The following is a 230686-nucleotide window of genomic DNA, read 5'->3' as shown; positions in this document are numbered from 1 at the left end:
AGCGCGTCCTTGAAAGATGCTGTCAACGAAGCGCTGCGCGACTGGGCGGCCAGTTTTGAAACCACGCACTATTTGCTCGGCACCGCGGCCGGACCGTATCCGTTTCCGCTGCTGGTGCGGGAATTTCAGCGCGTGATTGGCAAGGAGGCGCGCGCGCAGATCCTTGAGCAAATCGGCAAGCTGCCGGACGCGGTCATTGCCTGCGTTGGCGGTGGTTCCAATGCCATCGGCATTTTCAGCGATTTTGTCCCGGATGCTGCGGTCAATCTGATTGGGGTCGAACCCGGCGGTTATGGCATCACAACCGGCAAGCATGGCGCGACGCTATGTGCCGGCCGGCCGGGTATTTTGCATGGCGCGTATACCTATGTGATGCAGAACGCCGATGGTCAGATTGAAGAATCGCATTCGGTTTCCGCCGGTCTCGATTATCCGGCGGTCGGCCCGGAGCACGCCTATCTGCAGTCCACCGGCCGCGCCCAGTATGTCGCAATCAATGACGAGCCGGCGTTGGCGGCGTTTCAACGTTTGGCGAAAGAGGAGGGCATCATTCCGGCACTGGAATCGGCACATGCGCTCGCCTATGTCGAACAACTGGCGAAGACGGCGACTGAGCCGATGAATGTCATCGTCAATCTGTCCGGTCGTGGCGACAAGGACTTGAACCATGTCCGCAGCGTGCTCGACGCTGCGCCAGCGCATTGAGGGGTGCCGCCATGAATCGCTATCAAAATCTGTTTGCCCGCTTGCGTGATCGCAACGAGGGCGCGTTGATTCCGTTTTTGATGCTCGGTGATCCGAATGCCGAGCAATCGTTTGAACGCATTTGCGCCGTGGTCGAGGCGGGCGCGGATGCGCTGGAGCTCGGCATTCCTTACAGTGATCCGGTGGCCGACGGCCCGACCATCGTCGCGGCGGCCAATCGCGCGCTTGCCGCTGGCGTCACACCACCGCTGGCACTGGCCTTGGTGGCTCGTGTGCGAGCCAAATATCCCAGCCTGCCGATCGGTTTGCTGGTCTATGCCAATCTGGTTTACGGCGCCGGTGTCGAGCACTTTTTTGCCGAGGCCAGAACCGCTGGTGTCGATTCGCTGCTGATTCCGGATGTGCCACTGCGCGAGTCGGCGTTGATACGTGAAGCCGGTGCTAAGCACGGCATCGAGAATGTGTTCATTCTGCCGCCCAATGCCAGTGCGGAAACACAGGCGGAAGTCGCGCGCTTGTCGCAAGGTTATGTCTACTTGTTGTCGCGCGCTGGCGTCACCGGTAGCGAAACGGCGGCGCAAATGCCTCTGGAACATTTGATCGCCGGTCTGACGACTCAGCAATCGGCACCGGCGATACTCGGCTTTGGCATTTCCACACCCGATCAGGTGCGCGGTGCGCTGGCCGCTGGTGCCGCCGGCGTCATCGTTGGTTCGGCGCTGGTCAGCCGGCAACGGGGCGTGGCTGCCGAGCAGGTGCCGGCGACATTGGCGCAGTATGTGACGGAGTTGAAGCAGGCCACCCGCCGCTGAACCGGGCTTGCCCTGTCATCGTCGCTTGTCTAAGGTAACTGGCATTGGGCCGCACCACCGGGGTCGGCCTCACTGCCGGGTACGTCCGATTCGGGCGCGCCGCTTTCGACAAGGACCGTGCAATGAGCTCACATCAATGGCAATTCTTCCGTTCCGGCGGCTTTGATCAGGTCCGGCTCGATCGCATCAGCGATTGGCAACAGCTCGCCACACTCGATCAAAAATTGTGGGCGGCACTGGCTTGCCCGACCCAGGGGCTGGAGTTTGATGCCCGCACGTTGGCCTATATCGATCTGGATGGCGATGGCCGGGTCCGTGTACCGGAAATTCTGGCCGCGGTGAAATGGGCCTTGGCCATGCTCAAGCAGCCGGAAGTTTTGCTGCAGGGCGAGGCCTTGCCGCTCAGCGCCATCAACGACGCCAGTGAAGAAGGCGTCAAGCTGCTGGCATCAGCGCGGGAAATGCTGACCAATCTCGGTCGCAGCGAAGCTTCGTTGCGGGTCGAAGACACCGCCGATCTGGCCAGGATATTTCCGGCCAATCGCGCCAATGGTGATGGCATCGTCCCAGCCGAATTGAGCAACGATGCCGAGGTCAAACAGCTGATCGCCGACATCATCAGTTGCCACGGCGCCGAAACGGATCGCAGCGGTGCACCCGGCATCACTCAGGCCAAGCTCGATGCGTTTGTTGCCGATGCCAACGCTTACGTTACTTGGGCTGCTGGTCTCGGTGCCGAGCAATTGCCGTTTGGCGAGCAGACCGCCGCGTTGTCGGCGGCGCTCACTGCTGTGCGTGCCAAGATTGATGACTATTTCGTTCGCTGTGATCTCGCCAGTTACGATGCCCGTGCCGTGCAGGCCCTCAACGGCAGTGAAGCCGAGCTGGCGGCCATCGGTAGTCAATTGCTGAATACCGACAGAGCTGCGTCCGAAAGTTTACCGCTGGCGCGCATCGAGCCCGGTCGCGCCTTGCCGTTGACCGGCGGCATCAACCCGGCCTGGCAGGCGGAGCTGGATGCCTTGCGTCCCGCCATTGATCGCCTGACCAGCAACGCCAGCGTGCTCAGCAAAGCCCAATGGGAAACCCTGAAAGCTGCGCTGCAGCCGTATCTGGACTGGCAGGCAAAGCAGCCGAGCAGCGCCGTTTCCGCTTTGGGTCGCGAACGGCTGCAGGCGATTCTGAGCAGCCCGGCAATCGCCGCCCTGACCGCGTTAATCGCCGATGATCTTGCGCACAAGGCTGAAGCCAGCGGCATTGTTGCCGTCGACAAACTGGTGCGCTACCAGCGCTACCTGCGCGTGCTGCTGAACAACTTCGTCAACTTTCGTGACTTCTTTGCTCGTAAAGATAAAGCCGTCTTTCAGAACGGCACGCTCTATCTCGATGGTCGCAGTTGCGATCTGGTGGTCCGCGTCAACGATGCCGGCAAACACGGCGCGTTGGCCGGTTTGTCGCGTGCCTATTTGCTGTACTGCGATTGCCTGCGCAAAGCTACCGGCGAGAAAATCACGGTGGTGGCGGCCGTGACTGCCGGTGATGCCGGCAACCTGATGGTCGGCCGCAATGGCATTTACTACGACCGCGCCGGCAATGACTGGGACGCGACGGTCACCAAGATTGTCGAGAATCCGATCAGCGTGCGTGAAGCGTTCTTCACGCCGTACCGCCGCGTTGCCCGGATGATCTCGGAGCAGGCGCAAAAATTTGCCGCCTCCAAAGACAAGGCCATTGAAGAGAAATCGGCAGCTGGTGTCACCGAAGCCACCGGCAAGGTGACCTCCGGCGAAAAGCCGGCAGCACCGGCGCCATTCGATGTCGCCAAATTCGCCGGTATTTTTGCTGCTATTGGTTTGGCCATCGGTGCCATCGGAACGGCGTTTGCGGCAGTGGTCAGCGGATTCATGTCGCTGAGCTGGTGGCAAATGCCACTGGCCTTTGCCGGGGTGCTGCTGCTGATTTCCGGCCCGTCGATGATCATGGCCTGGTTCAAGCTGCGCCAGCGCAATCTCGGCCCGATTCTCGATGCCAATGGCTGGGCCGTAAACACCATGGCCAAGATCAATATTCCGTTCGGCACCGCGCTCACCAGCATCGCCGTATTGCCTGCCGGCTCCGAGCGAGCACTGACCGACCCCTATGCCGAGAAGCGGACGATGTGGCCGTGGTATGTGCTGCTGTTGCTGGTTATCGCGGCGGGGATGCTTTGGTACAAAGGTATATTGCAACTCTGGCTTGGTCTTCATTGAGACGATGTGATGCCGGAACGCTTCCTGTGACGAAAATCTACAGCGTCCGCCTTTTTTTTGAGTGGGGAGGTGGGTGCCTCTGGTGTGGGAATGATGCGGCAAGAGCTAAATTCAATTTGGGGCCGATAGAGGGCGATATCGGCCTATCGCAACTAACCAAAGCTGATTTGGATGCGATGTCGGTGTGGCACGATACCGCTCTGGACTGGGGCAATCCGTCTGGTCCGAGTCCTTGGCGTGACGAGGAGTTTCGTTCCTTCGATGCTGCCGCGAGGGCAATGGTGCGTAGGCTGCAAGAGGAACTAGGCTCTGAATTTGAGGTGGTATACGAGCCTTAAATTGGCGCATTTTTTTAAAAGTAGAAGGCAATGCATCAGTCCAAAATTTCTATTCGTGTGCTGAAAGAGTTCGATAAAGATTGCGTGTTGACCATTTTTGCCGAAGGTATAGCAACCGGCATCGCCACCTTCGAAACCGAGTGTCCGGATTGGGCCGGTTTCAACCAACGCTTCTTGCCGGCACCACGGCTGGTCGCCGAAAGGGCGGGGCAGGTCGTTGGTTGGGCCGTGTTGTCAGCCATTTCTGCGCGGGCCTGTTATCGCGGCGCGGCCGAACTCAGTGTTTATGTTGCCAGCGCGGCGCAAGGCCAAGGTGTTGGTCAGCAATTGCTGAGCGCCCTTGTGACGGCGTCGGAGGCGGCGGGTTTCTGGACCCTGCAGGGCACCATCAATCGGCGCAATACCGCCAGTATTGCCCTACATGCCCGCTGCGGCTTTCGTGAAGTGGGCTATCGTGAACGCATCGCCCAGCGCGATGGCGTCTGGCAGGACACGGTTTTGATGGAGCGGAGGTCGACGCTGATTGGCAGGGATTGAGGCATCCCTGCGTTGCGCCCGTGCTGGTGCTGGTAGCGCGGTCGGTGTCGCTAAACGGTCTGCGCCCAGTCTATTCACCATCAGCCTGCCGGTAACCTGCCGCCGATTTGATCCAAATCAGCTGCAGCAAGCGGACAACAGGCGTAAAACTTGATCCGGTCCGCAAGAAGAGGGAGAGCAGCCATGTTCAAGCATATTCTGGTGCCGATTGACGGTTCCGACATGTCGCAAGCCACTGTGCAGCGCGCGCTGGCCTTTGCCAAGGAAGCGGCCGCGCGGATCAGCTTCTACCATGCCCAGCCGGCATTTGTGCCGCCGGTGATCGCCGGCGAAGGCGTCATCATCGATGCCGGTGCCCAGCAGTTGTTTGCCGAAGCCCGCGCCCAGGAATCCAAGTTGTTGCTGGCGCGAGCCGCGACGCTGGCGCAGCAGGCGGGTGTCAGCAGCGACGGCTTCAGCGATATTTCCGATTCACCCTGGCAGGGCATCATCGCTGCGGCGAAGAAGCAGGGCTGCGATCTGATATTCATGGCCTCGCACGGCCGTCGCGGTGTGTCGGCTTTGCTGCTCGGCTCGGAAACCCAGAAAGTACTGACCCACTGCGCGATTCCGGTGTTGGTTTACCGGGAAGAGAAGAAACACTGACACTCTCAGCTCATCCGTTTGCGGGACGGATGAGAGCAGACTTCGTGTTCATTTCGTAGGAGCGGCCTTGGCCGCGATTCCCGGTTGAAAAGAATCGCGGCCAAGGCCGCTCCTACAACAAGTAGATGCCGCAGATGAAACCCGCTTCACCCTCTTCCTAACCCTCCCCCGTCAAGGGGGAGGGGATCGGTCTTCGCTTAATCCACTTGCTATTCGCTACTCCGCCTTTGTCCGCAAACGCAAGCTCTCCGCGTGATGCACCAATCCTTCCGCATCAGCCAGCACCGTCGCAGCTTGATAAAGCGGTAGACCCTTCGCGATGGTTTGCACTGTCTGCACGCGCAGAAAATCCAGCACCGACAAGCCGCTGCTGCGCCGAGCGGCGCCCGCCGTTGGCAGGGTGTGATTCGGGCCGGACAGATAATCACCGAGCGCGACCGGACTGCGCGCGCCGATAAACATGGCGCCGTAGTGGCGCAGCTGGTTTGGTGCAATTGCCGCATCACACAGCATCAGGTGTTCCGGCGCAAAGCGGTTACTGAACGCGGCGGCATCGTTGCTGTCGTTCGCCAGCACCAGTTGTATCTGCTGGCGCGCAAACAGCGCGGCGCCGTCGGCATTGGCCAGCAAGGCCTGTTCGGCGCGTGTCAGCCATTCCCGAACGCTGGCGACAATCACTGCCAGCGCATCCGGGCCGTGCTCACTTTGTGCGATGGCGTCTTCGATCAACCAGCTGATGGGGGCATTGCCGTCAGCCAGAATCAGCACTTCGCTCGGCCCTGCGACCGTGTCGATGCGCACGTGCGTCTGCAACTGTGCTTTCGCTTCCGCAACATAGGCATTGCCGGGCCCGACGATCATGTCGACCGCCGGTGACCATTGGCTGCCGAATGTCGCGGCCGCAATGGCTTGCGCGCCACCGATGCGGACAAAGCGCGTTGCACCAGCCAGACTCGCCGCAGCGAGCAGCGCTGGATTCACCGACGGCGACAGCGCCACCCGTTCGGCAACGCCAGCGACGCGAGCCGGGATCAGCGTCATCAACGCGGTGGAAATCAGCGGAAAGCGACCACCCGGGACATAAGCGGCGATACGTTCCAATGGCACGGCACGGTGACCGTAGCGACCGTATTCATCTTCAAACTCGATATCGGTAAACGCCGCGCGCTGGGCGCGGGCAAACCGCTCGATGCGGTGCGCGGCGGTGCGGATGGCGGCGGCCAGTTCCGGTGCGAGGCCGTAGCTGTCGAACGGTTGCAGTGTGATGATCTCGGGCGCGAAGCCGTCGAACTTCTGCGATGCCGCGATGATCGCGGCATCGCCATCGGTTTCGATGGTGCGCAGCAGATCGGCGACCCGGCGGCTAATGTCAGCGTTGTCGCTCAGGATTGGGCGTTGCCAGTTTTGGGTGGTGTAAATCACGGTGTTGGGTTCCGATTTTGCTGAACACGCGGGGCGTCAATCACCCCCTCCCAGCCTGCCCCTTTGCAGGGGGAGGAGCAACCCAGCTCCCTCCCCTGCGAGGGGGAGGGCTGGGGTGGGGGCTTATCGCCCAGCTATCTCAGCATTCAAACCAAGTCGTTTATCGCATCGATTCTGTGTTACCAATCACGCATGCCGACTGCGCAACTCATTTTCAATCTCCGCCAACGACACGCCTTTCGCCCGCGCATTGACCAGCGCAAAGTAGAGCAAATCCGCTGCTTCCCAGCGCACATGTTCCGGCGCCTCGGCCTCGATCAGTTCTTCCGCTTCTTCGCGCAGTTTCTCTGCGCGGAGATCAGCGCTGGCATACAGCTCGGCAGTGTACGAGCCCGGTTTCGGCGTGGATTGCCGCGCGGCCAGCACGCTGTCCAGCGTTGCCAGCGTGAAGCGCTGGCGCTGGGCCGGGAAGCAGCTCCAGCGGTTCAGGTGACAGGCCTGATCGGTTTGCCGAACGCGGAACAGCAGGCTGTCGCCATCGCAATCAAAATCCACTCGCACCAGTTGTTGCACGTGGCCGCTGGTTTCGCCTTTGCGCCACAACGATCGCCGTGAGCGACTCCAGTACACGCCGGCGCGGTCCTGCAGCGCGACGCGCAGCGAGTCGGCGTTGCTGTAGGCCAGCATCAGCACTTCGTTGCTGGTTTCATCCTGCACGATGGTCGGAATCAATGGCTGCTTGCTGAAATCAATGGAGGCGAGCAGAGCATCCACCAGCGTGAATTTGCCGGTATAAATCGCCATGCCGATCTGGCCGTTGGCGCCGAGCTCGCGCAGCAAACGGATGTCGTCAAGCGTGGTGATGCCACCGGCAATGGTTACCGGCACCGGCGAGGCTTTCACTACAGCACGCACGCGCGGCTCATCAATGCCTTGCAGCATGCCTTCCTTCTGCACCTGGGTGTACAGAAACTCGCTGCAGCGCGCGGCGAGCTGTGGAATCAGATCCAGCACTTTCTCTCCAGTGCCTTCGCGCCAGCCCTTGGTCACCCATTCGTCGCCATTCGCATCAATGGCAAATACCAGCGCATCGCGCGGTAGTTTGCTGACCCAGTCGGCGCGAGCAGCGGTGCCGAGAATGATCTTGCTGGCGCCGGCTTTCAGATATTCGCGCGCGGTGTCGAGATCGCGGATGCCGCCGCCGACCCGGCAGGGCGCCAGCTTCAGCAGTTCCTTGATCAGCGCCTTGTTGTCGCCCTCGCCGAGCGCGGCATTGAGATCGATAAGCGCGACTTCGCCGAACAGCGAGAACTCGGCCAGCAGTTCTCGGACATCATCGCGCGCCAGTACTTTTTCCTTGCCCTGGCGCCATTGCACGGCCTGGCCGTTGTACAGATCAATACTGGGAATCAGCATGTTCGGTTCTCGTATTTCGTTTTCCTCCCCTCCTTGTCAAGGAGGGGCAGGGGGTGGTTAAGCTCAGTTTGCAACTTCGTTAGCTATTGGCTGGGAGTGGTTGCGTTAGCGAGCACCCCCCCCTAACCCCGCCCGGCCACATGCAGAGCATGTGGCGCTACGCGGGAAAGCAGTGCATTGGCACTGCTTTTACTCCCCGCTGCGCCCTTGACAAGGAGGGGAGTTAGAATCAAATACGTACGTCCACACCAGCTCGCTGCAGCGCGAGCTTCAACTCAGGAATCGACAGTTCATTCCTGTGAAAAATGCCCGCCGCCAGTCCGGCATCAATTCCCTGTTCAAATGCTTCAACAAAATGCTGCGCGGTACGCGCACCACCGGACGCGACAACCGGCACCGATAGGGTGCGCGCCAATTCGCCGGTCAGACCAAGCTCAAAACCTTCACCGGTGCCATCGCGATCGATGCAGGTCAGCAGCAGTTCGCCGGCGCCGCGCTGCACCGCTTCACGTGCCCAGTCGCGGGTATTGCGACCGGTGCGGGTGCGGCCGCCATGGCTGACCACTTCGTACAAAGAGTCGGGAGCCAGCAAGAAATCGATCGCCACGACAATGCACTGGCTGCCGAATTGCTGGCTGGCCGCGTCGATGAGGCCAGGCTGGTTAAGCGCCGCCGAATTGATCGAAACCTTGTCGGCACCGGCATCGAGCAAAGCCCAGATATCGTCCAGCACCCGGATGCCGCCGCCGACCGTGAACGGAATCGACAGGTTGCCGGCAACGCGGCCAATCACATCGAGTTGGGTTTTGCGGCCCTCGGGGCTGGCGCTGATGTCAAGCAACACGATCTCGTCAGCACCCTGCTGTTCGTAGCGCAGCGCCAGTTCAACCGGGTCTCCCAGATCCTGCAGACCGACAAATTTCACGCCTTTGACGACTCGACCATCGCGCATGTCGAGGCAGGGCAGGATGCGTTTGCGCAGGGTGTTGCTGGTGGTATTGGTGGTGTCGCTCATCATCATTTCACCAGCCAGCGATCGAGCAGCGTCGCGCCGTAGGCGCCGGATTTTTCCGGATGAAACTGACAAGCTGTCCAGGTGCCGACGCGCACGACGGCGCAAAAGCGTTCGCCGTATTGGGTCCATGCAATGGCCTCCTGTGCGCTCGGCACGACAAAGCTGTTGACGAAATAGGCATCACCGTTCGGTTCATCGTTGCCGCTGTCGAATACCACCGGCGCCCAGCCCATCATCGGCTGCTTGGGACTGTGCAGGCGCCGCACTTCACCGCGCAGAAAACCGAGACCACGAACACCCGGATCTTCTTCACTGGCATCGAACAGCACCTGCAGGCCAACACAGATGCCGAGCAGCGGTTGATCATTTTTGAACCAGCTGCTCAGAGCCGGCAGCCATTGCCGCTCTTCCAGTGTCTGCATGACCGGACCGAACCGGCCCTGGCCAGGGATGATCAACTGATCGATGCCATCGAGTTGCGGGGTTTTCAGCCGCACGGCGATGCGACCGGCGCGCTCGACCGCCGCCTGCAAGCTGGCAAGATTGCCAGCGCCGGTGTCGATGATGCCGATGCGCGAATTACTGCTGGTCATTGCACTTTCCTGTCTTTGTAGGAGCGGCCTTGGCCGCGATTCTGTGTAAGACAATCGCGGCCAAGGCCGCTCCCACGAAATTCACAACGTGCCTTTGGTGCTGGTCACGCTATTGCTTTGCACCGCCAACGCTTCTTTCAATGCTCGCGCCAACGCCTTGAAACTCGCTTCGATCAGGTGGTGATGGTTGTCGAAGTATTCGGTTTTCAAGTGCAGCGCGAACTGGCCCTTGCTTGCCAGCGTTTTAAAAAAATGCGGCCACATTTCGGTGGCAAGGCCGCCAACTGCTTCGCGGGTGAACGGCAGGTTGATGACGGCAGCGGCGCGGCCACTCAAATCCACCGCGCACAACACCAGCGTTTCGTCCATCGGCAGCAGGCGCTGGCCGTAACGGACGAGGCCGGGACGGGTCTGGCGGAGCTGGTCGATGGCCATGCCGAGCACAATCGCGACATCCTCAATCAGATGGTGATCGTCGATTTCGGTATCGCCATTGGCTTGCAGTGTCAGATCCCAGCCAGCGTGAAAAGCGAGCTGCTCCAGCAGGTGATTGAAGAACGGCAGGCCGGTATCAATCGCGACTTGGCGCGAACCGTCGACCTTCAGTGTCAGCTGGATTTGGGTTTCCTTGGTATCGCGGCTGAGCGTGATGGCGTTGTTCTCATTGTTTGCGGAGGTCACAGCAGGCTCTCCAGTTCGTTGATGGAGTCGAGCACGGTGTCGGCGCCGGCAGCACGCAGGGCGTCGGCGTTGCCGCGGCCAATGCCGATTGCGACCGCGCCGGCATCAATCGCAGCGCGAATGTCATCGACGCTGTCGCCGACCATCCAGACCCGGCCGCTGCGGCTCAGCGCCGCTTTGCAAGCAAGAATGCCTTCAGGGTTGGGCTTCAAGGCGCTGACGTCGTCACGCGAGACGATTTTGTTCGGTTGCAAGTTGCAAAGCGTCACGCCGTTTTCTGCTTCAGGGCGCGGGCGCCCGGTGACGATGGCATAGGTAAAGCGGCTGAACACGGCACGGGTGTCGGCAGATGCGATTGCGGTTTCACGCTGGCACAACCCGGGCGTGCCTTTGCTGCCGAGATAGAGGGCCTGAAACACGCTGACCACACGATCATAGTCGGTGTTGATGTTTTGCTGCTTCAGCAGCGCTTGGCTCAGCGCCCAGTCGTCATTGAAGCCGCCGCTGTTGCGCAGCGCCTGCAGTTCGGTGAGGCTCGGCTCACGGTCGCCGAGCGCGACCACCGTTTGCTGCACGCAGGCATCGTAGCTGGCGCGGGTATCGACCAGCACGCCATCCATGTCGAGGCAGAGCAGATCCGGTTGCAGGGCCGTGACCAATTGTTGTTTTAGTCGGCTGGCATCAACGGGAATGGTGATGCGCAGGCAACCGATGAGCTCGGCTTCGGTAAACCGCCGCACGCTGATGCCTTGCCGGGCGAGGAAGCTGGCGACCAATTCGGCACGCGCCGGCGCCAGTTGCAGCAACAGGAAATTGCCGCCGCTCGGCAGCACAGTGATGCCGAGTGCGAGCAATTCTGCGCGCAGGGCATCGCGGCTTTCACTGACCGCGCGGCAGTAGCTTTGCATCTCCGCTTGCGCGCTGCTGCTGCAGGCCGCTTGTGCCAGCACCAGTGACGGCGTCGACAGGTTGAACGGCGGCGCCAGCGCGCGCAGTCGAGCGATCAGCTTTTCGTTGGCGATCAGACAACCCACACGCAGGCCAGCCAGGCCAAAGGCTTTCGAGAAGCTGCGCAGCACGATCAAGTTGTCAAATTCGGCCAGCAAATCGAGCACTGATTCGCCGCTGAATTCGGCGTAGGCCTCGTCCATCAGCACCGGGTTGCCGAATGCGCGCGCTTGCAGCAACAGTTGCCGCACTTTCTCGCGCGCCAACACTTCACCGGTCGGGTTGTTCGGGCTGGTCAGCGCCAGCAACTGACCGGTGGCTTGCAGTGGCTTGGTGATGGCGTTGATGTCGATGCGCCGATCCGGCAAACCATCGACGGTGATCACCGGCACATCGTTGCGGGCGGCGGTGACGCGATACATCGAAAACGCCGGCAGCGGCAGCAGCATGTTACGTCGTTCCCGGCGGGCGAGCCGCAGCACCAGATCGATGCCTTCGTCACCGCCATTGGTGGCGAGCACTTGCGCGGCATCAATGCCGAAACGGCTGGCGATTTTCTGCTCCAGCGGTTGCCGATCCGGGTAGCGCCAGAGGCTGCTGAGATCGAGCGTGCTGATGACTTCTGTCGCCCAGTACGGCGTGCCTTCGCAGCGTTCGTTGAAATCGAGTTTGAGCATTTTCTTTCAGTCCTTACCCGCGGTTCTTACACCACTTTCCGAATCGGCATTTCCAGAATGTCGCTGGCGCCGGCGGCGATCAGTTCCGGCACCAATTTGGCGACTTGCGCGGTCGGGATCGCCGCTTTCACCGAGAAGCCGGATTCGTTGTAGAGCTGGGCGACGGTGGGCGAGCGCATTGCGGGCAGCAGCTTGACGATGGTTTCCAGTCGGTCGGCCGGCACGTTCATTTCCAGCAGCACGCGACCGCGGCCGTTGATAACGCCTTTCATCAGCAGCAGCAGGTTTTCGATTTGCTGGCGCTTGCTGACATCGTCGAGCGCGCGTGGGTTGGCGAGGAAACGGGTGCTGCTTTCGAGCACGGTGCCGATGGTTTTCAGCCGGTTCGCAATCAGAGTCGAGCCGGTTGCCGAGTTGTCGACGATAAGGTCGGCATCTTCCGGCGGGAACACTTCGGTGGCGCCGTAAGAGCGCACGAAGGTGTAATCGAAGCCTTGGCGGTTCAGGAAATTGCGGGTCAGCTGTTCGTATTCGGATACGGCGATGATGCGGCGCTTTTTCAGCGCCTCGACGTCGGTACTTTCCGGCACCGCCGCCACAATCTTGACCGGGTCAAAACCGAGATCGAGCAGTTCGGTGACTTCGGCGCCCTGTTCGATCACCCAGTCGTAACCGGCGAAACCGATGTCGTGCTGGTTGAGCGCCAGCAGTGGTGGAATGTTCTGGCTCTTCAGCAGCTTCACCTCGACGCCAGCGACCGATACAGACGGCCGGTAGCTGCGTTCGGCGCCAGTCAGTTTCAGGCCACATTCGGCGAGCAGTTCGGCCACTTTGTCGTAGATGCGGCCTTTCGGGACTACCAGACGCAATGCCATGTTCGGGTTCCTTCAGTTCGGTTCGTGTGAGTTCAATGCGGTGAATCGGGGACAAACAAAAACCCCGTTGGGGTCGCCAACGGGGTTTTCGGGAATTCGCTTTGCGCGCGCCGTTACCGCCGTGGTCCCCAAGGGAGCTCGGTGTGGTGATGATGGTGATGGCGGTTGTTGCGCAGCATGGTCGGCCTTAGTTTGGTTTTGCTTGCCGGCACCCCCAAGGACGCCAGCCCGGGCATTTAAGCCGGCAGCCGGTGTGGCTGTCAATCAAAATCTATACAAGCATGAATAAGTTGCTGTTATTTAATTGATTGATGCCTGTATATACGAGTGCGGCCGGTATCGGCCCCGCGTTATGCAGGGCCGTCATGGCGGGGCGGGCGGGCAAGCGCTACCATGCCGGACCTTCCTCGAAAAACCGGGCAAATCCGGATGCAAGTGTTTGAAATCCTTCCTTCTGGCCCGATCCGCGGCCGGGTGCGCGTGCCCGGCTCCAAGTACCAGGCCAACCGTGGTCTGCTATTAGCTGCACTCGCCGATGGCGACAGCGAACTGTCGCCGGTGCCGGCCAATGACGATATCCGTCGGGTGCAGGACGGCATTGCGGCACTCGGCGCCGGTGTGCGCGCAGATGGTGATCGGGTCTGGGTCAGTGGTGTTGGCGGCAAGCTGCGTGGTGGTCAGATCAACGTCAATGCCAGCGGCACCTTTGCCCGGTTTGTCTCGGCGCTGGCCGGCTTGTCGCAAGAGCCGGTGACGATCGATGGCAGTGCCCGGATGCGCGAACGGCCAATGGCCGATCTGTGCGCGGCGCTGCGTTCGCTGGGCGTTACCGTGACCAGCAATCAGGTGACCGATGCGCTGCCGCTGACCATACAAGGCCCGCTGCAAGGCGGCGTCTGCGAATTGCCGGGCCATGTCAGCAGCCAGTTTCTAAGTGCTCTGTTGCTTGTGGCGCCGTATGCGCAGCGCGATGTCACCATCCGGCTGACCACGCCGCTGGTGTCGCGGCCGTTTGTCGAGATGACGCTGGCGATGATGGCGGAATCTGGCGTTGAAGTTGAATCGCATGGTGAGGCCGATTCACAGGGAGAAGCCTTCACCGTCCGCGCCGGCCAGCGTTATCGCGCCCGCCGTTTTGATCTGGAAGCCGACCCGTGCAGCGCCTCGTATTTTCTCGCCGCTGCAGCTTTGACCGCTGGCGAGATCACCGTCGAAGCGTTCAATATCGAATCGGTGCAGGGCGAAGCGCGCTTGCCCTTGCTGCTCGATCAGATGGGCTGCCTGATCAAGCGCACGCCGGATGGCCTGAAACTGTCCGGCCCGGCGCTGGGCTTGCGCGCCATCGATGCCGACATGGGCAATATGCCGGATGTGGTGCAGACAGTGGCCGTGCTGGCGGCATTTGCCAACGGCGTCTCCCGTTTCCACAATATCGGCCATCTGGCGCACAAGGAATCAAATCGGATTTTCGATACCGCGCTGGAATTGAAGAAAATGGGTGTCAAGGTGGAAGCGACCGCCGACGCGCTGATTGTTGAAGGTGGTAAGCCGCACGGCGCGCTGATCGAAACCCACGAAGATCACCGGATGGCGATGAGCTTTGCCATTGCAGGCCTCTCGATTCCGGGCGTGCGGATCGCCCATCCGGAAGTGGTCGGGAAGTCGTTTCCTCAGTACTGGGATATGTTGCGTTCACTTGGTGTGCAGGTTTTGGCTAAGTGAGCAGGAGTTTACGGTAGGGATGTGAGCATGTTTGAAAGGAAATCCAAAGGTCCGTTGCCGCCATCAAATTTCGTTGGGGTGGGCATTTGTTTCGGTGTCGCAATAGGCGCCGGTTTGGGTGTTGCATTCGCCAATTTGGCATTAGGCATTGGCGTTGGTGTGGCGCTTGGCGCAATTGCCGGCGTGGTTCTTTCGAAGAGAAAGCATCGGTAGTGGCGTAGGGCGGGTCAAGCGCAGCGGACCCGCCGAATGTTGAGTTGGCTCCGTGGCAGCTCCGCTTCGCTTGAGCTGCCCTACAACAACAAATTGATGGTTTGCACATTACTCAATGACGAGAGAATTCCATGGCCGGTGACAGTTTCGGCACCCTGTTTCGCATTAGTATCTTTGGCGAGTCGCACGGACCCGGTGTCGGTGCGATTCTGGAAGGTTGTCCGCCCGGTTTGCCGATTACGGCGGCCGAGATTCAGCACGAGCTGGATCGGCGTCGGCCGGGACAGAGCAAGATTTCCACCCAGCGCAAGGAGCCGGATACGGTCGAGATTCTGTCCGGCCTATTGAACGACACCACCACCGGCACGCCGATTGCGCTGCTGATCCGCAACACCGATCAACGTTCGCATGATTACGATGAGATGGCCACGATCTATCGGCCCGGCCATGCCGATTTCACCTATCAGCAGAAATACGGTATTCGCGATGTCTCCGGCGGTGGTCGCAGTTCGGCCCGGACGACAGCGGCAACGGTGGCTGCTGGTGCGATTGCCAAGAAATTGTTGGCGCTGAACTGGGGCGTGCAGATCCATGCCTGGGTCAAATCGGTCGGCGCCTTGCAACTGCAATCGGCGGCGGAAGCAGTTGATGTCAGCCAGATTGAATTGAACGATGTCCGTTGCCCGGATCAGGCGCTGGCTGCGCAAATGCACGCGCTGATCGAGCAAACCCGCAAGGACGGTGATTCGCTCGGCGGCGTGGTCGAATGCATTGCCCGTGGCGTGCCGGTCGGTTGGGGCGAGCCGATTTTTGATCGGCTGGAGGCAGATCTGGCCAAGGCCATGTTGGCGATCAATGCCAGCAAAGGCTTCGAAATCGGCTCCGGTTTTGGCGGCACGCACCTGACCGGTTCACAGCACAATGATCCGTTTATCAGCGATGCTGGCGTGATCAAAACCCAAGGCAATAACCACGGTGGTGTGCTCGGCGGCATCTCGACCGGCATGCCGGTGGTGTTCCGGGTGGCGTTCAAGCCGACTGCAACGATTGCCAAGTTACAGCAATCGGTCGATATCAATGGCGATCCGGTCGAGTTTCGTGGCCGTGGTCGCCACGACCCTTGTGTGCTGCCGCGAGCGGTGCCGATTGTCGAAGCGATGACGGCGCTGGTGCTGGCCGATCACGCCTTGCGCCAGCGGGCGCTGGGAGTCGGTACCGAGGTTTGACTGTGCGCTGCCGCTGCAGTGATGAAAACAAAAAGCCCGGTGATGTGCCGGGCTTTTTGTTGCGTACGCTTGGCCAATGGCTGAAAAGCTTTAGTTCGGCCGGATCACGATGACAGGGTCAATCCATTCGCCGCCCTTGAACTTGATGCGGTAATGAAAGCAGCCAGCACGACTGGGGCCTTTCTTTTTCAGTTTGCCGTTGTTTGAATCGTGTTCTTTGCCGTCGTCATCGGCGCTGTCGTTGCATTGGCCGCCGCTGTGCTTGACGAACTTGATTTTGAACTCCTTGGCATTTGCCTGCTGCCAGTTGATCTCGCTGCCGGCGACTGCCGTCAGACAGGCTGGTGACGGCGCCGGATTACCGGCTTCATCTTCTTCGACCTCAATCTGGTTGTCTGCGGTGCTGACACAGCTGTTCAAATCGACATTCTGATCGGCTTGTACCTGCTTGCCGGCGAAACTGGCCAGCAACAAGGCGGCAAACAGCACGTTGGCAAATGACAAGTTGGTCAATGACAAGCAACGCCTCGTTGTTGTCAACGCAGTGAGTCGTCGCTGTCGATGGTACGGTTGTTGGTGCATGGTGCGTTCCCTCCGATGATTGCCCTGTGGGCATTTTGCTGTGTGCGCAGCATTGTCTTGTTTTGGTATGGCATGGTGAATGAACGAGTAAATAAAGCGGGGTGAGTGAACAGCCATTTCCCCCGACATTTTGCCCGACAGGGTCGAGCAGTTGAATGCGGCGGTGCTTCGGCCATTGCGGCAGCGACGATTCAGGCATCAGGTTTTGAACCGGCTGACCAGGCTGGTCAGCCGGGCTACCACGGCCCGCAGTTGCTGCTCGGATTGCGCGGTGATCTCCGAAGCGGCCAGCGTGTGCTCGTAGGCGCTGTGGATGCCGACCACGTTGCGATCAATTTCCTGCATCGTTGCCGTCTGCTGTTCGGTGGCGGTGGCGATTTGGGTGTTCATGTCGGCGATGTGGCTGATGGACTCATTGATGGCGTTGAATGACTGACCGGCTGCGTTGGCGGTTTGCACGCTGGTATCGGCGCGCTCGCGGCCCTGTTGCATCGCTTGCACGGCGGAGCTGGCGCGTTGCTGCAGTTGTTCGATCATGTGCTGGATTTCGCCAGTAGATTCCTGGGTGCGCTTGGCCAACACCCTGACCTCATCGGCGACCACGGCAAAGCCGCGGCCTTGATCGCCGGCGCGCGCCGCTTCGATGGCCGCGTTCAGTGCCAGCAGGTTGGTTTGCTCGGCGATATTGCGGATGACATCCAGAATGGCGCCGATGCTCTGGCTGTGTTTCTGCAGCTCGGAAATGACATCACCGGCGCGGCCGACTTCTTCGGCTAATCGCTGGGTCGATGCATTGGCTTCGCCGACCCGGTGCAAACCGGCATTGGCTTCGTTCTGGGTTTCCGCGACTTTGTGCGAGGCCTGCGCGGCGCTCTGTGCGACGTGCTGGCTGGTTGCAGTCATTTGATTGAGCGCGGCGACCAGGCTGGTCAGTTCCTGCTCTTGTCGATCCAGTGGTTGGCGCAGATCGGTCAGGGCCTGACCGGCCAGCGCCGCGGAATCGTTCAACTGATGGGTCGCGGCGATGACGTCGGCAATGGTGCTGCGGATGCTGCCGACAAAATGGTTCATGGTGCGCGCCAGCTCACCGAGCTCATCATTGGAGTCGAATTCAACGCGTCGGGTCAGATCGCCTTCACCTTCATCGATGTCCTTGACCCGGGTCAGGATGGCATTGAGTGGTTTGGTGACCAGGCTGCCAATCAAATAGCTGATGCCGATCTGCAGCACCACCAACATGACAATGACGCGAATGACAGTATTGATGACGCCGCTGCGCAGTTCGCGCTGGATGCGCGAATCGTCGATATACAGGGTGGCGATGCCGACCGCATTCTTCTGGCCGTTTTCTTCCAGTTCCAGCGGAATGCTTTGGGTCAGGAATTCGCCGGCTGGCGCGTCCTTGATGTCGCTTGCGGCTTCGCCGTCGGCCGCTTGCAAGCCGAGCAGGAGTTGTTTGTTGCCGTCGTGGACCATGACCGCGCGCAGATCAGGATTGGCCAGTTCGGCCACGACGAATTTGCGCGCCGTGTCGACCGCAAAATCCCATAGCGGTTTCGGCAAGCTGGTGGAGAGGCGGGCACTGATCTGCTGGCTTTGGCTGTCGAGCTCGGCTTGCAGCCGGGCGCGCGTGCTCAGGAAGTCGATGACGCCAAATACGACCAGCACGACCGCAACCAAGGCGGTGGCACCGTAATTGATTTTGCGACGGAGAGATGCCATGGCGACAACAGGTTATTCAGCGTAGGCAAAGCCTAGCTGGCGCAGCCGAATTTGCCAGTACGGCAGGGCTTGTTGCGGTTAACGCAGCAGTCGTGCCGTCAGGGTGCTGCTGACAAACAGGCAGACGCTGACCAGCAGTTCCGCCACAGCCCAGAGCGTTTCACCGGTGGCACCGGTCAACGCCACGATGGCGTGGCAGAAATACAGCAGGGTGATAACCGCCATTGCCAACAAGGCGCCGCGCTGACCGCGCAGCAACCACGGTGCCGGCAGCAGCAGTGGCAACAACCCCAAGCTCAAGCTGATCATCGGTTGCGGGGTCGGAATACGTTGGTGCCAGACCAGCAGCAAGGCGATCAGGGTCAGCCAGCAGAGCACCGTCAGGCGATGCCAGCGCTGCGCGGTGCTGCGTGTTTTGGCTGTTGTGGTCGTGGTCGTGGTCGGCTGGGCGGATTCGGTCATCGTGCGTTCTTCAGTTGTTGTGCAATCCGGGCCAGGCGTGCGCCAAGGGCCCGGCACAATTGTTTTTCGTCGTCACTGATCGGTTGCTGGTTGTCGAGCCCGGCCCAGTGCGAAACCCCGTAAGGCGTACCGCCAGTGCGTGTGCGCGACAGGGCTGCTTCGGTGTACGGCAGGCCGAGCATCAGCATGCCGTGATGCAGCAGCGGCAACATCATCGACAGCAGCGTGCTTTCCTGACCGCCGTGCAGCGTGCCGGTGGAGGTGAATACGCAGGCGGGTTTGCCGGCGAGCACGCCGGACAGCCAGAGTTCGCTGGTGCTGTCGAGAAAGCCCTTTAGCGGCGCGGCCATGTTGCCGAACCGGGTCGGGCTGCCGAGCGCGAGGCCGTCGCATTGCCGCAGATCGTCGAGCGTGGCGTAGGGCGCACCGCTGTCGGGCACCGCGGCTTCGGCGGCTGCGGTTGCCGGTGTCAACCGCGGCACGGTGCGCAGCCAGGCTTCGGCGCCATCGACTTCCTCAATGCCACGGGCAATGTGCCGGGCGAGTTCGCCGGTATGGCCATGCACCGAGTAATACAGCACCAGCAGTTTCATGGGTGTGCTCGCATCAATGAGTCACTTCATTGCAGTGGGAGTGTTGGGGGCCGGCGCAAAGTGGGCGCAACTCGCGCTCACAGCAATTGCAGCAGATTTTCTGGCGGCCGACCGAGCACGGCGCGTTGGCCATTGCTGATGATCGGGCGTTGCAGCAGCCGTGGATGCCGGGCAAGCGTCGCGAGAATGTGGTCGTCACTGAGCTGCGGATTGGCCAGATCCAGCGCGTCGTATTCTGGTTCGCCATCGCGCAGCAGGGCACGGGCGGGCAGCTGCAGCTGGCTCAGCAGTTGTCGCAAGGTCGCGGCATCCGGTGGATTTTCCAGATACAGCCGCACGGTCGGCTCGATGCCATTGGCCTGCAACAGGGCCAGGCTTTCGCGCGATTTGCTGCACCGGGGATTGTGATAAATCGTCCAGACCATCTGATAAACTCCGCCACTTCGCCGGCATTCTAGCAGGCTCGGCGAGCGGTCGTTTCAATCGGTTTGCGGTTATCGCGGGAGAGTGGTCGGGACATGGCCGAGCGCATGTATTGGTGGTTGGGTTTTGTCCGCTATGTCTGGCGTCGCTATGTTCATGACCGTTGCCAGGCAGTCGCGGCCAATCTGACCTTGACCGGCTTGCTGGCGCTGGTGCCGCTGCTGACCGTGATGGTCAGCACCTTCAAATTGCTGCCGGGCATGAAAGGCACCCGGCGCACGATGGAAGATTTCCTGTTTGATCATTTCGTGCCGGGTGCCGGCGATACGGTCAAAACCCATGTGCTGGAATTTGTCAGCCGGGCCAGTCAGCTGAAGCTCGCCGGTGCGGTGATCCTGATTTTCACCGCGCTGATGTTGATGGGCACCATCGACCGGGCGGTCAATGCAATTTGGGGCAGCCGACCGTCGCGCCGGTTTGGTCGCAAATGGCTGCTGTACTGGGCCATCCTGACGTTGGGGCCGATGCTCATTGCATTGAGCATCGGTCTCAGCTCGTATTTCTTTTCCTTGCCGTATATCAAAGAAGCCGCTGGCGCTGCGCGCTCGTCGCTGACCTTTGTTGTGCCACTGCTGCTGACCACGTTTGGTTTCGTCGTGCTCTATGCCTGGGTGCCGAATCGCTACGTCAAACCCCGTCATGCCTGGATTGCGGCGATTTTTGCCGCCGTTCTGTTTGAGCTCGCCAAGCGCGGTTTTGGTTTGTTCGTGACTACCATGCCCACCTACAAAGCCGTGTTCGGTGCGCTGGCTGCGCTGCCGATTCTGGTGCTGTGGATGTACCTGTCGTGGTCGATCATGTTGCTCGGTGCCGAGCTGTGTCATGCGCTCGGTGTGTACCGGCCGAGCCTGGGCCGCATCCGGCATCCGTTTGCCGTGGCGCTGCTGTTGCTGGAACAAGTACTGAGTGGCCAGCGCAAAGGCGAGCTCTGTGAACAGGATGAAGCGCTGTTATCGGTTGGCAGTGAAAATGCGCCGGAGGTGCTGGCCGAGTTGGAGCGGCAGGGCTTCATTGGTCGGGTCGGTGCCGACAAGCTGTGTTTCGCCCGCGACCCGGATGCGCTGAATCTGTACAGTCTGCAGCAACATCTGCCATGGCGTTTGCCGAGCCCGCAGCAGGCTGCGCAAGAGCTCGGCAGCGGTCACCCGGTGATCGCGCAGTTGGAACAATTGGAGCAGGCGACCCAGCAAGTGCTGGTGGCACCAGTGCGGCAGATTTTGCGTTAGCAAATGAAATGCAAATAAAAACGGCAGCCATTGGCTGCCGTTTTTATTGATGTTGGACTTTGATTTGCGTCGTACGCTCAGTGATCGCCCGGTAAGGGCACATTGTCGAGCGTGATCCGTTCTTCGTCGTCACCACCGCCACCGCGATTGGCTTCCGGCTCTTCTTCATGCACGTAAACCTGATAGAAGAAGCGCTCGATCAGCGGAGTTGCTTCAACGCGCATCCGCGCCCGCACCGACAGCGACTCGACGCCGATGGTCAGCACCAGCGGCCGGCCGTCCTGATACATGCCGCGCTGGGCAACGACAGTCGGGCTGGACAGGCCATGCATTTCTTCGCCGGAGACCAGCAGAGCCGGTTGCAGGCTGGTTTCGATGCGATTGCCTTTGCGCGCCTTGATCATCACGGCCTGGATATCGCCCTTGATGAATTGCAGGCCGAGCGACGTGCCTTTGCGCTTGTCGCCGCGCAGCCAGCGGACAATGCCGAGCTGCCAGCGCGGGCTGGGCCGGCCGTCGATATATTCGCGCAGCGCGGCCAGCTGGCCGATGCGCAGATTGTCGACCGAATGCTGATGCTGACCGATGCAGATACCGCCGTCGGAGGCGTTGATCGCGTCCCAGCGCAGCGGCGCATTCTTGTCGCCGAGCATGCGGGTCAGCACATCGCGATCGGCATTGCGGGCGTTGGGATCGGTGTTCGGCGACAGCGGGTCCTGCCAGGTCAGCACCTGGTGAATGGCTTGCAGGCCCCAGACTACATCGAGCTGGTTGATGACCGGGTAGCGCGGGGTGTAGCGCTCGACCCGGAAATCCCAGTGCGAGGACATGCGCTGCAACAGGTTCAAGGCTTCCGGCGCCGACAGGCCCGGATAGAAGCCGGGGTTCGGCAACAGCCGTTCCTGCTCGAGTTGCTCGATCATTTGGCTGATTTTCAGGGTCAGCTCGTGGGTGATCAGCAGGCGGATGTTCGGATCTTCGGTGTCTTCCAGCGCGTTGATGCCGTAGCGCGGTTTGCTTTCGCTGGCCAGATCGATGACAAAGCAGCTGCGCTTGGTGAAATCGTCGGGGTTGTCGCTGATGTCGGCCAGCGCGCCCCAGTGCGCCAGGAATTTGTTCATTTCCCAATGCTCGCCGCGATCCATCTGGTAGGGGTTGGCGAGAGCGACCAGGCAGGCCCGGACATAGCCGTCTTCGACGGTGGCGAGGCAGTGCTTGTAATTTTCCGGCAAGGCTTCCAGCTGGTGCAGCTTGGCTTTGGCGGCGTGAGCGTAGAGCGCATTGAGCTCGCGCCAGATGTACACCGGCACCGGCGAATAGGTTTCGTAATGTTCCAGCAAAATCAGGCTGAGATAATGGGTAGCCAGATTGATGGCCTTGGCCAGCGGCTTGTCTTTGCTCCAGAAGCTGCGCTTGCCGATGATGTCCATCACCAGCATCTTGTAGGCGAAGGACATTTCCCGGGTCAGCAGCTGCAGCTCGTCGCTTTCGGCCCGGCCGGCGAACTGCTGGCCGCGTGGCCGCAGCACGATGCGGGGCCGGTAGTAATCGCTGATGAGTTCATAGGTGTGGTCGAACAGCTCGACCAGTTCGGCACGCTTGTCGGCCGACATGTCACTGCGGTTCAGGCTGGCAATGGCCTGGGCCACTTGCGGCACGGTCCGCTTCATGTCGCCGTAGGGCAGCGCCTCGAGCCAGCGTTTCAGGGCATCCGGGCGGGTTTCGACCAACAGGTGTTGGCCCTGCTGCTGGGTAGGGTAGGTGAGGCGCAAGGCTTCCATTTGTAAGCTCGGGTACTCCGTTGACGTCATCCTTGTACGACGCGCCGGTAGCGGGCAGATGCGCTGATTTGTGCGACATTCGCACAATTGGCTATCGTGACCCGAACGGCTGCGCTACTTTACGGATTGGCCTTGCGATTTACAATGCGCGCTCAATCCGCCTGATGCAGACAAGTCTAGTATGTTCAAACGTTTAGCGTGGCCGTTGCTGGTGCTTGTTGCGTTGCTGGGTTGTTCGGCCGAGCCGGATTTTGAGTTGCTCGATGGCAGCCAGCATCGGCTGGCCGACTATCGCGGCCGCTGGCTGATCGTGAATTACTGGGCTGAATGGTGCGAGCCCTGCCGGCGTGAGTTGCCGGAGCTGGCCCGGTTTGCCCGGGAACATGCGGCTGCGGTGACCGTGCTCGGGGTAAATTTTGACGGCCCCCCCAATGACGAACTGCGCGCACTGGTCAGCCGCTTGGCGGTGCCGATTCCGGTGTTGGCGAGTGCGCCGGTACCGCAATTGCCGTTTACGCGGCCATCAGGTTTGCCAGCGACCTGGCTGGTGGATCCGGACGGCAAGGTTCACGGACCACTGCTCGGACCGCAGACCGAGGCCAGTTTGCTGGGCGCGTTGCGGGCCGTCGATCCGGCATTCTGAGCGCGGAGATCGGTTCGGCAACTGGCCGTTGGTTGCGTTCTGAACAACCTGATGTTTCGGCGCTAAGATGGTGTTGCGCCAGAGAAAATTTGTGCGCCAAGTCCGGCCGACAAGGTCCGCGCGAGGTGATAATCTGCGGTCAGCATGGCGCCCGCATCGTGAAGCATGCGCGGGCCAAGGAGAAGCGGCGTGTACAAGTGGTTTGCCTGTTTGGCTGGCGTGTTGCTGGCTTGTGTAGTCTCGGTCGGCACGGCTCAGGCCCAGGATGCCGCCGCCACCGCAACCGATGAGTTGGAAGCGCTCAAGAAAGAAGTGCTCGAACTGAATCGCGACTTGTTCATTCTGGAAGAAGATCTGCTGTTCCCGGCCTCAACCCAGGTCGCGGTCTTTGTCTCGCTGGATGTCGGCAAATATTTTCGGCCTGATGCCGTCAAGCTCAGCATCGATGGCGATGAACTGAGCCACTACCTTTATACCGAACGTGATCTCGATGCCCTGCGCCGTGGCGGTACCCATCGTCTCTATGTCGGCAACCTGACCGGGGGCGAACACGAGTTGGTCGCGGTGTTTACCGGCTACGGTCCGGAAAAACGCGAATTCACCCGGGCAACGTCCCTGCGTTTCCTGAAAGAGACCGGCGCCAAATTTGTCGAGCTACGCATCAGCGACGACGCCGCCAAGCAACAAGCCGATTTCACCGTCCGCGAATGGTAAAGCGCCTGACTCTCGCGCTGGCCCGGCCAGCGCTGCTGGCGTTGCTGGCGGGCGTGCCCGCGGCAATTGCCACCGTAACCGCCACCGCAACCACGGCTCATGCAGCGGATGAACCCGCGGCCAGCTCAACGACACCGGCACCGGCCAATTTTGACTGGCGTGCGCCAATGACGGTGCATTCCTTGCCGTTCGGCAACGCACTGTACGAGCACTATCGCAAAGATCCGTTTGCCGCACTGACCGCACTGATGGTTGCCGATGATCGCAAGCAACTCGGCGAGCACGAAGCGGCCGCCAAAGCCATGCTCGGCAGCCTGCAATTGCAGTACGGCATGCTCAATGAATCCGAACTGGTGCTGACCGGGGCGCTGAAAGATGTGCTGCCCGCAGCGGTGCGCGAGCAAGTGCTGGTCAATCTGGCCAAGGTCCGTTACCGCGCCAATGATATCGATGGCAGCCTGCGTCGGCTCGATGCCTTGCCGCCGCTCGCCGATGCGGCCTTGCGTGATGAAGTCGCGCTGATGCGCGCCAACATGTTGTTGTCGCGAGGTGATGGTGCCGGCGCGGCAACGGCGCTCGCCACGGTCACCGCCGATGGCGATGCCTATCGCTATGGTTTGTTCAACTTGGGTGTCGCCCAGCTGCAGCAAAAGCAGAACGATGCCGCCCGCGAAACCTTTGCCAAATTGTTGGCCAAACCGGCCCGCGATCCGATTGCCCGCAGCCTGCGTGACCGCACCTATCTGGCGCTCGGTTACGCGCAACTGCGCCAGCAAATGCCGGCCGAAGCGCGGACGCAATTGATGCAGGTTCGTCTGCAGGGACCGTACTCCAATTCGGCGCTGCTGGGTCTTGGTTGGTCCTACGCCCAAAACGGTTTGTATGCCCAGGCGCTGACGCCATGGCTGGAATTGCTCGATCGCCAACCGGCAGATCTGTCGGTGCAGGAAGCGCGGTTGGCCGTGCCGTTTGCCTACCAGTCGGTGCAGGCTTTGCCGGATGCGCTCGCCGGTTATCAATCGGCACTGAGTGCCTACGAAGCGGAATTGCAGAAGCTCGATACGGCGCTGGCGGCAATCAAGGCCGGCAGCTTGACCGAGTTGCTGCCGGTGCTGACCGATGCTGATGCGGTCGAGCTGTTGCGCTCGCAAGGCCGCGGCGACGAGTTGTATCTTGGCAAGGTTTTGACCAGTCATGATTTCAACGAAGGCCTGCGCCGCTATCGCGATTTGATGCAGCTGCGCGAGGTGCTGGCCAAGTGGAAGCGGTCGCTGCCGATCTATGACGAAATGCTGCGCAATCATCAGCAGCGTTACGCCGAGCGGGCGCCGACGGTGGAGTCGGCTCTGGCCAAACTGGATATGGCCGGTTACGGCGGCCGGCTGTCGGCTGCCAGCGCACAAGTGGAAGCGGCGCAGCAGCTCGATAACTGGCGTTTGCTGGCCAACGAAAAAGAGCGCGCTTCACTGCAACGGCTGGATCGCGCCAAAGCCAAGCTGGACAAGATTACGGCGGTTCGCGGCCCGATGCAGCGGGAAAAAGATCGCCTGCGCTTGCTGGCAGGCACCCAGTTGTTTGACATCGTCCATGACAGTGCCGATCGGCAATGGCAGCAGCGCCGGGCCCAACGCGATGCCGAAACTGCTCTGCGCGAACTCGATGAGCGCCGCGCGCATCTGCTGGCGGCACGTGAAGTTGCCGCCAACCGGTTCAGTCAGTTCGGTGATCGGATCGCCCGCCAGCAAGGCGGTGCCGGCAAGTTGCTGCAACGGGCCGAAGCCCTGATGGCAAAAGAAGCCGAACGGATGAACAGCCAAGCCAGTAATGAATTGCTGCGCTGGCGCAAACAACTGGAAGAATATCGCTTGCAAGCACAACTGGCTCTGGCGCGTCTGCAGGATCGTGCCAGCCTCGGCAACGGGGGCGCACCGTGAGTTCGCTGCCATTGTGGGTATCTATGAAAAAGCTGTCCCTGCCGAACGGGCGCGTGGCGCTGGCGGCAACCGCCTTGCTGACTCTGTTGGTAACAGCCGGTTGCGCCAGTAATCCGGAAGAAGACGAAGGTCCGCAGGAACCGACGTTGGCGTCGCTGCCGCCGCGGGAACGCTTGCCGGCCGCGGCGCCGCTGCCCAAAGTTTCCAGTGACGAAGCCAAGCGCAGTTATCAGCGTCTGCTCGAGCAGCAGGCACAGGGCAAAGTGAAATCGGAAGCCTTGCGCCGTCTGGCCGATCTGACCTTGCGTCAGGCCGAAGCGAAAATTCTTGCCGAAGCCGATGGCGACACCAGCAAATTGACAGCTGGTGAGCGCGATGCCAGCTTCGAAAAATCAATCGCTTTGTACCGGCAGATTCTGCAGGAGTTTCCGGACTATCAGGACAAGGCCGGTGTCTATTACCAATTGGCCAAAGCGCACGACTTGCTGGCGGAGCGTGATGCCTCGCTGGAGGCCTTGGCGCTGCTTGCCAAGGAATATCCGGGCAACGTCCAGGCGGCTGAAGCGCAGTTCCGGCGCGGCGAGGCGGCGTTCATTGCCCGCAATTGGGCTGATGCCGAAGCGGCGTACACCGCCGTGCTGGCCGCTGGTGACAACAATGCGTTTGCTTATCAGGCGCGCTACAAGCGTGGCTGGACTCGGTACAAGCGCAATGATTTTGATCTGGCGCTCGATGATTTCATGCCGCTGGTCGAACGCTTGCGCAAGCTCGATGATCGCGATGTTCAGGTGCGCGATTTGCGCGGCGACACCGAGCGGGTGATTGCGCTGGCGTTCTCGAATCTGGAAGGCCCGGGCAGTGTCCGCGACTGGTTCGCCAAAGCCGGCGAGAAACCGTATGAGCCGGATATCTACCGGGCGCTGGCCAATCTGTATTTGTCGCAGGAGCGGTACAAAGATGCCGCCGATACCTACAACATGTTTATCGTGCAGCGGCCGCTGCACGATGAGGCGCCGAGTTTCTCGACCGCGATTATCGAAACCTATCAAAAAGGCGGTTTCCCGACGCTGGTGTTGCCGGCCAAGGAAGACTTTGCCGAGCGTTATGGTCGCCGCAGCGAGTTTTGGGCTCGGGCGCGTGGTCCGGCCCGCGAGCAATTGCTGCCGCAGTTGAAGAACCATATTCGCGACGTTGCCACGCACTACCATGCGCTGGCACAGCAGAGCAAAGTGCCGGCGGATTACCGCACCACGTCGCGCTGGTATCGCGAATACATCGAAACCTTCCCGAAAGAACCGGAAACGCCGGAACTTCATTTCCTGCTCGCCGAGGCGTTGTACGACGCCAATGCGCCCGCCGAAGCGGGTCCGGAATTCGAGAAGGTGGCGTACGACTACCCGGCTCATGCCAAGAGCGAAGCGGCCGGTTATGCGGCGCTGGTCAGCTACTCGCATTTGCTGCGGGTGGCGGCAGCACAGGATGAAAAAGGCAAGCCGGTCAAAGGTGCGCAACCGGATCCGGTTGCGGTAGCACGCTGGCAAAAAGAAGGCGTACGCGCCGGCCTGCGTTATTCGGAAGCCTTCGCGAGCAACAGCAAGGCGCCGACCGTGCTGGCGCAAGTGATCAACTGGCAATTGGCTGGCAACGATCTAGCCGGTGCCGTGACCAGTGCCCGGCAACTGTTGATCATGGAGCAGGCGAGTGCCGAGCAGCAGCGCGAAGCGCGTACGGTGATTGCCAACGGCGAGTTCGATCTGGGCCGTTATGTTGCCGCCGAGCAGGGCTATACCGATGCGCTGCGGGCACCGGGCTTCGATGCCAAGGCCATCGCGCAATTTCATGAGCGGCGCAGCCAGGCGATCTACAAACAAGGCGAGGCTGCCGTGCAGTCGGCGCAGAAACAAACCGACCCCGCGTTGCAGCAAGCTGACAAGCGCGCCGCGGTCAATCACTTCCTGCGACTGGGTCAAATCGAACCGCAATCGCCGGTTCGCGCTAACGCTGAATATGACGCCGCAGCGCTGTTGCTGGAATTGTCCGACTGGACCGGTGCGATCGCCGTGCTGGAGCAATTCCGTCGCCAGTTTGCCAAGCATGCCTTGGCCGCCGGGGTTGGCGAAAAGCTCGCTTACGCCTACGAGCAATCGCAGAACTGGGGCGCGGCTGCGACCGAATATGCCGGCCTGAGCAAGTCCAGTACGGATCCGACCTTTGCCCGCGACGCGCTGCTGCGTGCTGCCGAGTTTCAGGACAAGGCCGGCGACAAAGCGGCGGCCATGGCAACTTGGCAAGATTATCTGAAGCGCTTCCCGCAACCGTTCACAGAAGCGCAGGAAGCGCGGGCCAAACTGATCGGCTATTACGACGGTAACGGCAACGCCGGTGAAGCTGATCGCTGGCGCCGGGAGTTGGTCAAGGCTCACGAGTCGGACAAATCCAGCAAGACGCCGCGTCAGTTGTATCTGGTCGCGCAGGCGGCGTTTGTGCTGGCTGAGCCAAGCTACGACGCATATCAAAAGCTGGCGCTGAAACTGCCGCTCGACAAAACCTTGAAGGCCAAGCGTCAAGCCATGCAGACCGCGCTGAAAACCTATGAGCAAATCAACGCTTATGCAGTCGCGGAATACACCACCGCAGCGACGCACCGAATTGGCGAAATATACCGGTCACTGGCCAAGGCGCTGATGAGTTCCGAGCGGCCAAAAGGGCTCGATTCGGATGCGCTGGAAGAGTACAACGTACTGCTGGAAGAGCAGGCGCTGCCGTTCGAAGACAAAGCCATCGAGTTTTTCAGTGCCAACCTTGGCTACGTTCGCGACGGCGTTTACAACGAATGGACCGAACGCAGTTTGGCTGCACTGCGTGAATTGCAACCCGCCCGTTATGGTAAGACCGAAGATGTCGAAAGCTCTTATTAAGCTGGTTCCGCTGGCGGTTTGCGGCGCGCTGCTGGCCGGTTGCGCCAGTCAATCGCCGGAGCAGACTCCCGATCAAGGGCTGACCGCGCCACCTGCGCCGGTAGCAGTACAAGCCGTGGTTTCGCCTGCGAATGCCGGTGACGGCAAGGCGCCGGTTGCCTCCGCAGCGCCGGTCGCACCGGCGCCTGTGCTGCCGCCAGCCTTGCAGCAGGAAATGGACGCCGCAGCCCAACTGCTGATGGCCGGCCAGAAAGACAAGGCGCTGGCCAAATACACGGCCGTGCAACAGGCGGCGCCGCAGCATGTGTCAGCGTGGCTCAATGCGGCGCTGATCAAACGCGAACAAAAGAAACTCGATGAAGCATTGGCGCTGATTGAAAGCGCCTTGAAGCAACGGCCGAATGAAGCGCGGGCGTTGACCCTGAAAGGAGTCGTGCTGCGCGAACAAGGCAAAATTGCCGACGCCAAAGCGGCGTATCTCGCGGCAATAAAGGCCGACGAGAGCTATGCGCCGGCGCATCGCAATCTGGCGGTATTGGCGGATCTGTATCTGGACGATCCCGTGTTGGCGCTGCAGCATATGGAACGCTACGCCGCACTGGTTGGCGACGACAAACAGGTCAACAGCTGGGTCAGTGAGTTGCGTCGCCGGGCACAGGCGAAACCGGCCGGAGGTGGCCAATGAAGCACCTGATGCTGAGTCTGGCTGGCGCGATATTTTTACTGGCGAGCCCGGTGTTTGCTGCCGACGCGACGAACAAGCCGGTGGCAGCTGCTGACAAGAAGGCCGCGGACAAGATGTCAGTTGACAAGAACACCGCCAAACCGGCCGATCGTTCTGCGCTGGGCATGAGCGTTACCGGCACTCAGGAAGCCCCTAAAGTGCTGTACATCGTGCCATGGAAGACGTTGGATGCCGTTCCGGCGGAACCCTATGTAAGCGGTTTGATGGACGAAGTGTTTTCACCGGTTGATCCGGTGGTATTTGAGCGTGGCGTGCAACAGTTCGAGCAGCGCCAGCAAGCAGACAGTGCCGCTGCGGCGGCGACCAAGTAATTCCCCATTTCTTTTCGGTATCGATTTGTCGTAACGAGGACAACAACATGAGCGGTTTGATCAAGTTTTTCCAAGACGGCGGTTTCTGGATGTATCCCATCGCTCTGGTGATGACGGTCGGGATTGTGATCGCCATTGAGCGTTTCATTTACCTGTTCCGTGAACGGACCCGTAACCAGTCGGTCTGGGCTGCGCTGCAGCCGGCGCTGAATGCCGGCGATTTCCGCAAGGCCCATGACATCGCCAGCCAATCGTCCGCCGCGCTCGGTCGCATGGTGGCGTATGGTTTGCAGCGGGTTGGTCAGGTTCGCCGTGCTGAAGATCTGGAAATGGCGCTGGAAGAAGGTCTGATGGAAATCATGCCGCGCCTGGAAAAGCGCACGGGCTACATTTCCATGTTCGCCAACATCGCAACGTTGCTGGGCTTGCTCGGTACCATTGTCGGTCTGATTGATGCGTTCGCTGCAATCGCCAACGCCAACCCGGCCGAGAAAGCCAATCTGCTGTCGTCGTCGATTGCGGTCGCGATGAACACCACCGCGTTCGGTCTGGTGGCGGCGATTCCTTTGCTGATGCTGTTCACCTATCTGCAGTCGCAAACCTCGGAAATTGTCGACAGCCTCGAAATGGCCTCGGTGAAATTCGCCAACCTGGTGCGCAAAGCGCAAACCGATCGGGAAGCTGCTGCCGCTGCCCGTGCCCAAGCTGCGGCCCCGCGGGCCTGAACGAGTGCGGACATGTTGCCTCGGCCTAGCCATGAGCAATTGCCAGCCCGGCCTGAGTGCCGACCGTGGCCATTGCGTCCCGAGCCGAAAGGAGCGCTGTAATGTTTAACCGGCGTAAAAGCCGCCAGCCGCAGGGCAGTACCGATCTGGACATGACGTCGTTCATGAACCTGATGGTGGTATTGGTGCCATTTCTGCTGGCGACGGCGGTGTTTTCGCGCATCACCATTCTCGACATGTCATTGCCGGGTGGTGGCGCGGCGCCAACGGATGTTCAGGCACCGCCTCTGGTGCTCGAAATCACGTTGCGCCCTGATCAAATTGAAGTGGGTGACCGCAACAGCGGACTCATGAAAGAGTTGCCTAAAGTGGATGGCAAACACGATTTCGCCGGCCTCAATAGCTATTTGCAAGAGGTCAAGGCGCGTTTCCCGGCGTTGCTGGAAGCGACTCTGCTCGCTGAAGACCAAACGCCTTATGACGATATCGTGCAGACCATGGACGCCGTCCGCATGTATCAGGTTCGGCAGGGCAATGATTGGTTGCAGGCCGAACTGTTTCCCGAAATTGCGATGGGCAATGCCGTGGCTGATCCGCGTCAGCCAACAGCAGGAGGCGTGACACCATGAAAGCCTCTCATCGTTCCAAGCGTATGCAGCGTCACCACAAGCGCTTCAAGCAGGGATCGCTCAGCCTGACCTCGATGATGGATGTGTTCACCATTCTGGTGTTCTTCCTGCTGGTCAATCAGGGGATTGAACAGCAGTTACCGGCCACTGACTCGATCAAATTGCCACAGTCGCTGTCGGAGAAATTGCCGCCGGATGCGTTGGTCGTGATGGTCAGCAAGGATGACATCATCGTCCAGGGCCGCGCCATCATGAAGGCCGGCGCCGCCGAGAAGAGTGAGGATGATTTGCTGCCGGCATTGAAAACCGAATTGATGCTGCAGCAGCAAAACCGGATGGTGGCCGCTGGCGCCGATGAAAAAAATCCCGCGCTGATAATGGGCGACAAGGAAATTCCTTATCGCTTGCTGAAAAAGATCATGTACACCCTGGCTGATGCGCAATACACCGACATCTCGCTGGCCGTGCTGAAGAAGGATTAAGCACATGGCCAATACGATGCGTTTATCGCCGATTTTGCCGTGGGACCGGATCCCGGAAGAAGAACACCGGTTCCGGCGCATTTTGCTGATCATGGTTCTGTTCCTGTTTGTGGTCAGTGTTGTGATCACTATGATCAAGCTGCCGCCAGCACCACGGGTTATCAAGCCAGTCGTGCCAGACCGGTTGGTGAAATTGGTGGTGGAGAAGAAAGAACTGCCACCACCGCCGCCGGTTGAGCTGCCGAAAGTCGAGGAGCCGAAACCGGTTGAGGAAAAACCGGCGGAGGTCGCCAAAGTCGAGCCGCCTCCGACTGAAAAAGCCAAGCCGGTACCGAGCGAAATTGCTGATGGCAAGCCGCCGGGTCCGAGTGTTGCGAAAGAAAAGGCCAAGAAAGCGATTGCCGTGTTTGACGCGCTGGCCGATTTGCGCAGCGAAGCGGCGCCGGCGGCGCGCCCCGGCAAACCGTTGGCACAAGCGACGCTGGCCGCTGGACCTGGTGATGCACCGGGACCGCAACGCGCGTTGATTACCGATCGGGCGAAAGCGGGCAGTGGCGGTATCGTTACCGCGCGTGCCAGTGTCGAGCAGGGCGGTGGCGGCGGTGGCATTGCCGGTAGCGGCACCTCGCGGGTGGTTTCCGGGATTGGTGGCATGGGTGGCGATGGCACCGGTATCGGTTCGAAGCCGGCCAGTGCCGATGGTCCGGATGCCAATGCTGGCAAAGCGGGCGGTGGTCGTCGTTCCGATGAAAACATCCAGCAGGGATTCGACAACGCCAAAGCGTCGATTTTCGCGCTCTATAACCGCGCGCTGCGCAGCAACCCAGATCTGAAAGGCAAGGTAATTTTCAAATTGGAAATCCAGCCAAATGGTCAGGTCACCAGCGCTGAAGTGGTATCGAGCGAGCTCAATGATCCGGAACTCGAACGTAAACTGCTGGCGAAAGTGCGGCAGATTGATTTCGGCGCATTGAACGTAGGGGTGTGGAAAGACACGTATCGGATGGACTTTTTCCCAACATGATCCGTACGGATATTTTGCTGTTGACTCGCAACGCTGCCGTTTCGGCAGCGTTGCTGTTTTCATTGCTGGTGTGCTCGCCCCAAGCCGCCCAGGCGGAATGGTATAGCCACGACTACACCGTGATGGGAACAACCGCGAAAGTCGAGCTCTGGCATGACGATCCGGTCGAGGGCCAGAAATTGTTGCTGCTGGTCGAGCAGGACATGCGCCGCATCGACGAGCTGATGAGTCCGTACAAGGAAACCAGCGAACTGTCGAAGTTGAATCGGGAAGCCGCCAAGCATCCGGTGCCGGTCAGCCAGGAAATGTTTGATCTGCTGAAAACGGCGGTACGGTTTTCCGAGCTGACCGACGGCGCCTTTGATGTGACGTTTTCCAGTGTCGGCTATCTCTATGATTACCGCGCCGGCAAACAGCCGGATGACAAAACCATCGCCGAGCATTTGCCGGGTATCAATTATCGCTATCTGGTGTTCGACGACAAAAAACGCACTGTTCGCTACGCCCACGAAGGGGTGCGCGTGGATTTGGGCGGTATTGGCAAAGGCCACGCCGTCGACAGCGGCATTGCCCTGCTGAAAGCGCACGGCGTGACGCATGCGTTCGTCAATGCTGGCGGCGACAGCTTTGTGCTCGGCGATCACGGTGGCCGGCCGTGGTTCATCGGCATTCGCCATCCACGCGACAAGGAGCGGCAGCTGGCGGCCATTCCGCTGGTGGATTTGGCCATTTCCACGTCGGGCGATTACGAGCGGTTTTTTATTGATGAGCACGGCGTTCGCCAGCATCACATCCTGAATCCGAAGACGGGCAAGTCGGCGACCGAAAGTCAGAGTGTCTCCATCATCGCCAACAACTCGACCACGGCCGATGCGCTGACCAAAATTTTCTTTGTCCGCGGTCCGGCTGATGGCATGGCCCTGATCAATCGGCTGGGTGATGTCTCGGCCATCGTGGTCGACAAGACAGGCCAGGTGCTGTACAGCAACGACCTGGTCGACCCGCGCCAGCCAAACTGATACCTGCGTTTCTCTCCTGTGCTAGGCTCGATAACGGAGCTGTTTTCCGTTCACTGATGTGGCAGTCGAGCCGTCATGCTGATTCTTGAAGACCACGAAATTGAACCCCGGCAGTCGCCACGCCGGCGTCGGGATGCCTGGCTTGGCAGTCTGCGGATCGTGCTTGCCTATCTCTTGTTCGGTTTCCTGTGGATTCTGCTGTCGGACCGTCTGCTGGTGGCACTGGTGCCTGCGGCCGATTTGCCGTTCTGGCAGAGCATCAAGGGCTTGCTGTTCATTGCCATCACCGCGCTGCTGCTGTTTTTACTGGTTCGGCGTCAGCTGGCGACGTTGACGCGAGCGCTGCGCACCAGCCGCGAAAGCGAGCTGCGGTTTCGCAGCATGTTTCAGCGCACGAATGTTGCGTTGATCGAGTTCGATGACAGTGACGTGCAGCGGTTGTTGCAGGAGTGGCAGCAGCGGGGCATTCAGGATCTGGCATCGGCATTCGCCGCGGATCCGACACTGGCGCCGCAGGCGTTGGCACGACTGCGTTTGGTGGCCGCCAATCCGGAAGCAAAGCAATTGCTCGGTTTGCGTGAGCCGCGGGACTTGCAGCTGGTCGCTGGCCGGGTTTTTGCCGACCAAACGGCCAAGAAAGTCCTGGCGGAATTGCTGCAAGCCATGCAAGAGCGCCGGCCACGGTTCAGTGCCGAGCTGGTGCTGAACGACAGCAATGGCGTTAGCCGCAATGTGCATCTGAATGCGGGCTTCCCCGTCCAGGAGCTCGGCCATCTGGCGCTGCTCAGTTTGGTTGATGTCACCGAATTGCGGTTGGCAGAAACGCGCCAGCAATTGCTGCAGAGCCTGAGTCAGGATGTCGCCCACTGTCCCGATGTTGATGCGGCATTGCAGCTGGCGCTGCAGCGCATTTGCGAGGCGACCGGCTGGCAGATGGCGCAGGTGTGGGCGCTGAGTCCAGAAGGCGAAGCATTCGGTTGCACGGATCTCTGGTTCAGTACCGAATCCACGCTGGCGACGTTTCATGAGGCCAGTCGCCGGTTTGCTTTCATGCGCGGCCGCGGTTTACCGGGACGGGTCTGGCAGTCCGGTAAAGCGCTCTGGTTGCGCGATATCACGCTGGAAAGCAATTTCCCGAGAGCCCCCGACGCCGAGCGCGCCGGCCTGCATCTCGGTGTAGCCCTGCCACTGCGCCAGGATGGCGAGATTCATTATGTTCTGGAGTTTTTCAGTCGCGAACGGCGGCGGGAAGATTCGGGTTTGTTGCAGCTGCTGACGGCGGCAATGCTACAACTGGAATGGGTCGTGGCCAGCAAGAACCAATTGCAATTGCTGCGGCGTACCGAGCAGCATTTGCAGCTGACCATGAGCGCCGGCGGCTACGGCTTATGGGAGTGGCAGCTCGCGACCAACCGGGTGCTCTGGAGCGGCAATATCGAACGCATGTTCGGTCTGGCCGAAGGCGGCTTCGATGGCCGTTTTGAATCCTATATGGCGCTGCTGCCGACTGACGATCGGGCCTTGGTTGAGCAGGCCATTGCCAGCGTGCTTGAGCATGGCGCGCAATCCTTTACCGTGCAGCATCGGATACGGCTTGGCGACGGGCAATTGCGTTGGCTGGAAGGGCGCGGCTGGCTGTTTCGCGCGGCCGATGGCAAACCTGAGCGACTCGCCGGTACCGTTATCGATATCACCGAGCAGCAGTTGGATCAACGCGCCTTGCCGGCGCTGGCTGCGGCCATGGCCTTGGCCGAACCGAACGCGCGTATGCTGGCGATTGTGCAGCAATTGGCGACCACGCTCAGTGCCGATGAGGTGCTGCTGCTCGACAATCCGCTGGCGGCGTCAGTGCATATCCGTTGTCACTGGCATCGCGACAGGTTTGTTGCCAGTGAAACGCTGCTGCTCTCGTCATCGTTGCAGCAACAGTTGGCAAGCGCGGCCGCCTGGCACGGCGCCGAGGTTAACAAGCAGCTCGCCGGTGACGCCTTGATCGTGCGGGCAGAATGCCGGGATTTGTTGGCGGTCTGGTTGAATCCGCAGGAGTTGAAGCATGGCGTGCTGCTGGTGCTGTTTCGTCGCCAGCTGCAACAGCCCAAACCGATGCAGGCCTTGCTGCAATTGTGTGCGCCCAGTCTGTTGCAAGTCAGGGCGGTGCTGGCGGCCTCAGCGGCGCCGGCGACGTTCGAGCAGAATGTTCTGTAGATGCTGGATGCGCGCCTGAATCCGCGTGCTGGCATACGGATCATCGGAGCGCGAGCGCCTGGCCAGTTCAAATTGCTGAATGGCACCGGACAGATCACCAACGGCCTGTAAATACAGCCCCTGACTTTCATGCACCTCATCGGTTTTGCCGGCCTGATTCTGCGCTGATGCGAGCAGGCGATAGACATTCGGCTCGGTGTCGGGCAGTGAGACATAGGCGAGCAGTCGTTCACGGGCGCGATCCGCTTTGCCCAGATCCAACAGCACCTGGCTGTAGGCCACGGTCAGGGCATGGTGATTGGGATGCAGGGCCAATGCTTTGCCCAGCAATTGCTCGGCATCGGTAAAATTCTGTCGCGCCCGCAGCACCTGGGCCTGCAACAACAGATAACTGAGATTGCTCGGTTCCTGTTGCATCAACTGACTGGCGATGCGGGTGGCGGTGTCGAGTTCACCACGGCGCAGGCTCAGCAGCGCCCGCGAGTAGCGCACCACCGGATCGGCTTCTGCCAGTTTTTCTGCCTGCACTTGCTCGCGTTCGCGCTGATCCAGATCGGTCTGGGTCAGATCGCGCAGTTTGGCCTGCATCAAGCGAAAGCGCAGCGAATTGCTGACCGGATGCGGATGCATTTCGGCGGCACGCAGACGGGCATCGGCCATCCGCTGTTCGCTGACCGGATGGGTCAGCAAGACCGGCGGCGGCATTTGCATGTAGCGGGTTTGCGCCGCCATTTTTTCAAAGAAGCTGGCCATACCGTTCGGGTCCAGACTGACGTCGGCCAGAATCTGAATGCCGATACGATCGGCTTCCGCTTCGTTTTCACGGGTGTGGTTGATCATCACCTGGGTGGCGCCGGCCTGCGCGGCAGTCATTGCGGCAATGCCGGCTTGCGGATTGTTGGCTGCCATAATCAGGCCACCAATGATGGCGGCCAATGTCGGTAGCGACAATTGCTGCTGACGCTCAACCCGACGGGCGAGATGGCGTTGAATCACGTGCGCGGTTTCGTGCGCCATGACCCCGGCCAGTTCGCTTTCATTGTCGGCCATCAGGATCAGTGCACTGTGCACGCCGATATAGCCGCCGGGCAGGGCAAAGGCGTTCAGTTCCGGATCGGCCAGTACAAAGAAATAGAATTGCCGGTCGGTAGCGTCCGGCGCGCTGGCCACCAGCCGAAAGCCAAGGTCGTTGATGTATTCGACGATTTCCGGGTCGTCAATAATCGGAGCGAATTGCCGGATCTGGCGCATGTAATCGTCGCCGATCAGCTGTTCCTGGGTCAGTGACAGGGTTTTGCTGACGCTGCTGCCGATATCCGGCAGATCGTTGGCTGCCGAGGCAACGGTCGCAACTGTCGTTGTCAGTGCGAGCGCTGCCAGCAGGGCGGCAAATCGGGAGCGGAGTAGTTCTGACAACACGGTGCGCGCCTGTTGGAAAAGGTGAAATGGTTCTGATGACATGCGTGTTTCAGATCTCATGGCTGCTGTGGCTCACGGCCATGCATCGATTCCGGTCAGTGTAACGAGCGAATGTAGCGATTCTGGCTGACTCGGCTACGTGGCACACATTCAATTCAGCAACGCCGGGTTCAGTGGCGCAGGGTTCAGCGGCGCGGTCGTAATCGGCCGGGCAGGGCAAAATTCGCTACAATGGCCAGCAATTCATTGTAGGGAGCAGCGCCAGTTCAGGCAATGTACTTGCTGCTGGCAAACCGGCCGATGTCAGAAGTCAGCAATCCGCAAAAGTTCCCCGTTGCCCGTGTGCTGGACGCGCGTGGTTTGCGCTGCCCGCTGCCCTTGCTGCGGGCCAAGCAAGCGCTGATCGCGCTTTCAGTTGGCGAGGTGCTGGAAGTTCTGGCAACGGATCCGGGCGCCTTGCGCGACATTCCGGCCTGGTGTCGGCTGTCGGGTCAGCAGTTGCTGGCGCAAAGCGAAGAAGCTGAAACGCTAAGGTTTCTGATTCAACGGGCACTCTGACGGCAAGACGGCAACACTGAAAAGGGTGTCAGTGTGCCGCTGTCATGTTGCTCGATAGCCTGTTGTTGTCAGGTAATACTTATTTTCAGGTAAAACTTGTTGTCAGGTAAAACTTGCCATAAACAAACGGCGCCAGAAGGCGCCGTTTGGGTTTCTGCTCAAGCAAATTACAGGATGATGGACGCGTGATCGGCCAGCCGTGAACGTTCACCGCGCTTCAGTGTGATATGGCCGCTGTGCTCCCACTCCTTGAAGCGATCGACAACATAGGTCAGACCTGAGCTGGTTTCGGTCAAATAAGGCGTGTCGATTTGGGCTACGTTGCCCAGACAGACCATCTTGGTACCGGGGCCTGCGCGTGTGACCAAGGTTTTCATTTGCTTCGGGGTCAGGTTCTGCGCTTCGTCGAGAATGACAAACTTGTTCAGGAATGTCCGGCCCCGCATGAAGTTCAGCGACCGCACCTTGACCCAGCGTTTCAGCACATCCTGCGTTGCGGCCTGACCCCAGTCACTTTGCTCATCGGACGGCGCCAGTACTTCCAGATTGTCCATCAGCGCGCCCATCCATGGCGTCATTTTTTCTTCTTCGGTCCCCGGCAGGAAACCGATGTCTTCGCCGACCGGTACGGTCACCCGGGTGACCAGCACTTCCTTGTAGTGGCCGCGCTCAATGGTCTGCTCCAGCGCCGCGGCCAGTGTCAGCAGCGTTTTGCCGGTACCGGCCGAACCTTGCAGTGAAACAAAATCGATATCCGGATCCATCAGCAGGTTCAGGGCAAAACTTTGCTCGCGATTGCGCGCCACCACGCCCCAGACGTTATGGCTTTTGTTGCGGTAATCGGTTGCGGTTTCGATGATGGCAGATTTGTTGTCGACCTTGCGGACGATGGCTTCGAACTCATCGTCTTCTTTGTAGACGCAGGTATTCGGATACCACTGGCTGATCAGCGGGCCGCTGATGCGGTAAAACGTCCGGCCTTTTTCCTGCCAGGAGTCCATGTGCTTGGAGTGCTTGTCCCAGAAATTGTCGGGCAACTTGAACATGCCGGTGTGCAGCTGTTCAATCTCGTCCAGTACGCGGTCGTTGAAATAGTCTTCGGCGTGAATCGCCAGCGTGGTGGCCTTGATCCGCAGATTGATGTCTTTTGACACCAGCGTGACACGCACCGCCTGTTCGGCCTTTGACAAGGCCATCGCGACATTCAGAATCGTGTTGTCTGCTTTCGAGCCGGGCAGGCTGTCCGGCAGCACGTGTTCCAGTTCCTTGGTCTGAAAGTAGAGCCGGCCGCCGCCGTTCTTGCACAACTCGGTACCCATCGGAATCTGCGTCAGCGGCAGACCGCTGGCAATATCGGCCCCTTTGAGCTGGCCCATCAAATCATCAAGAAAACGGCTGACCTGACGAACGTTGCGTGCCGTTTCCGAGGTACCTTTCTTACCCGCATCGAGTTCTTCCAGCACGATCATCGGGATGTAGACGTCGTGTTCCGCGAAACGGAACAGCGCAGTGGGGTCGTGCATCAAGACATTGGTATCGAGCACGAACAGTCGTTTGCCGGTAATTTTTGCTCTTGCCATCAATCAGCTTCCCGATCCGGAGAATGATAAGGCGAACGGCCAACACCGTTGTCGGTCGCACCGCCGGCGCGACCTGCACCTGACGGGGTCAACCCTTGCTGAGCGCCGTGGCGGCGGCCAATACTTCTTCGACGTGACCGTCGACTTTGACCTTCCGCCATTCCTGCCGCAGCACGCCGGCTTTGTCGATCAGGAAAGTGCTGCGCTCAACGCCCATCACTTTCTTGCCGTACATGTTCTTTTCCTTGATGACATCGTATGCAATGCAGGCGGCTTCCTCCGAGTCGGACAACAAATCAAAGTCAAAACCCTCACGGGCCTTGAAGTTTTCATGAGAACGCAGACTGTCGCGGGAAATGCCAAGCACGACGGTGGCAATTTTGTCGAATTTTTTCTGGCTGTCGCGGAAGTTCTGACCTTCGAGCGTGCAGCCGGGGGTACTGTCTTTGGGATAGAAATAGAGGATGACTTGCTGGCCTTTCAGAGCAGAAAGGCGGATGGTTTTGTCGCCGGTTGCCGGCAGTTCGAAATCGGGTGCTTTTTTCCCAACAATGGGGCCCACAGCTGTGGCCATTCGCCTCTCCCTTGTTATTGACGCTTGCTGGCGTCACGTTGTTCACGGTGGAACAACGGTTAAACAAAGTGTGCCGCGCGGCTTGCTGCACGGCAAGCGCCGCGCTCACTAAATTTTATTGCTCGGCAATGACCTGATTTGCCGCGACTGATGTTTACATCAGCCGAGCCGATCAACCCTTGATGGGTTCCATGATGCCATCAAGGTTCAAGTCATCACACAGCAACTGGAATTGGTCGCGCAGGGCATTGATGTGGACTTCGCCCGGAACGTTCAATGCGATATTCAAAACAATCATGGCGGCACCGGTTTGTGGCGCCGCGTAGGTATTGGAATAAATATCCTGCAGGCTGACACCTTGGTCCAGAAAGAACTGGCTGATGTCGCGGAGAATGCCGGGATTGTCGAGCGCGACGATTTGCACGGAGTAGGGCAGGGCCTGTGCATTTGGTTCGCGACCATTGGTGCGGCGGATATGCACCGTCAATTGCAGGCGGTTGGTCAGTGCTGGCAACGCATGCTCGAATTTGGCCAGTGCGTTCCAGGTTCCGGCCAACAACAGCAGCATGGCGGTTTCACTGCCGAGCATGGTGATGCGGGCATCCAGGATATTGCAGTTGCAGTCGGCGGCCAGCCGGGCAATGTCGGTGGTCGCCGTCGGGGCGTAGGGTCCCAGCACACTGACAGCAAGCAAATTCTGCATGGCGGACCTTAATCAGATGTTGTTGGCAAGATGGCGCATATTTCCGGCGCTGACAAGCGTGCTTGTCAATAATCTTGCCCGGCGAGTACCATTGCCGCTCTTTTTTTGACCGGCCGGCACATGTTGTTCGGCCGCTTCGCGGTTTGATGTCGTTCCTCGATGGGTGGTTTTTGATGGGTGGTCTTTTGACGGGCAGCATCGTGGCGTTGGTCACGCCGATGTTTGACGATGGTTCGATTGACGAGCTGTCGCTGCGGCGTCTGGTCGATTGGCATGTCGAGCAGGGCACAAACGCCATTGTCGCGATGGGCACAACCGGTGAGTCAGCAACACTGACTGACGACGAATGGCTACGCGTTGTACAAATTGTGGTCGAACAGGCCGCTGCGCGGATTCCGGTCATTGCCGGCACCGGCAGCAGCAGCACGGCAAAAGCCATCAAGCTGACCCAGGCTGTCGAAAAATTCGCCATTGCCGCGACGCTGTGCGTGACCCCTTATTACAACCGTCCCAGCCAGGAAGGTTTGTATCAGCATTTCGCGGCCATTGCCGCTGCAGCGACCAAGCCCGTCTTGCTGTATAACGTGCCGGGGCGAACCGGTTGCGATCTGTTGCCGGAAACGGTTATCCGTCTGGCTAATGTGCCGCGTATCGCCGGCATCAAGGAAGCCACCGGCAAGCTGGATCGGTTACAAACCATCAAGGTGGCGGTGTCGGCGGATTTTCTGTTGCTGTCTGGCGATGATGCCTCCGCCTGCGATTTCATGTTGCAGGGCGGCAAAGGCGTCATCTCGGTGACCAGCAATGTCGCGCCGAAAGCGATGGCGGCGATGTGCAAGGCGGCCGTCGCCGGCGATGCCGCGCTGGCGCACAAATTGGATGCATCTTTGCAGGGCTTGCATGAAACCCTCTTCGTTGAACCCAGTCCAACCCCGGCCAAATGGGCGGTCGCACAGCTGCATGGCTGTTCGGCTCACCTCAGGCTGCCTTTGTTACCGCTGACCGCGGCCAATCAACCCCACGTGCGTGCCGCCATGACGGCCGCCGGAGTGCTTTGAATGAATGTTTTCGTCCGGGCCTTGCCCGTTGTCGCCGCGTTGGCCTTGTCCGGTTGCGGTTGGTTGTATGGCAAGAACGGTTTGATTCGCGATACCGAACACGATTACCTCGAAGCCCGGCAAACCGCGCCGCTGCAGATGCCGGCCAACCTGACCGGTTTCCAGGCCAAGGATCAATACCCGGTGCCGGAACTCGGCGCCAAAGGTGCGACCGGGCCAATGGGTGATGCGCTCGATGTCAATCCGCCGGCGTTGGTGTTGTCGTCGGGTGACGGCGTCAACGGCATTCAGGATGCAGCCGTGCCGCAGGCGCTGATCGTTGGCGACAACAGTTTGCTCTGGCAGCGCTTGAACGCCTTCCTCGACAGCAACCAGATTCCGGTGGAAAGCCGCGATGAAGCCACTGGCGAAATTTTGACCGGTTGGGTGCAGACCGAGGAAATCGGCTGGTTCCGCGACTGGGTGATGGGCGAGACCATCGAGTCCTATCGCTGGCAGTACCGGTTCAAGGTGCAGCCGGGTGAGCGGCCGAACGAGCGGCTGGTCATTGCCGAAGCGGTCCGCGCTGAAGCCTATGACGAGGATTCCGATTGGCAGCCGCAGACCCCGACCCGGCGCAACAGCGTCGACATGCTGAACCAATTCCTCGGTTACTACGATGACGCCCAGAGCCAGGCTGCCCGCGAGCGGGTACTGGCGGCGCGCGCTGGCATCACGGTCGAACTGTGGCAGAACGATGCCGGCCAGACTGGTCTGCTGGCGCAGTCGCCGCTCGACAACACTTGGGATGCGACCCCGGCCGTGCTGGGCCGGCTTGGCTTTGTTCAGGAAGACAAGGACACCACCAAGCATCTGTATTACTTCAAGCTTGAAGAAAGTGACGAAGGCGGTTTCTGGGACTGGCTGTTTGGCGATGATCGCGACGATCAGGTCCGGCTGGAACTGGAGCAGGGCGAATACCTGGTCCAATTGAGCCCGGTCGGTGATCGCACCGGCTTGCTGTTCAGCAAGGCCGATGGCGATGTCCTCGATGCCGCGACGCTGACCAAGCTGTTCCCGGTCTTGTCCGACGCTTTCGCCGAACGCCGTCAGCATGTGCTGCTGGATGCGCCGCGGCGGTAAACGGGGTTCCGGATGCGCCTCGCCTGTCTGGGCAGTGGCAGCAAGGGCAATGGCCTGCTGGTTGCCGACGGTGACCAGCAGCTGCTGATCGATTGCGGCTTTACGCTCGCGGAAACGGAAAGCCGGCTGGCCCGGCTTGGGGTAGTACCGGAAACGCTGACCGCGATTCTGGTGACCCACGAGCACAGCGATCACATCGGCGGCGTCGGTGCTCTGGCGCGCAAGTACAAGTTGCCGGTCTGGATGAGCCGGGGTAGCCATCTCGCCGGCCGCTGTGGCACAATCCGCGCCCTCAAATTTTTGTCTGCGGAAGAACCCGTCCTCTTCGGGAGGATCCGGGTTTTTCCTTTTTCGGTTCCGCACGACGCGCGCGAGCCTTTGCAGTTTGTGTTTGAAACGCCGGCCGCACGCTTTGCGCTGCTGACCGATGCCGGTTGCAGCACGCCGTTTCTGCTGCAGCAACTGGCCGCTTGTGATGCCCTGATGCTGGAATGCAATCACGACGAAGCCATGCTGCAAGGCGGTCGTTATCCGCCGGCGTTGAAGCGACGGGTCGGTGGTGCGTACGGCCACTTGAGCAATCGGCAGGCCGCCGATATTTTGCGCAACTGCGATTCCAGCCGCTTGCGCGTGCTGATTGCGGCGCATTTGAGCGAAGAGAACAATCGGCCGCAGTTGGCGCGAGCCGCGCTGGCTGAGGTCATCGGTTGGTCACCGGAACAGATTCAGGTGGCCGATCAACAAAACGGTTTTGATTGGCTGACGTTGGCGTAGCGTAATTGCACACACGCCACGTTTTTTTTTTAACCATTGGTGAACACCATGCAAAAGTTGCAGGAACTCTACCGCGGCAAGGCCAAGTCGGTTTACAGCTGTGAGCTGGCTGATCACGTGATCATGCATTACCGCAATGACACCTCGGCCTTTGATGGTCAGAAAGTGGCGCAGCTGGATCGCAAAGGTATGGTGAACAACAAGTTCAACGCCTTCATCATGACCAAGCTGGCGCAGGCAGGTATTCCCAGCCACTTTGTCAAATTGCTCAACGATACCGACAGCCTGGTCAAGAAACTGACCATGGTTCCGGTTGAGTGTGTGGTGCGCAACGTGGCTGCCGGTTCGATCACCCGCCGCCTCGGCGTTCAGGAAGGCATCGAGCTGAATCCGCCGACCTTCGAATTCTTTTTGAAGAATGACGAACTGCATGACCCGATGGTCAACGAATACCATATCCGTTCATTTGGCTGGGCCACCGACGCCGAAGTCGCCCGGATGAAAGAACTCACGTTCAAGGTCAACGACATCCTGAAAGCGATGTTCGAAGAAGCCGGCATGATTCTGGTCGATTACAAACTGGAATTTGGTCGTTTGAACGGCGAAATCGTGCTGGGCGACGAGTTCTCCCCGGACGGTTGCCGGTTGTGGGACAAAGCCACCCGCAAGAAGCTGGACAAGGATCGCTTCCGTCAGGGCTTGGGCGGTGTTGTCGAAGCCTACGAAGAAGTCGCGCAGCGCCTTGGCGTTACGCTGGACTGAGCAATAAGGGCTTTTCATTTTCGAAAAGTCTTAGCATAATGCGCGCCCCGGTCAGCCTGCTGACTGGGGCGCTGTCCGGTCAGGTGCCTGCCAAGGTGCCGTGGTTCAAGACCGGACGCACAGTGTGGTGTGCCGACCAGTACCGCATTGCCGAAGTACCCGTCACGGAGAGGTGGCAGAGTGGTCGAATGTACCTGACTCGAAATCAGGCGTAGGCTTACGCCTACCGTGGGTTCGAATCCCACCCTCTCCGCCATTTTCCGAAGTCTCTTCCTGTTCAGTTTTGCTCGTCGCTACCCGAAGTCACTGCGGGTGGGTGAGAAGCCACACGGGTTCGACAAAACGGCGGGAAAGCCGTTTTGTGCGGCGTAGCCGCCCGAAGGGTTGCGGCACAGGGCGTGCCGCAACAAATCCCACCCTCTCCGCCATTTTCCGAAGTCTCTTCTCATTTCGCCCTTTTCATGGCTACCCGACGTCTACGCGGCTGGTAGAGATACCATGCGGCGTCGACCCCGCTGGCCACTGTGGCGACGCACCAGTTATGTGCGCCAGCGAATTCATCTCCAACTGGTGCCGGCAGCTCCGCGGGTATCCCGATTTACCGACGCTTCAGCCCAATCAGCGCAGCGCTGTCGTCGCTGTTTTCTCATTGATTACCAACAATAAATTCGTGCGCATGGCATCTTGGTCACCGCTTTGCTTGCGCCATAAGTACCGCTGCAACACGGCATCAGTCTGTTAGCGGTAGCGCTGGTCGCCGTCGAGACTTCATCGACATTTCCTGTGAGCCAATCGCCATTCCGGCAAAAGCGGCTTGACGAACGTCAGTCACTGATCTTCAATGAAGCGGTCTTGATGTGCGCCGTCAGTTGTCAGGGATGCGATAGATTTGCCGGCGCGCTGCCTCATCCCTCGTGTTGTTTTCTCCCAGATGCTGTTCGTCAATGCGTTGATGCGCATTGGCGCGGGTATTTCTTGCTTTGCTTGGTTCGAGCTTGATGGCTGTTGCCATTGAGCAGCGGTAGCTTTGTCCGAAATTTTTGACGTCTCCGAAAAAAATCTGGCGGCGGCCACAATTTCGGCTGACATCTGAATTGGCTACCAAGCACAGCGCATGGCAAGAAAAGGTTCGCGCGAACGACGAGCTGTCAGCTTCGGGTCACTTCATTCAATTCGAAAACGCTGCCGATCGATCGGCAATAACGGTTGATACTGCAGCGGTTTTCATGGCGATGTGTCAACGAGGATGCAGCAAGGATGCTGGACGTCACCCTGAAGTTCTTGGCCAAGGAACTCAACACTTACCTGTTGCTGCGCACGGGCAGCAATTTTGGTGAGGTAGAGCTGTGTCAGCCGGTCGATGACAGCGGCAAATGGGCCATCAAGGAAGACGTTCTGGGTTTGTCGCTGATCAATATTGAAGAAGAGCGCATCTTGCGCTCGCAATTGCCGGAAACCACCTATCTGAACGGCCAGCATGTCGTGCTGCAGCCGCCGCTCAAACTGAACCTGCATGTGCTGTTCAGTGCCCGCTTCAAGCAATACGATCAGGCGCTGCGTCAGCTTTCACATGTCTTGACGTTTTTCCAGAGTCATCTGTTGTTTACACCGGATCACTATCCCGGGCTCGATCCCCGCATTGAAAAACTGACGCTGGAATTGCTGTCGCCGAGCTATGAGCAACTGAACCAGATCTGGGCTTTCATCGGCGGCAAACAGCTGCCTTCAGTGATCTATCGGCTGCGCATGGCGGTGCTGCAGGATGTCGAAACCTCGGCGATACAGCCGCCGCTGACTGAAATCAATACGGTCTTGCAGCAGCCATGAGCACTCGTTTTGATGTGCTGCTCAGTGTTGCGATTACGCACGACTACTACGGCGGCAACTGCCGCGATTTTGGTTTTGTGCTGCCCGAAGACAGCCAGGCCCTGTTGCGTCGTGGTCGGATGATGGGCAAGACGCTGAACGATACCTGGCACCTGCTGTACGAGCAGGACGGTCTTGGTGCGGCGGTGGCGCCGCAAATCGGCCAACGACTCCGTCTGGGCCTGCGTTTGACCAACCCGTACTTTGCCAATTTCACCGCCAATCCGCTGGCTGACAACGGCGAGGTGGTGGTGTACCGGAATACCGTGGCGGCGGGTGCGCTGGATGCGCCGGTGCGGATGGCGCTCGCTGGCGGCATCTATCGCCACGAGTTCAGCCGGTCCGAGCGACCGGTCACGCTGGTACTCACCGATCGCAATGCCGCCACACTGCGCAGCGAAACGGTCACGGCCGCCAATGATCGAACCGGCATGGCGCTGGATTTGCGCGGCCTGCTACCGGGCCCATACATGTTGGAAGAGCGGTTCCCGGGCAACCTGACGGTAACGCATCCACTCTATCTGGATCCGGAGTTGGCGCAGCAATCCGTAACCGCGTTGCTGGATCTCGAAATTGCCAGTGCGTTTTACGCGGCGCCCGCCGCCTTTGTCGTTGACTTCGATGCCCGCCAACAGACGCTCAGTTTCTATCTGGTCGTGCGCAACTACAGCAATGCGGAGTTTAGCCAGTTGGTGGTCACCGATCAGGGGTTCGCTGAAGACAGTCGCGCGCCAATCAATTTTCAACGCATCGCGGCTGCCGATTTCGGCGCCGATGAGCTGCCGGTCAACTTGCTGGCCCGGCACGGTGAGGCCGTGGTGCTGTTTCGCTCGCAACAGGCGTTGAGCCGACAGGTGACACCACGGCGCAAGCTGCAGCTGCGGCGCAATGGCGACGTGTTAATCGAGCATTTGCCGCAACCGGGGCCTGACAGTGCAACGGCAGACTTGATCGTGCATGTCAGCAAGCCCTAGCGGCTTTTCTGGCAGCAGTATCCGGCAGCAGTATCCGGCAACAACAGCGGCGGCAAGGGTGATGACGGGGTCAAATATCAGGCAGGGCAGTTGGCAGTAAGGCATGAGCAAGCCGTTGCTTGATGACGGCGCTTTGTAAGCAACGGAAACGCGTTTATCTATCAGAGGAGCCGAGCGATGGCCACCTATAAAACACCGAATGTCTATGTTGAAGAGATCCCGGTTTTCCCGCCCTCGGTGGCGGAGGTGGGGACTGCCATTCCGGCTTTCGTTGGCTACACCGAAAAAGCCAGCCGCAATACCGCAGATGATCTTCATATGAAGCCGACCAAGATCTACTCGCTGAAGGAGTTTGAGAGCCTGTACGGACTGCCGAAGGAGGAAACGATAGGCATCACGGTTGCTGATCTGGGTAACGGTGCCTATTCGGTTAGCAGTGTGGCGTTGCCTACCATTGCCTACCTGCTCTATTACAGCGTCAAGATGTATTTCGATAATGGCGGCAGTCAGTGCTATGTCGTGTCGGTTGGTTATTTCCAGACGCCAGCTGTGATCGATTTGACTGGCGATGGCACCCAGGCACCAGCGACCGGTTTTGGTTTGCAGGACGGCCTCGATGCCGTGGCGCTGGAAGACGAGCCGACCCTGTTGGTGATTCCGGAGGCAGTCAAGCTCAGTACCGCCGACTACACCTCGCTGGTTCAGGCAATGCTGGGTCAGTGCGACAAGCTGCGCGATCGCTTCTGCATCTTTGATATTCGCGATGGTGGCATCAGCCTCGATCCGGCCGGTTTGACTGCCAATCGCGGTTACTTTGGCAACAACCATCTCAAATATGGCGCCAGCTATTATCCGTTTATCAAATCGACCCTGAACTACTACATCAATGTGGGTGAAACCAATGTCGATGTCACGGTCGGCGTCAATGCGCCTGCTGATCTGGTCACCTTCAAGAGCAGCAACACCGCGCTGTACAACTTCGTCAAGACCGCCTTGAAGGATCACTTCATTGCGCTGCCGCCAAGCGGTGCGGTCGCTGGCGTCTATGCCGCGACTGACGCTAATCGCGGCGTCTGGAAAGCGCCGGCCAACGTCAGCCTGGTCAATGTCATTGAGCCGATGGTGCGGCTGGACAATCTCAAGCAGGACGATCTGAACGTCGATGCCACCACTGGCAAGTCGATCAACGCCATTCGCGCGTTTGCCGGAAAAGGCACCTTGGTCTGGGGTGCGCGCACGCTGGCCGGTAATGACAACGAATGGCGTTATGTGTCGGTGCGGCGGTTCTTCAACATGGTTGAGGAGTCGATCAAGAAATCGACCTACTGGGCTGTGTTCGAACCCAACGATGCCAATACCTGGGTCAAGGTCCGCGGCATGATCGAAAACTACCTGATCGACAAATGGCGAGAAGGCGCGCTGGCCGGGGCGACACCAAAGGATGCCTTCTTCGTCAAATGCGGCCTCGGTACCACGATGAACTCGCAGGACATTCTGGAAGGGCGGATGAACGTCGAAATCGGCATGGCGGTGGTGCGGCCGGCGGAATTCATCATCCTGAAGTTCTCGCACAAGTTGCAGACCTCGTGAGCTGGTGACGTTCAGGACCAATGAGGTCCAGAAGTAAATGACGTTCGGATTCAATAACGTTCAGGATTCAATGAAAACAGGAGGTTTTGCATCATGCCCACTCCCTATCCAATTCCGACTTTCCATTTCACCGTCGAATGGGGCGGCAAACGGGTTGGCTTTTCCGAAGTCGCCGGGTTGACCCAGGAAAATCAGGCTATCGAGTATCGCGATGGCTCGTTCCCTGAATACTCGTCGATCAAAATGCCGGGGCTGCGCAAGTTCAGCAATGTCACGCTCAAGCGCGGCATCATCAAAGGCGACAATGATTTTTTCAAATGGCTCAGCACGGTCAAGCTCAATACCGTGGAGCGACGCAATCTCGTCATCAGCCTGCTCAATGAAGAGCATCAGCCGGTGATGGTCTGGAAAATCATGAACGCTTTTCCGGTCAAGGTTGAAGGCCCGGCGTTGAAGGCGTCGGCCAATGAAGTCGCCATCGAATCGGTCGAGCTGGCCCATGAGGGGCTGGAACTGCAGAACGAATAGTCGGCGGAGCCCTGACGATGGCGATTTATTACCCGCCGGTCGGCTTTCACTTCAAGGTGGAAGTCGCAGGCATTCCGCCCGATGGCAATGATGTCCGGTTTTCGGAGATCAGCGGCTTGTCGGTCGAGCTCGCCACCGAAGAAGTGGCCGAGGGTGGCGAGAATCGCTTTGTCCAGAAATATCCAAACCGGGCCAAATATCCCGAGTTGGTGCTCAAGCGCGGGCTGCTGCTGAAGTCGGAAATCTGGAACTGGGTCCGTGACAACATTGAAAAAGACGTGCTGTCGCCGCGCAATATCGTCGTCAAGCTGCTCAATGAAAATCATGATCCCTTGCTGACCTGGACGGTTGTAAACGCCTTTCCCACCAAGTGGGCGGTCAGTGACCTGAATGCTAGCAGCAATGCCGTGGTGGTCGAGAGCCTGCAATTTTATTACCAGTACTTTACCCAGGACCGGGCCTAGTCGTGCCGCGGCCAATGGCTACAGCACGGCAGTCTGGTGGCAACGGGATATCGACGATTCGAGCTCCAGCTGCTCGTACGTCAGTTGCTGCAGACCGGCAAGGAGGAGAAGGCTATGCCCATCATCATTGATGAAGTGGTGATTTCGGTTGAAGTCAGCAATCAAGCCTCTGGCGGTGCCGCCAGTGGTGGCGATGCCACGGGTGACAAGCAGGCCATCATCAGCGAGTGCGTCGAGCGGGTGCTGGAAATTCTGGACCAGAAGGAAGAGCGCTGAGCCATGGCGGATTCTGGAGCGGCACGAGGCGAGCTGGAGAAAATCCGGATCAAGGCGTTTGAACAGCCGGATTGCAATGGCGACGTCATCGGCGAATTTGTTTCGTTCGTCAACCCGAACGAGATCACGCTGGCGTATGACATGGAATACGACAGCGCCCAGGGTTCCGGTACCACCAACAGCAAGATGAATTTCAAGAAGGTCAAACCCGGCGATATGTCGCTGACCTTTTTCATCGATGGCACTGGCGCGGCCGGCAAGGTCATTGATGTGCAGACTGAGGTCGAACGCTTTCAGACGGTGACCGGTTACAACGGCAATATTCACCGGCCCAATTATCTGAAAGTGGTGTGGGGCACCTTGCAAGTCAAACGCTGTGTGCTGAAGAGCGCATCGATTGCTTACAAGATGTTCAAGGCCAGCGGCGTGCCGCTGCGAGCGGTTATTACTGCGACTTTTACTGATGCTGTCGATGACCAGACCCGGGTTGCCCTTGCTCAGGATTCGTCACCGGACTTGACCCATGTCCGGCAAATCAAGGCAGGCGATACCTTGCCGATGCTGTGTTACCAAATTTATGGCGATCCGGGTTTGTTCCGGCAAGTCGCGGAAGCCAATGGCCTTGATCATTTCCGGGAGCTGAAGGCTGGCAGTCGGCTTTTTTTTCCGCCACTGGAGAAGCGCTCATGAAGTCCCGGAGCCAAGCTGTCCGGAGCCCGAATCATGGCTGACGCCCGGACCTTGCCGATCGCGGCGGAGCATCGCGAGTTCACGGTCAAAGCCAGCGGCACCGCAGTGGGCCGTGAGCATCAGTTGCTGGCGCTGTCGGTCGTAAAGGCGGTCAATACGATCAGTGCGCTACGTCTGGTTTATCAGGACGGCGCAGCATCGAGCAGTGATTTTCCGCTCAGCAATACCGATCTGTTTGCACCGGGCAAGGAGGTGGAGGTGCTGGCCGGCGCTGGCGGCGATCCGGTGTCGCTGTTCAAGGGCATTGTGATCAAACAGTCGTTGAAGGTACGTGAGCAAAGTTCGCCACAGCTGGTCATTGAGTGTCGGCACAAGGCCAGCACGCTGACCGTGGGCCGACGCAATGCCTGTTACTTTGATCAGAAAGACAGCGAAGTCATGGAAGCCCTGGCGACTGCCGCCGGGCTGACCGCCGAAGTCGAGGCCAGCAAGGTCAAGCACGAGCAGCTCGTGCAATACCGCAGCACAGATTGGGACTTTCTGCTGACTCGCGCCGAAGCCAACGGAAAGATGGTGCTGACCGACGCTGACAAGCTCATCGTGAAAGCAGCGGCAATGTCCGGCAGTCCAAAATGCAGTTTGCAGTTCGGCGCCACGGTATTGGAGTTCGATGCCGAGATTGACAGTCGTCGGCAATTTGCCGCGGTCAAGGGAATCAGTTGGGATCCGGCGACTCAGGCGTTGGTGCAATGCGACGGTGCAACGCCAACGGTACAAGGGCCAGGCAATTACAGCGAAGATTCATTGGCCGCCGTGATCGGTCTGGACCAGTTTGCCTTGCATCATGCCGCGCTGGCCGAGGATGAAGCTCAGGCCTGGGCCGATGCCCAGTGGCAGAAAGTGCAGATCAGCAAGGTCTGCGGCCGGATCAAATGCGAAGGCATCGGGACCGTGAATCCCGGTGATGTGGTGACGGTTGGCGGGGTCGGCGAGCGCTTCAACGGCAATGTGTTCGTCACCGGCGTTCGTCATGAGTTTGATTTGGTTCAGGGCTGGAAGACCCATCTGCAATTTGGTAGTCAGCAGCACTGGTTTGCCGAGCAGCACAACGTGTCGGCGCCGCAGGCGGGCGCGCTGTTGCCCAGTGTCAGCGGTTTGCAAATCGGCGTTGTCATCAGCAACGAAGACCCGGAAGGCGAGCACCGGGTCCGGGTGCGTTTGCCGATGGTGGATACCGATCAGGATGGCATTTGGGCAAGGGTGGCCAGCCTCGATGCTGGCAAGGAGCGCGGGTTTTTCTTTCGGCCGGAAATCGGCGATGAAGTCGTGCTGGGCTTTCTGGAAGATGATCCGCGCCGGGCAGTGATGCTCGGCATGCTGCACAGCAGTTCATTGCCGGCGCCGCTGGAAGGCAAGGACGACAACCATGAAAAGCTGTTCCAAAGCCGGGAAAAAATGAAGCTGTATTTCAATGACGAGAAAAAGATTCTGCAGTTGGAAACGCCGGCGGGGAACAAGTTGACGCTGGATGAGGACGAGAAAGTCATACGCCTTGCCGACCAGCACGGCAACAAGATCGAAATGACCGCTGACGGCATCAAGATTGAAAGCATCAAGGCGATTGAACTGAAAGCCGCCACCGATTGCAAGCTGGAGTCTGGCCTTGGCTTCAACGTCAAGGGCGGTACCGAGATGAAGCTGGAGGGCGCGGTCAGTGCCGAACTTTCCAGTGCCGCAACGACCACGATAAAGGGCGGCATCCTGCAGCTGAACTGAAGCAGGAAGGCGACCGTGAACGTCGCGTGAGCATCGCGTGGGCATCACGTGAACTCCGCGAAAAAAATGGCGAGCGCAAACCTTGCGCACAAATGGTGCAGCGATAAGCGCGACACAAACAGGAGTGCAGGCGATGCCGGCAGCGGTACGAGTGGGGGATGTGACAACGCATGGTGGCACCGTCATTGGTCCCGGTGTGCCGACCGTGCTGCTGGGCGGCATGCCCGCCGCCGTGCTCGGTGATATGCATGTGTGTGCGTTGCCGCCGAGTGGGCATCAGCCGACGGTCAGTCCGTTTCCGACCGGCAGCGCCACGGTTTTGATCGGTGGTCGGCCGGCGCTGCGCACGACGGATACCTGCATCTGCGGGGCAATGGCGGTGGTGGGTGCGCCGACCGTGATGATTGGCTGAAGGAAAGGCTTGATGTCAGCGAGCGTGACTGTGTTAGCCGGCAACAAGACCCACTTATCGTAAAGGACTGTCGAGCGCGAATCGTGGCCAATAAAGACATGACTTACCAATCCTTTCTCGGTACCGGCTGGAGCTTCCCGCCGACCTTTCATGCCGACAGTGGCGAAGTGGCGATGACGGTCGATGAGGCCGATATTGCCGCCAGCCTGCAGATCCTGTTTGGCACGATACGCGGTGAGCGCTTCCTGAATCCGAAGTACGGGTTGAATTTGCGTGAGCTGTTGTTCGAGCCACTCAGCACCACGATGACGACGTTCATCAAGGACAATATCCGCACCAATATCCTGATTTATGAACCGCGGATAACCGTACTGGCATTGGAACTGAACACCGCCCGGCAGAACGAAGGGCGCATCGAAGTGTTGCTGGAGTATTCGGTGCGGGCGACCAACTCGCGCTACAACTTGGTCTATCCGTTTTATATCAGCGACGGCAGTGAAGCCAAATTGCCGGTACCGCCATTGCTTTAGGCGCGATGCCGTCGGCAAAGAAAAGGGCAAGTGATTACTGTCGCATGTGGTCACACTCGAATGTGTTGAAACGGGATTGGCAAACAGCGTAAGGGAGCAGCGCAGCGTTCATGGCCGAGCAAAGCATCATTGACCGTCAGATCTTCGAACCGGGCCAGAGTCAGGATGAGCGGCTGCCGGCCGAGCTGGACGTGCACCATGCCGATGCTGACGAGCGCAGCCCTGAGGATCTGTATCGGTTTCTGCAACGGCTGGCGCCACACATCCGCTACTACCGCACGGACCCGAATGTTGCCGACGGTGACTGGAGTTCGTTCTTTGCCGCCAATGAAGCAACCATCCGGCAGTGGTTGCAACAACAGGATGGAGATGCGCCGGCGCATCTCGGTTTGCTGCTCAGCTTCCTGAAGCTCTATGGCCAACCACAGGCGCTGCTGAATCAGCTTACCGGTCGGCATCTGGCGTTTTTCTACCGCGACATTCTGCAATTTGCTGCCAAGCCGGCTCGTCCGGACGAGGTCCATGTCCTGCTTGAGTTGAAGAAGCAGAATGCCAAAGAGCGGCCGGAGCCGGTACTGATCGGCCCGGCGCAGGTGTTTTCTGCCGGCAAGGATGCCAGCAATGTCGAGCGGCTGTATGTGCCGACCGGCGACACGGTGATCAACCGTAGCCGGGTCGCTCGTCTGCAGTCGATATTTCGTGATGATCGCGGTCACGGCAGCATTCGCTTTGCGGCGGTCGCCAATTCGGCCGATGGTTTTGGCAGCGAGCTGCCGGAACAAGAACCGAAATGGCCGGCGTTTGGTCACGTCGCCCTGCCGGTCGGCAAAATCGGTTTTGCCGTGGCGTCACCTGTGCTGCGCATGGCGGAAGGGCAGCGGCATATCGACGTGCTGCTGACGCTGGCCGGGCTGCCTGCCAACAAGCCCAGCAGTGCGGTGCTGGGTAATGCGTTTGAACTGCATCTGACTGCCGACAAACGTTGGCTCGGGCCGCTTGCTTACAGCGCGTCATTTGTCAGCGGCAGTGTCTTGAAGTTGGCTATTGATCTGACTAGCACCGATCCGGCAGTGATCGACTATCGCGCCGAGGTGCACGGCAACAGTTTCGCGGCGACGGCGCCACTGCTGCAGGTACTGCTGAAACCCGCCAGCAGCAACGTTGGCTATGAAGATCTGGCAGCGCTGCAGGTGCAGCGCATTCAGGTTGCCGTGCAGGTCACTGGCATCAGCACGCTGGCGCTGGATGGCGACGCTGGCAAGCTCGACCCGAAAAAGGCTTTCATGCCATTTGGTCCGCAGCCCGTTGTCGGCACGCGCTTTGTCGTCGGTTGTCCCGAGGCATTCAGCAAGAAACTCAGTCAGTTGCAGTTGACCTTGCAATGGAAGGGCGCGCCGCAGTCGTTCAGCGCGCACTACCACGACTACAACGTCAGCGGCGTCAACAATGGCCGCTTTACCTGCGCGGCATCGTTTCACGATGGCGGCAGCTGGGATGCCAGCCAGAACGATGTCGATTTGTTCGGCAATGATGGCCGGACGGAAACGACCATGACGTTCCGTCCCGGCAGTCCGTCCACCACCAGCAGTCCGTCCGCTGCCGACAGCGTGTACGCGCTGAGCAATGCCGGCACGTTCTGGGCGGGACAATATGTGATGACCTCGCTGTGGCTGAACGCAACGCTGCAGTCGTATACGGCTGCGCCGCCGGCGGTGCAACCGGGCTCGTTGGTGCTGGCGCTGGAGCACGATTTTTTGCACGCCCAATACCGCACCCGGACCATTGAAGAGGCCTACAAATCCGGCAACAAAGTCGTGTTGAACGAACCGTATGCGCCGACCTTGCAATACCTGAAGCTGTCCTATCAGGCCAATACCGACGACGTCGCCATCGACAGCAACAGCCTGGCTGCCTATTCCCATCCGGACGTGCAGTTTTTCCACGTTGGCTGCTTCGGCACACTGCGCGAGCACCGCTATCAACGTGAGCAGCTGTCGTTTGTCAGCACCAAGCAGGTACCGCTGCTGCCGGCGTTTCCGTATCAGGGTGAGTTTCTGATTGGCATTGCCGATGCCCAAGCCGGCGACAGTGTCAGCCTGTTGTTTCAAGTGGCCGAAGGCAGCGCCGACCCGGAACTGCCGCGACAGCCGATCGACTGGCACGTGCTCTGCGACAACTATTGGAAACCGCTCGCCAGCAGCGAATTGGTGCTCGACACCAGCAATGCCTTGTTGACCAGCGGCATCGTTCGCGTCGTGCTGCCGGCAGGAGCGACTTACCAGAACAGCTGGCTGGCAACCGATCACATCTGGCTGCGGGCGGCCGTGCGCGAGCAGGTGAGCGCAGTGTCCGAGCTGCTGCAAGTCGCCAGCAATGCCGTGACGGTGCAATTTGCCGATCAAGGCAATGATCCGGCGCATCTGCTGACCGCGCTGCCGGCAAAGCAGATCGTCAAACTGAAAACGCCGGTCGCCGGCATCAAATCAGTCACCCAGCCATTTGCCTCGTTCGGTGGTCGGGCCGAGGAGTCGGACCCCGCCCTGCATCGGCGCGCCGCCGAACGCCTGCGGCACAAGCAGCGCGCGATCACCGCCTGGGATCACGAACGACTGGTGCTGGAACAATTTCCGTCGGTGCATCGGGTCAAATGCATTCCGCACGCGAAGCCCGGCGCCTGGCTGGCACCGGGCAATCTGCTGGTCATCGTGGTGCCGGATTTGCGCCAGCGCAATGGTCGTGACCCGCTGCAGCCCAAAGTGGATGCCAATACGTTGGCTGAGATTCAGGCCTACCTGCAGCAGCACAGTGCCATGCAGATCAATCTTCAGGTGCGTAACCCGCGTTACCAGAAATTGCGGCTGGACTTTGCTGTGCAATTTCGCACCGGCTACGAGTTCAATTTCTACAGTGGCCAGCTCAATCAAGCATTGCTGTCGCTGCTGTCACCATGGGCATTCGATGCCAGTCGGCCTTTGCAGTTTGGCGGCCGTGTCTACAAATCGGTGCTGCTCGATTTTGTCGAGGAGCTGCCCTATGTCGATTACGTCAGTGATTTCAAACTGTTCAGCTGGGCCGGGGAGACGCCAGCGCTGACCGACCGCAATGAAGTTTTCCCCGAGAGCCCGGACAGCATCCTGGTGTCCGATGCCAGCCATCACATTGTCGGGATGGGCTGAATCATGCTGAATCAGTTGAGCATCAGCAAACAGCCGCCGACGGAGATCGGACTGCATCAAGGCGGTCTGTATGCGCTGGGCCTGAAGTATGTACAGGAACTGTCGCGCCGGGTCTGGACCGATTACAACATCCATGATCCGGGCATCACCATTCTGGAGCTGCTGAGCTACGCGCTGACCGATCTCGGTTACCGGACCACGTTTCCGATTCAGGATCTGCTCGCCACCGAGACCGACAACGCCGCCAACATGGCCGGTCAGTTTTTCACGGCGCGCCAGCTGCTGCCCAACCGGCCGTTGACCGAAGCGGATTATCGCAAGCTGCTGATTGATTTGCCGGGCGTCAAGAACGCCTGGTTGAAGCCGCACGCGCTGCAGTATTTCGCCGACACCGTCACTGGCACGCTGCTCGCGGCAGATTCCGGCGAACCCGGTGTTCGGCCGGTGCCGATTCATGGCCTGTACGATGTGCTGATCGATGCCATGGACGATGTCAACACGCAGGCAGAGCGTGACGCCGTGACAGAACAGGTGCGCGCCACGCTGTTGGCCAACCGTGGTCTGGCGGAAGATTTTGTCAGCATCGGCTTTGTCGGCAGTCAGACGTTTTTGCTATGCGCCGAACTGGAATTGACCCCCGATGCCGATGTCGCCCGCGTTCAGGCCGACATTCTCTTTCAGGTTCAACAGTATCTGGCGCCGCCGGTTTACAACTACACGCTGGCCGAAATGTTGGCAAAGAAAAAAGCCGATGGCAGCCATTACCGTGCCGACGAAATCTTCGAAGGCCCAGCGCTCGATTGCGGCTTCATTGCTGACGACGAGCTGGCGTCCGCCCGGTTGCGGCAGGAAATTCGGCTGTCCGATGTCATCAGCATCATCATGGATATCGCTGGCGTTGTTGCGGTGCGCGATATCGTGATCAATCCGGCCGGCGCCAGCTCGGTGCCGAACAAATGGTCGGTGCCGGTGATGGCGGACCGCAAAGCCTTGCTGGATATCGAGCAATCGCGGCTGGTGTTCTACAAACGCCATATGCCAGTCACGGCGGCATCGGCGCGCGTGGCCGAGCAGCTGGCGGCATTGCAAGCCGCCGAACGGGCGCGGCTGGAAACGCCGGTCGCCTATGATTTTCCAATTCCACTCGGCCGGTTTCGTCAGCCCGCGCAGTATCGGTCGTTCCAGCGCGATTTTCCGGCAGTGTACGGACTGGGCGATGAGGGGCTCGATAGCGATGCCGGTGCCGAGCGGCAGGTGCAGGCCAAGCAGCTGAAAGCCTATCTGCTGTTTTTTGATCAACTGATGGCCGACTATCTAGCGCAGCTCGCCCACGCCCGCGATCTGCTTTCTACCGAGCCCACTTTGCTGCGCAGCTATTTCTATCAGGCGGTCGGCGAGGCGGGTGCGTTCGCCGACATCTACGCCGACGCCGACATGGTCGCGATGATCGAAAGCGAAGTGGAAGACCCGTCAGTGCTGGTCGAACGCCGCAACCGGTTTCTCGATCATTTGATCAGCCGCTTTGCCGAGCGCTTTCACGAATACGCCGCCATTATGAGCAGCAATCTCGGTTCGACCGCAGAAACGTTGGTCGCCGACAAGTGCGCGTTCCTGCGCGAGTATCCGGTCATCAGCGGCGAGCGGGCACTGGCCTACAACTACGGCCTCGACACTCCGACGGACATCTGGAACAGCGATAATGTGGCCGGTCTGGAAAAGCGCATTGCCCGATTGCTCGGCATCCGCAATTACAGTCGGCGCAACCTCAGCGAAGTGGCCTATGACATCTACGCCGAGCTCGATACCACACCGGACAACGAATTCAGGTTTCGGGTCCGGCACCGGATCACCGGCAAGATCATCCTGTCCGGCAGCACCAAGTACCTGACGCCGGACGCGGCGCGGGCGGAAATGCAGCGGGCGATTGAGTTCGCCCAGACGCCAGCCGGCTACGAGCGCAAACTCAGCGTCGACAACAAGCACTATTTCAACATCATCGATGACACCGGCGAAGTGCTGGCGCGCCGGATTGAATATTTTGATACCGAAGCGGCGATGAATACCGCCATCGACGAGCTGCTGCTGTATCTGCAAACGCACTACAGCGAAGAAGGCATGTATCTCATCGAAAGCATCCTGTTGCGGCCACAGGCGGCCGATGAACCGTTCCTGCCGATCTGTGTCGACCCCAATTGCGCGGATTGTTCTGACGACGATCCGTATTCGTGGCGGCTGCATGTCATTTTGCCCGCGCATGCCGGTCGCTTCGCCAACATGGATTTCCGACGTTTTGCCGAAGAGGTCATCCGCCAGGAAATGCCGGCGCATGTGCTGGCGAAAATCTGCTGGGTCAGCCGCGATGACATGGCGGCATTTGAAACTCGCTACAAAGCCTGGCTGGAGTGGCAGGCTGGCGTGGGTACAGGCGACCGGCAAGTCGTGCTGCAGGATTTCATTGCAGAGCTCTACCAGCTCAAGAATGTCTACCCGAGCACGCGGCTGCATGAGTGTGGCGACGGTGACGAGCAGATCAAGTTCATTCTCGGTCGAACGGCGCTCGGCACGATACCCGATTCCGAGGTGTAGCGAACGCGTGATGGTGACGCTGGTGCCACGCTGGCGGTCACTGACGGTAACCCAGAGGAGGGGATGCCATGTTGCAAGTACTGCGCAGTCTGGATGAAATTTCCAGCGGCTACAGCGTCTTCGAAAAGGATCAGGTGCTGACCCATGATCAGTTGAACAGTGTCAGTCAGTTTCTCGAGGACCAAGATCGGCTGAGTCGGGTGTTTCTGCTTGGCGTCGGCATCAGCTGCGGGTTACGTGCCCAGCTGCAGGGCAATCGCGTTCGGGTCAGCAAAGGCGTGGGTGTCAGCACCGATGGCGACCTGCTGTTCTTCACCGCTGATGCCGAGTTCGATCGATTCAAGCCCTACGACAATACCGCGCCGGCCTATGCGCCGTTCTACGTTGGCGAAACGATGTTGCCGATCCAGGAACTGGTTCGAGTCGGTACGAACGATTCGCGGGCGCTGCCGCTGAATCAGTTCGGTGCCGAGACCGGACAAAACCTGAATAATATGGTTGCGGTGTTTTTGATGGAGAGCTATGTCAAAGACGACGACCTGTGTTCCGGCACCGATTGCGACAATCTCGGCAAAGACTCGATTCACAGCGGTCGGTTGTTGTTGCTGCGTCGTACCGATATCGATGCTCTGCGCGAGCGGCTGGATACCTTGGCTAGTTCGGCGCTGGCGCTGGATCAGGTTGTCATCGAGCGGCCGGTGATCGGCACCGGCATCACCACCGCGGCTCAGCTGGCGGCCAGTTATCGCAGCGCCTGCAATACCAATCACAGCCGTTTGCTGGAAGCCTTGACGGCGTTTTATCCCGCCTGCCGGCATTTTGCCCAGGCCCGCTTTCCAAGTGACCCCGCGCCCGGCTGGCGCAGCGCGCTCAGCAGCCTCAATGGCGAGTTCGCGCGACGCGATGCCGGCATTCAGTATTACTACGATTTTCTGAAAGATCTCGCGGACACGTGGAATGCTTTCGTCGAATTGCTGTACGGCGACTACACGGTTTGCTGCCCAGATATTCAGGCCTTCCCGAAACATTTGCTGCTCGGCAATCTGGTCGCGGGTGACAATGCCGACGAGAACCGTACTGGCCACTATCCGTCGCCGGCGGTCAGCGCCGGCAAGGCGCATTTGCAACATGCACTGTTCTTGCTGGGCAAGCTCGATGTGCTGATTGCCGCCTTCGAGGTCCCGAGCGGTGGTGCCATCCGGATTACGCCCAGCCGTTATGACGACAACGGTCTCGAAGAGCGTTCCGTGCCGTATTACTACCGCAGTGCCCGGGCCCGCGAGTTGTTCAGCAACTGGAATTACCGGCTGAGCCAGACTGGTCGATCGAACAGCAATTACGGTTACCATGCCGGTGAGGTCAATCCGCGTGGCAGTGCGGCCAATCCGCTGGCAGCGCATCTGGCGCCGTATCCCTTGCTGCGCATCGAAGGCCATCTGGGCCAACCGGTGCAGGAAGTGCAGCGCAATCTGGAAGCGCAAATCCGCAGCCGCAATCTGGCCATTACCGTGCAATCGATCATGGTCACCGGCAATCGGCGCGAGCTGTTGATCAAACCCAAATTCCGTTACACCGACTTGCACCGCTTTCATTATGTCCTGCGCCAGGACTTGTCATTGCAGCTGGATGATGCGCTGAAGTTTGGCAACAGCTTCCGGGCTGAAGTTGACCGCGCCGTTGATCAACGCTTTGTCGTCGATGATCCCAACGGTGCCGAGGGTCGCGGCATCAAGGCGGTGGCCGCCGCGAAGCAGGGCATCCTTACCGAGCGCGCCAGCGGCCTGAAAGCCAAGCTCGACAAACCCTACAACAGCTATCAGCTCGACAACTCGTGGCAGAGCGATATGCGCGACACGCTGACGGTCGCTGGCGAGTTCAAGCATGAGCTTGGCAATGTCGTCAAAACCGAATTCGTCACGCCTTTTGATGGCCTGATTGGTGGCAGCAGCCACATGCTGTGGGTCGACTGGCTGGACAAACTGATACTCGACAAGGATGACAAGGCGCAAGACCGGGTCATGTTCTCGACGTTCTGCCGCTTGCATCCGGGCCTCGAACACGCCGCCGGTGTGCTGCGCGGTGGCAGCTTTGTGCTGGTGTACGACAGCACCGGCAATGTGGTGGCCGATTTCATGTTGCCGTATCGGGTTGAGGATGAAGACGATGACGAGATTGTCGAGCCGGTGTTGCCACGGCCGCCGATTCGTCCGGATTGGGTGATCACCAGTGGCATCAAGCTGCAGCCGCCGAATTATAAATTCGTCAAGGACTGGTTCAAGGCCGACATCGAACCGGATTGGGGCGAGCGGCTGACCCGTCACACCGGCTATTTCGATGTGTTCAAGAACACCATCAACACCATGGGCGATGTCTTTGGCAATCTGGATCGCAGCAAACTGGCTGGTGTTGGCGATCTGAAGCTCAGCGATGCCTTCCTGAATCTGCGGCTGCAGGAAGCCGAATTGCAGCGGCAACAAATTGATCTGCTGCGCGAGCAGTCGCTGGACCCGTCACTGCCGGAAAGCAAGCGCAGCCAGATTGAGCAGGAGCTGGACAAAGTCGAGCTGGCGTTCGCCAACAAACTGGAAGAAACCACCCGCTATGTCGCCGACAACAATCTTGATGTCAACAAAGGTGGTGATGGCTATCAGGCCTTGCTGAAAGTCCAGAGCAATGCCAATCAGCTGAAGGGGACGCAGGCAATCGAGCAGTTCAATGCCGGCGTCGGCAATGTCCAGCGCGATGTAGCGGGACGCAACCCGGTGCTCGGCAATATGCTGGGCAAGTTCCGTCGCTAAATGAACGCCATGGCCAACGCTCCGCTCAGCCATCGCATTCGTCGTCAGCGCTGGTCGGTGCAAGTCGGCAGCGCCGATCAGGCCATGGGCTGGCGCGAGCAACTGAGCCAGAGCTATGGCAGCTTGTTGCCGGCATTCGAGCAGGCGCTGGATGCGATCGATGTTGGCGATCGGCATGTTCACATTCCGCGGCTGCAGTTGCAGGTTCGGGTGAATTCAGTCGCGCAATTGGCCGAGCAGTTGCCGTTGCTGCTGGCGCAGGCCCTGGCGGATGAGTTGCCGCATCTGACTATCACATCGGAAGCCACGGTGCGGGACACTGACGCTCCTGCACTCGCTGAGCTCGAACCCTGGTTGCACTATCTGCGCGCCGGCAGCCTGCCGTGGTTCTGTGCCCATGCCGACCATGAGCAGTTGCGTCTGGCGGTGCCGACGCCGACCCGGCAGCGGCAGTTGTTGTTGGTGGCGCTGGCCGATGCCATGACTGAGCCAGAAATCCTGCTACGTTTCTGGCGCTGGTTGCAGCCGCTGCCCGATGCGGATTGGCGCGCGGAAATCAATTCGCTGATTGCAGAGCGGCTGCCTGCGCAGGCTGATCTGATGAATGCCCTTGTCGCGCTCGCTATGGCGGTGCCGGCTATGAACCGTTATCAGCGCCTGCAGGTGCTGACGCTGAGCCTGTTGCGGCTTTGGCAAAACTTGACGATGCCGGAAGCAGTGCGGCAAGCGCTGATATCAATGTCGACACAGGACGTGACGCCGGAGCGGGTGACTGAAATGCGGTCAGGGCTGATGTCCTGGCTGGCTCATTGCGCTGACATGCGATCGCTACCGGAGGCTGACGCCGCCCTCGGTGTCGATATCAACGTCAATGCCAATTCGAACGCAATGCCGTTGCCAGTCGTTACAGCATCGGCCAACACCACACATGCCTTACAGCAGAAGGCGCTGCAACCGCATCTGCAACTGCTGCAGGCGGCGGTGGCTCAGCCAGTTTTTCCGGCCGAGCTCAATACCACCACGGCGGCGGCAACCACGGTCACGGTGGCGCACGCTGGACTGGTGCTGGTGCATCCGTTTTTGCCACAGCTTTTTCTCAGCACCGGCATTGTGGCCGATCGCAAGGCCGGTATTCCCTTGCCGGAGCTACCGCGCGCTGCCGCGCTGCTGCACTTTCTGGCGACCGGCGGCGAGCAATTGGCCGAGTACGAACTGGGCTTCATCAAGGCGCTGCTGGGTCTGGCGGTCGATGCGCCACTGCCGGTTGCCGAAGGTTTGCTGACCGCGGCGGACAAAGCCGAAGCGGAGGCACTGCTGCAAGCGGTGGTGCAACACTGGCCGGCGCTGAAAAATACCTCGGTAACGGGTTTGCGGGTGTCGTTTCTGCAACGCCATGGTCTGCTGCGCGCCGAAGCTGACGGCTGGCGTGTTCACATCGAACGCGAAGCGTTTGATGTCTTGCTGGATTTTCTGCCCTGGGGTATCGGAGTGATCAAACTGCCATGGATGTCCGACGCTATCCACACGGCGTGGTGAGTTCACCCGCCACCGAAAATGCCCGCGATCTGGAACGCGAGCTGAACTGGTTTGCCGCCATTCTGGAGGCACGGCTGCAGCACTATTTTGATCCCGAGCAGCTCGATGATCCATTGACCGTGCTGCCAGCACCGGATTTGTCCGCCAGCACCTCACCGTACGCGGATTTTCTCCGTGCGAATCCGTTACCACTTGCCGATCGGTTGATCTTGCTGCTGGCGTTGGTGCCGACGCTGCGCCCGCAGTTGCTTGACGTGTTGTACAGCAAAAATGAAGCGAGCCAGCGTGGCTTCAGCGAATTCGGTGGTGTCCAGGGCAATGCCCATGGCGGTTTTGTGCCCACCGGTGAAACCGCGCTGTTTTTGCTGGCGGGTGCTGATCTGGCTGGTCGACTGGCGATGATGCAACGCTTCGAGCCGGATCAACCGCTGGCTCTGCTGAATCTGGTTCAGCTCGCGCCGGTCAGTCACGGCGAATCGCCGTATAGCGGCGTGCTGACATTGGCGCGCGAAGCATTGCACCGCTTCACCAGCGGGGTGGAACGGCAGCTGGCGTTCAATCTGGAATTTCCGGCGCGGCGCGTGGATACCGATCTGGATTGGCCGGATCTGGTGTTGCCGGCCACCACACGCGAACAGCTGGAAGAAATCAAACACTGGATCCAGCACGGCGACACCTTGCTGAATCAGTGGGGCATGGCCAGCCGTTTGCGACCCGGGTTCACCAGCTTGTTTCACGGCCCACCGGGGACCGGCAAGACCCTGACAGCCTGTCTGATCGGCAAGCATTGCGGCTGCGAGGTGTACAAGATCGATCTGAGCCTGATCGTTTCCAAGTACATCGGCGAGACCGAGAAAAATCTGGCTCGGGTGTTTGACCTGGCTGAACACCGGCGCTGGATTCTGTTCTTTGACGAAGCCGATGCGCTGTTTGGCAAACGGACCAAGGTGGATGACGCCCATGACCGCTACGCCAATCAGGAAGTCAGTTTCCTGTTGCAACGCATTGAGGATTTTCATGGCGTGGTGATCCTGGCCTCGAACCTGAAAGCCAATATCGATGATGCGTTTATCCGCCGCTTCCATTCGGTGGTGCCGTTTCCGATGCCGAAACCACCGGAGCGGCTGCGGCTCTGGCAGGAGGCGTTTCCGGTGCAAGTGACGTTGGATCGGGATGTTGATCTGGTAAAGCTGGCTGAGAAATACGAGCTGTCCGGTGGCACCATCATGAATGTGGTTCGGCATGCGCTGTTGATGAGTTTGAGCCGGGCCGAGCAGCGGGTCAGCCGCGATGATCTGGAGGAGGGTGTGCGCCGCGAGTTGTTGAAAGAGGGCAGGGCCTTGTAGCCCGCGCTGACTGAAAATGATGAGCTGACCATGGATGCGGCCCGCCAAAAAACCGCCCAGCGTGCACCGAGCCCGGCACTGGTAGTGAGCCGTTCACCGGTTGCTTTGTCGGTGGCGTCTCACATCGTGCAGGCCAGTGCACTGAAGGTGTCATCGCCGCAGGACGCAGCAGAAAAAGAAGCGGAAGGCACTGCCAAGAAGATCATGCGGATGGCGGCGCCGATCGCGAGCAAGCCCGTTACTGCCGAACTCGATAGAGACCGATCCGCCAGCACTGGCAGCATTCTGCGCAAGGCCAAAGCGGGCGAAGACCCGGAAAAAGACAAACTCCTACCTATACCCACACATACACCCACAGCCAAACCGAAAGCGGAGGTGCCGGTCATCTCGCGCATGGTGAGTGCCGAAACCGCGTCACGTTCGCTGCTGCGGGCGATGGCCAAGGGCTCGGCCAGCAGTGCAGGCAAGAGTGGTGGTCAGCCGAATGTTGCCAGCAATATCGGCGCCGATATCCGCAGCACTATGAGCTCGGGTTCACCGTTGCCGCTCAATGTCCGGCGGTTCATGGAGCCGCGGTTCCAGGCCAATTTTCGCAATGTCAAAATCCACACCGGTGACAAAGCGGCCGGGCTCAGTGCCCAGATTGGTGCGCAGGCATTCGCGGTCGGCAATCATGTTTTTTTTGGCAAGGATAAATTCCAGCCCGATTCGAGTGACGGCAAAGAGCTGATTGCCCACGAGCTGACCCACACGATTCAGCAGGGCGGCGCGGTTCAGCGCAGTGTTGATAGTGCCAGCAGTGTCGGCACCGCCGTGACCCAGCGCAGTGAGGGGATGATTCATCGGCTGAGCTTGCCGGACCCTCGCAAGTATTTCGCCGACAAGGCCAGCGCCATTCCCGGCTTCACGCTGTTTACCGTCGTGATTGGCTTCAATCCCATCACCAATGCCAGTGTCAGTCGCAGTGCCGGCAATATTCTGAAGGGCGCCATCGAGCTGATCCCCGGTGGCAGCTACATCACCGATGCCCTGAACAATCACGGCATTTTCGACAAGGTTTCGAATTGGGTGCAAACCCAGTTTGACACCATCAAGGATATCGGCAGTGGCATCTGGGATGAAATCGAGCAGTTCATCAAGGGGCTGGGCAAGAAAGATCTGTTCGACCCCGGCGGTGCAGTTGACCGCGGCATGCGCATCGTCACTAGCCGAATTGATCAGGTAAAGGCCTTCGCAGTCGGCCTGAAGGACGGTGCGGTCCAGCTGATCAAGGATTTGATCCTGAAACCGATCGGCGCCTTCGCCCGCACCACCAGCGGTTATCCGCTGTTGTGTGCGGTGATGGGCAAGGACCCGATCACTGGCGACAAGGCGCCACAAGATCCGGAAGCGCTTATGGGCGCGTTCATGACTTTCATCGGCGAACAGGAAACCTGGGCGACGATGCAGAAAGCCAATGCGATTCCGCGGGCGTTCGCCTGGTTCAAGGATGCGCTCGGCACCGTGAAATCCTTTGTGATGCAGATCCCGGGCTTGTTTGTCACCGCGTTCAAATCGCTGGTGATTATGGACATTATCCTGATCCCGCGGGCGTTCGCCAAACTGGCCAGCGTGTTTGGCGGCTTCGCGGCCCAGTTCATCAGTTGGGGTCTTAACGCGGTCTGGAAGCTGCTGGAAATCGTCTTTGATGTGGTCAAGCCGGGCGCACTCGCCTATGTCAAACGAACGGGCGGCGCGCTGAAAGCAATTCTCAAAAATCCCTTGCCGTTTGTCGGCAATCTGGTCGCCGCCGGCAAGGCTGGCTTCTCGCAATTTGCCGGTAATTTTGGCGCCCATTTGAAAGCCGGTTTGCTGAACTGGCTCACTGGCGCGCTGACTGGCGTTTACATTCCCAAGTCGTTTGAGCTCAGGGAGTTGATCAAGTTTGTCCTGTCGGTGCTGGGCCTGAGTTGGCAGAACATCCGGGTCAAACTGGTCAAGGCGGTTGGTGAAACCGCGGTCAAGGCGATGGAAACCGGATTCGATATCGTGGTGACCTTGGTCACCCAAGGACCGGCCGCAGCTTGGGACAAGATCAAGGATCAGCTCAGCGGCTTGCGCGATACCGTCATCGGCGGCATTACCAGCATGGTGGTTGAGGCCATTGCCAAGAAGGCGGTGCCGAAAGTGCTCGCCATGTTCATTCCCGGCGCCGGATTTATCGCGGCCATCATGTCGATCTACGATGTGGTGATGGTGTTCGTGAACCGGCTGTCGACGATTGCCGGTATCGTCGGCGCTTTCGTCAATTCCATTGTCCAGATCGCGGCGGGCAATATCGGTGCGGCCGCGAAGAAAGTGGAGAGCATTCTCGCCGGCTTGCTATCTATTGCCATCAGCTTCCTGTTCCAGTTTGCGGGTCTGGGCAAAGTCGCTGACAAAGTCATGGGCATTATCCAGAAGATCCGCGCGCCGATCGACAAGGCACTGGATGCCGTTGTCACCTGGATTGTCACGATGGCGAAGAAGCTCTTTGCGAAGGTATTCGGCAAAAAGGACAAGGATGGCAAACCGGATGAGCGGACACCGGAACAGAAAGCGGCTGATTTGAAGAAAGCGATGGCAGACGCATCGCCATTGATTGCCAACAAGGAACTAACCCTTGAGGAAGTTGACAAGAAACTCAAAACCATCAAGACCTCCTATCGAATCACGACGCTGGAAATCCGCAAGGTCAGTGGCACTGATAGCGAAGAGACAGATTACGTTTATGGCGAAGTCAATCCCAATGCCAAAACCGAAACGGTCAAGCGCAAGCTGCGTTTTGCTCCGGCCGCGGAAGTGGATTTCACCTGTTCGCCAGATCATGTGAAAGATGGTCTGAAAGCCGAGTTCGATACGCAGGTCAAGGATCAGGAGTCGGGTTTGAATCGCTTGCGCCTTGAGGACTGGGAAACCAATGTCCAGAACTACGCCAACCGCAAAGCGGCGTCAGCTACCGCCACCGATTCAGGTTCGGGCCGCGACCCCAAAGGTACCGAAGCGCAGAAGGAATTCCGCGACAAGGAACGCGTGAAACGCATCGCCAAGGAAATCGCCAACGACAAGTCGAATCGCAGTGCCGCGCAGAAGCAGGCCGCCGCCGAGAAGAAAGTGGATGCCGAAATGGCCACGCTCGCTGCCTTGCACGATCCGGATCAAATTGCCGGTGGCGACCCGACCAAGCTGACGCGGCTCGGAAATAAACGGGTGAATTCATCCATCGGATCGCAATGGCGCATTAAGGCGCCAGCGTTTATCGCGACCGTGCGGGATCGCGTCAAAGGTATCGCCAAAGCCTTGATGGCCAAGTTGCATATGAACGCCAAGTTGAATCCGAAATAGGGCGTTTTGCAGAGCCGGCCAGAACTCAGCTGGCGAGTCTGGCACTGCGATAGGTCAGGGCGGCATGTGAGATTTTGTCCCGTCGAGGAGTGAGCCGAGACCGGAATGGCTGTGGTCACCAGACCCATGGCGCGCATTAAGTCGCTGAGCCAGCAAGGAAATTTTGTTCGCTTGCAGAACGCGGTTATTTTTCCAACAACGGCAGTGCCGGCCCAAGCGTGCTGAAACCCCTACACTGCGCGCCGTGGACAGGACGTCTGCAACGGAACAAACGGCAGGATGCCGTGCATGGATGCGAGCAGGGAGCTCGAGCGCCTGAAGGAATGGGCGGGTGTAGCCAGTAAAAGGGGTGGTCAGGATCTGACCACCCCTTTTCTGTTTTCGGGGCCGAGGCTCCGGGCGGCTCGGGGTCATTTGCTTCGGGGCCATTTGCTATAGTGGCGCGCCCGTTCCCTGCCGACTTGCCGCCACCTCATGAAACCGAAGCTGACCGTACTGCGCAACAATCTGCTGGTGGGCGTCGCGGTGATGCTGCCCATCACCATCATCCTGATGTTTCTGCGCTGGCTTTATCACTCCACCACCCAGCTGATCCGGCCGATTACCGAGCTGGTGGTTGCCCAATCGGGGTTGGGCCCGTGGCTAGCCGACTTCATCGTGATTGCCTTGATTGTGGTGATGTTGCTGCTGGTCGGGCTGGTGGTGCGGACCCGGATTGGCGGCTTTCTGCTCGGTTTGATTGAGCAGACCTTGTTCAAGAACATCCCGGGTTACCAGCTCGTCAAGGAAACGGTCGGCCAGTTTGTCGCCACCGACCGGCCCAGCCCGTTCTCCAAGGTGGCACTGGTCCGGCTGTTTGGTGATGAGGTATCGACCACCGCGTTTATCACCGCCGAGCACGAAAACGGCTATTTCACCGTGTTTGTCCCGACCGGGCCGAACCCAACCAGCGGCCTGATGTTCCATGTACCGGCCGACCGGGTCCGGATTCTGGAAGGCATCTCGATCGAGACCGCGATGCGCACGGTGATCGGCTGTGGTGTCGGTGCCCAGCCGATTCTGAAAGCAGGCCAGGAGTGATCCGGCTGCCGGCCAAACCGACTCCTGCGCCGGGGAAAACCGACGAAACCGGTTGGCCGCCAAGCGGAAACGTGCCGATCCCGGTTATTTTCGTATAACGAAATCGTAAAAAATATTTGCAGATATTGGTTGTTTTTACACTTGACCGACTTGTACTATTTTGCCCGCTACACCCTTTCCCTTTGTGGCGCAATTTACTCGAGGCAATAACCCCATGAAGACCCTGAAGATCCTGGCCCTGGCCGCCACCGTAGCCGCCCTGGCTGCTTGCAACAACCAACCGGCCGAAGAAGCCGCTCCGGCTGCTCCGGCTGCTGAAGCCACTGCTCCGGCTGCTGAAGCTGCTCCGGCCGAAGCCATGCCGGCTGAAGCCGCACCGGCCGAAGCCGCTCCGGCTGAAGCTGCTCCGGCCGAAGCCGCTCCGGCTGAAGCTGCTACCCCGAGCCAGCCGGAGTAATCCGACTGTCGCGGGTGATTCCGGCAACGGAGTCCAGCAACATGAAAAGGCCACCGCAAGGTGGCCTTTTTGTTTGCCCGGGTTTTGTCGGGCTGAGGCAGGCATTGCCGAGGGATAAAAAAGACGACCCGAAGGCCGCCTCGAATGACAGATCCAAACCCTGCTTACTTCATCGTCGGCATCACAAACTCGGCGCCACCGCGGATACCGGTTGGCCAGCGCGAGGTGATGGTCTTCATCCGGGTATAGAAGCGGACGCCCTCCGGGCCGTGCATGTGGTGATCGCCGAACAGCGATTTTTTCCAGCCGCCGAACGAGTGGAACGCCATCGGTACCGGAATCGGCACGTTGATGCCGACCATGCCGACCTGAATGGCGTGAGCAAACTGGCGGGCAGAATCGCCATCGCGGGTGAAGATGGCAGTGCCATTGCCGAATTCGTGATCGTTGATGAGCTTCACGGCTTCGTCAAAGCTGTTGACGCGCACAATGCAGAGTACCGGGCCGAAAATTTCTTCCCGATAAATTTTCATGTTCGGTTTGACGTGATCAAACAGCGAACCGCCTAGGAAGAAACCCTGTTCGTGGCCGCTGACTTTATGGCCGCGGCCATCGACCACCAGCTTGGCGCCTTCTTCAAGGCCGGCATCGATATAGCCACGCACCTTGTCGCGGTGCTGGGCGGTCACCAATGGTCCCATTTCGCAATCGATCATCGTGCCGGCGCCGATTTTCAGCGCCCGCACTTTCGGTTCCAGCGCCGTGACCAATTTGTCAGCGATATCGCCAACGGCAACGGCAACTGAAATCGCCATGCAACGTTCGCCAGCAGAACCATAACCAGCACCCATCAGCGCGTTGACGGTTTGATCCAGATCGGCATCGGGCATCACAACCATATGGTTCTTGGCGCCGCCGAGTGCCTGCACGCGTTTACCGTGGGCGGTGCCAGTGGCGTAGATGTATTGTGCGATCGGCGTCGAGCCGACAAACGAGACCGCTTGAATGCGCGGATCCGTGAGCAGGGTATCGACGGCTTGCTTGTCGCCGTTGACGATGTTGAACACACCATCAGGCAGCCCCGCCTGCTTGAGCAATTGCGCAAGCAGACGGGGCGCTGACGGGTCACGCTCGGAAGGCTTCAACACAAAGGTGTTGCCGCAGGCGATGGCGACCGGGAACATCCACATCGGCACCATGGTCGGGAAATTGAATGGCGTGATACCGGCAACAACGCCGAGCGGTTGCCGCATCGACCACGAGTCGATATCGCGGCCGACGTTTTCAGTGAATTCGCCTTTCAGCAATTGCGGAATGCCGCAGGCAAACTCGACCACTTCGAAGCCGCGAGTCAGTTCGCCTTTGGCATCGGACAGCACTTTGCCGTGCTCGGCGGTGATCAGCGCGGCAAGCTGATCAGCGTGCTGCTCGATCAATTCTTTGAACTTGAACATCACCCGGGCCCGGCTCAGCGGCGGTGTCGCAGCCCAGCCGGGAAAAGCCTTTTCTGCCGCGGAAATGGCGGTTTCGACATCGGCCTTCGACGCCAGCAACAGCTGGCCGGTTTGCTCGCCGGTGGCGGGATTGAACACAGGGGACGTGCGGGTACTGGTCAACGCCTTGTCTTGTAGATCAGCGTCTTTACCGTTGATCCAGTGCGGAATGGTTTTCATGTCATGAACCTCGAATGTTGGCACATTCGCTTTCTCTCGTTGGAGAGCAGTGGGCAGGAGCCACACGAGTGCCCCGTAACAGTTTGGCGACTGTCTCCAGCCCGTTGAACAGCGCACATCCTGTGCGCCGGGTATTGCAATTGTGCTGTGTCATTCCCGCTTGCGTGGGAATGACGAGAGCATCAGATATTGTTCTTCAACACATCCCGCAAAATCGTGAACAGATCATCGATGTGCTTCTTCTCGATAATCAGCGGCGGACTCAGCGCGATGATGTCGCCGGTAACGCGAATCAGCGCGCCGTGCTGGAAGGCTTGGGTAAAGGCGTTGAACGCGCGCTTGCCCGGACTGCCGGCAATCGACTCCAGTTCAATGGCACCGATCAGGCCGTAATTGCGGATGTCGGCGATGTTCGGCAAATCGCGCAAGCCATGCAGTGCGTTTTCCCAGTAGCTGCCGAGCTCGATGGCCTTGTCGAACAGCTTTTCTTTTTCGTAGATATCAATCGCGGCTATGCCGGCCGCACAGGCAACCGGGTGACCGGAGTAGGTGTAGCCATGGAACAGTTCGATGGCGCCTTCCGGACCGTTCATGAAAGTGTCGTAAATGTGTTTGCGCACCAGCACTGCGCCCATCGGAATCGCGCCGTTGGTCAGGCCCTTGGCGCAGGTGATGATGTCCGGCTGCACGCCAAAACGCTGGGCGGCGAACGGCATGCCGACGCGACCGAAACCTGTGATCACTTCATCAAATATCAGCAGGATGCCGTGCTTGTCGCAGATTTCGCGCAGCCGTTTCAGATAACCCTCGGGCGGCAGAATGACGCCGGCCGAACCGGAGATCGGTTCAACAATGACCGCCGCAACCGTGCTGGCATCGTGCAGCGCAATGATGCGTTCCAGCTCATCGGCAAGTTCTGCGCCGCTCTTCGGCAAGCCGCGTGAGAAGTTGTTGGCTTTCAGCAGCGTGTGCGGCAGGTGATCAACACCGTTCAGCAGCGAGCCGAAGAATTTGCGGTTGTTGACCAGGCCACCAACCGAGATGCCACCAAAGCCGACGCCGTGATAACCCTTCTCGCGGCCAATCAAGCGTTGGCGGGCGCCTTCACCGCGGACGCGATGGTAGGCAATCGCCATTTTCAGCGCGGTATCGACCGACTCGGAACCGGAGTTGGTAAAGAAGACATGGCTCATGTCGCCCGGCAGGTGCGGTCGCAGCCGGTTGGCGAACTCGAACGGCAGCGGGTGCCCCATCTGGAAGGTTGGGGCATAATCCAGCTCCTCGATCTGGTGCTGGACGGCTTTGGTGATGGCGTCGCGGCCGTGACCGGCATTGCAGCACCAGAGCCCGGCGGTACCGTCCAGAATCTGGCGACCGTCGACATCGGTGTAGTACATGCCCTTGGCGCTTTTCAGCAGCCGGGGCGCCGCCTTGAACTGGCGGTTGGCCGTGAACGGCATCCAGAAGGCGTCGAGCTGGTCGCGGTCCTTGCTGTCGAAGGCGGGGCGAGTGGAGGTCGGGGATTCGAGCGTCATGGGGGCATCCGGGTCAGTCCTGCTGCCGGCATCTTACCCGATTAAAAAATTAAACAACAAGACCCGTTTTGGGCTATATTCGCCCGTAACTGGTCCTTTGGTGGCGGTAGTTACTAAACAGTAGCTGCCAATGAATGCTGACAAATCAGGGGCAGTAAAGAGCATGAGTGAGGATATCGGCGAGCGTTTGAAGGCTGTACGCCAGAAGCACGACCTGTCGCAGCGGGCTCTGGCCAAGCGGGCGGGGGTCACCAATGGCCTTATCTCGCTGATAGAGCAGAACCGGGTCAGCCCGTCCATCGCCTCGCTGAAGAAGGTGCTGGATGGTATCCCGATCTCGCTGGCCGAGTTCTTTACCGCCGAAGTCACCGACCAGCACAAGACTTTTTACCAGGCCGGGGAATTGCCGGATCTGGGCAAGGAGGGCATCTCGTACCGGCTGGTCGGTTATGACCGGCACGGTCGCCAGATGTCCATCCTGCGCGAGATTTACGAGCCGGGTACCGACACCGGCGCCGACATGCTGACCCATGACGGCGAAGAAGGCGGCGTGGTGGTGCAGGGCCGGATTGAGCTGACCGTCGGTAACGATGTCCGCCAACTTGGTCCGGGTGATTCGTATTATTTTGAATCGAAAATCCCGCACCGCTTCCGCAATGTCGGTGATGAACCTTGCGAGATAGTGTCGGCCAACTCACCGCCGACGTTCTAGAAGACGTCACCAAAACGTCTGGGCTCGACAGCTTGGGCGTCGGCAGTGCCTCGAACCCGAAGGGGCTTTTGTAAAAAGCCATCCTCATGTACTACGTGTACATTCCGGTTCTTGCGCGCTGGCGACAACCAAGCCGCCATCGCCCAGCTCGTTTTTGCGACGTCTTCTCCGAGCGCTGCGCTGTCTCGCTGTAACAACAAAGAGACAGAGCAAACATGAGCACCAACCAACTCACCAAGTCGCAGTGGCAAGAAAAAGCCCGCGCACTCTCGTTTCGCAATCAAGCGCTGATCGACGGCAAATTTGTCGCCGCACTGTCCGGCAAAACCTTCGCTTCAATTAGCCCACTCAATGGTCGTGAATTGACCCAGGTCGCCGAGTGCGACGCGCCCGACGCCGAGGCGGCGGTAAAAATTGCGCGTCGCACTTTTGAATCCGGCGTCTGGAGCCGCAAAAGCCCGCGCGAACGCAAAATGGTCATGGTGCGCTGGGCAGAACTAATGTTGCAGCACCGCGAGGAACTGGCGCTGCTCGAAACGCTGGATATGGGCAAGCCGATCAGCGATTCGATGGCGGTGGATGTGCGCAGCTCCGCCAACTGCATACGCTGGTTCGGCGAAGCCATCGACAAGATTTACGACGAAGTGTCGCCGACCGGCGAGAACGATATCGGCCTCACTACGCGTGAACCGGTTGGCGTGGTCGCCTGTATCGTGCCGTGGAACTTTCCGCTGCTGATGACCAGCTGGAAGCTCGGCCCGGCACTGGCTGCCGGCAACAGCGTGATTTTGAAGCCCTCAGAAAAATCACCGTTGTCCGCACTGCGTCTCGCCGAATTGGCGTTGGAAGCCGGCTTGCCGCCGGGTGTGCTGAACGTGCTGCCCGGTTACGGCCACACCGTGGGCAAAGCGCTGGCGCTGCACATGGATGTCGATTGCATTGCCTTTACCGGCTCGACCGGCGTCGGCAAACAAATCATGCAAATGGCCGGGCAGAGCAACCTCAAGCGCGCCTGGCTCGAATGCGGCGGCAAGAGTCCGCACATTGTCTTCGCTGATTGCCCGAACATGGACGCCGCTGCCGAAGCCGCAGCCTACGGCATTTTCTACAACCAGGGCGAAATGTGTTCTGCCGGCTCGCGTTTGCTGGTCGAGCAATCGATTGCCGATGAATTCATGGCACGCGTGCTGGAAAAAGCCAAAGATTGGCAACCGGGCGATCCGCTCGATCCGGCCACCAAAGTCGGCGCGCTGGTCGATGACAAACAAATGGCCACTGTGCTCGGCTTCATCAACAAAGCCAACGACGAAGGCTGCAAATTGCTGCTCGGCGGCAAGCAAACGCTGAAAGAAACCGGCGGCTATTTTGTCGAGTCCACTGTGTTCGGCAGCGTCGAGCCGCGCCACACCATTGCCCGCGAAGAGATCTTCGGTCCGGTGCTGTCGGTGCTGAGCTTCAAGGACGCCGAAGAAGCGGTGCGCATCGCCAACGACACCCATTACGGGCTCGCAGCCGCGCTGTGGACCCGCGACATCAGCAAAGCCCACAAGACCGCCAAAGCCATTCGCGCCGGTTCGATCTGGATCAACTGCTACGACGGTGGCGACATCACCACGCCATTCGGCGGCTACAAGCAATCCGGCAACGGTCGCGACAAATCCCTCCATGCGCTCGACAAATACACCGAGCTGAAAGCGACCTGGATCAGTTTGAATCCCTGATGCGGCGTTCGCGATAGCTGACAACACAGCAGCGCGAAATGTTCACCCTCTCCCCAACCCCTCTCCCGTCAAGGGAGAGGGGCTCAAAGCATTCTTCCCTGAGTGGACAAGGCGAAATTTAGTGAGGCACGGTCTCGTTCTTCCGCTGCGCCATGCGACATTGTTGCTTCGCAGAGCCGCGATGTGAGGCTGAATGTCGCGGAACACACAATTGCGCCGGCTTCTTCCGCGGTGCCTTACAAATTTCCGCCTTTGCTTTCACCACCAAACACGTACAATTCCTCGAAATTCAAACTGCGGTTCCCCTCGCCCCTTGCTGAAGAGGGGCAGGGGAGAGGGGCTCCTGCCGCTCGCTCCCGTTTCCCAACCGTACCGGTACTTTCTCGGACAAAACCATGCTCATTCGTCTCTACTTCATTCTCGGCATCATCGGTGCCATCGTCATGGCCGTTTGGGCAAAACGCAATGGCAAGGAGCCGCTGCCGTATGTGCTGGCCGGCGCGCTCGCCGGACCGCTCGTGCTGGCGCTGTATCTCTGGTTTCGCAAACCGGTTGACCAGAACTCGGTTGACCAAAACAAAGACAAGTAACAACCTGCTTCCATTCTTGCCCCCTTTCCCGTTGAGGCCATGCTGATGACGCAAGCGATTTTGTATCCCGTGCTGGTGATGATTTTGCTGACGGCGGTTGTGCTGCTGCGCTTGGGTTATGGCCGAGTGCGTTACCTGCAGACTCAGCGCATCCATCCGCAGAAAGTCGCCAACCGCAAAGGCGCCAGCGAGGTCTTTGCGCCGCTTGGAAGCCTGGCCGATCATTTCCAGAACCTGCTGGAAGTACCGGTGCTGTTCTATGTGCTGGTGGCGTTTTTGCTGATCGTAGGCAAGGTCGATACCAGCTATCTGGCGCTGGCTTGGCTGTTTGTCGCCGGCCGGGCGGCGCATACCCTGATTCATTGCACCTACAATAAGGTCCGACACCGTTTTGTCGCCTTCCTGCTCAGCACGCTGGTGCTGCTGATCATGTGGGCCCGGTTTGCGCTGCAGGTGCTGATGGGCTGATTTGCGCTGGCCCACCGAGCTGGCTTTGATTGCGATGGAGACGGCTTGCCATCAAACGTGGCAGCTCATTCAGGCAAGCAATCGAGGGGTGAGCAACGGGCGATCAGCAAAAGCCTGACGACCGATAGAAAAGCAATCAAGGAGTGACGCAATGGCCGCAGAAACCAAGCTGCTTGAGCAACTGGATGGTTTGATCAAGCATTTCAATGTTCAATCCGACAAGCATAAAGACTTGCACCGGCGCCTGCGCTACAGCGCCATCGGCCTGACCGGTTGCGCGACAGTCTTGGCCGGTGTCGCCGCCACCTTTCCGGAGGCCAATCGCCTTTTCAGCGTCTTGCTGGTTCTGACCACAGCAGCGGTCAGTGTGGTCACGGCAGTGGAGGGCGTCCGCAAACCGGGGGAGCTGTGGATACACGAACGCAATGTCTTGCACGCGCTACGTGATCTGCGTCGTCAGCTGGACCTATTGCAAGCCGCTGGCGAGCGTATTGATGTGATGCACTATTCCAATCGGCTTGATGAATTACTCAATGCCGCCAAGCAGACGTGGGCAGAGTCGATTGTGCGCAGGACGGGGACGGGAAAGACGCTGTAAAGCTGGTGGTTTAGGTAGTCCGTAACGAGCGCAGCGGGTTCCGGGAATGTTGATTAAAAAGCAGTGTTGCGGCTATCAAAAGAGTTCCTGGGTCATGCCGTTGGCACGACCCAGGCTACGCTCTGGCAGCCTTGAATCCGATTATTCTTGATTACGCAACCTTCCAGTTGATTTGTATTCCCTGATTCTCTCGGAAACCTCTTTGTTTGACTCAATCCATTCTTCGTAATGGTAAAGCGATGACCAGTCAAACTGGTCCGTTCCTGCGACAAGATAGATCGACTTTGTCGATTCAATTACTCGGAGCGATACTTTTGGGCAGTACGTGGAGAGGTTGGGCCCCAAACTGATTGAACGAAGATACTCGTCTTTACACTGATTGTAATCAACTTCACCCCAAACATACGGATGATTATTGGTATAAGCCTGATAACTGGATAGTGGTGACTGAAGTGAAGATTCGAACTCACTGAGTTTCATTTTTGATAGGTCGCGCCATCTCGCGATCTTAATTGGGGCGTAAATCATCCATCCAAAAACGGCGATAAACAGACTGATATAGAAAATATTTTCCATCGGCACTCTCTACGCGAAAAACTTTAAACTGCAGCATCGTAGTCTCAGTCTCGTAGTTCTGGCTGAGCTTGCGAAGCCAAACATGCAACACCATCAAGAAGATCGCTGGGTATGGTAACCCAACCTATATTTTAGAGTGTGTCTAAGAAGTGAGTGATTATCAATTGTTTGATTTCTGGCGCAGTTTCTTTGCTGAAACCATGACCCGTTTGATAGGTGAGGTGTGTGACCTTGTGGGAAAAGTGGTGTTGTGCCAAATACAGCTCGATGTCTTTGGCCATTTGAAAAGAGGGCCAGATTTGATCCTGGCTTGCGGATATCAACAGAATTGGGCCGTTGATTTTTTCAAACTTGAACTGCGCTGGAGCTACGCGATCTTTGTCTTCCAACGCAACCTCGAAGCGACGTAATAGCGGTGCGTTTTCATCAAGTGCCAGGCTCAGTGCGGGAATGCTCTCGCCGTTGAAAGTCCAGGCGGATTTGGCGACTGTTTTTCCGAACCAGGCCACTTTGCTAGGCGTGGTGGCAACGACTGATTTAATCCGTTGGTCGAGCGTTGCCAGCAGAAATGCTGCCTCCGTTCCTCGGGAGCCGGCAACCACGCCAATCCGGTTCGCATCGACCTCGACTACCGTTTCGAGATAGTTAACCGCGTTCAAAAAATATTCCATTGGGATTTGATCAAGTGTCTGCGGTAGGCCGACTTCCTTGAAGTAGGCAAGGCCAAGCACAGCTACACCCGTTGGCGCCAGCATTTCACCGTTGGCATTGCCGGTGCCCAAGCCACCCTCCGAGCCGCCAAACGCAATCACGACCGGTACTTTCTTGTCCGTTTTTGGCAAGTACAGATTGGCCACCAGTCCTTTGTATTGGACAGGCTTAACTGCGTAGTCAAATGAGCTCGCATTCCCGTTAGTGGAAAAAAGCGCAACCACAATGGCAGTGACAAACAGAAGACGGCGCATAATTTTCCTTGAATCAACAAGCTCACGTAGGGCGCAATATCATTGCGCCGGATTTCATGCCTCAATACGGCGCAATGTCCTGCGGTTATTGACGCCCTACCTATGGCGGTTTCTCAGAAATACCACGTCAGCCACAGCCAGTTTTTGTAATGCGCGGTGCCGACGATGTAGACAAAGCTCGCCAAGGCCAGCAGCAGATACATCAAAATCGGGAAGAAGCCTTTGGCTTTCTTGACCGCCATATAGCCGAAGAAGACATAGGCAAACAGCACGACTACTTTCGCGGTCAGCCAAGCCTGCACGAACGGGTATTGATGGCTGACGTAAGCCATATAAATCGCCGTTCCGAGCAGTACGGTGTCGATGATATGTGGCAGCACGCGGTAAGCGAAACCGCTGTTGTTGTAGCCGAACAGCGCACGGCCGCCGCGCCAGAACAGCAGGATGCCTGAGACGATGGCGGTGGTGATGTGGATGTGTTTGATGATGGTGTAGAGCATGGGGCTATTCTTTTGTTTTATGCCCCTCCTCTCACGAGGAGGGGTTAGGGGTGGTGTGGGTTCGAGGGCGTTGACCGAACTCGACAGTTTGCAGTCTTCAGTCAACCACCCCTGACCCCTCCTTGACAAGGAGGGGGGGCAATCAACGGACTTACTTCTTGCCTTGCTTCGCCAATTTCTTGTTGCGCATCAGGCACAGGAAATCACAGGCCAGATGCGCCGCAGCGAGCGCGGTGACTTCGCTCTGATCGTAAGACGGGGCGACTTCGACCACATCCATGCCGATCAAATTGACATCGCCGAGCGCGCGGACAATCGACAAGGCTTGCGCGCTGGTGAGGCCGCCCGGAACCGGGGTGCCGGTGCCCGGTGCGAAGGCGGGATCGAGGCAGTCGATATCGAAGGTCAGGTAGGTCGGGTTGTTGCCGACGGTTTTCTTGATCTCGGCAATGGTCGCAGCCACGCCGTTCTCGTGCACCCACGGTGCGAACAGCATGTTGATGCCCTGGAAGTCGTCGTTCCAGGTGCGAATGCCGACTTGCACCGAACGTTTCGGATCGATCAATCCTTCCTGTACCGCTTTGTAGAACATGGTGCCGTGGTTTAGCGAATCCGGATTGTCGTCCGGCCAGGTATCGCAGTGGGCATCGAAGTGAATGAGGCTCAGTGGCGCGCCGTATTTTTCTGCGTGCGCTTTCAGCAGCGGATAGGTGACGTAGTGATCGCCACCGAAGGTCAGCATGGTCGCGCCGGCGTTCAGAATGGTGCGGGCATGTTCGATGATGCTTTGCTTGATGGTCATCGGATTGTGGGCATCGAACCAGCAATCGCCGTAATCGATGACGGCGAGATCATCAAACGGATCAAAACCCCACGGAAACGGCTTCAACTCGGCCAGCTGCACTGAGGCGGCGCGGATGGCGCTTGGCCCCAAGCGGGCACCGCTGCGATAGGTGCAGGCGAGATCGAACGGGATGCCGCTGATCGCGACATCAACACCGGTCAGGTCGCGGGTGTAGTTGCGGCGCATGAACGACTGCACGCCGCCATAGGTGTTTTCGATGCTGCTGCCGTACAGGGAGTTGCGGCGGATGGCGCCATCGCCGCGGATGATGTTTTCATTTGAGTCAGTCATGGGAGAAATCCATTACTGCACGGTCAAGCCGAACGGTTGACCGATTCCCAGTCCACTAGGCCGACGGGTGGAGGCACACAGGCGGGCGGAATTGTAGCAAAGCTGGCGAGGCGTGAGCCTTCGATAACGGGACCAAGTTCGTGTTGGCTTGGCTTGGCTTGTTGCTGGAAGCGCCCGTCTGACGAGCCGAGATTTTTTGTAGGAGCGGCCTTGGCCGCGATGGGGTTGGCGGCAACTGTTCGTTAGCAAGTCAATCGCGGCCAAGGCCGCTCCTACAGCGAGATTGAGCGCCGCCTGAGGCGACTAGAGCAAATCCCGCAACCGATACCAAGCCATGGCCAGCACCAGCGCAGGGGTACGGAACGTGCGACCGCCGGGAAAATCGTGATGCGGAATCTTGCCGAACATATCGAAGCGTTCGGCCTGACCGGATATGGCATCGGCGATCAGACGACCGGCCATGCCGGTCAAGGCAACGCCGTGACCGGAGAAGCCTTGGGCGAAATAAGCGTTCGGTGCCAGCCGACCAAAGTGCGGCGCACGATTCATCGTGATATCGACGTAACCGCCCCAAGTGTAGGCCGGCTGCACGCCATTGAGCTGTGGGAAGACGTTGATCATGTGTGAATACAGGCGCTGGGTCAGGTTCAGCGGCTCCAGTCGCGAATACGAAACACGACCGCCGAACAGCAGCCGGTAATCGGCCGACATGCGGAAATAATCGAGCACGAAATTGGTGTCGCAGACGCACATGGTGTCGCGGATCAGCGCTTCGGCGCGTTCCTTGCCGAGCGGTTCGGTCGCCATGATGTAGGTGCCGACCGGCATGATTTTTCGATCCAGCTGCGGCACCAGCTCACCGAGATAGGCATTGCCGCCGAGCACCAGAAATTTGGCGCTGACGGTGCCATGGTCGGTTTTGACCCGCACGGTATTGCCGTGCTGAATGGCGGTCGCACGGGTGTTTTCAACAATGCGGACACCGGCGTTCAACGCGGCCTGGGCCAAGCCCAGTGTGTAGTTGAGTGGGTGCAGGTGGCCGGAGCGGCCATCGTACAAACCGGCGATATAGCGCGGGCTGTCGAGTCTTTCGCGCAGCGCCGGGCCGTCCCAGAACGTGGTCGGAAAATTGTACGCACTGGCGAGAAATTCCTGTTCTTCCAGCAGCGCGGTGCGCTGACGATCCTTGATTGCGACGGCGCAGTAACCGTCCTGAATATCGCAGTCGATGTTGTGCTGGCTGACCCGCTCGCGGACCAGATCAAGCGCGGCGATGGACAGCTCCCAATGTTTGCGGGCCTCGTCTTTGCCGAGCAGATCTTGCAGCGTGTGGTTGCCGCAGGCGTAGTCATGAATGAATTGGCCACCGCTGCGACCGCTGGCGCCCCAACCGACTCGTGCGGCCTCGACTATCAGTACCTTGTAGCCCTTGGCGGCGAGATCCAGCGCGGTGCTGCAGCCGGTCATGCCGGCGCCGATGATGCAGACATCGACGCTGGTGTCACCATCCAGTGGTGGCAAGGCCGGGAAGGAATTGGCGGAAGCGGCGTACCAAGAATCGATATGTTGGGTCATGACACGTATGCAGGGCTCTATGTAAAGGTCATCCCCGCCCTTGGCGGGGATGACGTGTGGGGCTGAATGTAAGTGTTGGCAGGCGAAAATTATACGGTGCGCAAATACCACTGATATTCCAGCGGGCTGACGTGGTAATTGAACTCGTTGTATTCGGCGCGTTTGCAGGCAACGTAGACGTTGCAGAACTCGCGACCAAGGTAGTCCGGAATGATCTCGCCGGCTTCGAACAACTCAATGGCGTGGATCCAGACATTCGGTAGCGATGCCTCGTGCTGAACATAGGCATTGCCGACTGTTTCCGGACCGCAATCGAGTTTGTTGACCAGACCGTGATGCATGCCGGCCAGCACGGTGGCGACCAACAGATACGGGTTGGCATCGGCACCGGCAACGCGGTGTTCAACCCGCGTGGCATCGGCAGCGCCGGCCGGAATCCGCAAGGACACCGAACGGTTGTTGACACCCCAGGCCGGGCAGTTCGGCACATGCGAGTTGACCCGGAAGCGGCGATAGCTGTTGGCGTTCGGTGCGAAAATCGCCATCGCTTCATGCATCGTTGCCATCAGGCCACCGAGCGCCCATTTCAGTTGTGAAGTGAATTGGCCTGTTGCACTGGTAGAAGACGTATCGGCAAAAATGTTGTTGCCGTTTTCATCGATCAGCGACACATGAATGTGCGTGCCGGAGCCGGCCTTGTCATCGTAAGGCTTGGCCATGAACGTCGCTTCAAAATTGTGATTGAGCGTCACGCCTTTGATCAATCGCTTCAGCAGGAAGGCATCGTCACAGGCGCGCAGCGCGTCGGCGCGGTGTTCCAGATTGATTTCATACTGGCCGGGTGCGTATTCGGCGACTGCAGTGTCGGCCGGCAGATTCTGGATTTCAATCGATTGCGCGATGTCTTCCAGCAATTCATCGAAATCATCGAGCGCTTCAATTGCATACACCTGGGTCGATTCTTCCCGGCGACCGGTGAACGGCGAGATCGGCGGTTGCGGCGTGTAGGTATCGACGCGCTGCCGGTCGAGCAAATAAAACTCCAGCTCAACGGCCACGACGGGCGTCAGTTTCAGTTCCCTGAATTTGTTCAGCACCCGCGCCAGCACTTGCCGGGGGTCGGCAAAAAACGGTTGGCCGTCGCCGGTGTGCATGGTCAGCAGCACTTGCGCCATCGGCCGTTTTTGCCACGGTGACAGCTTCAGCGTGCCGGGAATGGGCCAGCAGATCTGGTCCATGTCGCCGACGTCGAAACCAAGGCCGGCTTCTTCGATGCAGTCACCGGTGATGTCGAGCGAGAAAATGGAGCCGGGCAGGGCGACGCCGTTCTTGTAGCACTTGACCAGGCTGTCCCGATCGATGCGCTTGCCGCGGGCAACACCATTGGTGTCGCAGACAAACAGATCGATACCGAGTACGTCCGGGTTTTGCTGCAGAAACAGTTCGGCCTCTTTCGGGTCCGGTTTGACGAAGTTAACGTTGTTGATGGTCATGATGGTGGCTCTGGGTCGAGTAGCGGCGGGGGCCGGTAAATCGTCGGCCTGCCTCACTCTTAGCTTCGCCTGCGTTTTGAAGCTGGCGTATTGCCGTACCGCAGCAGCCCAATCCGGAATGCCGTGTACTCGCCAACCCGATGCTGCCCGTCACGCAAGCCCTGGACGGGTCAGGGGCCTCCGGCCGCTCCGGGATTCGCTCCGGGGCGACTACAGCAGCCGTGTAGCAGTGGCTGCTGCGAGGGTCCTGCTCAGCACCTGTTTAATATCTTCGAATGCTCCCGATCCGGCGCAGGGCTGTCAAGGCGAGATGGTGCTGCGCTGCACAAGAGCGGCAAAAACGCCGGAGAGTGGTTGACGCTCCCCCGGTTACCCGGCTATAAAGGCCGCGAAACGGCATATTAGCCCCTTTCGCCTGCATCAGCGTTCACGCTTCGCAGGCGAGCTTTTCGGGGCTTCACGGCTGGCCTGCAGCGACCACTGTTCAATAAAACGACGCACAGTCTGTTTAAGAAAATGAACGAAAACACGCAAAACCGCTCCCCGCTTGAGCACCGGACCCCGTCGTCCGGTCGCCGGCCGCTGGTCGCCATCATTTCGGACCTGCGCCAGGTCGGGCTGCATCCCTTTCATATGGTAGGCGACAAATATGTCCGCGCCGTGGAGCGCTGCGCCGGCGTGCTGCCGGTGCTGCTGCCGGCGTTTGCCGGCTCGATTCCGGAGGCGGAGCTCATCGAGCGCTTCGACGGCATCCTGCTGACCGGCAGCTATTCCAATGTCGAGCCGCATCGCTATGGCCGCGACCGGCAGAAAGCCGAAGATTTGAACGACCCGCACCGCGATGCGACCGTGCTGGGCCTGATCCCGAACGCGATTGCCGTCGGGGTACCGGTATTCGGTATCTGCCGCGGCTTTCAGGAAATGAACGTGGCCTTTGGTGGCACCTTGCATCAGGAGGTGCACAAAGTTGCCGGCCTCCATGACCATCGCGAAGACAAGGACGACCCGCTCGACGAGCAATACGGCCCCGCCCACGAGGTTCGCCTCACACCGGGTGGGGTCATGGCGGGTTTGCTGGGCCAGGACCGAATCGACGTCAATTCCCTGCATGGGCAAGGCATCGACGATCTGGCGCCAAACCTGAAAGTCGAGGCGACGGCCCCCGATGGGCTGATTGAAGCCTACAGTGTAGGCACGGCGACGACCTTCGCCCTGGCGGTGCAGTGGCACCCCGAGTGGAAAGCCTGGGACAACCCGGTTTCCGTCAAATTGTTCGCAGCCTTTGGCGAGGCCTGCAAAAAACGGATGCAAGCGAGAGTTTTATGAGTAACGGACAAAGCAGTCAGGATGAAGATGTACTGAAACAATGGTTTGAAGAGCGCGGCATTACCGAAGTGGAATGCATGGTGCCGGACATGACCGGTGTTGCGCGCGGCAAGATTGTTCCGGCCAAGAAATTCTTCCGGGAAAACATGCGCCTGCCGGAAGGCATTTTCATTCAGACTGTCACTGGCGACTGGCCGGAAGATGAAGACGACAGTCTGATCGCGCCGACCGAAATCGACATGGAGTTGCGCCCGGACCCGAAAACGGTCTGTCTGGTGCCATGGGCCGCCGAGCCGACTGCACAAGTGATTCACGATTGCTTTTACCGCGACGGCTCGCCGGTGGATCTGGCGCCGCGTTCGGTGCTGAAAAAAATCCTGAAGATGTTCGATCTGCAAGGCTGGGAGCCGGTGATGGCGCCCGAGGTCGAGTTTTATCTGGTCAAGCAGAACACCGATTCCGATTACAAGCTGGAGCCGCCGATTGGTCGCTCGGGCCGGCAGGAAACGGCGCGGCGCTCGTACGGTATCGATGCGGTCAACGAGTTTGATCCGATCTTCGAAGATATGTATGACTACTGCGAAGCGATGGAGCTCGACATCGATACGCTGATCCACGAAGACGGTGCCGGCCAGATGGAAGTCAACTTCCTGCATGGCAACCCGTTGGATTTGGCCGATCAGGTATTCTTGTTCAAGCGCACCATGCGGGAAACCGCGCTGCGTCACGGCATTTACGCAACTTTCATGGCCAAGCCGCATGAAAACGAAGCCGGCTCGGCGATGCATGTGCACCAGTCGATTGTCGACAAACAAACCAAGCAGAACATTTTCTCGACCGCTGATGGCGAGCCGAGTGACTTGTTTTATCACTACATCGGTGGTTTGCAGAAATATCTGCCGGCACTGATGAGTCTGATGGCGCCGAACGTCAACTCCTATCGCCGGATCGCCCGCTTCAATTCCGCGCCGATCAACGTGCAATGGGGCTATGACAATCGCACGGTCGGTCTGCGGGTGCCGCATTCGTCGCCGGCTAATCGCCGGGTGGAAAACCGCATCATCGGTTCCGACTGTAATCCGTATCTGGCGCTGGCCGCATCACTGGCCGCGGGCTATCTCGGTATGATCCAAAAAATCAAACCGCGCGAACCGGTGCAGGGCAGTGCCTACAATCTGCCGTATGAATTGCCGCGCAACCTGCTCGATGCCGTCGCGCTGCTGCGCAAGAGTGACGAGCTGCAGCATGTGCTCGGTGAACGTTTTGTCCGGGCCTATACCGCAGTGAAAGAAAAGGAATATGAAACTTTCTTCGCGGTGATCAGTTCCTGGGAACGGGATTACCTGTTGTTGAATGTGTGAGCCTGAGGGCGGCGTTTGCAAAAGCGCCGCCCATTTTTTTGCACAGTGAGGCGGCGCAGATGCCGGCCAGCAAAGGGAAAACGCCGGCAGGCAACAAGAAGTTTTTGTATGAGCGGCTTTAGCCGCGATGGAGTGTATAGACTGCCCGGGCAGTCGCAGCTGAAGCCGCTCCCACACAAATGCAGTACGCAATACAAAAGCAGTACGCAACAAGAAGTCACTGACAAAAGCTGCAACGAAATAACTCAGCACCGGCAACGATCGGTGTCATGAAAACAGCGTCGATCGCGATGACGGTTGGCCAGCAACGCTAAGAGGTAGCACAATATGACCGCTGCATTGTCAACGGCCGAGCTGCGCGCGCTCGATGCCACCTATCATCTGCATCCGTTTTCCGACAACAAGGCGCTGGCAGCGCAGGGCGCTCGGGTGATCACTCGAGCCGAGGGCGTGTACCTGTGGGATTCGGACGGCAACAAGATTCTCGATGGCTTTGCCGGACTCTGGTGCGTCAACGTCGGTTATGGCCGCAAGGAGCTGGTCGAAGCGGCCAGCAAGCAGATGACCGAGCTGCCGTATTACAACCTGTTTTTCCGCACCACCACCAAGCCGGTCATCGAGTTGTCAAAAGCGATTGCCGAGGTCGCTCCGCCCGGCATGGGCCACGTGTTTTTTACCGGCTCTGGCTCAGAGGCCAATGACACCGTGCTGCGCATGGTTCGTCGCTACTGGGATCTGATGGGCAAGCCGGAAAAGAAGACCCTGATTTCCCGTCACAATGCCTATCACGGTTCGACCGTTGCCGGTGCCTCGCTCGGTGGCATGGACTACATGCACAAGCAGGGCGACCTGCCGATTCCCGGCATTACGCACATCGAACAGCCGTACTGGTATGGGCTCGGCGGCGACATGGAGCCGGATGCGTTCGGGCTGAAGGCGGCCGGCTGGCTGGAAGACAAGATCAAGGAAGTCGGTGCCGACAAGGTTGCTGCCTTTATCGGTGAGCCGATTCAGGGCGCTGGCGGCGTCATCATCCCGCCCAAGACCTACTGGCCGGAAATCCAGCGCATCTGCCGCAAGTACGACATCCTGCTGATTACCGACGAGGTCATCTGCGGCTTTGGCCGGACCGGCAGCTGGTTTGGCTGCCAGCATTTCGGCGTCCAGCCGGATCTGATGCCGATCGCCAAGGGGCTGTCGTCCGGCTACCTGCCGATTGGTGGCGTGATTGTCGGTGACCGCGTGGCCAAGCTGCTGGTCGAGGCGGGCGGCGACTTCAACCACGGCTTCACCTATTCCGGTCACCCGGTCTGCGCGGCCGTGGCGCTGGAAAATATCCGCATCCTGCAGCGCGAAGGCATTGTCGAAAATGTCCGCGACCGGCTCGGGCCCTATCTGAAACAGGGGCTGGAGCGGCTGCGCGATCACCCGCTGGTTGGCGAAGTCCGCAGTGCCGGTTTGCTGGGCGCCATTGAGCTGGTCAAAAACAAGGCGACCCGCGAACGCATTGCCAAGCCCGGAAGCACCGGAACGGTGTGCCGGGATCATGCATTGCGCACCGGTCTGGTGCTGCGTGCAACCGGTGACACCATGCTGCTGTCACCACCTCTGGTAATCACCGAACAACAGCTTGATGAATTGTTGACCAAGACCCGAACTGCACTGGATTTGACCGCGAAAGATCTGGGTGTTTGACGGGCCGTGAACCGGTCCGGCTCATCTGTAAATTGGCTCTGTAAATCTCGGCGTTCTGCTGTTATGGTTTGCGCGACTTTCGTCGTGCCGGCCAAACCGGCGGGATGGAAGGCAAGGGGCATAACCAACGCGCAGCCGTCCGTAGCGGCGCGTTCCACTGAGGGGAAACAACAATGGCAAAGCAGAAGCTCACTCTAGGTGTAGCCGTGCTGGCCGCGCTGGGCCTGATGGCCTGCAGCGAGGAACCGGCTCCGACCGAACAGGCTCAGGCGCCGGCAGCGTCGTCTGAAGAGAAAGTCGTCCATGTTTATAACTGGAGCGACTACATCGATGACACCGTGCTGGCAGATTTCGAAAAAGAAACCGGCATCAAGGTCGTCTATGACGTGTTCGACAGCAACGAAGTCGTCGAAGCCAAGCTGTTGGCCGGCAGCACCGGTTTCGATGTTGTGGTGCCGTCGGGCTCTTTCCTCGGCCGGCAAATCCAGGCTGGTGTATTCCAGCCGCTCGACAAGAGCAAGCTGACCAACTGGGGCAATCTGGATCCGGCGCTGATGAAGCGGCTGGAAAACTACGATCCGGGTAACCAATACGCGCTGCCCTACCTGTGGGGCACCACCGGTATCGGTTACAACGTCAAGAAGGTCAAGGAAGTGCTCGGCGAAAACGCGCCGGTCGATTCCTGGGATCTGGTGTTCAAGCCGGAAAACATCAGCAAGCTGAAAGCCTGCGGTGTGGCGTTCCTGGACGCCCAATCGGAAATTCTGCCGCCGGTCCTGAACTATCTGGGCAAGCAGCAAGATTCCACCGTTGAGACCGATTACACCGAAGCGGCCCAACCGCTGCTGGAAAAAATCCGTCCGTTCATTACCTATTTCCACAGCTCGCAATACATCAACGATCTGGCCAACGGTGACATCTGCGTCGCGGTCGGTTGGTCGGGTGACGTGTTCCAGGCGCAAGCGCGCGCTGGCGAAGCCAACAACGGCGTTGAAATTGCCTTCAGCATTCCGAAAGAAGGCACCGAAATGTGGTTCGACATGCTGGCCATTCCGAAGGATGCCAAGAACGTTGACAACGCTCATGCGTTCATCAACTACCTGCTGCGTCCGGACGTGATCGCGAAGATCAGCAACTACGTTCAATACGCTAACGGCAACGCGGCCTCGCTGGCGCAAGTCGCGGATGAAGTGAAAAACAATCCGTCGATCTACCCGAACGAAGCCACCATGGCCAAGCTTTGGACGCTGAAAGTCATGCCGGCAGAAACCGAGCGGGTCATGACCCGTGTCTGGACCAAGATCAAGACCGGTCAGTAAACTATCTGCACCTGCCCCGATCGGCAGGCTGATTGGGGCCTCTTTTCAGTCGCTGTTTAGTTTTTGTTCCGCACGGTTGGGTTGAGCAATGTCTGACCGTGCGGCCATTTTTCGCTCAGGCAGTTATCGCCGTTGTCCCGAACTGGTTTGATCGGGTGCATTCGGCACGCGCGCAACACGCGCCAAATACGCACTAGACATGCGCTAAGCATGAAAAAAATTTGGAGTCATCATGGCGGCAGTCGAAAAACCGGCCAACCCGGCAATGGGCAACCCAACAACAGCCAAACCAACGACCGACGAAAATTACGTCAAAATCGAAAAGGTCACGAAGGTCTTTGGCGATTTCACCGCGGTAGACAGTGTCGATCTGTCGATACGCAAAGGTGAAATTTTCGCCCTGCTGGGGAGTTCGGGTTGCGGCAAGTCAACGCTGCTGCGCATGCTGGCTGGTTTTGAAAAGCCGACCGAGGGGCGCATCACCATCGATGGTCAGGACATGGCCAAGATCCCGTCCTATCAGCGTCCGACCAACATGATGTTTCAGTCGTATGCCCTGTTCCCGCACATGACCGTGGCCGACAACGTTGCCTTCGGCTTGAAGCAGGATGGTCTGCCGAAAGATCAGATTACTGCGCGCGTCGAAGAAATGCTCAAGCTGGTCGACATGAGCCCGTACGCCAAGCGCAAACCGCACCAATTGTCCGGTGGCCAGAAGCAGCGCGTTGCCCTGGCGCGTTCGCTGTCCAAGCGGCCGAAGCTGTTGCTGCTCGATGAACCGATGGGCGCACTCGACAAAAAGCTGCGTGAACGCATGCAGCTGGAGCTGGTCGACATTATCGAGAAAGTCGGCGTGACCTGTGTCATGGTGACCCATGATCAGGAAGAGGCGATGACCATGGCCTCGCGCATCGGCGTCATGAGCAAAGGCCGCATTCTGCAAGTGGGTGCACCGGCGCAGGTCTATGAAACACCGAACTGCCGGTTCAGCGCTGAATTCATCGGTTCCATCAACATGTTTGAAGGCAAATTGGTGGTTGACGAGCCGGATCACTGCGAAGTCGAAACGGCCGATCTGCCCACCCGAATTTATCTGAATCACGGCATTACCGGGCAACCGGGGCAAACCCTGTGGGCGGCGGTACGGCCGGAAAAAATCGATGTGACCAAGGCTAAGCCCAGCCAGGAACATAACGTATCGCGCGGCAAGGTCATGAACATTGCCTATTTCGGCAGCCACTCGGTGTATCACGTGCGGCTGGAGAGCGGTAAAAAGATTCTGGCCAATGCCTCCAACTTTGATCGTGACGTCAGTGAGCGGCCGACCTGGGATGACGAGGTCTATGTCAGCTGGGCGCCGGAAAGCATTGTGGTGCTGCCAATATGACTTCGCTGACGAAACCATCACTGCTGAAGCGTCTGCTGCCGCAGCCGCGCTGGTTTGTGATCAGCGCGCCTTACCTGTGGATGTTCCTGTTCTTTTTCATTCCGTTCGCCATTGTGTTCGTGATCTCGTTCATGAAGCCGGCGGTGGCGATGCCGCCGGTCAGCTTTGAATACGATGTCGCTGGCAATATCGAGCTGTTGACCAAGAACTACACCCGCTTGTTTGATCTCGATGATCTGCTCTACATCAACGCTTATCTCGGCTCGCTGAAAATGGCGGCGGTGTCGACCATGCTGGCGCTGATGATCGGCTATCCGGTCGCATACGCGATTGCCCGCGCGCCCGGGGCGATGCGGCAAGTCTTGCTGATGCTGGTGATTCTGCCGTCATGGACCAGTCTGCTAATCCGCATTTATGCCTGGATTGGTTTGCTGAAGAACAACGGTTTCATCAACAACTTCCTGATTTGGACCGGCATCATCGATACGCCGATCCAGATGATGCAAACCGATTTCGCGGTTTATGTCGGCATTGTCTACGCCTATCTGCCGTTCATGGTGTTGCCGCTGTATACCAATCTGGTCAAGCACGATCCGACGTTGCTGGAAGCAGCGGCCGATCTCGGTGCCAACCGCTGGACCGCGTTCTGGAAGATCACGGTTCCGTTGTCGAAAAACGGCATCATCGCTGGCGCCATGCTGGTATTCATTCCGGCGGTCGGTGAATTCGTGATCCCGGAAATTCTGGGCGGCCCGGATCAATTGATGATCGGCAAGGTGCTCTGGCAAGAGTTCTTCAACAACCGTGATTGGCCAGTGGCGTCGGCGGTGGCAATCACGATGCTGGTGGTCCTGATTGCGCCAATCACCATCTTCCAGCGCATCCAAGCCAAGGAACTGGAGGCCAACCAATGAACGCCAACAAGAATTCGCTGGCGTCGTGGGTCTGGCTCGCGTTCGCGTTCGCTTTTCTGTATGTGCCGATGTTCTTGTTGATCGTCTATTCGTTCAACGAAAACCGGCTGGTGACCGTCTGGTCCGGATTCTCGGTCAAATGGTATGGCGAGCTGTTCAAGGACCGGCACATGCTGTCCGGTGCGATCATGAGTTTGAAGCTCGCGTTCGTGTCGGCATCGACGGCGGTTGTGATCGGCACCATGGCGGCGGTGGTGTTGACCCGGATGGGGCGCTTCCGCGGCAAGACGTTCTTCTCCGCACTGATGACGGCGCCGCTGGTGATGCCAGAAGTGATCACCGGTCTGTCGCTGCTGCTGCTGTTCGTTTCAATGGAACACGCCATTGGCTGGCCGGATGGTCGCGGCTTCAGCACACTCTGGTTTGCCCACGTGACGTTCTCCAGCGCGTTCACCACGGTGGTGGTGGCGTCGCGACTGCGCGAGATGGATCAATCGGTGGAAGAGGCGGCGCAGGATCTCGGCGCGCCGCCGTGGAAAGTGTTTTTTGTGATCACGCTGCCGATCATCGCACCGGCACTGGTATCGGGCTGGTTGCTGGCGTTCACGCTGTCAGTGGATGACCTGGTGATTTCCAGCTTTGTCGCTGGCCCCGGTTCCACGACGCTGCCGATGATTGTGTTCTCGTCCGTGCGGCTCGGCGTCAGCCCCAAGATCAACGCGCTGGCGACGCTGATCATTTCCATTGTCACCATCGCGGTGACGGTTGCCGGCGTGCTGATGTACCGCATGGAGAAGAAGCGCGAACGGGAAATGGAGCAGGCGGTTGCCGAAGGCCAGCATCAGGTCAGCTCCGGCTGAGGGCGCGGTTGTTCTCACACCACAAAACGCCGGCTGATGCCGGCGTTTTGCTTTGCCAGAATTTTCACTAGACCCGGCAGGGTGGCTTTGCCGTGCCACCGGTCACAAATTTGAAACCAGCCGGTCGTTGCAGTATGCTGGCCGCGTACGTCGTAACAAGGATGTCTTCGGCGATGAGTTTTCAGTCAGATCCCGGTTTCAATCGCATTCGACCAGCTGCCGCCAGCTCGCAAAAGCCCGCGGCCTCGGCGGTCGATCCTCAGCTGCTTACCCGTTTCCTGCCTTTTCGCCGGCTCAGTGCGCTTGAACTGCTGCTGCTGTCGCGTCAGGCACGCTTGTTCGATGTGCGGCGCGGCATGGAGCTCGCGGCTATCGGCGAAACCGATACCGATGACATTTTCCTGCTTGAAGGCGATCTGGCCCTGATCGCCCGCGATGGCGCCGTGCGCCGGATGAGCGCCGGTGCGGCCAATGCCCTCGGCGGCGTTGCCCAGCTGCGGCCGCGGCAGTTCCGCGTCGTTGCCGAAAGCAGCGCCAAGGTCTTGCTGCTGCCGTACTCACTGATGGAAATCCTGCCCGAACACGAGCGGGTGCCCTATCAGGTCGAGGAGATGGAGCTCGATCTGAGCGAGGATGATGATCGGCTGTTTGCCGCCTTGCTGATTGATTTGCCACGCCAGAATGTCCGGCTGCCGGTGACCCGGGCCGGCGCTGCCAGTATCCGGGCGCTGATTCAGCATCCGCAGATTGGCATGGTGCAGCTGGCACAGGCAGCGATGATCGAGCCGTCGGTGGCCTTGCGGCTCATCGGTGCCGCCAACCATCCGTTCATGAACGCACCGGTCGCGGTTCAAAGCTGTTTTGAAGCGGTGGCGCGGCTTGGCGTCGATACCAGTCGCCGCTTGCTGCATCTGTTTACCTCGTCCGAACAAGTGCCGGACCGGTATTCGGCTGTCGCCGGCCGGTTCGCCACGGCCGTTCGCCAGAGCCGCGAAGTGGCCTACCTGTGTGCCCAGTTATCCGAGTTCACCCCCGGCCTGTTGGCCGCGCGGGCCTATCTGGTCGGCCTGCTGCACGCGGCCGGTGAAATCGCCGCGCTGACCTATGCCGGCGCCTACCCGGAGCTCAGTCTGGATGGCCCGCGGCTGGAAAGCTGTCTGACCCGGGTTCGGCCTTTGCTCGGCGCCACCCTGCTGCGCGAATACGGCCTCAATGGCGAAATCGTCACCGCGGCCACCGTCTCGGATGACTGGGAACGTGACCACGGCAGCGATGGCGAAACCAGTGCCGACTACGCCGATCTGGTCATTCTGGCTCAACTGCACTGCGCCATCGGTACCGCACGGGCGCGGGCCGTGCCGCCCATGCACACGGTGCCGGCCTTCCAACGTGTTGCTCGCGGTGAGCTGACGCCGACCCGCAGCATGGCGATGATTCGCATTGCCCGGGCACAGGCGGAAACCGGCCGGGCGCCCGAGCTGGCAGCTTGAAGCTTCGCTAAATCCGGCCTTGCCGCAAGTTAAAAGACGCCCACTTCGGTGGGCGTTTTGCTGTCCACGCATCGGCAGTCAAAAGCTATTTTTCAGCCAGGGCGCGGCTTGCAGCCCGATCACAACAGAGCTGGGCATCTTCGCGCTTCATGATTCCTCCTCGATTCGGCCCTTTTCGGCAATAATGAGAATTAGTATCATTAGCGAATATTTCTCTTTCGGCGGCCGTTAGCCGCCAGCCCGGATTGGCTGCAATGTTCAAAAAACTCTGGTTTCAAACCCACTGGCTGCTTGGCATTAGCGCCGGCGTGGTGCTGGCGCTGGTGGGCCTCACCGGCGCCATGCTGTCATTCGAGCAGGACATCCTGCGGCTGCTGAACCCGGCGGTCATGACGGTGGAGCCGGGTGCGGGCCGGCCATTGAGTGCAGTCGAATTGATCCGTCGCGCCCAGTTGGCCGCACCGGAAAAAACCGTCATTGGCCTGACTCGCGAAAGCGACCCGGCAGCAGCCGGCCAGGTGGGGTTCGCCGGTGGTCGACGCGGCGAGTGGGTCTACCAGAATCCGTACACCGGCGCGCTGCTCGGCAAACCGGAACGTGGCGAAGGGGTTTTGCACCTTGCTGAAGATCTGCATCGTCGGCTTGCCGCGGGTGATGTCGGCAAGCAAATCGTCGGAGCCAGCACCGTTGCCTTGTTGGTGTTGGCGCTGTCAGGTCTGTATCTGCGCTGGCCGCGCGACAAGGGCAATTGGCGGGCCTGGCTGAAATTTTCTTGGGCCCGTACCGGGCGCTCGTTTCTCTGGGATCTGCATTCGGTGATCGGAACCTGGGTGTTGCCGCTGTATCTGCTGGCGGCGCTGACCGGACTTTATTGGTCCTATGACTGGTATCGCGACGGCCTGTTTGAACTGACCGGTGCGCCGCGCCCGACGCCGGTTAATCAGGCGCCACCGGCCAATCAGGGGCCACCGGCAAACCCGGTGCAGTCCGCAAATCCGCCGTCATCCCAGCATTCGCCATCGCCGGTTGGTTCTGCTCAGAACGTCTTGCTGGAAAAAGCCAATCGAGAAAACGCCGAGCGTGGTGCCAAATCGTCACAAAATTCGACACCAACCGAAACGCGGCAACAACCATCCGCACCGACACCGATCAACGCCGAACAACTTGCGCTGCTGTGGCAGGTATTCGAACGCGAAGTGCCAGCCGGTTACCGCAGCGTGACGTTGCGGCTGCCGGAGCGGTCGGGTGGGGCAGTGGAGTTCCGCTATCTGGATCGCGAGCCGGCACATCAGCGCGCCAGCAATACCCTGACGCTGGATGTTGACAGCCTTGCCGTGCAGAAACATGAGCGCTACGACGCGCTCGCGCCCGGCGCCAAACTGATGCGCAGCATTTTTGCCCTGCACAGTGGTGGTTACTTCGGTGTTGTCGGTTTGATCCTGATGATGCTGGCCAGTGTGTTGATGCCGCTGTTCGCCATTACCGGTTGGCTGTTGTATCTGGACCGGCGCGGCAAGAAAAAGGCCGCACGCCAACTGGCGCGCGGCATCAGCGTCGCCAGCACGGACGTGAATGCCAGCAGTAATACCGCCGGGGAAAAAAGCGCACCGCTGCTGATCGCGTACGCCAGCCAAACCGGTTACGCCGAGCAACTGGCCTGGCAGACCGCCGGCAGTTTGCAAGCCGCCGGTGTGCCGGTGCAGGTGCATCCGCTTGCCGTCATCAGCAGCGAACGTCTGCAGGCGTTCAGCCAGGCGCTGTTTGTGGTCAGTACCTTTGGTGACGGCGAAGCACCCGATGCCGCTCGTGCCTTTGAAAAGCGTTTGTCGCGCGATGTGGGCGCATTGAACTCGCTGCGCTATGCCGTGCTGGCGCTGGGGGATCGGCAATACCAGCGCTTTTGTGGCTTCGGTCACCTGCTCGAGCAGTGGTTGCAAAAGCAGGGCGCGCACGCATTGTTTGCCCCGGTCGAGGTGGACAAAGGCGATCCGGCGGCCATTGCAAAGTGGCAACAACAATTGCAACAACTTACAGGCGGCGATCAGCAATGGAGTTGGCAACAACCGAAGACTGAAACCTGGCGCTTGCAGCAGCGTCGTGTGCTGAATCACGGCAGCCTTGGCGCGCCGATGTTCCATATCGAGCTGGTGCCGCTGGCAAGCGATGGCAAACTCGATTGGCAGGCCGGTGATCTGGTGGATGTCTGGCCGCAGCACAGCGCGAACCGGGTCCGCGAGTTGCTGCGCGCGCTGGCACGCGATGATGACCGCGAACTGGTGCAAAAATTGGCCGTCAGCGAATACCCGGATGCAGTCCAACTGCAGCAGTGGCGGGCGCTGCCAACGGCGGAAATCCTCCAGCAATTGCAACCGCTGCAAGCGCGCAGCTATTCCATCGCTTCGATTCCGGCCGATGCGTCGCTGCAATTGCTGGTGCGGCAGGAGCGTCACGCCGACGGTTCACTCGGTGTGGGTTCCGGTTGGCTGACCGAGCATCTGAGCGTTGGTGCGGAGCTGGAATTGCAGATCCGTCGTAACCCGAGCTTTCAGTGCGAGGACTATCAGCGACCGCTGCTGTTGATCGGCAACGGTTCCGGCCTTTCATCCTTGCGCGCGCACCTGCGTGCCGCCGAGCAGGCCAACAGCAAAGGCCATTGGCTGATTTTTGGTGAGCGCTCGCGCCAGCATGATTTTTACTATCAGCAGGAGATTGCGCAGTGGCAGGCCAATGGCACCTTGGCGCACGTTGATCTGGCCTTCTCCCGTGATCAGGCCGCGCGCATCCATGTGCAGGACGTGTTGCGAGAGCAGGCTGAACGATTGAAATCGCAGGTCGCAGCCGGCGCCGCCATCTACGTTTGTGGCAGCGCCCAAGGCATGGCGCCGGCGGTCGAGCAGGTGCTTCTGGACGTGCTGGGCAGTGATGCGGTCAGTCAATTGCTGGAGCAGGGGCGCTACCGGCGCGATGTGTACTGAGCGCTGCTGTTAGTCGGCAATCTGAAAGCAAAAACGCCATCTGTCCGGATGGCGTTTTGGTTTCTGTCGGTTGCATCGATTGTGGCTTGAATGGTCGTGCTTCTTAAAACCAAGACTTTTCCGAAAACGGCGAGGTGCTCACTGCTCAGCCAATCAGCCAAACGTCGCTAGATACAGATTCTCCACCTGTTCCCGTGCCCACGGCGTCCGCCGCAAGAATTTCAGGCTGGATTTCACCGACGGATCACTCTTGAAACAGTTGATATTGACCCGGCTGGCAAGCCCCGGCCAGCCGTAATGATCAACCAGCCGCACCACAATGGCTTCCAGCGTGAGTCCATGCAAAGGATTGTTCTGTTGCTCGCTGCTCATGGTTGGGCTGTCCTGCGGAGTCGTATTGGCCGGAGTGTAATGCAAGGTTCAAATGGTAGGACCTATCTACACATACTTTGCGTAGCGGCACGGAGTCGCTACCCAGTCACTATCTTGAACGGATTGTAGGTCCGAATCGCGCAGCGCTTCGGACGCATGCTAATCCATTCGTACGAAGCCGCTACGCGGATTCGTACCTACGCTTGCTCATCAAATATTACAGTGACTTTGGAGGGGCGCTCGCTTATTGCCCCGTTTTCAATAGCAAGTTCATCGATTAAATATCCGTCCGAAACGGCACATTGGCGCAAAGCGCCGCCTTCAGCGGTGAGAGATACAACTGGTGCGTACAATCGAAGTTGCAGGTATGGCATATCAGTCTAGTGCCTAAATTATGCTGAGCTGCGAAGAGGCTTCGGCTTTGGTTGTTATGTTCCAGCGTCTAGGAACTTGCCGATCAAGATTCCAATAATTAGGAGGCCGATACCAATAATCCATTGGTTGTGGAAGAAGGCATAAGTCTTTGTGACAAACGTGCCGGAGCCTGGCGCATCTGCAATGAAAGTGTCTGTCACATTTTCACAGCACTCCATCAGTTCGAGTGGGTTGTTACCTCGGAACACACCAAGTACTATCAATCCGCTTCCCTCGTTCTGTTTTTTTATGAGTGCAGCGTGTTCCTCTCCATATCGATCTAGTTCTACTTTGGCATTGTGCTGGCTTCGGACAATCGATAACTGTTGGATATCTGCTATGCGCGTGATGGTTGAGGAGATATAGATATCTTTGCCGGCCTTGTATGGCTTACAAATCTTGCTCTTTAATTCAGACTTGGATAGATCTAAGCCAAGGACACGAAATTCTTCCGTGTTCTTGAGCCTGGCAAAAGCGTGGAAGCGGTAAGTCGTCATAGATGCATAATCAATTAAGAGGTGGCATGCACGCTAATGGGGCTGGTAGCTGTAAATTTGCCGGAATTCGCTATTCAGATCAAGGCTTTGAGCAAGCTGCTTAGACGATTTCATCATTTGTTTGAAACAAGGACTGTTTTGCGTGGAGACAGAGTTGCTTGGTAAAAATATTCTGGCGGGTGTTGCCTGATTAATTCGTTCTAACTCATATATATAGAAATTTCTGTGTCGTATGCTGAGCACTCCCATTAGCCAGCTGCCAATAGGCAGCTTCGCAGGATAATTTGGTTTAAACGGTATATTCCCGTTGACTTGGGGTTTGTGGTGGGTGGGCTGGGTTGGCAGCGAAACGGTTGCCATGCGACGCTAGCCGAGTTTCGCTTCTGACTTTGACTTGCGTCGAGCAAATCCTAGTCGGGACTGGCTCGATGCTGGCGGTTGATTTGGCCCACTTTACCTGCAATTTTTCGCCCGATACCGTGCTGGTACGTCAGGTATCCGCCCAGCGCCGTAGCAGGTTGTGGTAGACGCCTGTCAGCTGGACCAGCGACGGATGATCGGGCGTGTCCTGGTTCAGGCGTTGAATGCTGGTGTCCAGATCGAACAGCAGCGTGCGTTGGCCGTCGTCGCGGACAAGCGATTGCAGCCAGAAGAAAGAGGCGATGCGGGCGCCGCGGGTGACCGGGGTGACTTTGTGCAGGCTGGTGGACGGGTAGAGCACCATGTGGCCGGCCGGCAGTTTGACTTTGTGGGCGCCGTAGCTGTCTTCAATCAGCAAGTCGCCGCCGTCGTATTCCTCGGGGCTGCTGAGGAACAGGGTGCAGGACAGATCGGTGCGGACGCGCTGGCCGCTGGCGCGGTGATCGCGGATGGCATTGTCGACATGCGAGCCAAATGATTGGCCACCGCGATAGCAATTGAACAGCGGCGGGAAAACCTTTAACGGCAATGCGGCTGACATGAACAGGGCATTGCGGCTTAGCGCTTTCAGAATGGTTTCGCCGAGTTGTTTGCTGACCGGATGTTCTTCCGGCAGTTGCAGGTTGTCTTTGGCTTTTGCCGATTGATAGCCGGCGGTGATTTTGCCATCGACCCATTCGGCCTGGTCGAGCAGTTGCCGTGCTTCGCTGACTTGTTCGGCCGTCAGTACGGCGGGTATCTGCAACAACATGATGTTGGTCTCCTGCGCGTGGATGGGGGAAGAGGGGAATTGGGGTTGAGCTTGTGCTCGTGCTCGTATTTCCCTTTTGCCCCGAATCCCCTCTCCCCAACCCCTCTCCCCAACCCCTCTCCCGCGAGGGGAGAGAGGCTCCTAGCATGCATTTCAGAAATATTGTTAGAAGCTGAAACTACCGGTCAGCATGGCATAACGGGCGGCGCCGGGGACGACGTGGCCACCACCCACCGTTGCGTAATGATCTTCGTCGGTCAGGTTGTAGACATTCAGCCGCAGGGCGAAGCTGTCGGTCACTTGATAGCTGGCCATGGCGTCATACAAGGTGTAGCCCGGTACTTCGTTCAGGTTCTGCGTGTTGTTGAAGCGGCGATCAGTGTGCTGCGCGCCGAGACCCACTTGCAGCGAAGGCAGCAGTTGATAGGTGGTCCACAAGGTCCAGCTTTCCGGTGCGACGTTGGCGAGTTCATTGCCTTGCTCCAGCACATTCAAGGACTCGACGATTTCGCTGTCGAGATGTGTGTAGCTGCCGATGACTTGCCAATTCTCGTTGATGATGCCGGTGGCGCTGAGGGTATAGCCATCCACGCGTTGCTCACCTTCCAGCACGGTGGCGGCACCGGTGCTGCCATCGGTTGTGCGGGCGTTGGTTTTGTCGGTGCGGAAGATCGCCGCGGTGACCAGCAATTGCTGGTTCAGCAAATCCCATTTGGTGCCGAGCTCATAGCTGTCGCTTTCTTCCGGATCCAGCGTGGCCGTGCTGTCACTGAGGGTCAAGCCTTCGGCGGACGGGTTGACCGAGCTGCCGTAGGCGAAATAGATGCTGCTATTTTCTGCCGGTTTGTAGGTGAGGCCGGCATTCCAGTTGATGGTGCTGTCAGCGTTGTTTAAATCGACGATGTCGATGTTGTTGGTCGTGAGATTTAGCGTTTTGCTGTAAAAGTCGGTTTGGAAGTCATCGTGCCGCAGGCCGAGATTGGCTTGCCAGTTGCTGCCGAACTCGATGGTGTCGAACACATATAGCGCGACCGTGTCGGCCTTTGCTTCGGCAAAACCGGTTGGCGTAATCGTGCCGGTGTAGGCATCGTGCGGATTGGGGTTGTTGATTGGCGTCGCCGGACCATTGGTCAGGTTGCGGGTATTGTTGTGAAATTTTTCCCGCGCCAGTTCCAGTCCAACCAAGACCGTATGTTTGATGGCACCCTCGCCAAACTTCAGACTCAGATCGGTCTGGTTCAGCAGGATTTCGTCTTCGGTGTCACGGGCACGGCCTTGGCGGTTGACGGTCGTGGCATTCAGCATGCGTGGCGGCGTCACGATGGAATCGCGGGTGACGTTGCCGTAGCGGAGTTGGTTACGCAGGCTGACGGTCTTGCTGAAATCGTGTTCCACTTTGGCCGTGGTGACATCGGCATCAATGTCTTCGTAATCGCGATCGACCAAACCGTAAAACGTTTCGGTATCAACCGGCAAGGGTTCACCACCAGTCGGCACAATCACGTTGGCGGTGTAAGGCACACCGTAATCCGGCAACCCGTCCTGTTCCTGATGCAAATGGCTCAGCACGACGCGGGTGTCGGTTTCCAGCCCCAGCGCCAGACTCGGGGCAATGGCCCAGCGCTTGCTGTACACCTCATCGCGGCCCGGGGCATCGGCTGAGTGATTCATCAGGTTGACGCGCAGTGCGGCGCTGTCGCTGAGGCTTTCCAGCGGTTTGTTGACGTCAAGCGTTTCGCGGTGCAACGCGTCGGTGCCGATGCTCAATTCGGCGTTGCTGAAATCGTCGAGCTTCGGCGCTTTGCTGACCTGATTGATCGAGCCGCCGGTCGAGCCGCGGCCTGAGAATGCCGAGCCCGGACCTTCCACCACTTCAACCGATTCCAGATTGAACGGATCGCGGGTGTAACCGGCGACATCACGGGCGCCGTCGATGAACAAATCGGTCCGTGCCGAGAAGCCGCGCAGGGTCAGGTTGTCGCCGGGCGGTACACCACCTTCGCCGGCGGCCATGCTGATGCCGGAAATATTGCGCAGCGCATCGCGCAGGCTGGTGACGCCTTGCTCACGCATCACTTCATCGGTGACTACGCGCACGGTCTTGGCGGTGTCGACCAGCGGCTGGGTCAGTTTCGGCGAGCTCGCCTGATTGGCTTTGTAGCCGTCCTGTTCCGCCTGGGCTTCAACTTTGACTTCTTTCAGTACGGTTTCTTGTTCTTTGACGATCGCTTGGCTATCGGCTGGCTGGCTGGTGGCAGGTTCTGCGGCATAGGCGGGCAGGGCGCTGCACAGGGCAATCGCGGCAGCGAGCGGAGTCTTTTGGAAGGTCTTGGTCTTTTTGATCGTCATCAGTGTTTGCGCGGCGGTCATCACAGGGTCCCCAAAGACGCGTTTTGCGTCGGTGTTTTGTCTGCGTTCTGGGCCAGCGGTCTGCATTGGCAGCCGGTACCAGCAGTCTGTACCAGAACGATGAGAGTGCAAATGATAATGATTCGCAATAAAAGATCAACCACTAAAAAAGGCCGGAACAGGAAAAAGCCTGATTCGGCCGGAAATCAGCGACTTACTTGGGCTCGGTCAGCACGCCGAGCTGTTTGACCCCGGCTTTCTGGGCGGCGGCCAGCACCCGGGCGACGTGCTCGAAGGCGACGGCCCGGTCGGCCTGAATCTGCACCGGCGGTTGCGGTTGTTGCTGGCTCAGCTGCTGCAGGCGGCTAGGCAGGTCGGCTTCGGCAATGCGTTCGTTCTGCCAGTACAGCTGGCCGTCGGCAGCCACACCGAGTTGCACCAATTCCGGCAGCGGTTCGCTCGGCGCGGCACTGGCATCCGGCAAGTGGATGGGCAAGGTGTTGGTCAGTACTGGCAGCGCCAGAATGAAAATGATCAGCAGCACCAGCATCACGTCGACCAGCGGCGTCATGTTGATTTCGCCCATGACCTCGTCGCTGGTGTCGAAACCGTCTCCGCTTGAAAACGCCATCAGCGATCTCCCACCGCGCGCAGCGACGGATTGGCTTCGGGGATCAGTTGCACACCGGAAACGCGGGCACCGGTAATGAAATACGCGTGCAGATCATGCGCGAACGACGAGAAGCGCATCACCAGCGCTTTGTTGCCGCGGGTCAGTGCGTTGTAACCCATGACCGCCGGGATCGCGACGAACAAACCGAACGCGGTCATGATCAGCGCTTCGCCAACCGGACCGGCGACTTTGTCGATGCTGGCCTGGCCGCTGACGCCGATGGCGATCAGCGCGTTGTAAATGCCCCAGACGGTGCCGAACAAGCCAACAAACGGCGCGGTCGAGCCGATTGTCGCCAGCACGGCCAAGCCGGCTTGCAGTTTCGCGGTGGCATCTTCAATGGCGCGGCGCAAACAGCTCGACAACCAATCGCTGACGTTCAGTTGCGCGTGCAAATCGCTGCTGTGCTGGGCGTGGTGGGCGACTGCATTGCGGGCTTCGTCGGCCAGCGTGCGAAAGGGGCTTTGGCCCGGTGTTCCGATGGTTTTCAGCGCGTCTTCAAAGTTGTGGGCATGCCAGAATTCGCTGCTGACGTTGCGCGCAAGTCGGCGCACGCGCATCAATTGCACGGTCTTGATCGCCATCACTGTCCAGCTGATCACGGACATCAGCAACAGGCAAATGGCAATCGACAAGGTGACCGCATCACCTTTCTGCAACATCTCGGCAACGCCGTAGGGATTGTTCATCAGAGGTTCTCGACTTTGGCTAGATCATTCCGCTTGGACACTGCGCCGGCAGGCACCGGCACGCTCAGCTATTCACATTGAAACGCACCGGCACGCGCACCCAGGCCGCAACGGTTTCGTCGCCGCGTTTGGCCGGCACAAATTGCCAGCGCCGGACCGCGCGCAGGGCGGCTTCATCCAGCCGCTCGAAGCCGCTTGATTGCAGCACTTCCAGTTGATCGGCTTCGCCATTCGCCAGCACGTGCACGCGCAGCAGCACAACACCTTCTTCTTTGCGTTGGCGTGACAGCTTGGGATAGACCGGTGCCGGATTGCGCAGATAGTCGGCATCAAAAATCGGTTCGCTGCTGACCGCGTTTTGATTGCTGTCGGATTCGCGGTTCACGCTTTCGCTGGCCACGTGCGGCTCGCTGCTTGGGCTGGGTGTGGCTTGTGTAGTGGTAGCCGGTGTCGCGGGAACCACTTGGGGAGCCGCTGCAGGCTCGGGCCGGGTGGCGGCAAGCGGTTTGCTAGCGGGTTCGGGTCTGGGTTCAGGTTGAGGTGATGGCGGGATCGGCTGCGATGCCGGTTCTGCCGCCGGCACGCTGACTGCTGGGGCTGAGGGCGGGATCAGCGCAATGGTGACGGCAGGTGATGGGGTCGCAGGGGCCGGCAAGTCGGCACCACCGGCCCGCAACACCGCGAACAACAGGGCGCCATGCAGCAGGCTGACGGCCAGCAGGCAGTAGCTACGGGTCGAGAAGCGCGGGCGTGGCAGGCGTAAGGTCACAGCACGGTCGGTGTGGGCGGGTAATTACGCTAATGATAACAACTCGCATTTAGATTTGCGAAGGGTTTGCTGGTTTCCCAGCAGTGACGGGGCTTGGCGGAGGGCTTCATGGATTGATTGTCAGAGGCTGGCTGTCATGGACTGATTGTCAGGGGGCTGACTGTCGAGGATTGGCTGGCCGCCCTGAACATTCAGAAGCAGCCAAGGCAGGTGCTTGACCTGCCTTGGCTTGGGGCTGCCGAGCGATGTGCGCCGGATTCCTGTTCACCGGATTGCTATTCACCGACCCTCTGTTTGTCAGCTCTACAAAGCCCAAATCTCAATCTGGCTGGCGGTCGCGGCAAAGTTGTCCGGCCCATGTTCGACCTTCACCCGGTCGAACGGGGTCAGATCGCTGGCGGCCAGCAGCCGCTCCAGTTGGCTGAGTGCTTCGTTGCTGCCGCGGTTTTTGCCGGTCGTCGGCGGGCTCAGTTCGGCCAGCACCAGATGCTTGTCCGGATGATCGCGGAAGAAATTGGCGACGCGGCCCAGATCGCGATTGAGCTTGCTGTCTTGCAGCAGGGCATTGTCCTCGACCCGGAAGTTGACGCTGAGTCGTTCACCGAGTGTGCCCAGGCTTTGATAACGCGCCGGATACGGTTGCAGCGCAATGCGCGGCTTGTCGCGCGTGGGGTAGTAGGAAATCAGGCCGCTGGCTTCGACCAGTTTCTGGCCGGCATCGGACACCGCAAAGGCCAGAAAATCGCGCGCCAGTTCATTGTTGAGGCCGGCCGGCTCATAGACAAACAGCCGGCGCGACAGCGCGTAATCCTCGGTGCCGATGCTGTGCTTGCCCGGTTTGGTGAACGCTTTTTTGCCATCGGCAGAAACGCCGAGCAGCTTGGCGCGGTTGGCATAAGCGACGCCGACAAAACCGATGCCATTGCGATCCTTGCGTACTGATTCGGTCAGCTGATCGCTCGATTCAAAGCGGCGGGCGCTGCCGAGCAGTTTCTTGTCGAATTTTTTCAGCACCAGATTTTCGAAGGTATCCCAGGTGCCGGATTTGTCATCACGGGCATACAGGGCAATGGCGCCCGCTGGCAGGCCCAGCTGCGACCAGTCGCTGATTTCGCCGGCAAAAATGCCGGCAATCTGCTCGACGGTCAGCTGTTCGAGCGGGTTGTCCGGATGCACGATGATGGCCAGCGCATCCAGTGCGATCACATGTTCCTGTTTGGCGTCAGACAGATCGCCGTAGCGATCTTTCAGTTTGTCCAGCTCTTCGGTTTTGATTTTGCGCGAAGCCATGCCGAGATCGGTCAGGCCTTTTTCCAGATCCTGAAACGCCGTGCTGGAACCGTGGGCATGAATCTCCACCGCCAGTGCCGGCCGGCTCGGATGCGAGCGCGCGAGCACGGTCTTTTCGACCGGTTCAGCGCCGATCTGGGTGCGGACAACGGCATAGCCGCGTTGCTCCAGAAAGGCCGTGACCAGTGCCGGCATCAGCTTTTCACCAACGGTATTCGAGCCATGGATGCGCAGGGCAATGGCCGGCGGTGCGTCCTTGCTGGCGCGTTGTTCTGCCGCATCCGTGCGTAGCCATAGCGCTGCACCGGCAATGCCGGCAGTCAGGGCAATAAGGCAAACCAGCAGCAGTTTTTTCATGATGTTCCGCGCGTTAAGTAAGTGACAGATGGGTTGTTGTTTGCGCTCGGTCGCGGTTTTTTTAATGGTTTGCCGCTGACGGAGGTTTTGGAAAGCCAGCGCAGGGTAGAGCGTGGTCATGACAACTCTGTGACAGCGGATATGACAGTCGGCAAGGTTGGTTTGGGTATCCGTTTGTACGGTCTGCCGACTGCCGCTGTCACCGGGATGGGGCATCGCTAACGGTCACCATGACTTCCGGCACTGTTGCCGGCAGCGTGAGGGGGGCAATCTGATGCCATCGCGGCGCTGGGCCGCTGTCATTGCAGGAATGCCATCATGGAAAACGTGCTTACCGGCTTGCGCTGGCTGCATATTCTGGCCGGTGCCATCGGACTGGTGCTGTTTTGGGTGCCGATTTTCAGTCGCAAAGGCTCACCGGTACACAAGCGCTTTGGTCAGGGCTTTTTGTGGTGCGTCAACATCATCGGGGTGACGGCACTGACCAGCGTCAGTCTGCATCTTGGCGTGGCGGCAATGCAGGACCAGCCGCTGTGGGCGACGCCGAAGTTTGGCCTGCTGGTTTTTCTCGGCTACCTCGGTATCACGGTGTTGACCGGTGCCTGGTATATGCGCCATGTGCTGATTCACAAGCGTGATCCGGCGGCGCTGCGACGGCCGCTGGCGTGGGCGCTGATGGCATTGGCTTTTGTTTCGAGTACGGTGTTGATCCTGATTGCCCTGACCATACCGGGCACGGTGAAGATCATCCTGCTGTCACTGAGCCCAATCGGTTATCTGACCACGTTCAACATGCAGCGGCATTTGCGTCGGCCGGATCGCGAACCGAAAGCCTGGTTCTACGAACACATGGCGCAGGGTGTCGGGCTTGGCATCGCGTTTCACACTGCGTTTCTGGTGTTTGGTGCCCGCTCGGTGTTTGCGCACTGGCTGACCGGTAACTGGGCGGTGTTGCCGTGGGTTGCGCCCGTAGTGGTCGGAATTGCGCTCAGCTATTGGTGGGAGCAACGCTATCGCCGTGCTGATCAGGCCCGGCAGCAGGCTATGGCGGGGCAGGCCTTGCCGATCTGAGCCGTGGACAACGCTACAAAAAGCAAACAATGCTACAAAAACCAGACAACAGGCCCGGGCGCTTTGACTACACTTTTGTGACTGTCAATTGCCCGGAACCTCCCCAGTGGCCTTGCCCGTTCGCAAAACTTGGTAAGTATTCAAAGTGATATCGCTCACAAAGTGTCTATATGCATAAATTTCCATATTATTTTCGATGGTTTTAGCGAGAGTTGATCACTAACAACCTGTTCACTAACTTTTGTTTAAGTCAGCCAGTTAGCCGTCGTACAAGTGATGTGGATAAGAAAAAAAGAGAAAGTCAAAGTGCCATTTCTTCCAAGAAGCTCACGGAAGGACATTGTTTGTTCCTCTCAGTGGCTTTAGTTGTTGATATCTGCATTCGGCCAAAGCTGACCTTTAGCGTGCCGGTAGCTAGAGGCTCCTCTATCTCCTGTGCTGAGCAGGAGACGGCGGAAGTCAGGCGACTTCAACCTCTTCGACAACTGGAAGCCATGCTTGGAACTCGGCTCCGGTGGAAATTCTCCGAAATCCAAAAGGAGTGGCCATAAGAAGTGCAGTGTTGGAGCTCGCTGCGTTTGGTGTTGAGTCCCACAGGCCGTGTTCCTCAACCTCAGCGATGAGCGAGTCGATTCGTTCGATACTCTCAAAATCAACTATCAAAACCTCAAAACCCATCGCGGAGACTTCAGTCAGGAGCGCAGGCGGAACTTCTATTCCGGGGGCCGCATAAGCCGCCACCATTCGCCCACCCAGGTGGTCGTTAATCCGTTTCTGTCGTTCGTAAGCGGCATCGATTTGCGGGCCCGCCGAGGTGGTAGAGATCGAAAATCCTCCGAGGTCTGTCAATTCGATCTTCCAAGGCATTGGTGGGTTCTCGCTGAACCGACCTACGATGGTCCGAGCAGGACGAAATGACTCTGCCGTCGCTTGCTGAAAGGCCTGGAGGAGCTCAAAGAAAAAAAGTGCGATCTGTAAGGCGGTCTCCATCTCGGCATTGGACACGAGCGTCGGCTGGCCACCATTTCTTCGCCGTAATCGCAGTCCATCCGGAACCAGTATGTAGTCGGCATGCGCCATGGCATTTCGAATATCGTCCCGGAAAGTAAGCTCCAGTAGGTGCGCGAGGCCGGTCATCCCAATCTCTGTTGCGGATTCCGCTAGACGCCGGAACATTAAATTGGCGTTGGGGCCTATCACCGCTCGGGGCACTTGGCGAACTCGCACGAGGTTTTGAAAAGGCCATAGGTTGTAGGGCTTCAATTGCGGGATCTGCATGGTGTTCAGCAGTCCCTCGTAGATGCCGCCAGCCTCTGCAAGCTGAACATAGAGGCAGAGCACCTGGCGAAGCTCTGCCTGAGTCAGCGGCGAGCCCTTCGATCCAAGTGACTTCAGTTCGTGGAAGACTTCATATGCCGTGGCAACCGTGCTCCAGCCAGCGTCCTGCATCCCGCGAAACTCACCAAATAGTGCCGCTGCAGTGTCAATTTCATTAATCTTGCGCGCGTAGGCGAACAGATAGGTTAGTTGGGTATTCAGGGACCGAAGGTAAGTCTGTGGATCCATTTCTTAGTGTCCGATATAGCAATCGCACGACGATAAATCATGACCGACAGAAAAGGGACGGATTTCTTTGTCTCCTTATTCTGGCCGCCCGCTAATGGCCGAACGCGGCCTATAACAGCTGTTTCATGGGCTTGCTTGGCAATCTGCTTCGAACGCCCCGTGACAGCTGCAATCGCTTGCGGCGGTAGTGAGGGACTGCAAGATGCCGCACTCCGCTGCGGTCCGTTGCTCACCACAGCGCTGCTGCAAGACTTTCAGTTGTTGTTCCAGTTGTTGCATCTGAGCAATACGCTGATGCAACTGCTCTATGTGTCTCGCGATTAGCTGATCGACATCTGTGCATGTGCGATCCGGATGGTCGCGAAAATCCAGCAGCGTGCGCACCTCTGCCAGTGACATGTCCAGCGATCGGCAATGGCGAATAAACTGCAACGTATCCAGTTGCTCAGGTCGGTACTGTCGATACCCGCTTTCAGTGCGATGCGGCTCGGCCATCAGACCTGCTTTCTCGTAGTAGCGGATGGTCTGCACATCCACCCCGGCCTGTGCCGCCAGTTCCCCGATACGCATGACCACCTCTAAAATGGCTTGAGTCTATAGCCACTATAGGGTTTGTAATGCACTCCTGCCAGTCCGTCAGGGGACCGTAATGGCCGGTTGCTGCGAACACGATCTCTGTGAAACCAAGACGCTGGAGCGCCAGCAGCGACGGGTGCTGTGGGTCACCCTGAGCCTGAACGGCGCCATGTTCTTGGCCGAATTCATTGCCGGCTGGTTGGCGGGCTCGACCGCGCTGATGGCGGACTCGCTCGATATGTTTGCCGACGCGGCCGTCTATGGCGTCAGCCTGTATGCAGTCGGCCACAGCTTGCAGCTCAAAGCGCGGGCAGCGGTGCTCAATGGCAGTCTGCAATGGCTGCTGGGCTTGCTGATTCTGGTTGAGGTTGGCCGCCGTAGCTGGCTTGGAACCGCGCCGGAGCCGGTCGCCATGACGGTGTTGGGGCTGCTGGCCCTACTCGTTAACACCACCTGTTTCTTACTCCTCACCCGATTCCGCAAGGGCGATATCAATTTGCGCGCGACCTGGATCTGCTCCCGCAATGACATGATCGGTAATGTCGGCGTAGTGCTGGCCGCCGGCCTGGTCGCATGGCTCAACAGCCCATGGCCCGACCGCGTTGTCGGCTTTGTGATGGCCGTGATCATCCTGCGCTCGGCCTGGCGAATATTGGGTGAAGCCGTGCCCTTGGCGCGCCGGCCGAGCTTGACGCCACCGGCATCGGCTACCTAGCATGTGGGCAATTTGATGATCCCCCTTACTCGCATGCGCCGTCGTTCCAGCCTGTTGTTGATCAGCCTGTTCGCCTACTTGTGGTCCGCCACCAGTGTCGGCGAGGCCTTGCTCATTCATCAATTGGCCAAGCATCACAACGAAGCAACGGTAGTGGTGCCGGTCGATGCGGGCCGCGAGCTGATTTTTCATCACGCCGGTCACCAGGATGCCCACGAACCTACCGCGATCGACGTGCATGCACACGCCGACCAGCCCGCCGCGCATGCTCAAACCGACGATGGTCATCATGGCGACCACGTCGTCGTGCTCGACAATGACCAGCCCGCCAGTGCGTCGTTAATCAAAGATGTCAAATTCAACAATTTGCTGCTGACCCTTCCGGCCATCAGTTATGTGACATCGCTCAGCGGCACCCCGCTTGTCACGCTGGCATTGCGGCCAGCCCCCTCGACGCGCAACTCTGCACTCTCCACGCTGAAACTCACCCGCCTGTTGATCTGATTTCCCCTCGGCCGCGTTTTTGCGGCAATCCCTGCAGCAGCGCGCTGGCCATTCTTTTGGCATGGCCAGCCGCACGATTTTTCATTGCTACTTGGTTTTCGAGGATAGTCATGTCTTTTTCCCTATGGCGCAGTGCCGGCATTTCTGCCGGGCTTTTTGTCAGCTTGTTTTTTTTCAGTGTTGCCGCCCATTCAGCTGACGGCTTTTCCGTCACCGACGAGCAAATGCGCGCCCTTGGCGTTGAACTCATCACGCTGAAAGCCCAATCGGATGCCGCTGGCGCCCGTTTCCCGGCACAAGTCGTGTTGCCGCCCGATCAAGAGAATGTGCTGAGCGCACCATTTGCCGGTGTCATCACCCAAATGCTGGTTCAGGAAAATCAGAAAGTCAGCACTGGTACGGCATTGTTGGTACTGAGTGGCCCGGAATTTGGTGCCCTGCAGTTGGATCTGGTGCAGACCAGCAACCGGCTGCGGCTTGCCCGCGCCAGCCTGCAGCGCGATCAGGAGTTGTTCGCGGAAGGCATCATCCCGCGCCGCCGTCTGGATGAGAGTGATGCGGCTGCTCGCGACGCTGAAGCGGGGCAAACGCATAGCCGGGCCGCGTTGGCGTTAGCCGGTGTCGATGCCGTCCAGCTCGATCGCATTGCGACGTCCGCGGCCGTCAGCAATGAGTTGACTTTGAAAGCACAGCGCAGCGGCACCGTTGTCGCGCTGGCGGTGAAAACCGGCCAGCGGGTCAATGCGGCCGATCCCCTGCTGCGGTTAGTGCGATCCGAAAAACTCTGGCTGGATATTCAAGTACCCAGCGGCTCGGCTGTGCGCTGGCAGAAAGGTCAGCGCGTGCATGTTGTTGGCGGTGCCGAAGCCGAGGTGTTGAGCGCCAGTGCACTTACCAGCAGTGCTCAGACGGTCACCTTGCGCGCGCAGCTGCGTGCCGGTGCGAGCCCGCTGCGGCCGGGTGAGTTTGTGCAAGTGGAACTGCCCATTTCTGAAGCCTCCGCGTGGGAGGTTCCGCTCAGTGCCATCGCGCGTCACGACAATCACAGCTACGTATTTGTCCGTGACAGCGTCAACAAAGACAGCTTCGTTGCGGTGGCCGTGACGGTACTGGCCAACGCGGGTCAACGCGCTCAGATCCAGGGCGAGTTAAAAGTGGGCCAGCGCATTGCGGTGAGCAGTATTGTGGCGCTGAAAGCAGCATGGTTGGGCCTTGGCGGCGCTGAGGAGGAATAAACCATGCTGAGTCGTTTGGTTCAGTTCGCGCTGACGCAGCGAACCTTTATCTTGATTCTGACCGCCTTGCTGGCAGGCGTGGGTTGGTATGCATTTCGGCAGCTGCCGATTGACGCCTTTCCGGACGTTGCTAGCACGCAGGTAAAAATCATCCTGAAAGCACCGGGCATGACCCCGGAAGAAGTCGAGAGCCGAGTCGCAATCCCGATCGAAACCGAAATGCTCGGCATTCCGCAGCAAGAGATGCTGCGCACCACGGTCAAATACGGCATCGTTGATCTGACCCTCAATTTCGTCGATGGCACGGACATTTACTGGGCACGGCAACAAGTTGCGGAGCGCCTGTCCGGGATCATGTCGGAGTTGCCGAGTGAGCTGGAAGGCGGTATGGCGCCGATCACCACTCCGCTCGGCGAAATGTTTCAGTTTGTCGTCGACAATCCCAATATGAGTTTGATGGAGCGCAAAGCGCTGCTGGACTGGGTCATTCGCCCGGCGCTGCGGACGGTGCCGGGCGTTGCCGACGTCAATGTGCTGGGCGGCGTGACCCGCAGTTATGAAGTTATCCCTGATCCGGTGCAGATGGCGGCAGCGGCGCTGACGATTGATGATCTGCAGCAAGCGATTACCAAAAACAACCGTAACGATGGCGCTGGTCGTTTGCGCGAAGGCGGTGAAGTGTTGCTGGTCCGTAGCGAAGGCAATATTCGCGATCTGGACGATTTGCGCACCGTTGTGGTCGGCAATCGCGATGGCGTGCCACTGCGGCTTGGTGATGTTGCGGAACTGCGAATTGGTGAGCTCACCCGTAATGGCGTGGTCACCGACAGCGGCAAAGCCGAGGCTGTTGAAGGTTTGGTGCTCGGTTTGGCCGGTGCCAACGCGCGCGACGTCGTGACCGGCATCGAAGCAAAAATACGCGAGCTGCAGCCCGGGCTGCCGGAGGGAACCACGCTGCGGGTGTTTTACAACCGCGCGGCCTTGGTCGATCATGCGGTCGGCACGGTGGCCGAAGCGCTGGCCGAAGCCATCATTCTGGTACTGGTGCTGCTTGGTGTGTTCCTCGGTGATGTTCGCGCCGCAGTCACGGTCGCCGTGGTGTTGCCTTTATCTGCATTGGCCACGTTCATCCTGATGCGGCAAGTCGGCATGTCGGCCAATCTGATGAGTCTGGGCGGCTTGGCGATTGCCATCGGCATGTTGGTCGATGCGGCCGTTGTGGTGGTGGAAAACATTGTCCAGCATCTGGCGCATGATCCGAGCGCTGGCAAGCTGCCGCGCCTGCACGTGATCTATCGCGCCGTGCGCGAAGTGGCAGCGCCGGTGACCACCGGCATGGGCATCATCATCATCGTGTTTTTGCCCTTGCTGACCTTGCAGGGATTGGAAGGCAAATTCTTCGTGCCCGTGGCGCTGACCATTGCCTTTGCCTTGGCCAGTTCGCTGTTGCTGTCACTCACCGTCATTCCCGTGCTGGCGTCGTTCCTGCTCAAATCGGTCAAGCACGAAGACCCGTGGCTACCACGCACTTTGCAGCGGATCTATGAGCCCACCCTGCAGGCGGCGTTCCGGCAGCCGAAAGCCATTGCAATCGGTGCCGGTGTGATGCTGCTCGCCGCAACCGCCGTATATTTCGATGTTGGCAAGACGTTTATTCCGACGATGGACGAAGGCGATATCGTGGTCGGCATCGAGAAGCTGCCGACGGTCAGTTTGGAGGAGACCGCAGCGCTGGATCTGAAAATCCAGCAAGCCATCATGAACGCCGTGCCTGAGGTAACCGCCATTGTCGCGCGGGCGGGCTCGGATGAAATCGGCCTGGACCCGATGGGGCTGAACCAGACCGACACCTTTCTGGTGCTGAAGCCTCGTTCGGAATGGCGCATGCAAAGCAAGGAGCAATTGCTGGACGAACTGCGCAAGGTGCTGGATGAGCTGCCGGGTACGACTTACAGCTTCACGATGCCGATTGAGATGCGCGTTTCCGAAATGATTATCGGTGTGCGCGGCGATCTGGCGATCAAGATTTTTGGCCCGGAGCTGCCGGTCCTGAATCAGCTTGCGGCCGATATCGAGACCGCGGTGAAGACGGTGCCGGGCAACCAGGATGTCTACACGGTCGTCAATGATGGCGTTCAGTACCTGCGGGTGGTGGTCGATCGACTCGCTGCCGGCCGCTTTGATCTGTCGACCGAAGAGGTGCAGGAAGCGCTGCGGATGCAGATTCAAGGCACGGAGGCCGGCACGGTCATTGAAGGCAATCGTCGCACACCGATTCTCATCCGCGGCCCGGAAAATCTGCGTACCTCGCCGGGCGATTTTTCCCAGCTTCGCCTGACCACGGCCAGTGGCGAGACGGTGCCATTGACCAGCGTGGCTCGACTTGAGCGTACCGCCGGTCCGGTGAAAATCGATCGCGAACTGGGTAGTCGCTACAGCGTCGTGATTGCCAATGTCAGCGGTCGCGATTTGGTCGGTTTTGTTGAAGAGACCAAGCGCATCATTGCGGCACAAGTCAAACTGCCTGATGGCTACCGGATCAGTTTTGGTGGTCAATTCGAGAACCAGCAACGCGCGGCGGCGCGCTTGGGTATCGTTACCCCGCTGGCGCTGGTCCTGATTTTTCTGCTGCTGTTTTCCAGTTTCCGCTCGGTGCGGCAATCGTTGCTGGTTTTGAGCAACATTCCGTTTGCGCTGGTCGGCGGCATCTTCGCGCTCTGGTTGACCGGGGAATATCTGTCGGTGCCGGCCTCGGTTGGTTTCATTGCGCTGCTCGGCATCGCCGTTCTGAACGGTGTCGTGATGGTCAGCTACTTCAATCAGCTGCATGCGGAAGGTTTGTCGGTTGCCGAGGCGGTCCGTGTTGGCGCTATCCGCCGGTTGCGACCGGTCTTGATGACCGCGGCGATTACCGCGTTTGGTTTGATCCCGTTGCTATTCGCCAGTGGCCCGGGTTCGGAGATTCAGCGGCCCTTGGCGATTGTCGTGATCGGCGGCTTGATCACCGCCACGGCATTGACCCTGATTATCCTGCCGATGCTGTATGCCCGCTTTGCTTTCACCTCGACGCACACCCAAGAGGAGAAACACCATGACTGATGTCTGCCTGTTCTTGCTCGGTGCGCCCGAACTGGAAGAGCAGCTGCTCGACCAATTGCTGCTGCATCCGTTGATCCGTACTTTCACCAGCCAAGCCATCGCCAGTCATGGAGTCCACCCGTCTGAGCTGGATGCCAGTGAGCAGGTACTCGGTCGTGGCGACGGCGTATTGATCCAAGCCGTGCTCGCCGGCAGCGATGCCGACGCCTTGCTCACGGACTTACGCCGGCAACTGGCCGGTAGCAAATTGCGTTATTGGCTGTGCCCCGTCTTGACGCAAGGGGAAATCGAATGAAGTCTTTTTCTGTGATCGCGTTAAGCACATTTTTTGTATTGGGATTGCTGGTAGAGGCGATAGCGGCGGAAGCTGGTATGCCGACGCCACGCACAACAACTGAGCAAGCCATTCTCATCCCGGACATTTTGCCGGACACGCTTGTTGCCAAATGGCTGGCACAAGATCCGGTCATGCAGGCGGCGGACAGCTCGTTTTCAGTCAATGAAGCCGAGGCCGCGCAAGTCGATGCTTCGCCGTATGAGTGGACTGCAAACTTCAGCCGACAGCAACGCGCATACGAAACCGGACCGCACTCCAATGAGTGGAACTTCGGCATTGAGCGCACGTTTCGGCTGCCGGGAAAAGTCAGTGCGGATGAGGCTACCGCCAACGCGCTCCGGCACATCGCGCAGGCGCGTCGCAATCAGGACCGTCGACAAGCCATCGATGATTTGTACGCTGCCTGGTTTGATTGGCTACAAGCGCAATCGCGCCGGCAATTGCTGGCCGAGCAATACGGCGCGGCCAACCAGAGCGTTGCGGCCGTTACAGCACGAGTGCGCGGTGGTGATGCCGCGTTGCTCGAACAGAAACTGGCGGCGGCTGAGCTCAGTGCGATCGAAGGCGAGCTGCGCTCGGCGGAGATTGCCGAAACCTCCGCCTGGGCCATGCTGTCAGCACGCTACCCGGTGGAAGGCTATACCGCACCGGCCTTGCCCGACCCACAGCCCATCGTTCACGATGGCAGCTGGTGGCAGCAGCAAATCATTGCCGCCAGTGATGCGTTGGACGCAACTCGCGCGAACGTAGTCGCGGCGCAAGCCAGTGTTGACCGTGCTCGTGCCGATCGCGTACCGGACCCCACCATCGGCGTGTTTACCGGGCGTGAGGCCTTCGGCGATGAGCAGATTGTCGGCATCAATCTGAGCGTGCCCTTTCCCGGCGCACGACGGAGTCAGGAACTGCAAAAGCAACTGGCGCTGGCGGACAGCGCCAAGCAGCAACTGACACTACAGGAACGCCTGACAACCGGCGCAGCCCGCGCGGCTTACGCAACCGCTACCGGCACCTATGCGCGCTGGCAACTGGCGATCACGGCGGCCAGAACCCTGCAGGAAAATGCCCGGCTGATGCAGAAGGCTTATACCTTGGGCGAGCAGGATTTTCAGGCGCTGCTGTTGGCTCGCCGGCAAGCATTGACAGCGACTGAGTCGGAAGCGGCCGCCCGCATCGATGCCCTGCGCAGTTATGTGCGCTTGTTGCTGGACGCCAAGGTCATGGGGACGCGTTGGTGGGGTCGTCATGAAGCGCAGGCAGACGAGCCCTAGCGCGGTCGGATTTCGTGAGATAGCTGACCACAACGTGTGACCACACAACGAAGAGTCGATGACGATAAAGCGGACACGATAACCGTTTGCGGCCGTATCATTTTCGCCCTTGTCTCTTCGGGGTTGCGCCGGACTTGCCCGATCGGTCCGGCATTTTTCTTTGAGTTGAGATTATTTCGTGCCAAAAGCGTCCGCTCCGAAAACGCGATTTGATTTCGCTGTGCAGCGTTATGCGTTACTCGCCTTGTTGGCGGCTGCATTATTCGGCATCAGCACGCCGCTGGCGAAAGCCTTGATCGGCGACAGCTCGCCATGGTTGCTGGCCGGCCTGCTGTACCTCGGTTCGGGCAGTGGTTTGACGCTGGTGTGGCTGGTTCGGCGCGCCAACACCACGAGCACCAGCCCGGCATTGGCCGCTGGCGATTGGCCGGCGCTGGCAGGTGCGGTGCTCGCCGGTGGCATCATTGCGCCGGTATTGCTGATGACCGGACTGGCGCAGTCGACGGCCTCCAGCGCGGCCCTGCTGCTGAACCTCGAAGGCGTGCTGACTACGGTACTGGCCGTGCTGCTGTTCCGGGAAGCGGTAGCGGCCCGGATCTGGTGGGGCGTTGCACTGACGGTGCTGGCCGGTGCGCTGCTGTCGTGGACGGACGGAGTGTTGTCGTGGCAGGCGCTGGCAGTGGCCGGTGCCTGCTTTTTTTGGGCGATCGACAACAACGTCACTCGCAAGATCTCCGCCAACGATGCTGTGTTGCTGGCGCTAATCAAAGGTCTGGTCGCCGGCGTGGTCAATGTCACCATTGCCTTGGCGCTCGGCGCGACCATGCCTGACCTCCCAAAGGTGACAGCGCTGCTGTTGCTCGGTTTCTTCTGCTACGGCCTCAGTTTGGTGTTGTTTGTGCTCGCCTTACGGCATCTGGGCAGTGCGCGCACTGCTGCCCATTTCAGTACCGCACCCTTTCTCGGTGCGGCGGTTGCTATCGTGCTGCTGGGTGAGCCGCTGACCCTGATGTTTGTGCTGGCGTTTGCCCTGATGCTGGTCGCGACCTGGTTGGTGCTGACGGAGCAGCACAGTCACGAGCATCATCACGAACGCTTGGTGCATCGCCATCCCCATTGCCATGACGACCATCATCAGCATGGGCACGACGGCAGCGAAGGGCCTGAGCCACATGATCATGAGCATGTCCACGAGCCCATAACGCATCGCCATTCGCATCTGCCGGATATTCATCACCGGCACGAACACTGATTGATGGCGGCTGAATAGTATTTCACTGAGAGAAGCACTAACCATGAGTTCAAATTGTTCTTACTGGAAGAAAATAGGCCCAGTCTTGGCTTTGTTGCTGCTGGCACTGGCAGGCACTGCTTGGGGCCATGGCGTCGCCGATGCCGACAAGGCCTTTATCCAGCAAAGCAGCGGTGTGCAGTTTGTGGCGTTCCTTTACCTCGGCGCCAAGCACATGATCACCGGCTACGATCATCTGCTGTTTCTGTTCGGGGTGATTTTCTTCCTGTATCGAGTGAAAGACGTTGGCCTGTACGTCACCCTGTTCGCGCTGGGTCATAGCATCACCTTGCTGCTGGGTGTGCTGCTGCAGTGGCAAGTGAATGCCTATCTGATCGACGCCATCATCGGCTTTTCGGTGGTCTACAAGGCGCTCGACAATCTGGGCGCCTGGCAGCAATGGTTCGGTGTGCAACCGGATACGCGCGCCGCCGTCCTGATCTTCGGCTTGTTTCACGGTATGGGGCTGGCGACCAAGCTGCAAGAATTCGCCCTAGCCGGCGACGGCCTGGTCAGCAATCTGATTGCCTTCAATCTAGGCGTCGAGGTTGGTCAGTTTCTGGCACTGTGCGGCATCTTGATCGCAATGGCGGCTTGGCGACTGAGCTCAAACTTTTCTCGGCACGCATTCGCCGCCAACACCGTGCTGATGAGCGCAGGATTTCTGCTGATGGGCTATCAGCTTATTGGCTATTTCTATATTTCCTGACTCCACATTCGCCCACCACCTGCCAACGAACTGATAGTTAACAAACGAAGAGACTGATTTCATGAGCCAAACACCTGAACAGATTTCCGTTCGCAAGCTCCTCTACGCAAGCGCTGCCGCGGCAGCGGCTGCCATCTTGATTTTGCTCACTGCCGTATTGCCGGCCGAGTTTGGGATCGACCCGACCGGTATTGGCGAGGCACTGGGACTGAAGCGCGTGGGCGAACTGAAGCAAGCGCACGCGCCAACGGCTAGCCCATCCGCTTTACCGATACCACCTGCTGCCACCGAGCCGGCCGTGACCGAGGTGGAACCCACTGCCGCGCCCGTATCGGCAATACAGCACAACGAATTCGACATTACGTTACAGCCAGGCGAAGGTGTCGAATACAAGGCCACCATGCGTGTCGGTCAATCGATGCATTACCGTTGGACGACTGATCAGGGCGAGCTCTATTTCGATTTTCATGGCGATGCCGAGAACGCCAAAAATGGTGAATTCACCAGCTACAAAGAGGCCACTGACAGCAGCGACAGCGGTGATTTCACCGCGAGCTTCAATGGTATTCACGGTTGGTATTGGAAGAATCGCACCGGCAAGGTGATCCAGGTGCACCTGCAAACGGAAGGCAATTACCTCAGCATCGACCGGATACATTGAGCCGCGCTGAGCGGTTGTCGCTCGGCATGTCAATCAAGGTGTTGACACGCCAGACAAGCGCCACAAGCAAAGACGGCGCAAAGCAACGTGCAACGCGCTGTCGCCTTTGGCTTAGCTAGGGTCGATGAAGTTTTCGAGTCGCCATTGATGGGCGTGCTGCTCATGACTTGCCAGCATCGTCAATTGCCAGCCGCGCAGCGCATCCTCTGGTAATTGACCGGCCAGCGAGTGACTTTCGTTGCTATCGGCATGCAGCTGCAAGGTTTCGCTGAGACCATTATTGCTAAAGGTCACCGTCAGCTTGATCGCCGACAGCGCCAGTGGCTGTTTGTTTTCAGTCAGCGGATAGGCATAGAGCCATTGCGTGCCTTCGTGCTCGTGCCGAACCAGCTCAATGGCCAAGTCGCGATCTTCAAACAGCATGCCGCCGTGAGGGCCATGCGGCAACAGCCCTTCTTCAACATGCTCATCGGCGCCGTGTGGGCCATGGGCATGTTCGATCTGATTGGCAAACGCTGGTGGTTCGGGTGAGCGATACATCCAAGTAGCCACGGCGAGCGCGCCGAACGCGAGCAAGCGGACCAGATACACGGTGTTCTCTTTGCCCATGGCAACCCCGATACCAAAGTGATCCCGTACAGTGTAGAACCACACTGAACAACATCGTTCGCCTTAGCGCGCAGCGGCCTGTTGCGATGGCTGGTTACTGCACGCCAGTCTAAGAGAACTGTCAACAATGCATTCACTGGTAGGCGGTCGACAGACATTCGCGTTGACGCCGGGTTAGCGCGGCAACAGCCGGGCACTGGTGACGCCTGACAGAAACGTTAGTATCGCCACCGCAATCACTGCCGCTTGCACACCAAAGCCATCGGCAATCAATCCGGACAGCAGTGCACCAATGGCGTAACCACTGTCACGCCAGAAGCGATAAACACCGATGGCGCTGCCGCGCCAACTGGGGTGGGCAATGTCGCCGATAGCAGCAATCAAGGTCGGGTACACCATTGCCGTGCCGACACCAAGCAGGAAAAGCCCTGAGATTAGCCATGCTACTTGAACAGATACGGCAACGATCGCAATACCGACCGCTTGCGTCCACATGCCGCCCACGATCAGTCCGCGTCGACCAAAGCGGTCCGATGCCGGCCCCGTGAAGATCTGACTGATGCCCCAGACGATGGGGTACAGCGCCGCTAACAAACCGATCTCAGTGAGTTTGAGATGCGCGGCGGCGAACAATACCGGAAACAAACCCCAAGCCATGCCGTCGTTCAAATTGTTGACGAGCCCAGCCTGATTGATGGCAAACAAACGGCGGTCGCGCCACGATGCCTGCCGGAAAATCTCACGTGCGGACAACGCGATTGCGGGTTGTGAATCTCCGTGACCAGCGACTTCAAGATCGGCGTACGGTTTGGTTTCGCGTATCAGCAACGTTGACAACAGCAGGCCCAGCGCGACAAATGCGATGCCCATATAGAACGGTTGTGGCCGCAAGCCGTAATGCCCGGCGACCCAGCCGGTCGCCAGCGCCGCAAGACCGACAGCGATGTAGCCGGCGAACTCGTTCAAGCCCATCGCGAGGCCGCGATTTTTCGCGCCGACGAGATCGATTTTCATGATGATCGTGGTTGACCAGGTCAGCCCTTGGCTGATCCCCAGCAAGACGTTGGCAAACAAGATCCACGCCCAGCTCGGTGCCCACATCAGCAAGAACGGTACCGGTGCTGCAATCCACCAACCGATGACCAGTATGGTTTTGCGACCGCTACGATCAGAAAAATGACCGGCCAGATAGTTTGTAATGGCTTTGCTGATGCCAAATACGGCGATGAACGACAGCATTGCGGTATGCGCTAGCACCGCAAACTCTTGCTCGGCCAACAGCGGCAAAATGCTGCGCTCCATGCCGATCATCGCGCCAACAAACGCGTTGATTAGCACCAGCAGGGAAAATTGTTGCCAGTTCTCGCGCAGGCCGTGCCGAATGGGCTCGCCCGCGGATGGCGTAAGCGTGGAAGTCACGGCGCCGAAGCGGAAGCAAGCCCACAATTGCGCGCGAGCATCTGCGCCATCAGCGCCGGCTTGAGTGGGATCGTCGGTAGCAGTTCAGCAATAAATTGCTCGCGTGTGGCCACTCCGAGCATCGTGTTCCAGCGCCGTTCAAACCCCAGCGTTGATGCAGGCTTGCCAGAGAGCCCGGCACCGCACAGGCTGCCCGCTTTGTGGCCCGGGTAGATTTCGATGGCGTCCGGCAACGGCAACAGTTTTCGTTGCAAGGAGTCAAACAAAAGGCCCGCCATCTCGGCTTCTCGCCCCGCCAGATCGGGCCGGCCTACGGCGCCGACAAACAGTGTATCGCCCGTCAGCACAAACCAGGGTTCATCACCACGGCGTCGGTCGGTTACCAGCAGGCACATGCTTTCTGGGGTATGACCTGGCGTATGCAAGATCTGCAGGGAGACATTGCCGATGCTCAGCACCTCACCGTCGTGCAAGGCAGTGAATGGAAAACTGACGACGTCTGCAGCGGACTGATGCAGGCAATACGGGGCTGCCGTGCGGCGAGCGAGCTCGGCGCCGCCCGAATAGTGATCCGCGTGCAAATGGGTATCGATGACATAACTGATTTCGACATTTGCCGCTTTCGCCTGCTCAATGAACCAGTCCTCATCGCCAGCCACCACGTCCACTGCGACGGCTTTGCCCAAGCCGCCACAGCCAAAAAAATACGACAGTGAGGCATCCTTGCTGTGTAATTGCTGAAAGAACATGAGGGCGCCCCTAAATCACCATGACTTTGTCGGCCCAGGCCGTCCACTCGCACAATTCAGTCAGTGAGCTACGATGAGCGCCTGCCATCAATTCCGCATCGCTAATGCCGCGGGCATTCAGGCAACTACTGCAAACACCGACGGCATTGCCGTCATGGGTAGCTAGTAGCTTGTCGAGCATCAGTTGCAGGTTGTAGAAACCTTCCGGCACTTGCTGACCGGCTTTGGCGCAAAGCACCGCGTCACCAAACAAAAATATTTTCACTTCACTGTCCGGTAGCTTGGCCATCGCACCGGCCCAGCGCAGCGTGTTGTAGGTGTGTTCGCTGCCATAGGCGGCATCATTCAGAACAAATAGCGCTTTCATGTTTCCCCCTCAGTCGGCGACTTACGGCTTAGCCGGCCAATGGCAAGCCTTTGGCGCGCCACTCGGCGACACCATCATCCAACCGGAATGCTTCGCGACCGTGCTCACGTAGCAGCGCTACCGCGTCGAGTGCCATCAAACAAAACGGTCCGCGGCAATAGGCAACAATGGGGCGGTCAGCGGGCAGTTCGGCCAATCGCCGTTTCAAATCCGCCAGCGGCATCGATTGGGCAAACGGCAAATGGCTGGTGTCGTATTCCTGCGTTGGTCGCACATCCAGCACCAGCACTTCGCCTCGTTCGGCCTGTGCCAACAGCGAGGCACCGGTAAACGGCATCAACTCATCCGGTGTTGCCAGCAAGGACTGCATGGCCACTTGCAATTCGGTCAGTCGACTTTCCGCAAGCGTCCGGCTCGTCACCCAGAACGCCGCAACATCGGGCGCGCTGAGCCGGTAAAGCCGACGCTGACCATCCGGCCGCACATCGACCAACCGAGCAATCCGGAGCTCCTTCAGGTGGGCGCTGGCCAGCTTGACGCTGATGGACGCCTGTTCTGCTAGCAGCTCGACCGGCTTCTCGCCTTGGCACAGCAACTCCAGCAGCTCCAGCCGTTTCGGGCTGGACATGGCTTTCCCCAAGCGGGCGACTTGGCCGTAGAGGGTGTCTTTGAGCGTACGGGTATCGTTCATGGGTATATATTCTAACGACTATTAGAATTTGGCAAGCGCCCTTGCTGAATGCTTGCCCCAGGCGTGGTGCTTAGGTCACGGTCAATGTCCAGCACTTGGAGTGCGTCAACGACGTTGTCCGTTCAATTACCGTCATTTGCGCGCAAGGGACCGAGCATTCGACGAAGCCAACGAGGTCGAGCTAATTGACTTGCCGCCGGATGAACTGCTGCCGCGGCTGGAAGGAGGCAACGTCTATCTGCTAGAACAAGCGGAGCGGGCGGCACAACATTATTTTCGGAAAGGTAGGCAGAAACGCGGCATAGCGCTCAGCGCGGGTTTGGCTCCAATGCTTGGAGCAGCTTAGTTGTTGTGAGGTAGTCACATGCAGCTCGATACAGAGCATCTGCATTGGGCACGGGCTGTCGCTGTAACGCCGCAAGCAGTTTCTCCGGTTGAAAACCCAGTCGGTGAGCATTGATAGCCACATGGATCAGCTGCAGTTGGAGGGTTTCCACTGCGTGCTCCTGATCGAGGAGACGCTGTTGTAGAGTCAAGCAACGTGCATTGATGTCTTGTGAAGACCGTGTGTCCTTTCCGGTTAGCGCGGTTGGTAGTGCCGCCGCAATCAACGCCTGTCGGGTTGGTGTCGACAGTGCATTGCGACTGCCTAGGCCAAGCTTACGGGTGAGCGCTGAAATCGTGAACGCACTGGACGGAGCGTCACTATCGGTAAGTTCTCGCAATAAGGTTGCCAATGCGGCATCAAGCTTTCCGCCTCGAAGTGGCCGAGGTCCTGATCTGGATAGACATTTGAACCTCATTTCGACGCGTCCTTGTAGTCAGCTGGTGAAACAGTTCCGCCGCCCGTTACAAAGACGGGTATGGCATGTGTGGTATCGGGTCTCGGTTTCGGCATCGCTAGGATGCGACCCAGGTTTCGAAGTTTTTGCTCAAGCATACTGATCCAGCGGTCTGCGGCAGCTTCTCCATCGGCTTGTTGTTGCATTACTACTAGTGCGGCCGCCATATTGTCGCGCAGCGTTTGCAGCCGTGCGGTTTCCTCCTCGCTCATGGTGCGATGATAGTGCTGGCAGCCGTCAAAGCATTGCAGATAGTGTCGGCAAGGGGACAATGCGAAGTCATGGGTGCAAACACCCCAAGGTGTCAGGTGGACACCGCCTGCAAATGTCTGCAAAAACGTTTCGGCCTCTACTGGAGAGTGGTGAAGCAGGCCTTGATAGGCTGTGGTGAGCGGTCCCTGCAGCTTCCCGTTTCGTATTGCTTGTTGCACCAATGGGATTTTCTCACGGTACTGTAGCTGCTGAAGTTGACGTAACCACTGTGTGGATTCAGCCGGCGTGGGGTGTTGGTAAACGGCAGTTTGCTCTGCGCTTTTCCGCCCCATAGCCAAGGTTTGCTGCAGGTGAGTCATGCCACCTTTGTCGTACAGCATATTGCGGTAATGTCTGAGTGAATGGGTAAAGATGCGCATTGGTTGGCGCTGGCCATTTTCATCAACGAGATGCAGACCACGTCGGTCGTAGATGGATCCTCCCTTGACATTACCGAGGGCTCGGTCGATGTCGTTGACATTCACGAGCTTGGGAAGCAGTCGCAAGACCGTTGTATGCGTCGGGGCAAATTGCCCTTCGAATTTAACGCAAAGAGATTGACTTAGACGGAGTTGGCATTTTCCTCGCTTGTCTTGCAGGATGGTCAATCGATATTGTTGAGGGCCAATGCTTTTCTCGATGTCTCCGGCGCGATAGCGAATCTCACTCAATGGCGCGCCATTTTCACGTCTGCCGTAAACTGGAATTTGGCGATTGGATAGGAATGCCCTGAGACTTTTATGCGATGGGCACGCTATATATGGTTGCAACTCTTCTAATGACACGGCCGCATGTGACACAAATGGCCATAGCCTGTCTGGATGACGCTCTTGCCAAGCCGCGATTGCGCGTGCCGGTGCGCACAGTTTGGTCAGTTCCGAAACGGCACGGCGCGCGATGGGCACGTCTTGTTCGGCTAGCCAGTTAATCGCCAATTCGAACCCTTTCTCCGGAAAGTACCGGATGCCGCAGCGCTGTCCTGCGGGTGTTTTCTCCTGGACCCAGCAATCGACAGGCAGTGCAAGTGTCTCGCCGATTCGTGTGCCGAGGACAAGCTGCAAATCGAGAATGCGCAGGAGAATTCGTTCGTTGTCATCTAATGGCGACGCGGAGCATTGGGCCAACGCCCGCAGCGCAGCCTCGTCTGGCAATTTGCTGGCTTGTCGGCGCATATCCGGCCAGTTCTCGGAGATGGGCTCGGCGGCGCTATATCGCCTAGTGCTGCCAGAGTACTGTAGCGGTATCGGTGTGATGCCATGGTCGTCGAATGAGAGCGCTAGACGACGCAATAAGAAGTCGAAATTTCGTAATGTCGAAGCAGCCGGGTGTCGACGCTCCCGGACGGCCAGCGCTTCGAGGAGATCGGCAGGTATTAGCTGCGCAGGGCTGTCACTGCCGCGTGTCACCATCACTGTGAATACCGTCCGTATGACACCCAGGTAGTTTTCCAGCGGCGTTGCTCCGGACCGGTTCTGATGCCAGTGGAGCAGCACCAGTGCTTTGGCCGTGTCCTGAAATGTCTGTGGCAATGGTGGCTGCTGCCGTCGGCTGGAGGCTGGTGAACCAGAAAAATGCCACCAGACGTGCTGGGCGCCTATTCGCCGGAACTGCAGCCAATGGGTGACTTCCCAGGCATCATCATGCCAGTCCGCCTTTAGCGGCAATGCATCAAACAATGCCTTTCCGCGGGCGATAAGTGCATCTAGTCCGAGGTTCATCGCGCGGCCTTTCGGAGCGTGTCGCAAAGCGTTTGCACTGCGCGTGCCACTGCAATGGGGTGCTCGTTTTGTACCGCGATCGGATTGACCGTATTACCTGAACCCGCCAGTAGCTGGAGGTGCTCGGCTGCCATAGCGGTCGCCACCGCAGCGTGATCGCCATCGACAAACGGCGTGAAATCCTGGCAACCGTAGCAGGCGTAAACGGGGTTTTTGGGGCATCGGTTTGGTGCGGGAAGTGCGCACAGACCGATGTTGCCAATATAGCGGTTGGCGACTACACCTTGGATCACTTCGGCGGCTGGTGCCGTTGATGTGCGGGGAATAGGTGATCTGCCACTTAGCCACCCCAGTAATTCACCGTATTCTGGATTTAACCCCAACGCGCGAGTCTTGATACTTGCGATGTCGGAGCGGGCCCGAACATAGACCAACACGCTACTCAGACTGGAGTGATCCAAAAGCTCTGCAATGACCTCGGCTGGTGCGCCTAGATCGGCGAGCTTCTGCGCCATGTGATGTCTCAGGGTATTGGCGGTGCGTCCTTTGCCAACTCGTTGACATAGCGTTGTCGCTATTGCGACTGCCAACGTGTCGTGGGCCATCCGCTTGGCGAAGTTCTTGCTCGGCAGTCTCCTTCCCGCAGCATTGAGTCTGGTGCGGAACAGAGGTAGTTCTGAGCCGCCACTACCATAGAGCAGCCGGTTCTGCACAATTAGCAGCAACAGTTTTTCGCCAAGTTCATTGCTGATTGCGCGCCGTTTGTAGGCTCGGTTGACATGCCGCTGTTTCGCGCGCAGCGCGTCAACCGCGAAGTAACTCCCGGCCGGGGTTTGGGTGAATATGAGATGGCGCTCCTCCAATCCTCGGATCTGAGTTGGGCGTAGTCCAAGTTCCCAGCAGATTTGCAACAGGCACTCATTACGCAAGCTATTTGATTCCAGAGATGGGGTGGTATTGAAGCTATCAATGAGTTTCCGCTCTTCCGCAGGATTGAGCGAACGGTGTCGAGCGCGTGAATCGACTAGTTGCAGGGGAGGCAGATGCTTTATTGTCTCCAGCACGCGGAGCATGGGGCGGATGAATCCTGGTGCTTGCTGTCGCAATGCGAACCGGTAGAAGTTACGTAGGAATATGTGCTGTGTTTTGGTTGTTCGTATTGCCAGCTCAATGAAGTTAGCTTCGGCAGCGGTTGGCCACTGAGCAATCTCATCCTGAAACTGCAGCAGAAAGCGGCCCGCCATCACTCCTGTTCTTGGCGCAGATATGGTGAGCCGATGAATGACATAGTGTTGCATCAGGTTTCTCATATCTCCCTGAATATGTAGCCTCCTCCAGTCAATGGACCCGTAATGCTCATGTCGCCAGACAGTGCCTCGGGTATCGATAATGCGCGACTCCTCGGGGTGACAGGTGCGAATGACAACGTGCCCTGGATTGTCAAAGCAATAGCGAAACTCCTGAGTTGCAGAAGGCGGCAAAGTATTGGGTTGTGCTGTAGCCATAGTGGTTTTGCGCCTTTTTACTGGGCTTCTTTGGCAATGCGCTGGCGCGCGAGATTGTGGTGGTCGGCTTGTTCTTGCAGGAATTTTTGCGTGTAGCGTTGCGGCATCGTCGATGTCATCGACCAGCCACACAGCACTCGCAGCTGATCTTGACCCGACTCATGCGTCAGGCCTGCTTCCTGAGTGCAGTAGGCAAGGAAGTTGTGGCAAAAGGTGTGACGCAGTTGATGTGGACGCACATGGCAATCCAATTGCTTTCCCAACACCTGCAATAGGTAATTGACTTGTCCTTCAGCGAGCGGCCGGCCGCGCTCGGATAAGAACAGATAGGTTTGTGACAGCTTGATTGGGCGCCCTTTACGGCGGGGTCGACGTTCGTGTTGAATGTATTGAATGAGACTGTCGTACAGGACTGGTGGAATGGCCACAACTCTGGGGCCTGTTTTCTGACCCGGCTCATTGCGTCGGAGATCGGTAGGGTCATCGCGGTGGATCGCGACACGGACAAAACAGCTACCCTCAATGTCTCGGCCAATATCATTGGTCTTGAGCTTGAGTAGTTCGCCGCGTCGAAGACCGGTTGCCAATAACAGTTCCACGATCAATGCATTTCGCAGCCGCAACTGCGGGCGAAACGGATTTTGAGGATGATCGGGCCGTACTAACGCACAGAGCGCAACTACGCTATCTTCATCGAGGCCGGTCACTAGCACAGGGCTTTTTCCGCGCACCTGCATCCCCTTAAAGAGTGACTGAAGTTGCTCGTCGAGCGCCTCATAGATAGCGCCAGCGTGAATCAGTTGTGGAACAGGGGGCAGATAACGACGCAGACACCACAGCAAGAAGGCTTGTATGGCACCGAGATAATTCTGCAGGGTCTCCGGTGTCAGTGGCTTGGCCGATGCAGACAGCAGCACGATAGCTGCTTCGTCATTTGTCAGCTCGTAACGAGTCCTGACCCGGAGCCATCGGGAAAAGGCTTCCAGTTGACGTGGTGCCGGTAGTTGGCCCTGAGCCAGTAGCAACTCGAGATCGATAACGTCATGACTGACTTCGTAGCACCAACGGTAAAATAGCTTCAAAGCCAGCGCGTCTCGGCGCAAGGTCTTAAAACGAACGTAGCGGCGTTGTAGGGATAGATAGAGCAGAGGCAGCAATAGTGGTTGCTGGGTTTCGGGATGCACCAGGAGCAACATGCGCTCGCCGCTCGGAGCTATGACAGTCTCGACTTTAAACATCGTTCAATCCATGGGATCGAATAGTGCACAGCACCCTCAACCGGTGAACGATATTAGAACAGTTGGGAAAACCTGCATTCTTTCTGCTGAAATGCCCTTATGTCACATTTGTTGCAAATGAGAGCTACACTGATGCGAAAAGGAGGCACTAGTGAGCAAATGAGAACTTCGAAGCTAACCCTGCAGCAGGAACAACAGGAATGGAGTGACCGGCTGCAGCAGGATCTGCGGCTGCAGCGACTGCAGTTGCCGAGCCTGCCGGAAATCACTCAGCGTCTGCGTGAAGCCGTGGCCGACCGTAATATTTCGGTGCGGGCATTGGCGCAAGTGTTGTCCGCCGAACCGGTGCTGGTGGCCAAGCTGATGCAAGCGGCCAGCGCCTCGTGGATCGGTTTGGAGCCGCCCGCCAATCTTGAAGTCGCGATCACGCGCATCGGCATGCAAAGCGTGCGCGGCATTGTCTACAACTATTGTCTGTCCAAATTGTTCAAGGAGCGGCAAACCGGTCCGCTGCGCGATGAGCTGCGCAAGATCTGGCAGCGCGCCACCTTGACCGCTGCCTGCGCGCAGATGCTGGCCAGCAAACTGGCGCTGGAAAACAGTCACGCCTTGCTGGCGGGCATGATGCACAACATCGGCGCCTTGCCGATTTTGTCGCTGTTTGGCCAGCAACGAGAATTGGCCGGCCGCATCGATTTGATGAAACTCTTGCTGGCCAGTGATCAGGCGCTGCTCGGCGAAGCCATTTTGCAGCACTGGCAGATGCCGGACGATGTCATCGCGGTGCCACGCGGATTGGCGCACGAAGGTGATGCCGACTCACCGGTGACGGTTGATGTCATCCGGCTGGCACTGGAACTGGCCAAGTGGCAGGAAGTGCCCAATTCGACAGTGCCGGCAATCGACAATTTTCCGCCGGCGCAGCGGCTGCATGTCGACCGCCGCAAACTGGAGCCGTGGCTGACGCAATCGCGCAAGGAGATTCAGTCGTTCCTCCAGATGCTGCAGAATTGACCGCAGATCATCACAACCCGCAATGGGAAGACGCCTGAGTCATGTTGGCAGAAGCCTGGATGTGGTTACGTGCGCGCTGCACGGCGCCAGCGCGCCGACTCGGTCATCTGGCCGAGGCCATTGCGCTCGATGCGCGTGCCAAGCGTCAGCGCTTGCCTTGGCAAGACCATCTCGCGCACACTCGCGCGGCCATTTTGCAGGTCGCGGCGCAGTGTCCGTCGCGGCGTTGCGCGGTGGTCCTCGGCTCCGGCAGTTGTCATGATGTGCCGCTGGCAGAATTGTCAGCGCAGTTCGAACGCGTCTTGCTGGTTGATATCGTGCATCTGCCGGCCGTGCTGGCACGCAGCAAATCCTTCCCGAATGTTCAGACTATCCAAGCCGATCTGACTGGCGTTGCCGACTGGCTGGCGGCGCGTCGCGGCTGCGTCAGCGCCGATGAACTCGCCGCGCTCGTGCTGGCCGTGCCGCCAGTGTTGCAAAAGAGCGATATCGATTTTGTTGCTTCGGTCAATCTGCTGTCGCAATTGCCGGTCAAGCCGGTCGAATACCTGCAGCGAAACTCTCCGACACTGGCGCTGACTGACCTGAATGCGTTTGCTTGGCGGTTGCTGCGCGCTCATGTCGCGGCCTTGCAGACGCTGACCGTGCCGGTGTGTCTGGTGACCGATGACTGGCAGCGCACCTGGAATCGCCAGCAGCAACTGGTCGAACAAACCGCCCTGGTGCAGGCGCTGGGTTTGAGCGATCAGGTCTTTGCCCGCTGGCGCTGGCCCTTGGCCCCGGTAGGTGAATTGCCGGACGGTCATCACGCCGAGCACGAAGTGGTCGCCATCCGCTGCTGAATCTTCTCCGGTTGCGTATGTCGCAATGCATCCGATCGCTGCCTGGTGGTCTTGCTCGGGGTTTCTGCTCGGCGTTTTTGCTCGGTATTGTTACTCGGTATCGGTACCCGGCATTAGTCCAGGTATTGGTTCCATGTCTTGGTTCCAGGCATGGTTACGGTTGTCCTGCCCGAGCCCAGCCGTTATAAAGACCGCTAGGCTGGCGCCATCAGGTGCGGTGCGCCGGCCATCGTTCACGTGGTTTCTTGTTGATTCGGTTCCAACCGGAGAGGTTTTCTGATGACTCTGTTCAGGTTTTCTTCGGCCGACGCGCGACGCGTCTCGGCCCTCGCACTTGCCATGACATGTACCAGCGTGACTATGGCGGCTGCCAGCCATGCCGACGCTGGCAAAGAGCTGATTTCTTCGCAGCGCATTCTCGACCATATCAAGGTGCTGGCTTCCGATGCGTTCGAGGGCCGCGGCCCCGGCACCGTCGGCGAGGAGAAAACCGTTGCTTACTTGAGCGAGCAGTTCAAGGCTGCCGGCGCCATGCCCGGAAATCCAGATGGCAGTTGGGTGCAGAACGTGCCGCTGGTCGGCATCCGCAGTACGCCAAGCTGGAGCTTCGAAGGTTGCGCCAGCGAACTGAAACTGTCGGCGCCGGATGAATACGTTGCCTGGACAACGCAGGTCAAGCCGCAAGTCGAGATCAAAGCCTCGGATCTGGTTTTCGTTGGTTACGGCGTGGTTGCGCCGGAATACGGTTGGGACGATTACAAAGGGCTGGACGTCAAAGGCAAAACGCTGGTGATGCTGGTGAATGATCCGGCGATTCCGGATCCGACGGACCCGAGTAAGCTCGACAGCAACATGTTCAAAGGTAAGGCCATGACCTACTACGGTCGCTGGACTTACAAATACGAAATCGCTGCTGCAAAAGGCGCTGCCGGCGCCATCATCGTGCACGAAACCGGGCCGGCTTCGTACCCTTACGAGGTGGTGCGCAACAACGGCGTCGGTGAAAACATGACCCTGAAGCCAACCGACGGCAACGCCGGTGATGTGCCGATGCGTTCCTGGATACGCGAAGACAAAGCCCGCGCCTTGCTGAAGGGCTGTGGTCAGGATTTCGATGCGCTGAAGGCGGCGGCACTGAAGAAAGATTTCAAGCCGGTGCCATTGGCGACCAAGCTCACCGCCAGCATCAGCAACAGCCTGCGGGAAATGCAATCGAAAAACGTGGTGGCGCTGGTGCCAGGGGCGGACAAACATCACAAAGATGAGTATGTGGTTTACACCGCGCACTGGGATCATCTCGGTAAAACCGAGGAGGGCGGCCAGACCCATATTTTCAATGGCGCGGTCGACAATGCTTCCGGTGTGGCGGCCTTGATTGAAATGGCACGCACTTTCGCCGCCGACAAAAAAGCGCTGAGGCGCAGCGTATTGTTTGTCGCGGTGACAGCGGAAGAGAAAGGTCTGCTCGGTTCCAAATACTATGCCGACAATCCGCTTTATCCGCTGAAGAAAACCGTGGCCAACCTGAACATCGATTCGATGCAGCCGTGGGGCAAGACTCGGGACATTCAGGTGGTCGGTTACGGTCAAACCACCATCGAAGACTTGATTGAACACAACGCCGAACTGCAGGGCCGCCATGTCACACCGGATAGCCGGCCGGAAAGTGGTGGCTATTTCCGCTCCGACCATTTCAATCTGGTCAAGAAAGGTGTGCCGGCGGCCTTTTTGGAAGGTGGCGAAGACGTGATCGGCAAGCCGGAAGGTTACGGTGAGCAGAAAGGCAAAGAATACGGCTCACACGATTATCACAAGGAAGATGACGACATCAAACCGGATTGGGATATCGCCGGATTTGGTCAGGATGCCGAGCTGTACTATCTGGTTGGCCGTGATCTGGCCCGCGATTTGAAAAATGTCGATTTCAAACCGGGTTCGGAATTCAAGGCAGTCCGGGAGCAGCTGCTGAAAAATTGATAACGGACGGGCAGGCGCGTGACGTCATGCGCCTGCCCGTCAACTCACGCGGAGTGCAAATGGCCAGGCGCAGGGACTTGTTTGAGTTGAGTTTTGAACACAAGCGACAGGCGCCGCTGTCAGCGGCACGCTTTCGGCATCGACTTTACGGTTATCTGGGATTTGCTCTGCTGGTCATTGCCGTCGCCTTGTCGATTGGCATGTTGGGTTACCATTTCATCGAAGGCATGCGCTGGATTGATGCATTTTTGAATGCGGCGATGATCCTGGGTGGCATGGGACCTGTGTCGGAACTGAAAACGGATCTCGGCAAGCTCTTTGCTGGTTGCTACGCCTTGTTCGCCGGGCTGGTGTTTCTGGCTGCCGCCGGTTTGATCTTTGGTCCGCTGGTGCACCGGTTGTTGCATCGCTTCCATTTTGCCGAAGACGACAGCGCTGCGGGGGAGTGAAGACCGATGCCTGCCAGCACACATTACCCCTTGCCGGGCGGCTGCGATTGCCGCCGCGTTCGCTATCAGTTGCAGACAGCGCCGCTGTTTGTCCACTGCTGTCACTGCCGTTGGTGTCAACGCGAAAGTGGCGCCTCGTTTGCCTTGAATGCGATGATCGAGGCCGATCGGGTCCTGCTTCTGGCGGGGGAACCGGAACTCATCGACACACCATCGGAAAGCGGCAGGGGCCAGAAGATTGCCCGTTGTCCGCATTGCCGGTTGGCACTTTGGAGTCATTACTCCGGTGCCGGCCCGATGGTCAGTTTTGTCCGAGTCGGCACCTTGGATGATCCGGATCATCTGCCACCTGACATTCATATTTTTACCGCGTCGAAACAGCCCTGGCTGGTGCTTCCGGCAAATATTCCCGCTGTGCCGGAATACTATGACCGTGATCGCTATTGGCCGGCAGCGAGTCTGGCGCGCCGCGCTATCTTGCTGGCACGCAATACCGGTGCGTCGGCGTCTTGAGCACAGAATGAGAAGGCGCCGCCGGACATGAGATTCGATATCTACGGTCGCTTTGAGCTGGATGTGCGCTGGGAACATGGCCAGTGGGTTGCCTATCGCAGTGCCATGGGGCTGCGCAGGAAAGAAACGGCAGTGAACTTCCCGGCTGGAATTGAGGAGTCGGAATTGGCATGCTTCCTCGATGATGTCTTTCATGAACTGGCGGGGCCCGGGCAAACGATTCGTATGCTCAAGTGATGGCATAACGCGCACTGAACGTAGCTGAGCAAAGCAAATTCGATCAGGTTTGAACAGGCTTGAGCCAGTTCGAGCAGACTCGCGTAGCGCGGATTGGTCGAGGGGGTTAAGCGTGGTGAACGGTATGGATAATGAACTTGATGGCTGGTCGCGCGAACAGTTGATCGCAGAAGTCAAACGCCTGCGGCAGGGTATCCGTGAGCATCGTGACAGCACCGGTCACGATCTGTGCTGGCACCACCCGGCGTTGTGGGGCCTGTTGCCGGAGCAAACGGATCCGCAGCCGACTGTGCCGGAATGGCCGGTGTTCATTCAGGGCTGCATACGCTACCGGCAATCACTGGATGAGCAAGCGCCGCAGTTGCCGCGTACCGATCAGCACTATCAACCGTGATGGCATGACCTCGCGCTACCGTGGCGAATGGTTGAGTGATTGAGTGTTTGTGTGTTTGAAAGAGAGGAAGGGTGAAATGTCGGTTTGTTGGCGCGCGATCTGCTTGGCATTGTTCCTGACTCCTTGGCCGGCATTCGCGGTCGAACCCGGACAAGCGCCATCCGGCGGACCTTCAGGTGACGTGCCGGCAAACGAAACAAAAGCAAGTGAATTACCGACTATTGGGTTGTTGAAAGCAGAACCGTTGCCGCTGCAGACAAATGCCGGCAGTCAATATCCCCAGCTTTTTGCCGCGAATGGGCAGGTGCTGATGAGCTGGCTGGAAAAAGTCGACGGTGCGCCAGCGTCATTGTGGTTTGCCAGTTTGCAGGGCAAACAATGGTCAGCGCCGACAAAGATTTCAAGCGGTGACAACTGGTTTATCAATTGGGCCGATTTTCCGTCGCTGGTAGCCTTGAGCGACGGCACGCTGGTGGCGCACTGGCTGCAGAAATCGGCGCCCGACAGCTACGCCTATGATATCCGTCTGGTCTTTTCTCCGGACCACGGTCGGCATTGGTCGGCACCGTTCTCACCGCATGATGACGGCACGCCAACCGAGCATGGCTTTGTCACCTTGCTGCCGCAACGTGACAACACGCTGTCGGTCGTGTGGCTGGATGGTCGCGAGGCTCGCGGTGATGCAGAAACGATGCAGTTGCGTCATGCGAGCTTTGATCGTGAAGGCAAAAAACTGACCGAGCAGGTCATCGACAGCGATACCTGCACTTGCTGTCAAACGACGGCGACGACGCTGCCGGACGGTATCGTCGTCGGTTATCGCGATCATGCCGCCAACGAGATTCGCGATATCGCCACACTGCGCTGGCAGCGCGGTAGCTGGAGCGCACCGCAAATCGTCCATGCCGACAATTGGGAAATCCCCGGTTGCCCGGTCAACGGCCCCGCGTTGGCCAGCTTTGCCCAGCAGCTGGCTGTTGCCTGGTATACCGGTGGCCAGAATATTCCGAGGGTTCAGGTCGCCTTTGCCGGTGCAGATGGCGCGTTTGGTGCGCCGTTGCGGGTCGATACCGGGCGCCCGTTGGGCCGTGTGGCGTTGGTCATGGTTTCGGCCCATCAAGCGGTTGTCAGTTGGCTGGAGCGGGACGGTGAGCAGGCCGCATTGCGGCTGCGCCGAATTGATTTGGAACAACAGCAATTGCGTGCCGGCCCGGTACACACCTTGGTGCATACCGGACTCGGACGCAGCAGCGGCTTTCCTCGGCTGGTCATTCAAGGCGACAACATCATTGCTGCCTGGACCGATACCAGCGAAGCGAAAATGCCGCAGGTACGCTCGTTGGCGATACCGCTGGCCAAGCTGTGACATTGACGACAAGTCAATTTAACGCAACGCAACCCAACTCAATCGAACAGGGAACAAGTTTGACTACAACACTTTATCGGTGCCACCAATGGTTTTTGCTATCGCTTGGTGTTCTTTGTCTGACTGCGTGCAGCGACGATGGCAAGCGCTTCAGTGCCAAAGGAGTTGACCTGCGGCAACATAGCTATCTGCAACTTGATATGGTTCAGTTATCGGATGGCAAAACGGTCGAGATCTGCGCGGCGTTTCAGCGCAGCGCCAAACGAGGCGACTGGATCGGTGAATATATCCAGACGTGGTGGACATTGACGCCGCAGCAGCAGTTGTCGGTCAATGGCAACGTGCTGAAGGCCAATTTCAATCGCGGGCCCGGCGAGCACTTTTTTGCGCCCCGACATTATTGCGCGACCTTGGCGACGGCACCGCAATATCACCTGGAGTGGCGCGACGATGTCTTGGGGCATCGTGCGACCGATGATGTGCTGGCCCTGCCGGATCTTCAGCCGGGCTTGGTTCGTGATCCGGATCAGTCCATCCGGATTCAATGGCAAGTCGAGCCGCAATCTGACGAACAGTTGTTTTTGGATATCACGTCTGCAGAACCAGCCTTACCGGTGGCAAACAATGGCGAGTACAGCGAGTGGCCCCAGCATGGGGCAGGCAGGATATACGGCAGCAGCGGACGACTGAAACTGCATTCGCAAACGCAGGCCATTGGCGTACGATTCATGCATACCCGACTGGATAGCCGCGCTTTGCTTGGTTTCCGCGGGGTCGGCAATCGATTGCATCAATATCGCGAGACGGACGCCAAGCTTTTTCTACCGCCAAGGCTGTGATGATGGCCGCCTCCGGCAGGCGTGTTTCTGCAGAACCGCTGCTCATCGCTGGGTGGCCATTATGACACTGACCGGTGTCAGTGCCGGTGCGTCCGGTCTTGGTGGTTACGTCATGGCATCACCAGACGTCATCACGTTGTCAGTCTGCTGTGGGCGCTCAGCTTCTTTAATTGGCGCAAGGGAGGGACCCGACATGTCGGCCTGGATGGATCAATTCAGCAAAATCTTGACGTTGATTTCACTGGCAATCGCCACTACCGCGGCGTGGTATGCCTTGCCGCTCGATGCGCAGTTGAAAGCGCTGCAAGCCGAAACGGTGCGTCTGGACAATGCGCTCAAACTGTCCGATGCCGAAATGAAACGGCTGGAGTCTTCGCGAGCCTTGAGTTTGCAGTTGTATCAGGAGGTCAAGGCGGTGCTGAGTGCCAAGGAGCACAACGCCCGTGAAGAAGAGGCAATGCGGGTGCTGGTGGATTCGCTGGCCGAAGACCCGTTTCGCTGGAAACTGCTGCAGGCCATCGCAGTGGCTGCCGGTGACCCGACCGTCAAACAAAAAGCCGAAGCGTCGGCGACATTTTTCAAGGAAGAGGAACTCGCTCCTGCGGTTTCCCTGTCGAGTGCAAAAGTGGCGAATCCGGACAAGCCCTACGGAGCGATTCGGGTTGATGCATTCTATTGCGCCGATAATTCAGGAACCGGCAAAGCCAAGGCCGAGTCGACGCTGAGGCTGCGTGAAAGCAACAGTGCCGCCAGCTGGCGGGTGCGGGCGTTGCCGGACGAGATCAATGCCCGGCCGGGCTATCACATCGAGCAAAACCTGATTCGCTACAACCCGGACGAGCGCCAGGCCGCAGAGGCGCTGCAGGCCGATTTGAAGAAGTCTCTCGGCATCGATGTCGCGCTGGCCGAGATTCAGTACCCGACCCCGAATTACCTCAGTGTGTTCTATTGCCAGCGTAATTGAGCACTGCAGCTCGCTGGTGCCGGTCGCATTGGTGAGCTGAAGCCGAGCCGGTTTGGGTCAGTCCGGTTCCGGTATCAACTGAAATGCGGCGCTGCAGCATGGAATTCCTGCTGGATCCGGGCCGATTCCTGCCGCTTTGGCCCGATTTTCCTCTCTTCCCCTAAAGTTTCCGCCGGCCGGGCCGACTTCTTCTGCGTGACTCCCTGCCAAGGGGGCAGGGGTCGTGCGTTGGCGTTGGACGCCAGCTTGAGGGGATGCACTCGGTGCAACTCAACACGAATGTCGCGGCGCTTAACGCGCAGCGGCAACTCTATCAATCCAGTCAGTCTCTGGGCTTGCGCTTCCAGCGCCTGTCCTCGGGCTACAAAATCAACAGCGCCAAGGACGACGCTGCCGGATTGCAAATCAGCAATCGCTTGAGTGCCCAGGTCGGCGGGCTGGCACAGGCCATGCGCAATGCCAACGATGGCCTGTCGATGCTGCAAACTGCCGAAGGTTCGTTGCAGGAAGTCACCAACGCCATCCTGCGCATGCGCGATCTGGCCGTGCAGTCAGCCAACGGCAGCAACGGTCCGCAGGAGCGTGAAGCGCTGCAAAAAGAAGTCACCGCGCTGCAACAAGAAATTAACCGTATCAATGACACCACCCGCTTTGGTGGCAAATCGCTGTTCAGTCCGGCTGGAGCATCATCTTCAGCGACATTTGCCCAGCGCGTGGTGGTGATGGGCCTGAAAGCGGTCTGGTTGCCGGAAGCCGAAAATCGGGTCCGCGATTACTACGGCATTGTTGGCGATGGCGCGACCATTACTGTGGATTTGAATGATCCCAGTTCAGATGGTGCCGGTGGGGTATTGGCCTCGGTGAGTTACACCGGACTCGACGGCAACGGTCATACCACCGGCATGGAATTGAATGTCGACATGGCCGATTTCGTGCCGCCAAACCTGCCCGACGGCGGCAGCTCACCGTTCTTCAATGACCGCATCATCGGCCATGAAATGGTGCACGCCATCATGGGCCGAGCGACCAATTTCACGCCGGGCGCGTTGCCAAACTGGTTCATCGAAGGCACTGCCGAATTCATTCACGGCGCTGACGAACGCGTGGCCGGCGATACCGCCAACGGCACCAATACGGCGGCAGTCATGGCCGCTTTTGCCGCTGATGATGTCTCGGCAAGTGCCGGTTATTCTGCCGGCTATTCCGCTGTGCGCTATTTGCACGAACAGATTCAGGCTGCTGGCGGCAACGGTATCAAAGATCTGATGGTGTACATGAACGCCAACCCTGGCAGCAATCTGAGCACGGCACTGGCGAACGCCAGCAGCGGTGCCTATGCCAACCTTGCTGCATTTGAAGCCGACTTTACCGCCAACGGCGCTGCATTTATTGGCACGTTCAATTTTGCCAACGAGGATACCGGCGCGATTGGTGGTCTCGATGTTGATGGTGGTGCGGTCTACACCGCCAAGAGCGTGTTCCCGAACGTGGGTGATGGCAACGGCGTCAGCGATCAGCCGATGGACGGTTTCAATGTCGTGTTCCCGACCTTGGGTTCCGACAGCCTCGGCGGCGAGATTGTCAGTTTTCAGGTTGGTGCCAACCGCTTTGAAACCATCGATGCGGGTTTTGGTGGCGTCTCGACCACCAGTCTGGGTCTGACCGATCTGGATCTGATCAACGCGCCGCAATTCGCCGTGATGTTCCTTGATGACGCGCTGACCCAAGTCGATTCCCAGCGCGCCAAAATGGGCGCGGTGATGAATCGGCTGCAATCGACCATCGCCAATCTCGGCAACACCCGCGAAAACGCCGAAACCAGCCGCAGCCGTATTCGCGATGCCGATTTCGCCGTTGAAACCGCCGAGCTGGCCCGCAGCCAAATCCTGCAACAATTTGGTCTTGCCATCGCGCAACAAGCCAATCTCAGTTCCAACGGTGTACTGCAGTTGCTCGGCGCCTAGAACTATGGCGCAACAGTACCTTCATGCACTTGGTTTGAGTTAAGCTGCACGCCTTACGAATTAAGGCTCGTCATATTTTCCATGCTGGCATGTCCTGTCTGCGGTGCAACTCGATCCGCAATGGCCGTCAAACTTCGATTGACCTGCGTGGCTTGTGGTAGCCGCTATGTTCATGCCGCTGAGGTGGCGCGGCAGTCAACGATTCTGCTGTCGCAACGTGTGAAGGACCGTAGAGAGATTCTCGGTCTCGTACTGGTCAATTGTCTGGTATTAGCCGCTGCAATCTTCGGCGGATGGAGCAATTTCTCGCTGATGTTGACCTATTGGGCACAAAGTGTGCTCATCGGTATTAGCAATGCGGTGAGAATACTTCGCTTGCAGCGTTTTGATAGTGTCGGCGTTCGTTACGACGAGGGAATTCGTGAGCTCGCAAATCGAGAGAAGAGAAAGTGCATTGTCTCTTTTCTGTCTCATTACTTGTTTTTTTGCCTGTTACATCTTGTTTTTCTTCTCGTGCTTGGCAAAGGGCTTTACGCCGTTGATCTATTTTTCGGTCTCTGTCTGATTGCGCTAGTGTTCGAGCTGATGCTGGAGCATCGTCAGCAGGTCACGGTAGATAGACAAACAGTGCCCAATCTGGGGTTAATGTTTATTACGCCCTATATGCGCATTATCCCCATGCACTTGGTGATTATATTTGCCGGACAGGCGTTGGATTCGCTCGGCGGTATGTTGCTTTTTGGCTTGCTGAAGACCGCCGCCGATGTTGGTATGTTGCTGGTTGCGCAGGGGCCGCGGCGCAAGTCGCTTGGGCAGCACTGCGCCGAGTTAAGCCAGACTGGTTAAGTGAAAGCTCGAGGTGGTAGTGTTTTCTGACGCGGGTTTGCCGCAACGGTAGCGGTTTGCATCCGGATCGCCCGTCGGCAATGGCCGATGCCGGTGCCGTGGGGTTAAAAAACACCGCCGTTTGTGGTCTTTCTTATGGTTGCATATCAGCTGGCTTTCTTGGGTCGCCAGGCCCACAGCATTTCTGCCTGCAGCGGTTCATTGCCTTCGCTGTCGGTGACAGTGACTGCGATCACGATGTCGCCACGCTCATCGTTTTCAATGGCCCGCAGTTGCTCGGGGCTTAGCGTGGCAATGGCTTTCAGATCGCCTTGCGCGCGTTTGACGTAATTGACCTTCATCGTTTTCATCAGCGGCAGCTTGTCGTCCGGCAAGCTCATGCCGAGCACCAGGCCCGTCGCGGATTCTGCCAGCAGCGCCATGGCCGTGGCGTGTACGCCCTTGATGTGGTTCTGCACTTTGCGCCGGTTGCGGATCACCATGATCACGCGGCCGTGTTCGGCCTCGGTGATGCGGATGCGGGCAGTGGCGAAAAACTTCACCGCGCTACCGAACAAGAAACTCATCGCGAACGATTGCAGCGGCGCCGGCAAGCTTTTGCAGCGGGTGAACAAGCGGGATAGTCGATTGGGCTTCGTCATGACGGCACTCGTGGTACGACCAGTGATGGCCGATTATCACCAGCTCGCTCGGTCCTTGCAAGTGTGGAGATCGTCCAAGCGGTGCTTATTGATTTTCAGCCATGCTGATGTCGGTTATGAACAGAAACCCTCGGCCAAAAAAAAGCGACCCGAAGGTCGCTCTTTTTTGGCGGTTGGCGCCGTGTCTTTAACCGGCAGCGCAAACAAAAACGGAATCCGCCAACACGCTCACTTATTGCCGTTGGCCAGCGCGCTGCGGCTGCGGCTGAACGCAAAGTACACAATCAGACCGACAATCGCCCAACCGAGGAAGGCCGACTTGGTGAAGGTGTCGAGGCTCCAGAACAGCAGCAGACAGCCTGCCATCGCGGCCGGACCGACAAAGGCGATGAACGGGGTGCGGAACGGACGAACACGAGTCGGTTCGCGTTTGCGCAGCAACATCACACCCAGTGCGACCATGAAGAACGCGAACAGCGTACCGGAGTTGGTGATGTCGGCCAGCATGGACACCGGGAACATTGCGGCGAACAGCGAAACGGCGACGCCGGTGATCATGGTGACGACGTGCGGGGTGTGGAACTTCGGATGCACTTCCGAGAACAGCTTCGGCATCAGACCGTCACGCGACATGGTGAACAGAATGCGGGTCTGACCGTACATCATCATGATGATGACCGATGGCAGCGCCAGAATGGCGGCCGCAGCGACCCAGTTGCCGATCCGAGGATAGCCAATGGTGCGCAGCACGTAGGCCAGCGGTTCTTTCGACATCGACAATTCACCGCCCGGTTGCGCTCCGACCGCGCCGACTGCTGCGTAGGCAACCAGCAGATAGAACACGGTGCAGACGGCCAGCGAACCGATCAGACCGATCGGAATATTGCGGTTCGGGTTTTTGGTTTCTTCAGCGGCAGTCGAGACGGCATCGAAACCGACGTAGGCAAAGAAGATTGACGCGGCAGCACCGAGCACGCCCAAACCGGAAGACGACAGCGGACTGCCCCAGCCGTTCGGCAACATCGGTTCAAAGTTGGCGGTGTTGACGGAGCCGATGGCCAGCACCACGAAGACCGACAGCGCGGTAATTTTGATCGCGACCAGGAAGGCATTCACCCAGGCGCTTTTGCTGGTGCCGAGCACCAGCAGCGAGGTGACTACCAGCGCGACGACAAAAGCGATCAGGTTGAAGCTGCCGTTGACGACGGAGCCGTCAGCGAGCTTGACCGTATCCCACGGACCGGCGGTCAACGCGACTGGCAAACCCATGCCAATTTCACGCAGGAAACCGTTGGCGTAGCCGGACCAGCCGACCGATACCGCACCGGCGGCAACGGCGTATTCGAGGATCAGCGCCCAGCCCACCATCCAGGCGACGATCTCGCCAAGGACTGCATAGGAATAGGTGTAAGCGGAACCGGCGACCGGCACCATCGAAGCGATTTCGGCGTAGACCAGTGCGGTCAGCGCGCAGACGATGGCGGCGATCACAAAGGAATACATCATGCCGGGACCGGCTTTGTTTGCCGCGACCGATGTCAGCACGAAAATGCCGGTACCGATGATGGCGCCGACACCAAGCAGCACCAGCTGCAGGGCGCCGAGCTGGCGTTTCAGACCGCGTTGTTCTGCCGTGGCGAGAATCTGGTCCAGGGGTTTTACACGTTGGAAGAGCATTGCTGTCCTCAATGTCTCGTTATAGTTGCGGCATCAGTGATGCCGGTGTTTAGCGTTGCAAGTTGTGCTCAATGCAAAAGCGATGACCTTTCCACAAGTCGTCGCCGCTCCGGGTACTAGCGGCTGTAGCAAGCCTGGGCGGTTCGGGCGCGGCCTACCTTACTCGACACGGTCGGTGCCGGCAATGGAAAAGCAGCCGCCGAAAATCGCTGACATTTGTCGCCATCGCCGCCTGCTGGCTGCGCCGACCAGATGAGGTACCCATTGGCCATCTAGAGCCCGCTGGCCCGGGAATGGGTCGGCTTGGGTTGCTTGATGACAATGGTCCGAATTTGCACGCCGCGGGCGCGCAGGGCACCGTGCCAACGGTCTTCGGCCTCATTGTTGACCGGGCTGTCGCTGGGACTGACTTCGATCCGTTCCGGTGATTGTTTGACCTTGGCGGCGGCAGGGGCCGGGCGGTCGGAGAAATGGACCACGCCATTGCTGTCGGTCCAGCGATAGAGGCTGTCGGCCTGCACGACATGGCTACAAATCAGGCAAAACAGGGCGCATCCGGCCAAACGCAGCATTAACGATTCCTTTCTACTTCATCCTTGCGCCCAGTCATGGTGAGCGGGCGGGGCAAACCGGAACCGGGCAGGTTCAGCGGCGGGCGAATTGTGCCGATCCGGGCCGACCGCGTCCAGCATCGCGCCTCGGTACTTTGCCCGGCGGCTGCGTTCTGCAGTGACAGTGCCAATTGGCCTACACTAGCGGCTTCCTGCCGCCAGCCGCCGTCTGCCATGCATCCGTTGAAGAAGCTGTTCAGTTACGCCCGTTCTTACCGCCGCGATTTCTTGCTCGGCACCAGCTATTCGGTGTTGAACAAGTTGTTCGACATTTTGCCGGAAGTGTTGATCGGGGTGGCCGTGGACATTGTCGTAAACGGCGAGCAATCGTTTCTGGCGCGCGAGATTCTCAGTGGCTGGGGCATTGTCAGCACTTGGCATCAGCTGCTGTTTCTCGGTGGCTTGAACGTGCTGATCTGGGGCGGCGAGTCGTTGTTCGAATATTTGCACCATTTGAAATGGCGCAATCTGGCGCAATCGCTGCAGCACGATATGCGGCTGGACGTGTACAACCACGTGCAGAAACTCGAATTGGCCTGGTTTGAAAATCGCAAGACCGGCAATCTGCTGTCGATTCTGAATGACGACGTCAATCAGATGGAGCGCTTCCTCAATACCGGCGCCAACGAAATCATCCAGGTGTTCTGCTCGTCGATCATGGTCAGTGCGGTGTTTTTTGTCCTGCAGCCGACCATCGCCATCATTGCCTTGCTGCCGGTGCCGATCATTTTGTTCGGCGCATTCTGGTTCCAGAAAAAACTGGCGCCACGTTACGCCGAAGTGCGGGAAGCGGCCGGTGACGTCAATGCCAGGCTCAACAACAACTTGCTCGGCCTGGCTACCATCAAGAGCTTTGCTGCCGAACAATTTGAAGCGGAACGCATTCGTGAGGCCAGCGACACCTATCGCACAACCAATGCCCGCGCGATTCTGGTCAGCTCGGCAATCACCCCGGTTATCCGGATGGCGATTCTGGCCGGTTTCACCACCACGCTGGTCTACGGTGGTTGGTTGACCATTCATGGCGAGCTGGCCGTCGGTGCCTATTCGGTGCTGGTCTACCTGACCCAGCGCCTGTTGTGGCCCATGACCCGGCTGGCCGATGTCGCCGATATGTATCAGCGTTCGATGGCTTCAATCGACCGCGCACTTGGCTTGCTCAACACGCCGATTGCCATACCCTACGAAGGCAAGCATTTTCCGGTGCAGCAGGCCCGCGGCGAAATCCGCTTCGAGCACCTGCATTTCTCCTATGACGGCGAGCGCAGCACGCTGAACGATATCGACGTCCATATTCCCGCCGGGAAAACCATCGCCTTTGTCGGTTCGACCGGTTCTGGCAAGAGCACGCTGGTGAAATTGCTGTTGCGCTTTTATCACCCGGGCAAGGGGGTAATTCGCTTTGACGGCGAGAATATCGAGGCGCTGAATTTGCAGGATTTGCGCCGGGCCATCGGTTACGTCAGTCAGGATACCTTTTTGACCGATGGCACCGTTGCCGAGAATATTGCCTATGGCATGGCAAACGCCAGTGACGAAGCCATTGCCGCTGCCGCTCAAGCGGCCGAGGCCACCGAATTCATCAATCAACTGCCACTCGGGTTTGCCACCCGCATCGGAGAGCGTGGCCAGAAATTGTCGGGTGGCCAGCGTCAACGCTTGGCGTTGGCACGGGCCATTCTGAAGAATCCGCCGGTGTTGGTGCTCGATGAAGCCACCTCGGCAGTCGACAACGAAACCGAAGCCGCCATTCAGCGCTCGCTCGATGTCGTCAGCAAGGGCCGCACCACGATCGTCATCGCGCACCGGCTGTCGACCGTGCGTCAGGCTGATCGGATTTATCTGCTGGAGCAGGGCCGCATTGTCGAAGCGGGCAGCCATGATGAATTGCTGGCGCACAATGGTGGCTATGCCGCGCTGTGGCGCCTGCAGACCGGTGAACGCGCACATTGAGTGTGCTGGCAAAAAAGTTGAGTTTCAGGGCAGGCCCGTGGGTGTAGGTCTTTGCCGCTCCAGCCGGCTACCGCGAGCGGCGAGCAAGCGAATGCTTGGCAGGAAAATAGAGAAAGCAAATCAAAACCGGAAGTAAGTCAAAACCGGAATTAGGTCAAAACCGTAATTGGGTCAAAACAGAATCAAGATAAAACAGAAGAACTGGCACGGGAGAGAAGCATGCGAAATATCGGCCGCTTGATAGTTGCCATGGTTGGGCTGGCGTGGGCTGCGTTGCCGCAACTGGTGAGCGCGGCGGACAATCCGCTAAAGGGCTTGACCCGACAAGCCGGTTTTTTTGATCTCTACCGCGATCCCGGCAAAGGCCGTCTGCTGCTCGGTATCCAGCACTTTGATCAGCCGTTTCTGCTGACCACATCGCTGCCCTATGGTCTCGGCTCCAACGATGTCGGCCTTGATCGCGGCCAGCCGGGTGAAATGCGCATGGTCGAGTTTCGTCGGGTTGGCAATCGGGTTTTGCTGGTTCAGCGTAACACCCGGTTTGTCGCCAACTCCGACAGTGCGCTCGAGCGTGCCAGTGTTCGTGAAGCTTTTGCCGAATCGGTATTGTGGGCCGGTGATGTGCTGACGGATATCGCTGCCGAGGCAGGTACCGATGCTGCCCGCACTGCGGCCAGCAAAACTGTCGACAAAACTGCTGACAGCAAAACGGCGGTCGTGGATCTGACTTCATTTGTCGTTGCCGATCGCCATGGCATCGCCGCGCGTCTCGCCGGCAGCCAGCAGGGCAGCTACAAGCTAGACGACAAGCGCAGCGTACCGGTTTTTGATGACAGCAAAACGTTTCCCGACAACACCGAGTTGCAAGCACTGCTGACTTTTTCCGGTCCCGGTGAAGGCCAGTTTGTGCGTGATGTCGCGGTCGATCCGGAAAGTCTGACCCTGCAGCAACGCATCAGCCTGGTGCGCTTGCCGGCCGATGGCTTCCAGCCGCGACCCTATCATCCGGCTTCGGGTGGTATCGATATCGGCTTTTATGATTTCGCCAAACCCTTGTCGGCGAGTCTCGACACTCGCTATCAAGTGCGCTTTCGATTGGAGAAAACCAATCCGACGGCGGCGCTGAGTCCAGTCAAGAAACCGATTGTCTATTACCTTGATGCCGGTACGCCGGAGCCGGTGCGTTCGGCCTTGTTGGAGGGAGCACGTTGGTGGAGCGCGGCGTTTGAGCAAGCCGGATTCAAGGATGCATTCCGGGTCGAGCTGATGCCAGCGGATATGGATCCGATGGATATCCGTTACAACACGATTCAATGGGTGCACCGTGCGACGCGTGGTTGGTCTTACGGCACCTTCTTGCATGATCCGCGCACCGGTGAAATCATCAAGGGCGCGGTTACGCTTGGCTCGCAGCGTGTGCGTCAGGACATCCTGATCGCGGAGTCGCTGTTGGCGCCATACGGCAAAGCCAATCAAGCGGAATTGACGGCGATGGCCGAGCAAATGGCGCTGGCCCGGATGCGTCAGCTTGCCGCGCATGAAGTCGGCCATACCATCGGCTTCAATCACAATTTTGCCGCCAGCCGGCAGGGCAATGGTTCGGTGATGGATTATCCGCATCCCTTGCTGACCGTGAAGCCGGACAACTCACTCGATCTGAGCAAAGCCTACGGTGTCGGCATCGGCCCGTGGGATGTCTACCTCGTCAAGCACGCCTACAGCCAGTTTCCGGCCGAACAGGAATCGGCCGCGCTGGCCCAGTTGCGCCAGCAAATCGCTGCGACCGGCATGCAATACGTCAGCGACAACGATGCCCGTTCGCCCGGCATGAGCAATTCCGATGGTTTGCTGTGGGACTACGGCCCGGACAGTCAACAGAGTTTTGATCAACTGCTGGCCGTGCGGCGTCAGGCCCTGCAACAGTTTTCACCGGCGGTATTGCCGCCGGATCGGCAGCGCGGCGAATTGGAAGCGCGTTTGGTGCCGGTGTATCTGTTGCATCGCTATCAAACCGAAGCGGTGGCCCGTCAGCTTGCTGGCGCGGCGTATCAATACGATTTGAATGCGCTGAATCGAGGCAGTGAAGCAGGAGCGCAGCCGGTTGCTGCGGCGACACAACGTGCGGCTCTGAGCCGTTTGGTGCGTTTGCTCAGCGCCGAAGAACTGGCCTTGCCAGCCAACGTGCTCGATGTGCTGACGCCGCCCGCCATCGGTTACGCGCGTGGCCGCGAATATTTCACCAGCCGCATGACGCCGGTGTTCGATGCGCTCGCCGCGGTGGAGTCGGCTGCCGCGCTCAGCAGCCAGCTGCTGTTTGAACCGAGCCGGCTCAACCGGCTGGCTTGGCAACAAGCCCGTGACGCGCAGCAACCGGGTGTCGCCGAATTGATGCGCAGCGTTTTTGCCGGCACCTGGCAACGCGATGCAGTGGACGCCAATCTGATCGCCGGTGACGCCGTGCAGCTGTCGGCCAACTGGACGGTTCTGGATGCGCTGATTGCCACGCTGGACGGTGGTCAATTGCATCCGACGGTGGCAGCGGAGCTGCGCGAGCAGTTGGGGCAGTGGCAGCAGTGGTTGGCCGATCACGGCAAGCGTGGATTGCTGGGCAGTAATCGCCGCGATGCCGCGCACTTCATCAGCCAGTACCTGAGCAATCCGGACTCGGTAAAACGTCGACCATTGCCGGCCATTCCACCGGGTGCACCGATATAATCCGTCGCGATTGTCAATTTGAAGCATCAAGCGCAGCCTTGAACTGCGCCGGCGAGAACGCGCAATCCGCTCGGTTTCAGTACCGGGTGAATGGCGTGGGAAAGGGGAGGAGGCAGCGTGTTTCGGGATTATATTCGGCTGATGGTCTTTGCGGTGGGCTTGCTGGCGGGAGTGCAACTGCCGGCATTTGTCGATCAGTACGCCAAACGGGTTGATGCACACTATTTGGAAGCCAAAGGCAATTTCGCCGGCTTTCAGGATACCGCTGACCGGCATTTCAACGGCGATGTCGATGCAATGATTCAGCATCATCGCCAAAGCGGCGATGTCGTGTTTCAGGAAGACGCCGACAGTATCGAAAAAATCTGGCAACGGTTGCAGCTGCTGGCCGCCGAACAGCTGGCAATGCAAAAGCCATTTCCACTACGCGCCTTTCATGCCCTGTTCGCCGCCAATGACGAGCTGATGGCTGAAACCCGAATCAACTACAGCTATGTGGTGCCGCTGAATCAGGACGCTGTGATCGCAGGTGTCAGCATCGGCTTGCTGGCAGCGCTGGTGATCGAATTACTCATCATGGCCTTGGCTCGGCTTTTCCGCGGCAGTCCACAACCGGTCCGACGCTACTGATTCAACGCGTTCAGCGCGTCAGGTTTTTCCGCCATTCCGCCTGAGCGATTCGATACAGCACATGCGGCGTGATCGGATGCTGCGGGTCGAGCAGTGGATGCAGAAAATTGTCGGCCGGGTTATGACGCATGCCTAGCCGCTGCATGACACACTGTGAGCGGGTATTGCTGGCTGCAGTAAACGACACGATTTCATCCAGTTGCAGCGTGTCAAAACCGAAATGCAGACATGCTGTTGCTGCTTCGCTGGCAAAGCCATGACCCCAGGCACTTCGCCGGAGTCGCCAGCCCACCTCAACACAAGGGGTAAACGCGGCCTGAAAGCGAGGCCGGCTGAGCCCGACAAAACCAATGAAGTCACCGCCGTCGATCTGTTCAACCGCCCATAAACCCCAGCCATGTACTTCGATGTGTTGCTGACAACGCGTCAGCATTGCATCACTCTCCGCTGCAGTCAGCCGAGCCGGAAAGTGCTGCATCACCTCCGGATCTGCATTCAGTTCGGCAAATGGTTTGGCATCTTCCGGTCGCCACTGCCGCAGTAGCAGGCGCGTGGTTTTCAATGTCTGCATGGTAGACGTGGTCAGTTAGAGAAAAGAGAAACGGGCGCCGTAGCGCCCGTTCTAGCTATTGCGATGGCCGCACCATCAACCGCTAAATTGCGCCAATTGCTCGCGCAGTTTGATCAACGCCGTGCCAGCTTCGGTCAGCTTGTCGCGCTCTTTCTGGACGACGGCAGCCGGCGCCTTGTCGGCGAATGCCGCGTTCGACAGCTTGCCATTCAGGCGTGCAACTTCATCGGTCAGTTTGGCGATTTCCTTGTTCAGCCGGGTTTTCTCGGCCTCCACATCGATCAAACCTGCCAGCGGAATATGAATCTCCAAATCGCCGACAATGGCCGCTGCGGTGGCCGGTAGCGTGGCACCAGCAGTCAACCAGTCAATGCGCTCCAGACGTGCCAGCGAATGCAGGAACACCGCCAGCTCACGGCTGCGACGTTGATCTTCCGGTTGGCCCGCGTGGTTATGGGAAACTGGCTTAAACAGAACCGGAATGATCTTGCCCGGCGCCAGATTCACTTCGGCGCGGATGTTGCGCACCGCGAGCACCACCGCCTGCAGCCAGGCGATATCGGCATCAGCAAGCGGATTGGCAAGGGTGGCGTCTTCTTGCGGCGCGGCTTGCAGCATGATGGTGACGCCGTGCTTGGTATCCCCGCCATATCGGCCAACCATCGGCGCGATTTTCTGCCAGATTTCTTCGGTGATAAACGGCATCACGGGATGGGCCAGCCGCAACCAGGTTTCCAACACCTCCAGCAAGGTCCGACGGGCACCGGCTTTCTGGGCGGCGGGCACATCGCCGTTCAGTACCGGCTTGGTCAGCTCCAGATACCAATCGCAGTATTCGTTCCAGAAGAAGTCATACAGCGCTTGCGAGGCCAAATCGAGTCGGTAGCTTTGCATTGCCTTGTGGAAATCGGCAATCGCGGCATTCAAGCGCGAGCGGATCCACAGATCGGCAACGGTGTGCTGATTGCTGGCAGTGGTGCCGAGGTCCTGGTCTTCGGTGTTCATCAGCACAAAGCGGGTGGCGTTCCACAGCTTGTTGCAGAAATTGCGGTAGCCTTCGACCCGGCCCATGTCGAACTTGATGTCACGACCCGTTGAGGCGAGCGAGCAAAAGGTGAAGCGCAGCGCATCGGTGCCAAAGGCCGCAATCCCTTCCGGGAATTCCTTGCGAGTGCGTTGTTCGATTTTCTGAGCCATCTGCGGCTGCATCAGACCGCTGGTGCGCTTCTGCACCAGGGTCTCCAGATCGATGCCATCAATGATGTCGATCGGATCGAGCACGTTGCCCTTCGACTTTGACATCTTCTGGCCTTCGGCATCGCGCACCAGACCGTGCACATAAACGGTCTTGAACGGGATCTGCGGCGTACCGTCTTCATGCTTCATGAAATGCATGGTCATCATGATCATCCGGGCGACCCAGAAGAAAATGATGTCGAAGCCGGTGACCAGCACGTCGGTCGGATGGAAGGTTTTCAGTTCTGGTGTTTGCTGCGGCCAGCCCAGCGTCGAGAACGTCCACATGGCCGAGCTGAACCAGGTGTCCAGCACGTCGTCGTCCTGACGCAGATCGACGTCGGCAGCAAGGCCGTATTTGCTGCGCACTTCCGCTTCATCGCGGCCGACATAGACATTGCTGCTGTTGTCATACCAGGCCGGGATCCGATGCCCCCACCACAGCTGCCGACTGATGCACCAATCCTGGATATCGCGCATCCAGGCGTTGTACATGTTCTCGTATTGCTGAGGCACAAATTTGATGCGGCCATCTTCGACCGCTTCGATGGCCGGTTTGGCCAGCACCGAGGCTTTGACATACCACTGATCGGTCAACCACGGTTCGACAATGACGCCCGACCGGTCACCGCGTGGTGCTTTCAATGTGTGCGGCTCGATTTTTTCCAGCAGCCCGAGCTGTTCGAATTCGGCAACGATTTTCTTGCGGGCATCGAAGCGATCCAGTCCGGCGTAGGCGACTGGGCCTTTTTCACCGTGCAAGGTTTCGTAGTTGGCAAAGGTCAAGACGGTGAATTCAGCCAGAATCTTGGCATCACGATCCAGCACGTTGATCAGCGGCAGGTTGTGTCGCTTGCCGAGTTCATAGTCGTTGAAATCGTGTGCAGGGGTAATCTTGACGCAGCCACTGCCGAATTCGCGGTCAACATAATCGTCGCCGACAATCGGAATCAAGCGGCCGGTGATCGGCAGCTTGATTTGCTTGCCGATGAGCTGTTTGTAACGCTCATCTTCCGGATGCACGGCAACGGCGGTGTCGCCGAGCATGGTTTCCGGACGGGTGGTTGCGACCACGAGATGGCCGCTGCCATCGGCGAGCGGGTAGCGGAAATGCCACAGCGAGCCTTTCTCTTCTTCCGACACCACTTCCAGATCGGAAATGGCGGTGTGCAGTTTCGGATCCCAGTTGACCAGCCGTTTACCGCGATAAATCAGACCATCGTCGTACAGACGGACAAATGCTTCGCGAACCGCATTGGACAGTCCTTCATCCATCGTGAAGCGTTCGCGTGACCAGTCGACCGAGCTGCCAAGCCGGCGCAGTTGATTGGTGATGGTGCCCCCGGATTCGGCTTTCCATTGCCAGACTTTTTCCAGGAATTTTTCCCGGCCCAGTTCGTGGCGAGTGGTGTTCTGGGCAGCGAGCTGACGCTCGACCACCATTTGTGTCGCGATACCGGCATGGTCTGTACCGACCTGCCACAGCGTGTTGTGGCCTTTCATGCGGTGGTAGCGGGTCAGCGCATCCATCACCGAATTGTTGAAGCCGTGACCCATGTGCAGGCTGCCAGTCACGTTCGGCGGCGGGATCATGATGCAGTAGGGCGTGCCTTGGCCGCTTGGCTTGAAGTAGCCGGCAGCTTCCCAGGTTTCATACCAGCGGCGTTCGATTTCGTTGGGGTTGTACGACTTGTCCATTCGGTTTCGTTCCAGTATTCAATGACGGTTTGAGTAGGAGCGAGCTTGTTCGCGAAAGAGCACGCTCCGAAATGCATCGCGAGCAAGCTCGCTCCTACAAAATGGCTTTAGGCGTTCTTTTCCAGATTGTGGGACTTTTCCAAATTGTGATACTGCAGCGGGTAACCTCGCTGTTTGTAATAGCCGTAACGCTCACGAGCTTTCAGCCGTTGTTCTTCCGAGGCCGGCACCAGCTCCAGCAAGCGCTCAAAGCGCTGGAACTGGTGCGGCAGGGCATCGCTCAAGTTGATCAGCACGCCCGCGTAGAGATCCGGCGCAGCACCGACGCCAATGGCGACATTGGCACTGAGTTTTTCATCGCGTGGCAGCAGCACATGCGGAATGAAGGCATCCGGTTCAAACTGCCAGAGCAGTTCGTCCAGTTGCTCGCCGGTGCGCAGATCCGGCACCTGCACATAGACATGACTGTGCGCCTGCAAGGCTTTTTTGATCAGCTTGCAGCTGGTCAGCAGTGGCGCTCTGCTGCTGGTGTCGGCAAGCTGATAAAAATCGACGCGAGTCATGGCGATGGTGGTTTCCGTTTCGGATCAGGCGCTTTTGCGTTTCTTGCTGCCGGCGCGGTCGAGCAGGTACTGGGTCAGCAGCGGCACCGGCCGACCGGTTGCGCCTTTGGCTTTGCCGGATTTCCAGGCGGTGCCGGCGATATCCAGATGCGCCCAGTGGAATTTCTTGGCGAATCGCGACAGGAAGCAGGCGGCGGTGATGGCGCCGGCCGGACGACCGCCGAGGTTCGACATGTCTGCGAAGTTGCTGTCCAGCTGTTCTTGATATTCGTCGTATATCGGCAAACGCCACGCGCGGTCGCCAGCGGTTTCGCCGGCTTCCAGCAGATCATTGGCGAGCGGATTGTGATTGCTCATCAAGCCGCTGGTGTGATGGCCCAGCGCGATCACGCAGGCGCCGGTCAGCGTCGCGATATCGATTACCACATCCGGATCAAAGCGCTCGACATAGGTCATGGCATCGCACAACACCAGCCGACCTTCGGCATCGGTATTCAGGATTTCCACGGTCTGACCCGACAGCGTGGTGACCACATCACCGGGGCGAGTGGCTTTGCCGCTCGGCATGTTTTCCGCCGCCGCGACCACCGCGATCACATTGATCGGCAGCGCCAGTTTCAGCACGGCGGTCATGGTGCCGAACACCGAAGCGGCGCCACCCATGTCGAATTTCATTTCGTCCATGCCATCGGACGGTTTGATCGAAATGCCGCCGGTGTCAAAGGTGATGCCTTTGCCGACCAGCACGATCGGCGCATCGCCGTTCTTGCCGCCGCTGTATTCCATGACGATCAATTTGCCGGGCTGATCTGAACCCTGCGATACCGCAACAAAAGCGCCGGCGCCCATCTTCTTCAATTCGGTTTCGTCGATGATGGTGGTCTTCAGCGGCTTGTTGGCTTTGGCCATTTCCTGGGCGCGCTCAGCCAGGTAGGTCGGGTGGCAAATATTGCCGGGCAGGTTGGTCAGATCGCGGGCGAACTTGACGCCTTCCGCCACGGCCAGCGCTTCGGCAATGGCCTTTTCGCCTTCGGCCAAATCACTGCGTGCCGGCACGTTGAATACCAGTTTGCGCAGCGGCCGGCGGGCAGCGTCTTTTTTGCTTTTCAGTTGATCGAAGTTGTACAGGGTTTCGCTGGCGGCCTCGACAGCGTGACGCACTTTCCAGCGCAAATCGCGATTCTTGACGTTCAGTTCCGGCAGAAAGCAAACGGCTTCCATCGAGCCGGTTTCCTGCAGCGTGGCCACCACCTTGCTGATGATGCGGCGATACTGGCTTTCATTGAGTTCGCGTTCTTTGCCGCAACCGACCAGCAGCACCCGATCACACAGTGTGTTCGGCACGGAATGCAGCATCAGGGTTTGCCCCGGTTTGCCTTCGATGTCGCCGCGGCGCAGGATGCTGGCGAGATAGCCGGCGCTGGCAGCGTCGATTTCCTCACCGGCCGCGCTCAGTTTGCGCGGCTCGAATACCGCGACCACGATGCAGGCGCTGCGTTGTTTGGCCGGGCTGCCACTTTTGACATCAAACTCCATACTGCTCTCCAACTGAATCGGGGATGACCGCTGCGCTCGCGTGTCGGCGAGTCGGGACTATCCTGAGCGGGGGCTGACCTATGCTTTCGCCGGAACGGGCTAATCCCGATCAGGCTAATCCGGATCGGGGTTGATCCCGACCGGGTTAACGCGGCGCGGATCACTCTGAAAAGGGCGGATTCGCGCCGGGTTTATCCCGCTAGGGAACGTCCCGACTTGGTGTATCATGGCCGCCGCCGTGGCGATCACCCTGGCGGGAAAAGTGTAAAAATACACTGCTGCAGCGCAAAAAGCGATATTTCGCGGTAAAAACACAGGTTTTCTGGCTTCTGGAGCGTCCCGGTTTGATCGTATTCCGCTACCTGAATCGCGAGGTTCTGCGCAGCTTTGCCGGCATCCTGACGGTGCTGATGCTGATCTTTCTGAGTCAGCGGCTGGTGACCTATCTGGGCGAAGCCGCCGGTGGCGAGCTCAGCGGTCTGGTCGTGCTCAAACTCGTCGCGCTCTATCTGCCTGTACTATTCAGCCTGCTGCTGCCACTGACCTTGTTTCTGGCCATTTTGCTGGCGCTCGGTCGGCTTTATGTCGAACACGAAATGACCGTGCTGCGGGCCTGCGGGGTGGGTGAGAACGATGTCCTGCGCCACCTGTTGAAACCAGTGTTGGCGATGACGGCATTTACCGCCGCGCTGACGCTCTATGTCATGCCGATGGCGCTGGAATATCAGTATCAGGTACTGGACCAGCAGGCCGCGGAATCCGAATTGTCGTTGCTGGCGCCGGGTCGGTTCCAAGAAGGTCAGGACAAGCACAGCGTGCTCTACGTCGAAGCGTTCGGTGAGCAGAATTCCCTCGGTGGTGTTTTTTTCGCCAGCATGCCGCAAGCGGCTGGCGACTCGACCGGCATTTTGGCCTCGCGCGGTGGCTATCACTGGCAAGATGAACGCGACGGCCAGCGTTTTCTGGTGCTGGAAAATGGCTATCGCTATGAAATGCAGCCCGGCAGCAAAAAGTGGACGGTGGTCAAGTACGACAAGTATTTCATGAAGTTGCAGCCGCGCTCCGTTTCGGAAATCCGGCGCAAGGCCAAGGCTTTGTCCAGCGTTGAATTGCTGATGGATCTGAAACCGGAAAACATCGCTGAGCTGCAATGGCGCTTGGCGGTACCGCTGCAAATGCCGATTCTGGCTCTGTTGGCAATTCCGCTCTGCCGGGTTCGGCCGCGCGAAGGCAAGTTCGCCCGTATCCTGCCCGGCCTGCTGATTTTTCTCGGTTACACCATGCTGCTGATGATGGCGAGGTCGTCGCTCGAAGAGGGTAAATTGGCTGGCTGGATCGGTTTGTGGCCGGTGCATTTGCTGGCGCTGGCGCTCGGCGTGATCTTGCTGCGCCAGCGGGAAATCCGCCGGGCCCCGTTGGCCAAGTTGAGCTGAGCCCATGCGTATCCTGAATCGCTATATCGTCCGCTCTGTGTTGCAGCCAACGGCCATGGTGCTGTTCCTGCTGGTCGCGCTGCGCTTTCTGTTTTCGTTTCTGGATGAATTGGGCGATGTCGGCACCGCGGAATACACCGCGATAAAAGCGCTGGCTTATACCTTGCTCAGTGTGCCGATGTGGCTGGGTGAACTGCTGCCGATGGCCACGCTGATCGGCACCGTGATGGGGCTTGGCGTGTTGTCGTCGAGCAGCGAGCTGACCGCCATGCGTGCGGCAGCGGTATCACCCACTCAGGTTGGCATGGCCACCATCCGGGCTGCGGTGTTTCTCATTCTTGGCGGTGCTCTGCTCAGCGAAGTGATTGTCCCACACACCAGTTCCATGGCGCAGGATCTGCGCTTGAATGCCATTGCGCCAAACGAGGCGTTTCGCGCGTCCGGCGCCGGGGTCTGGTTACGCTCTACTCACGATTATGTGTTTTTCCGCCATGTGCTGGTGGATCAAACCGCCGACGAAGTGCAGATCTTTTCATTCTCGGCACCGCAGCAGCTGAGCGAAACCTATTTTGCCGAGCGCGCGCAGTATCAGGGCGATGGCAAATGGCGTTTGCTGCGCGGCATTCACACCCGGTTTGATGGTGAGCAGGTCAATACCGAGCCGTTTGACGAAGTGTTCTGGCAAAGCGAATTGGCACCGGAACATTTGCAGGTGCTGCAGGCGCGGCCGGCCGAATTGTCCGGTGCCGGACTGTGGTCGTACAGCCAGTATCTGGTTAGCAATGGTCTGGATGCGAGTCAGTACGATCTGGAATTCTGGCGCAAGGTTTTCCAGCCGCTGAACCTGTTTGCGATGATGCTGGCGGGCATCGCTTCGGTATTCGGGCCGCTGCGCTCGGTGACCGTCAGTGCGCGCGTGCTGGCCGGTGTGGCGGTCGGTTTGAGCTTTCATTACCTTGGCCAGATTTTCGGCCCAGTCAGTCTGGTTTATCAATTGCCGCCAGTGCTCGGCGCCCTGTTGCCACCCGCAGTATTTCTGACCGGCGCGCTCTGGCTATTGCGAAGAGCCCGCTGAGTTTTTCGGATTCGCGACGAGTCACAACCCGATTGCGTAGGGCGGGTCAAGCGAAGCGGACCCGCCAGCTCTTGCCGCCATTGCAGCGCTAATCGAAATTGCGGCAGTCTCATATCATTTGCGCTGAACCAAGACTGCTTGAACAAATCTGGCTGACGATGCGGACGTAGCAGCCACCCTCATCCGGCGCGAAACGCCACCTTCTTTCGGCGGGAGACGTATTCGATCCCTCTCCCAATGGGAGCGCGGCGGGTGTTTGCGCGGTAGCCTTTTGATCGAGAACTACCGCGTTTTGTCGCCAGCGATTTATCGGGAATTCTCTTTTTTCGTCGCCGCCGTTTTCGGCAATTGCAGAACCACGGTCTGCGACAGCTTTTCATGCACCGCCAGCATCGGTAGCTGCAACAACAGCACCAGCGCGAGCAGCGGGCCGCCAAACTGTTTCATGCCGAGCGCGGCGAGCAGGTTGTAAGCGGCCAGCAACAGGGCGGCGATAAAAACGGCCACCAGCAAGCGCATCGTGCACTGCCACAGCTGTACCGCTTGGCCTGTTAGGCTGACCAATTGCAGTCGCCAGGCTTTCATGCCCACCGTCTGACCGCCTCGGCGCCAGCACCAGACGTAATAGCCAAACCACCACAGCGACAGCCACAGCAAGTACAGCGGTTGGTGGCGCAGGGCATCGGGTCGCTGGCTATTCAGGCCGGGCACGACCAGCTCGGCGAACAGCATGGCGATAGCAGCAGCAAGCATCAGCAGCGCAATCAGCAACAACGCGTCATAAACCATGGCGAACAGGCGGCGCCAGACGCTGGCAACAGGCAGGGTTTGCATCGGTATTGGCAGGGCAGGGTAGCGTTGGGGCGGCATCATACGTGATCTGGCCTGCCGGAGTCGGCCCCGGCCGGTTTGGCCGGACCGGTCGCGGTCGTCATGACTTTGGCCCGGCGGCCTTGCTAGAATGCGCGCCCTCATGGAGCTGTTTTCGTCACTGGAAGGACAAGAAATGCCGCATTCCCGCCGTATCGCCGTCATAGGCCTGGGCTACGTAGGCCTGCCCGTTGCGGTCGCCTTTGGTCGCCAAGCCGCCATCGATGGCAAGGAGACCATCGGTTTCGACATCAACACCAAGCGCATCGCCGAACTCAAAACCGGCCAGGACCACACCGGCGAAGTGACCGCGGCGGAACTCGCCGAAACCCGCATTCACTACACCAACCAAATCGACGAGCTCAAAAAAGCTGACTTCTTCATCGTTGCCGTGCCGACCCCGGTCGATGATGCCAACATCCCCGACCTGACCCCGATGCTCAAAGCCTCGGTCAGCGTCGGCAAAGCGCTCAAAAAAGGCGACATCGTCGTCTACGAATCCACCGTTTACCCCGGCGCCACCGAAGAAGACTGCGTACCGGTGCTCGAACGCGAATCCGGCCTCAAATGCGGTGTTGATTTCACCGTTGGCTACTCACCCGAGCGCATCAACCCGGGCGACAAAGAACACACCTTCACCAAAATCAAAAAAGTCGTCTCCGGCCAAGATGCCAAAACCCTCGACATCGTTGCCGACGTCTACAGCTCCGTCGTCACCGCCGGTGTCTACCGCGCCGCCAGCATCAAAGTCGCCGAAGCCGCCAAAGTCATCGAAAACACTCAACGCGATTTGAACATCGCGCTGATGAACGAACTCTCGCTGATCTTCCACCGCATGGGAATCGACACCGTCGACGTCCTGCAAGCCGCCGGCACCAAATGGAACTTCCTGCCGTTCCGGCCCGGCCTCGTCGGCGGTCACTGCATCGGCGTCGACCCGTTCTACCTCACCCACAAAGCGCAAAAACTCGGCTACCACCCGCAAGTCATTCTCGCCGGTCGGCAAGTCAACGATGACATGGGCCGCTTCGTTGCCCAAGAAGCCATCAAAGAAATGCTCAAAGCCGGCCGGCCGCTGCACGGCGCCCGCGTCGCCGTGCTCGGACTCACCTTCAAAGAAGACTGCCCGGACCTGCGCAACAGCAAAGTCATCCACATCATCAACGAACTGCGCAGCTACGGCATCGAACCGCTGGTGCACGATGCCATCGCCGACAAAGACGAGGCCAAACACGAATACGGCGTCGACCTCGTTGACCTGAACCAACTGAACAAACTCGACCACATCATCATCGCGGTCGCACACAAACAATACAAAGCGCTCAGCGCCGAACAACTCAAAGCCATGCTGGCCCCGGGCGCTCGCATCTCCGACGTCAAGTGTGCGTTGGACCGTGAGGCGATGGGGAAGGTGGGTGTCAGTTTGTGGCGCTTGTAAGCGATAACGGAGCCGAATTGTGAGTAAACGCATTCTGGTTACCGGTGCCGCCGGTTTCATCGGCTCGCATGCCAGCCAGCGCCTGCTGGCGCGCGGCGACACCGTAGTCGGCCTCGATAATCTCAACGACTATTACAGCGTACAGCTGAAAGAAGATCGGTTGGCGCGCTTGCGCCAGCACAAGGGCTTCGAGTTCGTCAAACTCGATCTGGCCGATCGGGCCGGCATGGAGGTGCTGTTTCAGCGTGAGAAATTCGATGCCGTGATTCATCTCGCGGCGCAAGCCGGCGTGCGCTACTCCATCACCAATCCGCATGTCTACGTCGACAGCAATGTCACCGGCTTTTTGCACATCCTCGAAGGTTGCCGGCACAGCAAGGTCGGTCATCTGGTGTTTGCCTCGACCAGCTCGGTGTACGGTGCTAACGAACTGCAACCGTTCAGCGAACACCACGGCGTCGATCACCCGATGACGCTGTACGCGGCCACCAAAAAAGCCAATGAGCTGATGGCCCACAGCTACGCCCATCTGTACGGCATGGCGGTCACGGGGCTGCGCTTCTTTACCGTCTACGGCCCCTGGGGCCGGCCGGACATGGCGCTGTTCCTGTTCACCAAAGGCATTCTGGAAGGCACGCCGATTAACGTATTCAACCACGGCAAGATGATCCGCGATTTCACCTATGTTGAAGACATTGTCAGCGGCGTCATCGGTGCGATGGATCGGCCTGCCCAGCCCAATCCGGATTGGAATGCGCTGAAGCCCGATCCGGCCACCAGCTACGCCAATTACCGAATCTTCAACATCGGCAACAACCAGCCGGTGCAGCTAATGGAATTCATCGAGGCCATCGAAGAAGCGGTCGGCAAAAAAGCGATCAAGAACTTCCTGCCGATGCAGGACGGCGACGTGCCGTCGACCTGCGCCGATGTCAGCGAGCTGGAAAGCTGGACCGGGTTTCGACCGAACACGCCGGTGCAAACTGGCGTACGTAACTTCGTCGACTGGTATCGGGCGTATTACAAGGTTTGAAGTGAAGGCAAAAGGCTCAACATTCGAGCAACAGCAAAGGCCCCAAACGGGGCCTTTACTTTTGTTGTTGGGGCAATAGCCGCGGCTGATTTTGAAGATTCAGGGCGCAGGGGTTCTGACCCATTCGAGTCCCGGCCGCAATTTCGTTTCGATTGCTTTTGAACGGTTCAAACCCGCACCACATTGCATCGCCATTCTTTTGTGACATTTTTATGACAGCTTGGGTTTAGCCGACCGACGGTTTGATCCTCAGGTATGGCCATCCAAACCACGGTTTTTCAAAGCAAAAATGACTTTTTTTGTCGGCTGAGCTGGGCATTTGTCACAGTTTCGGGTAAAACGGCGCCCGTTCGTCATCCAACCGTCATGGGGCTGTCATGTTCGGAAATTTCATGCCGCGCGAAGGCAAGTTCTTCGACTACTTCAACAAGCATGCGGGTTTGCTTATCGAGGGGGCTGCCGAACTGCGGGCCCTGCTGGCACACCCGGACAATGGTCTGGAAGGCCGGGTGCGCAAGGTCGAGGCGGTCGAACGCCGGGCCGATGAAGTGACCCACGAAACCATCAACCTGCTGCACCACACTTTTATCACTCCGCTGGACCGTGACCACATCCACCAGCTGATCACCGGTCTCGACACCATCCTTGATTTGATGGAAGACGTCGCCCAGTCGATTCATCTGTATGATGTGCATGAACTGACACCTGAGTGCCAGAAGCTCGGTGAGCAGATTGAGCAAGGCGTCAACAAGGTTCAGGAAGCGGTCAAGTTGCTGCCGAACATGGACAACGCACTGACCATCCTGAAGCTGTGCCAAGACATCGACCGCATTGAAGGCGAAGCCGACCACGTGATGCGTTCCGGCATGGCCAAACTGTTCCGGGAAGAGACCGATACCAAGCAGCTGATCAAGCTGAAAGCGGTATACGAGTTGCTCGAAACCACCACCGATCGCTGTGCCGACGTCGCCAATGTGATCGAAGGCATCGTGCTCGAAAACGCTTAACGAACCGGGACCCCCATCATGAGCTTCGAGGTCCTGCTGTTCCTGATCGTGTTGGCGCTGCTGTTCGATTTCATGAACGGTTTTCATGACGCCGCCAACTCGATTGCGACCGTTGTATCGACTGGCGTGTTGCGGCCGCATTATGCGGTCGCGTTCGCGGCTTTCTTCAACTTTGTTGCCTACGTGATTTTCCCGCTGAAAGTTGCGGCGACCATCGGCAAGGGCACCATCGATCCGGAGATCGTCGATCACTATGTGATCTTCGGTGCACTGATCGGTGCGATCACCTGGAACCTGATTACCTGGTATTACGGCATCCCGTCGTCGTCTTCGCATGCCTTGATCGGCGGCCTGGTCGGTGCGGCGGTCGCCAAGGCCGGTACCGGTTCGCTGATTTCGTCGGGCCTGATCAAGACCGTGACGTTTATCGTGCTGTCGCCGATGCTTGGCATGTTGCTCGGCAGTCTGCTGATGCTGGCGGTGTCGTGGATCTTTTTCCGCAGCTCGCAGCGCCGGGTCGATCGCTGGTTCCGACGCCTGCAGCTGGTTTCGGCGGCGCTGTACAGCTTGGGTCATGGTGGTAACGACGCCCAGAAAACTGCCGGTATTATCTGGATGTTGCTGATGGCCGCGACACTGTCATCGCCGGATGTTGTGCCGCACTGGCTGCAGGCCACGCCAGATCACATTCCGCCGTGGGTGGTGATCGCCTGTTACATCACCATCGGCCTAGGCACCATGTTCGGCGGCTGGCGCATCGTCAAAACCATGGGCCAGAAAATTACTCCGCTGAAGCCGGTGGGTGGTTTCTGTGCCGAAACCGGTGGCGCGATCACGTTGTTCCTGGCCTCGTCGTTCGGTATTCCGGTGTCGACCACGCACACCATTACCGGTGCGATTGTCGGTGTTGGTTCCAGTCAGGGCGTCAACGCCGTGCGTTGGGGCGTGGCCGGCAATATCGTCTGGGCCTGGCTGTTGACCATTCCGGCATCGGCGTTTGTTGCCGCGATTGCCTGGTATGTTGGCCAGCAGTTGTTCTGATCGTTGACGCGACCGTCTCGCAAAACAAAAACGCCGGCAATCGCCGGCGTTTTTGTTTGGTCTTCTTTATTTTACCGAAAAACGTTTGCCGCTCAGCGCTGCGGTGTCTTGCCTTGCAGGAAATAAGCAAAGGCAATGACCCGGGCTATCGCGACATACAGTTTGCGCGGGATCTCCTGATTCAATCGCAATTGCTGCAGCGCCTGCGCCAGCACCGGATCTTCGTGCAGGTAGACGCCATGTTGCTGGGCCAAGGCGATGATTTGTTCCGCCAGATCGCCACGGCCTTTGGCGATCAGGCGCGGTGCGCTGTCGCCATCATATTTCAGCGCGGCCGCCGTTCGGGCGCTGCCGGCATCGCTAGCGCCCGGTTCATTCGCTGCGGTTTCAGGCCCGGACATGAAAACCCTGCGCGGCCGGCAATTGCAGCGCCGGCAATTGCTCAACCCGATGACTTTGCACGGCATTGAGATGTATGGCATCGGCTGCCAGCGTCGCCGCCAGCGTATCCAGATGGTGATTGAACAGCTCCACCGTTGCGGCTTGCTCGCTGTAGAAATGCAGCTGCAAATCATCGGCCTGCAAATCCAGCAAAAATTGGCACACGCCCAGACCGGGCAAATCGAAACGCAGGCGCACGACATGATGGATGGCTCGTGCGGGTGCGTCGCGCTCGGCCTGGCTGGCGTCTTCCCGCACACTCAGTTCAAACGGATCCAGTCGCTCGCCCTGACGCAGCAGCAATTCGCCGTACAGCGGCTGCGCGCGCGGGTCAGCTTGAACATTGCTCAGCCAATGTTGCTGGCTGCGGCCGAGCAGACTGGCCAGTTGCTCGATTACATCGTCCGGCAGTGGTGGCAGCACGCCGGGCAGCGGGTTGCTGTCATCGGTTTCGGCGCCGGTTTTCACAGTGGCCGTGATCACAGTCGCTGTATTACTTGACGATGAAGCTGGTGCCGGTGGTGTGCTGACTGACGCTGACGTTGCTGGCAGGCTGATCAGCAGGCGCAGGACGGTGCCGAGCCAGTCGTTGGCGGATGTCGTTCCGTTACCGGCGCCAGCAAAGGCGCCGGCAAGGCTGCCGGGGTTGGTTTGGCGGTTTGTCGCGGGTTCCGCAAATAGCGCTTGGCGCAGCAGATGCTCCAGCGATTCCGGTTCGCCGGCCTGTTGTGGGTTCGGCCAGCTGGCAAGCAGTGAACTGGCCAGCTTCGGCCAGTCGGCGCTGGTCGGTACCGGCAGCGATTGCGGCAGCGGCGAGGTGGGCAGTGCGTCATCAGCCAGCATGGTTGGCGGCAAGCGGGCCAGCCATTCGGTCAAGCGCTGCGGCAGCGGTGCCAGTTTTGCCGGATCGATTTGACTCGCGGCCGGTTGCAACAGGGCTTTCAATTGCGCCGCCAGATTGGCGATCGGATCGCCAGCAAGCTGCGGCATTGGCGCGGGAGAAATCGGATTCGGCGGCGTGCCCGGAACTGTTGTGGCGGTGCTGGTTGTGGCATTGCTGGTTGTGACGGCGCCCGCCGCAAGCGTTTCAACGAGCGCGCCGGCTGCCGCCGTCAAGCTGCCGGCGGTGGTCGGTGTCGGTGCCGGTGCCGGTCGCAGCTGCAGTTGCAGCGGTGTCAGGGTCAACACCTGCAGCTGCAGCGCCGTGCCGGGTTTGAAACCGGCGTCGGCCGGCACCGGCAGCCCGACCACGCCTTTGCCGGTATCAAGCATCAGCAGCGCGCCGTCTCGGCGATTGACCACCACGTCCATGATCGCGCCGGCTTGCCAGCTTTTCAGCTGGCCGGAATCGGCCAATTGCCGCGGCGCCCGCACGTCCGAGACCGTGATGGCCGGACTGGGCATGATGGGCAAGGTCGGTTTTACCATCGCGGGCTTACCTGATTGACGTGGTGCCTGATTGGCCTAGCGCCGGATTAGTGGGCTGCTTGCTTACCCAACTCGCTGGCTGCGCGGTCGGGTGGACATTTAGTCGCCAGTTATGATCACGGTATCGGCCAAAATTCTCCGGCCTTGACTTGATCCAGATCCGGGCTGCGCCGGACCCGGCCTATATCATGACGTTGGCTGGTATTATAGGCGCCTCGCGTTCCCGGTCGTTTTTCGGAGTCAGACGTTTGTCAGCACCCGTCCCACCTCAGTCGGATCGTCCGGGCGCCGTTTCGCCGCGCGCCGGCCTTGTCAAAATCGGCATTGTCACCGTCTCCGATCGCGCCAGTCGCGGTGAATACGAAGACAAGGGCGGTCCGGCCATCCTCGCCGAATTGCAACGCATGCTGAGCACGCCGTTCGAACCGCTGGCGCGCGTCATTCCCGATGAGCAAACCCTGATCGAAGTCACGTTGCGCGATTTGCGTGATGCCGGCTGTTGCCTGATCGTCACGACCGGCGGCACTGGCCCGGCGCCGCGCGATGTGACGCCGGAAGCGACCGCAGCGGTGTGCGAGCGCATTCTCGACGGGTTTGGTGAACAGATGCGGGCGGTCAGTTTGAAAGTGGTGCCGACCGCGATTCTGTCGCGCCAAATTGCCGGAACCTCCGGCCAAACCCTGATCATCAATCTGCCGGGCAAACCCAGCGCGATCCGCGATTGCCTCGAAGCGGTGATGCCGGCCATTCCGTATTGCATTGATCTGATCGGCGGCCCGTATCTGGAAACGCAGGCGGCAGTCATCCAAGCTTTCCGGCCGAAATCTTCATGACGGATCCGGTGATGGGGCAAACTGCTGCGGCCGCAACAGACGATGCTGCCGAGCCGCGTCTGGCGGTTCGTGATTTATCCGTGCAGCGCGGCGATCGGGTGCTGATCACTGCGCTCAATTTTGCACTGGCAGCGGGCGAGGGCGTGCACCTGCTCGGTGCCAACGGCGCCGGCAAAACCAGCTTGCTGCGAGTACTGGCCGGCATCGCGCCGGCGCTGACCGGCGACTTTCACATTGCGGCGGATTGCCGGGTGATTTATCTCGGTCATGCGCTGGGCCTGAAGCCGGAACTGACCGTAGAAGAAAATCTCGCGTTTTTGTTGCAGCTGTCCGGTCAGGCGGCGCGCCGCTCGTATGCCGATGCCTTGCAAGCGGTTGGCTTGGCGCGATATTTCGATGCCCGGGTTGGCAGTTTGTCGGCCGGACAGAAGCGTCGGGTGGGACTGGCTCGCCTGCTGATTGAACCGGCCGGTTTGTGGTTGCTCGATGAACCGTTTGCCGCGCTCGACGTCAAAGCCGCGGCCTGGCTTTGTCAGCAAATCGACGCCTTTGTCGACCAAGGCGGCACGGTGCTGCTGACCAGCCATCAACCGGTGGCAACGGCCAAACCGCTGCGCGAGCTGGTACTCGGAGCACGGCCATGCTGATGATCCTGCTGCGCCGTGAATTGAAGTTGGCGCTGCGGCGACCGGCTGAGCTCGCCAACCCGCTGGTATTTTTCCTGTTGGTGGTGTCGCTGTTTCCGTTTGCGGTGTCGCCGGAGCCCGCCGATCTGGCCAAAATTGCCCCCGGTGTGCTGTGGGTCGCGGCGCTGTTTGCCAACATGCTGACGCTGGAATTGTTTTACCGCGGCGATTTTGAAGACGGCAGTCTCGAACAACTGTTGCTGGTCAGCCGCTCGCCGGCCTTGATCGCCTTGGCGAAAGCGCTGGCGCAGTGGTTGTTGTGTGCCGTACCGCTGCTCGTGCTGACACCGGTGCTGGCAACCACCTTGGCCTTGCCGGTCGCGGCCTGGCCGGCACTGCTGGCCAGTTTGCTGCTCGGCACGCCGGTATTTTGTCTGATCGGCAGCGTTGGCATGAGTCTGACGGTCGGTTTGCGCCGTGGCGCGGTGCTGCTGGCGCTGCTGGTGTTGCCGTTGCTGATTCCGGTTTTGATTTTTGGTGCCAGCGCCGTCACAGCGGCCGCGCAAGGCCTGCCGTACAATGGCCAGCTGGCCTTGTTGGGTGCCTTGCTGTTGTTTGCACTGGGGCTGGCGCCATTGGCAGCCGGTGCGGCGCTGAAAGTATCGATTAGCAGTTAGGACAAACAGCGTTGAAACGAGCCCCGTATTTGGGACTCAGCGCTTGTAAGTCAATGAAATAGAGAATTAAGCCTCAATGATCGAGCGCATGACACACGAACAGTACGTAATGTGCGTTCGCCGGCAAGCCGCCGAGATCGCTGCAGGCATCATTGCTGGTGAGGTGCCTGTCTTGGAGGGCTGTCATTCCCTTGCGTCACTTCGCTGGGAGGTTGAGATTGATAGCTGTGATCCAGACTTTTTGATTTTCACTGCGATTTCGTCGGAGATCGATGCTCTGCCAATTGGGTCTGTTCGGGCATACTGGGCTCCTGAAGCATTGGCGAGACTGGAGCCGGAGATACAATCTGCAATTGCATGGGCAACACCGCAAGCTCTGCCTGCGTGCGCGTCCGTGGTGCAGCGGTTTGGTATTTAAACATTTATTCGAGTCGAAGCCGCTTCGGAGCTCGGATTAATTCATGCGCTAATGAGAAAAAGCATGGCCACTTGGACCTGGTTTCACAAATGGGCATCGCCCAAATGGTTTTACGACATCAGCGGCCGCTGGTTGCCATGGCTGTTCGGCATTTCGGCGCTGTTGTTCAGCTACGGTCTGGTGCAAGGTTTGTATTTGTCGCCGCCGGATTATCAGCAAGGCAATTCGGTGCGGATCATGTACCTGCATGTGCCAGCCGCGTTCCTGTCGATGTTTGGCTATGTCTTGATGGCAACTGCCGCTGCGGTTGGCTACATCTGGAAAATCAAATTCGCCCACGCCGTTGCCGCTGCGGCCGCGCCGATTGGCGCCTGCTTTACCTTTTTGGCGTTGTTTACCGGCGCCGTCTGGGGCAAACCGACCTGGAACACCTGGTGGGTGTGGGATGCCCGGATTACTTCCGAACTGATTCTGCTGTTTTTGTATTTTGGCTTCATCGCGCTGCGGCATGCCTTTGATGACATTCAGACTGGTGATCGCGCCGCCGGCGTGCTGGCCATGGTTGGTGTGATCAATGTGCCGGTCATTCACTTCTCGGTGGACTGGTGGTACACGCTGCATCAGGGTGCGACCATCTCGCGCTTCAGCAAGCCGACGATTGATGCCCAGATGCTGGCGGCCCTGCTGGTGATGATTGCTGCCAGTTTCGTGTTTTTCTTTGCCTTGCTGTTTCGCCGGGCCCGCAATGAAGTGCTGTGGCGTGAGCGGCAGGCCAGCTGGGTGCGGGAGTTGGTCAAATGAATTCCGAACCGCTGCGCTCAGGCTTTAGCTCATTCGCCGATTTTCTGGCGATGGGTGGCCACGGTTTTTATGTCTGGCTGGCCTACGGTGTCGGCTTGCTGATTTTTCTTTTCTTGTTGCTGGAGCCGGTGGTGCGTCGGCGCCAACTGCGCACACGGCTGCAGGCGTTTTATCGCCGCGAGCAGCTGGATGCACAATCGGATGAGCGGGGAATGTCTTGATGTCTAAGCCAATGTCGAAACCGATGATGAAACCGGAACGCAAGCGGCGCTTGCTGTTGGTGCTGGGCAGTGTGTTTGCGGTCGCGGCCGGATTGGCGTTGGTGCTGTATGCGATGCGACAAAACATCAATTTTTTCTATACGCCAACCCAAATCGTCAAGGGTGAGGCGCTGCAACAAGCCGGTCTTGAGCGCACCATCAATATCGGTGGCCTGGTGGTCAAGGGCAGCGTCAAACGCGATCCGAGTTCGCTGAAAGTGCAATTCAAATTGTCCGACACCGAAAGCGAAGTCACGGTGTTCTACGAAGGCATCCTGCCGGATTTGTTCCGCGAAGGGCAGGGCATCATCGGGGTTGGCAAACTCAACGCCGACAGCACGGTGCAAGCCAGCCAGATTCTGGCCAAGCACGACGAAAATTACATGTCACCGGAAGTCGCCTCGGCGATCAAGGATGCCGAAGCCCGCGCGAAAGCCAAGCTCCAGCAGGAACGCGCCGCGGGTGCCGCAGCGTATGAGTCGCAACCGGACGCGTTGCCACCGGTTGAGCCGACAACCGGCTCTGCAATTGATTCAAGAACTGATCCCACAGCTGATCCCACAACGACAGGAACCACGCCATGATCCCCGAGCTTGGTCATTTTGCGCTGATACTGGCGCTGCTGGTGGCGCTGGTGCAGGCGGTGGTGCCGATGGTTGGCAGCTACCGTGGTGATGTCGGCTGGATGCAAGTGGCGAAGCCGGCAGCAACGGTGCAGTTCCTGTTACTGGTGCTGAGCTTTTCCTGTCTGGCGTATGCGTTTGCCAGCAATGATTTTACCGTGCATTACGTCGCCAGCAACTCCAACTCGCAATTGCCGATTTACTATCGGTTGTCAGCGGTGTGGGGTGCGCACGAAGGCTCCTTGCTACTGTGGGCGCTGGTGCTGTCCGGCTGGACTTATGCTGTTGCCCGTCGCAGCGCGCAGCTGCCGATCGTGCTGAGCGCACGCGTGCTGTCGATCATGGGCATCGTCGCGGTGGGTTTTCTGAGCTTCATGATTTTTACCTCCAATCCGTTTGTTCGTACCTTGCCGATGTTTCCGGTTGAAGGTCGCGATCTGAATCCGCTGCTGCAGGATTTTGGTTTGATCGTGCATCCGCCAATGTTGTACATGGGCTATGTCGGGTTTTCGGTTGCATTTGCTTTTGCCATAGCCGCCTTGCTCGGTGGCAAACTCGATAGCGCCTGGGCACGCTGGTCGCGGCCGTGGACAACGGCGGCGTGGATTTTCCTGACGGCGGGAATCACGCTCGGTTCCTGGTGGGCGTATTACGAACTTGGTTGGGGCGGCTGGTGGTTCTGGGATCCGGTCGAGAACGCGTCGTTCATGCCGTGGTTGGCCGGAACGGCGCTGATTCATTCGTTGGCGGTCACCGAAAAGCGCGACGGCTTCAAAGCCTGGACGGTGCTGCTGGCGATTTTTGCGTTCTCGCTCAGCTTGCTCGGTACCTTCCTGGTCCGCTCCGGTGTGCTGACCTCGGTGCACGCGTTTGCCTCTGATCCGGAGCGCGGACTGTTTATTCTGGCCTTTCTTGCCGTTGTGATTGGTGGCTCGTTGCTGCTGTTTGCACTGCGGGCAACTGATATTCGCAGCGCCACCGATTACCAGTGGCTGTCGCGGGAAGTGGCGCTGCTGGGCAATAACATTCTGCTGTCGGTTATCGCGCTGATGGTGTTGATCGGCACTTTGCAACCATTGATTGTTGATGCACTAAATCTCGGCAAGATCTCGGTTGGCCCGCCGTATTTCAATTTCATGTTCTGCCTGTTTGCGGTGCCGCTGCTGGTGCTGATCGGCGTGGGTCCGCAGCTGCGCTGGCGCAGTGATGACGGTCGCGCGCTGCTGCGCACGCTGTTGCCGTGGTTGTTGGCATCGCTGGCTTTGGCTTTTGTGCTGAGCCAGTTGCTGGCGGCATTCTCGCTGTCGGCGCTTGCTGCCATCGCGCTCGCGCTGTGGGTGCTCTCGTCGTTGCTGCGCGATTTGTGGCAACGGCTGCGCAACCGGCAGGCCAAATTGGCCAGTATCGGCCAACAACCGCGAGCCTGGTGGGGCATGGTGCTGGCACACGCCGGTATGGCGGTGGTCACCATCGGGGTCACACTGAGCACGGTTTACAGCGTCGAGCGGGACATTCGATTGGCCCCGGGCGATCACGTCGAAGTCGGGCCGTATCAGTTCCATTTTATGCGCCTGCGTGATCTGGACGGTCCCAACTACCATTCAACCCGGGCGCTGTTTGAAGTGCGTCAGGACAATGAAGTTGTTGCGCGGTTACGGCCGGAGAAGCGCGTTTATGCCGCGTCGCGCCAGAGCATGACCGAGGCGGCGATTGATCCGGGCCTGACTCGCGATCTGTATGTTGCGATGGGCGAGCCGCTGGAAGGCAATGCCTGGGCGATTCGGGTGTATTACAAACCGTTTGTCCGCTGGATTTGGCTGGGCGGTGTGTTGATGGCCATGGGCGGCGTTCTGGCGGCAACTGATCGGCGTTACCGGGTTGCGGTCGCACAGCGCAAAGCCGTTGTCGCCGCTGACGGAGCGCAGGCATGAGCGAATCGCAATCGTCCCAAACGGCTGCACCGGCCTCAGACGCCAATAAGAAATCCGCCGCCATTCCGCTGCGCTTTCTGGCGCCGCTGCTGATTTTTGTCGCGCTGTTGGTGCTGTTCTTTTTTGGTCTCGGTAAAGATCCCACCGAGTTGCCGTCGGCACTGCAGGGCAAAACCATGCCGGCTTTCCAACTGCCGGTGCTCGGTGAGGAAACGCGGCTGGTCACCGATGCGGATCTGAAAGGCAAACCGTATCTGCTGAATGTCTGGGCGACCTGGTGTCCGACTTGCTACGTCGAGCATCCGTATCTGCTCGCGCTGGCACAGCAAGGGCGCATTCGCCTGATCGGTATGAATTACAAGGATGAGCGTGACAAGGCGCTGCAATATTTGGCACGCATGGGCAATCCCTACGAAACCGTGATTTCCGATGCCGATGGCCGGCTGGCGATTGATCTGGGCGTGTACGGCGCACCGGAAACGTTTCTGGTATCCGCCGACGGCGTGATTTTGTATCGCCGCGCTGGCGATGTGAATGAGCGTATCTGGCAGGACGAGATTGTGCCGCTGCTGGCGCAAGCGGGTGTGACGGCTGTGTCGCCAGCGGAGGGACAACCATGATGATGCACGCGAAACGCCTGCAATCAGTTTTGGCGCTGTGCTTGCTGCTATTGGTTGGCAAGGTGTGGGCCGAGATTGATGCCTATCCGTTTGATGATCTGGCGCAGGAAAAGCGCTTCCACACCTTGGTGCAGGAATTCCGCTGCCCGAAATGCCAAAACCAGAATCTGGCGGACTCGAATGCGCCGCTGGCCAAAGATCTGCGCGACATCATTTACGCCAAAGTGAAAGCCAATGAGAGCGATCAAGCCATCGCCAGCTTTTTGCAGGAGCGTTACGGTGATTTCGTGCTGTACCGGCCGCCGGTCAAAGCCAGCACGATGTTGCTGTGGTTTGGCCCGGCGCTGGTGTTGCTGATCGCCATTGCCAGCGCTTGGCGCTGGTTGCGGCGGCGTCCGGCGCCGAGCAATTCGCCATTAACCGAACAAGAACAAGCCCGGCTCAAAGCCCTGCTCGAAGGTGGTAAACCGTCATGACCGCGACGATGTTTGTGTTGCTGATCGCCGGGCTGCTGGCGCTGGTGTTGTTGCTGGTATTACGGCCGCTGTGGCGGCAGGCGCTGCCCGATGCCGACCGGCTGGAGCTGAACAAAACGCTGTATCGGGAACGGGCCGCAGAGATTGAACTGCTGTTCGCCAGCGGCAGTATCGACAGCGCGGAAAAAATGCGTCGCGAGACGGAAAATGCCCGGCGCCTGCTGGCCGACGCCGAAACATCCGATGGCGGTTTGCGGGCCGCGATGGGCCGCACACCGTTGGCGCTGGTGCTGATCGTGGCGCTGCCGGCTGTGGCCGCGCTGCTGTATTTGCAGCTCGGCAGCTATGCCAAGGTCCGGGCTTGGCAACAGTTGGAAACGCAGGACGTCGGCGCCGGCAATCGCGACATGAACGACATGTTGCTGCTGCTGCGCAGCCGCCTGCATGACGATCCGGAAGATGTGGAAGGCTGGTATCTGCTTGGCCGCTCCTATCTCAGCATGCAGCGGGGCCAGGAGGCCTTGCAGGCTTTTGATCAGGCTCGCCGGCAGGCGCCAAATGAACCCGATTATCTGGTGGCCTACGCCCAGACCTTGCGGCTGGTTGAGCAGGACTCGGCCTTGCCGGAAGTGGACCGCCTGCTGACCCAGGCGCTGCAGCTTGATCCGATGCACGAAGGCGCCCGCCTGTTGAATGCCTACCGCGACATGGAGCGTGGCCGCTACGAGCAGGCGATTGCGACGTTCGAGGCGTTGAAGCGCAGCCGGGCCAATGACAGCGAATCGGCCACCATGCTCGACAAGGTCATTGCCGATGCCAAAGCCGCCAGCGCGGCGGCCGGGCAAGCGCCGTTCGCCAACATGGCGGTTAGCGCTCCGGTTGCTGCGCCAGTCGGTTCCCCGGCCGGTACCCAAGCTGCGGCAGCAAACCCGCCCAGCACGGCGGCAAATAAACCGGGTGCAGTCCAGCAAATGACGGTGCAGGTCAGCCTCGCGCCGGCTTTGGTGGGCCGGCCGCTGGCTGAAAAGGCGCGGGTGTTTGTCTTTGCCCGTAGCGAAAATGGCCCTGGACTGCCGGTAGCGGTCGCGGTATTGCCGGCCAGTCAGTTGCCTGCCACGGTGACCCTGTCGGATGCCAATGCCATGAATCCGGCGGTCAAATTGTCGGATCAGCAGCGGGTCAAGCTGGTGGCGCGGGTGTCGATGGCTGGTAGCGTCGAGCCGGTTGCCGGCGATCTGCAAGGCCAGCTGGCAGCGTTTGACTGGCGCCAGCAGCCGCAGCAGAAGCTGATCATCGATTCGGTGCTGTAGTCTGCAGCAGCGGCCGCTTGGTTTTGCCAAGTCCCGGGTCTTCCAAACCCCGGATCTTCCAAGGTCCGGGTCTTCCATGGCCCGAATCGGGTCAGAATCCGGATTTGTAAAAAATCCCAAATGCTGTCGTAACAACCGCACATGGGCCATTCTCTAACGGCCCGTGCGGCAGCTTGAGACCAGCTTCGGTTGTTCTGGTCAGACAGGAAAGCCGTGACGTTCAAACGATCACTTTTCAGGAGATGCAACAATGACCAGCAAGACTCGCAAACTGTCCGCTCTGATTACCGCTTCGATGGTGGCCTCGATGGCTGCTGCCAGCACCGCTAGTGCCGACACCACCCTGTTCGGTTTCAAGGATCTTTCTTCTGGTTACAACCTGGCATTTTTCGACGGCGATGAAAAAGGCGCGGAAGGCAAGTGTGGCGAGCAGAAGAGCAAAGAAGGCACTTGCGGCGAGAAGGGCAAAGACGGCAAGTGCGGTGAAGGCAAATGCGGCGAGAAGATGAAAGCCAAAGATGGTAAGTGTGGCGAAGGCAAGTGCGGCGAAAAGATGAAGAGCAAGGATGGCAAATGCGGTGAAGGCAAGTGTGGCGAAAACAAAGCCAAATCTGCCGAAGGCAAATGCGGCGAGAAAGCCAAAGAAGGCACTTGCGGCGAAATGAAAAACGAGAAGAAAGAAGACAAGAAATAAGCGCGTTATTGCAATGAGCTCGACCATGGACCGCTTTGCCGTTCACGGAGCTGGCCTTGGCCTGCGGCGGGAGCTGTTGCTCCCGCTGCAGGAAACGCCGCTTGCCGAAGTAGGTTTCATGGAGGTGGCACCGGAGAACTGGCAGCGCATGGGCGGTGTGCTCGGCCGCCGGTTCCGGCATTTCACCGAACGCTATCCTTTTGTTTGTCACGGTCTGTCGCTGTCACTGGGCAGCCCGGCACCGATCGATGTGGCGTTTGTCCGGGAAGTGGGTGCGTTCATGCAGCAGCACCAAATCCGCGCCTACAGCGAACACCTGAGTTATTGCAGCGATCAAGGCCATCTTTACGACCTGCTGCCGATTCCGTTTACCGAAGAAGCTGTGCACTACGTCGCCGGCCGGATTCGTCAGGTGCAGGATATTCTCGGCCAACGTATCGCGATCGAAAATGTCTCGTACTATGCCGCACCGGCGCAGGAGATGTCCGAGCTGGAGTTTCTGACCGCGGTGCTGCGTGAGGCCGATTGTCAGCTGCTGCTTGATGTCAACAATATCTACGTCAACAGCGTCAATCATCGCTACGATCCCCTACAGTTTCTGGCCGCGCTACCGGGTGAACGAATTGCCTGGGTGCATATCGCAGGTCATTTCGATGAAGCGCCGGATCTGCTGGTCGATACCCATGGCAGCGATGTGAAGGCCGATGTCTGGTCACTGCTGGCCGCCGCGTATCGGCAGTTTGGCGTACTGCCGACCTTGCTCGAACGCGACTTCAATATTCCGCCACTGCCAGCGTTGCAGCTTGAGCTGCAACAGATCCAGTTGTTACAGCAGCAGTCGCTGCAGGATTCGTCCAATGAATGCCTCTACGCCGGAACGCCCGGTAACGCCAACAGCGGCGCAGGCAGCGCACACGCTGTCGCAGGCTGAGACGCTGCCGCGTTTTCAGCGCGCCCAGTATGCGTTTACCGCCCACGTTCGGGCGCCGGCCGAACACGCCCGTCCCGATGACGTCGAAGAGCGCCGGATGGCGATCTATCGCGAGCTCTTTTTCAACAACGTCGAAGGTTTTGTCAGCAACTGCTTTCCGGTCCTGCGTTCGCTGACTGACGATTCTGACTGGCGCGCACTGGTGCGCGATTTCTATGCCCGGCATGTTTCGCACAGTCCGTTGTTCAGCGAAATTCCGGCCGAGTTTCTCAGTTATCTGGAACAGGAAAAGCCGGCCGAGTTGGCTCCGACCTGGCCATTCCTGCTGGAACTGGCCCATTACGAATGGCTGGAACTGGTCGCCCAGATTGCCACTGACGAGTTGCCGGCCGCAGCGACAGAGCTGACGGTCAACGCCGATACGACGGTGGCGTTATCACCGTTGGCGTTCGTGCAGGCCTACCAGTTTCCCGTGCACCGCATCGGCCCGGATTGGCAACCGCTGCAGCCACCGACCGAACCCACGACCTTGGTCGTCTATCGCAATCGCGCTGACAAGGTGCAGTTTCTGGCGCTGAACGCCCTGAGTTATCAGCTGCTGAATGCGCTGGAGGAGGCGGGCTCGAGCGCTGCCGGCACACTGCTGGCAAGCTTGGCGAGCACCTTGCAGGTGCCGGCCGACAAGCTCGTTCCGGCGGGTCTGAATGCGTTACAAGACTTTATCCGGCGCGACATCGTGGTGACTCTGCCGTAGAATCTGGCCCGGTTTTGGCTGGCGTCTTCTGCCGCTGTTTTCCCAACCCTGATGGCTGACCCTGGATATGTACATGAAGAGTGGACGCATACAACGCGTGGCGCTGCGCCTGCTGGTGCTGGCAGCAAGTCTGTGGCTGGCCGGCTGTGCCAGCACGACCGGCAATCCGGTGGACCCCTACGAATCGTTCAACCGGTCGATGTACAGCTTCAACAAAACGCTGGATTCGGCCGTGCTGAAGCCGACCGCGAAAGCCTATGACAAAGTGGTCCCGAGTGTGATCGACGAGAGCATTGACAATGCGCTGTCGAACATCGGTGAGCTCGGCAATATCGGCAACGCCTTGCTGCAGGCAAAGTTCAAGAAAATGGCCATCAGCACCGGCCGCCTGCTGATCAACAGCACCTTTGGTCTGGCCGGCTTGTTTGATCCGGCAACGCCGCTCGGTCTCGCCAAGCAAGACGAAGATTTTGGTCAGACCTTGGCCCATTGGGGCGTTGGTGATGGCCCCTATCTGATGCTGCCCTTGCTCGGCCCGAGCACGGCGCGCGATATCGTTGGTCGGCCGGTCGATTCGCAAGTGGGTGTCAGCGAGCTGATTGAAGATGTGCCAACCCGCAATACCGTTTGGGGTCTCGATCTGATCAACACCCGGCAGGCGCTGTTTCCACTGGAAGGGCATCTGGAAGAAGCGCTCGATGAATACGCCTTTGTCCGGGATGCTTACCTGCAGCGGCGTCACTTCCTGATTTACGACGGCAATCCGCCGTTGCCGCCAGATACCGAAGATTGCGATCCCGGCGTAGACGACTGCTGAGGGTCTGCCCGATTCAGCGGTGCAATCTGCAGGCGTGATTGCTCCGCTGGTTTCAACGCATTTGTTCTGCGGTTTTAAGCAGCCATGCTGCATCAGCCGCACTGATGCCCCAATGCTGGCGACTGGTTACTGGACGCGGCGGGAGCGGAAAAACAGGGGAGACGATGACTGCCGCCGCCGGAAACCGGCAGCAGGAACGGGATAAACGAAACGCGCCGTCAGGCGCGTTTGTTTTTGCGAGAGATCAGCTCACGTCGCTGAGCTCACCGGCCACTTCATAGCGACCGTTCTTTTGCTTGTGAACCCGAATCACCTTGAAGCCGGCGTGCAGCGGCGGCATCCGTGATTGATTCGATGACACCGTCACTTTCAGGGTGGCGCCGGCTTTCGGTTCGACATCGGCTTCAAACATCAGACCCCGGCCGCTCAGATTACGGGCTTCGCCCTGATATTCCACGCCGCTGTCCTCGTCGACAATCTCAACCCGGGCATCAACAAACATCCGGATGAAATCGCGCCGCTCGGCGTAATCGCGTGCTTGGGCAACCAACATTTTGACTCTCCCGCGACAGTACCCAGACAGGTACCTGCGCCGATACTAGGGAAACTTAGCCGGCAACGTCAATCCGTATCGTGACCCGACAATTCCCGGCAGTTGGCACGCCGGTGCGGCCGTGAAAAAAAGGCTTCCTTTTCTGCGCATTCTGTAGCACTCTTCGCCTTCTCAGCGCGCGATTTTTTGCCTCTGTGCTATAACCACAAGGCGCCCTCCAATCAGCTGCTGCCGTGCAACATTCGATGCCATTTCCTGATCCCATCACCGCCAACTCTGCACCACCGCGTGTCGTCGTGATTGACGATGATCGGCTGGTTCGCGACAGCATGTGTGTTTTTCTTGAAGATGCCGGCTACGACGTATTGTCGGCGGCCAGCGCGCGCGAAGGGCTCAATCAGTGTCGTGATAAACATCCGGATGTCGTGTTGTGCGATCTGCGCATGCCGGACATGGATGGGTTGCAGGTGCTGGAAATTCTGACCCGGGAACAACCGGATACGCCGGTCATCGTGATTTCCGGCGCCGGCGTGATTACCGACGTGGTCGAGGCGCTGCGGCTCGGTGCCACCGATTATCTGGTCAAGCCGATTTCCGACATGGCGGTGCTGGATCATGCGGTCCGGTCCGCGCTGCACAAGGCGACGCTGGAGCAGGAAAACCAGCAGTACAAGGAAGAGCTGGAAACGGCCAATGCCGAGCTGGAAGCCAATCTCGATCTGCTGCGGCAGGATCAGGAGGCCGGTCGTCAGGCGCAGTTGCAACTGTTGCCGGAACCGCTTGGACAGTTCGGCCGCTGGCAGTTCAGTCACGCCGTCATTCCCTCGCTGTACCTAAGCGGCGATTTCCTCGATTACTTTGAGATTGATGAGCGTCGCATTGGCTTCTATCTGGCCGATGTGTCCGGCCATGGTGCCGCGTCTGCGTTTGTCACCATGATGCTGAAGAGCCTGATCAACCACCCGCTGCGACGTTTCCGCAGCCATGGCGATGAAACCATCACCCAGCCGGACAAGCTGCTGGCTTATCTGAACAGCGAGTTGCTGCAGGCCAATCTCGGCAAGTACCTGACCTTGTTTTACGGCGTGCTGGATCGGGAAAACGGTGAACTGCATTACAGCAATGGCGGCCACTATCCGCGACCCTTGCTGTTCCAATCGGCAAATGGCAAACCCGAGGCCCCGGTTTTTCTCGGCGATGGCAGCTTCCCGGTAGGCCTGTTCGACTGGGCCAAATTCGAGGCGGCCTCGACGACCCTGGCCGCCGATGCCTGCCTGCTGTTGAGTTCCGATGGCGTGCTGGAAGCCTTGGCCAAGCCGGGGTTGGCCAAGGACGAGTCGTTGTTGTTATCTTTGCCGTCCGGTCCGAACGGATCGGCGTTGACCATTCCGGCGTTGGTAGGGGAGGTGCGACGAGCACTTGCCGGACCGCCGCCGGACGATATTGCGCTGTTTCTTGTCAAAGCCTTACCGGAAGGAAAACAACAAAAATGACGCCTGGCCAAGTTGCCTACGCCATCCAGGACGGTGTGTACATTCTGAAGTTTCGTGGTGATATCCGTTTCCACCTGTGTGGCAGCGTGGATCGTTTCATCCAGCGAATTTTCCAGGAGTCGATGAAGCCGAAAGTCATCATCGATTTGCTGGAGGCGACGGCGGTCGACAGCACGGCGCTTGGCGTCATCGCCCAGATTGCCATCCATACCCGTCGGGCTTACGACCGTCGGCCGACCATCCTGGTGCGCAACCCGGATCTGCTGGCGGTGTTGCACGCGGTCAGTTTCGACAAAGTCTTCCACGTCTTGCCAGACGCCGAACATGAGCCGGAATCCTACCGTGAGCTCGAAGCCGAACCGGCCGATGAAATCCATTTCACCCGGCAGGCGCTGGCGGCACATCGCAACCTGATGGCGCTGTCGCAGGAGAATCGGGTGTTGTTTCAGGATGTCGCGCGCGCGCTGGAGAGTGTTGCCCATCTTTGATGCGGGCGTGATGCAAAAAAAAAACGGGCCAAGGCCCGTTTTTTTTTGACCGTCAGCAGCGTTGCCGACTCACCATTTTTTCTTCGGTGCAAACAGCGGATCCATTTCCTTGTCGGTGTCTTTTTCGGCGTCCGGTTGCGGCTCAGCGGTGGCCAAGCCATCCGCGGGCACATCACCGCGCAATTCCGCCATCAGCTTGTCCAGCGTATGCAGCTGTTCCTGAACATAGCTGTCACTGATGTTTTCCTGGACCAAGCGGTCGGATGCATATTTGAAATACTGCTTGGCCAAATTGTTTTGTTTGTTCAGCACTGCCAGCTCACCCAGTTTGATATGGCCTTCGACATCACAGCGCAGCCGCAGGCGCGCCAGCGATTTGAATGCGAGCACCACTTGATTGGGGTCCAGCCGTTTGTCTTGACGCAGACGGGCAACGAATTCGGCCATCCGGTGCAGCTGGGTGCGCAGCGCGGTCAACTCTGCTGACTGACTGGGCAACACCAGTTTGGCCGTCGCTTCCGTCGATTTTTGCTGATTCAGTTGCCGCTGGCCGGTTAGCCATTGCTCTTGCGCCGCCAAGCCATCAGCATTCGGGTCGATGGCGCGCATCGACTGCAGATGCAGTTGAATGTAGTTGCACAAAATGTCGCGAACCGAGCTTTCCAACGGCAAATCCTTGCCGAGTTCCAGCATGTCCTGGCCATCACGGACACTGGCACGATGCTGGGCGACACGATGGCGGCGTTCAGCCGCCTGTTGTTCCCGGCGCTGGATGAAGCCGTTGACGGTCATGCCAATGACCAGCAAGCCAACAATCAGCGCAGCAATTAGGGCAAAGTTCATATTGGTTTCCTGCTGCTCGGGAGGCAGCGTTGGGGATCGGTTTTATGCCTTCCTTGGCCGTTACTCTAGAGCAAATAGTGTTCAGGGCAAATATAGCCGGAATTCACCGCCTTCCAGGCACTGGCCATTGCGCAGCTGGACCCGGCCATGGACGTCGGCGCGCCGGTGCAGACGGGCGATTTCACCGGCAAAAAACAACCCCAGTCCGGTGCTGCCCGTGCTGCGGTTGATGCCCAGCAGATAGCGGTCGGGGGTCTCCAGCATCGCACGCGGATATCCCGGACCGTCATCGGCAATCACGATGACCAGCTGATCATCTTCGATGTCGGCGCGCAGCAAGAGCTTGGAATGGGTATAGCGGATCGAGTTGGTGATGATGTTGTCGATCACACTGGCGATCAGATCGTAATCAAAATACCAGGCCAGATCGTCGTCTACTTCGATGTCCAGCTGTATTTGTTTGAGGTTCAGCAGATTCTGGTTACGCAGACCTTGTTCCTGCAGAAAGTCAGCGACCATGTGATGGCCGATGTTGAGCGGCAGTTGCTGATTATCGAGCTTGTACAGCGCCAGCAATTGCACCAGCGAGTTGTTCACTCGCGCCGCTTCATACTGCAATACCGCCAGTTCATGAAAGCCGGGCCGCTGCTCGACTGGCACTCGCTCGACCACCGCTTCCAGCGACTGCAGCAACATGCCCAGCGAGTTCTTGATGTCGTGCACCGACGAGGCGAGCACGGTCGGAAACAAGGCCGACGGTTCGCTCATGCTCAGGCCTTCCGCATCTGCTGGGTGAACTGCATCAGACCCTGGAAGCGCTTGTAGCGTTTGTCGGTGTCCGGCATTTTTCGGACCTGATCAAGGTAGCCCTGACATTCCTCCAGCAAGGCGTGCTGCGGCTGGCCACGGTATTTTTCCAGCAGGGTTTGCGCCGTGTTGAGCACAATGCTGATGTTGCGTGGCGCCAGTTTGACCGCTTCCCGGAAATGCAGCAGCGCGGCATCGTATTTCTTCTGTTCGAATTCGGCGATGCCGAGCGCATTGAGAGCGAGTGCCTGATCGGTGTGCTTGATGACGGAGTTGTCGGCCAGTTGTTCGGCGCATTTGGCCAGCACTTCGGGGTTGTCGCTGTAGAGCTCGGCGCAGGTGCGCAGCACCGCTTTGGCGACATCCTGTTTGCCGAGCGCCATGAACTTGTCCGCGACGTCCAATGCGATTTCTGGCGGCAAGCTGCTGCTGTCCAGTTCCTGCAATAATTTGCTGGCACCGACGGCGGCATTTTCGGCGTCCTTGGTCCGCTTTTGTTTGTGTGCCAGCGAGCCCTGGGTCAGCAGGGAGCGCATGCTGATTTGCTTGTCGTCCTTGTATTCGCTGTCGAGCTCGAACAGGGTCTTGCTGATCTCGTCGCTGGCGCGTTTGTCTTCGACCGGGTTGCTGCCGATGCCCTGAACGAGGCAATCGGCCAACTTCAGATAACTTTCCGGGCTCTTGTGCACCGAATGCCGACCGAGGTTGACGGCCTGCCGGAAGGCCCGGGTGGCGGTGTCCAGGTCGCCGTTCTTACTGGCCACCTGACCCAGTTCGGCCTGCCTCAGCACGGCTTTGGGCGAGCGGCGAACTGCTTCGAGCAGGACTTGCTGGGCTTTGACCGTTTCGCCGAGGCCGAGCCAGGTCTTGGCCAGACCGTCGTAAGCGGGGGTCAGGGTGGGCAGCTGCCGGATCACGTCCTCGAATTGCTTGCGGGCTTCCTCGGCTTCGCCTTGGCCAAGGGTGACCCGGGCCAGACCGAGCATGGCCCATGGCACTGGCCGATCCTGACTCAGGCTGGCATAGATGGTCGCGGCTTCGGCGAGCCGGTCTTCCTGCTCCAGCAGTTCGGCCTTGGTCCGCAGGCAGGCGAGGGCATAGCGGCTTTTCTGGCTGATTTCCCGGTCGCAGAGCGCAATGGCCTTGTCGATGTCGTTTTTTTCCAGTGCCTGATCGATTTCTGCCAGCGCCAGCCTTTTTTCCATCAGCTTGTCCAGCCGGGCCTGCAGCGCCACCTTGTTGAACGGCTTGGTGATATAGGCGTCTGGCTGGTATTCGAGCGCGCCCATCACCATCGCGGTGCTGTTTTCGGCGGTGATCATGACGAAAATGGCCCCGCGCTTGAGCAATTTTCGTTCAATCAGCTCTTCCAGAATCTGCTGGCCGTCCTTGCCGTCACCCAGGTTGTAGTCAGACAGCACGATGTCGTAACGCCGGTTGACGCACAGCGCGATGGCCTCTTCGCCGGTGCCGGCCATATCGATGTCTTCCGCGCCCAGCTGCTGAACCATGCCGCGCAGGGAGCGTCGGAATTCGGCAAAGTCATCGACAATCAGGAAGGTCTTGTCTGCGTAACTGATCATGGTGCCGGTCTATTTTCCAGACAGGGTCAGGCGCGTGGGCGCCGCTCGGGTGCCTGAAGTATAGGCAGCCTTGCCAAAGCTGCAGCTCACGTGCCAGATCTGGGTTGACGATGACCCCACAGCGGCGTAGAAACGCGCGATTGCTCCCGCCCGCCGAACCTGCCCGAAACGCCGCCATGCCTTTACGTAGCCCTGTCGTGTTGGTGCTCGATGACGAGCCGCTGATACGGATGAACCTTGCTGCTTTTTTGCACGATGAAGGCTTCCGCACCCAAGAGGCGGCAACGGCAGAGGAAGCGCTTGAGCTGGTCGCCGCGGAGGTCATTGATCTGGTGCTGGTCGATTTGCGTCTACCGGGGCTGGATGGCGCCAGCTTCATGCTGATGGCGCATCAGCTCCGGCCCGGTCTGCGCTTCCTGATTCATACCGGCTCGGCCGAATTCCGGCTCAGTGCCGAGCTGACCGCCATCGGCCTTGGTCACGACGATATTTTCTGCAAACCGCTTCCTGACATGGCCGTGCTGAGTCGTGCGATAAGTCATCGGCTGGCTGTCAGCCGGCGCCTGTTCTGACCGGTCTTGCGCCTTTTTCTTCAACGACTTGCCTGCTGACAGGCTGCTGTCAGTAGGGCGGTTCTCGCGCTACCTCCCGCCAGACCTTTATGGAATAATGCCGCGTCGCTTTCGTGTAGGGTTTCGGCCGGTTAAACCGCGTCGCAGCCCGCGTACGACATTTCCCCGCGAACATTCCGAATGGAGAAAGTGATGGACGAGAACCGTAAAAAAGCCTTGGGCGCAGCCCTGGCGCAAATTGAACGCCAATTCGGCAAAGGCACGGTGATGCGCCTCGGTGACCACCAAGCCTCACGTGATATTCAAACGATTTCCTCCGGCTCGCTGAGCCTCGACATTGCCCTTGGCATCGGCGGTTTGCCGCGTGGCCGGGTAGTCGAAATCTACGGACCGGAATCCTCCGGTAAAACCACGCTGGCGCTGCAAGCCATCGCCAATTGCCAGAAGAACGGCGGCACCGCGGCGTTTGTTGACGCCGAACATGCACTGGATCCGATTTACGCCGGCAAGCTCGGGGTGAACCTCGACGAGCTGCTGGTCTCGCAGCCGGACACCGGCGAACAAGCGCTCGAAATCGTCGACATGCTGGTGCGTTCGAACGCGGTGGATATCGTTGTGGTCGACTCGGTGGCGGCACTGGTGCCGAAAGCTGAAATCGAAGGCGAAATGGGCGATTCCCACGTTGGTCTGCATGCCCGGTTGATGTCGCAGGCACTGCGCAAACTGACCGGTAACATCAAGCGTTCGAACTGTCTCGTGGTCTTCATCAACCAAATCCGGATGAAGATTGGCGTGATGTTCGGCAGCCCGGAAACCACCACCGGCGGCAACGCCCTGAAGTTCTACGCGTCGGTGCGTCTGGACATTCGCCGCATTGGGGCGGTCAAGCAGGGCGACGAGGTCATCGGCTCGGAGACGCGGGTCAAGGTGGTCAAGAATAAAGTCGCGCCGCCATTCAAGCAGGTGGAATTCGAGATTCTGTACGGTCACGGTGTCTCGCGTGAAGGCGAGATCATTGAACTGGGCGTGGCTCAGGGTCTGGTGGAAAAGTCCGGCGCCTGGTTCAGCTACAATGGCCAGCGCATTGGTCAGGGCAAGCAGAACGTCGTGCAATTTCTGCGTGAACGCCCGGAAATGGCCAAGGAAATCGAGGACAAGATTCGCGCGGCGAACATTGTCACCGTGCCGGTCGCCGTCGACTCTGAAGTTGAAGACGAGGTAGAAGCCTGAAGTCGCCCGAGCGGAAAAAGGCCGGTCAGCAAGCGACGGCCTTGAGTGTCGCGATGCGCCTGTTGGCGCGTCGCGAACACGCCGAGCTGGAGCTCAAGCGCAAGCTGCATCAGCGTGAGTTCGCTGACGACGAGATCGAATCTGCGCTCAGTGAACTCAAGCAACGCGGTTGGCAAAGTGATGAGCGCTTTGCCGAGATGTTGATCGGCAGCCGGGCGCGACGCGGCCAGGGGCCGGTCAAGATTGGCCAGGCGTTGCACACCGCCGGTATCGCGAAAGCAGCGCTGCAAGCGAGCGAAGTGGATTGGGATGAACAGGCGTTGCAGGCAATTCGTCGCTATCTGCGCCACAAGGATGTCAGTCAGCATGAAGTGCGCATGAAAGCCATGCGCCACCTGCTGCAAAAAGGTTTTACCAGCTCGAGCGCCCGTGTGGCGCTCGCGGCGTTTCTGAAAGAGCCGCGCGAGTCGGATGAATTCGCGCCAGAGTGAACACCAATTAGCCATTTCGGTGGCAAGACGGTTTGAAGCAGGGAATACCATGAGCAAGAGCATGACGAGCAACGAGATCCGCGAAGCGTTTCTGAAATTTTTCGAGAGCAAAGGTCACACCCGTGTTGCCAGCTCCTCGCTGATCCCGGGTGATGATCCGACGCTGCTGTTCACCAACGCCGGCATGAACCAGTTCAAGGATTGCTTTCTGGGCCTCGACAAACGTGCCTACACCCGCGCCGCGTCGTCGCAGAAATGCGTACGCGCCGGCGGCAAGCACAATGATTTGGAAAATGTCGGCTATACCGCCCGTCACCACACCTTTTTTGAAATGCTCGGCAACTTCAGCTTTGGCGATTATTTCAAGCAGGACGCCATCCGTTTTGCCTGGGAATTCTTGACCTCGCCGAGCTGGCTGGGTCTGCCCAAAGAAAAGCTCTGGGTCACCGTATACGCAACCGATGATGAGGCGTACGGCATCTGGCAGAACGAAGTGGGCGTGCCAGCCGAACGTATCATCCGTATTGGCGACAACAAGGGCGCCAAATACGCGTCGGACAATTTCTGGGCGATGGGTGATACCGGCCCTTGCGGCCCGTGTACCGAAATTTTCTACGATCACGGTGCTGATATCTGGGGTGGCCCGCCGGGTTCGCCGGAAGAAGACGGCGATCGCTATATCGAAATCTGGAACAACGTGTTCATGCAGTTCAACCGGACCTCTGATGGCGTGCTGCATCCGCTGCCGGCGCCGTCGGTCGATACCGGCATGGGCCTGGAACGTATTTCGGCGGTCATGCAGCATGTCCATGCCAACTACGAGATTGATCTGTTCCAGCACATCATCAAGGCCGCAATGGCCGTGACCGGTTGTGCCGACAATGACAACAAATCGCTGCGGGTCATCGCCGATCATATTCGCTCCTGTTCGTTCTTGATTGCCGATGGCGTGACGCCATCGAATGAAGGTCGCGGTTACGTGCTGCGCCGGATCATTCGTCGGGCGATCCGGCACGGTTACATGCTGGGCTGTAAAGACACGTTCTTCTACAAGCTGGTGCCGGCGCTGGTCGAGCAGATGGGCAGCGCCTATCCGGAACTGAAGGAAGGTCAGAGCCGTATTGAACGCGCGCTGAAATTGGAAGAAGAACAATTCGCCCGCACGCTGGAGCAGGGCATGAAGTTGCTCGATCAGGCGATTGCGGCACTGAAGGGCGAACAGCTTCCGGGCGATGTTGTGTTCAAGCTTTACGACACCTACGGATTCCCGGTCGATTTGACCAACGACATTGCCCGCGAGCGCAAGCTGACGCTGGATATGGCAGGTTACGAGACCTGTATGGAAGAACAGCGTAACCGTGCCCGTGCCGCCAGCAATTTTGATGTCGATTACAACAAGGCCTTGAAAGTCGACGCGGCCACCGAATTCAGTGGTTACGAAAAGCTGCAGGACAGTGGCAAGGTCGTGGCACTGCTGAAAGACGGTGCTGAAGTGGATGCGTTGAATGCCGGCGACGAAGGCATTGTCGTGCTCGATCACACGCCGTTCTATGCCGAATCCGGCGGTCAGGTCGGTGACAAGGGTGTGCTGCACGGCAGCGCCGGCCATTTTGAGGTGATCGACACCATCAAGATTGGCAATGCACACGGTCACAAGGGAACCGCCAGCGCTCCCATCGCCAAGGGTGACAGCCTGCGTGCCGAAGTCGATCACATCGCTCGTGCACGTACCGCGCTGAATCACTCGGCAACGCACTTGATGCATGCGGCGTTGCGGCAGGTGCTCGGCACGCATGTGACCCAGAAAGGATCGCTGGTTGATCCCGGCCGGCTGCGTTTTGACTTTTCCCACAACGAGCCGGTCAGTGCCCAGCAGATTGCTGAAATTGAAGGTTTGGTCAATGACCAGATCCGCGCCAACCATGCCGTGCAAACCCAGCTGATGGCGCCGCAAGACGCCGTCAAAGCCGGCGCCATGGCGCTGTTTGGCGAGAAATACGGCGACAGCGTTCGGGTACTCAGCATGGGTGAGTTCTCGAAAGAACTGTGTGGTGGCACTCACGTTAGTCGCACCGGTGATATCGGTGTTTTCAAAATCCTGAGCGAATCCGGTATTGCTGCTGGCGTTCGCCGTATCGAAGCGGTGACTGGTGACGAAGCGCTGATGGTGTTCCAGCGCTACGAGGCAACGCTGAACAGCGTGCTGAAACATCTCAAGGTCACCGAAGACAAATTGCAGCCGCGGCTGAATGCGCTGGAACAGGAGCGCAAGGCGCTGGAGAAAGAGATCGAGTTGCTGAAAGGTCAGGCGGCCGCGGGCAAAGCCGATCAATTGCTGGGGAATGCCAAAGCATTTGGCGATGCCAAAGTCCTGATCGCCGAAATCGATGGTCTGGATGCCAAAACCCTGCGCGAAACCGTTGAGCGCCTGCGTGACAAGCTCGGTAACAGCGCCGTGCTGATCGCGACCAAGGATGGCGACAAAGTCTCGTTCGTTGCTGCCGTGGCCAAAACGGTCAGCGGCAAATTGCCGGCCGGTGAGCTGGTGGGGTTTGTCGCTGGCAAGCTCGGTGGTCGCGGTGGCGGCAAACCGGAAATGGCCCAGGGTGGCGCTACGGATGTGGCCGGTCTTGCCGCGGCACTGACGGCCGCGCAGGATTTTGTCGCCGGCAAGCTGGCTTAAGCGCGCACGGAAGCTCACGACAAAGCAATGGCGTTAATCGTCCAGAAGTTTGGCGGCACCTCGGTTGGCGATTTGGATCGCATCCGGCATGTCGCCGACAAAATCATCGCAACGCGCGCGCAAGGCCATCAGGTTGTCGTGGTGGCATCGGCCATGGCCGGCGAAACCAATCGGCTGCTCGGGCTCGGTCAGGCGCTCAGTGACAATCCCTCGCCACGCGAGATGGATGCGCTGGCCGCCACGGGTGAGCAAGTGTCGAATGCGCTGCTTGCGATCGCGCTGAATGACAAAGGCAGTCCGGCTTTGTCATTACAAGGTTGGCAGTTGCCGGTGCATACCGATGACGTGTTCATGAAAGCGCGCATCGAGCATATCGAGACCGATCGCATTCGGGCTGAGCTGGCGGCGGGCAAAGTCGTGCTGGTTACCGGCTTTCAAGGCGTTACCCCGACTGGCGATATCACGACACTTGGCCGCGGCGGCGGCGATACGTCAGCGGTGGCGCTGGCGGCGGCAATCAACGCCGACGAGTGCCAGATTTTCACCGATGTCGATGGGGTCTATACGACCGATCCTCGGATGGTGCCGGAAGCGCACCGGCTCGACAGCATTACCTTCAAGGAAATGCTGGAGTTGGCGAGCCAGGGCTCAAAAGTGCTGCAAACCCGATCGGTCGAGTTCGCTGGCAAGTTCCGGGTGCCGCTGCGAGTGCTGTCCACCTTCAAGGACGGGCCTGGCACGCTGATTACCTTTGAACAGGCCGCTGAGCACACCACCGCGGCTGCGCCCGGCAGGTCGGCTGGAATGGAGGCGCCGCTGGTTTCCGGCATTGCCTTCAGTCGCCAAGAAGCACAGCTGACCATAACGAATGTACCGGATGAGCCGGGAACCGCGGCGCGGCTGTTTGGCGTGCTGGCTGCTGCCCACATTGAATCCGACATGATTACCCAGACGCCGCGCGCTGACCGGCGGACCGATTTCAGCTTTACCGTTGCCCGAAACGAAGCGGGCGCTGCCCGAGATTTGCTGTTGAATCGCTGCAGCTTCCTGACCGGCGACGCGATTACGCTGTCCAGCCATGTCGCCAAGGTGTCAGTGGTCGGGGTCGCGATGCGGACCCATCCGGAGCTGGCGACCCGGCTGTTTGAAGCCCTGGCCGCAGAACGTATCAACCTGATGGCGATTACCAGTTCGGAAAGCAAGGTCTCGGTCTTGATCGAGGAACGCTACCTGGAACTGGCGGTCCGTACCCTGCATACCGCCTTTGGCTTGGATCAGGGCGCGGTCGGCGCCTGATCCGAATCGCCCGGCTGTGCTTAACTAGGGAGGCGGGCAGGACTCGATCCAGCAGAGACTTGCCCCATGTCTATTGGTAAAGTCGGTACGCAGGCCCCATAATACGCGACCTTTCCGCCTGCGGGCCGGCGGCTAAAACGATACCAAACCCGGTGCTGTGGCAAAGGGTAGGCCCGAGCTAGTTTAAAGGAGACTGACAGTGCTGATTCTGACGCGCCGCGTTGGCGAGACCCTGATGATCGGTGACGAAGTAACTGTCACTGTGCTGGGTGTTAAGGGCAATCAGGTACGTATCGGCGTCAATGCGCCGAAAGAAGTATCGGTGCACCGTGAAGAGATTTATCTGCGGATTCAGCGTGAAAAGACCCATGGTTTCACGCCGGATGATGATCAGGAGCAGAGTTAATTTTCTGGCGACAGTGTGGAAATTATTGCCCACTGTCGCTTGCAATTTCACAGCGTTCCAGTAGCATACGCGCCGCTGTGAAGGAGAGGTGCCCGAGTGGCCGAAGGGGCTCCCCTGCTAAGGGAGTATATGCCAAAAGCGTATCGAGGGTTCGAATCCCTCCCTCTCCGCCAGTTTTTGCATGCAGTCGGTTTGGATTGGTCAGTGCGCAGTATTTGTGTGCATAAAGGACAATCCGATTTAACGAAAGTTAAAAAAATTGACAGGCAAACAAATATTGGCATAATAGCGACCCCAACGCGCCCGTAGCTCAGTTGGATAGAGTACCTGGCTACGAACCAGGCGGTCGGGCGTTCGAATCGCTCCGGGCGCGCCAAACAAGAAAAACCCGCTGAAACCGCAAGTTTCAGCGGGTTTTTTGTTTTTGCCCGCCAACCGGGATGCGCATTTCTGCGCGCACTTTCGCGCCACATTTTCGCCATCACTCTGCACGCGCGCTTTGGCAAGTCCGGCGCGAAATCGCGCACCAAGAACCTCTCTTTCTACGGGTATTTGTCGCACTCGATTCTTCTGGTGAATGCGACGCAACGCATGTCGGGGCACGGCCGTCTTCAGTGTGCGTGCGCAGTCCTTGCCATAGACCCGAATCTTGAGCGGGATTCGCTGCGTGCCCTCGGGAAAAGCGGACTATGCTTGATCATCCCCGAGCGCGGAGGTGTGCCATGGAACTGCCCTCACGTCTGCAGCAATGGCTGGACAATGCCAATGCCCAGTTTGAGCTTCTGCCCCACGAACCCGGCCGCAGCTTTGCCGAGCTGGCCGGTTCATTGAAAATTCCGATTGAAGCGGTGATACGGGCGGTGCCCTTGGCAGACAGTCAGGGCCGCTTGATCGCGTTGGTGCCGGCCAACTACCTGCTTGATTTTGAGGCCCTGCAAGCCTTGACCATGCGTGAGCTGGATGTGCTGTCCATGGCCGAGTCGCAAACGCATTTTACCGGTTGCGCACCGAATTGCCGACCGGCCCTGGCCAATGTCTTTGGCTGGAAAGTAGTGTGCGACGAAGCCATTTTCAGTCACGACCGGCTGTATTGCGAAAGCGGCAGTGGTGACAGTCTGCTCGGCTTTTCCCGGGCGGAATTTCGTCGCTTGCTGGGCGAAGTGGGCTGCGGCCACATCGGCCTGCCACCGGATGCGCTGAAAGGCGCCGTTTCGGAAATGGCGCAGGAAGAGGTGGTGACCCATTTCATGCCGCTGCGACTGAAGCAGCGGGTACAGGAAACGTTCGATTTGCCGGCCATGCCCGACATGGCCAATGACATCATGAAGCTGCGCGTGGATCCGCATGCCAGCGCTCGTGACTTGGCCAATATCGTCAACCGCGATCCGAGTCTGGCGGCGCAGATCATGAGCTGGGCCAATTCGCCGTATTACGGATTCAGTGGCCGAATCCCGTCGCTGGAAATGGCGATCATGCGGGTGCTCGGTTTTGAGATGGTACTCAACCTCGCGCTCGGCATTGTGGTCGGCCGTTCGCTGAAAGTGCCGCGTGAAGGCCCGCTTGGCTTGAAGGCGTTCTGGACCCATTCGATTCTCTGTGCCGTACTGGCAGAACGCCTATGTCAGCGGATGCCAGCAAAATTCCGACCGCCGCGCGGCATGGTTTACCTGTCCGGTTTGTTGCACAACTTCGGCCATTTGTTGCTCGGCCATGTTTTTCCGCCGCAATTTTTCCTGGTCAATCGCTATGTCGCGGCCAATCCGGCGGTGCAGGTCGATGTCATCGAGCGGCATGTGTTGGGTGTTTCCCATGAAGAGATTGGCGCTTGGCTGATGCAGGCCTGGCATATGCCGGAGGAGCTCATCACCGCCGTGCGCTGGCACCATCAGGAAGAGTTTTCCAGCCCATACGCGGTCTATTCCAATCTGGTGTTGATCGCCAATCGCTTGCTGAAGCGGCTCAATATAGGCGATGCCGGCAGCAGTCATTTGCCGGCCGCCGTCATGGCGTCGCTGCATCTGACCGGCGATGAGGTGGAAGGCGAGTTCGAACAGCTGCGCGACAAGCGTGCCGAGCTGGAAGCACTGGCCCAGAAGCTGGCGGCCTGACGGCATTGCCGAGGTTTACTACCTGTGCGATGGCGGTCATCCTTCCGGTATCGAGTGTTCAGCACGAATTCAGCCAGTCGGCCTTAGTCTGGCGGCGTACCTGAACCGGAGAGCCGCCATGTTGCGAGCCCAGTTGCGTGCCAAGTTTGCCCCCATTGCTGTTCTGCTGTCGCTCGTGGTCGTGACCAGTCTGGGTTCGGGCAGTGTCAGTGCCGAACCGCGTGATTCGGATCGCGACCGCAGTCAGCGCCGGGCCGAGGAACGCGATCGTCGTCACGATGACGATGGCTACGAGTACGCCACCGTGCTCGAGAGCATTCCCATCACCAAATTCATCCGGGTCAACGAGCCGCGCCAGATCTGCGAAGATGTGCCAGTCGAATACCGCCGTGAACGCCGTTCCGGTGCCGGTGTTGCACTGGGGGCATTGCTGGGCGCGGCCATCGGTCATCATGCCGGCGAGCATTCCGGCCATCAGGGCGCCGGCACCGTGATTGGCGCTGTTGTCGGTTCACAGATTGGCCGGGAAGTCAGCCCGCGCGAGGTCACTGTCGAGCGCGATTTGGAAACCCGTTGCCGCACTGTTGACAACAGTTACACCGAAGAGCGAGTGGTTGGCTACCGCGTGGTCTACCGCTACAACGGTCGCACCTATGAAACCGAAATGCCGGATGATCCGGGCAGCAGCCTGCGCGTGCGGGTCGATGTTCGGCCGGTACCTTGAGCACCCGCGTCATCAGTCAGGTTGCCATTGATCGCCGCCGTTTGCTGACACGGCGGTTTTCTGTACAGACGGTGGTTCTTGTCATGCTGAGCTGCTTTCGGTATATCAAGAGCCACCTCGCCAGCCCACCGACCCAGACTGCACTGACGATGAAAGCGCTGTTTTCTTCACTGACAACTTCTCTGCTGTTTTCGCTGGCCTTGTTGCCGGCCATGCCGGTGGCGGCCGCGTCGCCGGCACTGATCATCATGGCGGCGCAGGCGCCAGCGGTCTCGGAGTCGGCGGCGGTAGCCAACGCCTTGCGGGCAGTGAAAGGCCGGGTGCTGTCGGTGCAATTGATTGAGAGTCGTGGCCCGCCGGTGTATCGGGTCAAGATCCTGACCGAGGATGGCCGCGTGCGGACAGTGCACGTCGATGGTCAAACCGGTGAAGTTATCAGCTACTGAGCCGGCGCACGCTGGCTTGGCATAGCCAACCATATAAAGAGAAAGGGACTGAGCATGCGGGTATTGGTGGTGGAAGATGAGCCGGCGCTGCGCACGCAGCTGGCTGACGCGCTGAAGGAACAAGGCTATGCCGTCGATGTGGCGGCGGACGGCGAAGAGGCCTGCTATTTCGCCCTGGAATACAACTACGATGTCGCCGTGATGGATCTCGGTTTGCCAAAAATCGATGGCATGGAAGTCATTCGCCGCACCCGCGCCAAAGGCAAGACCTATCCCATATTGATCTTGACGGCACGCGGCCACTGGCAGGAAAAAGTGACCGGTCTGTCGGCCGGCGCCGATGATTACCTGACCAAACCGTTTCATATCGAGGAATTGCTGGCGCGGCTATCGGCCCTGCAGCGGCGCGCCGCCGGTTTTGCCAATCCGGTATTGCGGTTTGGCCCGATTGAAGTGGATACCGTTGCCCAGCAAGTCAGCCGAAACGGTATCGCACTGGATTTGACCGCCTACGAGTACCGCTTGCTGGAATACCTGATTCACCATCCGGGCAAAGTCGTTTCCAAGACCGAATTGACCGAGCATTTGTATGATCAGGACGAGGACCGCGACAGCAACGTGCTCGAGGTTTTCGTCGGCCGGCTGCGTCGCAAACTGGATCCGGATAACGATCTGCAACCGATCGAAACCTTGCGCGGTCGTGGTTACCGCTTCAACCTCAAAATCAGCTGATGCTGCTGCGTCGGGCCGTTGTTGCCAGCCGCCAGTTTGTCCGGCAACTGCCGCAGTCATTGCGCGGTCGCCTGGTGCTGGTGACGGCGGCGTTTCTGTTTTTGTTTCTGGTGCTGGCTGCGGTGGTGCTGGAGCGCGCGTTCTTTACCAGTCTGCAAGCCGAACAACATTCCCGTCTGCAAGCCCAGCTGTATTCATTGCTGACCGTCGCCGATGAAGTGCAACCCGGCAAGATTCGCCTGCCGAGCTATCTGCGTGATGATCGCTTCAATCAGATCGACAGTGGCATTTACGGTTATGTCAGCGATGCCATGGGCCGGATTCTGTGGCGCTCGGCGTCGGCGTTGAACCGGCCAGCACCGCGCTTCACATCCGGTGAGGTCGGCATTGTCCGCTTCGATGACTGGCAACAGCGCGATGAAGCGCTGGTCGGCGCAAGTTACGATGTCATCTGGGAGGGCATCGGTCGGCAGGAGAGTCGCTACATTTTCAGCGTGATGGAGTCGCAAGCGGCGTTCGAGCAAACCACGGCGACCTTTCGCCGGGTGTTGTGGGGCGGTTTTGCGGTGCTGGCGCTGGTCCTGCTGGCCGGTTTGTTTTATGTCATGCGCTGGGGCCTGCGACCGGTGCGCGAGGTTGCGCGTGCCGTGCGGGCGATCGAAGGCGGTCATGCCGAGCGGCTGGAAGGCGAGTTCCCGCAGGAGCTGCGGCCGCTGACGGACAACATCAATCTGTTCATCGAAGGTGAACGCGAGCGCCGGCGCCGATATGCCGAAACCATGGCCAATCTGGCGCACAGCCTGAAAACGCCGCTGGCTGTATTGCAGGGGGCGACCGAACGAGAAGGCGATGACAGCGATCTGCGTCTGCAGGTGCGCGAGCAGGTCGAGCGGATGAATGGCATCGTCCGCTACCAATTGCAGCGTGCGGTAACCAAAGGTCGGGCGCCGTTTGCGTCGTTCCTGCCGGTGACTTCGACGGTCGAGCAATTGGCGGCGGCATTGCGCAAGGTCTACGCGGAGAAAGCGATCCAGATTGAGCTGGTCATCACCGGCAGTCCGCGCTTTGCCGGCGAAGTTGGCGATCTAATGGAAGTGCTCGGCAACATCATGGACAACGCCTGCAAGTTTGCCCGGCAATCGGTGCAGGTGAGCGTGGCGGAACAGCGCAGTGAACGCGGCTGGCTGCTGACTATCGCGGTGGCGGACGATGGCCCGGGTATTGCGCCGGAGCAACGGGCAACGGTACTCAGCCGCGGTGGTCGGCTTGATACGCAGGTCGAGGGGCAGGGTATTGGCTTGGCGGTGGTTGCCGAAATCATTGCCGCCTACGGTGGTCGCCTGAGCATCGGGGAAGCCGAACTGGGGGGCGCCGAGTTCCGGATAGAATTGCCATTACATTAAATAAAACAATAAGTTAGACGTATTTTTTGAAGTCTTGAATGAGAAGTGTCGGCAAATCGTAAAGCGCTTTGACAGGGCCGGACCCGGCCAGTAGAATGCGCCGGCCTTTGCAACGGGTCGGCATTTTTGCCTTCTGCGTCCCCATCGTCTAGAGGCCTAGGACATCGCCCTTTCACGGCGGTAACCGGGGTTCGAATCCCCGTGGGGACGCCACCGTCTTTTCCTTTCTCGCCCGTTGCCGCCAGCCGAGAATTTCCTGCGCACGTCCGCATTCGCATTGCCGAATGCTTCGAACTGCGCTGATCCCCGCTTTCCGCTTCACCATATTGCCGCCAAGCCGACCAACATTTTCGGCAGCTAGCTTCAGGCTCAGCGCCCGAACTCGCTTTGGCGCTGTGAAGTGGAGTCGGCACCATCGAGTCTGGAAAACAGGCCCACACCCCCAGACACGAAACCGACCATGGCTGAATGCCCCGGGCGCCGGAACCAAAGATCGGCGCCCCGGGGCTGGCTTCATTCACCCTTCACCAGAATGACGATGTCGCCTTGTGCCGCACCGGGGCGCCGCAGGTCCGAGTTTGCTGCGGCGACTTCCTTGATCTGCACGCTGCCCTTGCTCCAGCTGTGCCGTGCCAGAATGGAAGCGGTTTTCAGGTTACCTGCCGCGGCGCTGAACGACGCAATATCCTGACCATTGCAGTCCAGCTTGTTGGCCACCAGCTTGTAGGTAAAGCCCACTCGCTCCAGTTTGTTGGCAAACGCCATATGGTGGTCAACCGCCGCGCTGACGCAGATCAGTGATTCCTTCGAATCGTCAGCGGCAACATAACGAACCCCGGCATTTGCCGCCGTAGCACCGGCAATGACCATCGCCAGCAGTGACACTTTCATTAGCTTGCTCATGATGTCTCTCCTTGTTTGCGGGTATCGCGGTGTCGTTTTCGCACAAACAGGAATTTCTGGCACTCTCGCAGAATTGGAATCGGTAACCGGGTTTTGCGACGGTCACAACGGTGCGCAGGCTAAGCTGCTGAATTGCTTCATTTGTCGGGTAAAATGCCGGGTAATAGTGCCGACCGATTGTTACCTGGTGTGGATTATGCGCAGTGGCATCGATTTTTCTCCGGCGACAAATGCGGTTGATACCGCATTGAAAAGGCAACGGCCGTTGAAGCTCCAGTACTGATGTAATATGCATGCAGTGTGCGTGCTGTTGTCACAGCGGTGGTCGATTGCAACAAGATGCCGACTTGAGCGATGAGGGCATTTTTTGCCCGACGTTGTTTTCGATTGATAACGCTTACCAAATTGATCTGTGATGAAAATGAAGCTGGTAGCTGATGAAAATATCCCACTGGTGCGCGAGCTATTTTCCGCGTTCGGCGAACTGGTGCTGCGGCCCGGGCGGGCGATTACCGCGCACGATTTGGCTGATGCCGATGCCTTGCTGGTGCGCTCAGTCACGACGGTCAACGCAAACTTGCTGAAAGGCAGTGCGGTCCGTTTTGTTGGCAGCGCGACCATTGGTACCGATCATGTTGATCACGTCGCGTTGGCAGATGCGGGTATCGCGTTTGCCAATGCCCCCGGCTGCAATGCCAATGCAGTGGCCGAGTATGTTATTGCTAGCTTGTTGGTGCTGGCCGAGCGCAATCGGTTCCGACCCGGACGCGATGTCATTGGCATCCTCGGTTACGGCAATGTTGGCCGCCGGCTTGCTGCCAAATTGACCGCTCTCGCATGGCCATTCCGGGTTTGTGATCCGCCGCTGGCCGAGGCGCAAAACCGGGCGCAGCAGTGGTGCACCGCTGCTGAGCTGCGCGATTGCGATGTGCTGACCTTGCATGTGCCGCTGAACAAACAGGGGGCGCATCCGACTTGGCATTGGCTGGATGAGGCGGCGTTTGCCAGCATGCGGGCGCGGGTTGTAATCAATAGCTGTCGTGGCCCGGTGGTGGACAACCATGCGCTGCTTGACTGGTTGAGGGCGGAACCGACACGCGCCGCTGTACTTGATGTTTGGGAGCACGAGCCGGATCTGCCGGACGATTTGCTGCAACGAGTCGATCTGGCGACGCCGCATATCGCGGGTTACAGTCGTGAAGGCAAATGCAATGGCAGTTTCATGATCCATGCGGCGTTTCGCCAGCATTTCGGTTTGGATGCGGCCAATGCCGAACGTTGGCAATTGCCGGTCGCAGGGCAGGGCGCGGTGCCGGACTTTGCTGTTCCGGATCGGGCGGCTCAGCATTTGGCTGCACTGGATCTCACAACACAGGATCTGACCACACAGGCTCTACCGCAAGCATTACTGGCACCGCGAGAACAGGTACGGCAAGAACTGGCACAGCAGTGGCTGCTACAGCAATTACTCAACTGCTATGACCCGCGTCGCGATGATGCGGCGCTACGTGCTGCATTGGCAGCTGCCGCAGATCGCCGGGCAGCGTTTGATCTGTTGCGAAAAAACTATCCCGAGCGACGAGAGTTGGTGTCGTGGCGTTTTACTGCCAGTGAATCCATTGCAACCCGCTACCAATCCTTGGCCGCGTTTATTTGACATCGGCTGTTGCGACAGTCCCTATTGCCGCTGGCGTTTGTCAAAGCAAGCACGTTTTACAACAAGGGCTTGATCAGGTGCAGCAGTGAGGCAGTCAGTGGGCCCAGCGGTTTCAATTCGGGCCAAGGTTGTGCTTCGGCGCAGGTATCGTCGAACCAGCGCTGCAGATCGTTGACACTGGCGCGATCATGGCAGAGCAGGCTCAGTTCGTAATTGATGAAGAAACTGCGGTAATCCCAATTGACCGAGCCGATCATGGCCAGCTGTTCGTCAACGATCAGCGCCTTGGCGTGCATCATGCGGCCGTGGATGGCGCGCAGATTCAGCCCCAGTTTCAGCAATTGGGCCAAGGCCGGTTTGCGGGCGGCATCGACCAGCGGGTTGTCGGAGCGGCGCGGTAACACCAGCCTGACCTGCACGCCGCGGCGCAGTGCCGATTCCAGCGCAAACAGCACGCTGTCATCCGGAACAAAATACGGTGTCAGCACCGTGATACTGCGCTCGGCGTTGTAGAGTGCTGTCAGCACGGCATCCAGCAAAGGTTCATCCGGCACATCGGGCCCCGATGGCAGCACCTGTATCACCGCATGGCCAGGTTTCGTAATGTCAGGCTCGGCAATGTCAGGATTGGCTGCCTGCTGATCGCTTGTGGTTTTTCCGGTAGCGTAAAACCAATCGGCTTCGAAGATTCGCGCCAGCTCAGCGACCGCCGGTCCGTGCACAACGGCGACCAGATCCCGCCATGGCTTTTGCTTCAACAAACGGGAGAAATATTCCTGTGCCAGATTGGCACCACCCGTCCAGGCACTTTGCTGATCGATTACCACCAGCTTGCGGTGATTGCGCAGACCACCGCGGCCGGTGAGCAAACTGAGCAACATCGGATGAAACACCGCAAACTCGCCGCCATGCTGACGCAACCGGCGCAGCGCGCGGTTCGACAGTAGCCATGAACCGGCGCCATCGACCAGCACCCGAACCCTGATACCCGCTTTTGCCTTGGCGGTCAGCAGCTCCACGATTCGTTGCCCGGTAGCATCGGCACGCAAGATGTACACCGAGACATCGATTTGTCGGGTTGCTGCAGCCAACAGTTTTAGCAGGGCATCAAGGCCGCCATGTTCGGAGGAATAGAACTTCACCTGATTGCCCGTGCTGGCAGCCGGTAATTGGTAGGCTTGAATCAACCGGTCAAGACGCGAACAGGGACGACAGGCATCTGGCGTGTGTGCTGCAAATTGCAGCGGCCTTTTGCTGCGTCGGCGGGCGGCGATTTTGCGACTGCCGAGCAGCAGATACACCGGCACGGCGAGCCAGGGCATGAAGATCATGGCCAAGGCCCAACCCCAGCTGTTGGCACTGCTTGATGCCTGATAACGCAGTCGCGTCAGGCCAATCAGCAGCAGCAAGCCGGTTGCGATCAGCGGGACATAGAGTTCGACAAACTGTTGCCAGTTCATGCGTAGGTTCGGTACAGGGTGTGGATGAGGTGAGGCAAATCATAGCGCGCCGCCGCCCAAATAGGGCGGCGGCGCGTGTTGACGGCAAGTTAAAGCCAAGTTGATGGCAAGTTTACTTGCCCTGATGTAGTGCGATGGCCGCCGTGACGATATCGTCAACACTCGGCAGCAGGTACTGCCATGAGGTGCCGGTGGTGATAAAGCTGTCTTTGCCGGTGATGCGTTTTATCTGCGGCAGCTTCTTGCTGTGCTCAACCAGATGGGTGGTGATTTCTTCCGACAGCGAGCCGGTCTTGCGGCACTCATCGACAATCAACACTTTCTTGTAGCCCTCAACGGCCTTCAGTAAGTGCTCGATATGCAACGGTGCTACCCAGCGCAAATCGACAATCTTGCTGGCGATGCCATGCTTGTCACGCAGGATTTTCTCGGCCTGACGCGACAGGTAATTGCCATTGCCATAGGTGACGATGACCAAATCCTTGCCGTCGCCATGAATGCCAGGTTCGCCATACGCCAGCGGCGCTTCGTTGGCCGGGTAGGTAAACGCCCAGCCGTTGTCGTTCTTCTCGTGCAAATCCTTGACGTGATAAAGCGCAATCGGCTCCAGAAAGACAACCACGCGCTTCTGCTCATCCGCGAGTCGAACGCAGGTCTGCAACATCCGCGCAGCGTCATGACCATTGGATGGGATTGCGAGGATCACGCCAGGGATTTCCCGCAAGAAGGCAAAGGCGTTGTCATTATGAAAATGACCGCCGAAACCTTTTTGATAGCCGAGGCCGGCGATGCGTATCACCATCGGGTTGCTGTATTGACCCGCGGAGAAGAAGGACAAGGTCGACGCTTCACCGCGAATCTGATCTTCGGCGTTGTGGGTGTAGGCCAGAAACTGGATTTCCGGAATCGGTAGCAAGCCGATTTGCGCATAGCCGATGGCACCGCCGAGAATCGAGGTTTCTTCCAGTAGCGTGTCGAACACACGGTCGGTGCCGATGCGGGCCTGAATGTCAGCCGTAACGCGATACACACCACCTTTCTTGCCGACGTCTTCACCGAACATCACGGTGTTTGGGTAGCGGGCCATGATATCGGTCAGTGCGAAGTTGATCAGATTGGCCAGAGTGCGCGGTTCAGCGAGTTGCGACTGGGCCTTGCCGAAAACCTGCAGCGTCTGATCACTTGTCAGAGCCGGCGGCAGTGGCTTGGCCGGCTTTTCTGGTGCCAATGCCGCCATGATATCGACCGCATTGTCGAGCTTCGGCAGCTTCAGGGTTTCTTCGGCTTCGTAGGCAACCTGCTGACGGATGTTTTCATACAGGGCGACGATTTCATTGGCCGTCATAAAGCCGGATTCAATCGCGATACGGGCCGAATGCAGCAAGGGATCCTGGGCTTCGGTTTCTTCGATTTTCTTTTGGGCGTGGTACTGGCTTTCGGTGTCGTTGCCGGCGTGACCCATCAGGCGAATGGTCTGCACATGCAGGAACACCGGGCGGCGCTCCTGACGGGCGATTTCTTCAGCTTCCTGTGCGGCCAACCAGATATCCGGCAAATGCAGGCCGGAACATTGCACGTACGCCAGACCACTGCGGCGCTGCATGGTGTGCTGCACCCAGTTCGGCGGTGTTGATACCGAAATGCCGATGCCATTGTCTTCACAAATAAAAACCAACGGCATTTCTTCGCCTTTGTACGACCAGTATTCGGCCGTGTTGAAGGCAATCTGCGAGCTGCCGTGATTCAGTGACGCATCACCAAACGAGCAAAGAATGACGCTGTCACTCGGTATGACCGGTTCGATACCTGTTTTTTTTGCCTTGCCGAGGCCATGCGCGGCGCCGACCGCCTTGGGCAGATGCGAGGCAATCGTGGATGTCTGCGGTGGCACCCACAGCGGCACCGAGCCAAATACCTTGTGCCGGCCTTGGGAAATCGGATCCAGTTTGCTGCAGACAAACGACAGCATCTGATCGCGCACCGGGTTGATTTCCGGCAGGTGTTTTGAACGCTGCACCATGAATGCGCCGCTGCGATAGTGCAGAAACGCCATGTCGGTATGGCGAAACACTTTGGCGATCGCGGCGTTACCTTCGTGACCACTGGAACCGATGGTATAAAATCCAAGGCCCTTGTCTTTCAGGATGCGCGCCTGCAGGTCGAGATGGCGCGACAGCAATTGCGAATGGAACAGCTCGATAAACGTGTCGCGGTTCAGCCCCGCCTGAGCGGCAGTGATGCGGCGAACCGGGGCGGGAAAATTACCGTCAAGGACACGGCGGGTGAAGTTTTCATCTACAGCTTTGGCGCGATCCAGCATGTTTCCTTACCACGGCCCATGAAGGGCGCTCGTATTGTTCGCAAATTTGGATAGATGGACGTCTAAATGGTCCTCGAAAAGCGGACCGAGTATAGCAATGGCCGTCCGTTGACACCGGTACGATGAGTCGGGAGCCCGCCGCCTGCTCTGTGCTAAAGTAGCGCCCCGGTTTTTCCCGGAAAAAGCCGGTAGTAAAAAGTGTCGGCGGTGCAAAACGCCGGCCGCAAAAACGGGCGGTAAAAGCCAGCGCAGCGAACGCCGTCCGGTAACGCAGCGTACCCCACCTGATGTTGGTTCTATTTGATCGAGGTTAAGTATGTCGGTTAGCGGTAATGTCCTGGAGATGATCGGTAATACGCCGATGACCACCCTGAGCAAACTTGACACCGGCGTTTGCCAGTTGTTTGGCAAGCTGGAGTTGATGAACCCCGGTGGTTCGATCAAAGACCGCATCGCGTTGTACATGATTCGTGCCGCTGAACAGCAAGGCCTGATCAAACCGGGCGATACCCTGGTTGAGGCGACTGCCGGCAATACCGGCTTGGGTTTGGCACTGGTGGCCGCCCAGAAAGGCTACAAAATGCTGATTGTCATGCCCGACAAGATGAGCATGGAAAAGGAATACAACCTGCGGGCGATGGGCGCCCAAGTGATCCGCACCCGTTCCGATGTGGTCAAAGGTCACCCCGAGTATTACCAGGAAGTGGCGGCGCGTCTGGCGCGGGAAATGCCGAATGCGTTCTTCGTCAACCAGTTTGCCAATCCAGCCAACGTGCAGGCGCATTACGAAACCACCGGTCCGGAAATTTGGCAGCAGATGGAAGGCAAGATCGACGCGATGGTGATCGGTGTCGGTTCGGGCGGCACGCTGTCTGGCGTCGGTCGCTACCTGAAAGAGAAAAATCCGAAGGTCGATATCGTGCTGGCCGACCCGGAAGGTTCGATTCTCGATCTGTACCACCGCACCGGCGAATTCAAGCAGGCGGGCTCCTGGGTTGTCGAAGGTATCGGCGAGGATTTCATCCCGTCTATCTGCGACATGTCGCTGGTCACCAAGTCCTATGAAATTCCGGATCGCGAAGCCATTCATGCGGCCCGCGAGTTACTCGCCAAAGAAGGTCTGATGGGCGGCTCGTCCACCGGTACCTTGCTGGCAGCGGCGCTGCGCTATTGCCGTGAACAGCAAACACCAAAGCGGGTCGTTACCCTCGTTTGCGATACCGGCACCCGTTACGTCTCCAAGGTGTACAACGACGTCTGGTTGCAGGAAAAGGGCTTGTTGTAATTCCGCCCGGTAGATTATCAACGTGCTGGCGCAATACGGCAGTGAGTTTGCGTTGATCGCGGTTGCGCATCTGCTCGCCGTGATCAGCCCCGGACCGGACTTTTTGATGACGGTCCGGCAGAGCGTACGATTTGGTTTTCGCACCGGCAGCATCACCGCAGTGGGTATCGGCACCGGTATTCTGGTGCATGTTTTCTACACCGTGCTCGGCATCGCGATTTTGCTGCGTGACAATCCGCAACTGTTTCAGCTGGTGCGTTACGCCGGTGCAGCGTATCTGCTGTGGCTGGGCTGGAAATGCCTGCACAGCGGCGCGATGGCAACGATGGATGTCAGCGGCAATGGCGGCGACATGCCCAGCAGTTTGCAAGCGTTTCGCACCGGCTTTCTGACCAATGCTCTGAATCCAAAAGCGACGCTGTTCTTTCTGGCATTGTTTACGTCAATTGTCAGTCGCAGTACGCCTTGGCCGGTACAACTGGCGTATGGCTTGTGGATGCTGGTGGTGACGGCGCTGTGGTTTGTGCTCGTCGCCTGGGTGATGGTGCGACCTCCGGTGCGGGCAATGTTCCTGCGAGCTGGGGTCTGGTTTGATCGCATTCTTGGTGTGCTGCTCTGGCTGTTGGCAGCACGATTGATTTGGCATTGATGCCGGTTCACTGCAGCAGATTTCGTGAAATCCGTTCGGTGAGATGGTTTCAGTGAGACAGGTTTAATAAAACCGGCTCGGTAAAGCATGAGTGATGGCGTGTTTGCGCCATCAGGAGAGGACGTCATGAAAGATACCAGTAAACTGCAGTTTGGCACGCGCGTGATTCATGCCGGTCAGGAGTACGATCCGACCACTGGTGCAGTAATGCCGCCGGTGTATTTCACCTCGACTTATGCCCAGGAAAGCCCCGGCGTACACAAAGGCTTCGAGTATTCCCGCACCCACAACCCGACGCGTTTTGCCTATGAGCGCTGCGTGGCTGATCTGGAAGGCGGTGTCCGCGGTTTTGCCTTCGGCTCCGGCATGGCCGCCACGTCAACGGCGCTGGAGTTGCTGAACAGCGGCGATCACCTGATTGTCATGGACGATGTTTACGGTGGTACATTCCGTCTGGTCGACAAGGTCCGCAAACGCTCGATGGGTCTGCAATTCAGCATGGTGGATTTGACCAGGGTCGAGAATTTCATTGCCGCCATACAACCGAACACCAAGATGGTCTGGATCGAAACGCCGACCAATCCGATGCTGAAAGTCTGCGACATTGCGGCCATTGCCAGTGAGGCGAAAAAACGCGGCATTTGGGTTGTGGTCGACAACACGTTCGCGACTCCGTACAACCAGCAACCAATCAAACTGGGCGCTGATCTGGTCATGCACTCGGCCACCAAATACCTCAACGGTCATTCCGACATGGTTGGCGGTTTGCTGATTGCGGCGACTGCCGAACTCGGCGAACAAATGGCGTTTCTGCAGAACAGCATTGGCGCCGTTGCCGGCCCGATGGACAGTTACCTGGCACTGCGTGGCGTGAAAACGCTGGCACTGCGGATGAAGCAACACAACGAAAGCGCGCTGCAGCTGGCGCAGTGGCTGAATGCGCATCCGAAGGTAGAGAAGGTGGTGTATCCGGGTCTGACTTCACATCCGCAACATGCCATTGCCGCGAAACAGATGAGCGGTTTTGGCGGCATGATCACCATTTTCCTGAAAGGTGGTCTGCAGCAGGCGCGTCAGTTCCTGGAAACGGTCGAGATTTTCACGCTGGCGGAAAGTCTCGGTGGCGTCGAGTCGCTGATCGAACACCCGGCCATCATGACGCATGCGTCGATTCCGGCCGAGTCTCGGGCCAAGCTGGGCATTCACGACAACCTGGTTCGGATCTCGGTGGGCATCGAAGACGTTGCCGATTTGCGCGCGGACCTGGAAAACGCCCTAGCGGCCTTCTGACACCACCGATACGATTGCTTGTATCACAGACAAAGGGCCGCACTTGCGGCCCTTTGTCTGTCCTGATGGAACGCTCATAGTTTTTGCTGGGCAGTGGCTGTGAGTCGTGCTCGGCGTTCAGTCACCGGTGCTGGCGGAGCCAGCCGTTTTTTCCGGTTCGTCGTGCAGCAGGCCAGCCTCGCCGGCGTGGCTCAACACAGACTGCATGCGCGGAATATTCAGGGCATTTTCCCAGCGGCTGACCACGACGGTGGCAACGCCATTGCCAATGAAATTGGTCAAGGCGCGAGCCTCGCTCATGAACCGATCGATACCCAGGATCAGCGCCATACCGGCGACCGGAATATCCGGCACCACGGCCAGCGTGGCGGCAAGTGTGATGAAGCCGCTGCCGGTGACGCCGGCAGCGCCTTTCGAGCTGATCATCGCGACACCGAGTATCATCAGTTGCTGCCAGATCGTCAGCTCGGTATTGGTGGCCTGAGCGATGAACAGCGCCGCCATGGTCATGTAAATGTTGGTGCCATCAAGATTGAATGAGTAACCGGTTGGGATCACCAGACCGACGACCGGCTTGGCGCAGCCGAGATTTTCCAGCTTCTCCATTAGCCGGGGCAGGGCGCTTTCCGAGGAGCTGGTGCCGAGCACAATCAGCAACTCTTCTTTGATGTAATTCAGGAAGCGCAGTATGGAAAAACCGGTCAGCTTGGCGAGAGCGCCGAGTACCAGCAGCACAAAGAGTGCGCAGGTCAGATAAAAGCTGCCCATCAGCTTGGCCAGTGGGGCCAACGAATCAACACCATATTTGCCAATGGTAAACGCCATGGCGCCAAACGCGCCAATTGGCGCCAGCTTCATGATCATATGGACAATGCGGAAAATGACCTGAGTCAGATTTTCCAGCAACGATACGGTTGGCCTAGCTTTTTCACCGAGTGCCGACAGCGCCAGACCGAACAGGATGGAGAAAAACAGCACGCCGAGAATCTCGCCTTTTGACAGTGCTTCGAATGGCGTGGTCGGAATGATGTTCAGCAGAAACTCGACCAGACTGCCGCTGTGCTGGCCGGCATATTTGGCGACCGCGCTGCTATCGAGTGTGGCGACATCGGCATTGAAACCGGCGCCCGGTTTCAGCACATTCACCACGACCAAACCAATTGCCAGGGCAATGGTTGATACCACTTCGAAATACAGCACCGCCTTGAAGCCAACCCGACCCAGCTGCTTCATGTCATGCATACCGGCAATGCCGAGACTGACGGTCAGAAAGATCACCGGGGCAATGACCATCTTGATCAGCTTGATAAAACCATCGCCAAACGGTTTCATCAACACGCCCCAGTCTGGCGCGAGCATGCCGAGCAGAATGCCCAGCGCTATGGCGATCAGGACCTGCACATACAAAATTTTGTAGAACGGTTGTCGCATGAGAACTCCTCGTTCAGCAGGTCGCTCAGCACTGGTGCCGAGGATACGCCGGCATCAGCTGTCGCTGGAGCTTGGCGCGGTAATAACAGGCGTGGCTATCAATCGTGGTAGTGGTTAGTGTTTCAGCAAGTTTGCCGGCGCAAATTGATCGGTCAGCACCTTCACGCTTTTGTCCCAATCGGCCGGCTTTTCCAATGCCAGTAATTGCCTGACATCCACACCATAGGGCGTCAGCCGCGCTTGCCATTCTTGTGCTGCCAGATCCGGACCGGGCAATACGAAAGCATCGGCGGCGGCCAGCAACACCCTGTTGCCGCGCTCGCTTGACAGCATTTTCACCTGGGCAAAAACCGCTTCATAGGTCACCGACTCATGGTGATAGAGCCGGCTGGTGGCGAATGTGTTGGCGGCAACAAGGCCACCGGGCTGCAGTGCGCTGCGTACTTCCTGCAGGAACTCCTTGGTCATCAGATGTTCGGGAATGTAGTCGCCATTGAAAGCATCGAGAATAATTAAATCCCACTTTTTGCCATCACGGATGGCGCGCTTCAGATAAACCCGGGCATCCATGGCAACGGTCTGGATGCGTTCGCTCTCCTGATAATCGAAATAGCGTTTGGCGGCTTTGACCACAGCCGGATCGATTTCGGCCGAGGTAGTCGTGCTGTTGGGCAAGAGCTCATGCAGGGTTTTCGGCAGTGTGCCGCCGCCAAGGCCGACTATCAGGATATTTTTTGGTTCTGGTTTTACCAGGATGGCAGCCAGCACCATCTTGGTGTAATCGAACACCAGTTTGCGCGGCTCACGCAAATTGATGCAGGACTGGTTATGCGTCGCGCGGGCATGCAGCACAAAGCGCATGCAGCGTTCGCCGTTTTCTTCGCTAATCAGGATATTGCGGTACAGCGAGCGTTCTTCGTGGATCACTTTGGCGCTGGCTGGCAGGCACATCAGCGTGGCAGCCAACCCGATCGACAGTAGTTTTTTTGCTGCGCGCGCGCATCGACCCAATTGAAAAAAGATATTCATGTCACAGGCATCCGTTTGTGCAGGGCGAGCAGCAGCATTCCATTGCCGATCATAATGGCGATTGCGGTCAGCAGAATCTGGTTCATTTCCAGTAGCGCCACCAGATAGAACGAGGTCGCCAGAGTTCCTAACGCGCTGCCTAGTGTGGACACGAAGTAAAGCAAACCGGCCGAGGCGCCGCTGGTTTCGCGTGAGCGGGTCAGCAAGCGCACCGAGTAGGGCGATACCATGCCCATGACCAGCGAGGGCAGCAGGAACAGCGCCAGCGATGCCACCAGCGAGCCATAACGGGCATCGACGATCTGATCGAAAATCGCTGCCATGATCAGGTCGGCGCTGAACACAACCGGCAGCATCAGCACACCGCCCAGCAGAAAAATGCCGCCATAGCGTTTCAGGCTGGCATTGCGCAGTGACCAGCGACCACCGAGCAGGTAGCCAAGACTGAGCGCCAGCATGAACACCGTGATGATGCTGCCCCAGACATAGATATCACCGCCAAACCACGGCGCGATGATTCGGCCACCCAGCATTTCCAGCACCATGATGATAAAGCCGGAAACAAAAGCCGAACCGAATACCACGACATTCATCAAAGTGAATCCTTGGGCGCGCTGCGCTGTTGTTGTCTGAATCTGAATCTGAGTCTGAGTCTGAGTCTAAATATATGTCTGAATCTGTATTTGCGACTGTGCCGGCGCAAGGCGCTCCAGGTGGCAAGTTTATTTTTATCTCGGCAAGCATTGCGCCAGCTGCGGCGTTTTCGTACCGACCAGCCTTGTTGCCGCCGTTATCTGCCCGAGAGTTCTTACCTGCCGATCACCCAAACAGCACGTCGTAACCGACGGCAAATACCGCGACATCGGCGAACAGATGGCTCAGATAACCGGGCCAGACGCTGCGGTAACGGGCATACAATGCGCTCCAGATCACCCCGGCGACGCCGACGCCGAGCGAGCCGAGCAGATTCAATTGCCACGGTACATAGGCTGACAGCGCCAGACTGTGATGGACCGTGAAAATCACCGCAGCAGCAAGCACTGCCCAGACTGCGGGCAGCAAGCGTTCGCATTGCCGGAACAGGAACCAGCGGAAAGCATATTCCTCAACCAGACTGTTAAACAGCGTCCAGTAAGCAGCCATCAGCAGATAGCGCTCCGGTGACGTCAGACCGGCCGTTTGCAATAGCGAACGCATCGGTGCCGGATCAAACTGGCCTTTGCCGAACAGCAGATAGCCGCCAACGATGCTGGCCGCCATCAGCAAGCCGCTAAGCAGACCGGCCAACATGCCGCTGTTTGCGGCACTGACGTGGCCCTGCAGCGGTGACCACGATATTCGCTGCTTTTCTATCAGCACATACCAGAGCACCGGAGCCAGCAGGAACCACAGCTTGGCAAATGCCCAGACAGCAGATCCGAACAGGCCCGGTGCGCCGAACAGTGCGACGGCAACGCCGATGCTAGGCGCTGGTGCGATCAGCAGCAGCGCCAGCAGGGCAGTGTGTTTGGGTTGGTGTGAGTTCATCGGCTGGCATCCGCCGCTGGCAGCAGGCGCACCGTGATAGCGCTCGGATGCTGACGGTCACGATAGATTTGCTGGGTGGCGCGGACAAAGTCACTGTCCTTGGCCTGAAAGATATTCGGCAGATATTGTTGCGGGTTGCGATCGATAAACGGAAACCAGCTCGAGTGCACTTGCACCATGATGCGGTGGCCGCGCTGGAAGGTGTGCAGCACATCGTTGAGCCGGTAACGCACCGGCGTAATCGCGCCTGGCGTCATTGGCTTGGGTGCGCTCCAGCTGTCGCGATAGCGCGCCCGCATGGGCTCGCCGCGGATCAGGGTTTGCTGGCCGCCACGATTTTTCTTGCCGGCTTTTTCCATATCTTCATTCCAGCCTTGCGGTACGCCGGGGGTAACGTCGATCAGCTTGACGATGTAGTCGGCGTCCGTGCCGGTGGTGGCGACAAACAACTCAACATCGATCGGACCAGCAATGGTGGTGTCCTGCGCCAGCGGTTCGGACTGATACACCAGCACATCCGGCCGGTTGGCAACAAAGCGCTGATCGGCGGCAATGTAATCCTTGCTCCAGCGAGTGGTGAGCTCCTGAGAATAAGGCACTGGTTTGGCTGGGTCGCTCAGGTAATCATCAAAGGCCGCATCCTGGGTTGGTGCCGTGGTGGTCAGGGCATTTTTTTCCTGCAGAAACCAGCGTTGCTCCTTGCTGGTCTTTGGTGGCCAGCTATCGAAGCTGCGCCAGCGATTGGCGCCGGTTTCAAACAGCCAGGCTTCCGGAAGTTTCGGATCGTCGCCGTCTTTCAGATAGTGTTTGAAAAATGCCAATTCGATTGGTTGATAGCTCAGTGAAGTCTTGAAGCCGAAATCGGCATCACCCACTTTGTCGCCATCAGTACGAACCCAGCCACCGTGCGTCCACGGCCCCATGATCAGCGTATTTCGGATGCCGGGATTCTGCTTTTCGATGGATTCATAGGTGTGCAGCGGGCCGTACAGATCTTCGGTGTCATACCAGCCGCCAACCGTCAGCACGGCGGCCTTGATGTTTTTCAGGTGCGGTAACAGATTGCGGGCCTGCCAGTAGTCGTCGTAATCGGGATGACTGGCAAAATCTGTCCAGGCGGCAATTTCATGCTTGAAATACTTGTTGTCGACATTGCTGAGTCCGCCCAGATCGAGCAGGAACTGATAACCGTCCGGCGTACCGTATTCAAACTTTTTCGGGTTCTCGTCGTCGGTCAGTTCCGGTCTGGCCTTGCCGAATCCGCTAAAGAAACCGAACGCCAGCTGCAAATTGAAGGCGCCGTTGCGATGCATGTCGTCACCGCGCCACCAGTCCGCGATCGGTGCCTGTGGCGAAACGGCTTTCAAGGCCGGATGCGAATCGATGGCACCGGCTGAGGTGTAGAAGCCGGGGTAGGAGATTCCCCATTGCCCAACCCGGCCATTGTGATTGGGCAGATTTTTCAGCAGCCAGTCGATGCTGTCGTAGGTGTCACTGCTTTCGTCGACATCCTGTTTGTTTTTCTTGTTTGGATTGTGCGGCGTCATGTTGCGGAAGTCGCCTTCCGACATGTTGCGGCCACGGACGTCCTGAAACACAAAGATGAATCCGTCTTTCTCGTAGTCGAAGGTCGGACCGAGCTTTTCCTTGTAACGGTCAAGGCCATAAGGCGCGACGCTGTAGGGTGTGCGCACCAGCAGAATCGGATAGCGTTTGCCGGGGCTGGCGTCATTCGGCAGATAAACTGAGGTAAACAGACGGGCGCCGTCGCGGACCGGCACCCGGTATTCAAATTTGGCGTAATGGGAGCGGATGTAGTTGCTGCGTTCGACAGCCGGGTCGGGTGTTTCCGCAGCAGCAAGCGGTGTGCTGCCGAACAATGCCAACAAACTGAAGAGAAGTGCCGGTGTCGGCAAAACCGATCGGAGCGTCATGGCTCATCCCTGATAATCAGGCGAAGAGCAGAACATACACGGCGCATCGGACGGTGGCAATGCGCGAGCAGATGGCAAGCCGGATCAATGAGCGACGGCGCGAAAAGGCAGACGTGGCGCTGGCCGCTACCTATCGCTTTAAATGCAGCGCGCCGGTTTGGGCAGGCCGGCAATTTTGCTCGCCTGCTTGGCGGGCTCCTTGAACAGCGTGTGCAGATATAGGCTGTTACCTTTTTCCGGTCCCCAATGCTGGGCCAGATATTTCACCAAGGGCCGAATGGCTGGGCTGCTTTGAAATTCATCGTAAAACGCCCGCACGTAGCGGATGACCTGCCAATGTTCTGCGGTCAGCACAATGCCTTCCCGCGCAGCCAGTTGTTCGGCAATGGCCTCGGTCCAGACGCTGCGATCGCGCAGATAGCCGTGCCCATCGGTGGCGAACGATTGGCCATTGATCTCGATGAAGTTGCCTGCGGAGCCGGTCATTCCTGTTCACTCGGCATGGCTGGTGCAGTCGGTGTTATCCATTTATTTAACAGCGTGATCAGCTCCATGCGATCACCCGATCATGCTGCAGCGTCAAGGCAACGAACGCCGCGTCGTCGATAATCTGGATGCTGGTTGGCAGCCGGTTGCGCAAGCCGCGCGCATCAACATCGGCGGCGAGGGCGTAGACATCGGTGAAGGCTTGGGTAACGACATTGGGGTTGACTGCCAGCAGCACCGCATTTTCGCGCAGCAATAGCGCATCGCCGGGCAGGGCGCTGGTGCGGGCGCGCTGGCCGGCTGCGGGATCGAGGTGATGCAAGGTGTGCAGGCTGCTCATGTCGTGCTCGTGTTGTGTTGATGCCTGTGCTTCTGTCTGTGTGCGGTACCGCGCGCTGCTCGGTGTTCATGTATCAATGCCTGGCGATCCGCCATCAATAAACCCACACCTGATTCTGGCTGGCGAGATGGCCGGCCAGCTCGGCTTTGCTGATGGGGTCGGCACTCAAGGCCAGCTCATTGGCATTGAGTTGATGGTGATTCAGGCTGTCGGCACAAATCAGTACACGGCTGACGCCATACAGTGCCATCAACTTGAATTGTGCCAGCAGCGGTTTGTTGCCAAGGGGGCTGGCGCTTGGCTGGTCACGCAGTTGCCAGACGCCATAATCCTGAAAAATCACCGTGACGGTTTGATCGAAAGCAGCGCAGGCCAGCGCCGTGTCGAGTGCCTGGCTGGCGCGATCATCGCCATGCGGCGCTGTGGTGATGATGATGCTGATCGTTTGGCTGTTCATGTTCGCTGCGTGTGCTCTCACCCGGGAAAATGCAACACGCGATCGCAATCGAGCGCGGATTCGACCAGCGAGCCCAGGCCGCTGATGTTGAAGCCGGCGGCAAGCGTGGCGCGCGGATCCGCATCAGACCCGGTTTCCGCGACGATACCGTAGCGCTGGGCGGCGGCCGAGCAGAGCAATAACTCGCTGCCATGCTGCGCAGCGAGCTGGGTCCATTGCTGCTGAAGCTGCGGTTCGTCACCGGGCGTATCCATCAGGCCATTGCCGATCAGCACCGCCTCACCGGCAAAAAATATCCGGGCGACCACGTGGCCACTGCCGATTGCCGCCGTGGCGAAACGCAAGGCCGACAACTGGCCTTGGCCGCTGACGGGATTGGCAGTGACATAGAGCGCAAAGCGCTTGCCGGACATAAGGTGACTCGCTGCGGTGGCGGTTAACGATCTCTGGTTAAGCAATACCCGGGCTATCGATGGCTGGATTTTCACTACCTGTGCTACCCATACCAACCGGGACAATTCAGCCCGACCGGGCCGTTTGGCGGGGCAACAAAAAGCCCGCCGAAGCGGGCTTTATTGTAGCGGGATTTGCCGGTTTGTGGCTCAGTCGTCGCTGGCGACGCCGAGCAGGACCAGTAAATGAGTAAAGATGTTGTAGATGTCGAGATACAGGGCAACCGTGGCGCGGATGTAGTTGGTTTCGCCGCCATTGATGATGTTGCTGGTGTCATACAGGATGAAGGCCGAGAACAGCAGCACGCAGGCAGCTGACAGCGCCAAGCTCAGCATCGGCATGTAGACGCCGAAGTAGCTTGCCGCAAGCAAGGCGAGCGAGCTGAAAAACACCACCATCAGGCCAACGAACAGAAAGCCGCGCATGAAGCTGAAGTCTTTCTTGGTGTTCAGCACATAAGCCGACAGCGACAGGAAAATCAATCCGGTGCCGCCGAGCGCCTGCAACACAATCTGGCCGCCACTGGCTTTGGCCATCATGAAATTCAGCAGCGGTGCCAGCCAGAAGCCCATCCAGCCGGTGAAGGCGAAGACGAGCAGCAGACCAGTGCCCGATTCGGCGGTTTTGTGCACGCCGAACAGCAGCGCAATGGCGCCGATAAAGGTAATCAGCGGACTCGATGTCGGTGCGAACAGCATGCCGACATAGGCCATGACAGCGCTGAACAGCAGCGTTGCCGACAGCAGCATGTAGGTGTTCTTCAATACCTTGCTGGTGCTTTCCGCTTGCGCATCGGCACCGATGTAGCTGGCGGCATTGATGTTGCGGATATTGGATTCCATGGCAGTAACGACCTCAATTGGTGGAAACGGCAAAGCGTGAAATGGGGGGGCCATGCAGGTTTGCAAGGCTCGTGATAGGGCGAGTGATAGTGCATCCCCGCGAAGAAACCCGCTTGCGCGCTTGATGCGAAAGAGTAGGGAGCCGGTCTCGCGCGGTCAAGCAAAACCGGTTTGCGACAAATACGTAAAACTACGTGGGAAGTCAGGCAATTACTGTGGTTTTTCGCGCCGGCAGCGGGTGTAGCGCCGTGGTCGATTCGATGATGCCACCGCCCAGACACACCGCGCCGGCATACAGCACCAGTGACTGGCCCGGCGTGACCGAACGTTGCGGTTCCGGGAAGCTGACATCGACCGTACCGTCGTCACGGACCCGCACGGAACAGGCAACATCCTGTTGGCGATAGCGCACTTTGGCCGTGCAATCAAAGCTCGGGGCCGGCGGCTTGCCGGCGACCCAATGCAGCTGGCCGGCGTGCAGCGCCGTGCTCATCAGATACGAGTCGTCGTGGCCTTGGGTGACCAGCAACACATTGCGCTGCAGATCTTTGGCGACGACAAACCAGGGCGATTCATCAGCACCTTTGAGGCCGCCAATGCCAAGGCCCTTGCGTTGACCGAGCGTGTGGTACATCAGGCCATTGTGACGGCCGATGACCTTGCCCTCGACCGTTTCGATGTCACCCGGTTGCGCAGGGAGGTAGCGACTCAGAAATTCGCTGAAGCGACGCTCGCCGATAAAACAGATGCCGGTCGAATCTTTCTTTTCGGCGGTGACAAAACCTTGTTCGGCGGCGATTCGGCGCACTTCCGGCTTTTCCAGTTCGCCAACCGGAAACAGCACGTGCTTCAGCTGATCCTGCTGCAAGGTGTACAGGAAATAACTTTGGTCCTTGTTGCGATCAAGCCCGCGCAGCAATTGCGCCTCGCCGTTCAGGTCGCCGCGGCGGGCGTAATGGCCGGTGGCAATGAAATCGGCGCCAAGGTGTTTGGCAAAGTCGAGAAAAGCGCGGAATTTGATTTCTTTGTTGCAGAGAATGTCGGGGTTCGGGGTTCGCCCGGCTTTGTACTCGGTCAGGAAATGCTCGAACACATTGTCCCAATATTCGGCGGCGAAATTGACCGTATGAAACGGGATGCCGATTTTCTCGGCGACGGCTTGGGCATCGGCGCGATCCTGCGCGGCCGAGCAGAACTCGTCGGTGTCGTCCTCTTCCCAGTTCTTCATGAACAGCCCTTCGACCCGGTAACCCTGCTGCTTCAGCAGCCAGGCCGAGACCGAAGAATCAACGCCGCCGGACAGGCCGACGATAACGCGCGGGGCAGTGTTCATGGCAAGAAACGGGTCCGTCAAAAATGGCCGCGGATTCTAACATGGCTTGATTGGTCGAGATTTGGCCGGCAGGCACCCAGGCCCGGAGCAGGTCAGGCAAGCGGCTCCGGTCTTATCCCGTTATGCGGTTCAAGTGAGGCTGCTTTCGGTTCAGGTGCGGCAAATGCGGACTATAGATCCCGCTTGAACACCGAGAACGCCTGCAACGGCAGTCGCTGGCCGGCTTGGTAGTCCTGAAAGCACTGCAGTACCAGAGAGCTGCGCGGGCCGAATTCGACAATCTCCGGCAAGCTCAGCCAGTGACAGGCATGGATATCGGCATCGCAGGGGTGGGCCGGCGCGTCAGCCGGCACTGAACCGGCGAAGCAGATCCGCAGATAGTCGCGACCATTGCGGGCGGTCAGCCGGTAAACGCCGACCACCGCTTCTGGAGTAAAAGGCAGGCCTGCTTCTTCGGCCACTTCGCGAATCACAGCGGCGATCAGGCTTTCGCCCGGTTCGACGTGACCGGCAGGCTGATTCAGGACCCGCTTGCCGTCCTCCTTGTCAGACTCTTCGACGACCAGAAAACGGCCATCGCGCTCGATAATGGCGGCAACCGTGGCCGCGACCTTCACAACCCAGCTCCACTGCAGACCTGGCCCGGCTTGTCAGCAGCCAGTGGGCTCACGTAGCCTTGCCGCACTTTGACTGCCCGGTTCATGCGGCGAGTCGTGAATCTGGAGTGGTCTGTCATGTTGTTGCCCATCACCGGTCTGTATGCCGCGTTGCTTGGAATCCTGATCATTGTGCTAGTTCTGCGGGTCGTTGCCAAACGATTCAAACAGCGCATCGGGGTTGGAGATGGTGGCGATCGGGCGCTACTGCTGGCCATTCGCGCTCACGGCAACGCCATCGAAACCATTCCCATCGCCGTGATTCTGCTGGCGGCGCTGGAACTCAATGATGGCAGCGCCCGGACGCTGCACATTTTCGGCATTACACTGATTGTCGCGCGCTTGCTGCATGCTTTTGGTTTGAGTCGTTCACCCAAAGCCAGCCCCGGCCGTTTTGCCGGCACCGTGCTCACCCTGACCGTCATCGTGGGCTTGGCGATTGCCAACCTGATGGCATTTTGGGTGACACAGTCATGATGCGTTTGTCGTTGCTTGGCAACGGTGTGTCATCGATCATGAACGTCGCGCGGATGTTGGGAGTGCTTGCCATGGTTTCAACAGCGGCGCTTGCAGCTGCAGCGGATCAATCCGCACCGATCGCAATCGCCATTCACGGCGGTGCCGGCACGATTCTGCGCTCGGATTTGACGCCGGAATTGGAAGCGCAGTATCGGGCCACGCTGGCGCAAGCCCTGGACAGCGGTTACGCCGTTTTGAAAGCTGGCGGCAGCAGTCTGGACGCGGTGGAAGCCAGCGTCCGGGTCATGGAGGATTCGCCGCTGTTCAATGCCGGCAAAGGCGCGGTATTCAGTCACGACGGCAAAAACGAACTCGACGCCGCCATCATGGATGGAAGCACGCTTGCCGCGGGCGCTATCGCCGGCGTCACCATTGTCAAGAATCCGATCACGCTGGCGCGTCGGGTCATGGACAGTTCGCCACATGTTTTGCTGATTGGTGCCGGCGCGGAAGCCTTTGCCCGAACCCAGCCGATCGAGCTGGTCGACCCTGCCTATTTCCACACCGAACGACGCTGGCAGCAGTTGCAGATTCTGCTGGAGAAAGAGAAAGCGGGCGGCGCCAAAGGTGCGACCGGTTTGTCGGAAGATGCCGATCAGAGCAAGGCGCGCAAACAGAGTTACCATTTCACGGCGCAGGAAAATCGTTTTGGTACTGTTGGCGCAGTCGCACTGGACAGCAAAGGGCATCTGGCAGCCGCGACTTCCACCGGCGGCATGACCAACAAGCGTTGGGGCCGGGTGGGGGATGCACCGGTGATCGGCGCCGGCACATATGCCAATGCCTTGTGTGCGGTATCGGCCACCGGTCATGGCGAGTATTTCATTCGTGCGGCTGTGGCGCATGACATCTGCGCCCGGGTCGAGTACCTCAAGCAACCGCTGGCCGAGGCCGCTTCAGCGGTGGTTAAGGACAAACTGGTCAAGCTCGGTGGCGAAGGCGGTATCATTGCAGTCGATGCCCAGGGCAACGTGACACTGCCGTTCAATAGCACCGGCATGTACCGCGCGTCGATCAATCAGAAAGGGGAGCGCGTGATCGCCATTTACGCGGATTGAGCCAAGCCGCGAATGGTAGTCACAGTAAAAACCGGCGTAACGAATCGCTGCTGTATCGGGAACCACCAATTAAAATGCAATTACCGGAATTTTTTGCCCAACTTGACGAATATCCCCAGCAGGTGCCGCTGGAGCGGATTGCCGAGCTGCTGGAAAATCTGCAGCTCGATCTGAATGATGTTCAGGCGCATCTGGAATTCAACGCCCATCATTACAAGCGCAATCTGATGCATCAGGGCCCCAGCTGCCAGGTGTTGATGTTGTGCTGGCTCAACGGCCAACGCAGCCAGATCCATGATCATGTCGGCTCCAATTGTGGTGTCCGGGTCATGCGCGGCACCGCCATTGAAACCACCTTTCACCGCGCCGATAACGGCATGATTTTCGCCAGCGGCTCGCGCTCGCTGGCTGAAGGCAGTATCTGCGCCAATCACGATGATGATATCCATCAGGTGTCCAATCTGGCAGCGGCGGACAAATGCCTGGTCACCCTGCATGTGTATTCACCGCCGCTGCGTAACATGAATGTCTATGATCTGTCGGCGTCACAGCCGCACGTGGTTGAAGACCCCGTTCATGAACTGCTCTACGGCGGCGCATCGACCGTATAAATTTTTGGCTGGCTCAGCCAGTGGCTGAACGAAAAGGAGAGGAAATGAAATACTTTGCGATAGCGGTCGGCGCCATTGCGCTTAGCTGCTCGGTTGCAGCAGCAATTGACCCCATCGAAGCGCGCAAGGAAGGTTTCAAGGCCTTCAAGAAGGAACTGGGCGCGATCAAAAAGATTGTCGAAGCCGGCGATGCGAGCCAGCAAGCGGCCCTGCTCGATCACGCCAAGGCACTCGATGACGCCGCCAAGGCCCAGTGGAGCAAAATGGCCGAGCATTTCCCGGCTGGTTCTTATCAAGGCGAAACCGACGCGCTGCCGGCAATCTGGGAAAAAGCCACCGAATTTCAGGCGGCTATCGACAAGCAGCGCACGGCGATCAATGGTTTTGTCGCGGCGGCACAAAGCGCGGATCCGGCGCAATGGAAGTCGGCTTTCGGGCAAGTCGGTGGCAGCTGCAAAAACTGCCATGAGTCATTCAAGAAAGACTAAAACCGATGTCTGGGAAAAATCTGGAGAGAAAAATCCGGAAAACAACATCCGGAAAACAAAACGGCGCCCATCGGCGCCGTTTTGTTTTTGAACAGTCTTAGCTTCAGTGCCAGAGCGCGCTTGCTCGCGCCAGTTACCCGGTGTGCATCTCCGGCAGCAAATTCGGCTTGCCGCAGGACAACCTTGCTCGTTAGCGCGTGCCAAAGCGCTCGCGATTTTCCTGCTTGGCGTCATCGCTTTTTTTCAGCAACACATATAGCGCACCAGTGCCGCCATCGCGTTTCTGCGCCGAATGAAAGGCCAGCACGTCCGGCAGTTGCTGCAGCCAGACATTGACATAGCTTTTCAGCAGGGCCGGAATGGGCGCCCGGACGCCACGGCCATGCAGTATCAGCACGCAACGCTGTTCGCGTTTGACCGCATCCTGAATGAAATGAAAGACGTCATTGCGTGCCTGCTCGACCGTGCGCCGATGCAGATCCAGCACATAGCGGCTTTCATATTTGCCACCACGCAGCGCCTGATAAACACCCAGCTGAACGCCGTCATGCCGATAGCCGATTTCCGCATAGGGGTCGACCAAGGGCGGTTCGGCGGTGCTGAGAAAATTGCTGTCGTGCTGCCGGTCCGTGATCGCGGCCAGCCGACGCGCTTCGAGCGCAATGGCGTCGAGATCCGGGGCGCTGCTGACCGCCACTTCGGCATCGCTCGCCAAAGGCGTGACGTCAGCCAGTTCCGCGCGGAACAGCTCAAGCTCATCGGTTGGGGGCAGGCTTTTTTTCATGCCGGCATGATACGTCAGAACGCTGGCAACAGCGTGGTCCGGCAGGACCGCAGCGGCACCGATCGCCAGCCAACAAAAAGCCCGCGTTCAAGCGGGCTTTTTTTGCTGTGACCAGCGAATTTTGGTGCCGGAGGTGGGACTTGAACCCACACACCCTTTCGGATACTGGATTTTGAGTCCAGCGCGTCTACCGATTCCACCACTCCGGCACGGAGAGGGCGCGCAGTATAACAAAGCAAACGATCCGGTCAACGCTCCTGCTGGTATGTCGCGCCTGAGTTGGTTACCCTAGCGCGCCCGCGCCGGGCGGTTGTTCATTTTCTCGCCATGTTGCTGTCCGATTTCGATTATTCCTTGCCCGATGAGCTGATCGCGCGCTACCCCTTGCCGGAGCGCAGTGCCAGCCGTTTGCTCTGTCTGGACGGTAGCTCTGGTGCCATCGCGCACCGTCAGTTCACCGCGCTGCTTGAGCTGCTGACGCCGAACGATCTGCTGGTGTTCAACAATACCAAGGTGCTGGCGGCACGGCTGTTCGCCCAGAAAAGCACCGGCGGCCAGGTCGAGATTCTGGTCGAGCGGGTGCTGAATCCACATGAGGTGCTGGCCCATGGCCGCAGCAGCAAAGGCCTGCGCGATGGCATGGTGCTGAGCCTGGCCGAGGGCGGCGAGGTGACGGTGCTGGGCCGGGAGGGCGATCTGTACCGCTTTCATTCCAAGCGGTCGTGGTTTGAGCTGATGGTCGAGCAGGGCCATATGCCGCTGCCGCCGTATTTCGAACGGGCCGACGAGAGCGGCGATCGCGAGCGCTACCAGACGGTCTACGCCGAGGTGCCGGGCGCGGTCGCGGCGCCGACCGCCGGTTTGCACTTCGACAATGCACTGTTGGCCAAGCTGGCGGAGAAGGGCGTTCGCTCGGCACAGGTGACCCTGCATGTCGGTGCCGGCACCTTCCAGCCGGTGCGGGTTGAACGTATTGAAGAGCATCACATGCATTCGGAGTGGTTCGAGGTCAGCCCGGCCGTTGTTCAGGCGGTGGCCGAAACCCGGGCCCGCGGTGGCCGGGTGGTGGCGGTTGGCACCACCTCGGTGCGGGCGCTGGAATCGGCGGCGGCCGGCGGTGCCCTTGAATCCGGCACCGGCGACACCACCATCTTTATCTATCCGGGCTATCGCTTCCGCGTCGTCGATGCCCTGATCACCAATTTCCACCTGCCGCAATCGACCCTGCTGATGCTGGTGTCGGCATTCAGCGGCCGGGAACGCATCCTCGCGGCCTACCGCGAAGCTGTAGAACAAAAGTACCGATTCTTTTCTTATGGGGATGCGATGTTCTTGACTCGGGATGAGGCGGCCAGCGCATGAGCGGCATGCAATTCGAACTGCTCGGCACCGATGGCGCGGCCCGTCGCGGCCGGATGACCTTTGCCCGTGGTGTGGTGGAAACGCCGGCGTTCATGCCGGTCGGCACCTATGGCGCGGTCAAGACCGTGACCGCAGACGAGGTCAAAGATCTCGGCGCCCAAATCATCCTCGGCAATACCTTTCACCTGATGCTGCGGCCCGGTCCGGAGCTGATGGAAAAGTTCGGGGGCCTGCACGGCTTCGGCGGCTGGCAGGGGCCGATCCTGACCGACTCCGGCGGTTTTCAGGTGTTCAGCCTCGGCGCCATGCGCAAGATCTCCGAGGCCGGCGTCCAGTTCCGGTCGCCGATAGATGGCTCCGTGGTCTGGCTCGATCCGGAACGTTCGATGCAGGTTCAGCGCAGTTTGGGTGCAGATATCGTCATGATCTTCGACGAATGCACGCCGTACCCGGCCAGCTGGGAAGTCGCCAAGAAGTCGATGGAGCTCAGCCTGCGCTGGGCCGAGCGCAGCAAGAAGGCGCATGAGGGCAACCCGTCGGCGCTGTTCGGCATTGTTCAGGGCGGCATGCATCTGGACCTGCGGGCGCGTTCGCTGGAAGGGCTGACCGCAATTGGTTTTGACGGTTATGCCATTGGCGGTTTGTCGGTTGGTGAGCCAAAACCCGAGATGTTGCGGGTACTGGATGGCGTTACCCACCAGCTGCCGAGTGATCGGCCGCGCTACCTGATGGGCGTCGGTAAACCGGAAGACATCGTCGAGGCGGTGCGCCGCGGTGTCGACATGTTTGATTGCGTGATGCCGACCCGCAATGCCCGCAATGCTCATTTATTCACCAGCGAAGGTGTCGTGCGGCTGCGCAATGCGCAATATCGCAGCGATGACAAACCGATCGAGGAGGGCTGCGATTGCTACACCTGCCAGCGCTACTCCCGTGCCTATTTGCATCATCTCGACAAATGCGGTGAAGGGCTCGGCGGACGGCTGAATACCCTGCACAACCTGCGCTATTACCAGCGGGTTATGGCTGGTTTGCGTGGGGCCATTGAAACCGGTACCCTTGCCGCCTTCGTGGCTGACTTCTACCGCCGGCGCGGTCAAGAAACGCCGGAGATTTGCCAGTAAAAGTCCTGTAATAACCAAGCAAAGACCGGATGAAAAATTTCGGTCATCAATGAGGAATAAAACGTGAGCTTTCTGACTCTTGCCGCCGCCGCTGGCGCCGCCCCTGCCGCTGCTCCTGCTGGCGCTGCCTGGCAACCGATCATCATGCTGGTGATCTTCGGCCTGATTTTCTACTTCATGCTGATTCGCCCGCAATCGAAGCGCGCCAAAGAACACAAGAGCATGATCGAAGCGATCCAGAAAGGTGATGAAGTGGTCACCATTGGTGGCATCGTCGGCAAGGTCGTCAAGATCAAGGATCAATTCGTTGTGGTCGCACTGAGCGATGACAATCAGATCATTGTCCAGAAGCATGCGGTGTCGGCCACGCTGCCGAAGGGCACCATCGAAAACGTCTACAGCAACAACTAATTCGATTGGTCAATCGGGGTGCCACACGCACCCCGCTCGTTTTTTAAGGATTAACCCATGCTATTCGGGACTCCGGCGCCTCGTCCGCTCAATACGTATCCGGCCTGGAAATACGTCATTGTCACGCTCGCAGCGTTGATTGCCATTTTCTATTCCATTCCCAATTACTTTGGCGAAGATGCCGCGCTGCAATTGGCCGGTGAAAAAGGCGCCAAGGTCACTGCCGAGCAAGTCGAGCAGGTCAAGCAGGCACTGCAAGCCGCCAACCTGACCTACAAATCGGTGGAACTGGAAGAGTCCGGTAGCTGGTTGATCCGTTTCACCAACACCGATGATCAGCTGCACGCGCAAACCGTCGCCCGCAAAGCGCTGGGTGATGGCTATAACGTTGCCCTGAATCTGGCGCCGGCTACACCGAATTGGCTGCGCGCTATTCATGCCGATCCGCTGAAACTGGGTCTGGATTTGCGCGGCGGTGTCCATTTCCTGATGGAAATCGACATGGCAACCGCGATCGCCAAGCACGAAGAAGCGCTGGTGGAAGAGTTCAAAGGCCTGATGCGCGATGAGAATCTGCGCTACGTGTCGACGCTGCGTCGGCCGGAAGGTGGCGTGCAGGTGCGTTTCCGCGATGCTGAAACCCGTGACAAGGCCCAAGCCGAAGTCAAACGCCGCAATCCGACCTTGCAAATTTCCGATGGCAGTGAAGGCGAGCTGTTTTTCTTCAATGCCGTGCAGACCGAGCAAGGCCTGCGCACAACCCGCGACGAAGCGGTGCAGCAAAACTTGACCATTCTGCGTAACCGGGTCAACGAACTCGGTGTGGCAGAACCGTTGATTCAGCGCCAAGGCGCCGAGCGCATTGTTGTGCAATTGCCGGGCATTCAGGATTCGGCGCGTGCCAAGGAAATTCTGGGCGCAACCGCAACGCTGGAATTCCGCTCGGTCAACGAAGAGCGTGACGTGCAAGACGCACTGCGTGGCCGGGTGCCGGCGGATTCGGAATTGCTGTACGACCTGAATGAGCGGCCAATTTTGGTCAAGAAACAGGTGATTGTGCAGGGCAGCCAGATCACCGGCGCCAGCCAGGGTCTCGATCAAAACGGCATGCCGCAGGTGTCGGTCAAGCTGGATGGTAAAGGCGGTCAGCGCATGCTGGCGCATACCAAACAAAGCGTTGGCAAGCGCATGGCGTCGGTGTTGATCGAATACAAGACCGAATATGAGGAAGTCGATGGCCAGATGGTGGCCAAGCCGAATCCGCGCAAGGTCGTCAAGGTCATCAATGCTGCGACTATCCAGGGCGTGTTCAGCAACAACTTCCAGATCACCGGCATTGGTTCGGCGGAAGAAGCCCGCAACCTTGCGCTGCTGCTGCGCTCCGGTGCGCTGATTGCGCCGATCCAGATTGTTGAAGAACGCACAATCGGCCCCAGCCTCGGCAAAGCCAACATCGAATCGGGCGTCAAGTCGGCCGGCATCGGTGTCGCAGCCGTCATGATCTTCATGTTGTTTTATTACCGCATGTTTGGCTTGTTCGCCAATATCGCCGTCGCGGTCAACATTGGCCTCATCATTGCGCTGATGTCGATGATCGGTGCCGTGATGACGCTGCCCGGTATCGCCGGTCTGGTGCTCACGGTCGGTATGGCAGTGGATGCCAACGTCTTGATCTATGAGCGCATCAAAGACGAGATTCGCGAAGGCACCAATGTTCAGCTGGCCATTGATCGCGGTTATGCCCGGGCCTTCGCCACGCTGGTCGATGCGCACTTGACCACCCTGATTGCTGCGCTGGCATTGCTCGCCGTGGGTTCCGGAGCGGTCAAAGGCTTCGCGGTGACGCTGAGTCTCGGTATTCCGACCACCATTTTCACCGCAACGATGGGCGCCCGTGCGCTGACCAACCTCGTTTACGGCAACCGCAACGTCAAGAAGCTGGCCATCTAATCAGGCGGGAAAAGACAAATGACTACTGATATCAAGTACCACGTCCGCTGGGATCGGTTTGCCAAACCGGCTTCATATATTTCAATTTTGCTGATTTTGATCTCGATCGGCTCGTTCATCGTGAAGGGTTTCAACTGGGGCCTGGATTTCACTGGCGGCAGCCAGATCGATGTGCGTTACGAACAGCCGGCCAATCTGGAGAAAATTCGTAGCAAGCTGGAAGCGGCGCATTTCGAAGGCGCCATTGTCCAGTTGTTCGGTTCAGCCGAAGACGTCACCATTCGCTTGCCGCCTCAGAAGCATATTGCCGGCGACAAAGTGACCGATGCCGTCATGGCCGTCTTGAATGCGGATGGCGACAAGGCCAAGAAGATGAACGGTGGCTACGTCGGCCCCAGCGTCGGTGCCGATTTGATTGTCGATGGTTTCACCGCGATGGCGGTGTCCTGCCTCGGCATTCTGGCCTACGTTGGCTGGCGCTATCAGTGGCGCTTTGCCGGTGGCGCGGTGTTGGCGCTGATGCACGACGTTGTCATCACGCTCGGCATGTTTTCGTTGCTGCAGCTCGAATTCGATCTGACCGTATTGGCGGCGATTCTGACCGTTATCGGTTACTCGCTGAACGACACCGTGGTCGTGTTTGACCGGATGAAGGAAAACTTCATCAACCTGCGCAAAGCAACGCCGTGGGAAGCCGCCGACAACGCCATCAACTCGATGCTTGTCCGGACCATGGTCATGAGCTTCACCGTGGTAATCGTGCTGGTGGCCCTGCTGATCTGGGGCGGCCCGATGATCCGCAACTTCTCCATCGCTCTGCTGTTCGGCGTGATCTTCGGTACCTATTCGTCGGTCTATGTGGCAACCGCGCTGGCGATCAAGTTGGGTATCACCCGTGAGGATCTGATCCCGGTTGTGGTCGAGAAGGAAGGCGCCAATCTGGATGCCATGCCCTGAGTGGGGCGTGGAGCGGGTCCCGAGCGGGTTCCGTTCCAAAATGCCCCGGTGACGCCCGTGCGTCACCACGGCAGAAAAAGAGTCGCGTCAGCGGCTCTTTTTTTGTCCGGGGCCAATAGGGGGGTCGCAACAGCGGCGTCGCAACGAGCGGGCCCCCGGCGGCTTGCCAACTTCTGCGCAAGCCTGACTGGCCGGCGTTGTTGGCCAGTGGACCGGCCTTCTACAATAGAGGGAGTTGCGGAGGGCAGCTGCCTTGGTTACCAACGATATTCCTTATCAGGAATTCCGGATTGCGCCGGCCGATGCGGCCCGTGGTCCGGCGCTGCAGTCACTGATCGTGATGGTGTTGTCCGAATACGGGCTGCAAGCCGACCTGACCGGCGTCGATGCCGATGTGCTGGATATCGAACGGCATTACCGTCAGCCCGGTGGTGATTTTTTTGCCGTGCAGCGTGCCGGCACGCTGGTCGGCACCATGGGCTTCGTCCCGATCGATGCCGACACCTGCGAGCTGCGCAAAATGTATTTGCTGGCAGCAGCGCGTGGTTGTGGTCTCGGTCGCCGTTTGCTGACGCTGGCCGAAACCGAGGTGCGTCAACGTGGCTATCGCTTCATGCAGCTGGAAACCGCCAGCGTGTTGAAAGAAGCGGTTGCGCTCTATGAGCGGCACGGCTATCTCAGCCAGTGTGGGGCGCCGCATGTCAGCCGTTGTGATCGGCGCTATCGCAAGGATTTGTCGCTGGCAGCGAGCTAGAGGCTCGGTTGCTGTGCTTGCCGCCCTGCTTGCCGCGCTGGCGTCTGCCGGCAGGATTCAGCCGCGGCGGGCGAGTCGGTCTGAATGACTTGAATGTGCTGGCTTGCCAGTCAAACGCATTACCAGAATAAGGAAGCCGTTGATGTCCCGTTACGATGTTTATGCCATTGGCAATGCCCTGGTCGATTATGAATTTGAAGTCAGCGTTGCCGAGTTGTCCCGTCTGGGCATCAGCAAGGGCGTGATGACACTGATTGAAGAGTCGCGTCACGATCAATTGGTCGGCGAACTGCAAGGCGAGAAACACAAGCGTGCCTGCGGCGGCTCGGCCGCGAATACCTTGATTGGCGTACAGCAGCTCGGTGGCAAGAGTTTCTTTTCCTGCAAGGTCGCTGCCGACGAGCCGGGTGATTTCTATTTTCAGGATCTGAAAGCCAACGGCGTCGATACCAATCTGGCCAGTAAACCGCGTGATGATGGCAAGACCGGCAAGTGCCTGGTGATGATTACCCCCGATGCCGATCGCACCATGAATACTTTTCTCGGCATCACTGGTGACGTTGGTCCGAGCGAGCTGAATACCGAAGCGTTGCTCGCCAGTCGCTTTCTCTACATCGAAGGTTATCTGGCGAGTTCGCCAAGCGCGCGCGAAGCGGTGCTGATTGCCCGCAAAGAAGCCCGGCGTCGCAATATCCCGATTGCCCTGTCCTTGTCGGATCCGAACATGGTGAAGTATTTTGCCGACGGCATTCGGGCCTTCATCGGCGATGGCGTTGATCTGTTGTTTTGCAACGAAGCCGAAGCCTTGGCCTTCACCGAAACCACGGATGTCTTCGCCGCTGCCAACAAGCTGCGCGATCATGCGCTCGCTTTTGTGATCACCCGCGGTGCCCACGGCGCGTTGGCATTCGACGGCGATCATTTCATCGAAACGCCAACCGAGCCGGTCAAGGTGCGCGACACGCTCGGCGCCGGTGACATGTTTGCCGGTGCATTTCTGTATGCGCGCAGTCAGGGTTGGGATTTTCGCCGTGCCAGTCAGCTGGCCAATTACGCGGCCGGTTTGGTGGTCAGTGAGTTTGGTCCGCGTCTGGCCAGTCAGCACCTGCCGTCGCTGCGCGACAAAGCCAAACAGCTCGCCAAGCAGAAATGAGCACGACTGGCGTGCTGATCCTGCTGCGGCACGGTCAGGCTGAACCTTATCGCGCCGACGACGCCAGCCGGGCGCTGGTTCTCGCCGGCAGGGAAGAGGTCAAACGCAGCTGTGCCTTTTTGCGTGAGCACGCCTGGCTGCCGCAGCGCATTGTTGCCAGCCCGTATCGGCGCGCGCAGGAAACGGCCGGCATCGTGCAGCAGGAGCTGGCGCCAGTGCTGGCCATCGAAACCGAGCCGATGCTGCAGCCGGATGCCGATGCAGGCCTGACCGCAACCATGCTGGCGGTGTTGGCCGAGCAGCCGCTGCTGGTCGCAACGCATATGCCGTTGGTCGCGGCCTTGCTGCGTAACCTGACCGGTCGTGACTGGGGTTTTGCCACTGGCGCGCTGGCGGTGTTGCGCCGTGAAGGTGCACAGTGGCGGCTGGCCGGGCAGTACAGTCCCACTCTCTGAACGTTGTGAAGTTGGCGTCTGAAACCTGAAATGACCCGAGCCGATCCGGCTTGTCAGCCATCGGTGACGTCGTGGTTTATGGCAAAATGCGCGCCGGCGTGGCCCGCATCAAGTGGTCGCAACAACACCCTGTCGCTCAGTTCGCTACCACGACTGATCCGCAGCTTTCTTAAAAAACGATACGACAGTCGGGTATATGCGCAAAGCCTCCTTGTTCCGTTTGTTGCTGCTGATGGCTGCCAGTGTGGCGGTGACGTTCTGGTATTGCCTGCGCGGCATCTGGGTTGGCACGCTTTATCGCAATCCACGACCCGCGATGGATCGGGTTTGTCGGCGCTGGTCGCAATGGCTGGTGCGGCTGATTGATTTGCGTTGGCAGGTTCGCGGCCAGATGCCGGTGCTGGAAAGCAATCGCCGTTACATCATCATGTGTTCGCATGCGAGCCATTACGACATTCCATTGAGCTTTGTTGCTTTGCCCGGCAGCCTGCGGATGTTGGCGAAAAAGGAGCTGTCGCGGATTCCGGTGTTTGGACTGGCGATGCGTGCGGCGGAATTCATTTTCATTGACCGGCACAATCGCGAACAAGCGCTGAAAGACTTGGCGGCCGCCCGCGCCAAAATGGAAAGCGGTATCGTGCTGTGGGTCTCGCCGGAAGGTACCCGTTCGGTCGATGGCAAACTGTTGCCGTTCAAGAAAGGTTGTTTCCATCTGGCGATTGATACCCAGGCGATCATCATTCCGGTGGCAATCCGCAACATCAGCACGGTGCTGCCGAAAGGCACGTTCAATCTCAACCTCGGTGTCGAAACCGAAGTGCATATCGGCGCGCCGATTGACGCGTCCAATTATTCCATTGAGACCCGGCAGGCGTTGTCAGACAGCGTGGCGACTGCCATGCAGGCCTTGCTGGGCCAGCCTGATCCAATCGCCGCTGAAGCAAGCACCAGCACACTGCAAGGAGAACATGCATGAGTCTGTCCGAGCAGGATATCCAGCAAGCCGTTGATGATTTGCACACCGCCCAGGATTTTTGGCGTTGGGCAGCCAGCCGCTTTGCCGCGCACGATCTGTTTTATGGTCATGGCACCATCAATGCCTGGGACGAGGCGGGTGCCTTGGTCATGCAGAGTCTGGATTTGCCGCACGAATACATCCGTGAAATTGCCAGCTGCCGGTTGACTCGTAGCGAGCGTGAGCTCATCGCCAATCGGGCTGCCGAGCGGATCAATTCACGGCGGCCGTTGCCGTATATCACCGGCAAGGCGTATTTCTGCGGGCTGGAATTCATCGTTGATGAAAGCGTATTGATCCCGCGCTCGCCCATCGCCGAGTTGATCCAGAACCGCTTTCAGCCATGGCTCGGTGAACGTGAGCCAGCACGTATTCTGGATCTGTGCTGCGGCAGCGCCTGCATTGCCATCGCGTGTGCGCATGCGTTTCCCGAGGCGCTGATCGATGCCAGCGATATTTCCGCCGAGGCGCTGGACGTTGCCGAAGAAAATGTCGCGGCTTATCAACTGGAAGAACAAGTCCAGCTGGTGCAGTCCGACGGCCTGACCGAGCTGATGGACGAACAATACGATTTGATTGTCTGCAATCCGCCGTATGTCGATGCCGAGGATTTTGCCTCGGTGCCGCCCGAGTATCGGCATGAGCCGGCGCTGGCCTTGGCTGCCGGCGAAGACGGTCTGGATTTTGTTCGTCAGTTGCTGGCTGATGCCGCAAAGTGTCTGACCCCCGGCGGCCTGTTGATTTGTGAGGTCGGCAACAGCATGCGCCATGTCATGGCGCAATATCCCAATGTCCCGTTCACCTGGCTGGAATTCGAGCACAGCGATGACGGGGTTTTCCTGATCTCCCGCGAAGAGCTGCGTCAGTTTTTTCCGTCGTGATGCTTGGCTGTAGTCTGGGCTGCGGAGTCGGTGGCGAGATGTGGCGCCGGCGAGTGTGTTGTCATGCCGCGTAACGAATTTGCTCGGCTGTCGGCGTTCTATTTCTTTTATTACGCTGTACTCGGCGCATTTGTGCCGTATCGCGGTCGCTATTTTGATTCCCAGGGGTTCGACTCGATCACCATCGGCCTTTGTACTTCGGCCATTTCGCTGGCAACCATTGCGGCGCCTTACGGCTGGGCCGCGCTGGCAGATCGTTATCATGCCGGTCAGCGGGTGCTGTTGCTCGGTGTGTTGGCCTCGTTGCTGGCATTGGCGTTCGGCCTGCAACAGACCGTTGCCTTGCCCATGATATTGGCGATGTCGGCGTATTCCTTGTTCTGGAATGCCATCATTCCGCAAGCAGAAACGTTGACGCTTGCGCGCACCGCCAAGACTGGCAGCGATTACAGCCGAATCCGGTTATGGGGCTCGGTGGGTTATCTGATCACGGTGCTGTTGGTCGGCTACGCGATTCAGGCTGGCGGCCCGGCGACCATGCAGCCCGTCGTGCTGGCGTTCATGGCGATTTTGCTGATCAGTGCGCTGCTACTGCCGCGTCACGAGCAGATCAATCGCGACATGCTGCGTCATGATCGTCTGCGCACCCAGCTACGCAAGCCGGCGGTGATTGCCTTCTTGATCGCTACCACCCTGATGACCATTTCCCACGCGCCGTACTACACGTTTTTTGATTTGTATCTGCGCGGCCTCGGCTATAGCGCGAGCGAAAGTGGCTGGCTGATCACGCTGGGCGTGGTTGCCGAGATTGGCATGTTTCTGCTGACCAAGCGCTTGTTTGCCCGGTTCCGATTGGCACCTTTGCTACTGTTCGCGCTGATCGTCAGTGCGCTGCGCTGGTATCTGCTGGCAACGTTTGCAGATAATTTTGCTGTTCTGTTGTTTGTTCAAGTGTTGCATGCGGTCAGCTTCGCGCTGATTCATGCCTTGGCCATGCAGTTCCTGCACAGTCAGTTTCCCTTGCATCAGCGCAGCCGGGCGCAAGCGATCTACAGTGCCTTGTCCTACGGGGTTGGTGGCGCACTGGGCAATTTGCTGGCTGGTTTTTTCTGGCGCAATGGTGCCGGTGGCAGCGATACCTATCTGATGGCCAGCGCGGCCTGTGTGCTGGCGGCAGTGGTGATGGCTGTCAGCTTGCGGTCGGCAAACATCACGACGCCGACTGTCCCGTCAGCTCCGTAGTGGCCATGTAATCCCTCAGCGCTGCCGTGACTCCGGGTGCCGCACTTCACCGTGACCCAGCACGACATATTTTTCCGCCGTCAACGCTTCCAAACCCATGGGGCCGTAGGCATGCAACTTGGTGGTGGCGATACCGATTTCGGCGCCCAGACCCAGTTCGCCGCCGTCATTGAATCGTGATGACGCATTCACCAGCACTACGGATGCATCGACCTGATGCAGAAATTTTTCGGCGTTGGCCGGCTCGCTGGTGCAAATGACCTCTGAATGCTGCGAGCCGTATTGGCGTATGTGACGGATGGCAGCATCGAGATCGTCGACAATTTTGATGCTGATGATTTTGTCGAGATACTCGCTGCTCCAGTCGCTGTCGCTGGCAAGCGTGCAATCAGCGAGCAGCGCGCAGGTGCGGGGGCAACCACGCAATTCGACCTGACGTGAGCGCAGGGCTGCCGCTGCCTGCGGCAGCCAACTGGCCGCGATGCTCGCATGCACCAACAGGGTTTCCAGTGCATTGCAGACGGCCGGCCGGGAACATTTGCCATCGATCAGCAAATCGATGGCCATGCTCGGGTTCGCGCTGGCATCGACAAACAGATGGCAGACGCCTTTGTAGTGCCGTATCACCGGAATGCGACTGTGGGCGGCCACCGAACGTATCAGCTTCTCGCCACCGCGCGGGATAACGAGATCGATCAGCTCGTCCCATTGCAGCATCGCGTTGACATCGTCATGACTGCATTCGGTCAGCACCGTGACCGCCGCGGCGGGCAGTTGCTGGGCAGCCAATACCTGCTGCCACAATATTCCGATCGCGGCATTGCTGTGACGTGCCTCCGAGCCGCCGCGCAGCAGCACGGCATTGCCGGATTTCAGACAGAGTGCTGCCGCATCAACCGCGACATTGGGCCGCGCCTCATAAATCATCAGAATGACGCCAAGCGGAATGCGCTGCTTGAACACCGAAATTCCGGATGCCGGTTGACTGAACGGACGTCGGCTGCCGAGTGGGTCGGGTAACGCGGCAACCTCACGCAGACTAGTTGCCAGCGCTGCCAGACGCGCCGGGTTCAACGCCAGCCGATCGATCATGGCAGCGGACAGGCCGCGTTCGGTTGCCGCTTGCAAATCGCGTGCGTTGGCGGCGAGCAGCATTGCTTGCTGGTTGTTGATGGCATCGGCCATTGCCAATAACAGCGCATTGCGCGTGTCGGCGTCGAGGGGCGCGACAACCGGTGCGGCCGCGCGGGTTGCCGCAACTTGCTGCTGCAGTAACGCGCTCACAGTGATGACTCCTGTTCAATAGGCGACAGATACAGCACCAGATCATCACGGTGAATGGCGCAGTCCTGGCCGGTGTTGCCGAGTTTTTGGGTAATTTCGTCGCTGCGCATGCCGCGGATGCCGGTCAGTACGCCGGCGTCATATTGACTGATGCCTTTGCCAAGCAGCCGGACGCCGTCGTCCTGATACAAGGTGATGTCTACGGCGTCACCTTGCTGAAAATCGCCACTGACCTGCCGTATGCCGGATGGCAACAGCGACGCGCCACGTTCACGCAAGGCCTGCCAGGCACCGGCATCAATCTGCAGCTGGCCGCGGCTCGTCAGCGTGTGCTGCAACCAATGCTTGCGCGCCCGCAGCGGTTCGCCATGGGCACGGAACAGGGTTCCCTGACAATCAAAGTCACCCTGACAATCATCAGCCAACAGCGAGGTAAGGAAATCCGGATTTCGTGCATCACCGATCACCGTCGCGATGCCGCGCGAGGTGGCTCGTTCTGCTGCTTGCAGTTTGGTGATCATGCCACCGGTGCCAACGGCCGAGCCGCTGCCGCCCGCCATCGCCAGTACCGTCGCATCGATGCGTTCGACGACTGCAATTTTTTTTGCGTTCGGCGTGGTGCGCGGATTCTGATCGTACAAGCCATCGATGTCGCTGCCGATGATCAGCAGATCGGCGTCGACCAAAGCGGCAACATGCGCTGCCAGATTGTCGTTGTCACCGACTTTCAATTCATCAGTGGCGACACTGTCGTTTTCGTTGATGATCGGCAGGCAACCCAGGCTGAGCAATTCGCGCAGGGTGTTGCGGGCATTGACGAAGCGATGGCGGTCTTGCAGATCATCGGCGGTCAGCAGGAGCTGTGCGACCGGCATCTGCAACTGGCTGGCCCAGCACTGCATGAGCTGGGCCTGACCGACGGCGGCGAGCGCCTGTTTACGCACCAGCGTTTGTCGGCTGCGATCACCGGCCTGCGGCAACAGCGCCCGGCCGGCAGCGACTGCGCCCGATGACACCACCACCAATTCGCGGCCACTGCGGTTGGCAGCTGTGATGAACGCGGCGATCGCTTTCAGGTAACGGTCCGACAAGCCATCGCGGTCGGGTGCGATCAAGCTGCTACCAATTTTGAGTACGGCCCGCTGCCAGCGGAGGTCGGTCATGTCATCTCTTCCTGAGCATTGCATTCTGCAGCCGCGGCAGCGTTGCCAGCGGTATCGCTATTGGACGAGAGTCGCGTCAGCGAGGCAAATGATTTTGCTTGATAAAAGCGAGTGTGGTGTCAGGAGCGACGGGCAGGGCGCAGATGCGCGAACTCACGCGAGGAGGCAATGCTGTCGAGAAAGCGACTGGTGTCGGCATCGGCAGGGCGAAAACTGGGCGGGACGTACCAGGCACTGACCTGACCTTTATAGGTCACCACCTTGTCGCGCGCGCCGAGCATGAAGCGGGCGATGCTGCCGGGAACGTGGCGCAAGGTGACGACCAGACACTCCGGATCGAGCCGGTCGGCGTTCACCTTGATGATTTCCAGACGCATCGCTCAGTCCGGTCCGCGTTGCAGGACATAGCTGCTGAAAAAACGCTGAACACTGCGCTTGACGGCTTCCGAATTGCGTTCGCGCAGAGCCTCCCGAACGGTGTTGATGGTGAGTTGTTCGATCGCCGGGCCTTGACCTTCGTGCAAGGCGCGAAAGCCGCGCAGTGTCAGCACTGCGGCGTCGATACCTTCCAAGCCGATCATGTCGCGATAACGGATCACGCCCTCTTCGCCGAGCCAGATCAAACTGCCGAGACAGCGTTGATGCCGCTCT

Annotated in this window: 213 protein-coding genes, 5 tRNA genes and 2 pseudogenes (2 of these 220 only partly in view); 140 read left to right on the top strand and 80 right to left on the bottom strand. The window is 58.7% G+C overall.

Annotated features, from left to right (window positions below; all coding sequences use genetic code 11):
* The 5 genes from trpB to HPT27_RS15135 form a co-directional block, all read left to right on the top strand.
* On the top strand, positions 1-705 hold the 3' portion of the coding sequence (trpB, locus tag HPT27_RS15155) for a tryptophan synthase subunit beta (protein WP_172244917.1). Its footprint begins 492 nt before the window's first position; only the last 705 of its 1197 coding nucleotides appear in the window; its start codon lies beyond the left edge, outside the window; it ends in the stop codon at positions 703-705.
* Between the two features lie 11 nt (positions 706-716).
* Complete coding sequence (trpA, locus tag HPT27_RS15150) at positions 717-1517, top strand: tryptophan synthase subunit alpha (protein ID WP_172244915.1); 801 nt, start codon at positions 717-719, stop codon at positions 1515-1517.
* 122 nt (positions 1518-1639) lie between these two features.
* Positions 1640-3766: a hypothetical protein gene (locus tag HPT27_RS15145; RefSeq protein ID WP_172244913.1), complete on the top strand. Its 2127-nt coding sequence runs from the start codon at positions 1640-1642 to the stop codon at positions 3764-3766.
* A gap of 368 nt (positions 3767-4134) precedes the next feature.
* The gene (locus tag HPT27_RS15140) at positions 4135-4641 is read left to right on the top strand and encodes a GNAT family N-acetyltransferase (protein WP_172244911.1); all 507 of its coding nucleotides are present in this window, start codon (positions 4135-4137) and stop codon (positions 4639-4641) included.
* Between the two features lie 183 nt (positions 4642-4824).
* Positions 4825-5286 (top strand): universal stress protein, encoded by a 462-nt coding sequence (locus tag HPT27_RS15135; protein WP_172244909.1) that lies wholly within the window; start codon positions 4825-4827, stop codon positions 5284-5286.
* 216 nt (positions 5287-5502) lie between these two features.
* Here HPT27_RS15135 and hisD read toward each other — a convergent pair whose 3' ends face one another.
* From hisD to hisG, 7 genes are all read right to left on the bottom strand, one after another.
* Positions 5503-6708, bottom strand: a complete 1206-nt coding sequence (hisD, locus tag HPT27_RS15130; RefSeq protein WP_172244907.1) for a histidinol dehydrogenase — start codon at positions 6706-6708, stop codon at positions 5503-5505.
* Positions 6709-6894: 186 nt separating this feature from the next.
* Complete coding sequence (gene hisIE, locus HPT27_RS15125; RefSeq protein ID WP_172244905.1) at positions 6895-8124, bottom strand: bifunctional phosphoribosyl-AMP cyclohydrolase/phosphoribosyl-ATP diphosphatase HisIE; 1230 nt, start codon at positions 8122-8124, stop codon at positions 6895-6897.
* Positions 8125-8353: 229 nt separating this feature from the next.
* Positions 8354-9139, bottom strand: coding sequence for an imidazole glycerol phosphate synthase subunit HisF (hisF, locus tag HPT27_RS15120; RefSeq protein ID WP_172244903.1), 786 nt, complete (start codon positions 9137-9139; stop codon positions 8354-8356).
* Between the two features lie 2 nt (positions 9140-9141).
* Complete coding sequence (hisH, locus tag HPT27_RS15115) at positions 9142-9732, bottom strand: imidazole glycerol phosphate synthase subunit HisH (protein ID WP_172244901.1); 591 nt, start codon at positions 9730-9732, stop codon at positions 9142-9144.
* Positions 9733-9813: 81 nt separating this feature from the next.
* Positions 9814-10413: an imidazoleglycerol-phosphate dehydratase HisB gene (gene hisB / locus HPT27_RS15110; RefSeq protein ID WP_172244899.1), complete on the bottom strand. Its 600-nt coding sequence runs from the start codon at positions 10411-10413 to the stop codon at positions 9814-9816.
* On the bottom strand, positions 10410-12038 hold the full coding sequence (locus HPT27_RS15105; RefSeq protein ID WP_172244897.1) for an aminotransferase class I/II-fold pyridoxal phosphate-dependent enzyme: 1629 nt from the start codon (positions 12036-12038) through the stop codon (positions 10410-10412). The genes hisB and HPT27_RS15105 overlap by 4 nt, the downstream gene beginning before the upstream one ends.
* A gap of 26 nt (positions 12039-12064) precedes the next feature.
* On the bottom strand, positions 12065-12913 hold the full coding sequence (gene hisG / locus HPT27_RS15100; RefSeq protein ID WP_172244895.1) for an ATP phosphoribosyltransferase: 849 nt from the start codon (positions 12911-12913) through the stop codon (positions 12065-12067).
* A 393-nt stretch (positions 12914-13306) separates the two neighbouring features.
* Here hisG and aroA point away from each other — a divergent pair, with 393 nt between their 5' ends.
* From aroA to aroC, 3 genes are all read left to right on the top strand, one after another.
* A complete protein-coding gene (aroA, locus tag HPT27_RS15095) occupies positions 13307-14635 on the top strand; it encodes a 3-phosphoshikimate 1-carboxyvinyltransferase (RefSeq protein WP_172244893.1) in 1329 nt (442 codons plus the stop codon).
* Positions 14636-14662: 27 nt separating this feature from the next.
* Positions 14663-14848 (top strand): hypothetical protein, encoded by a 186-nt coding sequence (locus HPT27_RS15090; protein WP_172244891.1) that lies wholly within the window; start codon positions 14663-14665, stop codon positions 14846-14848.
* A gap of 131 nt (positions 14849-14979) precedes the next feature.
* The gene (gene aroC / locus HPT27_RS15085) at positions 14980-16074 is read left to right on the top strand and encodes a chorismate synthase (protein ID WP_172244889.1); all 1095 of its coding nucleotides are present in this window, start codon (positions 14980-14982) and stop codon (positions 16072-16074) included.
* Between the two features lie 90 nt (positions 16075-16164).
* Here aroC and HPT27_RS15080 read toward each other — a convergent pair whose 3' ends face one another.
* From HPT27_RS15080 to arsC, 5 genes are all read right to left on the bottom strand, one after another.
* Positions 16165-16593 (bottom strand): hypothetical protein, encoded by a 429-nt coding sequence (locus HPT27_RS15080; protein ID WP_172244887.1) that lies wholly within the window; start codon positions 16591-16593, stop codon positions 16165-16167.
* 261 nt (positions 16594-16854) lie between these two features.
* On the bottom strand, positions 16855-18378 hold the full coding sequence (locus HPT27_RS15075; protein WP_172244885.1) for a methyl-accepting chemotaxis protein: 1524 nt from the start codon (positions 18376-18378) through the stop codon (positions 16855-16857).
* A 78-nt stretch (positions 18379-18456) separates the two neighbouring features.
* Positions 18457-18840 carry a DUF2069 domain-containing protein gene (locus HPT27_RS15070; protein ID WP_172244883.1) on the bottom strand — a complete coding sequence of 128 codons (384 nt, stop codon included), beginning with the start codon at positions 18838-18840 and terminating at the stop codon, positions 18457-18459.
* On the bottom strand, positions 18837-19433 hold the full coding sequence (wrbA, locus tag HPT27_RS15065; protein WP_172244881.1) for an NAD(P)H:quinone oxidoreductase: 597 nt from the start codon (positions 19431-19433) through the stop codon (positions 18837-18839). The genes HPT27_RS15070 and wrbA overlap by 4 nt, the downstream gene beginning before the upstream one ends.
* Before the next feature lie 77 nt (positions 19434-19510).
* Positions 19511-19858 carry an arsenate reductase (glutaredoxin) gene (arsC, locus tag HPT27_RS15060; RefSeq protein WP_172244879.1) on the bottom strand — a complete coding sequence of 116 codons (348 nt, stop codon included), beginning with the start codon at positions 19856-19858 and terminating at the stop codon, positions 19511-19513.
* A gap of 93 nt (positions 19859-19951) precedes the next feature.
* On the opposite strand from arsC, the gene HPT27_RS15055 reads away from it, so the two are divergent.
* Positions 19952-21142 carry a YihY family inner membrane protein gene (locus tag HPT27_RS15055; RefSeq protein WP_172244877.1) on the top strand — a complete coding sequence of 397 codons (1191 nt, stop codon included), beginning with the start codon at positions 19952-19954 and terminating at the stop codon, positions 21140-21142.
* 77 nt (positions 21143-21219) lie between these two features.
* On the opposite strand, the gene HPT27_RS15050 is transcribed toward HPT27_RS15055, so the two are convergent.
* Positions 21220-22923: a hypothetical protein gene (locus HPT27_RS15050; RefSeq protein ID WP_172244875.1), complete on the bottom strand. Its 1704-nt coding sequence runs from the start codon at positions 22921-22923 to the stop codon at positions 21220-21222.
* 181 nt (positions 22924-23104) lie between these two features.
* Here HPT27_RS15050 and HPT27_RS15045 point away from each other — a divergent pair, with 181 nt between their 5' ends.
* The 12 genes from HPT27_RS15045 to HPT27_RS14990 all read left to right on the top strand — a co-directional run bounded on the left by HPT27_RS15045 (position 23105) and on the right by HPT27_RS14990 (position 36272).
* Positions 23105-23566 (top strand): TlpA family protein disulfide reductase, encoded by a 462-nt coding sequence (locus HPT27_RS15045; protein WP_172244873.1) that lies wholly within the window; start codon positions 23105-23107, stop codon positions 23564-23566.
* A gap of 189 nt (positions 23567-23755) precedes the next feature.
* Positions 23756-24280, top strand: a complete 525-nt coding sequence (locus tag HPT27_RS15040) for an AraC family transcriptional regulator (RefSeq protein ID WP_211197981.1) — start codon at positions 23756-23758, stop codon at positions 24278-24280.
* Positions 24274-26214, top strand: a complete 1941-nt coding sequence (locus HPT27_RS15035) for a tetratricopeptide repeat protein (RefSeq protein WP_172244871.1) — start codon at positions 24274-24276, stop codon at positions 26212-26214. Before HPT27_RS15040 ends, HPT27_RS15035 begins: the two co-directional genes overlap by 7 nt.
* Before the next feature lie 23 nt (positions 26215-26237).
* Positions 26238-29132: a tetratricopeptide repeat protein gene (locus HPT27_RS15030; protein WP_172244869.1), complete on the top strand. Its 2895-nt coding sequence runs from the start codon at positions 26238-26240 to the stop codon at positions 29130-29132.
* Positions 29113-29817, top strand: coding sequence for a tetratricopeptide repeat protein (locus HPT27_RS15025; RefSeq protein ID WP_172244867.1), 705 nt, complete (start codon positions 29113-29115; stop codon positions 29815-29817). Before HPT27_RS15030 ends, HPT27_RS15025 begins: the two co-directional genes overlap by 20 nt.
* Positions 29814-30188, top strand: coding sequence for a hypothetical protein (locus HPT27_RS15020; protein ID WP_172244865.1), 375 nt, complete (start codon positions 29814-29816; stop codon positions 30186-30188). The genes HPT27_RS15025 and HPT27_RS15020 overlap by 4 nt, the downstream gene beginning before the upstream one ends.
* 47 nt (positions 30189-30235) lie before the next feature.
* Complete coding sequence (locus HPT27_RS15015) at positions 30236-30913, top strand: MotA/TolQ/ExbB proton channel family protein (RefSeq protein WP_172244863.1); 678 nt, start codon at positions 30236-30238, stop codon at positions 30911-30913.
* A gap of 101 nt (positions 30914-31014) precedes the next feature.
* Positions 31015-31542 (top strand): ExbD/TolR family protein, encoded by a 528-nt coding sequence (locus HPT27_RS15010; RefSeq protein WP_172244861.1) that lies wholly within the window; start codon positions 31015-31017, stop codon positions 31540-31542.
* Positions 31539-32024, top strand: a complete 486-nt coding sequence (locus tag HPT27_RS15005; RefSeq protein WP_172244859.1) for an ExbD/TolR family protein — start codon at positions 31539-31541, stop codon at positions 32022-32024. The genes HPT27_RS15010 and HPT27_RS15005 overlap by 4 nt, the downstream gene beginning before the upstream one ends.
* 4 nt (positions 32025-32028) lie before the next feature.
* On the top strand, positions 32029-33048 hold the full coding sequence (locus HPT27_RS19520) for an AgmX/PglI C-terminal domain-containing protein (RefSeq protein WP_172244857.1): 1020 nt from the start codon (positions 32029-32031) through the stop codon (positions 33046-33048).
* Positions 33045-34067: an FAD:protein FMN transferase gene (locus HPT27_RS14995; RefSeq protein WP_172244855.1), complete on the top strand. Its 1023-nt coding sequence runs from the start codon at positions 33045-33047 to the stop codon at positions 34065-34067. Before HPT27_RS19520 ends, HPT27_RS14995 begins: the two co-directional genes overlap by 4 nt.
* A 75-nt stretch (positions 34068-34142) precedes the next feature.
* Positions 34143-36272, top strand: coding sequence for a PAS domain-containing protein (locus HPT27_RS14990; protein ID WP_172244854.1), 2130 nt, complete (start codon positions 34143-34145; stop codon positions 36270-36272).
* On the opposite strand, the gene HPT27_RS14985 is transcribed toward HPT27_RS14990, so the two are convergent.
* Positions 36234-37691 (bottom strand): beta-barrel assembly-enhancing protease, encoded by a 1458-nt coding sequence (locus HPT27_RS14985; RefSeq protein WP_172244853.1) that lies wholly within the window; start codon positions 37689-37691, stop codon positions 36234-36236. The genes HPT27_RS14990 and HPT27_RS14985 overlap by 39 nt on opposite strands.
* A gap of 300 nt (positions 37692-37991) precedes the next feature.
* Between HPT27_RS14985 and HPT27_RS14980 the strand changes: the two genes are divergently transcribed.
* A complete protein-coding gene (locus HPT27_RS14980) occupies positions 37992-38249 on the top strand; it encodes a sulfurtransferase TusA family protein (RefSeq protein ID WP_172244852.1) in 258 nt (85 codons plus the stop codon).
* Positions 38250-38416: 167 nt separating this feature from the next.
* Here HPT27_RS14980 and HPT27_RS14975 read toward each other — a convergent pair whose 3' ends face one another.
* The 3 genes from HPT27_RS14975 to HPT27_RS14965 all read right to left on the bottom strand — a co-directional run bounded on the left by HPT27_RS14975 (position 38417) and on the right by HPT27_RS14965 (position 41106).
* A complete protein-coding gene (locus tag HPT27_RS14975) occupies positions 38417-39829 on the bottom strand; it encodes a PhoH family protein (protein WP_172244851.1) in 1413 nt (470 codons plus the stop codon).
* Between the two features lie 88 nt (positions 39830-39917).
* Complete coding sequence (locus HPT27_RS14970; protein ID WP_172244850.1) at positions 39918-40403, bottom strand: peroxiredoxin; 486 nt, start codon at positions 40401-40403, stop codon at positions 39918-39920.
* 172 nt (positions 40404-40575) lie between these two features.
* Positions 40576-41106 carry a glycine cleavage system protein R gene (locus HPT27_RS14965; protein WP_172244849.1) on the bottom strand — a complete coding sequence of 177 codons (531 nt, stop codon included), beginning with the start codon at positions 41104-41106 and terminating at the stop codon, positions 40576-40578.
* A 173-nt stretch (positions 41107-41279) separates the two neighbouring features.
* Between HPT27_RS14965 and dapA the strand changes: the two genes are divergently transcribed.
* The 5 genes from dapA (at position 41280) to HPT27_RS14940 (ending at position 45078) form a co-directional block, all read left to right on the top strand.
* Positions 41280-42164, top strand: a complete 885-nt coding sequence (gene dapA / locus HPT27_RS14960) for a 4-hydroxy-tetrahydrodipicolinate synthase (protein ID WP_172244848.1) — start codon at positions 41280-41282, stop codon at positions 42162-42164.
* The gene (gene bamC / locus HPT27_RS14955; RefSeq protein ID WP_172244847.1) at positions 42165-43286 is read left to right on the top strand and encodes an outer membrane protein assembly factor BamC; all 1122 of its coding nucleotides are present in this window, start codon (positions 42165-42167) and stop codon (positions 43284-43286) included. It abuts the gene before it with no gap.
* A 12-nt stretch (positions 43287-43298) separates the two neighbouring features.
* Positions 43299-44060 carry an MBL fold metallo-hydrolase gene (locus HPT27_RS14950; RefSeq protein WP_172244845.1) on the top strand — a complete coding sequence of 254 codons (762 nt, stop codon included), beginning with the start codon at positions 43299-43301 and terminating at the stop codon, positions 44058-44060.
* 48 nt (positions 44061-44108) lie between these two features.
* On the top strand, positions 44109-44822 hold the full coding sequence (gene purC, locus HPT27_RS14945; protein ID WP_172244843.1) for a phosphoribosylaminoimidazolesuccinocarboxamide synthase: 714 nt from the start codon (positions 44109-44111) through the stop codon (positions 44820-44822).
* Positions 44823-44988: 166 nt separating this feature from the next.
* Positions 44989-45078: transfer RNA gene (locus HPT27_RS14940), tRNA-Ser, on the top strand.
* A 572-nt stretch (positions 45079-45650) separates the two neighbouring features.
* On the opposite strand, the gene HPT27_RS14935 is transcribed toward HPT27_RS14940, so the two are convergent.
* Entirely contained in the window at positions 45651-45911 is a 261-nt protein-coding gene (locus HPT27_RS14935) for a hypothetical protein (protein WP_172244841.1), read from the bottom strand.
* A 168-nt stretch (positions 45912-46079) separates the two neighbouring features.
* Here HPT27_RS14935 and HPT27_RS14930 point away from each other — a divergent pair, with 168 nt between their 5' ends.
* The 18 genes from HPT27_RS14930 to HPT27_RS14845 all read left to right on the top strand — a co-directional run bounded on the left by HPT27_RS14930 (position 46080) and on the right by HPT27_RS14845 (position 70270).
* Positions 46080-46649 carry a DUF4255 domain-containing protein gene (locus HPT27_RS14930; protein WP_172244839.1) on the top strand — a complete coding sequence of 190 codons (570 nt, stop codon included), beginning with the start codon at positions 46080-46082 and terminating at the stop codon, positions 46647-46649.
* The gene (locus HPT27_RS14925) at positions 46646-47662 is read left to right on the top strand and encodes a hypothetical protein (RefSeq protein WP_172244837.1); all 1017 of its coding nucleotides are present in this window, start codon (positions 46646-46648) and stop codon (positions 47660-47662) included. Before HPT27_RS14930 ends, HPT27_RS14925 begins: the two co-directional genes overlap by 4 nt.
* Positions 47663-47839: 177 nt before the next feature.
* Positions 47840-49252 carry a phage tail sheath family protein gene (locus HPT27_RS14920; RefSeq protein ID WP_172244835.1) on the top strand — a complete coding sequence of 471 codons (1413 nt, stop codon included), beginning with the start codon at positions 47840-47842 and terminating at the stop codon, positions 49250-49252.
* A 93-nt stretch (positions 49253-49345) separates the two neighbouring features.
* A complete protein-coding gene (locus tag HPT27_RS14915; protein ID WP_172244833.1) occupies positions 49346-49780 on the top strand; it encodes a phage tail protein in 435 nt (144 codons plus the stop codon).
* 17 nt (positions 49781-49797) lie between these two features.
* The gene (locus HPT27_RS14910; protein WP_172244831.1) at positions 49798-50244 is read left to right on the top strand and encodes a phage tail protein; all 447 of its coding nucleotides are present in this window, start codon (positions 49798-49800) and stop codon (positions 50242-50244) included.
* Positions 50245-50358: 114 nt separating this feature from the next.
* Positions 50359-50520 carry a DUF5908 family protein gene (locus HPT27_RS14905; RefSeq protein WP_172244829.1) on the top strand — a complete coding sequence of 54 codons (162 nt, stop codon included), beginning with the start codon at positions 50359-50361 and terminating at the stop codon, positions 50518-50520.
* A gap of 3 nt (positions 50521-50523) precedes the next feature.
* On the top strand, positions 50524-51210 hold the full coding sequence (locus HPT27_RS14900; protein ID WP_172244827.1) for a LysM peptidoglycan-binding domain-containing protein: 687 nt from the start codon (positions 50524-50526) through the stop codon (positions 51208-51210).
* 33 nt (positions 51211-51243) lie between these two features.
* Positions 51244-52986: a type VI secretion system tip protein VgrG gene (gene vgrG, locus HPT27_RS14895; RefSeq protein WP_172244825.1), complete on the top strand. Its 1743-nt coding sequence runs from the start codon at positions 51244-51246 to the stop codon at positions 52984-52986.
* 133 nt (positions 52987-53119) lie between these two features.
* Positions 53120-53398 carry a PAAR domain-containing protein gene (locus HPT27_RS14890; RefSeq protein ID WP_172244823.1) on the top strand — a complete coding sequence of 93 codons (279 nt, stop codon included), beginning with the start codon at positions 53120-53122 and terminating at the stop codon, positions 53396-53398.
* Positions 53399-53496: 98 nt separating this feature from the next.
* Positions 53497-53928 (top strand): GPW/gp25 family protein, encoded by a 432-nt coding sequence (locus HPT27_RS14885; RefSeq protein WP_172244821.1) that lies wholly within the window; start codon positions 53497-53499, stop codon positions 53926-53928.
* A gap of 110 nt (positions 53929-54038) precedes the next feature.
* Positions 54039-57104: a baseplate J/gp47 family protein gene (locus HPT27_RS14880; protein WP_172244819.1), complete on the top strand. Its 3066-nt coding sequence runs from the start codon at positions 54039-54041 to the stop codon at positions 57102-57104.
* Positions 57105-57107: 3 nt separating this feature from the next.
* Positions 57108-59690, top strand: coding sequence for a YegP family protein (locus HPT27_RS14875; RefSeq protein WP_211197980.1), 2583 nt, complete (start codon positions 57108-57110; stop codon positions 59688-59690).
* A 68-nt stretch (positions 59691-59758) separates the two neighbouring features.
* Positions 59759-62488 (top strand): hypothetical protein, encoded by a 2730-nt coding sequence (locus tag HPT27_RS14870; protein WP_172244817.1) that lies wholly within the window; start codon positions 59759-59761, stop codon positions 62486-62488.
* Positions 62489-62497: 9 nt separating this feature from the next.
* Positions 62498-64024, top strand: a complete 1527-nt coding sequence (locus HPT27_RS14865) for a contractile injection system tape measure protein (protein WP_172244815.1) — start codon at positions 62498-62500, stop codon at positions 64022-64024.
* Positions 63991-65370, top strand: coding sequence for an ATP-binding protein (locus HPT27_RS14860; RefSeq protein ID WP_172244813.1), 1380 nt, complete (start codon positions 63991-63993; stop codon positions 65368-65370). Before HPT27_RS14865 ends, HPT27_RS14860 begins: the two co-directional genes overlap by 34 nt.
* A 30-nt stretch (positions 65371-65400) precedes the next feature.
* Entirely contained in the window at positions 65401-68733 is a 3333-nt protein-coding gene (locus HPT27_RS14855) for an eCIS core domain-containing protein (RefSeq protein ID WP_172244811.1), read from the top strand.
* A 474-nt stretch (positions 68734-69207) separates the two neighbouring features.
* Positions 69208-69813 carry a DUF502 domain-containing protein gene (locus HPT27_RS14850; protein ID WP_172244809.1) on the top strand — a complete coding sequence of 202 codons (606 nt, stop codon included), beginning with the start codon at positions 69208-69210 and terminating at the stop codon, positions 69811-69813.
* A 214-nt stretch (positions 69814-70027) separates the two neighbouring features.
* Positions 70028-70270, top strand: coding sequence for a hypothetical protein (locus HPT27_RS14845; RefSeq protein ID WP_172244807.1), 243 nt, complete (start codon positions 70028-70030; stop codon positions 70268-70270).
* Between the two features lie 164 nt (positions 70271-70434).
* Here the strand turns inward: HPT27_RS14845 and HPT27_RS14840 are convergent, their stop codons facing one another.
* A complete protein-coding gene (locus HPT27_RS14840; RefSeq protein ID WP_172244805.1) occupies positions 70435-71943 on the bottom strand; it encodes a CoA-acylating methylmalonate-semialdehyde dehydrogenase in 1509 nt (502 codons plus the stop codon).
* Between the two features lie 182 nt (positions 71944-72125).
* Positions 72126-73403, bottom strand: coding sequence for an aspartate aminotransferase family protein (locus HPT27_RS14835; protein WP_235951071.1), 1278 nt, complete (start codon positions 73401-73403; stop codon positions 72126-72128).
* 238 nt (positions 73404-73641) lie between these two features.
* On the opposite strand from HPT27_RS14835, the gene HPT27_RS14830 reads away from it, so the two are divergent.
* From HPT27_RS14830 to HPT27_RS14810, 5 genes are all read left to right on the top strand, one after another.
* On the top strand, positions 73642-74190 hold the full coding sequence (locus tag HPT27_RS14830; RefSeq protein WP_172245413.1) for a cupin domain-containing protein: 549 nt from the start codon (positions 73642-73644) through the stop codon (positions 74188-74190).
* Positions 74191-74405: 215 nt separating this feature from the next.
* Entirely contained in the window at positions 74406-75911 is a 1506-nt protein-coding gene (locus HPT27_RS14825) for an aldehyde dehydrogenase (protein WP_172244801.1), read from the top strand.
* 395 nt (positions 75912-76306) lie between these two features.
* Complete coding sequence (locus HPT27_RS14820; protein WP_172244799.1) at positions 76307-76501, top strand: hypothetical protein; 195 nt, start codon at positions 76307-76309, stop codon at positions 76499-76501.
* Between the two features lie 45 nt (positions 76502-76546).
* On the top strand, positions 76547-76969 hold the full coding sequence (locus tag HPT27_RS14815; RefSeq protein WP_172244797.1) for an MAPEG family protein: 423 nt from the start codon (positions 76547-76549) through the stop codon (positions 76967-76969).
* A gap of 151 nt (positions 76970-77120) precedes the next feature.
* A complete protein-coding gene (locus HPT27_RS14810) occupies positions 77121-77567 on the top strand; it encodes a DUF4231 domain-containing protein (RefSeq protein WP_172244795.1) in 447 nt (148 codons plus the stop codon).
* Between the two features lie 141 nt (positions 77568-77708).
* Here the strand turns inward: HPT27_RS14810 and HPT27_RS14805 are convergent, their stop codons facing one another.
* The 6 genes from HPT27_RS14805 to HPT27_RS14780 all read right to left on the bottom strand — a co-directional run bounded on the left by HPT27_RS14805 (position 77709) and on the right by HPT27_RS14780 (position 83811).
* Positions 77709-78143 carry a hypothetical protein gene (locus tag HPT27_RS14805; RefSeq protein WP_172244793.1) on the bottom strand — a complete coding sequence of 145 codons (435 nt, stop codon included), beginning with the start codon at positions 78141-78143 and terminating at the stop codon, positions 77709-77711.
* 131 nt (positions 78144-78274) lie between these two features.
* A complete protein-coding gene (locus HPT27_RS14800) occupies positions 78275-79108 on the bottom strand; it encodes an acyl-CoA thioester hydrolase/BAAT C-terminal domain-containing protein (RefSeq protein ID WP_172244791.1) in 834 nt (277 codons plus the stop codon).
* Between the two features lie 113 nt (positions 79109-79221).
* Positions 79222-79608 (bottom strand): SirB2 family protein, encoded by a 387-nt coding sequence (locus HPT27_RS14795; protein WP_172244789.1) that lies wholly within the window; start codon positions 79606-79608, stop codon positions 79222-79224.
* 151 nt (positions 79609-79759) lie between these two features.
* Positions 79760-80743 carry an agmatinase gene (speB, locus tag HPT27_RS14790; protein WP_172244787.1) on the bottom strand — a complete coding sequence of 328 codons (984 nt, stop codon included), beginning with the start codon at positions 80741-80743 and terminating at the stop codon, positions 79760-79762.
* Between the two features lie 303 nt (positions 80744-81046).
* Entirely contained in the window at positions 81047-82318 is a 1272-nt protein-coding gene (locus HPT27_RS14785) for an NAD(P)/FAD-dependent oxidoreductase (RefSeq protein WP_172244785.1), read from the bottom strand.
* An 89-nt stretch (positions 82319-82407) separates the two neighbouring features.
* On the bottom strand, positions 82408-83811 hold the full coding sequence (locus HPT27_RS14780; RefSeq protein ID WP_172244783.1) for a glutamine synthetase family protein: 1404 nt from the start codon (positions 83809-83811) through the stop codon (positions 82408-82410).
* A 516-nt stretch (positions 83812-84327) separates the two neighbouring features.
* Between HPT27_RS14780 and HPT27_RS14775 the strand changes: the two genes are divergently transcribed.
* The 9 genes from HPT27_RS14775 (at position 84328) to HPT27_RS14735 (ending at position 97138) form a co-directional block, all read left to right on the top strand.
* A complete protein-coding gene (locus HPT27_RS14775; protein WP_172244781.1) occupies positions 84328-85137 on the top strand; it encodes a gamma-glutamyl-gamma-aminobutyrate hydrolase family protein in 810 nt (269 codons plus the stop codon).
* Positions 85134-86498, top strand: a complete 1365-nt coding sequence (locus HPT27_RS14770; RefSeq protein WP_172244779.1) for a glutamine synthetase family protein — start codon at positions 85134-85136, stop codon at positions 86496-86498. Before HPT27_RS14775 ends, HPT27_RS14770 begins: the two co-directional genes overlap by 4 nt.
* Before the next feature lie 327 nt (positions 86499-86825).
* Positions 86826-88193 (top strand): aspartate aminotransferase family protein, encoded by a 1368-nt coding sequence (locus HPT27_RS14765; RefSeq protein WP_172244777.1) that lies wholly within the window; start codon positions 86826-86828, stop codon positions 88191-88193.
* A gap of 227 nt (positions 88194-88420) precedes the next feature.
* The gene (locus tag HPT27_RS14760; RefSeq protein ID WP_235951070.1) at positions 88421-89512 is read left to right on the top strand and encodes an extracellular solute-binding protein; all 1092 of its coding nucleotides are present in this window, start codon (positions 88421-88423) and stop codon (positions 89510-89512) included.
* A gap of 265 nt (positions 89513-89777) precedes the next feature.
* Positions 89778-90899, top strand: a complete 1122-nt coding sequence (locus HPT27_RS14755) for an ABC transporter ATP-binding protein (RefSeq protein ID WP_211198069.1) — start codon at positions 89778-89780, stop codon at positions 90897-90899.
* On the top strand, positions 90896-91813 hold the full coding sequence (locus HPT27_RS14750) for an ABC transporter permease subunit (RefSeq protein WP_172244771.1): 918 nt from the start codon (positions 90896-90898) through the stop codon (positions 91811-91813). The genes HPT27_RS14755 and HPT27_RS14750 overlap by 4 nt, the downstream gene beginning before the upstream one ends.
* A complete protein-coding gene (locus HPT27_RS14745; RefSeq protein WP_172244769.1) occupies positions 91810-92673 on the top strand; it encodes an ABC transporter permease subunit in 864 nt (287 codons plus the stop codon). The genes HPT27_RS14750 and HPT27_RS14745 overlap by 4 nt, the downstream gene beginning before the upstream one ends.
* A 173-nt stretch (positions 92674-92846) precedes the next feature.
* A complete protein-coding gene (locus HPT27_RS14740) occupies positions 92847-94163 on the top strand; it encodes an HDOD domain-containing protein (protein ID WP_172244767.1) in 1317 nt (438 codons plus the stop codon).
* Between the two features lie 254 nt (positions 94164-94417).
* The gene (locus HPT27_RS14735; RefSeq protein WP_172244765.1) at positions 94418-97138 is read left to right on the top strand and encodes a PepSY domain-containing protein; all 2721 of its coding nucleotides are present in this window, start codon (positions 94418-94420) and stop codon (positions 97136-97138) included.
* Positions 97139-97291: 153 nt separating this feature from the next.
* Here HPT27_RS14735 and HPT27_RS14730 read toward each other — a convergent pair whose 3' ends face one another.
* The 8 genes from HPT27_RS14730 to HPT27_RS14695 form a co-directional block, all read right to left on the bottom strand.
* Complete coding sequence (locus HPT27_RS14730) at positions 97292-97510, bottom strand: VF530 family protein (RefSeq protein WP_172244763.1); 219 nt, start codon at positions 97508-97510, stop codon at positions 97292-97294.
* Between the two features lie 428 nt (positions 97511-97938).
* Complete coding sequence (locus HPT27_RS14725; protein WP_172244761.1) at positions 97939-98421, bottom strand: hypothetical protein; 483 nt, start codon at positions 98419-98421, stop codon at positions 97939-97941.
* A gap of 490 nt (positions 98422-98911) precedes the next feature.
* Positions 98912-99592, bottom strand: a complete 681-nt coding sequence (locus tag HPT27_RS14720; RefSeq protein WP_172244759.1) for a Fe2+-dependent dioxygenase — start codon at positions 99590-99592, stop codon at positions 98912-98914.
* Positions 99593-99757: 165 nt separating this feature from the next.
* Positions 99758-101962, bottom strand: a complete 2205-nt coding sequence (locus HPT27_RS14715) for a TonB-dependent receptor (protein ID WP_172244757.1) — start codon at positions 101960-101962, stop codon at positions 99758-99760.
* Between the two features lie 193 nt (positions 101963-102155).
* The gene (locus HPT27_RS14710) at positions 102156-102572 is read right to left on the bottom strand and encodes an ExbD/TolR family protein (RefSeq protein WP_172244755.1); all 417 of its coding nucleotides are present in this window, start codon (positions 102570-102572) and stop codon (positions 102156-102158) included.
* Positions 102572-103303 carry a MotA/TolQ/ExbB proton channel family protein gene (locus HPT27_RS14705; RefSeq protein WP_172244753.1) on the bottom strand — a complete coding sequence of 244 codons (732 nt, stop codon included), beginning with the start codon at positions 103301-103303 and terminating at the stop codon, positions 102572-102574. Before HPT27_RS14705 ends, HPT27_RS14710 begins: the two co-directional genes overlap by 1 nt.
* A gap of 64 nt (positions 103304-103367) precedes the next feature.
* A complete protein-coding gene (locus tag HPT27_RS19655) occupies positions 103368-103703 on the bottom strand; it encodes an energy transducer TonB (RefSeq protein WP_172244751.1) in 336 nt (111 codons plus the stop codon).
* Positions 103704-104375: 672 nt separating this feature from the next.
* Positions 104376-105719, bottom strand: a complete 1344-nt coding sequence (locus tag HPT27_RS14695; protein ID WP_172244749.1) for a phosphate ABC transporter substrate-binding protein — start codon at positions 105717-105719, stop codon at positions 104376-104378.
* Between the two features lie 318 nt (positions 105720-106037).
* On the opposite strand from HPT27_RS14695, the gene HPT27_RS14690 reads away from it, so the two are divergent.
* On the top strand, positions 106038-106790 hold the full coding sequence (locus HPT27_RS14690) for a hypothetical protein (RefSeq protein WP_172244747.1): 753 nt from the start codon (positions 106038-106040) through the stop codon (positions 106788-106790).
* A gap of 459 nt (positions 106791-107249) precedes the next feature.
* Here HPT27_RS14690 and HPT27_RS14685 read toward each other — a convergent pair whose 3' ends face one another.
* Positions 107250-108356, bottom strand: a complete 1107-nt coding sequence (locus HPT27_RS14685) for a hypothetical protein (RefSeq protein WP_172244745.1) — start codon at positions 108354-108356, stop codon at positions 107250-107252.
* A gap of 123 nt (positions 108357-108479) precedes the next feature.
* Positions 108480-108926, bottom strand: coding sequence for a Cd(II)/Pb(II)-responsive transcriptional regulator (cadR, locus tag HPT27_RS14680; RefSeq protein WP_211197979.1), 447 nt, complete (start codon positions 108924-108926; stop codon positions 108480-108482).
* A gap of 79 nt (positions 108927-109005) precedes the next feature.
* Here cadR and HPT27_RS14675 point away from each other — a divergent pair, with 79 nt between their 5' ends.
* Positions 109006-109647, top strand: coding sequence for a cation diffusion facilitator family transporter (locus HPT27_RS14675; protein WP_172244741.1), 642 nt, complete (start codon positions 109006-109008; stop codon positions 109645-109647).
* A gap of 3 nt (positions 109648-109650) precedes the next feature.
* A complete protein-coding gene (locus HPT27_RS14670; RefSeq protein ID WP_172244739.1) occupies positions 109651-110151 on the top strand; it encodes a hypothetical protein in 501 nt (166 codons plus the stop codon).
* Here HPT27_RS14670 and HPT27_RS19515 read toward each other — a convergent pair.
* Entirely contained in the window at positions 110132-110263 is a 132-nt protein-coding gene (locus HPT27_RS19515) for a hypothetical protein (RefSeq protein WP_268935749.1), read from the bottom strand. The genes HPT27_RS14670 and HPT27_RS19515 overlap by 20 nt on opposite strands.
* Between HPT27_RS19515 and HPT27_RS14665 the strand changes: the two genes are divergently transcribed.
* The 7 genes from HPT27_RS14665 (at position 110262) to HPT27_RS14635 (ending at position 118751) form a co-directional block, all read left to right on the top strand.
* Positions 110262-111386 (top strand): efflux RND transporter periplasmic adaptor subunit, encoded by a 1125-nt coding sequence (locus HPT27_RS14665; RefSeq protein ID WP_172244737.1) that lies wholly within the window; start codon positions 110262-110264, stop codon positions 111384-111386. The two genes, HPT27_RS19515 and HPT27_RS14665, sit on opposite strands and share 2 nt — an antisense overlap.
* 3 nt (positions 111387-111389) lie before the next feature.
* Positions 111390-114485 carry an efflux RND transporter permease subunit gene (locus HPT27_RS14660; RefSeq protein ID WP_172244735.1) on the top strand — a complete coding sequence of 1032 codons (3096 nt, stop codon included), beginning with the start codon at positions 111390-111392 and terminating at the stop codon, positions 114483-114485.
* Positions 114478-114780: a DUF3240 family protein gene (locus tag HPT27_RS14655; RefSeq protein WP_172244733.1), complete on the top strand. Its 303-nt coding sequence runs from the start codon at positions 114478-114480 to the stop codon at positions 114778-114780. The genes HPT27_RS14660 and HPT27_RS14655 overlap by 8 nt, the downstream gene beginning before the upstream one ends.
* A gap of 77 nt (positions 114781-114857) precedes the next feature.
* A complete protein-coding gene (locus HPT27_RS14650; protein ID WP_172244731.1) occupies positions 114858-116090 on the top strand; it encodes a TolC family protein in 1233 nt (410 codons plus the stop codon).
* 220 nt (positions 116091-116310) lie between these two features.
* Complete coding sequence (locus HPT27_RS14645; protein ID WP_172245411.1) at positions 116311-117342, top strand: DMT family transporter; 1032 nt, start codon at positions 116311-116313, stop codon at positions 117340-117342.
* Positions 117343-117385: 43 nt separating this feature from the next.
* On the top strand, positions 117386-118090 hold the full coding sequence (locus HPT27_RS14640; protein ID WP_172244729.1) for a HupE/UreJ family protein: 705 nt from the start codon (positions 117386-117388) through the stop codon (positions 118088-118090).
* A 61-nt stretch (positions 118091-118151) separates the two neighbouring features.
* A complete protein-coding gene (locus tag HPT27_RS14635) occupies positions 118152-118751 on the top strand; it encodes a hypothetical protein (RefSeq protein WP_172244727.1) in 600 nt (199 codons plus the stop codon).
* Between the two features lie 111 nt (positions 118752-118862).
* Here the strand turns inward: HPT27_RS14635 and HPT27_RS14630 are convergent, their stop codons facing one another.
* The 5 genes from HPT27_RS14630 to HPT27_RS14610 all read right to left on the bottom strand — a co-directional run bounded on the left by HPT27_RS14630 (position 118863) and on the right by HPT27_RS14610 (position 122586).
* On the bottom strand, positions 118863-119405 hold the full coding sequence (locus HPT27_RS14630; protein WP_172244725.1) for a hypothetical protein: 543 nt from the start codon (positions 119403-119405) through the stop codon (positions 118863-118865).
* Positions 119406-119534: 129 nt separating this feature from the next.
* Positions 119535-120779 carry an MFS transporter gene (locus HPT27_RS14625; protein ID WP_211197978.1) on the bottom strand — a complete coding sequence of 415 codons (1245 nt, stop codon included), beginning with the start codon at positions 120777-120779 and terminating at the stop codon, positions 119535-119537.
* Positions 120776-121528 (bottom strand): MBL fold metallo-hydrolase, encoded by a 753-nt coding sequence (locus HPT27_RS14620; protein WP_172244723.1) that lies wholly within the window; start codon positions 121526-121528, stop codon positions 120776-120778. The genes HPT27_RS14625 and HPT27_RS14620 overlap by 4 nt, the downstream gene beginning before the upstream one ends.
* Before the next feature lie 10 nt (positions 121529-121538).
* Entirely contained in the window at positions 121539-121895 is a 357-nt protein-coding gene (locus HPT27_RS14615; protein WP_172244721.1) for a DsrE/DsrF/TusD sulfur relay family protein, read from the bottom strand.
* Between the two features lie 28 nt (positions 121896-121923).
* A complete protein-coding gene (locus HPT27_RS14610) occupies positions 121924-122586 on the bottom strand; it encodes an ArsR/SmtB family transcription factor (protein ID WP_172244719.1) in 663 nt (220 codons plus the stop codon).
* Positions 122587-122686: 100 nt separating this feature from the next.
* Here HPT27_RS14610 and HPT27_RS19720 point away from each other — a divergent pair, with 100 nt between their 5' ends.
* The gene (locus tag HPT27_RS19720; RefSeq protein ID WP_211197977.1) at positions 122687-122932 is read left to right on the top strand and encodes a hypothetical protein; all 246 of its coding nucleotides are present in this window, start codon (positions 122687-122689) and stop codon (positions 122930-122932) included.
* A 453-nt stretch (positions 122933-123385) separates the two neighbouring features.
* Here the strand turns inward: HPT27_RS19720 and HPT27_RS14600 are convergent, their stop codons facing one another.
* From HPT27_RS14600 to HPT27_RS14590, 3 genes are all read right to left on the bottom strand, one after another.
* Positions 123386-125398 carry a hypothetical protein gene (locus HPT27_RS14600; RefSeq protein ID WP_172244717.1) on the bottom strand — a complete coding sequence of 671 codons (2013 nt, stop codon included), beginning with the start codon at positions 125396-125398 and terminating at the stop codon, positions 123386-123388.
* Positions 125395-126708: a site-specific integrase gene (locus HPT27_RS14595; RefSeq protein ID WP_172244715.1), complete on the bottom strand. Its 1314-nt coding sequence runs from the start codon at positions 126706-126708 to the stop codon at positions 125395-125397. Before HPT27_RS14595 ends, HPT27_RS14600 begins: the two co-directional genes overlap by 4 nt.
* 212 nt (positions 126709-126920) lie before the next feature.
* A complete protein-coding gene (locus tag HPT27_RS14590) occupies positions 126921-128141 on the bottom strand; it encodes a tyrosine-type recombinase/integrase (protein ID WP_172244713.1) in 1221 nt (406 codons plus the stop codon).
* Positions 128142-128300: 159 nt separating this feature from the next.
* Between HPT27_RS14590 and HPT27_RS14585 the strand changes: the two genes are divergently transcribed.
* The 12 genes from HPT27_RS14585 to HPT27_RS14530 all read left to right on the top strand — a co-directional run bounded on the left by HPT27_RS14585 (position 128301) and on the right by HPT27_RS14530 (position 139546).
* A complete protein-coding gene (locus HPT27_RS14585) occupies positions 128301-129155 on the top strand; it encodes an HDOD domain-containing protein (RefSeq protein ID WP_172244711.1) in 855 nt (284 codons plus the stop codon).
* 41 nt (positions 129156-129196) lie between these two features.
* A complete protein-coding gene (locus tag HPT27_RS14580; protein ID WP_172244710.1) occupies positions 129197-129997 on the top strand; it encodes a hypothetical protein in 801 nt (266 codons plus the stop codon).
* A gap of 360 nt (positions 129998-130357) precedes the next feature.
* On the top strand, positions 130358-131974 hold the full coding sequence (locus tag HPT27_RS14575; RefSeq protein ID WP_172245407.1) for a M28 family metallopeptidase: 1617 nt from the start codon (positions 130358-130360) through the stop codon (positions 131972-131974).
* A gap of 59 nt (positions 131975-132033) precedes the next feature.
* Complete coding sequence (locus HPT27_RS14570; protein WP_172244709.1) at positions 132034-132423, top strand: hypothetical protein; 390 nt, start codon at positions 132034-132036, stop codon at positions 132421-132423.
* Positions 132424-132429: 6 nt separating this feature from the next.
* Positions 132430-132936, top strand: coding sequence for a GFA family protein (locus HPT27_RS14565; RefSeq protein WP_172244708.1), 507 nt, complete (start codon positions 132430-132432; stop codon positions 132934-132936).
* A 27-nt stretch (positions 132937-132963) separates the two neighbouring features.
* Positions 132964-133173, top strand: coding sequence for a DUF7661 family protein (locus HPT27_RS14560; protein WP_172244707.1), 210 nt, complete (start codon positions 132964-132966; stop codon positions 133171-133173).
* 124 nt (positions 133174-133297) lie between these two features.
* Positions 133298-133567, top strand: a complete 270-nt coding sequence (locus HPT27_RS14555) for a hypothetical protein (protein ID WP_172244706.1) — start codon at positions 133298-133300, stop codon at positions 133565-133567.
* A gap of 310 nt (positions 133568-133877) precedes the next feature.
* Positions 133878-134933, top strand: a complete 1056-nt coding sequence (locus tag HPT27_RS14550) for a sialidase/neuraminidase family protein (protein ID WP_172244705.1) — start codon at positions 133878-133880, stop codon at positions 134931-134933.
* Positions 134930-135772, top strand: a complete 843-nt coding sequence (locus tag HPT27_RS14545; RefSeq protein ID WP_172244704.1) for a hypothetical protein — start codon at positions 134930-134932, stop codon at positions 135770-135772. The genes HPT27_RS14550 and HPT27_RS14545 overlap by 4 nt, the downstream gene beginning before the upstream one ends.
* A 193-nt stretch (positions 135773-135965) precedes the next feature.
* On the top strand, positions 135966-136736 hold the full coding sequence (locus HPT27_RS14540; RefSeq protein ID WP_172244703.1) for a hypothetical protein: 771 nt from the start codon (positions 135966-135968) through the stop codon (positions 136734-136736).
* A gap of 254 nt (positions 136737-136990) precedes the next feature.
* Positions 136991-138700: a flagellinolysin gene (locus HPT27_RS19510; RefSeq protein ID WP_172244701.1), complete on the top strand. Its 1710-nt coding sequence runs from the start codon at positions 136991-136993 to the stop codon at positions 138698-138700.
* A 120-nt stretch (positions 138701-138820) separates the two neighbouring features.
* Positions 138821-139546, top strand: a complete 726-nt coding sequence (locus HPT27_RS14530; RefSeq protein ID WP_172244699.1) for a DUF6498-containing protein — start codon at positions 138821-138823, stop codon at positions 139544-139546.
* A 146-nt stretch (positions 139547-139692) separates the two neighbouring features.
* Here HPT27_RS14530 and HPT27_RS14525 read toward each other — a convergent pair whose 3' ends face one another.
* From HPT27_RS14525 to HPT27_RS14515, 3 genes are all read right to left on the bottom strand, one after another.
* Entirely contained in the window at positions 139693-140187 is a 495-nt protein-coding gene (locus HPT27_RS14525) for a DUF4442 domain-containing protein (RefSeq protein ID WP_172244697.1), read from the bottom strand.
* Between the two features lie 228 nt (positions 140188-140415).
* On the bottom strand, positions 140416-141864 hold the full coding sequence (locus tag HPT27_RS14520) for an amino acid permease (RefSeq protein ID WP_172244695.1): 1449 nt from the start codon (positions 141862-141864) through the stop codon (positions 140416-140418).
* Positions 141865-142136: 272 nt separating this feature from the next.
* Positions 142137-142436 carry a DUF4124 domain-containing protein gene (locus tag HPT27_RS14515; protein WP_172244693.1) on the bottom strand — a complete coding sequence of 100 codons (300 nt, stop codon included), beginning with the start codon at positions 142434-142436 and terminating at the stop codon, positions 142137-142139.
* A 213-nt stretch (positions 142437-142649) separates the two neighbouring features.
* Here HPT27_RS14515 and HPT27_RS14510 point away from each other — a divergent pair, with 213 nt between their 5' ends.
* The 3 genes from HPT27_RS14510 to HPT27_RS14500 all read left to right on the top strand — a co-directional run bounded on the left by HPT27_RS14510 (position 142650) and on the right by HPT27_RS14500 (position 147773).
* On the top strand, positions 142650-144428 hold the full coding sequence (locus HPT27_RS14510) for an ABC transporter ATP-binding protein (RefSeq protein ID WP_172244691.1): 1779 nt from the start codon (positions 142650-142652) through the stop codon (positions 144426-144428).
* Positions 144429-144647: 219 nt separating this feature from the next.
* Positions 144648-147143 carry a zinc-dependent metalloprotease gene (locus HPT27_RS14505; protein WP_172244689.1) on the top strand — a complete coding sequence of 832 codons (2496 nt, stop codon included), beginning with the start codon at positions 144648-144650 and terminating at the stop codon, positions 147141-147143.
* Between the two features lie 117 nt (positions 147144-147260).
* Complete coding sequence (locus tag HPT27_RS14500; protein WP_172244687.1) at positions 147261-147773, top strand: DUF2937 family protein; 513 nt, start codon at positions 147261-147263, stop codon at positions 147771-147773.
* A 10-nt stretch (positions 147774-147783) separates the two neighbouring features.
* Here HPT27_RS14500 and HPT27_RS14495 read toward each other — a convergent pair whose 3' ends face one another.
* The 4 genes from HPT27_RS14495 to pepA all read right to left on the bottom strand — a co-directional run bounded on the left by HPT27_RS14495 (position 147784) and on the right by pepA (position 153377).
* Positions 147784-148344 (bottom strand): GNAT family N-acetyltransferase, encoded by a 561-nt coding sequence (locus HPT27_RS14495; protein WP_172244685.1) that lies wholly within the window; start codon positions 148342-148344, stop codon positions 147784-147786.
* A 75-nt stretch (positions 148345-148419) separates the two neighbouring features.
* The gene (locus HPT27_RS14490; protein WP_172244683.1) at positions 148420-151278 is read right to left on the bottom strand and encodes a valine--tRNA ligase; all 2859 of its coding nucleotides are present in this window, start codon (positions 151276-151278) and stop codon (positions 148420-148422) included.
* 107 nt (positions 151279-151385) lie between these two features.
* Complete coding sequence (locus HPT27_RS14485; protein ID WP_172244681.1) at positions 151386-151841, bottom strand: DNA polymerase III subunit chi; 456 nt, start codon at positions 151839-151841, stop codon at positions 151386-151388.
* Between the two features lie 24 nt (positions 151842-151865).
* Positions 151866-153377: a leucyl aminopeptidase gene (pepA, locus tag HPT27_RS14480; protein ID WP_172244679.1), complete on the bottom strand. Its 1512-nt coding sequence runs from the start codon at positions 153375-153377 to the stop codon at positions 151866-151868.
* A 344-nt stretch (positions 153378-153721) separates the two neighbouring features.
* Between pepA and lptF the strand changes: the two genes are divergently transcribed.
* Entirely contained in the window at positions 153722-154810 is a 1089-nt protein-coding gene (lptF, locus tag HPT27_RS14475) for an LPS export ABC transporter permease LptF (RefSeq protein WP_172244677.1), read from the top strand.
* Between the two features lie 4 nt (positions 154811-154814).
* Complete coding sequence (gene lptG / locus HPT27_RS14470) at positions 154815-155885, top strand: LPS export ABC transporter permease LptG (RefSeq protein ID WP_172244675.1); 1071 nt, start codon at positions 154815-154817, stop codon at positions 155883-155885.
* Positions 155886-156191: 306 nt separating this feature from the next.
* On the opposite strand, the gene HPT27_RS14465 is transcribed toward lptG, so the two are convergent.
* On the bottom strand, positions 156192-156758 hold the full coding sequence (locus HPT27_RS14465; RefSeq protein ID WP_172244673.1) for an RDD family protein: 567 nt from the start codon (positions 156756-156758) through the stop codon (positions 156192-156194).
* Between the two features lie 133 nt (positions 156759-156891).
* Here HPT27_RS14465 and HPT27_RS14460 point away from each other — a divergent pair, with 133 nt between their 5' ends.
* The 4 genes from HPT27_RS14460 to HPT27_RS14445 all read left to right on the top strand — a co-directional run bounded on the left by HPT27_RS14460 (position 156892) and on the right by HPT27_RS14445 (position 161274).
* Positions 156892-158193: a nucleotide sugar dehydrogenase gene (locus tag HPT27_RS14460; protein WP_172244671.1), complete on the top strand. Its 1302-nt coding sequence runs from the start codon at positions 156892-156894 to the stop codon at positions 158191-158193.
* A gap of 19 nt (positions 158194-158212) precedes the next feature.
* Positions 158213-159226, top strand: a complete 1014-nt coding sequence (locus HPT27_RS14455; protein ID WP_328820702.1) for an NAD-dependent epimerase — start codon at positions 158213-158215, stop codon at positions 159224-159226.
* A gap of 377 nt (positions 159227-159603) precedes the next feature.
* Positions 159604-160233 carry a DUF47 domain-containing protein gene (locus HPT27_RS14450; protein ID WP_172244669.1) on the top strand — a complete coding sequence of 210 codons (630 nt, stop codon included), beginning with the start codon at positions 159604-159606 and terminating at the stop codon, positions 160231-160233.
* Between the two features lie 18 nt (positions 160234-160251).
* The gene (locus tag HPT27_RS14445; protein WP_172244667.1) at positions 160252-161274 is read left to right on the top strand and encodes an inorganic phosphate transporter; all 1023 of its coding nucleotides are present in this window, start codon (positions 160252-160254) and stop codon (positions 161272-161274) included.
* A gap of 92 nt (positions 161275-161366) precedes the next feature.
* Here HPT27_RS14445 and HPT27_RS14440 read toward each other — a convergent pair whose 3' ends face one another.
* Together HPT27_RS14440 and HPT27_RS14435 are read right to left on the bottom strand one after the other, a co-directional pair.
* On the bottom strand, positions 161367-161675 hold the full coding sequence (locus HPT27_RS14440; RefSeq protein WP_172244665.1) for an EscU/YscU/HrcU family type III secretion system export apparatus switch protein: 309 nt from the start codon (positions 161673-161675) through the stop codon (positions 161367-161369).
* On the bottom strand, positions 161662-163143 hold the full coding sequence (locus tag HPT27_RS14435) for a flagellar hook-length control protein FliK (RefSeq protein ID WP_172244663.1): 1482 nt from the start codon (positions 163141-163143) through the stop codon (positions 161662-161664). Before HPT27_RS14435 ends, HPT27_RS14440 begins: the two co-directional genes overlap by 14 nt.
* Before the next feature lie 248 nt (positions 163144-163391).
* Here HPT27_RS14435 and mog point away from each other — a divergent pair, with 248 nt between their 5' ends.
* The 14 genes and pseudogenes from mog (at position 163392) to HPT27_RS14365 (ending at position 174914) form a co-directional block, all read left to right on the top strand.
* The gene (gene mog / locus HPT27_RS14430) at positions 163392-163976 is read left to right on the top strand and encodes a molybdopterin adenylyltransferase (RefSeq protein ID WP_235950880.1); all 585 of its coding nucleotides are present in this window, start codon (positions 163392-163394) and stop codon (positions 163974-163976) included.
* An 11-nt stretch (positions 163977-163987) separates the two neighbouring features.
* Positions 163988-164623: a cytochrome c biogenesis heme-transporting ATPase CcmA gene (ccmA, locus tag HPT27_RS14425; RefSeq protein WP_172244659.1), complete on the top strand. Its 636-nt coding sequence runs from the start codon at positions 163988-163990 to the stop codon at positions 164621-164623.
* Complete coding sequence (gene ccmB / locus HPT27_RS14420; RefSeq protein WP_172244657.1) at positions 164617-165279, top strand: heme exporter protein CcmB; 663 nt, start codon at positions 164617-164619, stop codon at positions 165277-165279. The genes ccmA and ccmB overlap by 7 nt, the downstream gene beginning before the upstream one ends.
* Positions 165280-165748: 469 nt before the next feature.
* The gene (locus tag HPT27_RS14415; protein ID WP_328820701.1) at positions 165749-166498 is read left to right on the top strand and encodes a heme ABC transporter permease; all 750 of its coding nucleotides are present in this window, start codon (positions 165749-165751) and stop codon (positions 166496-166498) included.
* A complete protein-coding gene (gene ccmD / locus HPT27_RS14410; protein ID WP_172244653.1) occupies positions 166495-166719 on the top strand; it encodes a heme exporter protein CcmD in 225 nt (74 codons plus the stop codon). Before HPT27_RS14415 ends, ccmD begins: the two co-directional genes overlap by 4 nt.
* 26 nt (positions 166720-166745) lie before the next feature.
* Positions 166746-167210, top strand: a pseudogene (gene ccmE / locus HPT27_RS14405) (cytochrome c maturation protein CcmE); the annotation flags it as partial.
* 128 nt (positions 167211-167338) lie between these two features.
* Positions 167339-169312, top strand: a complete 1974-nt coding sequence (locus tag HPT27_RS14400; protein ID WP_172244651.1) for a heme lyase CcmF/NrfE family subunit — start codon at positions 167339-167341, stop codon at positions 169310-169312.
* Positions 169309-169932: a DsbE family thiol:disulfide interchange protein gene (locus HPT27_RS14395; protein ID WP_172244649.1), complete on the top strand. Its 624-nt coding sequence runs from the start codon at positions 169309-169311 to the stop codon at positions 169930-169932. The genes HPT27_RS14400 and HPT27_RS14395 overlap by 4 nt, the downstream gene beginning before the upstream one ends.
* Positions 169929-170408, top strand: a complete 480-nt coding sequence (locus HPT27_RS14390) for a cytochrome c-type biogenesis protein (protein ID WP_235950879.1) — start codon at positions 169929-169931, stop codon at positions 170406-170408. Before HPT27_RS14395 ends, HPT27_RS14390 begins: the two co-directional genes overlap by 4 nt.
* Entirely contained in the window at positions 170405-171718 is a 1314-nt protein-coding gene (gene ccmI, locus HPT27_RS14385; protein ID WP_172244647.1) for a c-type cytochrome biogenesis protein CcmI, read from the top strand. Before HPT27_RS14390 ends, ccmI begins: the two co-directional genes overlap by 4 nt.
* A gap of 250 nt (positions 171719-171968) precedes the next feature.
* Positions 171969-172412, top strand: a complete 444-nt coding sequence (locus HPT27_RS14380; RefSeq protein WP_172244645.1) for an HvfA family oxazolone/thioamide-modified RiPP metallophore — start codon at positions 171969-171971, stop codon at positions 172410-172412.
* Between the two features lie 13 nt (positions 172413-172425).
* Complete coding sequence (locus HPT27_RS14375) at positions 172426-173343, top strand: HvfB family MNIO-type RiPP peptide maturase (RefSeq protein WP_211197975.1); 918 nt, start codon at positions 172426-172428, stop codon at positions 173341-173343.
* On the top strand, positions 173270-174097 hold the full coding sequence (locus HPT27_RS14370) for an HvfC family RiPP maturation protein (RefSeq protein ID WP_172244641.1): 828 nt from the start codon (positions 173270-173272) through the stop codon (positions 174095-174097). The genes HPT27_RS14375 and HPT27_RS14370 overlap by 74 nt, the downstream gene beginning before the upstream one ends.
* Positions 174098-174170: 73 nt before the next feature.
* The gene (locus tag HPT27_RS14365) at positions 174171-174914 is read left to right on the top strand and encodes an MlaA family lipoprotein (RefSeq protein WP_172244639.1); all 744 of its coding nucleotides are present in this window, start codon (positions 174171-174173) and stop codon (positions 174912-174914) included.
* A gap of 244 nt (positions 174915-175158) precedes the next feature.
* Here HPT27_RS14365 and HPT27_RS14360 read toward each other — a convergent pair whose 3' ends face one another.
* Entirely contained in the window at positions 175159-175467 is a 309-nt protein-coding gene (locus HPT27_RS14360; RefSeq protein WP_172244637.1) for a PilZ domain-containing protein, read from the bottom strand.
* A gap of 245 nt (positions 175468-175712) precedes the next feature.
* On the opposite strand from HPT27_RS14360, the gene HPT27_RS14355 reads away from it, so the two are divergent.
* Positions 175713-176960, top strand: a complete 1248-nt coding sequence (locus tag HPT27_RS14355; protein WP_172244635.1) for a SpoIIE family protein phosphatase — start codon at positions 175713-175715, stop codon at positions 176958-176960.
* The gene (locus HPT27_RS14350; RefSeq protein WP_172244634.1) at positions 176957-177448 is read left to right on the top strand and encodes an STAS domain-containing protein; all 492 of its coding nucleotides are present in this window, start codon (positions 176957-176959) and stop codon (positions 177446-177448) included. Before HPT27_RS14355 ends, HPT27_RS14350 begins: the two co-directional genes overlap by 4 nt.
* Before the next feature lie 69 nt (positions 177449-177517).
* Here HPT27_RS14350 and HPT27_RS14345 read toward each other — a convergent pair whose 3' ends face one another.
* The 3 genes from HPT27_RS14345 to HPT27_RS14335 form a co-directional block, all read right to left on the bottom strand.
* On the bottom strand, positions 177518-178291 hold the full coding sequence (locus tag HPT27_RS14345) for a hypothetical protein (RefSeq protein ID WP_172244632.1): 774 nt from the start codon (positions 178289-178291) through the stop codon (positions 177518-177520).
* Between the two features lie 81 nt (positions 178292-178372).
* The gene (locus tag HPT27_RS14340) at positions 178373-179059 is read right to left on the bottom strand and encodes a sensor histidine kinase (RefSeq protein ID WP_172244630.1); all 687 of its coding nucleotides are present in this window, start codon (positions 179057-179059) and stop codon (positions 178373-178375) included.
* Between the two features lie 2 nt (positions 179060-179061).
* A complete protein-coding gene (locus HPT27_RS14335; protein ID WP_172244628.1) occupies positions 179062-180681 on the bottom strand; it encodes a tetratricopeptide repeat-containing response regulator in 1620 nt (539 codons plus the stop codon).
* Between the two features lie 176 nt (positions 180682-180857).
* Between HPT27_RS14335 and HPT27_RS14330 the strand changes: the two genes are divergently transcribed.
* From HPT27_RS14330 to HPT27_RS14265, 14 genes are all read left to right on the top strand, one after another.
* A complete protein-coding gene (locus HPT27_RS14330; protein WP_172244626.1) occupies positions 180858-181253 on the top strand; it encodes a response regulator in 396 nt (131 codons plus the stop codon).
* A gap of 192 nt (positions 181254-181445) precedes the next feature.
* Positions 181446-182483 (top strand): recombinase RecA, encoded by a 1038-nt coding sequence (gene recA / locus HPT27_RS14325; protein ID WP_172244624.1) that lies wholly within the window; start codon positions 181446-181448, stop codon positions 182481-182483.
* A gap of 41 nt (positions 182484-182524) precedes the next feature.
* Positions 182525-182974: a regulatory protein RecX gene (locus HPT27_RS14320; RefSeq protein ID WP_172244622.1), complete on the top strand. Its 450-nt coding sequence runs from the start codon at positions 182525-182527 to the stop codon at positions 182972-182974.
* Between the two features lie 61 nt (positions 182975-183035).
* Complete coding sequence (gene alaS, locus HPT27_RS14315; protein ID WP_172244620.1) at positions 183036-185657, top strand: alanine--tRNA ligase; 2622 nt, start codon at positions 183036-183038, stop codon at positions 185655-185657.
* A gap of 27 nt (positions 185658-185684) precedes the next feature.
* Positions 185685-186953, top strand: a complete 1269-nt coding sequence (locus HPT27_RS14310; protein WP_172244619.1) for an aspartate kinase — start codon at positions 185685-185687, stop codon at positions 186951-186953.
* A gap of 199 nt (positions 186954-187152) precedes the next feature.
* On the top strand, positions 187153-187359 hold the full coding sequence (gene csrA, locus HPT27_RS14305) for a carbon storage regulator CsrA (protein ID WP_172244618.1): 207 nt from the start codon (positions 187153-187155) through the stop codon (positions 187357-187359).
* An 82-nt stretch (positions 187360-187441) separates the two neighbouring features.
* Positions 187442-187532, top strand: a tRNA-Ser gene (locus HPT27_RS14300).
* Positions 187533-187658: 126 nt separating this feature from the next.
* Positions 187659-187735: transfer RNA gene (locus HPT27_RS14295), tRNA-Arg, on the top strand.
* A 346-nt stretch (positions 187736-188081) separates the two neighbouring features.
* Positions 188082-189467, top strand: coding sequence for an HDOD domain-containing protein (locus HPT27_RS14290; RefSeq protein WP_172244617.1), 1386 nt, complete (start codon positions 188082-188084; stop codon positions 189465-189467).
* 118 nt (positions 189468-189585) lie between these two features.
* Positions 189586-190191: a glycine zipper 2TM domain-containing protein gene (locus HPT27_RS14285; RefSeq protein WP_172244616.1), complete on the top strand. Its 606-nt coding sequence runs from the start codon at positions 189586-189588 to the stop codon at positions 190189-190191.
* Between the two features lie 83 nt (positions 190192-190274).
* Positions 190275-190637 carry a PepSY domain-containing protein gene (locus HPT27_RS14280; RefSeq protein ID WP_172244615.1) on the top strand — a complete coding sequence of 121 codons (363 nt, stop codon included), beginning with the start codon at positions 190275-190277 and terminating at the stop codon, positions 190635-190637.
* A gap of 54 nt (positions 190638-190691) precedes the next feature.
* The gene (locus HPT27_RS14275; RefSeq protein WP_172244614.1) at positions 190692-191369 is read left to right on the top strand and encodes a response regulator transcription factor; all 678 of its coding nucleotides are present in this window, start codon (positions 190692-190694) and stop codon (positions 191367-191369) included.
* On the top strand, positions 191369-192772 hold the full coding sequence (locus tag HPT27_RS14270; RefSeq protein WP_172244613.1) for an ATP-binding protein: 1404 nt from the start codon (positions 191369-191371) through the stop codon (positions 192770-192772). The genes HPT27_RS14275 and HPT27_RS14270 overlap by 1 nt, the downstream gene beginning before the upstream one ends.
* A gap of 137 nt (positions 192773-192909) precedes the next feature.
* Positions 192910-192985 (top strand) — tRNA-Glu (locus HPT27_RS14265).
* A gap of 300 nt (positions 192986-193285) precedes the next feature.
* Here HPT27_RS14265 and HPT27_RS14260 read toward each other — a convergent pair.
* Complete coding sequence (locus HPT27_RS14260; RefSeq protein ID WP_172244612.1) at positions 193286-193675, bottom strand: DUF3718 domain-containing protein; 390 nt, start codon at positions 193673-193675, stop codon at positions 193286-193288.
* Positions 193676-194090: 415 nt separating this feature from the next.
* On the opposite strand from HPT27_RS14260, the gene HPT27_RS14255 reads away from it, so the two are divergent.
* Positions 194091-195332 carry a 4-phosphoerythronate dehydrogenase gene (locus tag HPT27_RS14255; RefSeq protein ID WP_172244611.1) on the top strand — a complete coding sequence of 414 codons (1242 nt, stop codon included), beginning with the start codon at positions 194091-194093 and terminating at the stop codon, positions 195330-195332.
* Between the two features lie 56 nt (positions 195333-195388).
* Here the strand turns inward: HPT27_RS14255 and HPT27_RS14250 are convergent, their stop codons facing one another.
* Positions 195389-196792, bottom strand: a complete 1404-nt coding sequence (locus HPT27_RS14250) for a phospholipase D-like domain-containing protein (protein WP_172244610.1) — start codon at positions 196790-196792, stop codon at positions 195389-195391.
* Positions 196793-196904: 112 nt separating this feature from the next.
* Positions 196905-199112 (bottom strand): thiamine pyrophosphate-dependent enzyme, encoded by a 2208-nt coding sequence (locus HPT27_RS14245; protein ID WP_172244609.1) that lies wholly within the window; start codon positions 199110-199112, stop codon positions 196905-196907.
* Between the two features lie 316 nt (positions 199113-199428).
* On the opposite strand from HPT27_RS14245, the pseudogene HPT27_RS14240 reads away from it, so the two are divergent.
* The 3 genes and pseudogenes from HPT27_RS14240 to HPT27_RS14230 form a co-directional block, all read left to right on the top strand.
* A pseudogene (locus HPT27_RS14240) lies at positions 199429-200394 on the top strand (cysteine synthase A); the annotation flags it as partial.
* A gap of 25 nt (positions 200395-200419) precedes the next feature.
* Complete coding sequence (locus tag HPT27_RS14235) at positions 200420-201046, top strand: LysE family translocator (RefSeq protein WP_172244605.1); 627 nt, start codon at positions 200420-200422, stop codon at positions 201044-201046.
* Between the two features lie 126 nt (positions 201047-201172).
* The gene (locus HPT27_RS14230) at positions 201173-202336 is read left to right on the top strand and encodes a cystathionine gamma-synthase (protein WP_172244603.1); all 1164 of its coding nucleotides are present in this window, start codon (positions 201173-201175) and stop codon (positions 202334-202336) included.
* Between the two features lie 117 nt (positions 202337-202453).
* Here the strand turns inward: HPT27_RS14230 and HPT27_RS14225 are convergent, their stop codons facing one another.
* The 12 genes from HPT27_RS14225 to HPT27_RS14170 form a co-directional block, all read right to left on the bottom strand.
* Positions 202454-203767, bottom strand: coding sequence for a dicarboxylate/amino acid:cation symporter (locus tag HPT27_RS14225; protein WP_172244601.1), 1314 nt, complete (start codon positions 203765-203767; stop codon positions 202454-202456).
* 114 nt (positions 203768-203881) lie between these two features.
* A complete protein-coding gene (locus tag HPT27_RS19505; RefSeq protein WP_172244599.1) occupies positions 203882-204796 on the bottom strand; it encodes a spermidine synthase in 915 nt (304 codons plus the stop codon).
* Entirely contained in the window at positions 204793-205389 is a 597-nt protein-coding gene (locus tag HPT27_RS19500; RefSeq protein ID WP_172244598.1) for a fused MFS/spermidine synthase, read from the bottom strand. Before HPT27_RS19500 ends, HPT27_RS19505 begins: the two co-directional genes overlap by 4 nt.
* A 226-nt stretch (positions 205390-205615) precedes the next feature.
* Positions 205616-206323: a CPBP family intramembrane glutamic endopeptidase gene (locus HPT27_RS14210; RefSeq protein WP_172244597.1), complete on the bottom strand. Its 708-nt coding sequence runs from the start codon at positions 206321-206323 to the stop codon at positions 205616-205618.
* Positions 206320-208257 carry a CocE/NonD family hydrolase gene (locus HPT27_RS14205; RefSeq protein WP_172244596.1) on the bottom strand — a complete coding sequence of 646 codons (1938 nt, stop codon included), beginning with the start codon at positions 208255-208257 and terminating at the stop codon, positions 206320-206322. Before HPT27_RS14205 ends, HPT27_RS14210 begins: the two co-directional genes overlap by 4 nt.
* A gap of 138 nt (positions 208258-208395) precedes the next feature.
* Complete coding sequence (locus tag HPT27_RS14200; protein ID WP_172244595.1) at positions 208396-208743, bottom strand: TusE/DsrC/DsvC family sulfur relay protein; 348 nt, start codon at positions 208741-208743, stop codon at positions 208396-208398.
* A gap of 58 nt (positions 208744-208801) precedes the next feature.
* Complete coding sequence (tusB, locus tag HPT27_RS14195) at positions 208802-209083, bottom strand: sulfurtransferase complex subunit TusB (RefSeq protein WP_172244594.1); 282 nt, start codon at positions 209081-209083, stop codon at positions 208802-208804.
* A 94-nt stretch (positions 209084-209177) separates the two neighbouring features.
* On the bottom strand, positions 209178-209540 hold the full coding sequence (gene tusC, locus HPT27_RS14190; RefSeq protein ID WP_172244593.1) for a sulfurtransferase complex subunit TusC: 363 nt from the start codon (positions 209538-209540) through the stop codon (positions 209178-209180).
* A gap of 17 nt (positions 209541-209557) precedes the next feature.
* Positions 209558-209953, bottom strand: a complete 396-nt coding sequence (tusD, locus tag HPT27_RS14185) for a sulfurtransferase complex subunit TusD (protein WP_172244592.1) — start codon at positions 209951-209953, stop codon at positions 209558-209560.
* A gap of 189 nt (positions 209954-210142) precedes the next feature.
* A complete protein-coding gene (locus tag HPT27_RS14180) occupies positions 210143-210835 on the bottom strand; it encodes a Bax inhibitor-1/YccA family protein (protein ID WP_172244591.1) in 693 nt (230 codons plus the stop codon).
* Positions 210836-211037: 202 nt separating this feature from the next.
* Positions 211038-212168 carry a tRNA 2-thiouridine(34) synthase MnmA gene (mnmA, locus tag HPT27_RS14175; protein ID WP_172244590.1) on the bottom strand — a complete coding sequence of 377 codons (1131 nt, stop codon included), beginning with the start codon at positions 212166-212168 and terminating at the stop codon, positions 211038-211040.
* A gap of 170 nt (positions 212169-212338) precedes the next feature.
* Entirely contained in the window at positions 212339-212785 is a 447-nt protein-coding gene (locus HPT27_RS14170) for an NUDIX hydrolase (protein WP_172244588.1), read from the bottom strand.
* Positions 212786-212902: 117 nt separating this feature from the next.
* On the opposite strand from HPT27_RS14170, the gene HPT27_RS14165 reads away from it, so the two are divergent.
* From HPT27_RS14165 to HPT27_RS14150, 4 genes are all read left to right on the top strand, one after another.
* A complete protein-coding gene (locus tag HPT27_RS14165; protein ID WP_172244586.1) occupies positions 212903-213301 on the top strand; it encodes an MAPEG family protein in 399 nt (132 codons plus the stop codon).
* Positions 213298-214401 (top strand): isoaspartyl peptidase/L-asparaginase family protein, encoded by a 1104-nt coding sequence (locus HPT27_RS14160; protein ID WP_172244584.1) that lies wholly within the window; start codon positions 213298-213300, stop codon positions 214399-214401. The genes HPT27_RS14165 and HPT27_RS14160 overlap by 4 nt, the downstream gene beginning before the upstream one ends.
* Positions 214402-214475: 74 nt before the next feature.
* Positions 214476-215012 carry a cysteine dioxygenase gene (locus tag HPT27_RS14155; protein ID WP_172244582.1) on the top strand — a complete coding sequence of 179 codons (537 nt, stop codon included), beginning with the start codon at positions 214476-214478 and terminating at the stop codon, positions 215010-215012.
* Positions 215013-215056: 44 nt separating this feature from the next.
* Positions 215057-215500, top strand: a complete 444-nt coding sequence (locus tag HPT27_RS14150) for a c-type cytochrome (protein ID WP_172244580.1) — start codon at positions 215057-215059, stop codon at positions 215498-215500.
* A 190-nt stretch (positions 215501-215690) separates the two neighbouring features.
* Here HPT27_RS14150 and smrA read toward each other — a convergent pair whose 3' ends face one another.
* Positions 215691-216284 (bottom strand): DNA endonuclease SmrA, encoded by a 594-nt coding sequence (smrA, locus tag HPT27_RS14145; protein ID WP_211197974.1) that lies wholly within the window; start codon positions 216282-216284, stop codon positions 215691-215693.
* A 122-nt stretch (positions 216285-216406) separates the two neighbouring features.
* Positions 216407-216493, bottom strand: a tRNA-Leu gene (locus HPT27_RS14140).
* Between the two features lie 118 nt (positions 216494-216611).
* Between HPT27_RS14140 and queA the strand changes: the two genes are divergently transcribed.
* The 11 genes from queA to HPT27_RS14085 all read left to right on the top strand — a co-directional run bounded on the left by queA (position 216612) and on the right by HPT27_RS14085 (position 227588).
* A complete protein-coding gene (queA, locus tag HPT27_RS14135; protein WP_172244578.1) occupies positions 216612-217646 on the top strand; it encodes a tRNA preQ1(34) S-adenosylmethionine ribosyltransferase-isomerase QueA in 1035 nt (344 codons plus the stop codon).
* A 5-nt stretch (positions 217647-217651) separates the two neighbouring features.
* Positions 217652-218770 carry a tRNA guanosine(34) transglycosylase Tgt gene (tgt, locus tag HPT27_RS14130; protein WP_211198061.1) on the top strand — a complete coding sequence of 373 codons (1119 nt, stop codon included), beginning with the start codon at positions 217652-217654 and terminating at the stop codon, positions 218768-218770.
* Positions 218771-218833: 63 nt separating this feature from the next.
* Positions 218834-219181, top strand: a complete 348-nt coding sequence (gene yajC, locus HPT27_RS14125; protein ID WP_172244575.1) for a preprotein translocase subunit YajC — start codon at positions 218834-218836, stop codon at positions 219179-219181.
* Positions 219182-219238: 57 nt separating this feature from the next.
* Positions 219239-221131: a protein translocase subunit SecD gene (gene secD / locus HPT27_RS14120; protein ID WP_172244573.1), complete on the top strand. Its 1893-nt coding sequence runs from the start codon at positions 219239-219241 to the stop codon at positions 221129-221131.
* 18 nt (positions 221132-221149) lie between these two features.
* Positions 221150-222088 (top strand): protein translocase subunit SecF, encoded by a 939-nt coding sequence (secF, locus tag HPT27_RS14115; protein ID WP_172244571.1) that lies wholly within the window; start codon positions 221150-221152, stop codon positions 222086-222088.
* Positions 222089-222341: 253 nt separating this feature from the next.
* Entirely contained in the window at positions 222342-222842 is a 501-nt protein-coding gene (locus HPT27_RS14110; RefSeq protein ID WP_172244570.1) for a GNAT family N-acetyltransferase, read from the top strand.
* Positions 222843-222984: 142 nt separating this feature from the next.
* Complete coding sequence (locus HPT27_RS14105) at positions 222985-223995, top strand: adenosine kinase (protein ID WP_172244569.1); 1011 nt, start codon at positions 222985-222987, stop codon at positions 223993-223995.
* Positions 223992-224450, top strand: a complete 459-nt coding sequence (gene sixA, locus HPT27_RS14100; RefSeq protein ID WP_172244568.1) for a phosphohistidine phosphatase SixA — start codon at positions 223992-223994, stop codon at positions 224448-224450. Before HPT27_RS14105 ends, sixA begins: the two co-directional genes overlap by 4 nt.
* A 196-nt stretch (positions 224451-224646) precedes the next feature.
* A complete protein-coding gene (locus tag HPT27_RS14095) occupies positions 224647-225426 on the top strand; it encodes a lysophospholipid acyltransferase family protein (protein ID WP_172244567.1) in 780 nt (259 codons plus the stop codon).
* Positions 225423-226346, top strand: coding sequence for a 50S ribosomal protein L3 N(5)-glutamine methyltransferase (prmB, locus tag HPT27_RS14090; protein WP_211197973.1), 924 nt, complete (start codon positions 225423-225425; stop codon positions 226344-226346). The genes HPT27_RS14095 and prmB overlap by 4 nt, the downstream gene beginning before the upstream one ends.
* Positions 226347-226409: 63 nt before the next feature.
* Complete coding sequence (locus HPT27_RS14085) at positions 226410-227588, top strand: MFS transporter (protein ID WP_172244566.1); 1179 nt, start codon at positions 226410-226412, stop codon at positions 227586-227588.
* Between the two features lie 15 nt (positions 227589-227603).
* Here HPT27_RS14085 and HPT27_RS14080 read toward each other — a convergent pair whose 3' ends face one another.
* The 4 genes from HPT27_RS14080 to HPT27_RS14065 form a co-directional block, all read right to left on the bottom strand.
* On the bottom strand, positions 227604-228872 hold the full coding sequence (locus HPT27_RS14080; protein WP_328820699.1) for a glutamate-5-semialdehyde dehydrogenase: 1269 nt from the start codon (positions 228870-228872) through the stop codon (positions 227604-227606).
* Positions 228869-230035 carry a glutamate 5-kinase gene (gene proB, locus HPT27_RS14075; RefSeq protein WP_172244565.1) on the bottom strand — a complete coding sequence of 389 codons (1167 nt, stop codon included), beginning with the start codon at positions 230033-230035 and terminating at the stop codon, positions 228869-228871. Before proB ends, HPT27_RS14080 begins: the two co-directional genes overlap by 4 nt.
* Before the next feature lie 119 nt (positions 230036-230154).
* Entirely contained in the window at positions 230155-230412 is a 258-nt protein-coding gene (locus HPT27_RS14070) for a hypothetical protein (protein ID WP_172244564.1), read from the bottom strand.
* Positions 230413-230415: 3 nt separating this feature from the next.
* A protein-coding gene (locus HPT27_RS14065; RefSeq protein ID WP_172244563.1) for a hypothetical protein crosses the window boundary here: on the bottom strand, positions 230416-230686 show its 3' portion. The gene runs 143 nt beyond the window's last position; only the last 271 of its 414 coding nucleotides appear in the window; its start codon lies off the right edge, out of view; it ends in the stop codon at positions 230416-230418.

This window comes from Permianibacter fluminis (genome assembly GCF_013179735.1).
Lineage (GTDB): Bacteria > Pseudomonadota > Gammaproteobacteria > Enterobacterales > Permianibacteraceae > Permianibacter > Permianibacter fluminis.
The sequence above is the reverse complement of the archived record's forward strand: the minus strand, read 5'-3'. Positions and strand labels throughout refer to the sequence as shown.

Bases quoted from the DNA above. Each gene is read 5' to 3' on its own strand.
- HPT27_RS14635 (WP_172244727.1), top strand. From the start codon at position 118,152: ATGAGCCAAACACCTGAACAGATTTCCGTTCGCAAGCTCCTCTACGCA.
- HPT27_RS14860 (WP_172244813.1), top strand. From the start codon at position 63,991: ATGGATGTCCGACGCTATCCACACGGCGTGGTGAGTTCACCCGCCACC.
- HPT27_RS14225 (WP_172244601.1), bottom strand. From the start codon at position 203,767: ATGCGACAACCGTTCTACAAAATTTTGTATGTGCAGGTCCTGATCGCC.
- HPT27_RS14695 (WP_172244749.1), bottom strand. From the start codon at position 105,719: ATGAAAAAACTGCTGCTGGTTTGCCTTATTGCCCTGACTGCCGGCATT.
- HPT27_RS14085 (WP_172244566.1), top strand. From the start codon at position 226,410: ATGCCGCGTAACGAATTTGCTCGGCTGTCGGCGTTCTATTTCTTTTAT.
- HPT27_RS14815 (WP_172244797.1), top strand. From the start codon at position 76,547: ATGACGCAAGCGATTTTGTATCCCGTGCTGGTGATGATTTTGCTGACG.
- HPT27_RS14800 (WP_172244791.1), bottom strand. From the start codon at position 79,108: ATGCGCCGTCTTCTGTTTGTCACTGCCATTGTGGTTGCGCTTTTTTCC.
- HPT27_RS14995 (WP_172244855.1), top strand. From the start codon at position 33,045: ATGATCCGTACGGATATTTTGCTGTTGACTCGCAACGCTGCCGTTTCG.
- HPT27_RS14350 (WP_172244634.1), top strand. From the start codon at position 176,957: ATGACGCCTGGCCAAGTTGCCTACGCCATCCAGGACGGTGTGTACATT.
- HPT27_RS15030 (WP_172244869.1), top strand. From the start codon at position 26,238: ATGAAAAAGCTGTCCCTGCCGAACGGGCGCGTGGCGCTGGCGGCAACC.
- HPT27_RS19520 (WP_172244857.1), top strand. From the start codon at position 32,029: ATGGCCAATACGATGCGTTTATCGCCGATTTTGCCGTGGGACCGGATC.
- HPT27_RS14715 (WP_172244757.1), bottom strand. From the start codon at position 101,962: ATGACCGCCGCGCAAACACTGATGACGATCAAAAAGACCAAGACCTTC.
- ccmB (WP_172244657.1), top strand. From the start codon at position 164,617: ATGCTGATGATCCTGCTGCGCCGTGAATTGAAGTTGGCGCTGCGGCGA.
- HPT27_RS14485 (WP_172244681.1), bottom strand. From the start codon at position 151,841: ATGACTCGCGTCGATTTTTATCAGCTTGCCGACACCAGCAGCAGAGCG.
- HPT27_RS14095 (WP_172244567.1), top strand. From the start codon at position 224,647: ATGCGCAAAGCCTCCTTGTTCCGTTTGTTGCTGCTGATGGCTGCCAGT.
- HPT27_RS14615 (WP_172244721.1), bottom strand. From the start codon at position 121,895: ATGAAAGCGCTATTTGTTCTGAATGATGCCGCCTATGGCAGCGAACAC.
- HPT27_RS14770 (WP_172244779.1), top strand. From the start codon at position 85,134: ATGAGTAACGGACAAAGCAGTCAGGATGAAGATGTACTGAAACAATGG.
- HPT27_RS14560 (WP_172244707.1), top strand. From the start codon at position 132,964: ATGAGATTCGATATCTACGGTCGCTTTGAGCTGGATGTGCGCTGGGAA.
- HPT27_RS14375 (WP_211197975.1), top strand. From the start codon at position 172,426: ATGAGCTCGACCATGGACCGCTTTGCCGTTCACGGAGCTGGCCTTGGC.
- HPT27_RS14580 (WP_172244710.1), top strand. From the start codon at position 129,197: ATGTTGGCAGAAGCCTGGATGTGGTTACGTGCGCGCTGCACGGCGCCA.
- HPT27_RS14975 (WP_172244851.1), bottom strand. From the start codon at position 39,829: ATGGCAAGAGCAAAAATTACCGGCAAACGACTGTTCGTGCTCGATACC.
- HPT27_RS14750 (WP_172244771.1), top strand. From the start codon at position 90,896: ATGACTTCGCTGACGAAACCATCACTGCTGAAGCGTCTGCTGCCGCAG.
- HPT27_RS14595 (WP_172244715.1), bottom strand. From the start codon at position 126,708: ATGAGAAACCTGATGCAACACTATGTCATTCATCGGCTCACCATATCT.
- HPT27_RS14280 (WP_172244615.1), top strand. From the start codon at position 190,275: ATGCTGAGCTGCTTTCGGTATATCAAGAGCCACCTCGCCAGCCCACCG.
- proB (WP_172244565.1), bottom strand. From the start codon at position 230,035: ATGACCGACCTCCGCTGGCAGCGGGCCGTACTCAAAATTGGTAGCAGC.
- HPT27_RS14165 (WP_172244586.1), top strand. From the start codon at position 212,903: ATGTTGTTGCCCATCACCGGTCTGTATGCCGCGTTGCTTGGAATCCTG.
- HPT27_RS14660 (WP_172244735.1), top strand. From the start codon at position 111,390: ATGCTGAGTCGTTTGGTTCAGTTCGCGCTGACGCAGCGAACCTTTATC.
- HPT27_RS14290 (WP_172244617.1), top strand. From the start codon at position 188,082: ATGGAACTGCCCTCACGTCTGCAGCAATGGCTGGACAATGCCAATGCC.
- HPT27_RS14735 (WP_172244765.1), top strand. From the start codon at position 94,418: ATGTTCAAAAAACTCTGGTTTCAAACCCACTGGCTGCTTGGCATTAGC.
- mnmA (WP_172244590.1), bottom strand. From the start codon at position 212,168: ATGAACACTGCCCCGCGCGTTATCGTCGGCCTGTCCGGCGGCGTTGAT.
- HPT27_RS14900 (WP_172244827.1), top strand. From the start codon at position 50,524: ATGGCGGATTCTGGAGCGGCACGAGGCGAGCTGGAGAAAATCCGGATC.
- HPT27_RS14845 (WP_172244807.1), top strand. From the start codon at position 70,028: ATGAAGACCCTGAAGATCCTGGCCCTGGCCGCCACCGTAGCCGCCCTG.
- HPT27_RS14685 (WP_172244745.1), bottom strand. From the start codon at position 108,356: ATGGATCCACAGACTTACCTTCGGTCCCTGAATACCCAACTAACCTAT.
- HPT27_RS14610 (WP_172244719.1), bottom strand. From the start codon at position 122,586: ATGAACGATACCCGTACGCTCAAAGACACCCTCTACGGCCAAGTCGCC.
- HPT27_RS14840 (WP_172244805.1), bottom strand. From the start codon at position 71,943: ATGAAAACCATTCCGCACTGGATCAACGGTAAAGACGCTGATCTACAA.
- HPT27_RS14260 (WP_172244612.1), bottom strand. From the start codon at position 193,675: ATGAGCAAGCTAATGAAAGTGTCACTGCTGGCGATGGTCATTGCCGGT.
- HPT27_RS14725 (WP_172244761.1), bottom strand. From the start codon at position 98,421: ATGACGACTTACCGCTTCCACGCTTTTGCCAGGCTCAAGAACACGGAA.
- bamC (WP_172244847.1), top strand. From the start codon at position 42,165: ATGAATGTTTTCGTCCGGGCCTTGCCCGTTGTCGCCGCGTTGGCCTTG.
- HPT27_RS14155 (WP_172244582.1), top strand. From the start codon at position 214,476: ATGCAATTACCGGAATTTTTTGCCCAACTTGACGAATATCCCCAGCAG.
- HPT27_RS14245 (WP_172244609.1), bottom strand. From the start codon at position 199,112: ATGCTGGATCGCGCCAAAGCTGTAGATGAAAACTTCACCCGCCGTGTC.
- HPT27_RS14650 (WP_172244731.1), top strand. From the start codon at position 114,858: ATGCCGACGCCACGCACAACAACTGAGCAAGCCATTCTCATCCCGGAC.
- HPT27_RS14805 (WP_172244793.1), bottom strand. From the start codon at position 78,143: ATGGAAAATATTTTCTATATCAGTCTGTTTATCGCCGTTTTTGGATGG.
- HPT27_RS14875 (WP_211197980.1), top strand. From the start codon at position 57,108: ATGCTGAATCAGTTGAGCATCAGCAAACAGCCGCCGACGGAGATCGGA.
- HPT27_RS14355 (WP_172244635.1), top strand. From the start codon at position 175,713: ATGCCATTTCCTGATCCCATCACCGCCAACTCTGCACCACCGCGTGTC.
- HPT27_RS14550 (WP_172244705.1), top strand. From the start codon at position 133,878: ATGAGCTGGCTGGAAAAAGTCGACGGTGCGCCAGCGTCATTGTGGTTT.
- HPT27_RS14885 (WP_172244821.1), top strand. From the start codon at position 53,497: ATGACTTACCAATCCTTTCTCGGTACCGGCTGGAGCTTCCCGCCGACC.
- HPT27_RS14540 (WP_172244703.1), top strand. From the start codon at position 135,966: ATGTCGGCCTGGATGGATCAATTCAGCAAAATCTTGACGTTGATTTCA.
- HPT27_RS14950 (WP_172244845.1), top strand. From the start codon at position 43,299: ATGCGCCTCGCCTGTCTGGGCAGTGGCAGCAAGGGCAATGGCCTGCTG.
- HPT27_RS15035 (WP_172244871.1), top strand. From the start codon at position 24,274: ATGGTAAAGCGCCTGACTCTCGCGCTGGCCCGGCCAGCGCTGCTGGCG.
- HPT27_RS14920 (WP_172244835.1), top strand. From the start codon at position 47,840: ATGGCCACCTATAAAACACCGAATGTCTATGTTGAAGAGATCCCGGTT.
- HPT27_RS14270 (WP_172244613.1), top strand. From the start codon at position 191,369: ATGCTGCTGCGTCGGGCCGTTGTTGCCAGCCGCCAGTTTGTCCGGCAA.
- tusD (WP_172244592.1), bottom strand. From the start codon at position 209,953: ATGTCCGGCAAGCGCTTTGCGCTCTATGTCACTGCCAATCCCGTCAGC.
- HPT27_RS14450 (WP_172244669.1), top strand. From the start codon at position 159,604: ATGTTCGGAAATTTCATGCCGCGCGAAGGCAAGTTCTTCGACTACTTC.
- HPT27_RS15020 (WP_172244865.1), top strand. From the start codon at position 29,814: ATGAAGCACCTGATGCTGAGTCTGGCTGGCGCGATATTTTTACTGGCG.
- HPT27_RS14565 (WP_172244708.1), top strand. From the start codon at position 132,430: ATGCCTGCCAGCACACATTACCCCTTGCCGGGCGGCTGCGATTGCCGC.
- HPT27_RS19500 (WP_172244598.1), bottom strand. From the start codon at position 205,389: ATGAATGTCGTGGTATTCGGTTCGGCTTTTGTTTCCGGCTTTATCATC.
- HPT27_RS14810 (WP_172244795.1), top strand. From the start codon at position 77,121: ATGGCCGCAGAAACCAAGCTGCTTGAGCAACTGGATGGTTTGATCAAG.
- HPT27_RS14620 (WP_172244723.1), bottom strand. From the start codon at position 121,528: ATGTTCTTTCAGCAATTACACAGCAAGGATGCCTCACTGTCGTATTTT.
- hisG (WP_172244895.1), bottom strand. From the start codon at position 12,913: ATGGCATTGCGTCTGGTAGTCCCGAAAGGCCGCATCTACGACAAAGTG.
- secD (WP_172244573.1), top strand. From the start codon at position 219,239: ATGCTATTCGGGACTCCGGCGCCTCGTCCGCTCAATACGTATCCGGCC.
- HPT27_RS15135 (WP_172244909.1), top strand. From the start codon at position 4,825: ATGTTCAAGCATATTCTGGTGCCGATTGACGGTTCCGACATGTCGCAA.
- HPT27_RS14495 (WP_172244685.1), bottom strand. From the start codon at position 148,344: ATGCAGACATTGAAAACCACGCGCCTGCTACTGCGGCAGTGGCGACCG.
- HPT27_RS14310 (WP_172244619.1), top strand. From the start codon at position 185,685: ATGGCGTTAATCGTCCAGAAGTTTGGCGGCACCTCGGTTGGCGATTTG.
- HPT27_RS15045 (WP_172244873.1), top strand. From the start codon at position 23,105: ATGTTCAAACGTTTAGCGTGGCCGTTGCTGGTGCTTGTTGCGTTGCTG.
- HPT27_RS14890 (WP_172244823.1), top strand. From the start codon at position 53,120: ATGCCGGCAGCGGTACGAGTGGGGGATGTGACAACGCATGGTGGCACC.
- HPT27_RS14855 (WP_172244811.1), top strand. From the start codon at position 65,401: ATGGATGCGGCCCGCCAAAAAACCGCCCAGCGTGCACCGAGCCCGGCA.
- queA (WP_172244578.1), top strand. From the start codon at position 216,612: ATGTTGCTGTCCGATTTCGATTATTCCTTGCCCGATGAGCTGATCGCG.
- trpA (WP_172244915.1), top strand. From the start codon at position 717: ATGAATCGCTATCAAAATCTGTTTGCCCGCTTGCGTGATCGCAACGAG.
- HPT27_RS14720 (WP_172244759.1), bottom strand. From the start codon at position 99,592: ATGTTGTTGCAGATACCCGCCGTACTGACGGCCGAACAAGTCAGCGAA.
- HPT27_RS15140 (WP_172244911.1), top strand. From the start codon at position 4,135: ATGCATCAGTCCAAAATTTCTATTCGTGTGCTGAAAGAGTTCGATAAA.
- HPT27_RS14835 (WP_235951071.1), bottom strand. From the start codon at position 73,403: ATGCCGTTCACGGCCAACCGCCAGTTCAAGGCGGCGCCCCGGCTGCTG.
- HPT27_RS14345 (WP_172244632.1), bottom strand. From the start codon at position 178,291: ATGAACTTTGCCCTAATTGCTGCGCTGATTGTTGGCTTGCTGGTCATT.
- lptG (WP_172244675.1), top strand. From the start codon at position 154,815: ATGCGTATCCTGAATCGCTATATCGTCCGCTCTGTGTTGCAGCCAACG.
- HPT27_RS14915 (WP_172244833.1), top strand. From the start codon at position 49,346: ATGCCCACTCCCTATCCAATTCCGACTTTCCATTTCACCGTCGAATGG.
- HPT27_RS19515 (WP_268935749.1), bottom strand. From the start codon at position 110,263: ATGACTATCCTCGAAAACCAAGTAGCAATGAAAAATCGTGCGGCTGGC.
- pepA (WP_172244679.1), bottom strand. From the start codon at position 153,377: ATGGAGTTTGATGTCAAAAGTGGCAGCCCGGCCAAACAACGCAGCGCC.
- HPT27_RS14365 (WP_172244639.1), top strand. From the start codon at position 174,171: ATGAAGAGTGGACGCATACAACGCGTGGCGCTGCGCCTGCTGGTGCTG.
- hisIE (WP_172244905.1), bottom strand. From the start codon at position 8,124: ATGCTGATTCCCAGTATTGATCTGTACAACGGCCAGGCCGTGCAATGG.
- HPT27_RS14780 (WP_172244783.1), bottom strand. From the start codon at position 83,811: ATGACCATCAACAACGTTAACTTCGTCAAACCGGACCCGAAAGAGGCC.
- ccmD (WP_172244653.1), top strand. From the start codon at position 166,495: ATGAATTCCGAACCGCTGCGCTCAGGCTTTAGCTCATTCGCCGATTTT.
- HPT27_RS14515 (WP_172244693.1), bottom strand. From the start codon at position 142,436: ATGCTGCGTTTGGCCGGATGCGCCCTGTTTTGCCTGATTTGTAGCCAT.
- speB (WP_172244787.1), bottom strand. From the start codon at position 80,743: ATGACTGACTCAAATGAAAACATCATCCGCGGCGATGGCGCCATCCGC.
- HPT27_RS14525 (WP_172244697.1), bottom strand. From the start codon at position 140,187: ATGACGAAGCCCAATCGACTATCCCGCTTGTTCACCCGCTGCAAAAGC.
- HPT27_RS14395 (WP_172244649.1), top strand. From the start codon at position 169,309: ATGAGCGAATCGCAATCGTCCCAAACGGCTGCACCGGCCTCAGACGCC.
- HPT27_RS14655 (WP_172244733.1), top strand. From the start codon at position 114,478: ATGACTGATGTCTGCCTGTTCTTGCTCGGTGCGCCCGAACTGGAAGAG.
- HPT27_RS14910 (WP_172244831.1), top strand. From the start codon at position 49,798: ATGGCGATTTATTACCCGCCGGTCGGCTTTCACTTCAAGGTGGAAGTC.
- HPT27_RS14775 (WP_172244781.1), top strand. From the start codon at position 84,328: ATGAACGAAAACACGCAAAACCGCTCCCCGCTTGAGCACCGGACCCCG.
- HPT27_RS14285 (WP_172244616.1), top strand. From the start codon at position 189,586: ATGTTGCGAGCCCAGTTGCGTGCCAAGTTTGCCCCCATTGCTGTTCTG.
- HPT27_RS14520 (WP_172244695.1), bottom strand. From the start codon at position 141,864: ATGCTCTTCCAACGTGTAAAACCCCTGGACCAGATTCTCGCCACGGCA.
- HPT27_RS14210 (WP_172244597.1), bottom strand. From the start codon at position 206,323: ATGAACTCACACCAACCCAAACACACTGCCCTGCTGGCGCTGCTGCTG.
- HPT27_RS14850 (WP_172244809.1), top strand. From the start codon at position 69,208: ATGAAACCGAAGCTGACCGTACTGCGCAACAATCTGCTGGTGGGCGTC.
- HPT27_RS14070 (WP_172244564.1), bottom strand. From the start codon at position 230,412: ATGCGTCTGGAAATCATCAAGGTGAACGCCGACCGGCTCGATCCGGAG.
- HPT27_RS14930 (WP_172244839.1), top strand. From the start codon at position 46,080: ATGCTGGACGTCACCCTGAAGTTCTTGGCCAAGGAACTCAACACTTAC.
- HPT27_RS14990 (WP_172244854.1), top strand. From the start codon at position 34,143: ATGCTGATTCTTGAAGACCACGAAATTGAACCCCGGCAGTCGCCACGC.
- HPT27_RS14690 (WP_172244747.1), top strand. From the start codon at position 106,038: ATGGAAAACGTGCTTACCGGCTTGCGCTGGCTGCATATTCTGGCCGGT.
- HPT27_RS14745 (WP_172244769.1), top strand. From the start codon at position 91,810: ATGAACGCCAACAAGAATTCGCTGGCGTCGTGGGTCTGGCTCGCGTTC.
- HPT27_RS14530 (WP_172244699.1), top strand. From the start codon at position 138,821: ATGGCCGTCAAACTTCGATTGACCTGCGTGGCTTGTGGTAGCCGCTAT.
- cadR (WP_211197979.1), bottom strand. From the start codon at position 108,926: ATGCGTATCGGGGAACTGGCGGCACAGGCCGGGGTGGATGTGCAGACC.
- HPT27_RS15105 (WP_172244897.1), bottom strand. From the start codon at position 12,038: ATGCTCAAACTCGATTTCAACGAACGCTGCGAAGGCACGCCGTACTGG.
- HPT27_RS14640 (WP_172244729.1), top strand. From the start codon at position 117,386: ATGAGTTCAAATTGTTCTTACTGGAAGAAAATAGGCCCAGTCTTGGCT.
- HPT27_RS14755 (WP_211198069.1), top strand. From the start codon at position 89,778: ATGGGCAACCCAACAACAGCCAAACCAACGACCGACGAAAATTACGTC.
- ccmA (WP_172244659.1), top strand. From the start codon at position 163,988: ATGGGGCAAACTGCTGCGGCCGCAACAGACGATGCTGCCGAGCCGCGT.
- HPT27_RS14490 (WP_172244683.1), bottom strand. From the start codon at position 151,278: ATGGACAAGTCGTACAACCCCAACGAAATCGAACGCCGCTGGTATGAA.
- HPT27_RS14150 (WP_172244580.1), top strand. From the start codon at position 215,057: ATGAAATACTTTGCGATAGCGGTCGGCGCCATTGCGCTTAGCTGCTCG.
- HPT27_RS14230 (WP_172244603.1), top strand. From the start codon at position 201,173: ATGAAAGATACCAGTAAACTGCAGTTTGGCACGCGCGTGATTCATGCC.
- HPT27_RS14765 (WP_172244777.1), top strand. From the start codon at position 86,826: ATGACCGCTGCATTGTCAACGGCCGAGCTGCGCGCGCTCGATGCCACC.
- HPT27_RS14105 (WP_172244569.1), top strand. From the start codon at position 222,985: ATGTCCCGTTACGATGTTTATGCCATTGGCAATGCCCTGGTCGATTAT.
- HPT27_RS15005 (WP_172244859.1), top strand. From the start codon at position 31,539: ATGAAAGCCTCTCATCGTTCCAAGCGTATGCAGCGTCACCACAAGCGC.
- HPT27_RS14505 (WP_172244689.1), top strand. From the start codon at position 144,648: ATGCGAAATATCGGCCGCTTGATAGTTGCCATGGTTGGGCTGGCGTGG.
- dapA (WP_172244848.1), top strand. From the start codon at position 41,280: ATGGGTGGTCTTTTGACGGGCAGCATCGTGGCGTTGGTCACGCCGATG.
- HPT27_RS14415 (WP_328820701.1), top strand. From the start codon at position 165,749: ATGAGAAAAAGCATGGCCACTTGGACCTGGTTTCACAAATGGGCATCG.
- secF (WP_172244571.1), top strand. From the start codon at position 221,150: ATGACTACTGATATCAAGTACCACGTCCGCTGGGATCGGTTTGCCAAA.
- smrA (WP_211197974.1), bottom strand. From the start codon at position 216,284: ATGAAAAAAAGCCTGCCCCCAACCGATGAGCTTGAGCTGTTCCGCGCG.
- prmB (WP_211197973.1), top strand. From the start codon at position 225,423: ATGAGTCTGTCCGAGCAGGATATCCAGCAAGCCGTTGATGATTTGCAC.
- HPT27_RS14820 (WP_172244799.1), top strand. From the start codon at position 76,307: ATGCTCATTCGTCTCTACTTCATTCTCGGCATCATCGGTGCCATCGTC.
- HPT27_RS14705 (WP_172244753.1), bottom strand. From the start codon at position 103,303: ATGAACAATCCCTACGGCGTTGCCGAGATGTTGCAGAAAGGTGATGCG.
- HPT27_RS14730 (WP_172244763.1), bottom strand. From the start codon at position 97,510: ATGAGCAGCGAGCAACAGAACAATCCTTTGCATGGACTCACGCTGGAA.
- HPT27_RS14330 (WP_172244626.1), top strand. From the start codon at position 180,858: ATGCCTTTACGTAGCCCTGTCGTGTTGGTGCTCGATGACGAGCCGCTG.
- HPT27_RS14865 (WP_172244815.1), top strand. From the start codon at position 62,498: ATGGCCAACGCTCCGCTCAGCCATCGCATTCGTCGTCAGCGCTGGTCG.
- HPT27_RS14160 (WP_172244584.1), top strand. From the start codon at position 213,298: ATGATGCGTTTGTCGTTGCTTGGCAACGGTGTGTCATCGATCATGAAC.
- HPT27_RS15050 (WP_172244875.1), bottom strand. From the start codon at position 22,923: ATGGAAGCCTTGCGCCTCACCTACCCTACCCAGCAGCAGGGCCAACAC.
- vgrG (WP_172244825.1), top strand. From the start codon at position 51,244: ATGGCTGACGCCCGGACCTTGCCGATCGCGGCGGAGCATCGCGAGTTC.
- HPT27_RS14335 (WP_172244628.1), bottom strand. From the start codon at position 180,681: ATGATCAGTTACGCAGACAAGACCTTCCTGATTGTCGATGACTTTGCC.
- HPT27_RS14785 (WP_172244785.1), bottom strand. From the start codon at position 82,318: ATGACCCAACATATCGATTCTTGGTACGCCGCTTCCGCCAATTCCTTC.
- HPT27_RS14795 (WP_172244789.1), bottom strand. From the start codon at position 79,608: ATGCTCTACACCATCATCAAACACATCCACATCACCACCGCCATCGTC.
- HPT27_RS14200 (WP_172244595.1), bottom strand. From the start codon at position 208,743: ATGACCGGCTCCGCAGGCAACTTCATCGAGATCAATGGCCAATCGTTC.
- HPT27_RS14250 (WP_172244610.1), bottom strand. From the start codon at position 196,792: ATGAACTGGCAACAGTTTGTCGAACTCTATGTCCCGCTGATCGCAACC.
- HPT27_RS19505 (WP_172244599.1), bottom strand. From the start codon at position 204,796: ATGAATATCTTTTTTCAATTGGGTCGATGCGCGCGCGCAGCAAAAAAA.
- HPT27_RS14340 (WP_172244630.1), bottom strand. From the start codon at position 179,059: ATGAGCGAACCGTCGGCCTTGTTTCCGACCGTGCTCGCCTCGTCGGTG.
- HPT27_RS14460 (WP_172244671.1), top strand. From the start codon at position 156,892: ATGCCGCATTCCCGCCGTATCGCCGTCATAGGCCTGGGCTACGTAGGC.
- HPT27_RS19510 (WP_172244701.1), top strand. From the start codon at position 136,991: ATGCACTCGGTGCAACTCAACACGAATGTCGCGGCGCTTAACGCGCAG.
- hisH (WP_172244901.1), bottom strand. From the start codon at position 9,732: ATGACCAGCAGTAATTCGCGCATCGGCATCATCGACACCGGCGCTGGC.
- aroA (WP_172244893.1), top strand. From the start codon at position 13,307: ATGCCGGACCTTCCTCGAAAAACCGGGCAAATCCGGATGCAAGTGTTT.
- ccmI (WP_172244647.1), top strand. From the start codon at position 170,405: ATGACCGCGACGATGTTTGTGTTGCTGATCGCCGGGCTGCTGGCGCTG.
- recA (WP_172244624.1), top strand. From the start codon at position 181,446: ATGGACGAGAACCGTAAAAAAGCCTTGGGCGCAGCCCTGGCGCAAATT.
- HPT27_RS14435 (WP_172244663.1), bottom strand. From the start codon at position 163,143: ATGGTAAAACCGACCTTGCCCATCATGCCCAGTCCGGCCATCACGGTC.
- HPT27_RS15010 (WP_172244861.1), top strand. From the start codon at position 31,015: ATGTTTAACCGGCGTAAAAGCCGCCAGCCGCAGGGCAGTACCGATCTG.
- HPT27_RS14935 (WP_172244841.1), bottom strand. From the start codon at position 45,911: ATGTCAGCCGAAATTGTGGCCGCCGCCAGATTTTTTTCGGAGACGTCA.
- hisF (WP_172244903.1), bottom strand. From the start codon at position 9,139: ATGAGCGACACCACCAATACCACCAGCAACACCCTGCGCAAACGCATC.
- HPT27_RS14710 (WP_172244755.1), bottom strand. From the start codon at position 102,572: ATGGCGTTTTCAAGCGGAGACGGTTTCGACACCAGCGACGAGGTCATG.
- HPT27_RS14925 (WP_172244837.1), top strand. From the start codon at position 46,646: ATGAGCACTCGTTTTGATGTGCTGCTCAGTGTTGCGATTACGCACGAC.
- HPT27_RS14370 (WP_172244641.1), top strand. From the start codon at position 173,270: ATGAATGCCTCTACGCCGGAACGCCCGGTAACGCCAACAGCGGCGCAG.
- HPT27_RS14465 (WP_172244673.1), bottom strand. From the start codon at position 156,758: ATGATGCCGCCCCAACGCTACCCTGCCCTGCCAATACCGATGCAAACC.
- HPT27_RS14760 (WP_235951070.1), top strand. From the start codon at position 88,421: ATGGCCTGCAGCGAGGAACCGGCTCCGACCGAACAGGCTCAGGCGCCG.
- HPT27_RS14880 (WP_172244819.1), top strand. From the start codon at position 54,039: ATGGCCGAGCAAAGCATCATTGACCGTCAGATCTTCGAACCGGGCCAG.
- HPT27_RS14675 (WP_172244741.1), top strand. From the start codon at position 109,006: ATGGCCGGTTGCTGCGAACACGATCTCTGTGAAACCAAGACGCTGGAG.
- tusC (WP_172244593.1), bottom strand. From the start codon at position 209,540: ATGAACAGCCAAACGATCAGCATCATCATCACCACAGCGCCGCATGGC.
- HPT27_RS14380 (WP_172244645.1), top strand. From the start codon at position 171,969: ATGACCAGCAAGACTCGCAAACTGTCCGCTCTGATTACCGCTTCGATG.
- HPT27_RS14870 (WP_172244817.1), top strand. From the start codon at position 59,759: ATGTTGCAAGTACTGCGCAGTCTGGATGAAATTTCCAGCGGCTACAGC.
- HPT27_RS15055 (WP_172244877.1), top strand. From the start codon at position 19,952: ATGGCCGAGCGCATGTATTGGTGGTTGGGTTTTGTCCGCTATGTCTGG.
- HPT27_RS14740 (WP_172244767.1), top strand. From the start codon at position 92,847: ATGAGTTTTCAGTCAGATCCCGGTTTCAATCGCATTCGACCAGCTGCC.
- HPT27_RS14905 (WP_172244829.1), top strand. From the start codon at position 50,359: ATGCCCATCATCATTGATGAAGTGGTGATTTCGGTTGAAGTCAGCAAT.
- HPT27_RS15015 (WP_172244863.1), top strand. From the start codon at position 30,236: ATGAGCGGTTTGATCAAGTTTTTCCAAGACGGCGGTTTCTGGATGTAT.
- tusB (WP_172244594.1), bottom strand. From the start codon at position 209,083: ATGAGCAGCCTGCACACCTTGCATCACCTCGATCCCGCAGCCGGCCAG.
- HPT27_RS14510 (WP_172244691.1), top strand. From the start codon at position 142,650: ATGCATCCGTTGAAGAAGCTGTTCAGTTACGCCCGTTCTTACCGCCGC.
- HPT27_RS14980 (WP_172244852.1), top strand. From the start codon at position 37,992: ATGTCAGAAGTCAGCAATCCGCAAAAGTTCCCCGTTGCCCGTGTGCTG.
- HPT27_RS15145 (WP_172244913.1), top strand. From the start codon at position 1,640: ATGAGCTCACATCAATGGCAATTCTTCCGTTCCGGCGGCTTTGATCAG.
- HPT27_RS14965 (WP_172244849.1), bottom strand. From the start codon at position 41,106: ATGCAGAATTTGCTTGCTGTCAGTGTGCTGGGACCCTACGCCCCGACG.
- sixA (WP_172244568.1), top strand. From the start codon at position 223,992: ATGAGCACGACTGGCGTGCTGATCCTGCTGCGGCACGGTCAGGCTGAA.
- HPT27_RS14400 (WP_172244651.1), top strand. From the start codon at position 167,339: ATGATCCCCGAGCTTGGTCATTTTGCGCTGATACTGGCGCTGCTGGTG.
- HPT27_RS14255 (WP_172244611.1), top strand. From the start codon at position 194,091: ATGAAAATGAAGCTGGTAGCTGATGAAAATATCCCACTGGTGCGCGAG.
- aroC (WP_172244889.1), top strand. From the start codon at position 14,980: ATGGCCGGTGACAGTTTCGGCACCCTGTTTCGCATTAGTATCTTTGGC.
- HPT27_RS14445 (WP_172244667.1), top strand. From the start codon at position 160,252: ATGAGCTTCGAGGTCCTGCTGTTCCTGATCGTGTTGGCGCTGCTGTTC.
- wrbA (WP_172244881.1), bottom strand. From the start codon at position 19,433: ATGAAACTGCTGGTGCTGTATTACTCGGTGCATGGCCATACCGGCGAA.
- HPT27_RS14575 (WP_172245407.1), top strand. From the start codon at position 130,358: ATGGCGGCTGCCAGCCATGCCGACGCTGGCAAAGAGCTGATTTCTTCG.
- alaS (WP_172244620.1), top strand. From the start codon at position 183,036: ATGACGAGCAACGAGATCCGCGAAGCGTTTCTGAAATTTTTCGAGAGC.
- HPT27_RS14275 (WP_172244614.1), top strand. From the start codon at position 190,692: ATGCGGGTATTGGTGGTGGAAGATGAGCCGGCGCTGCGCACGCAGCTG.
- HPT27_RS14570 (WP_172244709.1), top strand. From the start codon at position 132,034: ATGGCCAGGCGCAGGGACTTGTTTGAGTTGAGTTTTGAACACAAGCGA.
- HPT27_RS14390 (WP_235950879.1), top strand. From the start codon at position 169,929: ATGATGATGCACGCGAAACGCCTGCAATCAGTTTTGGCGCTGTGCTTG.
- HPT27_RS15025 (WP_172244867.1), top strand. From the start codon at position 29,113: ATGTCGAAAGCTCTTATTAAGCTGGTTCCGCTGGCGGTTTGCGGCGCG.
- HPT27_RS14180 (WP_172244591.1), bottom strand. From the start codon at position 210,835: ATGGAATCCAATATCCGCAACATCAATGCCGCCAGCTACATCGGTGCC.
- arsC (WP_172244879.1), bottom strand. From the start codon at position 19,858: ATGGTCTGGACGATTTATCACAATCCCCGGTGCAGCAAATCGCGCGAA.
- HPT27_RS14585 (WP_172244711.1), top strand. From the start codon at position 128,301: ATGAGAACTTCGAAGCTAACCCTGCAGCAGGAACAACAGGAATGGAGT.
- HPT27_RS15075 (WP_172244885.1), bottom strand. From the start codon at position 18,378: ATGGCATCTCTCCGTCGCAAAATCAATTACGGTGCCACCGCCTTGGTT.
- HPT27_RS14360 (WP_172244637.1), bottom strand. From the start codon at position 175,467: ATGTTGGTTGCCCAAGCACGCGATTACGCCGAGCGGCGCGATTTCATC.
- HPT27_RS14665 (WP_172244737.1), top strand. From the start codon at position 110,262: ATGTCTTTTTCCCTATGGCGCAGTGCCGGCATTTCTGCCGGGCTTTTT.
- HPT27_RS14825 (WP_172244801.1), top strand. From the start codon at position 74,406: ATGAGCACCAACCAACTCACCAAGTCGCAGTGGCAAGAAAAAGCCCGC.
- HPT27_RS15090 (WP_172244891.1), top strand. From the start codon at position 14,663: ATGTTTGAAAGGAAATCCAAAGGTCCGTTGCCGCCATCAAATTTCGTT.
- tgt (WP_211198061.1), top strand. From the start codon at position 217,652: ATGCAATTCGAACTGCTCGGCACCGATGGCGCGGCCCGTCGCGGCCGG.
- HPT27_RS15070 (WP_172244883.1), bottom strand. From the start codon at position 18,840: ATGACCGAATCCGCCCAGCCGACCACGACCACGACCACAACAGCCAAA.
- purC (WP_172244843.1), top strand. From the start codon at position 44,109: ATGCAAAAGTTGCAGGAACTCTACCGCGGCAAGGCCAAGTCGGTTTAC.
- HPT27_RS14600 (WP_172244717.1), bottom strand. From the start codon at position 125,398: ATGAACCTCGGACTAGATGCACTTATCGCCCGCGGAAAGGCATTGTTT.
- HPT27_RS14830 (WP_172245413.1), top strand. From the start codon at position 73,642: ATGAGTGAGGATATCGGCGAGCGTTTGAAGGCTGTACGCCAGAAGCAC.
- HPT27_RS14440 (WP_172244665.1), bottom strand. From the start codon at position 161,675: ATGTCCGGGCCTGAAACCGCAGCGAATGAACCGGGCGCTAGCGATGCC.
- HPT27_RS14970 (WP_172244850.1), bottom strand. From the start codon at position 40,403: ATGGCCACAGCTGTGGGCCCCATTGTTGGGAAAAAAGCACCCGATTTC.
- HPT27_RS14555 (WP_172244706.1), top strand. From the start codon at position 133,298: ATGGATAATGAACTTGATGGCTGGTCGCGCGAACAGTTGATCGCAGAA.
- HPT27_RS14590 (WP_172244713.1), bottom strand. From the start codon at position 128,141: ATGTTTAAAGTCGAGACTGTCATAGCTCCGAGCGGCGAGCGCATGTTG.
- HPT27_RS14205 (WP_172244596.1), bottom strand. From the start codon at position 208,257: ATGACGCTCCGATCGGTTTTGCCGACACCGGCACTTCTCTTCAGTTTG.